The organism is Parasphingorhabdus pacifica (assembly GCF_054779195.1).
The window spans coordinates 56,765-283,506 of sequence record NZ_BAAGYS010000011.1 but is presented as its reverse complement, the minus strand read 5'-3'; the positions used below and the strand labels follow the sequence as shown (position 1 = coordinate 283,506).

At 68.1% G+C, this 226,742-nt stretch carries 223 protein-coding genes, 4 tRNA genes and 2 pseudogenes (2 of these 229 running past the window's edge); 60 read left to right on the top strand and 169 right to left on the bottom strand.

Annotation, left to right across the window (positions count from 1 at the left end):
* The 8 genes from ACYVAN_RS18310 to ACYVAN_RS18275 form a co-directional block, all read left to right on the top strand.
* Window positions 1-552 carry the final stretch of an alkaline phosphatase D family protein gene (locus ACYVAN_RS18310; protein WP_460961214.1) on the top strand. Its footprint begins 1,032 nt before the window's first position, so 552 of the gene's 1,584 nt are visible here — the last part of the coding sequence; the start codon falls outside the window, past its left edge; its stop codon occupies window positions 550-552.
* 521 nt (window positions 553-1,073) lie between these two features.
* Entirely contained in the window at window positions 1,074-1,211 is a 138-nt protein-coding gene (locus ACYVAN_RS18305) for a hypothetical protein (RefSeq protein ID WP_460961212.1), read from the top strand.
* A gap of 86 nt (window positions 1,212-1,297) precedes the next feature.
* Window positions 1,298-1,909 carry a TetR/AcrR family transcriptional regulator gene (locus ACYVAN_RS18300; protein ID WP_460961210.1) on the top strand — a complete coding sequence of 204 codons (612 nt, stop codon included), beginning with the start codon at window positions 1,298-1,300 and terminating at the stop codon, window positions 1,907-1,909.
* A complete protein-coding gene (locus ACYVAN_RS18295; protein WP_460961208.1) occupies window positions 1,906-2,796 on the top strand; it encodes an ABC transporter ATP-binding protein in 891 nt (296 codons plus the stop codon). The genes ACYVAN_RS18300 and ACYVAN_RS18295 overlap by 4 nt, the downstream gene beginning before the upstream one ends.
* Complete coding sequence (locus ACYVAN_RS18290) at window positions 2,793-3,518, top strand: fluoroquinolone export ABC transporter permease subunit (protein WP_460961206.1); 726 nt, start codon at window positions 2,793-2,795, stop codon at window positions 3,516-3,518. The genes ACYVAN_RS18295 and ACYVAN_RS18290 overlap by 4 nt, the downstream gene beginning before the upstream one ends.
* Window position 3,519: 1 nt before the next feature.
* Window positions 3,520-4,272, top strand: a complete 753-nt coding sequence (locus tag ACYVAN_RS18285) for an ABC transporter permease (protein ID WP_460961205.1) — start codon at window positions 3,520-3,522, stop codon at window positions 4,270-4,272.
* Between the two features lie 107 nt (window positions 4,273-4,379).
* The gene (locus ACYVAN_RS18280; RefSeq protein ID WP_460961204.1) at window positions 4,380-5,957 is read left to right on the top strand and encodes an alkaline phosphatase D family protein; all 1,578 of its coding nucleotides are present in this window, start codon (window positions 4,380-4,382) and stop codon (window positions 5,955-5,957) included.
* Window positions 5,958-6,050: 93 nt separating this feature from the next.
* The gene (locus tag ACYVAN_RS18275) at window positions 6,051-6,671 is read left to right on the top strand and encodes a SanA/YdcF family protein (RefSeq protein ID WP_460961203.1); all 621 of its coding nucleotides are present in this window, start codon (window positions 6,051-6,053) and stop codon (window positions 6,669-6,671) included.
* A gap of 180 nt (window positions 6,672-6,851) precedes the next feature.
* On the opposite strand, the gene ACYVAN_RS18270 is transcribed toward ACYVAN_RS18275, so the two are convergent.
* Both ACYVAN_RS18270 and ACYVAN_RS18265 read right to left on the bottom strand, forming a co-directional pair.
* Window positions 6,852-7,019, bottom strand: coding sequence for a hypothetical protein (locus ACYVAN_RS18270; protein ID WP_460961201.1), 168 nt, complete (start codon window positions 7,017-7,019; stop codon window positions 6,852-6,854).
* Window positions 7,020-7,183: 164 nt separating this feature from the next.
* On the bottom strand, window positions 7,184-7,975 hold the full coding sequence (locus ACYVAN_RS18265; protein WP_460961199.1) for a carbon-nitrogen hydrolase family protein: 792 nt from the start codon (window positions 7,973-7,975) through the stop codon (window positions 7,184-7,186).
* A 71-nt stretch (window positions 7,976-8,046) separates the two neighbouring features.
* Between ACYVAN_RS18265 and ACYVAN_RS18260 the strand changes: the two genes are divergently transcribed.
* A complete protein-coding gene (locus tag ACYVAN_RS18260) occupies window positions 8,047-8,670 on the top strand; it encodes a GntR family transcriptional regulator (RefSeq protein WP_460961197.1) in 624 nt (207 codons plus the stop codon).
* On the opposite strand, the gene ACYVAN_RS18255 is transcribed toward ACYVAN_RS18260, so the two are convergent.
* Complete coding sequence (locus ACYVAN_RS18255) at window positions 8,636-9,934, bottom strand: MFS transporter (protein ID WP_460961195.1); 1,299 nt, start codon at window positions 9,932-9,934, stop codon at window positions 8,636-8,638. The two genes, ACYVAN_RS18260 and ACYVAN_RS18255, sit on opposite strands and share 35 nt — an antisense overlap.
* 90 nt (window positions 9,935-10,024) lie before the next feature.
* Here ACYVAN_RS18255 and ACYVAN_RS18250 point away from each other — a divergent pair, with 90 nt between their 5' ends.
* Together ACYVAN_RS18250 and ACYVAN_RS18245 are read left to right on the top strand one after the other, a co-directional pair.
* Window positions 10,025-10,702, top strand: a complete 678-nt coding sequence (locus ACYVAN_RS18250) for a DUF2848 domain-containing protein (protein WP_460961193.1) — start codon at window positions 10,025-10,027, stop codon at window positions 10,700-10,702.
* A gap of 287 nt (window positions 10,703-10,989) precedes the next feature.
* Window positions 10,990-11,217: pseudogene (locus ACYVAN_RS18245) on the top strand (mandelate racemase); the annotation flags it as partial.
* A 163-nt stretch (window positions 11,218-11,380) separates the two neighbouring features.
* Here ACYVAN_RS18245 and tsaD read toward each other — a convergent pair.
* The 6 genes from tsaD to ACYVAN_RS18215 form a co-directional block, all read right to left on the bottom strand.
* Window positions 11,381-12,436: a tRNA (adenosine(37)-N6)-threonylcarbamoyltransferase complex transferase subunit TsaD gene (tsaD, locus tag ACYVAN_RS18240; protein ID WP_460961191.1), complete on the bottom strand. Its 1,056-nt coding sequence runs from the start codon at window positions 12,434-12,436 to the stop codon at window positions 11,381-11,383.
* Window positions 12,433-12,942 carry a ribosomal protein S18-alanine N-acetyltransferase gene (rimI, locus tag ACYVAN_RS18235; protein WP_460961189.1) on the bottom strand — a complete coding sequence of 170 codons (510 nt, stop codon included), beginning with the start codon at window positions 12,940-12,942 and terminating at the stop codon, window positions 12,433-12,435. Before rimI ends, tsaD begins: the two co-directional genes overlap by 4 nt.
* Window positions 12,939-13,628 (bottom strand): tRNA (adenosine(37)-N6)-threonylcarbamoyltransferase complex dimerization subunit type 1 TsaB, encoded by a 690-nt coding sequence (gene tsaB, locus ACYVAN_RS18230; protein WP_460961187.1) that lies wholly within the window; start codon window positions 13,626-13,628, stop codon window positions 12,939-12,941. The genes rimI and tsaB overlap by 4 nt, the downstream gene beginning before the upstream one ends.
* A gap of 397 nt (window positions 13,629-14,025) precedes the next feature.
* Entirely contained in the window at window positions 14,026-15,378 is a 1,353-nt protein-coding gene (gene allB / locus ACYVAN_RS18225) for an allantoinase AllB (protein ID WP_460961185.1), read from the bottom strand.
* 200 nt (window positions 15,379-15,578) lie between these two features.
* On the bottom strand, window positions 15,579-16,700 hold the full coding sequence (locus tag ACYVAN_RS18220) for a glycerate kinase (RefSeq protein ID WP_460961183.1): 1,122 nt from the start codon (window positions 16,698-16,700) through the stop codon (window positions 15,579-15,581).
* 36 nt (window positions 16,701-16,736) lie between these two features.
* Window positions 16,737-17,534 carry a hydroxypyruvate isomerase family protein gene (locus ACYVAN_RS18215; RefSeq protein WP_460961181.1) on the bottom strand — a complete coding sequence of 266 codons (798 nt, stop codon included), beginning with the start codon at window positions 17,532-17,534 and terminating at the stop codon, window positions 16,737-16,739.
* A 194-nt stretch (window positions 17,535-17,728) separates the two neighbouring features.
* Between ACYVAN_RS18215 and ACYVAN_RS18210 the strand changes: the two genes are divergently transcribed.
* The 9 genes from ACYVAN_RS18210 to ACYVAN_RS18170 all read left to right on the top strand — a co-directional run bounded on the left by ACYVAN_RS18210 (window position 17,729) and on the right by ACYVAN_RS18170 (window position 25,422).
* Window positions 17,729-17,986, top strand: coding sequence for a thiamine-binding protein (locus tag ACYVAN_RS18210; RefSeq protein ID WP_460961179.1), 258 nt, complete (start codon window positions 17,729-17,731; stop codon window positions 17,984-17,986).
* 11 nt (window positions 17,987-17,997) lie between these two features.
* On the top strand, window positions 17,998-18,363 hold the full coding sequence (locus ACYVAN_RS18205; RefSeq protein WP_460961583.1) for a helix-turn-helix domain-containing protein: 366 nt from the start codon (window positions 17,998-18,000) through the stop codon (window positions 18,361-18,363).
* A gap of 246 nt (window positions 18,364-18,609) precedes the next feature.
* On the top strand, window positions 18,610-19,146 hold the full coding sequence (gene uraD / locus ACYVAN_RS18200) for a 2-oxo-4-hydroxy-4-carboxy-5-ureidoimidazoline decarboxylase (protein WP_460961177.1): 537 nt from the start codon (window positions 18,610-18,612) through the stop codon (window positions 19,144-19,146).
* Between the two features lie 85 nt (window positions 19,147-19,231).
* Entirely contained in the window at window positions 19,232-19,567 is a 336-nt protein-coding gene (gene uraH, locus ACYVAN_RS18195) for a hydroxyisourate hydrolase (protein WP_460961175.1), read from the top strand.
* A gap of 2 nt (window positions 19,568-19,569) precedes the next feature.
* Window positions 19,570-20,460 carry a factor-independent urate hydroxylase gene (pucL, locus tag ACYVAN_RS18190; RefSeq protein ID WP_460961173.1) on the top strand — a complete coding sequence of 297 codons (891 nt, stop codon included), beginning with the start codon at window positions 19,570-19,572 and terminating at the stop codon, window positions 20,458-20,460.
* 442 nt (window positions 20,461-20,902) lie between these two features.
* Window positions 20,903-22,315 (top strand): nucleobase:cation symporter-2 family protein, encoded by a 1,413-nt coding sequence (locus ACYVAN_RS18185; protein ID WP_460961171.1) that lies wholly within the window; start codon window positions 20,903-20,905, stop codon window positions 22,313-22,315.
* Between the two features lie 142 nt (window positions 22,316-22,457).
* On the top strand, window positions 22,458-23,468 hold the full coding sequence (locus ACYVAN_RS18180; protein ID WP_460961169.1) for a glycoside hydrolase family 43 protein: 1,011 nt from the start codon (window positions 22,458-22,460) through the stop codon (window positions 23,466-23,468).
* A gap of 252 nt (window positions 23,469-23,720) precedes the next feature.
* The gene (locus ACYVAN_RS18175; protein WP_460961167.1) at window positions 23,721-24,782 is read left to right on the top strand and encodes a S8 family serine peptidase; all 1,062 of its coding nucleotides are present in this window, start codon (window positions 23,721-23,723) and stop codon (window positions 24,780-24,782) included.
* Between the two features lie 190 nt (window positions 24,783-24,972).
* A complete protein-coding gene (locus ACYVAN_RS18170; RefSeq protein ID WP_460961165.1) occupies window positions 24,973-25,422 on the top strand; it encodes a DUF3995 domain-containing protein in 450 nt (149 codons plus the stop codon).
* On the opposite strand, the gene ACYVAN_RS18165 is transcribed toward ACYVAN_RS18170, so the two are convergent.
* The 3 genes from ACYVAN_RS18165 to aceB all read right to left on the bottom strand — a co-directional run bounded on the left by ACYVAN_RS18165 (window position 25,397) and on the right by aceB (window position 28,843).
* Window positions 25,397-25,768 (bottom strand): hypothetical protein, encoded by a 372-nt coding sequence (locus tag ACYVAN_RS18165; RefSeq protein ID WP_460961163.1) that lies wholly within the window; start codon window positions 25,766-25,768, stop codon window positions 25,397-25,399. The two genes, ACYVAN_RS18170 and ACYVAN_RS18165, sit on opposite strands and share 26 nt — an antisense overlap.
* 109 nt (window positions 25,769-25,877) lie before the next feature.
* Window positions 25,878-27,101 carry a DUF6986 family protein gene (locus ACYVAN_RS18160; protein WP_460961161.1) on the bottom strand — a complete coding sequence of 408 codons (1,224 nt, stop codon included), beginning with the start codon at window positions 27,099-27,101 and terminating at the stop codon, window positions 25,878-25,880.
* 134 nt (window positions 27,102-27,235) lie between these two features.
* Entirely contained in the window at window positions 27,236-28,843 is a 1,608-nt protein-coding gene (gene aceB / locus ACYVAN_RS18155; protein ID WP_460961159.1) for a malate synthase A, read from the bottom strand.
* A 226-nt stretch (window positions 28,844-29,069) separates the two neighbouring features.
* On the opposite strand from aceB, the gene ACYVAN_RS18150 reads away from it, so the two are divergent.
* Entirely contained in the window at window positions 29,070-29,852 is a 783-nt protein-coding gene (locus ACYVAN_RS18150) for an IclR family transcriptional regulator (protein ID WP_460961157.1), read from the top strand.
* A 156-nt stretch (window positions 29,853-30,008) separates the two neighbouring features.
* Here ACYVAN_RS18150 and tsaE read toward each other — a convergent pair whose 3' ends face one another.
* From tsaE to glmS, 5 genes are all read right to left on the bottom strand, one after another.
* Entirely contained in the window at window positions 30,009-30,491 is a 483-nt protein-coding gene (tsaE, locus tag ACYVAN_RS18145) for a tRNA (adenosine(37)-N6)-threonylcarbamoyltransferase complex ATPase subunit type 1 TsaE (RefSeq protein WP_460961155.1), read from the bottom strand.
* The gene (locus ACYVAN_RS18140) at window positions 30,488-31,594 is read right to left on the bottom strand and encodes an alpha/beta fold hydrolase (protein ID WP_460961153.1); all 1,107 of its coding nucleotides are present in this window, start codon (window positions 31,592-31,594) and stop codon (window positions 30,488-30,490) included. The genes tsaE and ACYVAN_RS18140 overlap by 4 nt, the downstream gene beginning before the upstream one ends.
* A complete protein-coding gene (gene alr, locus ACYVAN_RS18135; protein WP_460961151.1) occupies window positions 31,591-32,730 on the bottom strand; it encodes an alanine racemase in 1,140 nt (379 codons plus the stop codon). Before alr ends, ACYVAN_RS18140 begins: the two co-directional genes overlap by 4 nt.
* A gap of 176 nt (window positions 32,731-32,906) precedes the next feature.
* The gene (locus tag ACYVAN_RS18130; protein ID WP_460961149.1) at window positions 32,907-34,403 is read right to left on the bottom strand and encodes an NAD(P)H-hydrate dehydratase; all 1,497 of its coding nucleotides are present in this window, start codon (window positions 34,401-34,403) and stop codon (window positions 32,907-32,909) included.
* Between the two features lie 112 nt (window positions 34,404-34,515).
* Window positions 34,516-36,378 (bottom strand): glutamine--fructose-6-phosphate transaminase (isomerizing), encoded by a 1,863-nt coding sequence (glmS, locus tag ACYVAN_RS18125; RefSeq protein ID WP_460961147.1) that lies wholly within the window; start codon window positions 36,376-36,378, stop codon window positions 34,516-34,518.
* A 107-nt stretch (window positions 36,379-36,485) separates the two neighbouring features.
* Here glmS and ACYVAN_RS18120 point away from each other — a divergent pair, with 107 nt between their 5' ends.
* On the top strand, window positions 36,486-37,304 hold the full coding sequence (locus tag ACYVAN_RS18120) for a dienelactone hydrolase family protein (RefSeq protein WP_460961145.1): 819 nt from the start codon (window positions 36,486-36,488) through the stop codon (window positions 37,302-37,304).
* Between the two features lie 58 nt (window positions 37,305-37,362).
* Here the strand turns inward: ACYVAN_RS18120 and ACYVAN_RS18115 are convergent, their stop codons facing one another.
* The 13 genes from ACYVAN_RS18115 to ACYVAN_RS18055 all read right to left on the bottom strand — a co-directional run bounded on the left by ACYVAN_RS18115 (window position 37,363) and on the right by ACYVAN_RS18055 (window position 52,216).
* Entirely contained in the window at window positions 37,363-37,869 is a 507-nt protein-coding gene (locus ACYVAN_RS18115) for a hypothetical protein (RefSeq protein ID WP_460961143.1), read from the bottom strand.
* A gap of 8 nt (window positions 37,870-37,877) precedes the next feature.
* Window positions 37,878-41,006: a WXG100 family type VII secretion target gene (locus tag ACYVAN_RS18110; protein WP_460961141.1), complete on the bottom strand. Its 3,129-nt coding sequence runs from the start codon at window positions 41,004-41,006 to the stop codon at window positions 37,878-37,880.
* A complete protein-coding gene (locus ACYVAN_RS18105; protein WP_460961140.1) occupies window positions 41,006-41,311 on the bottom strand; it encodes a type VII secretion target in 306 nt (101 codons plus the stop codon). The genes ACYVAN_RS18110 and ACYVAN_RS18105 overlap by 1 nt, the downstream gene beginning before the upstream one ends.
* 580 nt (window positions 41,312-41,891) lie before the next feature.
* Window positions 41,892-42,059 carry a hypothetical protein gene (locus ACYVAN_RS18100; protein ID WP_460961138.1) on the bottom strand — a complete coding sequence of 56 codons (168 nt, stop codon included), beginning with the start codon at window positions 42,057-42,059 and terminating at the stop codon, window positions 41,892-41,894.
* A 52-nt stretch (window positions 42,060-42,111) separates the two neighbouring features.
* Window positions 42,112-43,446, bottom strand: a complete 1,335-nt coding sequence (gene glmM, locus ACYVAN_RS18095; protein ID WP_460961136.1) for a phosphoglucosamine mutase — start codon at window positions 43,444-43,446, stop codon at window positions 42,112-42,114.
* 185 nt (window positions 43,447-43,631) lie between these two features.
* Window positions 43,632-44,189, bottom strand: coding sequence for a 30S ribosomal protein S9 (gene rpsI, locus ACYVAN_RS18090; protein ID WP_460961134.1), 558 nt, complete (start codon window positions 44,187-44,189; stop codon window positions 43,632-43,634).
* A 23-nt stretch (window positions 44,190-44,212) separates the two neighbouring features.
* Window positions 44,213-44,659 (bottom strand): 50S ribosomal protein L13, encoded by a 447-nt coding sequence (rplM, locus tag ACYVAN_RS18085; protein WP_460961132.1) that lies wholly within the window; start codon window positions 44,657-44,659, stop codon window positions 44,213-44,215.
* A gap of 636 nt (window positions 44,660-45,295) precedes the next feature.
* Window positions 45,296-45,586 carry a WXG100 family type VII secretion target gene (locus ACYVAN_RS18080; protein ID WP_460961130.1) on the bottom strand — a complete coding sequence of 97 codons (291 nt, stop codon included), beginning with the start codon at window positions 45,584-45,586 and terminating at the stop codon, window positions 45,296-45,298.
* A gap of 135 nt (window positions 45,587-45,721) precedes the next feature.
* A complete protein-coding gene (locus ACYVAN_RS18075) occupies window positions 45,722-46,033 on the bottom strand; it encodes a WXG100 family type VII secretion target (RefSeq protein ID WP_460961128.1) in 312 nt (103 codons plus the stop codon).
* A gap of 405 nt (window positions 46,034-46,438) precedes the next feature.
* Window positions 46,439-48,370 (bottom strand): type VII secretion-associated protein, encoded by a 1,932-nt coding sequence (locus ACYVAN_RS18070; RefSeq protein WP_460961126.1) that lies wholly within the window; start codon window positions 48,368-48,370, stop codon window positions 46,439-46,441.
* A 202-nt stretch (window positions 48,371-48,572) separates the two neighbouring features.
* Entirely contained in the window at window positions 48,573-49,388 is an 816-nt protein-coding gene (locus tag ACYVAN_RS18065) for an ESX secretion-associated protein EspG (RefSeq protein ID WP_460961124.1), read from the bottom strand.
* Window positions 49,389-49,863: 475 nt separating this feature from the next.
* A complete protein-coding gene (locus tag ACYVAN_RS18060; protein WP_460961122.1) occupies window positions 49,864-50,619 on the bottom strand; it encodes a response regulator in 756 nt (251 codons plus the stop codon).
* Window positions 50,609-52,216, bottom strand: a complete 1,608-nt coding sequence (locus ACYVAN_RS18055; RefSeq protein ID WP_460961120.1) for an ATP-binding protein — start codon at window positions 52,214-52,216, stop codon at window positions 50,609-50,611. Before ACYVAN_RS18055 ends, ACYVAN_RS18060 begins: the two co-directional genes overlap by 11 nt.
* A 189-nt stretch (window positions 52,217-52,405) precedes the next feature.
* On the opposite strand from ACYVAN_RS18055, the gene ACYVAN_RS18050 reads away from it, so the two are divergent.
* The gene (locus tag ACYVAN_RS18050) at window positions 52,406-53,854 is read left to right on the top strand and encodes a CitMHS family transporter (RefSeq protein WP_460961118.1); all 1,449 of its coding nucleotides are present in this window, start codon (window positions 52,406-52,408) and stop codon (window positions 53,852-53,854) included.
* 93 nt (window positions 53,855-53,947) lie between these two features.
* On the opposite strand, the gene ACYVAN_RS18045 is transcribed toward ACYVAN_RS18050, so the two are convergent.
* The 5 genes from ACYVAN_RS18045 to eccCa form a co-directional block, all read right to left on the bottom strand.
* Window positions 53,948-55,336 carry a PPE domain-containing protein gene (locus ACYVAN_RS18045; protein ID WP_460961116.1) on the bottom strand — a complete coding sequence of 463 codons (1,389 nt, stop codon included), beginning with the start codon at window positions 55,334-55,336 and terminating at the stop codon, window positions 53,948-53,950.
* Window positions 55,337-55,357: 21 nt separating this feature from the next.
* Window positions 55,358-55,867 carry a DUF3558 family protein gene (locus ACYVAN_RS18040; RefSeq protein WP_460961114.1) on the bottom strand — a complete coding sequence of 170 codons (510 nt, stop codon included), beginning with the start codon at window positions 55,865-55,867 and terminating at the stop codon, window positions 55,358-55,360.
* Between the two features lie 31 nt (window positions 55,868-55,898).
* Entirely contained in the window at window positions 55,899-56,282 is a 384-nt protein-coding gene (locus ACYVAN_RS18035; protein WP_460961112.1) for a hypothetical protein, read from the bottom strand.
* A 279-nt stretch (window positions 56,283-56,561) separates the two neighbouring features.
* Window positions 56,562-56,927, bottom strand: coding sequence for a hypothetical protein (locus tag ACYVAN_RS18030; protein ID WP_460961110.1), 366 nt, complete (start codon window positions 56,925-56,927; stop codon window positions 56,562-56,564).
* Between the two features lie 279 nt (window positions 56,928-57,206).
* Window positions 57,207-61,289: a type VII secretion protein EccCa gene (eccCa, locus tag ACYVAN_RS18025; RefSeq protein WP_460961108.1), complete on the bottom strand. Its 4,083-nt coding sequence runs from the start codon at window positions 61,287-61,289 to the stop codon at window positions 57,207-57,209.
* Between the two features lie 298 nt (window positions 61,290-61,587).
* On the opposite strand from eccCa, the gene eccD reads away from it, so the two are divergent.
* Window positions 61,588-62,994: a type VII secretion integral membrane protein EccD gene (gene eccD, locus ACYVAN_RS18020; RefSeq protein ID WP_460961106.1), complete on the top strand. Its 1,407-nt coding sequence runs from the start codon at window positions 61,588-61,590 to the stop codon at window positions 62,992-62,994.
* Window positions 62,995-63,005: 11 nt separating this feature from the next.
* Window positions 63,006-64,424, top strand: a complete 1,419-nt coding sequence (gene mycP / locus ACYVAN_RS18015) for a type VII secretion-associated serine protease mycosin (protein ID WP_460961104.1) — start codon at window positions 63,006-63,008, stop codon at window positions 64,422-64,424.
* Between the two features lie 354 nt (window positions 64,425-64,778).
* On the opposite strand, the gene eccB is transcribed toward mycP, so the two are convergent.
* Window positions 64,779-66,371, bottom strand: coding sequence for a type VII secretion protein EccB (gene eccB, locus ACYVAN_RS18010; RefSeq protein ID WP_460961102.1), 1,593 nt, complete (start codon window positions 66,369-66,371; stop codon window positions 64,779-64,781).
* Window positions 66,372-66,663: 292 nt separating this feature from the next.
* Between eccB and eccE the strand changes: the two genes are divergently transcribed.
* Both eccE and ACYVAN_RS18000 read left to right on the top strand, forming a co-directional pair.
* A complete protein-coding gene (gene eccE / locus ACYVAN_RS18005) occupies window positions 66,664-67,848 on the top strand; it encodes a type VII secretion protein EccE (protein WP_460961100.1) in 1,185 nt (394 codons plus the stop codon).
* Window positions 67,845-68,591, top strand: a complete 747-nt coding sequence (locus tag ACYVAN_RS18000) for a hypothetical protein (protein ID WP_460961098.1) — start codon at window positions 67,845-67,847, stop codon at window positions 68,589-68,591. The genes eccE and ACYVAN_RS18000 overlap by 4 nt, the downstream gene beginning before the upstream one ends.
* 183 nt (window positions 68,592-68,774) lie before the next feature.
* Here the strand turns inward: ACYVAN_RS18000 and truA are convergent, their stop codons facing one another.
* The 8 genes from truA to infA form a co-directional block, all read right to left on the bottom strand.
* A complete protein-coding gene (gene truA / locus ACYVAN_RS17995) occupies window positions 68,775-69,656 on the bottom strand; it encodes a tRNA pseudouridine(38-40) synthase TruA (protein WP_460961096.1) in 882 nt (293 codons plus the stop codon).
* Between the two features lie 20 nt (window positions 69,657-69,676).
* On the bottom strand, window positions 69,677-70,198 hold the full coding sequence (rplQ, locus tag ACYVAN_RS17990; RefSeq protein ID WP_460961094.1) for a 50S ribosomal protein L17: 522 nt from the start codon (window positions 70,196-70,198) through the stop codon (window positions 69,677-69,679).
* A gap of 50 nt (window positions 70,199-70,248) precedes the next feature.
* Window positions 70,249-71,367, bottom strand: a complete 1,119-nt coding sequence (locus ACYVAN_RS17985) for a DNA-directed RNA polymerase subunit alpha (RefSeq protein ID WP_460961092.1) — start codon at window positions 71,365-71,367, stop codon at window positions 70,249-70,251.
* 172 nt (window positions 71,368-71,539) lie between these two features.
* Window positions 71,540-72,145, bottom strand: a complete 606-nt coding sequence (rpsD, locus tag ACYVAN_RS17980; RefSeq protein WP_460961090.1) for a 30S ribosomal protein S4 — start codon at window positions 72,143-72,145, stop codon at window positions 71,540-71,542.
* A 23-nt stretch (window positions 72,146-72,168) separates the two neighbouring features.
* Window positions 72,169-72,573 (bottom strand): 30S ribosomal protein S11, encoded by a 405-nt coding sequence (gene rpsK / locus ACYVAN_RS17975; protein WP_380666905.1) that lies wholly within the window; start codon window positions 72,571-72,573, stop codon window positions 72,169-72,171.
* A 25-nt stretch (window positions 72,574-72,598) separates the two neighbouring features.
* The gene (gene rpsM, locus ACYVAN_RS17970; protein WP_460961088.1) at window positions 72,599-72,979 is read right to left on the bottom strand and encodes a 30S ribosomal protein S13; all 381 of its coding nucleotides are present in this window, start codon (window positions 72,977-72,979) and stop codon (window positions 72,599-72,601) included.
* A 206-nt stretch (window positions 72,980-73,185) separates the two neighbouring features.
* Complete coding sequence (gene rpmJ, locus ACYVAN_RS17965; RefSeq protein ID WP_460961086.1) at window positions 73,186-73,299, bottom strand: 50S ribosomal protein L36; 114 nt, start codon at window positions 73,297-73,299, stop codon at window positions 73,186-73,188.
* Between the two features lie 52 nt (window positions 73,300-73,351).
* Entirely contained in the window at window positions 73,352-73,573 is a 222-nt protein-coding gene (infA, locus tag ACYVAN_RS17960) for a translation initiation factor IF-1 (RefSeq protein ID WP_009948665.1), read from the bottom strand.
* A 429-nt stretch (window positions 73,574-74,002) separates the two neighbouring features.
* Between infA and ACYVAN_RS17955 the strand changes: the two genes are divergently transcribed.
* Window positions 74,003-74,695, top strand: coding sequence for a class I SAM-dependent methyltransferase (locus ACYVAN_RS17955; protein WP_460961084.1), 693 nt, complete (start codon window positions 74,003-74,005; stop codon window positions 74,693-74,695).
* Here ACYVAN_RS17955 and ACYVAN_RS17950 read toward each other — a convergent pair.
* Window positions 74,667-75,110 carry a DUF1707 SHOCT-like domain-containing protein gene (locus ACYVAN_RS17950; protein ID WP_460961082.1) on the bottom strand — a complete coding sequence of 148 codons (444 nt, stop codon included), beginning with the start codon at window positions 75,108-75,110 and terminating at the stop codon, window positions 74,667-74,669. The genes ACYVAN_RS17955 and ACYVAN_RS17950 overlap by 29 nt on opposite strands.
* 249 nt (window positions 75,111-75,359) lie before the next feature.
* Here ACYVAN_RS17950 and ACYVAN_RS17945 point away from each other — a divergent pair, with 249 nt between their 5' ends.
* On the top strand, window positions 75,360-75,971 hold the full coding sequence (locus tag ACYVAN_RS17945) for a class I SAM-dependent methyltransferase (protein ID WP_460961080.1): 612 nt from the start codon (window positions 75,360-75,362) through the stop codon (window positions 75,969-75,971).
* 64 nt (window positions 75,972-76,035) lie between these two features.
* On the opposite strand, the gene map is transcribed toward ACYVAN_RS17945, so the two are convergent.
* The 33 genes and pseudogenes from map to ACYVAN_RS17780 form a co-directional block, all read right to left on the bottom strand.
* Window positions 76,036-76,836 (bottom strand): type I methionyl aminopeptidase, encoded by an 801-nt coding sequence (gene map, locus ACYVAN_RS17940; RefSeq protein ID WP_460961078.1) that lies wholly within the window; start codon window positions 76,834-76,836, stop codon window positions 76,036-76,038.
* 83 nt (window positions 76,837-76,919) lie between these two features.
* The gene (locus tag ACYVAN_RS17935; RefSeq protein WP_460961581.1) at window positions 76,920-77,471 is read right to left on the bottom strand and encodes an adenylate kinase; all 552 of its coding nucleotides are present in this window, start codon (window positions 77,469-77,471) and stop codon (window positions 76,920-76,922) included.
* 258 nt (window positions 77,472-77,729) lie between these two features.
* Window positions 77,730-79,043: a preprotein translocase subunit SecY gene (gene secY, locus ACYVAN_RS17930; RefSeq protein WP_460961076.1), complete on the bottom strand. Its 1,314-nt coding sequence runs from the start codon at window positions 79,041-79,043 to the stop codon at window positions 77,730-77,732.
* Window positions 79,044-79,500: 457 nt separating this feature from the next.
* Entirely contained in the window at window positions 79,501-80,091 is a 591-nt protein-coding gene (locus tag ACYVAN_RS17925) for a hypothetical protein (RefSeq protein ID WP_460961074.1), read from the bottom strand.
* Between the two features lie 42 nt (window positions 80,092-80,133).
* Window positions 80,134-80,751, bottom strand: coding sequence for a hypothetical protein (locus ACYVAN_RS17920; RefSeq protein WP_460961073.1), 618 nt, complete (start codon window positions 80,749-80,751; stop codon window positions 80,134-80,136).
* A 13-nt stretch (window positions 80,752-80,764) separates the two neighbouring features.
* On the bottom strand, window positions 80,765-81,256 hold the full coding sequence (locus tag ACYVAN_RS17915) for a hypothetical protein (protein WP_460961071.1): 492 nt from the start codon (window positions 81,254-81,256) through the stop codon (window positions 80,765-80,767).
* A gap of 336 nt (window positions 81,257-81,592) precedes the next feature.
* Window positions 81,593-82,042: a 50S ribosomal protein L15 gene (gene rplO, locus ACYVAN_RS17910; protein WP_460961069.1), complete on the bottom strand. Its 450-nt coding sequence runs from the start codon at window positions 82,040-82,042 to the stop codon at window positions 81,593-81,595.
* A gap of 2 nt (window positions 82,043-82,044) precedes the next feature.
* The gene (gene rpmD / locus ACYVAN_RS17905; protein WP_460961067.1) at window positions 82,045-82,227 is read right to left on the bottom strand and encodes a 50S ribosomal protein L30; all 183 of its coding nucleotides are present in this window, start codon (window positions 82,225-82,227) and stop codon (window positions 82,045-82,047) included.
* Window positions 82,228-82,231: 4 nt separating this feature from the next.
* The gene (gene rpsE, locus ACYVAN_RS17900; protein WP_460961065.1) at window positions 82,232-82,843 is read right to left on the bottom strand and encodes a 30S ribosomal protein S5; all 612 of its coding nucleotides are present in this window, start codon (window positions 82,841-82,843) and stop codon (window positions 82,232-82,234) included.
* Window positions 82,844-82,896: 53 nt separating this feature from the next.
* Window positions 82,897-83,298 carry a 50S ribosomal protein L18 gene (gene rplR, locus ACYVAN_RS17895; RefSeq protein WP_460961063.1) on the bottom strand — a complete coding sequence of 134 codons (402 nt, stop codon included), beginning with the start codon at window positions 83,296-83,298 and terminating at the stop codon, window positions 82,897-82,899.
* A gap of 2 nt (window positions 83,299-83,300) precedes the next feature.
* Window positions 83,301-83,840 (bottom strand): 50S ribosomal protein L6, encoded by a 540-nt coding sequence (gene rplF, locus ACYVAN_RS17890; protein ID WP_460961061.1) that lies wholly within the window; start codon window positions 83,838-83,840, stop codon window positions 83,301-83,303.
* Window positions 83,841-83,855: 15 nt separating this feature from the next.
* Window positions 83,856-84,248, bottom strand: a complete 393-nt coding sequence (gene rpsH / locus ACYVAN_RS17885; RefSeq protein ID WP_460961059.1) for a 30S ribosomal protein S8 — start codon at window positions 84,246-84,248, stop codon at window positions 83,856-83,858.
* Window positions 84,249-84,497: 249 nt separating this feature from the next.
* Window positions 84,498-84,683, bottom strand: coding sequence for a type Z 30S ribosomal protein S14 (locus ACYVAN_RS17880; protein WP_460961057.1), 186 nt, complete (start codon window positions 84,681-84,683; stop codon window positions 84,498-84,500).
* Window positions 84,684-84,725: 42 nt separating this feature from the next.
* Window positions 84,726-85,289, bottom strand: coding sequence for a 50S ribosomal protein L5 (gene rplE, locus ACYVAN_RS17875; RefSeq protein ID WP_460961055.1), 564 nt, complete (start codon window positions 85,287-85,289; stop codon window positions 84,726-84,728).
* Window positions 85,290-85,291: 2 nt separating this feature from the next.
* Window positions 85,292-85,606 carry a 50S ribosomal protein L24 gene (gene rplX, locus ACYVAN_RS17870; protein ID WP_460961053.1) on the bottom strand — a complete coding sequence of 105 codons (315 nt, stop codon included), beginning with the start codon at window positions 85,604-85,606 and terminating at the stop codon, window positions 85,292-85,294.
* Complete coding sequence (gene rplN / locus ACYVAN_RS17865) at window positions 85,606-85,974, bottom strand: 50S ribosomal protein L14 (RefSeq protein WP_460961051.1); 369 nt, start codon at window positions 85,972-85,974, stop codon at window positions 85,606-85,608. The genes rplX and rplN overlap by 1 nt, the downstream gene beginning before the upstream one ends.
* Before the next feature lie 145 nt (window positions 85,975-86,119).
* Window positions 86,120-86,398 carry a 30S ribosomal protein S17 gene (gene rpsQ, locus ACYVAN_RS17860; RefSeq protein WP_460961049.1) on the bottom strand — a complete coding sequence of 93 codons (279 nt, stop codon included), beginning with the start codon at window positions 86,396-86,398 and terminating at the stop codon, window positions 86,120-86,122.
* Window positions 86,395-86,637, bottom strand: a complete 243-nt coding sequence (rpmC, locus tag ACYVAN_RS17855; RefSeq protein ID WP_460961048.1) for a 50S ribosomal protein L29 — start codon at window positions 86,635-86,637, stop codon at window positions 86,395-86,397. The genes rpsQ and rpmC overlap by 4 nt, the downstream gene beginning before the upstream one ends.
* Window positions 86,637-87,056, bottom strand: coding sequence for a 50S ribosomal protein L16 (gene rplP, locus ACYVAN_RS17850; protein ID WP_460961046.1), 420 nt, complete (start codon window positions 87,054-87,056; stop codon window positions 86,637-86,639). Before rplP ends, rpmC begins: the two co-directional genes overlap by 1 nt.
* Before the next feature lie 258 nt (window positions 87,057-87,314).
* Window positions 87,315-87,986: pseudogene (gene rpsC, locus ACYVAN_RS17845) on the bottom strand (30S ribosomal protein S3); the annotation flags it as partial.
* On the bottom strand, window positions 87,986-88,408 hold the full coding sequence (rplV, locus tag ACYVAN_RS17840; RefSeq protein WP_460961044.1) for a 50S ribosomal protein L22: 423 nt from the start codon (window positions 88,406-88,408) through the stop codon (window positions 87,986-87,988). The pseudogene rpsC and the gene rplV, both read right to left, overlap by 1 nt.
* Window positions 88,409-88,448: 40 nt before the next feature.
* Window positions 88,449-88,730 carry a 30S ribosomal protein S19 gene (gene rpsS, locus ACYVAN_RS17835; RefSeq protein WP_460961042.1) on the bottom strand — a complete coding sequence of 94 codons (282 nt, stop codon included), beginning with the start codon at window positions 88,728-88,730 and terminating at the stop codon, window positions 88,449-88,451.
* A gap of 18 nt (window positions 88,731-88,748) precedes the next feature.
* Window positions 88,749-89,582 carry a 50S ribosomal protein L2 gene (gene rplB, locus ACYVAN_RS17830; protein WP_460961040.1) on the bottom strand — a complete coding sequence of 278 codons (834 nt, stop codon included), beginning with the start codon at window positions 89,580-89,582 and terminating at the stop codon, window positions 88,749-88,751.
* 32 nt (window positions 89,583-89,614) lie between these two features.
* Window positions 89,615-89,914: a 50S ribosomal protein L23 gene (rplW, locus tag ACYVAN_RS17825; protein WP_460961038.1), complete on the bottom strand. Its 300-nt coding sequence runs from the start codon at window positions 89,912-89,914 to the stop codon at window positions 89,615-89,617.
* Window positions 89,911-90,609: a 50S ribosomal protein L4 gene (gene rplD / locus ACYVAN_RS17820; RefSeq protein ID WP_460961036.1), complete on the bottom strand. Its 699-nt coding sequence runs from the start codon at window positions 90,607-90,609 to the stop codon at window positions 89,911-89,913. Before rplD ends, rplW begins: the two co-directional genes overlap by 4 nt.
* On the bottom strand, window positions 90,609-91,259 hold the full coding sequence (gene rplC / locus ACYVAN_RS17815; protein ID WP_460961034.1) for a 50S ribosomal protein L3: 651 nt from the start codon (window positions 91,257-91,259) through the stop codon (window positions 90,609-90,611). Before rplC ends, rplD begins: the two co-directional genes overlap by 1 nt.
* 65 nt (window positions 91,260-91,324) lie before the next feature.
* Window positions 91,325-91,630: a 30S ribosomal protein S10 gene (rpsJ, locus tag ACYVAN_RS17810; protein ID WP_009948626.1), complete on the bottom strand. Its 306-nt coding sequence runs from the start codon at window positions 91,628-91,630 to the stop codon at window positions 91,325-91,327.
* A gap of 557 nt (window positions 91,631-92,187) precedes the next feature.
* Window positions 92,188-93,381, bottom strand: coding sequence for an elongation factor Tu (tuf, locus tag ACYVAN_RS17805; RefSeq protein ID WP_460961032.1), 1,194 nt, complete (start codon window positions 93,379-93,381; stop codon window positions 92,188-92,190).
* A 157-nt stretch (window positions 93,382-93,538) separates the two neighbouring features.
* Window positions 93,539-95,641 (bottom strand): elongation factor G, encoded by a 2,103-nt coding sequence (fusA, locus tag ACYVAN_RS17800; protein ID WP_460961030.1) that lies wholly within the window; start codon window positions 95,639-95,641, stop codon window positions 93,539-93,541.
* A 77-nt stretch (window positions 95,642-95,718) separates the two neighbouring features.
* Window positions 95,719-96,189, bottom strand: coding sequence for a 30S ribosomal protein S7 (rpsG, locus tag ACYVAN_RS17795; protein ID WP_460961028.1), 471 nt, complete (start codon window positions 96,187-96,189; stop codon window positions 95,719-95,721).
* The gene (gene rpsL, locus ACYVAN_RS17790; RefSeq protein WP_460961026.1) at window positions 96,189-96,563 is read right to left on the bottom strand and encodes a 30S ribosomal protein S12; all 375 of its coding nucleotides are present in this window, start codon (window positions 96,561-96,563) and stop codon (window positions 96,189-96,191) included. Before rpsL ends, rpsG begins: the two co-directional genes overlap by 1 nt.
* Before the next feature lie 694 nt (window positions 96,564-97,257).
* Window positions 97,258-102,060, bottom strand: coding sequence for an ADP-ribosylglycohydrolase family protein (locus ACYVAN_RS17785; protein ID WP_460961024.1), 4,803 nt, complete (start codon window positions 102,058-102,060; stop codon window positions 97,258-97,260).
* Window positions 102,061-102,082: 22 nt separating this feature from the next.
* The gene (locus tag ACYVAN_RS17780) at window positions 102,083-103,222 is read right to left on the bottom strand and encodes an ADP-ribosylglycohydrolase family protein (RefSeq protein WP_460961022.1); all 1,140 of its coding nucleotides are present in this window, start codon (window positions 103,220-103,222) and stop codon (window positions 102,083-102,085) included.
* Between the two features lie 182 nt (window positions 103,223-103,404).
* Here ACYVAN_RS17780 and pdxR point away from each other — a divergent pair, with 182 nt between their 5' ends.
* From pdxR to ACYVAN_RS17760, 4 genes are all read left to right on the top strand, one after another.
* Window positions 103,405-104,922, top strand: a complete 1,518-nt coding sequence (gene pdxR, locus ACYVAN_RS17775) for a MocR-like pyridoxine biosynthesis transcription factor PdxR (protein WP_460961020.1) — start codon at window positions 103,405-103,407, stop codon at window positions 104,920-104,922.
* A gap of 116 nt (window positions 104,923-105,038) precedes the next feature.
* Window positions 105,039-105,545 carry a DUF6319 family protein gene (locus ACYVAN_RS17770; protein ID WP_460961018.1) on the top strand — a complete coding sequence of 169 codons (507 nt, stop codon included), beginning with the start codon at window positions 105,039-105,041 and terminating at the stop codon, window positions 105,543-105,545.
* 772 nt (window positions 105,546-106,317) lie between these two features.
* The gene (locus ACYVAN_RS17765) at window positions 106,318-107,160 is read left to right on the top strand and encodes a helix-turn-helix domain-containing protein (protein WP_460961016.1); all 843 of its coding nucleotides are present in this window, start codon (window positions 106,318-106,320) and stop codon (window positions 107,158-107,160) included.
* Window positions 107,157-107,351 (top strand): DUF397 domain-containing protein, encoded by a 195-nt coding sequence (locus ACYVAN_RS17760; RefSeq protein WP_460961014.1) that lies wholly within the window; start codon window positions 107,157-107,159, stop codon window positions 107,349-107,351. The genes ACYVAN_RS17765 and ACYVAN_RS17760 overlap by 4 nt, the downstream gene beginning before the upstream one ends.
* Window positions 107,352-107,587: 236 nt before the next feature.
* On the opposite strand, the gene ACYVAN_RS17755 is transcribed toward ACYVAN_RS17760, so the two are convergent.
* A complete protein-coding gene (locus tag ACYVAN_RS17755) occupies window positions 107,588-111,499 on the bottom strand; it encodes a DNA-directed RNA polymerase subunit beta' (RefSeq protein ID WP_460961012.1) in 3,912 nt (1,303 codons plus the stop codon).
* A gap of 107 nt (window positions 111,500-111,606) precedes the next feature.
* The gene (gene rpoB, locus ACYVAN_RS17750; RefSeq protein ID WP_460961010.1) at window positions 111,607-115,020 is read right to left on the bottom strand and encodes a DNA-directed RNA polymerase subunit beta; all 3,414 of its coding nucleotides are present in this window, start codon (window positions 115,018-115,020) and stop codon (window positions 111,607-111,609) included.
* 1,500 nt (window positions 115,021-116,520) lie between these two features.
* Between rpoB and ACYVAN_RS17745 the strand changes: the two genes are divergently transcribed.
* On the top strand, window positions 116,521-119,463 hold the full coding sequence (locus ACYVAN_RS17745; RefSeq protein ID WP_460961008.1) for a CHAT domain-containing protein: 2,943 nt from the start codon (window positions 116,521-116,523) through the stop codon (window positions 119,461-119,463).
* 74 nt (window positions 119,464-119,537) lie between these two features.
* Here the strand turns inward: ACYVAN_RS17745 and ACYVAN_RS17740 are convergent, their stop codons facing one another.
* The 16 genes from ACYVAN_RS17740 to ACYVAN_RS17665 all read right to left on the bottom strand — a co-directional run bounded on the left by ACYVAN_RS17740 (window position 119,538) and on the right by ACYVAN_RS17665 (window position 135,534).
* Window positions 119,538-120,647 carry a hypothetical protein gene (locus tag ACYVAN_RS17740; RefSeq protein ID WP_460961006.1) on the bottom strand — a complete coding sequence of 370 codons (1,110 nt, stop codon included), beginning with the start codon at window positions 120,645-120,647 and terminating at the stop codon, window positions 119,538-119,540.
* A gap of 43 nt (window positions 120,648-120,690) precedes the next feature.
* Window positions 120,691-121,227, bottom strand: a complete 537-nt coding sequence (locus ACYVAN_RS17735; RefSeq protein WP_460961004.1) for a hypothetical protein — start codon at window positions 121,225-121,227, stop codon at window positions 120,691-120,693.
* Between the two features lie 47 nt (window positions 121,228-121,274).
* Complete coding sequence (locus ACYVAN_RS17730) at window positions 121,275-122,387, bottom strand: MCE family protein (RefSeq protein ID WP_460961002.1); 1,113 nt, start codon at window positions 122,385-122,387, stop codon at window positions 121,275-121,277.
* A complete protein-coding gene (locus ACYVAN_RS17725) occupies window positions 122,387-123,613 on the bottom strand; it encodes an MCE family protein (RefSeq protein ID WP_460961000.1) in 1,227 nt (408 codons plus the stop codon). The genes ACYVAN_RS17730 and ACYVAN_RS17725 overlap by 1 nt, the downstream gene beginning before the upstream one ends.
* Window positions 123,610-124,812, bottom strand: a complete 1,203-nt coding sequence (locus ACYVAN_RS17720; protein ID WP_460960998.1) for an MCE family protein — start codon at window positions 124,810-124,812, stop codon at window positions 123,610-123,612. Before ACYVAN_RS17720 ends, ACYVAN_RS17725 begins: the two co-directional genes overlap by 4 nt.
* Window positions 124,809-125,789: an MCE family protein gene (locus ACYVAN_RS17715; protein WP_460960996.1), complete on the bottom strand. Its 981-nt coding sequence runs from the start codon at window positions 125,787-125,789 to the stop codon at window positions 124,809-124,811. The genes ACYVAN_RS17720 and ACYVAN_RS17715 overlap by 4 nt, the downstream gene beginning before the upstream one ends.
* On the bottom strand, window positions 125,786-126,814 hold the full coding sequence (locus tag ACYVAN_RS17710; RefSeq protein ID WP_460960994.1) for an MCE family protein: 1,029 nt from the start codon (window positions 126,812-126,814) through the stop codon (window positions 125,786-125,788). Before ACYVAN_RS17710 ends, ACYVAN_RS17715 begins: the two co-directional genes overlap by 4 nt.
* Window positions 126,811-128,169 carry an MCE family protein gene (locus ACYVAN_RS17705; RefSeq protein ID WP_460960992.1) on the bottom strand — a complete coding sequence of 453 codons (1,359 nt, stop codon included), beginning with the start codon at window positions 128,167-128,169 and terminating at the stop codon, window positions 126,811-126,813. The genes ACYVAN_RS17710 and ACYVAN_RS17705 overlap by 4 nt, the downstream gene beginning before the upstream one ends.
* Window positions 128,166-129,005 carry an MlaE family ABC transporter permease gene (locus ACYVAN_RS17700; protein WP_460960990.1) on the bottom strand — a complete coding sequence of 280 codons (840 nt, stop codon included), beginning with the start codon at window positions 129,003-129,005 and terminating at the stop codon, window positions 128,166-128,168. Before ACYVAN_RS17700 ends, ACYVAN_RS17705 begins: the two co-directional genes overlap by 4 nt.
* A gap of 5 nt (window positions 129,006-129,010) precedes the next feature.
* Window positions 129,011-129,823 (bottom strand): MlaE family ABC transporter permease, encoded by an 813-nt coding sequence (locus ACYVAN_RS17695; protein ID WP_460960988.1) that lies wholly within the window; start codon window positions 129,821-129,823, stop codon window positions 129,011-129,013.
* On the bottom strand, window positions 129,820-131,157 hold the full coding sequence (locus ACYVAN_RS17690; protein ID WP_460960986.1) for an ABC transporter ATP-binding protein: 1,338 nt from the start codon (window positions 131,155-131,157) through the stop codon (window positions 129,820-129,822). Before ACYVAN_RS17690 ends, ACYVAN_RS17695 begins: the two co-directional genes overlap by 4 nt.
* 353 nt (window positions 131,158-131,510) lie before the next feature.
* Complete coding sequence (locus ACYVAN_RS17685; protein WP_460960984.1) at window positions 131,511-132,293, bottom strand: ESX secretion-associated protein EspG; 783 nt, start codon at window positions 132,291-132,293, stop codon at window positions 131,511-131,513.
* Between the two features lie 347 nt (window positions 132,294-132,640).
* Window positions 132,641-134,125 carry a hypothetical protein gene (locus ACYVAN_RS17680; protein ID WP_460960982.1) on the bottom strand — a complete coding sequence of 495 codons (1,485 nt, stop codon included), beginning with the start codon at window positions 134,123-134,125 and terminating at the stop codon, window positions 132,641-132,643.
* Between the two features lie 29 nt (window positions 134,126-134,154).
* On the bottom strand, window positions 134,155-134,694 hold the full coding sequence (locus ACYVAN_RS17675) for a DUF3558 domain-containing protein (protein WP_460960980.1): 540 nt from the start codon (window positions 134,692-134,694) through the stop codon (window positions 134,155-134,157).
* A gap of 14 nt (window positions 134,695-134,708) precedes the next feature.
* A complete protein-coding gene (locus ACYVAN_RS17670) occupies window positions 134,709-135,104 on the bottom strand; it encodes a hypothetical protein (RefSeq protein ID WP_460960978.1) in 396 nt (131 codons plus the stop codon).
* A gap of 208 nt (window positions 135,105-135,312) precedes the next feature.
* Window positions 135,313-135,534, bottom strand: a complete 222-nt coding sequence (locus ACYVAN_RS17665; protein WP_460960976.1) for a hypothetical protein — start codon at window positions 135,532-135,534, stop codon at window positions 135,313-135,315.
* A gap of 175 nt (window positions 135,535-135,709) precedes the next feature.
* On the opposite strand from ACYVAN_RS17665, the gene ACYVAN_RS17660 reads away from it, so the two are divergent.
* Complete coding sequence (locus tag ACYVAN_RS17660; protein ID WP_460960974.1) at window positions 135,710-136,348, top strand: class I SAM-dependent DNA methyltransferase; 639 nt, start codon at window positions 135,710-135,712, stop codon at window positions 136,346-136,348.
* Here ACYVAN_RS17660 and ACYVAN_RS17655 read toward each other — a convergent pair.
* The 4 genes from ACYVAN_RS17655 to ACYVAN_RS17640 form a co-directional block, all read right to left on the bottom strand.
* Complete coding sequence (locus tag ACYVAN_RS17655) at window positions 136,342-137,358, bottom strand: tetratricopeptide repeat protein (protein WP_460960972.1); 1,017 nt, start codon at window positions 137,356-137,358, stop codon at window positions 136,342-136,344. The two genes, ACYVAN_RS17660 and ACYVAN_RS17655, sit on opposite strands and share 7 nt — an antisense overlap.
* Window positions 137,351-137,557: a DUF397 domain-containing protein gene (locus tag ACYVAN_RS17650; RefSeq protein WP_460960970.1), complete on the bottom strand. Its 207-nt coding sequence runs from the start codon at window positions 137,555-137,557 to the stop codon at window positions 137,351-137,353. The genes ACYVAN_RS17655 and ACYVAN_RS17650 overlap by 8 nt, the downstream gene beginning before the upstream one ends.
* Before the next feature lie 75 nt (window positions 137,558-137,632).
* Entirely contained in the window at window positions 137,633-137,839 is a 207-nt protein-coding gene (locus ACYVAN_RS17645) for a DUF397 domain-containing protein (protein ID WP_460960968.1), read from the bottom strand.
* Between the two features lie 32 nt (window positions 137,840-137,871).
* The gene (locus ACYVAN_RS17640) at window positions 137,872-138,735 is read right to left on the bottom strand and encodes a helix-turn-helix domain-containing protein (protein ID WP_460960966.1); all 864 of its coding nucleotides are present in this window, start codon (window positions 138,733-138,735) and stop codon (window positions 137,872-137,874) included.
* 181 nt (window positions 138,736-138,916) lie between these two features.
* Between ACYVAN_RS17640 and ACYVAN_RS17635 the strand changes: the two genes are divergently transcribed.
* Both ACYVAN_RS17635 and ACYVAN_RS17630 read left to right on the top strand, forming a co-directional pair.
* On the top strand, window positions 138,917-139,135 hold the full coding sequence (locus tag ACYVAN_RS17635) for a zinc finger protein (RefSeq protein ID WP_460960964.1): 219 nt from the start codon (window positions 138,917-138,919) through the stop codon (window positions 139,133-139,135).
* Window positions 139,136-139,190: 55 nt separating this feature from the next.
* Complete coding sequence (locus ACYVAN_RS17630) at window positions 139,191-139,697, top strand: hypothetical protein (RefSeq protein WP_460960962.1); 507 nt, start codon at window positions 139,191-139,193, stop codon at window positions 139,695-139,697.
* A gap of 80 nt (window positions 139,698-139,777) precedes the next feature.
* On the opposite strand, the gene rplL is transcribed toward ACYVAN_RS17630, so the two are convergent.
* Together rplL and rplJ are read right to left on the bottom strand one after the other, a co-directional pair.
* Window positions 139,778-140,161, bottom strand: coding sequence for a 50S ribosomal protein L7/L12 (rplL, locus tag ACYVAN_RS17625; RefSeq protein ID WP_460960961.1), 384 nt, complete (start codon window positions 140,159-140,161; stop codon window positions 139,778-139,780).
* Between the two features lie 92 nt (window positions 140,162-140,253).
* Entirely contained in the window at window positions 140,254-140,784 is a 531-nt protein-coding gene (rplJ, locus tag ACYVAN_RS17620) for a 50S ribosomal protein L10 (RefSeq protein ID WP_460960959.1), read from the bottom strand.
* Between the two features lie 440 nt (window positions 140,785-141,224).
* On the opposite strand from rplJ, the gene ACYVAN_RS17615 reads away from it, so the two are divergent.
* Window positions 141,225-142,016, top strand: coding sequence for a hypothetical protein (locus ACYVAN_RS17615; RefSeq protein WP_460960957.1), 792 nt, complete (start codon window positions 141,225-141,227; stop codon window positions 142,014-142,016).
* Between the two features lie 75 nt (window positions 142,017-142,091).
* On the opposite strand, the gene rplA is transcribed toward ACYVAN_RS17615, so the two are convergent.
* The 5 genes from rplA to ACYVAN_RS17590 form a co-directional block, all read right to left on the bottom strand.
* Window positions 142,092-142,808, bottom strand: a complete 717-nt coding sequence (gene rplA / locus ACYVAN_RS17610; protein WP_460960955.1) for a 50S ribosomal protein L1 — start codon at window positions 142,806-142,808, stop codon at window positions 142,092-142,094.
* 95 nt (window positions 142,809-142,903) lie between these two features.
* Entirely contained in the window at window positions 142,904-143,338 is a 435-nt protein-coding gene (rplK, locus tag ACYVAN_RS17605) for a 50S ribosomal protein L11 (RefSeq protein WP_460960953.1), read from the bottom strand.
* A gap of 155 nt (window positions 143,339-143,493) precedes the next feature.
* Complete coding sequence (gene nusG, locus ACYVAN_RS17600) at window positions 143,494-144,474, bottom strand: transcription termination/antitermination protein NusG (RefSeq protein WP_460960951.1); 981 nt, start codon at window positions 144,472-144,474, stop codon at window positions 143,494-143,496.
* A gap of 82 nt (window positions 144,475-144,556) precedes the next feature.
* Complete coding sequence (gene secE / locus ACYVAN_RS17595; RefSeq protein ID WP_460960949.1) at window positions 144,557-144,727, bottom strand: preprotein translocase subunit SecE; 171 nt, start codon at window positions 144,725-144,727, stop codon at window positions 144,557-144,559.
* A 256-nt stretch (window positions 144,728-144,983) separates the two neighbouring features.
* A tRNA-Trp gene (locus ACYVAN_RS17590) sits at window positions 144,984-145,056 on the bottom strand.
* A gap of 416 nt (window positions 145,057-145,472) precedes the next feature.
* On the opposite strand from ACYVAN_RS17590, the gene ACYVAN_RS17585 reads away from it, so the two are divergent.
* Entirely contained in the window at window positions 145,473-146,711 is a 1,239-nt protein-coding gene (locus tag ACYVAN_RS17585) for a pyridoxal phosphate-dependent aminotransferase (protein ID WP_460960948.1), read from the top strand.
* A 64-nt stretch (window positions 146,712-146,775) separates the two neighbouring features.
* Here ACYVAN_RS17585 and ACYVAN_RS17580 read toward each other — a convergent pair whose 3' ends face one another.
* From ACYVAN_RS17580 to ACYVAN_RS17550, 7 genes are all read right to left on the bottom strand, one after another.
* On the bottom strand, window positions 146,776-147,204 hold the full coding sequence (locus ACYVAN_RS17580) for a MaoC family dehydratase (protein ID WP_460960946.1): 429 nt from the start codon (window positions 147,202-147,204) through the stop codon (window positions 146,776-146,778).
* The gene (locus ACYVAN_RS17575) at window positions 147,201-147,662 is read right to left on the bottom strand and encodes an FAS1-like dehydratase domain-containing protein (protein WP_460960944.1); all 462 of its coding nucleotides are present in this window, start codon (window positions 147,660-147,662) and stop codon (window positions 147,201-147,203) included. Before ACYVAN_RS17575 ends, ACYVAN_RS17580 begins: the two co-directional genes overlap by 4 nt.
* 166 nt (window positions 147,663-147,828) lie before the next feature.
* Window positions 147,829-147,993 (bottom strand): 50S ribosomal protein L33, encoded by a 165-nt coding sequence (gene rpmG / locus ACYVAN_RS17570; protein WP_460960942.1) that lies wholly within the window; start codon window positions 147,991-147,993, stop codon window positions 147,829-147,831.
* A gap of 69 nt (window positions 147,994-148,062) precedes the next feature.
* A tRNA-Met gene (locus ACYVAN_RS17565) sits at window positions 148,063-148,138 on the bottom strand.
* Window positions 148,139-148,236: 98 nt separating this feature from the next.
* Window positions 148,237-148,309: transfer RNA gene (locus ACYVAN_RS17560), tRNA-Thr, on the bottom strand.
* Between the two features lie 226 nt (window positions 148,310-148,535).
* A complete protein-coding gene (locus tag ACYVAN_RS17555; RefSeq protein ID WP_460960940.1) occupies window positions 148,536-151,172 on the bottom strand; it encodes a putative bifunctional diguanylate cyclase/phosphodiesterase in 2,637 nt (878 codons plus the stop codon).
* A gap of 340 nt (window positions 151,173-151,512) precedes the next feature.
* Window positions 151,513-152,484, bottom strand: coding sequence for an alpha/beta hydrolase (locus ACYVAN_RS17550; protein ID WP_460960938.1), 972 nt, complete (start codon window positions 152,482-152,484; stop codon window positions 151,513-151,515).
* Between the two features lie 28 nt (window positions 152,485-152,512).
* Here ACYVAN_RS17550 and ACYVAN_RS17545 point away from each other — a divergent pair, with 28 nt between their 5' ends.
* Window positions 152,513-152,977, top strand: coding sequence for a TIGR03668 family PPOX class F420-dependent oxidoreductase (locus ACYVAN_RS17545; RefSeq protein ID WP_460960936.1), 465 nt, complete (start codon window positions 152,513-152,515; stop codon window positions 152,975-152,977).
* On the opposite strand, the gene ACYVAN_RS17540 is transcribed toward ACYVAN_RS17545, so the two are convergent.
* Window positions 152,955-153,212, bottom strand: coding sequence for a hypothetical protein (locus ACYVAN_RS17540; RefSeq protein ID WP_460960934.1), 258 nt, complete (start codon window positions 153,210-153,212; stop codon window positions 152,955-152,957). The two genes, ACYVAN_RS17545 and ACYVAN_RS17540, sit on opposite strands and share 23 nt — an antisense overlap.
* A gap of 141 nt (window positions 153,213-153,353) precedes the next feature.
* Window positions 153,354-154,148: a VOC family protein gene (locus tag ACYVAN_RS17535; protein WP_460960932.1), complete on the bottom strand. Its 795-nt coding sequence runs from the start codon at window positions 154,146-154,148 to the stop codon at window positions 153,354-153,356.
* 120 nt (window positions 154,149-154,268) lie between these two features.
* On the opposite strand from ACYVAN_RS17535, the gene ACYVAN_RS17530 reads away from it, so the two are divergent.
* The 3 genes from ACYVAN_RS17530 to ACYVAN_RS17520 all read left to right on the top strand — a co-directional run bounded on the left by ACYVAN_RS17530 (window position 154,269) and on the right by ACYVAN_RS17520 (window position 155,535).
* Entirely contained in the window at window positions 154,269-154,574 is a 306-nt protein-coding gene (locus ACYVAN_RS17530; protein ID WP_460960930.1) for a hypothetical protein, read from the top strand.
* Between the two features lie 53 nt (window positions 154,575-154,627).
* Window positions 154,628-155,023 carry a hypothetical protein gene (locus tag ACYVAN_RS17525; RefSeq protein ID WP_460960928.1) on the top strand — a complete coding sequence of 132 codons (396 nt, stop codon included), beginning with the start codon at window positions 154,628-154,630 and terminating at the stop codon, window positions 155,021-155,023.
* Between the two features lie 362 nt (window positions 155,024-155,385).
* Entirely contained in the window at window positions 155,386-155,535 is a 150-nt protein-coding gene (locus tag ACYVAN_RS17520) for a hypothetical protein (RefSeq protein WP_460960927.1), read from the top strand.
* Between the two features lie 57 nt (window positions 155,536-155,592).
* Here the strand turns inward: ACYVAN_RS17520 and ACYVAN_RS17515 are convergent, their stop codons facing one another.
* Window positions 155,593-156,144: a DUF1707 SHOCT-like domain-containing protein gene (locus ACYVAN_RS17515; protein WP_460961579.1), complete on the bottom strand. Its 552-nt coding sequence runs from the start codon at window positions 156,142-156,144 to the stop codon at window positions 155,593-155,595.
* Window positions 156,145-156,432: 288 nt separating this feature from the next.
* Between ACYVAN_RS17515 and ACYVAN_RS17510 the strand changes: the two genes are divergently transcribed.
* Window positions 156,433-156,729, top strand: coding sequence for a hypothetical protein (locus ACYVAN_RS17510; RefSeq protein ID WP_460960925.1), 297 nt, complete (start codon window positions 156,433-156,435; stop codon window positions 156,727-156,729).
* A 255-nt stretch (window positions 156,730-156,984) separates the two neighbouring features.
* Here the strand turns inward: ACYVAN_RS17510 and ACYVAN_RS17505 are convergent, their stop codons facing one another.
* Entirely contained in the window at window positions 156,985-157,458 is a 474-nt protein-coding gene (locus ACYVAN_RS17505) for a GNAT family N-acetyltransferase (protein WP_460960923.1), read from the bottom strand.
* Window positions 157,459-157,834: 376 nt separating this feature from the next.
* Between ACYVAN_RS17505 and ACYVAN_RS17500 the strand changes: the two genes are divergently transcribed.
* The 5 genes from ACYVAN_RS17500 to ACYVAN_RS17480 all read left to right on the top strand — a co-directional run bounded on the left by ACYVAN_RS17500 (window position 157,835) and on the right by ACYVAN_RS17480 (window position 163,365).
* A complete protein-coding gene (locus ACYVAN_RS17500; RefSeq protein ID WP_460960921.1) occupies window positions 157,835-158,308 on the top strand; it encodes a hypothetical protein in 474 nt (157 codons plus the stop codon).
* Between the two features lie 244 nt (window positions 158,309-158,552).
* Entirely contained in the window at window positions 158,553-159,533 is a 981-nt protein-coding gene (sbnA, locus tag ACYVAN_RS17495; protein WP_460960919.1) for a 2,3-diaminopropionate biosynthesis protein SbnA, read from the top strand.
* Window positions 159,530-162,049, top strand: coding sequence for an MFS transporter (locus tag ACYVAN_RS17490; RefSeq protein ID WP_460960917.1), 2,520 nt, complete (start codon window positions 159,530-159,532; stop codon window positions 162,047-162,049). The genes sbnA and ACYVAN_RS17490 overlap by 4 nt, the downstream gene beginning before the upstream one ends.
* Window positions 162,050-162,152: 103 nt before the next feature.
* Entirely contained in the window at window positions 162,153-162,599 is a 447-nt protein-coding gene (locus tag ACYVAN_RS17485) for a hypothetical protein (protein WP_460960915.1), read from the top strand.
* Between the two features lie 88 nt (window positions 162,600-162,687).
* Complete coding sequence (locus ACYVAN_RS17480; protein WP_460960914.1) at window positions 162,688-163,365, top strand: DUF305 domain-containing protein; 678 nt, start codon at window positions 162,688-162,690, stop codon at window positions 163,363-163,365.
* Between the two features lie 84 nt (window positions 163,366-163,449).
* Here ACYVAN_RS17480 and ACYVAN_RS17475 read toward each other — a convergent pair whose 3' ends face one another.
* The 6 genes from ACYVAN_RS17475 to ACYVAN_RS17450 all read right to left on the bottom strand — a co-directional run bounded on the left by ACYVAN_RS17475 (window position 163,450) and on the right by ACYVAN_RS17450 (window position 170,755).
* Entirely contained in the window at window positions 163,450-165,765 is a 2,316-nt protein-coding gene (locus ACYVAN_RS17475) for a heavy metal translocating P-type ATPase (RefSeq protein WP_460960912.1), read from the bottom strand.
* A 104-nt stretch (window positions 165,766-165,869) separates the two neighbouring features.
* On the bottom strand, window positions 165,870-166,079 hold the full coding sequence (locus ACYVAN_RS17470; protein WP_460960910.1) for a heavy-metal-associated domain-containing protein: 210 nt from the start codon (window positions 166,077-166,079) through the stop codon (window positions 165,870-165,872).
* 52 nt (window positions 166,080-166,131) lie between these two features.
* Window positions 166,132-166,413, bottom strand: a complete 282-nt coding sequence (locus ACYVAN_RS17465; RefSeq protein ID WP_460960908.1) for a metal-sensitive transcriptional regulator — start codon at window positions 166,411-166,413, stop codon at window positions 166,132-166,134.
* A 229-nt stretch (window positions 166,414-166,642) separates the two neighbouring features.
* Window positions 166,643-169,087, bottom strand: a complete 2,445-nt coding sequence (locus tag ACYVAN_RS17460; RefSeq protein WP_460960906.1) for a heavy metal translocating P-type ATPase — start codon at window positions 169,085-169,087, stop codon at window positions 166,643-166,645.
* Between the two features lie 204 nt (window positions 169,088-169,291).
* The gene (locus ACYVAN_RS17455) at window positions 169,292-169,555 is read right to left on the bottom strand and encodes a four-helix bundle copper-binding protein (RefSeq protein ID WP_460960904.1); all 264 of its coding nucleotides are present in this window, start codon (window positions 169,553-169,555) and stop codon (window positions 169,292-169,294) included.
* A gap of 1,118 nt (window positions 169,556-170,673) precedes the next feature.
* Window positions 170,674-170,755, bottom strand: a tRNA-Tyr gene (locus ACYVAN_RS17450).
* A gap of 129 nt (window positions 170,756-170,884) precedes the next feature.
* On the opposite strand from ACYVAN_RS17450, the gene ACYVAN_RS17445 reads away from it, so the two are divergent.
* The gene (locus tag ACYVAN_RS17445; protein ID WP_460960902.1) at window positions 170,885-171,376 is read left to right on the top strand and encodes a YajQ family cyclic di-GMP-binding protein; all 492 of its coding nucleotides are present in this window, start codon (window positions 170,885-170,887) and stop codon (window positions 171,374-171,376) included.
* 26 nt (window positions 171,377-171,402) lie between these two features.
* A complete protein-coding gene (gene rfbA, locus ACYVAN_RS17440) occupies window positions 171,403-172,284 on the top strand; it encodes a glucose-1-phosphate thymidylyltransferase RfbA (RefSeq protein WP_460960900.1) in 882 nt (293 codons plus the stop codon).
* Between the two features lie 62 nt (window positions 172,285-172,346).
* On the opposite strand, the gene htpX is transcribed toward rfbA, so the two are convergent.
* Window positions 172,347-173,219: a zinc metalloprotease HtpX gene (htpX, locus tag ACYVAN_RS17435; RefSeq protein WP_460960898.1), complete on the bottom strand. Its 873-nt coding sequence runs from the start codon at window positions 173,217-173,219 to the stop codon at window positions 172,347-172,349.
* A 236-nt stretch (window positions 173,220-173,455) separates the two neighbouring features.
* Between htpX and ACYVAN_RS17430 the strand changes: the two genes are divergently transcribed.
* Window positions 173,456-174,355, top strand: a complete 900-nt coding sequence (locus ACYVAN_RS17430) for a YceI family protein (RefSeq protein ID WP_460960896.1) — start codon at window positions 173,456-173,458, stop codon at window positions 174,353-174,355.
* A gap of 60 nt (window positions 174,356-174,415) precedes the next feature.
* Here ACYVAN_RS17430 and ddaH read toward each other — a convergent pair whose 3' ends face one another.
* The gene (ddaH, locus tag ACYVAN_RS17425; protein WP_460960894.1) at window positions 174,416-175,276 is read right to left on the bottom strand and encodes a dimethylargininase; all 861 of its coding nucleotides are present in this window, start codon (window positions 175,274-175,276) and stop codon (window positions 174,416-174,418) included.
* Between the two features lie 74 nt (window positions 175,277-175,350).
* Between ddaH and ACYVAN_RS17420 the strand changes: the two genes are divergently transcribed.
* The gene (locus tag ACYVAN_RS17420) at window positions 175,351-175,791 is read left to right on the top strand and encodes an Lrp/AsnC family transcriptional regulator (RefSeq protein WP_460960892.1); all 441 of its coding nucleotides are present in this window, start codon (window positions 175,351-175,353) and stop codon (window positions 175,789-175,791) included.
* Between the two features lie 51 nt (window positions 175,792-175,842).
* Here ACYVAN_RS17420 and ACYVAN_RS17415 read toward each other — a convergent pair whose 3' ends face one another.
* The 19 genes from ACYVAN_RS17415 to ACYVAN_RS17325 all read right to left on the bottom strand — a co-directional run bounded on the left by ACYVAN_RS17415 (window position 175,843) and on the right by ACYVAN_RS17325 (window position 198,795).
* Window positions 175,843-177,255 carry a sunset domain-containing protein gene (locus ACYVAN_RS17415; protein WP_460960890.1) on the bottom strand — a complete coding sequence of 471 codons (1,413 nt, stop codon included), beginning with the start codon at window positions 177,253-177,255 and terminating at the stop codon, window positions 175,843-175,845.
* A gap of 168 nt (window positions 177,256-177,423) precedes the next feature.
* Window positions 177,424-178,467 carry a polyprenyl synthetase family protein gene (locus tag ACYVAN_RS17410; protein ID WP_460960888.1) on the bottom strand — a complete coding sequence of 348 codons (1,044 nt, stop codon included), beginning with the start codon at window positions 178,465-178,467 and terminating at the stop codon, window positions 177,424-177,426.
* A 49-nt stretch (window positions 178,468-178,516) separates the two neighbouring features.
* Window positions 178,517-180,067 (bottom strand): NADH-quinone oxidoreductase subunit NuoN, encoded by a 1,551-nt coding sequence (gene nuoN, locus ACYVAN_RS17405; protein WP_460960886.1) that lies wholly within the window; start codon window positions 180,065-180,067, stop codon window positions 178,517-178,519.
* Window positions 180,068-180,078: 11 nt separating this feature from the next.
* Window positions 180,079-181,656 carry an NADH-quinone oxidoreductase subunit M gene (locus ACYVAN_RS17400; RefSeq protein ID WP_460960884.1) on the bottom strand — a complete coding sequence of 526 codons (1,578 nt, stop codon included), beginning with the start codon at window positions 181,654-181,656 and terminating at the stop codon, window positions 180,079-180,081.
* An 82-nt stretch (window positions 181,657-181,738) separates the two neighbouring features.
* A complete protein-coding gene (gene nuoL / locus ACYVAN_RS17395) occupies window positions 181,739-183,754 on the bottom strand; it encodes an NADH-quinone oxidoreductase subunit L (RefSeq protein ID WP_460960882.1) in 2,016 nt (671 codons plus the stop codon).
* Window positions 183,755-183,773: 19 nt separating this feature from the next.
* A complete protein-coding gene (nuoK, locus tag ACYVAN_RS17390) occupies window positions 183,774-184,073 on the bottom strand; it encodes an NADH-quinone oxidoreductase subunit NuoK (RefSeq protein ID WP_460960880.1) in 300 nt (99 codons plus the stop codon).
* Window positions 184,070-185,140, bottom strand: a complete 1,071-nt coding sequence (locus tag ACYVAN_RS17385) for an NADH-quinone oxidoreductase subunit J (RefSeq protein WP_460960878.1) — start codon at window positions 185,138-185,140, stop codon at window positions 184,070-184,072. Before ACYVAN_RS17385 ends, nuoK begins: the two co-directional genes overlap by 4 nt.
* Window positions 185,140-185,706, bottom strand: a complete 567-nt coding sequence (gene nuoI, locus ACYVAN_RS17380; protein ID WP_460960876.1) for an NADH-quinone oxidoreductase subunit NuoI — start codon at window positions 185,704-185,706, stop codon at window positions 185,140-185,142. Before nuoI ends, ACYVAN_RS17385 begins: the two co-directional genes overlap by 1 nt.
* Window positions 185,693-187,012: an NADH-quinone oxidoreductase subunit NuoH gene (gene nuoH / locus ACYVAN_RS17375; protein ID WP_460960874.1), complete on the bottom strand. Its 1,320-nt coding sequence runs from the start codon at window positions 187,010-187,012 to the stop codon at window positions 185,693-185,695. The genes nuoI and nuoH overlap by 14 nt, the downstream gene beginning before the upstream one ends.
* Window positions 187,009-189,597 carry an NADH-quinone oxidoreductase subunit G gene (locus tag ACYVAN_RS17370; RefSeq protein WP_460960872.1) on the bottom strand — a complete coding sequence of 863 codons (2,589 nt, stop codon included), beginning with the start codon at window positions 189,595-189,597 and terminating at the stop codon, window positions 187,009-187,011. Before ACYVAN_RS17370 ends, nuoH begins: the two co-directional genes overlap by 4 nt.
* The gene (gene nuoF / locus ACYVAN_RS17365) at window positions 189,594-190,907 is read right to left on the bottom strand and encodes an NADH-quinone oxidoreductase subunit NuoF (RefSeq protein ID WP_460960870.1); all 1,314 of its coding nucleotides are present in this window, start codon (window positions 190,905-190,907) and stop codon (window positions 189,594-189,596) included. Before nuoF ends, ACYVAN_RS17370 begins: the two co-directional genes overlap by 4 nt.
* Window positions 190,908-190,915: 8 nt before the next feature.
* Window positions 190,916-191,677: an NADH-quinone oxidoreductase subunit NuoE gene (gene nuoE, locus ACYVAN_RS17360; protein ID WP_460960868.1), complete on the bottom strand. Its 762-nt coding sequence runs from the start codon at window positions 191,675-191,677 to the stop codon at window positions 190,916-190,918.
* Entirely contained in the window at window positions 191,674-193,041 is a 1,368-nt protein-coding gene (locus ACYVAN_RS17355) for an NADH-quinone oxidoreductase subunit D (protein ID WP_460960866.1), read from the bottom strand. Before ACYVAN_RS17355 ends, nuoE begins: the two co-directional genes overlap by 4 nt.
* Window positions 193,042-193,138: 97 nt before the next feature.
* Window positions 193,139-193,933, bottom strand: a complete 795-nt coding sequence (locus tag ACYVAN_RS17350; protein WP_460960864.1) for an NADH-quinone oxidoreductase subunit C — start codon at window positions 193,931-193,933, stop codon at window positions 193,139-193,141.
* A 4-nt stretch (window positions 193,934-193,937) separates the two neighbouring features.
* Window positions 193,938-194,624 carry a NuoB/complex I 20 kDa subunit family protein gene (locus ACYVAN_RS17345; RefSeq protein WP_460960862.1) on the bottom strand — a complete coding sequence of 229 codons (687 nt, stop codon included), beginning with the start codon at window positions 194,622-194,624 and terminating at the stop codon, window positions 193,938-193,940.
* A 79-nt stretch (window positions 194,625-194,703) separates the two neighbouring features.
* Complete coding sequence (locus ACYVAN_RS17340) at window positions 194,704-195,072, bottom strand: NADH-quinone oxidoreductase subunit A (RefSeq protein ID WP_460960860.1); 369 nt, start codon at window positions 195,070-195,072, stop codon at window positions 194,704-194,706.
* Window positions 195,073-195,230: 158 nt separating this feature from the next.
* Entirely contained in the window at window positions 195,231-196,529 is a 1,299-nt protein-coding gene (locus tag ACYVAN_RS17335) for a geranylgeranyl reductase family protein (RefSeq protein ID WP_460960858.1), read from the bottom strand.
* A gap of 415 nt (window positions 196,530-196,944) precedes the next feature.
* Window positions 196,945-197,634, bottom strand: a complete 690-nt coding sequence (locus ACYVAN_RS17330; protein WP_460960856.1) for a demethylmenaquinone methyltransferase — start codon at window positions 197,632-197,634, stop codon at window positions 196,945-196,947.
* Between the two features lie 30 nt (window positions 197,635-197,664).
* On the bottom strand, window positions 197,665-198,795 hold the full coding sequence (locus tag ACYVAN_RS17325; RefSeq protein ID WP_460960854.1) for a glycosyltransferase family 4 protein: 1,131 nt from the start codon (window positions 198,793-198,795) through the stop codon (window positions 197,665-197,667).
* Between the two features lie 166 nt (window positions 198,796-198,961).
* On the opposite strand from ACYVAN_RS17325, the gene ACYVAN_RS17320 reads away from it, so the two are divergent.
* Window positions 198,962-199,813, top strand: a complete 852-nt coding sequence (locus ACYVAN_RS17320; protein WP_460960852.1) for an inositol monophosphatase family protein — start codon at window positions 198,962-198,964, stop codon at window positions 199,811-199,813.
* A 20-nt stretch (window positions 199,814-199,833) separates the two neighbouring features.
* Here the strand turns inward: ACYVAN_RS17320 and ACYVAN_RS17315 are convergent, their stop codons facing one another.
* The 3 genes from ACYVAN_RS17315 to ACYVAN_RS17305 form a co-directional block, all read right to left on the bottom strand.
* Window positions 199,834-200,514, bottom strand: coding sequence for a hypothetical protein (locus ACYVAN_RS17315; protein ID WP_460960850.1), 681 nt, complete (start codon window positions 200,512-200,514; stop codon window positions 199,834-199,836).
* A gap of 161 nt (window positions 200,515-200,675) precedes the next feature.
* Window positions 200,676-201,545: a 1,2-phenylacetyl-CoA epoxidase subunit PaaC gene (paaC, locus tag ACYVAN_RS17310; RefSeq protein WP_460960848.1), complete on the bottom strand. Its 870-nt coding sequence runs from the start codon at window positions 201,543-201,545 to the stop codon at window positions 200,676-200,678.
* A 152-nt stretch (window positions 201,546-201,697) separates the two neighbouring features.
* The gene (locus ACYVAN_RS17305; RefSeq protein WP_460960846.1) at window positions 201,698-202,237 is read right to left on the bottom strand and encodes a DUF3592 domain-containing protein; all 540 of its coding nucleotides are present in this window, start codon (window positions 202,235-202,237) and stop codon (window positions 201,698-201,700) included.
* A 108-nt stretch (window positions 202,238-202,345) separates the two neighbouring features.
* Between ACYVAN_RS17305 and ACYVAN_RS17300 the strand changes: the two genes are divergently transcribed.
* Window positions 202,346-203,752 (top strand): isochorismate synthase, encoded by a 1,407-nt coding sequence (locus tag ACYVAN_RS17300; protein ID WP_460961577.1) that lies wholly within the window; start codon window positions 202,346-202,348, stop codon window positions 203,750-203,752.
* 163 nt (window positions 203,753-203,915) lie between these two features.
* On the opposite strand, the gene ACYVAN_RS17295 is transcribed toward ACYVAN_RS17300, so the two are convergent.
* Together ACYVAN_RS17295 and menD are read right to left on the bottom strand one after the other, a co-directional pair.
* The gene (locus ACYVAN_RS17295; RefSeq protein WP_460960844.1) at window positions 203,916-205,415 is read right to left on the bottom strand and encodes a M1 family metallopeptidase; all 1,500 of its coding nucleotides are present in this window, start codon (window positions 205,413-205,415) and stop codon (window positions 203,916-203,918) included.
* A gap of 184 nt (window positions 205,416-205,599) precedes the next feature.
* Entirely contained in the window at window positions 205,600-207,273 is a 1,674-nt protein-coding gene (menD, locus tag ACYVAN_RS17290) for a 2-succinyl-5-enolpyruvyl-6-hydroxy-3-cyclohexene-1-carboxylic-acid synthase (protein WP_460960842.1), read from the bottom strand.
* An 89-nt stretch (window positions 207,274-207,362) separates the two neighbouring features.
* On the opposite strand from menD, the gene ACYVAN_RS17285 reads away from it, so the two are divergent.
* The 3 genes from ACYVAN_RS17285 (at window position 207,363) to ACYVAN_RS17275 (ending at window position 210,579) form a co-directional block, all read left to right on the top strand.
* Window positions 207,363-208,286, top strand: coding sequence for a 1,4-dihydroxy-2-naphthoyl-CoA synthase (locus ACYVAN_RS17285; protein WP_460960840.1), 924 nt, complete (start codon window positions 207,363-207,365; stop codon window positions 208,284-208,286).
* A 68-nt stretch (window positions 208,287-208,354) separates the two neighbouring features.
* Entirely contained in the window at window positions 208,355-209,551 is a 1,197-nt protein-coding gene (gene menE / locus ACYVAN_RS17280; RefSeq protein ID WP_460960838.1) for an o-succinylbenzoate--CoA ligase, read from the top strand.
* Between the two features lie 152 nt (window positions 209,552-209,703).
* Window positions 209,704-210,579: a 1,4-dihydroxy-2-naphthoate polyprenyltransferase gene (locus ACYVAN_RS17275; RefSeq protein WP_460960836.1), complete on the top strand. Its 876-nt coding sequence runs from the start codon at window positions 209,704-209,706 to the stop codon at window positions 210,577-210,579.
* Between the two features lie 198 nt (window positions 210,580-210,777).
* Here ACYVAN_RS17275 and ACYVAN_RS17270 read toward each other — a convergent pair whose 3' ends face one another.
* The 7 genes from ACYVAN_RS17270 to ACYVAN_RS17240 form a co-directional block, all read right to left on the bottom strand.
* Entirely contained in the window at window positions 210,778-211,251 is a 474-nt protein-coding gene (locus tag ACYVAN_RS17270) for a hypothetical protein (protein ID WP_460960834.1), read from the bottom strand.
* Window positions 211,252-211,261: 10 nt separating this feature from the next.
* Window positions 211,262-211,705: a hypothetical protein gene (locus tag ACYVAN_RS17265; protein ID WP_460960832.1), complete on the bottom strand. Its 444-nt coding sequence runs from the start codon at window positions 211,703-211,705 to the stop codon at window positions 211,262-211,264.
* 82 nt (window positions 211,706-211,787) lie between these two features.
* Window positions 211,788-212,750, bottom strand: coding sequence for a hypothetical protein (locus tag ACYVAN_RS17260; protein ID WP_460960831.1), 963 nt, complete (start codon window positions 212,748-212,750; stop codon window positions 211,788-211,790).
* Window positions 212,751-212,760: 10 nt separating this feature from the next.
* Window positions 212,761-213,087, bottom strand: coding sequence for a hypothetical protein (locus ACYVAN_RS17255; RefSeq protein ID WP_460960829.1), 327 nt, complete (start codon window positions 213,085-213,087; stop codon window positions 212,761-212,763).
* Window positions 213,088-213,339: 252 nt separating this feature from the next.
* Window positions 213,340-213,912 carry a DUF3558 family protein gene (locus ACYVAN_RS17250; protein WP_460960827.1) on the bottom strand — a complete coding sequence of 191 codons (573 nt, stop codon included), beginning with the start codon at window positions 213,910-213,912 and terminating at the stop codon, window positions 213,340-213,342.
* 33 nt (window positions 213,913-213,945) lie between these two features.
* On the bottom strand, window positions 213,946-215,067 hold the full coding sequence (gene cds1, locus ACYVAN_RS17245; RefSeq protein ID WP_460960825.1) for an L-cysteine desulfhydrase Cds1: 1,122 nt from the start codon (window positions 215,065-215,067) through the stop codon (window positions 213,946-213,948).
* The gene (locus ACYVAN_RS17240) at window positions 215,064-215,381 is read right to left on the bottom strand and encodes a DUF4229 domain-containing protein (RefSeq protein WP_460960823.1); all 318 of its coding nucleotides are present in this window, start codon (window positions 215,379-215,381) and stop codon (window positions 215,064-215,066) included. Before ACYVAN_RS17240 ends, cds1 begins: the two co-directional genes overlap by 4 nt.
* A gap of 166 nt (window positions 215,382-215,547) precedes the next feature.
* Between ACYVAN_RS17240 and ACYVAN_RS17235 the strand changes: the two genes are divergently transcribed.
* Complete coding sequence (locus ACYVAN_RS17235; RefSeq protein ID WP_460960822.1) at window positions 215,548-215,772, top strand: BldC family transcriptional regulator; 225 nt, start codon at window positions 215,548-215,550, stop codon at window positions 215,770-215,772.
* 82 nt (window positions 215,773-215,854) lie between these two features.
* Window positions 215,855-216,052 carry a hypothetical protein gene (locus ACYVAN_RS17230; protein ID WP_460960821.1) on the top strand — a complete coding sequence of 66 codons (198 nt, stop codon included), beginning with the start codon at window positions 215,855-215,857 and terminating at the stop codon, window positions 216,050-216,052.
* A gap of 130 nt (window positions 216,053-216,182) precedes the next feature.
* Here the strand turns inward: ACYVAN_RS17230 and ACYVAN_RS17225 are convergent, their stop codons facing one another.
* The 12 genes from ACYVAN_RS17225 to ACYVAN_RS17170 all read right to left on the bottom strand — a co-directional run.
* A complete protein-coding gene (locus ACYVAN_RS17225) occupies window positions 216,183-217,781 on the bottom strand; it encodes a MinD/ParA family ATP-binding protein (RefSeq protein ID WP_460960819.1) in 1,599 nt (532 codons plus the stop codon).
* 199 nt (window positions 217,782-217,980) lie between these two features.
* On the bottom strand, window positions 217,981-218,991 hold the full coding sequence (gene ccsB / locus ACYVAN_RS17220) for a c-type cytochrome biogenesis protein CcsB (protein WP_460960817.1): 1,011 nt from the start codon (window positions 218,989-218,991) through the stop codon (window positions 217,981-217,983).
* A 4-nt stretch (window positions 218,992-218,995) separates the two neighbouring features.
* A complete protein-coding gene (resB, locus tag ACYVAN_RS17215; protein WP_460960816.1) occupies window positions 218,996-220,606 on the bottom strand; it encodes a cytochrome c biogenesis protein ResB in 1,611 nt (536 codons plus the stop codon).
* The gene (locus ACYVAN_RS17210; protein ID WP_460960814.1) at window positions 220,606-221,394 is read right to left on the bottom strand and encodes a cytochrome c biogenesis CcdA family protein; all 789 of its coding nucleotides are present in this window, start codon (window positions 221,392-221,394) and stop codon (window positions 220,606-220,608) included. Before ACYVAN_RS17210 ends, resB begins: the two co-directional genes overlap by 1 nt.
* 99 nt (window positions 221,395-221,493) lie before the next feature.
* Complete coding sequence (locus ACYVAN_RS17205) at window positions 221,494-222,084, bottom strand: TlpA family protein disulfide reductase (protein ID WP_460960812.1); 591 nt, start codon at window positions 222,082-222,084, stop codon at window positions 221,494-221,496.
* Window positions 222,081-222,716, bottom strand: a complete 636-nt coding sequence (locus ACYVAN_RS17200; protein ID WP_460960810.1) for a histidine phosphatase family protein — start codon at window positions 222,714-222,716, stop codon at window positions 222,081-222,083. The genes ACYVAN_RS17205 and ACYVAN_RS17200 overlap by 4 nt, the downstream gene beginning before the upstream one ends.
* The gene (gene hemL, locus ACYVAN_RS17195; protein ID WP_460960808.1) at window positions 222,713-224,068 is read right to left on the bottom strand and encodes a glutamate-1-semialdehyde 2,1-aminomutase; all 1,356 of its coding nucleotides are present in this window, start codon (window positions 224,066-224,068) and stop codon (window positions 222,713-222,715) included. The genes ACYVAN_RS17200 and hemL overlap by 4 nt, the downstream gene beginning before the upstream one ends.
* A 195-nt stretch (window positions 224,069-224,263) precedes the next feature.
* Window positions 224,264-224,605 (bottom strand): hypothetical protein, encoded by a 342-nt coding sequence (locus tag ACYVAN_RS17190; RefSeq protein ID WP_460960807.1) that lies wholly within the window; start codon window positions 224,603-224,605, stop codon window positions 224,264-224,266.
* Window positions 224,606-224,655: 50 nt separating this feature from the next.
* Window positions 224,656-225,102 (bottom strand): hypothetical protein, encoded by a 447-nt coding sequence (locus ACYVAN_RS17185; RefSeq protein ID WP_460960805.1) that lies wholly within the window; start codon window positions 225,100-225,102, stop codon window positions 224,656-224,658.
* Window positions 225,099-225,551: a hypothetical protein gene (locus ACYVAN_RS17180; RefSeq protein ID WP_460960803.1), complete on the bottom strand. Its 453-nt coding sequence runs from the start codon at window positions 225,549-225,551 to the stop codon at window positions 225,099-225,101. Before ACYVAN_RS17180 ends, ACYVAN_RS17185 begins: the two co-directional genes overlap by 4 nt.
* Window positions 225,548-226,249 (bottom strand): hypothetical protein, encoded by a 702-nt coding sequence (locus ACYVAN_RS17175; RefSeq protein WP_460960801.1) that lies wholly within the window; start codon window positions 226,247-226,249, stop codon window positions 225,548-225,550. Before ACYVAN_RS17175 ends, ACYVAN_RS17180 begins: the two co-directional genes overlap by 4 nt.
* A 120-nt stretch (window positions 226,250-226,369) precedes the next feature.
* Window positions 226,370-226,742, bottom strand: partial view of a hypothetical protein gene (locus tag ACYVAN_RS17170; protein WP_460960799.1) — the 3' portion only. The gene runs 200 nt beyond the window's last position; 373 of the gene's 573 nt are visible here — the last part of the coding sequence; its start codon lies beyond the right edge, outside the window — the gene reads right to left on this strand; it ends in the stop codon at window positions 226,370-226,372.

Here is a 226,742-nt window from a genome sequence, read left to right as displayed (position 1 = left end):
CTGACCGGAAACGAGCAGGAATCGTGGCTGCTCGACGGGTTCGCGTCCTCCCGGGCGAGATGGGACCTGCTCGGCCAGCAGGTCATGATGGCCCAGAACGACAGCTTGGCCGGACCGGCGAAGATCACCAATATGGACACCTGGGACGGCTACACCGCCTCGCGGGACCGCATCACTCGCGGCTGGATGCGCGCGGGGGTGCGCAACCCGGTCGTTCTCACCGGAGACATCCACGAGCACTACGCGAGCGACCTCAAGCTCGACTACGACGACCCGGATTCGCCCGTGGTCGGCAGCGAGCTCGTCACGACCTCGGTGACCTCCGGCGGGGACGCAGCGGGCACGGACTTCTCCGGCGACCCCGACAACCCACACTTCCGGTTCTACGACGACATGCGCGGCTATGTCCGCACCAGAATCACCAGTAGCGAGCTGCGAGCCGACTTCCGGGTACTCCCCTACGTGTCCGAACCGGACGCACCGGTGCGGACGAAGGCGTCGTTCGTGATCTCCGATCGGGAACGCGGGCTCCGCGAAGCAGGTGTGCAGTGAGGGCGCGGCGGGCGCGGACGCGGTGATCGAACAGGTCCACAGCGTGATCTTCGCAGGTAGATCCGCATGCGGGATATGTCACGTGAGACACCTGTTGGTTCCCGGGACGACACTTCGGTGGCTTAGGTTCTCCCCCATGACACCGACGAGGCCCACCAGCCGGCCATGGGAACGCCGTCCGCGACCCTCCAGGCCGCCGGGACCTCAGCGACCTCCCGGACGCTCCGGTTGGCGTCCGAAATGACCGGAACGGTGCGAAGTGATCAGTGACCGTCCGACGTGATCCGGACACGTTCGAAGTGACCGCCACCGAACCGGCTCCCCTCGCCGGCCGTGGCGGTGGCGGATTGTCCGAAATGGCCCGTCGGCCCGCGTAATCACGCGGTCGCGCGGTTTGTCGATCCGGATGTGGCGGGCGGCTGAACACGAGGCACTCCCGGCCGCGGCAAGCGTCCACATCGGACCTCGGGTGATACCGCGAGCACCGGGAACGGCCGGGACGGCGCCGACCCGATGCGGGCGTGGTACGCGGCGGGTCGGAGCGCCTCCGCCGCGACGGCACCGCCGAGACCGCCGCCCGCACCTCGGGCGGCCTGCTGCGCACCCGCCCGAACTCCGAGCAGGCCGGCGGCGGCCGCATACCTGGCTACGTCCGTTGACACCCGACCGGAGCGGCGTATGCTGCGAACAGAAAAATAGACTGTTCACAGATTCTCAGCCAGCCCAACGCCGCACAGGAGTTCCGATGGTCGCCCGCTTCACCGAGCAGGAGCGAACCCGAATCAGCGAACAGCTGCTGCGAACCGCCCGTGAGCTGTTCGTCGTGCACGGACTGCGCAAGACCTCGCTCGACGACCTGGTCCGCCCGGCGGGAATCGCCAAGAGCAGCTTCTACGCGTTCTTCGATTCCAAGGAGGCGCTGTACCTCGAACTGCTGCTCCGGCAGGCTCCCGAGGTCACCGCTGCCTTCCGCAACGCGATCGCCGAAGCGACGCACGCCCGCGAGGGGGTCGAATCGATGCTCCGAGTGGGTGTGGAGACCGCCACCTCGGACCCGCTCTACCGGCGACTGCTCGAACGGCCCGACGAACTCGCCGCGGTCTCCCGCAAGGTCGGCCCCGACGAGGTGGCCCGCGCTCAACCCCACGTGCTCGACCCCATGCTCGAATTCATCACCGCGATGCAGCAGGCCGGTGAGCTGGTCGAAACCGATCCGATGGTGATCGTGGGCGTGATCCGCTCGGTCGCTTTCACCGTGCTGCACTCCGAAGAGATCGGACCGGACTACCCGCGGGTCCTCGACCTGCTCATCAGCTCGGTCGCGATCGGGCTCACCAGTGCGGAGGCTCGCTCATGACACCTCGCACCGACCCCACCGGACCGGACGTCATCTCCGTCGAGGACCTCACCTTCTCCTACGCCCGGAGCGCGGAACCTGCCGTGCGCGGCATGGACTTCACCGTGCCGCAGGGTGAGATCTTCGGGTTCCTCGGGCCGAGCGGGGCGGGCAAGTCGACGACCCAGAAAATCCTCACCGGCCTGCTCGAAGGCCACGGCGGCAGGGTCGGCCTGTGGGGCCGAGGCCCGCGGAGCTGGGGGTCCGAGCTCTACCGGCACATCGGGGTCTCCTTCGAGCTCCCCAACCACTACCGGAAGCTGACCGCGCTGGAGAACCTGCGGTTCTTCGCCGCCCTGCACGGAAACCACACCGAGGACCCGATGAAGCTGCTCGACCTGGTCGGGCTGGCGGACGCGGCCGACGAGAAGGTCGGGCGGTACTCCAAGGGCATGCAGATGCGGCTGGTGTTCGTCCGCGCCCTGCTGCACGACCCCGACCTGCTCTTCCTCGACGAACCGACGTCCGGAATGGACCCGGCCAACTCACGCCGGATCAGGGACGTGGTCCTCGAGCTCAAATCCAGGGGCAAGACCGTCTTCCTGACCACCCACGACATGAACACCGCCGACGAGCTCTGCGACCGGGTCGCGTTCGTCGTAGACGGCCGCATCGCCGCGCTCGACTCCCCGAAGGAGCTGAAGGTAGCCCGCAGCAGGCGCCAGGTCCGGGTGGAATACCGCGACCCGCAGGACGACCTGGTCAGCCGCGAATTCCCGATGGAAGGGCTCGCCGGGAACTCCGGCTTCCAACGGGTTCTGCGGGAGCAGCGGGTCGAAACGCTGCACAGCCTCGAAGCGAGCCTCGACGACGTGTTCGTCGAGGCCACCGGCCGGAGCCTGCGATGATCCCGGCGACGGTGACCAGGCTCGGAGTCGCGCTGCGCCTGGAGGTTCTGACCCAGGTGCGCTACAAGTTCCTGCACGCGGCCGTGTTCTCCGTCCTGATGTGGCCCGCGATGCTGCTGCCGATCCCCGCCGACATCCGCGTAGTGGTCGAGCCGTACGTCATCTTCGGCGACGTGGCCCTGATCGGGTTCTTCTTCATCGCGGCAGCGGTGTTCTTCGAGAAGGAGGAGCGCACCCTCGGTGCGGTGGTGACCAGCCCGCTGCGCTTCGGCGAGTACCTGATGGCCAAGCTGTTGGTGCTGACCACCGTCTCGGTCCTGCTCGCGGTGCTCATCGTGCTCGTGACCACGGGGATGCCGCAGCACTTCCCGAAGCTGATCCTCGGTACCGCGCTCGGAACGTTGCTCATGCTCTACGGCGGCTTCCTGTCCGCGCTGCCGTTCGACTCGGTCAGCGACTGGTTCATGCTCGGCGTCGTGCCGCTGGCGGTGCTGTGCGCACCGCTGTTCCACTACGCGGGGGTGTGGGAGTTCGCCGGGCTGTACGCGATTCCCACGCACGGGCCGCTGTTGCTGATCGCCTCCGGGCTCGGTCAGCAGGACCTCGCGGGGTGGCAGCTCGGCTACGCGTTCGGTTATCCCGTCGCGTGGCTGCTCGTGTTGTACCCGTGGAGCGGGTGGGTGTTCACCCGTTACGCCGTCGGCGCGAAGGGACGGCCCTGACATGCCGATGACCGCGTTCGCCCGTAACGACTTCCGCGGCCTGTTCCGCGAACCGCTGCTGATCGGGATGCTGCTGGCGCCGGTGCTCTGGACCCTGATGGTGCGACTTCCGATGCCCGCCGTCACCACTCTCATGGCCGATCGGTACGGCATCGACCTGGCCGACTACCACGCCCTGATCATGACCGGGTTCCTGCTGCTGACGGCACCCATCGTGGTCGGCGGGTTGGTGGGACTGATGGTGCTGGACGAGCGGGATTCGGGAACCTTGCTGGCGCTGCGCGTGAGCCCGGTTCCACTTTCGGAGTACATCCGATACCGGGCGGGCATCGCGGTCGGGCTCACCTGCCTGTGCGTCGTCGGAACCACGCTCGGCAGCGGTTTGCTCCCGTTCGCCCTCGTTCCCGCGACCTTCGCGGCGGCGATATCGGCCGGCTCCTGCGCACTGCTGATCGCACTGGTCCTGATCGCGTTCGCGGGCAACAAGGTGGAGGGCGTCGCACTGATCCGCGCGCTCGGAATCGTGGTCGCCGGATTGCCGTTGGTCCCGTACTTCCTCGGTACCGCGTGGCAGCCGCTGTTCTGGCCGATTCCCACCTACTGGCCCGCGAAGGCGTTCTGGGTCGCCTTCGCGGGAGGCCCGGTGTGGCCGTACGTCCTGGTGGGCGTCGGCTATCCGTTGTTGTTGGCCTGGCCGCTGTACCGGCGATTCCGGTACGGCTCGATCGTTCGCCGAGAGGCCAGCGCGAGTTAACCCAGTACGAACCGGACATAACTAACCTCCTCACTCGTTCGAGTGACGCAGCACCGAGCCGACTCGACAGGTCGAGACGGCTCGACACATGCACGGAGGGCAATACCATGTCCGACTCCACCACGCCTCGACCGACGAACCGAGTGAACCGCCGCGCGGTCCTGCTGGGCGGTGCGGCCGCGCTCGGCACGACCGCGTTCGGCGGCTCCGCACTGGCCAACGCCCTCGCACTGCCCGGAGCAGGCGCCGGAGGCCGCATCGCCGACCCGTTCACCCTCGGCGTGGCCTCCGGAGACCCGCTCTCCGACGGCTTCGTGCTCTGGACCCGCCTGGCACCGAACCCGACCGCGGAGGACGGCAAGGGCGGCATGCCCGAGCGGGTCGTGCCGGTCCAGTGGGAGATCGCCAAGGACGAGCGGTTCAGCGACATCGTCCGCAGCGGGACCGCACAGGCCGCCCCCGAATTCGGCCACAGCGTCCACGTCGAACTGGACGGCCTCCAAGCGGGCGCCGAGTACTTCTACCGGTTCCGGACCGAAGGCGACGTCTCCCCAGTCGGCCGCACCCGCACCGCCCCCGCGCCCGGCTCGATGAGCGAGCTGACCATGTGCTTCGCGTCCTGCGCCCACTACGGGCAGGGATACTTCACCGCCTATCGCAGGATGGCCGAGGACGAACCCGGACTGATCCTGCACCTCGGCGACTACCAGTACGAGTACGCGGCGGGCTCCGACGACGTCCGGGAGGTCCGGGGTCCGGAAACCCGCACCCTGGCCAACTACCGCCAACGCCACGGCCAGTACAAGACGGACCCGGACCTGCAGCTGGCGCACTCCGTCGCGCCCTGGCTGGTCGTGTGGGACGACCACGAGCTCGAGAACAACTGGGCCGACGAAGTGCCGGAGGATCCGGACAGCGGGTTTCTCGATCGCCGCAAGGCGGCCTTCCGGGCGTACTACGAGAACATGCCGCTGCGCAGCACCGCCAAGCCCGAAGGCATCGACATGCGGCTGTACCGGCGGCTCCACTGGGGCGGCCTGGCTACCTTCCACATGCTCGACACCCGCCAGTACCGCAGCGACCAGGCCTGCGGCGACGGCTGGAAGTCCGATTGCGACGAGCGGCTCGGCGAGGACCGAACCATGACCGGCAAGGCGCAGGAGGAGTGGCTGCTCGACGGATTCGCCAACTCCGCCGCGCGCTGGGACGTGCTGGGACAGCAGGTCTTCTTCTCCCGACGCGACGGAACCGTCGGGGAGGGTGAGAACTTCAGCATGGACGCGTGGAGCGGCTATGTCGCCAACCGCGACCGGATCGCCGGCGGCATCGCCGACAGCCGAGTGCGCAACGGGGTGGTGCTCACCGGTGACGTGCACCGGCACTGGGCGGGCGAAGTGCACGCCGAGCACGAGAAGACCGACTCCGACATCGTCGCCACCGAACTCGTCACCAGCTCGATCACCAGTGGCGGCGACGGTGACGACGGCTCCTCCGGGGCGATCGAGGAGAACCCGAACCTGAAGTTCTACAAGAACCGGCGCGGGTACGTGCGAACCCGGTTCAGCGCAGCGCAGGTTCGAGCCGACTACCGGGTCCTGCCGTACGTCACCGAACGGGGCGCCGAAGCGTGGACCGAAGCCAGCTTCGTCGTCGAGGACGGCACGCCGAAGCTGAACCCGGCCTGAACAACCGGGGCGGACCGGTCGTGATCGCGAGCGGTCCGGTCCGCCCCGGATCCGCCGCTTCGGATCGGCCACCTCGTGCGGCACACTGTCCTCGTGCACGGACGATGGTGGCTCGCGGGTTTGGTCTTCTGCGGGGCGGTGTTCCTGGTGCTTCCGGTCGGGTGGGTGTGGGCACGCAGCGCGCGCCGCATCCGCACCGTGCCGGAAGTCCCGCGCGCGGAGTTCGGGCTGGTGCTCGGAGCGGGTGTGCGTACCGACGGCACGCCGAGCCGCATCCTGCGGGGACGGCTGGTCATCGCGCACGAGTTGTACGCCGCGGGCAAGGTCCGGCGCCTCCTCGTCAGCGGCAGCCCGGAATCGCGCGGGCACAGCGAACCCGTCGTCATGCGGGAATTCCTGCTTTCGAGGGGCGTCCCGGCGGCGGACGTCGTGCTCGACGAGTCCGGCGTGGACACTTGGCGGTCCTGTGAGAGCGCGGCCCGCCGGTTCGGCCTGCGGGAACTGACCGTGGTCACCACGCGCTTCCACCTCCGGCGGTCGGTGGCGCTGTGCCGACGGTTCGGTATCGACGCGTCCGGCGTCGGCCACGACGCGGCCGCCGAGGGCCTTCGCCGCGTCTCCGCGCGCGGCGCCCGGCGCGAGTACCTCGCCACCATCAAGGCCTTCTGGCTACCGCGAGCCCGCCCCACCCACGAATCACCCCCACAGCACTGAGTGAAGCTGCCGCTGGATGCGGTCCATGCCGCAGGTGGCGATGGGCCGGTCGAACGGGGCGTAGTCCCGGGCCCCGTCAGCTCCGTCACCGGTCAAGAGCGTGGGTGCGTATCCGGCCGCTTTGAGCGCGACGCGGCGCGGGAGGTCAGTACCGGGTCGACGTCGATGGTGGTGATCGCCTCAGAGCCTGGAGGGGCAGAAGACCGCCCTGAGTTTCGCGGTCAGCTCCGGATTCGGTTCCGGTGCGTTGTCGGCCGCTTCCTCGGCCGCGGCGTAGAGCTGCTCGTCGTAGGAAATCTCGGTCTCGTCACAGGGGTCTGCCTGGTTGGCTCCAGGTTCTGTCGACATGACCAGTTGCCTTAATCCGGCATGACCCGGGATTCCACGCTGCTGACCACCGAATCCGCCCCCCGGTGCGGCGAGCCTGCTCACCGGCGGCGGATTCGGCGTCGAGGGCAGCATCCTGACCACACTGGTCCTGCTCGCGTCGCGATCACGCTGCGACGGTTGGCTCAGTAGCGCCGGTTGGTCAGCACCGGAACCGCCTGCCGCGCCTGCTCGACCGCGCTCGGGTCGATCTCGACGATGCGTACCTCCGGCGATGCGTCCAGCTGCTCGTGCACGCTGCCCAGGGGAGTGGCCACCAGGCTGTAGCCGATCCCGGTCGGGGCCGTGCCGGACGGTTCCACGCCGACCGTGCGCGGATCGGCCTGCCCGCAGGCCACCACCCACGAGGTTGAATCCAGCGCTCGGGCGCGCACCAGCAGCTCCCACTGCTCGCGCTTGCCCTCGCCGGAACCCCAGGAAGCCGGAGTCACGATCACCGAAGCGCCCTGGTCGGCGAGCTTCTGGTACAGCCCGGCGAACCGCACGTCATAGCAGGTCGTAAAGCCGATCTTAGTTCCGTCCAGCTCGACCACCAACGGCTCGGAACCCGGTGCCACGGTGCGGGATTCGGCGAACCCGAAGGCGTCGAACAGGTGGATCTTGTCATAGGAGGCGTCCAGTCCGCGCCCGGTGATCAACAGCGTGTTGGTCACCCGCCCGTCCGGCGCAGGCGTGAACATTCCCGCCACCACGGCGATCCCGGCCTCGTCGGCCAGCTGACGGACCGCGCTCGCCCACGGACCGTCCAGCGGCTCGGCCAGCGGCCCGAGCTTCACCCCGAAGCAGGCCATCGTCGCTTCCGGGAAGACGGCCAGCTCCGCCCCGCCTTCGGCGGCCTGCCGGACCCCGTCTGCCACCAGTTGCAGGTTCGCCTTCGGATCGGCGCTCGACACGATCTGACACAACGCGATGCGCATACACACAACCATCCTTCGCTCGCCCGTTATGATGTTTGTATACCAACGATATGCAAGTAAGGGGTTCAATCGTGCCGTCCGGACGTGAACTCGCGTACGCCCATCTCAAGGACACCGTCCTGAGCGACCCCTCCATGCAGGGCCAGTTCGTCAACGAACAGGCCGTCGCCGACGAGATCGGCGTTTCGCGCACCCCGATCCGCGAGGCCCTCCTGCTGCTGGCCGCCGAGGAGCTCGTGCAGCTGATGCCCAAGCGCGGCGCCTACATCGCACCCGTGACCGGTCGCGAGATCCGCGAGCTGTTCGAGATCCGCGGCATGATCGAATGCTACGCCGCGCGGCGTGCCTTGGAACTCGACGCGGTCCCGCTCGAGCGGATGAAGGCCGAACTCGCCGAGCAGGGCGAGGTCGGCGCCGATCAGGCGCGCGCGTTCATCGAGCACGACCACCGGTTCCACTCCGCCCTGGTCGAATCGGTCGGAAACGCGATGCTGGGCAAGACCTACGACGGCCTGCGCGCTCGCCAGGTCCGGGCCGGGATCGAGGCGCTGTTTCGTTCCGATGGCAGGCGCAAGGCGGTGCTGGCCGAGCACGAGGAGATCCTCGAAACCCTGGCGGCGGGCGATGCCGAGGCCGCGACCAGGGCGATCACCGAGCACCTCAGCGCGACGCAGCACGTGCTGCAGTCGGGCTGAGCGCCAGCCCGATCATCGTCACCACGCAGGTCGCCGCCAGGTAGCAGGCCGGGGCCACCCAGGTGCCGAAGTACGCGTACAGCGCGGTGAACAGCAGTGGGGCCAGCGCGCCGCCGATCACTCCGGCCAGCGTGTAGGCGAGCGAGGCGCCGGTTGAGCGCAGCGCCGGGCTGAACTGCTCGGCTACGAACGCCGCCTGCGGGCCGTACATCAGTGCGTGCAGCACCAGACCGACGATCACGCCCGCGATCAGCGTCCCAGCGGAGCCGCCGCTGATCATCGGGAAGAACGCGAACGGCCACACCAGCGCGCCCACCGCCCCGATCGCGTAAACCCGGCGCCTGCCCAGGCGGTCGGAGAGCGCACCGGCCAGCGGCATCAGGAACAGCTGCAGCGCGGAGCCGGTCATCACGCCGGTGACCGCCCAGCTCTTGGGCATGCCCAGCGTTTGCGTGACGTAGGTGAGCACGAACACGGTGAACAGCGCGTAGGTCACATCGGGGCCGACCCGGCACAGGATTCCCGAGATCAGCGCGCGCGGTTCGCGGGTGAACACCTCGGTCACCGGTGCGCCCGCCTGCTCGCCCTTGTTCTGCAGCTCCTGGAACACCGGGGTCTCCTCGAGCTTCACCCGGATCCACAGCCCGAAGGCCACCAGCACCGCCGAAAGCAGGAACGCCACCCGCCAACCCCAGGACATGAACTGCTCGGAGGTCAGCGTCGCGGCCAGCGCGGCGAGCACACCGTTGGCCAGCAGGTTGCCCGCGGGCGGGCCGATCTGCGCGGCCGAGGCCCAGAAGCCGCGGTGCTTCTCGCTGCCGAACTCGCTGGACAGCAGCACCGCGCCGCCCCACTCGCCGCCGATGCCCACGCCCTGGGCGAACCGCAGCACCACCAACAGCACCGCGCCCAGCGCGCCCACCTGGCCGTAGGTCGGCAGGAGTCCGATGAACACGGTGGAAATGCCGGTGATCAGCAGGGTGATCACCAGCACTCGTTTGCGGCCGAGCGTGTCGCCGAGGCGGCCGAACACGAATCCGCCCAGCGGGCGGGAAACGTAACCCACCGCGTAGGTGGAGAAGGCCAGCAGCGTGCCGGACAGCGGATCGTGGCTGGGGAAGAACAGCTGGCCGAAGACCAGCGCGGAAGCCACCGAGTAGGCGGCGAAGTCGTACCACTCCAGGGAAGTTCCGCTCAGGCTCGCGACAAAGGCCTTGATCAGGTCCTTGCGCGCCGGCCGGGCGGCTGCAGGCGCAACGGTCATGAGCTCCTCGTCTCGTTGGTGTTCGCCGGGCTCAAATTTGTGATACGAACTGTATACAAGACGTATGCTCATGGGAATGGGGAGGTTGTCGTGTTTCCACTGCGTTTCGATGTCGGCGGCGAGGTCGTCGAGGTTTCGGTGTCGACTCTGCTCAACGGCGGCTACGCCGGGCGCAGCCAGCAGGACGTGGCCGCGCACGTGGCCGAACTGGCCGAGCTCGGGGTGCCCGCGCCCAGCCGAACGCCCTGCCTCTACCCGGTCGCGCCGTACCTGGCGATGCAGACCGGAGAGGTTCCGGTGCAGCACGGCCGGACCTCCGGGGAGGCCGAGTGGGCGCTGGTCGTGGCGGGGCCGGACGAGCGCGACGTGCTGCTGACCGCCGCCTGCGACCACACCGACCGGGAGCTCGAGGTGCACGGCGTCGCGTGGAGCAAGCAGGCGGGTCCGGACGTCCTCGGGCGCGAGGCCTGGCGCTTGGTCGACGTCGCCGACCGCGTCGACGACCTCACCCTGACCGCATGGGCGGGCGGCGACCGGATCCAGCAGGGCACCCTCGCCGAGCTCCTCTCCCCGCACTACTGGCTCGACGAGCTGCGCACCCGAAACCTGTTGCACCCGGGCACGATCCTGCTTTCGGGCACCATCCCGATGGCCGCCGACGTGGACCAGTTCGCCGACGCTTGGCGCGTCGACCTGGCCGACCCGGCCACCGGCGGCACGATCACCTGCGACTACCGCATCCGGCCGCTCCCGGAGCCGCTCGCCTGACCCGCCCGGGCAAGTGGGCAGTTTTGCCTATGGCTGACCGCGTCGTGGGTTCAGGGGGTCGTTGCAACTGCCCTTCCAGATCGCACCGTTGGCATCGCGCTGCCTTTCACCGAGTACCGCTGCCGCCGGGACCCGCGCGGGTCCCGGCGGCGCATGGCAACGTCCCCAGCACCGGTCACCCTGCCCGAGGCGAGCCCGGCTGCGCCCGGCCTTTCGGCCCCACCCGCCATGTTCAGGGCTCTTCGCCCTGGCGGCATGCCCATCCACACCGATGACGGGCTCGAAGGATGGGCGAGGTGACCCCACTCGGAGCCACCTACCTGCCGACCTACGCGGGTGGCGTTCGTGCCGCGTTGACGCACCTGGCCCCGGCGTTGCTCGGCGCCGACCCGACCAACCTGGGCAAGATCAACTACCTGATGGACGACGCCCTGCCGGGGCACCAGTTCGCGAAAAGCGCGGTCGACATTGCATGCTGGGACTTGCTGGGCAAATCCGCAGGCCGCCCGGTCGTCGACCTGGTCGGCGGACGCCTTCACGAAGATTTCCCGCTCTACGAGGCTGTCCCGCTGGGCTCGCCCGTGTCGATGGCCGAGTTCGTGTCCGCGCGAATGGCAGCCGGGATCACTCGATTCCAGCTCAAGGTGGGCAATGCGCCCGCCGACGACATCGCCCGCCTCAGTTCACGACGACGGTCTCTACTGGAAGTCCGGAGTCGGCGGGCAATTCCAGGGACGAGGGTTTGGCTCCGGCATGGATCACGTGCGCGCCGAGCGCCGCGATCATGGCGCCGTTGTCGGTGCACAGCCTCGGGCGCGGAACCCGCAGCGTGATCCCCGCCTCGGCGCAGCGTTCGGCCGCGAGCGCCGACAGTCGCGAGTTCGCCGCCACTCCACCGGAAATCACCAGGGTGTCGACCTCGAAATCGCGAGCGGCCCGGACCGCCTTCGCGGTCAGCACGTCGGCCACCGCCTCCTGGAACGAAGCCGACACGTCCGCGACCGGAACGTCGCGTTCGGCGTGTTGTTCCTGCTCGACCCAGCGAGCGACGGCGGTCTTCAGTCCGGAGAACGAGAAGTCGTACTTGGCGTCGCGCGGGCCGGTGAGCCCGCGTGGGAAGGAGATCGCCTTCGGATCGCCCTGTCCGGCCATCCGGTCGATCGGCGGACCGCCCGGATAGGGCAGGTCCAGGATGCGAGCAACCTTGTCGTAGGCCTCACCGGCCGCGTCGTCGATCGTGGAACCGACCGGGGTGATGGCCTCCGCGATGCCCTCGACCAGTAGCAGCTGGGTGTGCCCGCCGGAGACCAGCATCGCGAGGCAGCGTTCGGGCAACGGACCATGCTCCAAGGTGTCGACGGCGACGTGGCCGGCGAGATGGTTGACCCCGTAGAGCGGCACGTCGAGCGCGGCGGCGTACGCCTTGGCGGCTGCGACGCCGACCATCAGGGCCCCCGCCAGTCCCGGCCCCGCGGTCACCGCGACAGCGTCCACATCGGACAGCGAAAGCCCTGATTCGGCCAGAGCGCGACGCATGGTGGGCTCCATGGCTTCCAGGTGCGCGCGGCTGGCGATCTCGGGAACCACGCCGCCGAACCGCGCGTGCTGCTCGACGCTGGAGGCGACCGAATCGGCCAGCAGCTCCACGGTCCCGTCGGCGGCGAGCCGGACCAGACCGACCCCCGTCTCGTCGCACGAGCTCTCGATCCCGAGCACGATGGTGTCTGCGCTCATCCCGCATCCTCCACATTGGACTGTGCTGGTCGGCGCATCGTGTAGGCGTCCGCTCCCGACGGCTGGTAGTAGCGCTTCCGCAGCCCGACGGATTCGAACCCGTACTCCCGGTAGAGCGCGATCGCCGCTTCGTTGTCGGTGCGCACTTCCAGCAACGTCGGCGCGCCGATCTTGTCGGCGTGGGCCAGCAGCGCCCGCAGCAGCGCCCTTCCGAGTCCGCTGCGCTGCCAAACGGGATCCACGCCGATGGTGTGCACCTCTGCTTCGGCCTCCGGCGGGAAACCGACGACCGCGAGTCCGGCGTACCCCAGCAGGTCCTCCGCCTCGTCGTAGGCGCCGACGTAGTAGTGCCCCTGGTCGAGTTCCGCGACGAACGCCGCGCGCGACCACGGATCGTCGCCGGGGAACAGGATCCGCTCCAGTTCCGCGCAGCGTCCCAGGTCGCGCTTCAGCAGCTTGGCCACCCGGAACGCGCCCGACTGCCCCGTCACGACGTGCCCCGTCACGACGTGCTCCGCGCGGCGCTGACCTGCTTGCGGGGACCAGGCGATTCCGCGTCCGGCCTGCGCAGGTACAGCGGTACCAACGGCTCCGGTGCTGCGGCGGAGAACAGGACCGCCTCCGCGGCACGGGCCAGGCCGACCGGAGTCGGATAGCTGGTCGCCACCGGCGGCAACCCGAGGACCTCGGAGCAGCGCTCGGCCATCTCCCCGGCGGCGGTGGTGATCCCCAGGCCGTCGATCGCGTCGGGCACGTCGGCGGGGCGCTGCACGTGCGGGCCGGTGAGCCGTGCCCGGTCGGCGCCGTAGGCCGCCCAGTACACCTCTTTGCGGCGAGCATCCGTGGCCACCAGCAGCGGAGACTCCCCCGGCGTCTGGACGGCGAGCGCGTCGAGCCCGCACACCGGATGCACCGGCACGTCGTGGGCGTGGCCCAGCGCGGCAGCGGTCACCATGCCGACGCGGAGTCCGGTGAACGGGCCGGGTCCGGCGCCGACCACGATCGCGTCCACCTCGGCGAGGCGGTGTCCGGCCTCGACCAGGACTTCCATCAGGTGCGGCGTGAGCAGTTCACCGTGCGCGCGAGGATTGATCGTCATCCTCTCCGCGAGCGAGCACGGCCCGCCGTCGCCCCAGGCGACCAGACCGGCGGTGACCGCTGGAGTGGAGGTGTCCAACGCGATGACGAGCACGGCCCCAGGATACGGCAAGCACGATCGCCCCTGGTCAACGGGTTCTCCCGGGTTCTTCCGGAGTGCGGCCCGCATGCCGGAAGTATGTCCGGGAACCCGGGCGATCGGTGTCCGGACCTGTCCTGACCGGCGGGCCCGGCTCCCGCCGGTCAGGACGGCTGCGACGTGGGAGTCGGACGGGGCTCGAACCAGCGAAGGACGATGGTTCGCATGTTCCGACTCAGCGGCCGCGCATCACGGCCGCCGCCACGCCACCCCACCGTCCGGGCCTATGTCCGTCCGGACGGCGGTGCTTCCGGGAGCGTTTCGAACGTGGTGGACACCAGCGAAACCTCCGGAGTTGTGCGTCCGAAAACGGCCGGCGCCGCTTTCGGACCCGTTCGGTGAACGCGGAACTTCAGCACTCGCCGCGGGTCAGCAGGTTGCCCTGCGGCGGGACGTCCGCCCCCTGCCCGACGATCTGCTGACCACGCAGCCAGGTCTGCCGCACGGACCCGGCGAGCGCGCGCCCGTGATAAGCCGAGATCGGATTGCGATGCTGCAAACCGGCGGCGTCGACGACGAAGGCGTCGTCGGGAGCGAACACGCACAGATCGGCGTCGCAACCGACGTCGATCGCGCCTTTCCGCCGCAGGCCGGCCAACTCGGCCGGACGCCGCGACATCCAGCGCACGACGTCGGCGAGCTCGTACCCGCGAACGCGGGCCTGGCTCCACACGGCCGACAGACCGATCTGGAGGCTGGACACCCCGCCCCACGCCACGCCGAAGTCGCCGGTGTCGAGGCGCTTCAGGTCCGGCGTGCAGGGCGAGTGGTCGCTGACCACGCAGTCGATGTAGCCGTCCGCGAGGCCCTTCCACAACAACTCGCGGTTGCGCGCCTCCCGGATCGGCGGGCAGCACTTGAACGCGGTGGCGCCCGCCGGAATCTCCTCGGCGGTGAAGCTCAGGTAGTGCGGGCAGGTTTCGACGGTGATCCGCACCCCGTCCGCCCGCGCGGAAGCGATCATCGGGAGCGCGTCGGAGGACGACAGGTGCAGGATGTGCACGCGCGCACCGGTGCGGCGGGCGAGCTCGATGACCTGTGCGATGGCCAGGTTCTCGGCGCCGCGCGGCCGGGATTCGAGGAAGTCCCGGTAGTTCTCGCCGTTCGCGGTGGGCGCGCACTCGATGGCGTCCGAATCTTCGGCGTGCACGATCATCATGGCGTCGTGCTCGGCGAGCGCCCGCAGTGCGGCATCGAGTTCCGTCGAATCCAGCGGTGGGAACTCGTCCACGCCGGAATGCAGCAGGAAGCACTTGAAGCCGAACACCCCGGCCTCGTGGAGCCCGCGCAGTTCGTGGAGGTTGCCGTGCACGGCACCGCCCCAGAAACCGACGTCGATGTGCACGCGTTCCCGCGCGGACTCCCGCTTGACCTCCAGCGCATCGGTGTCGATGGTCGGCGGGAGGCTGTTCAGCGGCATGTCGACGAGGGTCGTGATGCCACCGCGCGCGGCTGCCCTGGTGGCGGTGTCGAAACCTTCCCACTCGGAGCGCCCGGGGTCGTTGACGTGAACGTGGGTGTCGACCAACCCCGGCAGCAGCACCTCGTCGCCGGCCAGCTCCACCGTGTGCCGTGCGTCGAGGTCCGCATCGTAGGACTCGACGGCGGCGATACGTCCGTCCCGGACACCGACGCTGCCGGAAGACTCCCCGCTCGACCCGACGAGTCGCCGGGCACGGAACACCACATCGAACGCCTCGGACACTTCGACACCCCATTCCCAAGTTTCAACAAAATGTTGAACCTGATTCGGTGTTCGGTCAAGCCCCATTTCCGCCGGATCGCGCTCGCGACCGCAGGCAGCCCCTCCCGAGAACGCTCCCGTGGGCGTCACCGCCCACCACCGGGTTCCGGAATTCCGCAACGAGCGGCGCCGTGCAGGCGGAACCACCTCCGCAGAACTGCTCAGAACCGGTCGCGCGCGATCTCCGACGCGAGCGCGACGAGCAAATCGGCGGCCTCGCGCATGCAACGCTCCGGATCCGGCTCGCGGTCCGCCAACGAGTACCCGGCGGCGAACCCGGCCTCCGCGAGCCGCCCGAAGGACAGTCCCCGGCGCCCCGCCACCGCGACGACCGGCACACCGGCGCGGACGGCACGGGCCGCCACCCCGGCGGGTGCCTTGCCGTGCAGGGTCTGCTCGTCGAGCGACCCCTCACCGGTGATGACCAGGCCCGCACCTTCAACCTGGGCGTCGAAGCCGACGAGGTCGAGAACGACGTCCGTGCCGGGCCTGCCGCGCGCCCCCAGCGCCGCAAGCGCGGCGAACCCGACCCCGCCTGCGGCGCCCGCACCCGCTTCCGCGGTGGCGTCCCGGCCACCGGCGGCCACCACCGCCGCACTCCAGCGAGTCAGCGCGGCGTCCAGCAACTCGACCTGTTCCGGAGCCGCCCCTTTCTGCGGCCCGTAGACGTGCGCGGCGCCGTGCACACCGAGCAGCGGATTGTCCACATCGGATGCCAGGATAAGGTCCACTTCGGACAGGCGAGGATCGAGCCCGCTCAGATCCACATCGGACAGGTCGCGCAGCGCGCCACCGCCCCACCCGACCGGGTTGCCCACGCCGTCCCGGACCCGCGCTCCCAGCGCGGACAGCATCCCGGCGCCCCCGTCGGTGCAGGCGCTACCACCGATACCGAGCACCACGGTGCGCGCGCCCTCGTCGAGCGCGGCCCGGATCAGTTCACCGGTTCCCGCACTGGTGGCGTCCATCGGCGCCGGTCGGTCCGGGTCGAGCAGCGCCAGTCCCGACGCGGCGGCCAGCTCGATCACCGCCGTGGAACCGTGGAGGGCGAACTCGGCATCCACGGGCACGCCGACCGGACCGGTCACCCCGGCTCGAACCCGCCGGTAGCCGTTCGCGAGCGCGGCGAGCACCGTACCGTCGCCGCCATCGGCCACCGGCACCAGGCGGATGTCGAGTTCCGGCCGCGCCCGGCGCAACCCGGTGGCGATGGCCTCGGCCACCTGCGAGGACGTCAGCGAACCCTTGAACTTGTCCGGCGCGACCAGGACATGACCAGACACGAGACCTCCCGGCTTCGGGCACATCGAAGGCTCAGCCTAGCGGGCGAGCCAACCGAAACCGTCCGCGCTCGCTCCGCCGGGGTGGTATTCCAGCCCGATCCACCCGCCGTAACCGGCGGCGGTCAGCTTGGTGCGGCAGAGGTCGAAATCGATCTCGCCCGTTCCCGGTTCGCCGCGTCCCGGAGCGTCCGCGAACTGCACGTGCCCGATCCGCGAACCGTGCCGCTCCAGAACAGCGTCGAGGTCGTCGCCGTTGACCACCAGGTGGTAGACGTCGAACAGCAGCCGCAGCTCCTCCCCGTGCTCGGCACGAACCCGATCGATGACCGCCAACGCGTCGGCAGCGGTCCGGAGCGGGTAGCCGGGAATGCCGCTGAGTGGTTCGACCACCACGTCGGCGTCGATACCGGCCGCCGCCCGAGCCGCTCGGGAGAGGTTGGCCGCGGCGGTGGCGTCCTGCACGGCTGGTTCGGCCCCATCGAGGCGGTTGCCGTGGAGGGCGTTGAAGACCCGGCATCCGAGGCGTTCACCGATGCCGACGGCCACGTCGACGTTGTCGGCGAACTCGGCGGACCGCTCCGGGTGCGAGAGCACGCCGCGCTCACCCGCCGGCATGTCGCCGCCGAAGAAGTTCAGCCCCACCAGCGACACCCCCGCGTCATCGATGGCGCGGACGAACGCGTCGACCTCCCGATCGGACGGCACGGCCGCCTGGAACGGCCACCAGAACTCGACCGCGTCGAACCCCGCGGACTTGGCCGCCGCGGGCCTGCGGAGCAGGTCGAACTCGGTGAACAGGATGGACAGGTTGACGTCGTAGCGGAGAGTTTCCACGCGCGTCCTTTCCTTCCAGGTCGAAACGGGCGTCCCCGGCGCCGCTTCCGGGAGCGGCAGCGTCTGTGGCCGAGCAGGCCCGTGACCAGAACAGCCGCTCGAAGCCCCCGGCGCGCGAACGTGCCCACCGAAGGGCGTCCGGCGACCGGGGGACAGCACGGGCTACGGTGCCCACCAGCGCAGAGGAGGTCCACATGAAGCTGAACGCGGAGTTCACCACGGAACCGTTCGAGGGCGAAGGCGACCCCCCGGCGCACGCGGTCGCGGCCGTCGAGCGCCTCCGCGCGGCCGGACTCGAACCGGACTTCGGCCCGCTGGGCACGGCTCTGACGGGGAATCGGGAGACCGTGCTCTCGACGCTGCCCGCCGTCATGGACAGCGCCTTCGAGGCCGGTGCGCGCCGGATCACTCTGCAGGTGACCGTCGACGACGACGCCGACGGCGAGTCCTAGGCTTGAGCGCTGTGCACCCGCTCGCCACCGCGATCTCGCCATTGCTGGACCGGATCGGAGCCACCGCTGTTCCCGTGGAGGAACGGGAGCCCGGAGACATCGTGCTCGACTGGGACGGTGCGCCCGCGGTCGCGGTCCGCCTGCAGGGCGAGGAGTTGACCAGCGCGCTGGATCGGCTGGTCGCCCAGATCGAATCGGAGCTGGGCGCACCGCTGCCCGGCCTGCCGCGTGCCGACAAGCAGCGCGCGGTGCGACTGCTGGAGGAACGCGGCGCGTTCACACTGCGCAAGTCCGTCGAAGGCGTCGCCAAGGCCCTCGGCGTCAGCCGGTTCACCGTGTACAACTACCTGAATCGCGAGCGCCCCGGCAGCTCTTGACCGGTTCACCCGGCCCACCCCGATTTCGAGGTATCCCTCGTTCGGGCGGTTTTCGCGTAGCCCTATCCAGGGGAACCCGGCACACCTGCGCTTTCAACAAAGTGTTGACACCCTGTGGAATGCGGACGTAGCTTCATCCCCCATCACGCCCGTTCCGTTCCACCGAACAGACCCGGAAATCTCGGATCAACCGCCCGGCCCACCGGACGCCGATGATCTCCGGGCATGCCTCCACGGGGAATCCTCATGTCAACCTCCCACCAGACCGGGAAGCACGCCGCGGGACCGGACAGGGTCAACGCCCTGCCCCGCCCGGAACTGATCAACCACTTGCGCGCCTGCCTCGACGTGCCCAGGTGGGCCGACGAACTGGCCGACCAGCGGCCGTTCAGCGACGTCACGGCCTTCCACGCCGCCGCTGAGCAGGCCGCCCCCGACCTCACCACCGAGGAGATCCACGGCGCACTGGCCTCCCACCCCCGGATCGGGGAACGCGCCGACAGCGACGACTCCACCGCGGCGTGGTCCCGCAGCGAGCAGTCCGGAGTCGACGCCGGGGATGCCGAGCTGCAGCGGGCGTTGCGCGAGGGGAACGAGACCTACGAGCGCCGGTTCGGACACGTCTACCTGGTGTGCGCCAACGGGCGCAGCGGGTCCGAACTGCTGGAGATCCTGAACTCCCGCATGGACAACGACCCGGAAGCCGAACTGCGGATCGTCGAAGTCGAACTCCGCAAGATCGCGCAGCTCAGATTGGCGAAGCTGACTTCCTCCTTGACCTGAGCAGCGAGGACGAGAGCACCAAGGACCGACATCCTCCCGACCCGGAGGGCGGGTCGGCGCCGATTGGAGAAACGGTGATCGAAGAATGAGTGCCGTCACGACACACGTCCTGGACGCGGCGAAAGGCACCCCGGCCGCAGGCGTGGGCGTGCGGCTGGAGGCCGTCGACGGGGACGGCTGGAAACCGCTCGCGGAAGCCGAAACGGATTCCGACGGCCGGGTCAAGGAATGCGGCCCTCCACGCCTCGATGCCGGGGACTACCGGTTGACCTTCGCCACCGGCGATTACTTCGAACGCCTCGGCGTCGAATCGTTCTACCCGCAGGTGCAGATCACCTTCCGCATCGCCGATCCCGAGCAGCATTACCACGTGCCGGTCCTGCTCAGTCCGTTCGCCTATTCCACTTACCGAGGGAGCTGATCATGGGCATCGTCATGGGCCCCAACCAGTACGGCAAGGCAGAAGTGCGGCTGTTCGCGGTCAACCGCGACACCGACCGGCACACCGTCAAGGACCTCAACGTCAGCAGCTCGCTGCGCGGTGACTTCGACGAAACCCACCATTCCGGCGACAACTCCGCCGTGTTGCCGACGGACACGCAGAAGAACACCGTCTACGCGTTCGCCAAGCAGGCACCGGTCGGCGAGATCGAGGACTTCGCGCTGCGCCTCGGCCGCCATTTCGTCGGGACGCAGCGGCCGGTGACCGGCGCGCGAATCCTCGTCGACGAATACGCCTGGGAACGCATCCCGGTCGGCGGGACGGGCCACGACCATTCCTTCGCCCGGGCCAGTGACGAGAAGCGGACGACCGCGGTCACGGTCGACGAGTCGGGCGAGCACGTGGTTTCCGGCCTGAAGGACCTGGTGGTGCTCAAGACCACCGGATCGGAGTTCTGGGGCTATCCGAAGGACGAGTACACCACCCTCGCCGAAACCGAGGATCGGATCCTGGCCACGGCGGTGACCGCACGCTGGCGCTACCTCGGCACCGACGTCGACTGGGGCAAGAGCTTCGAGTCCATCCGGGCGACGATGCTCGCGGCATTCGCCACCACCCACAGCTATGCGCTGCAGCAGAGCCTCTACGAGATGGGCAAGGCCGTTCTCGCGGAGCACCCGGACGTGGCCGAGGTGCGGCTGTCGCTGCCGAACAAGCACCACTTCCTCGTCGATCTCGAACCGTTCGGGTTGGACAACGCGAACGAGGTCTACTTCGCCGCCGACCGCCCGTACGGATTGATCGAAGGAAATGTCCTTCGCGACGACGTGGAGCCGGCTCCACAAGCCTGGTACGGCCTGCCGGAGTTCTGATCTCCGCACGACCGGGGCGGGGCCGCGCGTTCCGCCGGGTGGACCCGCCCCGGCCTCGCCGTTCCGGTGCGCGGATCCGGTGCGAATCGATCCCGACAACAAGCACGAAACGCGTTCGAAACACTACTTTCATTCCGGTTCCTGCAGTGCTCTGAATCCTTTCCTACCGTGTTTCCGGATACCACCCTCGCCTGATTTGCCCTTCCGCCGCATTTCCCGTTCCACACCGCTTTTCCGTTCACACCCATATCCGCTCACACCCATATCCGCTCACACCGCACTTCCGCTCACACAGCTTTCCCGTTCCGCACAGCGTTTCCGTTCCGCACCGTGTTCCCGGTCCACACCGTGTTTCCCGTTGACGCGAGAACACCCTCCCGCGAAAGGCAACTGGTCCCGCAAGCGCGTCCACATCCCTTATAGCGGCCCCCGGGAGTTCCCTATGGCCCTGTTCAAAATCCGTTCCGAAAGCGCTCCCGCACACCCGGTGGACCAGGTTCCACCGCCGGGAAAAATGATCGCCTACGGCATTCAACACGTCGCTGCGATGTACGCGGGCGTGGTCGCACCGCCACTGATCATCGGCGAAGCCCTCGGACTCGCTCCGGTCAAGATGACCCTGCTTATCGGTGCCAGCCTGCTCACGGCCGGTTTGGCAACCATCCTGCAGTCTCTCGGAATCTGGCGCATCGGAGCGCGACTGCCGTTCGTCAACGGTGTCACGTTCGGTTCGGTGGCACCGATCCTGGCGATCGTGGCCCAGAGCAGTGGGCAGGAGAATCCGCTGTCGGTCGTCTACGGCTCGGTACTCATCGCCGGTGTGCTGGCGTTCCTGGCCGCGCCGTACTTCTCCCGAATGGTCCGATTCTTCCCACCCGTGGTCAACGGCACGGTCATCACGTTGATCGGCTTGTCCCTGATGCCGGTGGGAATCAACTGGATCGCCGGACAGGACACCGAGGCCGCCGACTACGCGGCGCCGACCAAGATCGCGCTCGGTGCAGTCACGCTGGTGCTGGTCCTGTTGTTCAACCGCTTCCTGAGCGGTTTCTGGAACCGCATCGCGCTGCTGCTCGGTCTGGTGGCGGGCACGCTGATCGCCTGGCCGCTCGGGATGATCGACACCAGCACCTTCGAACAGGCACCGGTGTTCAACCTGCCGACCCCGTTCGACCTCGGCACACCCGCGTTCAGCCTGACCGCGACGATCTCGCTGTGCATCGTGATGCTGGTGGCGATGATGGAAAGCACCGCGGACATGATCGCGCTCGGCGAGATCGTGGAACGCCCGGCCGACGAGAAGACCATCGCCGCCGGACTCCGGGCGGACGGCGCGGGCAGTGCGCTGAGCGCGGTGTTCGGCGGCTTCACCTGCAGCGCCTTCGCGCAGAACATCGGTCTTGTCGCGCTCACCAGGGTCAAGAGCCGGTTCGTGGTGGCCACCGGTGGTGTGGTGCTCATCCTGCTGGGACTGTTCCCGATCGTCGGCGCGGTCGTCTCGCTGGTTCCGCAACCGGTCCTGGGCGGAGCCGCACTCGTCCTGTTCGGGTCGGTGACCACCAGCGGCATCCGCACGCTGGGCAAGGCCGATCTGGGAGACCCGTTCAACTCGCTGGTGGTCGCGGGATCGCTGGCGGTCGGCATGGTCCCGGTGGTCGCTCCGTCGTTCTACGAGCACTTCCCCTCGGCGCTGCGAACCGTCCTCGACTCCGGCATCAGCACCGGCTGCATCGCGGCACTGCTGCTGAACCTGCTGTTCAACCTGCGCCGCGCGGACGGGTCCGGGGAGGACGCCGAAGGCGCGGAGGTACCGAGTCAACGCTCCCCGCAGCAGACGACGGAACCGGCGAACTGACGGGCTGATCCGGTTCTCCGTCGCTGAACCACATTCGGCGGGCACGGTTTCGACCGTGTCCGCCGAATGTGCGTTCTCCTCGTTCGGATGTCCCACTTTTGCGGCATTCGACCGGCGTCGTGATCGTCCGGCGGTTGCACTGGTGCGGCAACCGAAGGAGGAGACGTTGCCGGGAAATTTCCGCCGAACCAGCATGCTCACGGCCGTGCTCATGGTCCTGGCCGCACCGATCACCTACGCCGCAACCGGTTCGAACGTGGCAGAACTCGTCATCGACAGGAACTTCCCCGACCCGGACGTCCTGGAAACCGGCGGGCAGTACTACGCGTTCGCCACCAACACGGCCGGATACCACGTGCAGGCCGCCACAGCGTCCACACCCGACGGAAGCTGGCAGCAGCTCCCCGACGCGCTTCCCGAACTTCCGGGCTGGATCGGGTACGGCTCCAACGGCAGCCTCAACATCTGGGCGCCGGATGTCAGCGAGCGGGCCGATGGCACTTTCCTGCTGTACTACACGGCGTTCCACGCGGGCAACGGCAAGCAGTGCGTGGGCGCGGCGGTCTCGGCGAACCCCGCGGGCCCGTTCACCCCGACGGGCCCGGATCCGTTGATCTGCGCCCGGGCTCAGGGGGACATCATCGATCCGGCGAGCTTCGTCGACAGCGACGGCTCCCGCTACCTGCTCTACAAGGATTCACGCGGGCCCAGGGCCCGCAGCGGACCGTCGTCGATCTGGATCCGCCCGGTCGCCGCCGACGGCCTGACTCCCACCGGGCACGACGTGTCGATCCTGCACGCGGACCGCCCCGAAGAGGCAGGGGTCGTGGAGGCGCCGACACTGGTGCGCCGTCCGGGCGGGTACGTGCTGCTCTTCTCCGGGAACACCTTCGACAGCGGCTCGTACTTCACCAACTACGCGACCGCGTCGCGCATCACCGGCCCGTACACCAAGGCGCCGGGCGCGTTGCTCAGCGCTGACGCGCTGGGCGGGTCCGTTGTGGACCCGGGCGGGCAGGACGTCACGGCCGACGGCGAGCACATCCTCTTCCACGGCGATCTGGCCGAGCCGGGCGGGGACCGCGGACTCTATGCCGCCGACCTCTCCTGGAACGGATCCGAACCGGCATTGGCACCCGACATCCGGCACTGATTAAAAACCGCTACCACCCGCTGCAATCAACTCGTTATTCAGCGGATACAGCGACGCAATTGGGCCTGTTTTCCCTCTTCATGGACGAACAGGCCCATTTTTACGCATTCTCGTCGTCATAATCCGCTAGGCCGTTCGCACCAATTGGCTGGCCTGAAGGACCCCTTCTCGGATCGAGACGATTTCGACCACAACAAACCCGGGTGGTGATCGTTTATTTCGTGAATGTTGCGTCCAACACCGGGAGTCGCCATGCGTTTGCGAGCCCTGATCACCGCGTCCGCGGTCGCGGGTATGTCCATTTTGGCCACTGCCACGGCGTCAGCCGAAACCACCACCACGAACGATCCCCTCAACGGCCAGCAGTGGGGACTCGACCAGGTGCATGCCGAGCAAGCATGGTCATCGAGCACCGGCGGAGGCCAGGTGATCGCGGTCGTCGACACGGGTGTCGACCTCGATCACCCCGATCTTCGTTCCCAGCTCGTCCCCGGAGCCACCTTCGTGGGCTGCGGTGAACAGCCCGCGCCGTGCGGCGACGGCGGCTGGAAAGGCGCCGACGGCGTCGGCCAGGAAACCGACAAGCACGGTACGCACGTAGCGGGAATCGCAGCAGCCGACACCAACAACGGGATCGGCATGGCCGGGGTCGCCCCTGGCGCGAAGATCATGCCGATCAAGGCGCTGGAAGACGGCTCCGGCACGTTCGACGAGATCGGTGCGGGCATCCGCTACGCCGCCGACAACGGCGCGGACGTCATCAACCTGAGCCTGGGCGCCGGTATGGGCACACAGGTCCTGACCCTGCTGGGGCTGGAGACCGGTACGAAGGACGCCATCGCCTACGCTCGCGAGATGGGCGTGTCCGTGATCGCCTCGGCCGGGAACGAAACGGCGCCGCTGTGCGCCACTCCCGCTTGGGAGGACGGCGCCCTGTGCGTGACGGCGACCGACCCGGAGGAAGCCCGGTCCACGTACTCCAACCTGGGCATCACGCTCGACGCCAAGGTGGTGTCGGCGCCTGGCGGCAACGGATACGCGGGCTGCGAGCAGGACGTGATCTCCACGGTTCCGCGCGGACTCGGCACCAACCAGGGCTGCGGCAACGCCGACTACGACGCGCTGGCGGGCACCTCGATGTCGGCTCCGCACGTCGCCGGAGTCGCCGCGCTGCTGGGCGCGCAAGGGCGTGACGTCGAGGAGGTCGAGCAGACACTCATCGACACCGCCCGCGAGCCCGGCACCGAGGAGCGCGGTTCCTACACGCCGCTGTTCGGGCACGGCATCGTGGACGCCGCTGCCGCAGTGCGGTGATGTCGCCCGGCGACGATTTCGGCTCAACCATCGGGCGAACGTCCGTGGCCTGACCTGAGTTCCCGAGTTCGTGGGCGGTCGCGCCGGTCGTCATGACCGGGGCGACCGCCCACGAACTTTGTCGGCCCGTTTCGCACCACGCGGTCCTCCGGCGAGCGGATCCGGCCCGTTTCCGCCTACGCTGCGGACCATGCACGCCCGAACGATTCCCGACTGGCCCGCGCGCGCAGCGGCGGTGTGGGCGTTCGCGTTCGCCGCGCTGAGCGTGTTCTGGGCGTTGGGCGGGCAACTCGGTCTGCACCCGTTCGAAACCGCGACGCCCTCCACCACGTTGGTCGTGATGAACGTGCTGGCCGCCACCGCCAAGGTCGCGCTGGGGCTGCTGGCGCTGGCGAGCATCTCCGAACGCGTGACCTGGAGCCTGCTCGGGGTGGCGCTGTGGACGGCCGCCTTGGCACTGCTGACCTACGGGGCCGTCGGCATGCTCTCGAACGGCCTGGTCATCGCAGGGTTGGTCGACCTGGGCGGGCCGCCCACCCGGTTCCACTGGTACTTCACGCTGATCTGGGACCCGTACTTCCTGCTCGGCGGGGTCCTGTTCCTGCTCACCGCGGTCAGGCACGGGAAGCGGCGCGACTGATCACGCCGGGCGAACGACGCACGGTCGCCCGGCGGCGGAACGCCACGGCAGCCACGACGAGAACGGCAGCGAGGGCGAACTGGCCACCGCGGACGATGCGGTTGATGTCGACGGCCGGATGCCAGCACACGGTGCCGTCCTCCCGGATCGACCACGCACCGACCGGATGGGAGACGACGCCGGTGCCCTCGTTCTCCGCGCGGCGTCGCCGCCCGCCTCCGACACGGATCCGGGCCACCGGTACCAGCGTCGTCGCGCCCTGCTGGACGGGTTGTCCGAAGACCTGGTGTTCCCCGAGCCTGCCCGCCAGTGCCGTGAGGATCTCGTCGTGCCGCTGATCGGTCATTTCCGCGCTCGCCTCCGCTGGTCGAAACACTCCCGAACCGTCCGGGTTCAGCCGTACTTCCCGGGGCACCGAGGTTAGCCGCTTCGACCGGCCCGCGCGGCCGGAAGGTTCAGAGCCGGCCGAGTTCGCGGAGGTCCGATTCCGAAATGCCGGTCATCTCCAGAACCTCGCCCGCATCGGTCGCACCGTTGTCCAGGGCCCGCACGAACGAGGCGGCCAGGGCGCGCGCGGTCGCCGGTTCGTCGAGCACCTCGCCCCCACCGGCGCCGACGTACGCCGCGAGCCGGCGGGCCTCGCCCGGAGCGGATTCCCGGAACTCCGCGAACACCGCCGCGTAACGGGTGACCAGCTGAGCCGGGTGCAGATCCCAGCTCTGGTAGAAACCGTGGGCCAGCGACCGGCGCACCAGCTCGTAGTGGGTCCGCCAACCGTGGTGGACCCGGCCCCCTACCGGCAGCACGTTCGTCGACCCGTCCGAGAGGTGGACTCCGGTTCCCGCGGCCGAAACCTGCATCGCGTTCCGCGCGAAGTCGCAGGCCCCGTGCGCGAGGTGCTGGTGGGCCGCGGTGAGCCCGCAGCCCGCGGTGTAGTCGTAGGTGCCGAAGTGCAGGCCGGTGACCCGACCGCCTCCGGCTTCGATGAATCGGGGCAGCGCGAACCGCCCCTCGGAGTCCATGATGGACTGCGTCGTTTCGACCTGGAGCTCGAAGCGCAGCATCCCGTCGGCGATCCCCACCTGGCGTTCGAGCAGTTCCAGCAGCTCGACGAACACCTCGACCTGGGCGCGGTCGACGATCTTGGGGAAGGTCAGCACGAACCCGTGGGGGAGGCTGCCCCACTGCTGCAGCAGGGCGGTCAGGAACACGTCGAGGGTCCGCACCGACCGGGCACGCAACTCGGGAGTGTCGAAGGACTTCACGCGGAGGCCGAAGCTCGCCGGTTCCACACCGTCGCGCAGCCATTCGGCGACCACGCCGGCGACACGCTCCGCGTCGGCGTCCTCGGTCTCGTCGCTCGGTCGGCCGTAACCGTCCTCGAAATCGATGCGCAGATCTTCGACGGGGTCCTGCAGCAACTTCGCCCGGACGCGCGGGTGCACGGCCGCCGCGCATTCCCGTCCCATTCCGAGCACGTCGGCGAGGTCCTCGGGTCGGGTCGCGTGCCGGTCGAGAGCGTCCAGCGCCGCATCGCCCCACCGGCGCACCGTGCCGGTGTCCACCTGGATCGCGGGAACGTAGCAGGTGTGCACGGGCTGTCGGTCGGCGTTGGCTCCCGGATAGCGCCGCGCCATGTGCTCGTCCACAGCGGACAGCCGGGCGAGGTGTTCGTGCACTCGCGAAGAATCCAACGAGGTTTTCGGCACTGGGGCTGCTCCCGTCGCAGTGATGTGTGGCCGCGCAGGTGGCGGACAGGCCTGCGGGCCGGTGGTGGTCCGCGGCCGGCCCCGGACCACCACCGGCGAAACGGTCAGTCGATCGTCTCGTACGCGGGCAGGGTGAGGAAGTCCGCGAAGTCGTCGGCGACCGCCACGGTCTCGAACAGTTCGACCGCCTGACCGAGGTTCTCGGTCGGGAAGCCCTGTTCGGCACGCAACTTCTTCTCGGTGTCCGCGAGGACCTCGCGGACCAGTTCGAGCGTGACCCGCTCGCCGCCGGCCAGCACGACGTGGTTGTGCAGCCACTGCCAGATCTGCGAGCGCGAGATCTCGGCCGTCGCGGCATCCTCCATCAGGTTGTGGATGGCGGCCGCGCCGGTGCCACCCAGCCAGGAGACGATGTAGCGAACACCGACGTCGACCGCGGCGCGCAGGCCTTCGATCGTCCGCTCACCCGGCGTGGAGGCCACGTCGAGCAGCTGGTCGGCGGTGATCGAGACGTCCTCTCGAGTGCGGTCGATCTGGTTGGGCTTGTCGCCCAGCACCGCGTTGAACTCCTCGTAGCAGATGTCCACCAGCCCGGGGTGGGCGACCCACGAACCGTCGAAGCCGTCGGCGGCTTCCCGCTTCTTGTCGTCGTGGACCTTCTGCATGGCCTTCTCGTTGGCCTCGGGGTCCTTCTTGTTCGGGATGAACGCGGCCATGCCACCGATCGCGAACGCACCGCGCTTGTGGCAGGTGCGCACCAGCAGCTCGGTGTAGGCGCGCATGAACGGCGCGGTCATGCCGACGCTGTTGCGGTCCGGCAGGATGTACCTGTCCGACTCGCGGAACGTCTTGATGACGCTGAACAGGTAGTCCCAGCGGCCTGCGTTGAGGCCCGCCGAGTGGTCGCGCAGCTCGTAGAGGATCTCCTCCATCTCGAACGCGGCCGGGAAGGTCTCGATCAGCACCGTGGCGCGGATCGAACCGTGCGGCACGCCGAGCTTTTTCTGCGCGTCGGTGAACACGTCGTTCCACAGGCGCGCTTCGAGGTGGCTTTCCATCTTCGGCAGGTAGAAGAACGGCCCGTTGCCGCGCTTGACCGCCTCTTGCGCGTTGTGGAAGAAGAACAGACCGAAGTCCAGCAGGGCCCCGACGACGGGCTTGCCGTCGACCAGCACGTGCTTGTCGTCGAAGTGCCAGCCGCGCGGGCGGACAAGCGCCACCGCGTGCTCCACGTCGTCGCGCAGCTTGTATTGCTTGCCCTCCGGAGTGGACAGTTCGACCTGCTTGCGCACGACGTCGTAGAGGTTGACCTGTCCGGAGATCACGTTGTCCCAGTGCGGGGTGTTGGCGTCTTCCAGGTCGGCCAGCCAGACGCGGGCACCGGAGTTCAGCGCGTTGACCGCCATCTTGCGGTCGGTCGGGCCGGTGATCTCGACGCGGCGGTCGCGGATGGCCTCCGGCGGCTCGGCGACCTGCCAGTCGCCTTCGCGGATCGACTTGGTCTCTTCCAGGAAGTCCAGGCGGCCGTTGCGAGCGGCCTCCTCGCGGCGCTTCGTGCGGAGGGCGAGCAGCTCGTCGCGGCGCGCGCCGTACGCGCGCTGGAGCCCGGCCACGAATTCCAGGGCCTCCTTGGTCAGGATCTCGTCACCACGCTCGACCGCGCCGCCGAGCACCTGGACGCCCTCGGGAGTCGTCAGGCCCATTTGAGACATGGAAGGTCCACCTCTTTCAATGCCGGGTTCACAGATGCTGGCTGTGGCTTACCTTGCCGCGTGCGACGAGATCCCGCCCACTCGGCGCGAGTTGCGACCCGCGCCAGCGCCCGTATGTTTTCTGCATCGTGGATGTTAGTTTCCACTGATGAACACGGGCAACATGAGCTGACGCACCTTCCGGCGTCTAAACTCGGCAACCACAACCGTGGAGAGGACCGCCGCGATGTCCACAGGCCCACGCCAGGCGAGCCAGGGCGGAGGGGTGCAGTCCGTCGATCGTGCCTTCGAGCTGCTGGAGCTGATGGCCGACTCGGGCGGCGAGGTCACGCTCTCCGAGCTCGCCGAAACGTCCGGCCTCCCGCTGCCGACCATCCACCGGATCATGCGCACCCTGGTCGGCTCGGGTTACGCCCGCCAACAACCGTCCCGCCGCTACGCACTGGGCCCCCGCCTGATCCGGCTCGGCGAAACCGCCAGTCGCGCCCTCGGCTCCTGGGCACGCCCCTACCTGGGCGAACTCACCGAAGCGACCGGGGAGACGTCGAACATGGCGGTGCTGGACGGCGAACACATCGTGTACGTCTCGCAGGTGCCCTCCCAGCACTCCATGCGGATGTTCACCGAGGTCGGTCGCCGCGTCGACGCGCACGCGACCGCCGTCGGCAAGGCAGTGATGGCGACCATGCCCGACGAGACCGTCGGACAGTTGCTCAAACGTGCCGGGATGCGACCGCAGACCGAGCGCACCATCACCGACATCCAGTCCATGCAGGACGAGCTCGCCCGCATCCGCGACCTCGGTTACGCCATCGACGACGGGGAGCAGGAGGTCGGCGTGCGCTGCTACGCGGTGGCCATCCCCGGCGCCCCGGCAGGTGCCGGGATCTCCATCAGCGGCCCGGAGGGACGTATGACCCGGATCGCCACCGACGAAGTCATCCCACTGATGCGCAGGCTGGCGAACGACCTTTCCGCGGAACTCCGCACCTCCGACAGCACCACCTGACGGCGGGCCGAGCGTGGGAACGCGGGGAACCTGCGTTCCCGGACCGGTGGTTCGAATCCGTCCACGGCGTCGGCAGGAGCGGCGTCGGCCGCTTTCGGTGCGGAACCGAAGGTGACCGTCAGCCGAGTGACCGCGCCCGAATCACTCCGGGAGCACTCAGCGACCCGAGAAGCGCTGCGACACCCACTGCTCCCAGCGGGGGCCGTGCGGCTCCAGCTCCACCTCGCGCACATCGTCGGCGCGGCGGTTCAGCCGCACCACCAAGTACTCGTCGGCGAGCTGTTCGGCCAACCCGGCGCCCCACTCGACGACCACGGCCGCGTCGGTGAGGTCGGTGTCCAGGTCCAGGTCGTCGATGTCCGCGAGGCCGCCCAGCCGGTAGGCGTCCACGTGCACCAGCGACGGCCGGTCCCCGACATCGGCGCGATGCACCCGCGCGATCACGAACGTCGGGGACGTGACCCGGCCGGACACGCCCATGCCCGCCGCGATCCCCCGTGTGAGGACGGTCTTGCCCGCACCCAGCGGGCCGTCCAGCAGGACCAGGTCACCGGCGCGCAGGTCGGAACCGAGTTGGCGCCCGAACTCCTGCGAATCGTGCTCCTCGGCCAGCTCGAACGTGCGAATCACGGTGTTCACGACTTGCCCATCGCCTTCGACTCGTCATCGCCGAGCTTCCGGCAAGCCCGGCGCAGCAACCTCGTCAAGTGCTCGTTCACCAGCTCGTGTCGCTCCAGCATCACCATGTGCCCGGCGCCCTCCACCCGGACCAACTCGGCATCGGGCAGCTCGGCGGCGATCACCTCGGCGTGCGAAAACGGGGTGAGCCGGTCGGCTTCCCCGCTGAGCACCAGCACCTCGCAGTGCCGCAACCCGGCGAGCGCGGCCTTGCGGTCGTGCGAACCGATCGTCTCCAGGAAGTCGGTCACGACCTCCACGCTGGTCGCGCCGATCATCTTCACCATCAGGTCCACCAGTGACGGGCTGACCCGGCGATCTCCGAAGGCGAGCCCGCGCACGATGCTCCAGGTGAGCTGGTTACCGGTCTTCCGGGCCCGCTCCACCAGCGTGGGCTGCAGGGCGGCCAGCGTGCCGAGTCCCCTGGTGAGCGGGTTGTTCCGGGAAAGCCACGGGCGCGGCAACCCGGCCGCACCCACCTCGCCCGCCGAGGTGCCGATGAACGCCACCGCGCACACGCGCTTCTTGAAAAGCTCCGGCCGCTGCTCGGCCAGCGCCATGATCGCCATTCCGCCCATCGAATGCCCGACGAGGACGATCGGGCCCTTCCGCGCGGTCGCCCGTACCACGGCGTCCAGGTCCTTGCCGAGTTGTTCGATCGTGCTGCGGCTCTTGCTCGAATGCCCGGAGCGGCCATGACTGCGCTGGTCGAACTGCACCACCCGAACCCGCGGGTCGGTCGACTCCGGCAGCGACTTGCGCTGGAAATGCCAGCACCGCGAATCCAACGTGTAGCCGTGGACGAGCACCACGGTCACCTCGGAATGCTCCCCGTCGGCGGTCTTGACCTCCTGCACCGCGAGCGGAACTCCGTCATCGGCGGCCACGGTGGACTGGCGGTCGGCGGGCAGCGTCCCGAGCTCCTCCGTCGCGTACGGGTCGCCACTCTCCTCGCGTTGCGTCGCGATGCGCGAGCTGTGCGCGGCAACCCCGAACGCGGCGCCGGTCATAGCCGCCCCGACGATTCCGCTCGTCCAGGCGAGCGCCTGCCACACCGGCTTCATGCGCCCTCCACCACAGTGCGGGTGACCCTCGGTCGGTACATCCCGCTGACGATCTCGTAATGGATGGTGCCCAGCTCGTCGGCCCACTCGGCGGCGGTCGGTTCCCCGGCGTCACCGGCGCCGAACAGGATCACCTCGTCGCCCTCGGCAACCTCGTCGTCGTCGCACAGCACCACGATCTGGTCCATGCACACCCGCCCGACGACGGGCCTGCGCTTGCCGCGCAACCACACCGACATCCGGCCGGACAGGGTTCGCGGAACCCCGTCCGCATAGCCCACCGGGACCAGCGCCAGGTTCGACGCCCGCTCGGCACCCCACGAGTGCCCGTAGGAAACGTGCTCGCCCGCGGCGACCCGCTTGGTCATCGCCACCGACGAGCGGAAGGTCATCGCGGGCCGCAGTCCGTGATCACCGTCCTCCGGGACGGGGTCCAGGCCGTACACTGCGATTCCCGGGCGGACCAGCTCGAAGTGCAGGTCCGGGCGGGTGAGCACCGCAGCGGAGTTCGCGATGTGGCGGATCGGGTCCAGGCCGGCCGCGCGCGCCTGCTCGTAGGCCCGGCCGAACCGTTCGGCCTGCATGTCGATCGACGGGTGGTTCAGCTCGTCGGCACACGCCAGGTGCGACCAGACCGCCACCACCTCGACCAGGCTCTCCACCTGGGCCTTCGCGGCCGCCTCGACCAGCGCCGGCCACAGGTCGGGCGGGCACCCGTTGCGGCTCAAGCCGGTGTCGATCTTCAAGTGCACCCTGGCGACCCGGTTCGCGCGTTCCGCCGCCTCGACGATGCTCCGCAGGCTCGACACCGACGACGCGGACAGGTCCACGTCGGCCCGGACGGCGGCTTCGAAGTCCTCACCGCTGCTGTAGAGCCAGCACAGCACGGGGGCGTCGATCCCGGCCGATCGCAACTGCAACGCCTCGGTCACCGAGGCCACCCCGAGGCGATCAGCACCCGAATCCAGCGCCGCCCGCGCGGTGGTCACCGCACCGTGCCCGTACCCGTCGGACTTGACGATCACCATCGTCGCGGCCCCCGAACGGGCGGCGCGCCGGGAGAGCACTCCGACGTTGTCGCGAAGCGCGTCCACATCGATGCGCAGGTCGGCGCGGAACGGAGGCTGGTCACTCATAGCACCGGTCATGGTCGCACATCCGTCGCCCGGTACGGCCCAGGTATCCGGTTTCGGCGCTGCTCAGCGCGGGTTCGGTGGCTCTTCGAACGCCGTCGCGACCCTGCCACGACGATCTGGCCCGAGGTGCCGGCACGGACACCGGAACACCGCGGCCGCCGACCGGGCGGAGCGGATCAGCCTGCCTCGGCGCGAACCCGCCGGATCGCCTCCGGCACCGCCGCCGACAGCTCCGAGGCACCCACCGGTGCTCCCGTTTCCGCACCGCCGAGCGCGGCCGTCTCGGCCGCCAGCACGTGCACGTACGAGGCGCATCCGCAGGCCAGCCAAGGATCGAGCCCGGCGGCCATCAACGCACCGATCAGCCCGGTGAGCACATCGCCGGAACCCGCGGTGGCAGGCCACGCGTGCGCGGCCGCGTTGACCAGGACCCGGCCGTCCGGGGCGGCGACCACGGTCGTGTTGCCCTTCAACAGCAGCACGACGCCGTACCGGCGGGCGAAATCACGCGCCGCGGCGACCCGGTCCGCACCGGAATCGCCCGCCAGCCGCGCGAACTCCCCGGCGTGCGGGGTCAGCACCACCGGCACGTCCGGGTCCCGCGAGTCCCACAGCGTCTCGTCCCCGGCGAACAGCGTGATCGCGTCCGCGTCCGCGCACACCGGGCGTGCCTCCTCCAGCACCATCCGCAGCACGTCGCCACCGCTCGGACCCGTACCGATCCCCGGTCCCACCGACCACGCCTGCACCCGCCCCGCATCGGTCACCGAACCGGTCGCCACCACTTCCGGCCAGTGCGCGCGGACCACATCGGCGGCGGGACCGGCGTAGCGAACCATCCCGGAGGTCGCGCGGACCGCACCCCCCGACGTCAGCACCGCCGCACCCGGGAACGTGGCCGATCCGGCCGCGACGCCCACCACGCCCTGGGTGTACTTGTCGTCTTCGGGGTGCGGGACCGGCCAGGCCGCACCGACGTCCTCCGGATCGAGCAGCACCAGATCCGGGGCGTCCAGATCGTCGGCGATCCCGATGTCGACCACCTCGACCGCCCCGGAACGCACCGCCCCCTCGCCCAGCACATGGCAGGGTTTGCGGCCGCCGAAGGTGACGGTCACGTCGGCGGCCACGGCTTCGCCCTCGACCACGCCGGTGATCGGATCGACTCCGCTGGGCAGGTCGACGGCGACGACGGGCACGGTCAGCCGGTGCACGAGTTCGGCGGCGATCGGCCGGAGCGGGCCGCGAGCGGAGAGGCCCACGACGCCGTCGACGGCCGCGTCGGCGCGCTGCAACGCGTCCGCCGCGTCCGCGCCGACGCCGGCCGTGTCCGCGCCCGGTCCGTCGGCGGCGCACACGCGCCCGCCCGCACCGCGCAGCGCGGCCAGCCCCTCGGGATGCGCCTTGTCCGGGCTGAGCAGGACCGCGGTGACTCCCACACCGCGCCGGCGCAGGAAGGCGCCGGCCCACAGCGCGTCACCACCGTTGTTGCCCGCTCCCACGAGCAGCACGACATGCCTGCCGCTGACCCGGCCGGTGACCTCCGTGAGCAGCCGTGCCACCCGCACCGACACCGCGTGCGCAGCCCGCCGCATCACGGCCGGCTCGGGAGTCCGGGTGAACAACCGTTGTTCGGCGGCCCTGACCTGGTCCGGTGTCCAAACCCCTTGCACCAGCAACCTCCCGTTTCAGGATGCGACCACGCGGTGCGGGGTCCGCCCGCGGCGTTCTCCGATTTCGCGGGTGTCGATTTTGCGCGGAACCGACCTGCCCACCGGGCGATCGTCACTCCACTGTGACGGACTTCGCCAGGTTGCGGGGCTTGTCCACGTCGTAGCCCCGGGAACGCGCGATCTCCGCGGCCAGCACCTGGAGCGGCACGGTCGAGACCAGCGGCTGGAGGAGCGTCGGAACCGACGGGATCTCGATCAGCTCGTCGGCGAACGGGCGCACTTCCTCATCGCTCTCCTCCGCGATGACGATCGTGCGCGCACCCCTCGCCTGGATCTCGCGGATGTTCGACAGCATCTTGGAATGCAGCAGGGCACGCCCCGTGGGTGACGGCATCACCACGACCACGGGCAGGTCGTCCTCGATCAGGGCGATCGGCCCGTGCTTGAGCTCACCCGCCGCGAAGCCCTCCGCGTGCATGTAGGCGAGTTCCTTGAGCTTGAGCGCGCCCTCCAGCGCGATCGGATACCCGACGTGCCTGCCGAGGAACAGCACGGCCTTCGAGTCGGAGATCCGGCTGCCCAGCGCGCGCACCTGTTCCACGGTCGTGAGCGTCTTGCGCACGGCGTCGGCCATCGCGGCGAGGTCGTTGAACTCCCGCGCGACCTCGTCGGCGAACTTCGTGCCGCGAGCCTGCGCCAGAGCCAGCCCGACCAGGTAGTTCGCCGCGATCTGCGAAACGAAGGTCTTGGTCGCCGCCACGCCGATCTCCGGGCCCGCGTGGGTGTAGAGCACCGCGTCGGACTCCCGGGGGATCTGCGCGCCGTTCGTGTTGCAGATCGCCAGCACCCGCGCGCGCTGCGCCCTGGCGTGCCGCACCGCTTCGAGCGTGTCGGCGGTCTCCCCGGACTGCGAGATCGCCACCACCAGCGTGTCCCGGCCCAGGACGGGGTCCCGGTAGCGGAACTCGCTGGCCAGCTCCACTTCCACCGGCACCCGGCACCAGTGCTCGATGGCGTGCTTGGCCAGCAGGCCGGAGTGGTAGGCGGTGCCGCAGGCCACCACGAACACCTTGTCGATGTCGCGCATGTCCTGGTCGGAGATGCGCTGCTCGTCGAGCACCACACGGCCGTCGACGAAATGCCCACGCAGGGTGTTCTCCAGCGCCTCCGGCTGCTCCTCGATCTCCTTGAGCATGAAGTAGTCGTGGCCGCCCTTCTCGGCGGCCGAAAGGTCCCAGTCGACGGTGAACGGTTTGGCGCTGACCGGGTTGCCGTCGAAGTCGGTGACCGAGTAACCGTCGGCGGTGATCGTCACCGCCTGGTCCTGTCCCAGCTCGACGGCGTCGCGGGTGTGTTCGATGAACGCCGCGACGTCGGAGGCCAGGAAGTGCTCGTCCTCCCCGACGCCGAGCACCAACGGCGAGGAACGCCGCGCCGCAACGACCCGATCCGGCTGGTCGGCGTGCGTGACCACCAGGGTGAATGCGCCTCGGAGCCGGTTGGCGACCGCGCAGACGCTGGCCGCGAGGTCACCGGCCGTCGGACCGCTCGCGAAGGCCGCGGCAATCAGGTGCGCCGCCGTCTCGGTGTCGGTGTCGCTGACCATCTCGACGCCGTCGGCTTCCAGCTCGGCGCGCAACGCGGAGAAGTTCTCGATGATGCCGTTGTGGACCACTGCGACCTTGCCCGCGGCGTCCTGATGCGGATGGGCGTTTCGATCGGTCGGCGCACCGTGCGTCGCCCACCGCGTGTGTCCCATCCCTGCGTTGCCCGCGAACCGGCCGTTGTCCGATTCGACGACGCGCTTCTCCAGATTCGACAGGGCTCCGGCCGCCCGGTCGACGACCAGACCGCCCGAACCGTCGAGCACAGCCGCCCCGGCCGAGTCGTAGCCGCGGTACTCCAGGCGTCGCAGCCCGTCGAGCACCACATCAAGCGCCTGGCGATGTCCTACATAACCCACGATGCCGCACACCCGGCCAAGCGTAACGACACCTGCTGGTCTCTACCTACGGTGGCATCACCGATGTGGGTGCCGTCGCTACCGCACGCACGCGAACGTGTCGGCTACCGTTGCGGACCATGGCGCGAACTGCCAAGAAGGCGATGTCGGAACTGGCCCAGCGCGGACCGCACGAGGTCCTGCACGGTGATCTGGCCCTCGCCGGGCTCCCCGGGGTGGTGTGCACTCCGCGAACCGGGCTCGGTAGGCCCGCCGTTGCTTTCGGGCACGGCTGGTTGCAACCACCCCGGCGCTACCTCGGCCTCCTCCGCCACCTGGCGTCCTGGGGCATCGTCGCGGCGGCACCCGGAACGCAGCGCGGCGCGCTGCCCTCGCACCGGCTGTTCGCCCAGGACCTGCGCACCGCGCTGGACATCTGCGTGGGCGTCCGCCTCGGCGACGGGGACATCAGCGTGGACGAGGGCAAGCTGGCCGTGGCCGGGCACGCGATGGGCGCGGGCTGCGCCGTGCTCGCGGCGGCCTCCGACGAGCGGATCAAATCGGTGGGCACGTTCGCGGTCTCGGAGACCATCCCGTCGGCGATCGCGGCGGCCCCGCGCGTGACGATTCCCGGCCTGCACGTGACCGGTGGGAACGATCTGCTGGCACCGCCGGTGTCCAACGCCGAACCCATCGCGGCGGCCTGGGGCGGTCCGGTTCAGGTCCGCACCGTGAAGAAGGCCAGCCACCTCGGCTTCACCGAGGGCAGGCACTGGTCCGAGCTGCTGCTGCACGGCAAGTCCCAGTGGGGCACGCAACGACTCGGCCGCGCCCTGCTCACGGCGTTCCTGCTGCACACCGTCGCGGGGGACAAGCGCGGGGACGCGCTGCTGGACAACGACGTTTCGGGTTGCGCTATCGACCAGGAGCACTCGCGAGGCGGCCTCGTCGTGGCCTGAGCCGACCGGCTGTCATCCGGTCGGTGCGGGTGGCCGACACCCGCACCGACCGTTCGAACTACCTCAACCAGCTGTCGTTCTCGAAATCGTCGTCCTCGTCGAACGCGGGGCGCCGGGGAGCCGGTTTGGGCGCCGCCGGCGGCGGAGCTGCCTGGGGCTGTGGTGATGGCTGCTGTGGTGATGGCTGCTGTGGTGATGGCTGCTGCGACGGCGATGGCTGCGGTGATGGTGACTGGGCGGCGGGCTGGGAGAGCTCATGCTGCCGCGACGGCGCCGCCGCCTCGTATTCCTCGTCCTCCCCGCCGAGGTCGATCTCGCTGCCGGTTTCCGCACGCGGCTGACTCCCCCACTCGTTGCGGGGCTTCTCGGCCGCTGCCTTGGCCTCGTCGACGCGTTCGGAGATCTCCTGCTGCCGCTGCGCGGCGGCTTCCTTGATCGCCTCGTTGTTCTTGCTCGCGGCCTGCTCCGCCCCCTTGACCACGTCGCGGGAGTCGTCGACCGAATATCGGTGCCGCGCCACCAGGGTCGCTACCTCGTCGGCGACCGCCTGATTGACCAGTGCCATTCAGCGCCTCACTTCCCGCCGTCCTCGCCGAGGACCGAGCGGTATCGCACGTTCGACGGATCGATCCCGTCGTCGAACAACTGTCCTTGGGTGCGCCAGGGGCTGTCGTTGGAGCGTTCCTGCTCGCCACCGCCCTGCTGCTGGCCGCCCATGCCTCCCATACCGCCCATCATGCCGCCGCCGGACGTGCCGCCGGAGCCCTGCCCGGACTGGCCACCGCCACCGGAGTCGCCCATCGACGCCATCCCGCCCGCACCTTGGGGACTGCCGGACTCCGGGCCCTGCATGCTCGCCATACCGGGCGCTCCGGAGCTCTCCCCGGACGACGGCGCCCGGCTCGACGCACCGTCGTCCTGCAACTGCCCGGACGCGCTGCCGAAGGAGTTCTGCGCGCCCTCTCCGAGACCACCCATCGAGGTCATGCCCGAGGACTGAGGAGTGGTCGGCGCAGCTCCTCCGTTCCCGGGCTCGCTCGCGGCGTCGCCGGCGGCACCCGGGAAGCCGGTTCCGGACCCGGCATCAGCGGTCATAGCCCCGGCCGAGGACGCGGCCGGGGCCGGGGCCGGGGCCGGTTCACCAGACGAATCGAATCCGCCCACCTGCGGCGGCGGCTCACTCCCACCGATGCCCGTCGAAGGCACCGGCTCCTCAAAACCACCCACCTGCGGCGGCGGCTCGCCCCCACCAATGCCCGTCGAAGGCACCGGCTCCTCAAAACCACCCACCTGCGGCGGCGGCTCGCCCCCACCAATGCCCGTCGAAGGCACCGAGGAATCATCGCCGAAGTTGATGGTCTGGCTCGTCGGCGGTTCTCCGCCGCCGTTGTCGATGTCGACCTGCATTCCACCGTCGGGACCTCGCTCCAGCGCGATCGTCCGACCACCGTCCTGGATGACGGCCTTGCCGTTCTCGTCGGCCTGGATCGGGGTGGACTGCGGTCCTCCCGGTTCTGCGGCACCGTCCGCCGGTGCGGGCATCGTGCCCATGCCGGGCTGGCCCGGAGGTTGGCCGGGCAGCTGGCCCGGCGACTGGCCGGGTGGTGGCTGGCCGCCGGGACCGGGTGCGGAACCTGGCTCGCCCTGGCCGCCTTCGGGACCGAACGAGACCTCGTAGGTCTTGGGCTGCCCGTCCTCCCCGATCACGGTCACCTCGGTGGTGCCCTGCTCGTTCGGCTCCTGGACGGTCACCGCGTCGTCGCCCTTGCCTAGCGTGACCTCTTCCGGCTGCCCCTGCTCGCCCGGACCGGAACCGGGTTCTTCCGGTCCGTCCATCTCCGGCGGCTTCGGGACATCCGGGGTCTCCGGGGCACCTCCCCCGGTGCCACCACCGGCACCGGCACCGCCGCCACCAGTGCCACCACCACCGGTACCGCCGCCTCCGGTGTCGCCGGAAGCAGGTTGGGCGGACGGGGTGTTTTCCGCGGACGGTTGCGCGGCCCTGTCGCCCTCCCCTTCGTCCTGCATCCCCTTGAACGGGTCGTCCTGCACCTCAGCGGCTTGGAGCATCGTGTCGTAGGCGGACTGCACGGTCTCCTGCACAGCACCGCTGCGTTCCTGGAACTGGCCGTACTTCTGCTGCATTTCCGGAATGAACGATCCATCGAGCCATTTCTTGGCGTCGTCGATCAACCCTTGCCGGATGTCATCGGCGGCGTCTTTTGCCCCTATGAGCTGGCCGAACAGCCCGCCGACGGGCCCACCGCAGATGAAGCCGATCGCCGCGTCCTTGATCACCGACCAGGTGCCCGAGAAGACGTCGTCGATGCCGACATCGGCGAGGTCCTCCATCTGGATGTCGCCGTTGGCCTTGCGGATCTCGTCTTTCGTCTCGTCCGGGGTCTTGCCCGCGCACTTCAGTTCCGGGGCGAGATCGAGCACGAATTTCGCGTACTCCCGAACGGCTTCCTGGATGCCGTCGACGGCGGGGACGATCGCCCCCGCGAAGGCCTCGGCGTCCTGGATGACGCTGGCACCGGCCTGGTTGTAGGACTGGACCTTGCCGCTCGCGGCTTCGGACGCCTCGCCCTTCCACGTCTCCTTCGTCCCGCGGAAGGTGTGGTCCATCGACTCGTTCTGCTCGCCGAGACCACTCTGGACGGAGGAGAGACGTTCGGCATCCTCCCGGAAAGCGCCGAAATCGATCTCCCGAACCTGGTCGTACTCCTTGACCACCTTGGGTTCGAAATCGGGTCCGCTACCGTTCCACTCCTTGTAGAGCGGCAGGAATTGCTCGAACAGGTCCAATCCCTGACGGGCGGGATCGAGCAGTTCGTCGGAAAGGTTGACCGCACCGCCGCTGTCGAGGGTCTGCTTGGCCTTCTCGTAGTTGCCTGCCCGTTCTTCGGCCGCCCGCTGCTTTTCCTGCAGGGCCGAGAAACCACCGTCGGTGAGTTCCTCGAAGGCGAGACCGCCGATCGGGTTGGCCACCTTGAGCGCGCCGTCCGCGATCGAACCGGCGTTGTCCTCCAGCCAACTGCCCGCGTCCGAAAGCGTGTCACCTGCCCAGCCGACCGCGTCGTCGACCGCACCACCTACCGCGCTGCCCACCTGCTCACCGGCCATACCACCGAGGACACCGCCGCCGACGGTCCCTGCCGGCCCGGCCAGCGTTCCCACACCCGCACCCACGCCCGCGCCGTAGGCGGTGCCGACGCCGCCTCCGAGGCTCTCGAAGAAACCTTCCTCGCCGCCCCCCGAACCCTGGCCCCCGCCGCCGTTACCACCGCCGTCGTTACCACCGCCGCCATTTCCGCCGCCGCCCTGGCCGTTCCCGCCCTGGCCGTTCCCACCCTGGGACTGGTTCGTCGCGGCGGGATCCGAACCCTGGCCCGGCTGCCCACCGGAGTTCTGACCGTCCCGCGTGTTCGATTCCTGCGCCTGTTCGGCCTGGGCCTGCTCAGCTTGCCGGGCCTCCGCGTAGGTGGACTCGGCGTTCGAATACGCGTCCTGCGTATCCGCATAGCCCGGCTGCGTGGACGACGAGGTGTCGCCCGGCGTAGTCGAGCCGCCCGGCGTAGTCGAGTTGCCCGGCGTGGTCGAGTTGCCCTGCTCGTCCCGATCGGTACTCGAGGTCTGGCCACTGGAATTCGTCGAGCTCGTGTCGTTCGAGCTCCCGCCCGTTTCCCCTCTCTTGACCATCAGACCTCAACCTTCCCGATCTCTTCGGCGCCGGACTCGTCACTGGCCTGGTACTGCTTCGCGGATTCCCCGAGGTTCTCGGAGAGCTTCGTGCCGTTCTCCGCGAAGGCCTTGACATTCGCGCCCAGTTTGTCCAGCGCCTCGCGATACGCCTGACCGGCCTCGTGGAACTTCCTGCCTGCTTTCTCCGGGCTCACCTTCGACTCGGTAACCCGGCCGGCCAAGTCCGCGATCCGATCGGCTCCGTCCGAAAATGCTGTCGCCGCTTTCTGGATATCGCTTCCAGAAGTCTCAGCCCCCGACATGAGCTCCCCTCCTCGACAACGCATGACGCCTCCACCAGCTCGCGCTGGGACGGCACGCACACTGGCCAGGTTCCTCATCCTGACAGGCGAGATCGGACACCAAGGCCGGTTCAGCGAGGTACTTGCAATAGTGAACAAACTTCGCGAATCCGATGCGCGTGAAAATCGCAGCGTTGCCCGGGGCACGGAGCCAGGGCTACCAACGTGCCCCGGGCAGCCTTGCCGGATCCACTCCGTGGATCTCGATCGAGGCGTGCCGCACCGGATGAAGCCGACGAGCCCGAGGCAACAGCGACTGGAGCAGGCGCCGCTTGAGCCCGGGCCGCTTGAGCAGGCGCAGAGCAGGCGCGGGGCAAGAACGACCGGGACAGGAGCGACCGGGGAGAGTCCGGATCTCGAAGCGGGCGATCAGCGGGCAGGCTCACCTACGCCGGGGGCGACCTGAACATCCCGCGACAAGCTCAGAGCAGGACGACCACGCCGGAGAGGAGCGCGGCAAGCCCTGCGCCCCCGACGACCACAACCAGCGGGAGGACCAGGACGATCAGCAGATCACCGGGCGTTCGCATGGCGAGTCCGCCTACCGCACCCGGCGCTGCTGCAAACGGTTGCTGAACCACGTCCCCCCGTCATGCGCAGCGTTGACGGCCCGAAGACCGGCTAGCGCGAGCGCGGAGAAGACGACGAGGCCCGCGACCAAGCCGACGGCGAGCAGTCCTACGAAGATGGCGACAACGATGGCACCCATGTGAGCAGACTCTCACACTTAGCCCCTCGGCGAGAGATCTCAGTCACAACCTTCACCGAATAGCCGCAACGACGTCCGCCAGTCGGTGAGCCACTCCCCCCGCGATGTCCTCGCTGGGGGCCTCGACCATGACGCGGACCAACTGCTCGGTGCCGGACGGGCGGAGCAGCACGCGACCGGTCTCGCCGAGCTCGTCTTCCGCCGCGGCCACTGCCGCCGCGAGGCCGGAATCGGCCATCACCAGGGCCTTGTCCGTCACCCGGACGTTGACCAGCATCTGCGGCAGGCGGGTCATCGTCGAGGCCAACGCGGCCAGGGGCGATTCCGTGGCTGCCATCCGACCCATCAGCCGCAGCGCCGTGATCAGCCCGTCGCCGGTAGTCGCGTGCCCGGGCAGCACCAGGTGACCGGATTGTTCGCCTCCGAGGGAGAACCCGCCGGCGCGGAGCTCCTCGAGGACGTAGCGATCACCCACCGAAGTGGTGCGCAGCTTCACCCCGCGATCACGCATGGCCAGGTGCAGGCCGAGGTTGCTCATCACCGTGGTGACCAGCGTCTCGTCGGAGAGCTCACCGGATTCCTTCATGGCCACCGCGAGGACCGCCATGATCTGGTCGCCGTCGACGGCGTTACCCGCCGCGTCCACCGCCAGGCAGCGGTCGGCGTCCCCGTCGTGGGCGATTCCCAGGTCCGCGCCGTGCTCGACAACCGCGCTCTGCAACACGTCGAGGTGCGTCGAACCGACACCGTCGTTGATGTTGAGCCCGTCGGGCTCGGAGTGGATCGCGACCACTTCCGCACCCGCACGGCGGTACGCCTCCGGCGCCGCCATCGATGCCGCGCCGTTCGCGCAGTCCACCACCACACGAAGGCCGTCGAGCGGCTGCGGGGTCGCCACGAGCAGGTGATCCACGTATCGCTGCACGGCGTCGGGAACATCACGAACCCGACCGACGTGCACACCCGTTGGCCGGTCGACTTCCTCGTGCAGTCGGGACTCGATCTCGTCCTCGACGACGTCCGGAAGCTTGTGCCCGCCCGCGGCGAAAAGTTTGATGCCGTTGTCCGGCATGGGATTGTGCGAGGCGGAAATCATCACGCCGAGGTCCGCCCCGACCTCGCCGACCAGGTGGGCCACCGCCGGGGTGGGCAGCACGCCGACCCGCAGCACGTCGGCACCCGCCGCTGTCAGACCCGCGGTGACCGCGGCTTCCAGCATTTCCCCGCTGGCGCGCGGATCCCGGCCGACCAGCGCGACCCGTCTACGCGAATCGTCCCGGTCGTAGAGCACCCTCGCTGCCGACGAAGCCACCGCCAACGCCAATTCCGGCGTCAGATCGGAATTCGCCAAACCACGGACCCCGTCGGTGCCGAAAAGTCGGGACATGGGCAGCAGGTCCTCCTGGATTCAACCGGGGGTATCAACGACTACGGGAGCAGCCCTCCGTCCGAAACGGACGAAAAGCTGCTCCCGCCAGTCGTGTCCATCGCCTGCCGCAGCAGGCACAACCGAGGTTCGGCGGTGCGGTACGGCACCGCCGATTCTGCTCCCCGGAGCAGTCGCGCGCAGGCTCAGCGCTTGCTGTACTGCGGAGCCTTGCGGGACTTCTTGAGTCCGTACTTCTTGCGTTCCTTCTCGCGGGAATCGCGAGTCAGCATGCCGGCCTTCTTCAGCGCCGGACGGTCGTCGCCGTCGAACTCGCTCAGCGCGCGGGCGAGCGCCATCCGAAGCGCACCGGCCTGGCCGGAGGGGCCACCGCCGCGAAGGTTCGCGGTCACATCGAAGCTGTCGATGCGCTCCACGGTCGCCAGCGGTTCCTTGATGATCTGCTGGTGAACCTTGTTCGGGAAGTAGTCCTCAAGTTTCTTGCCGTTGAGCTTGAAGCCACCGGCACCAGGTGCGAGCCGAACCCGGACCACGGCCTCCTTGCGGCGACCGACGGTCTGAACCGGCCGACCGGCCGGAACGGGAGCCGGCGTAACGCCCTCGGCGTCCTCGGCAAACGTCTCGAAAGCTTCAGTCTCGGGGACTGCAGTCTCCTCGGCGGCTGCGGTCTCCTCGACGGCTGCGGTCTCGGGAGCTGCAGTCTCCTCGACGGCTGCAGTCTCCTCCGGCTCAGGAGTGGTCACTTGCTGATCCTCGGGTCCTTCGGTCACTGTTCGACCTTCGCGTTGATCTGGAACGGCTGCGGGTTCTGCGCCACGTGGGGGTGTTCCGGCCCGGCGTAAACCTTGAGCTTCTTGCCCATGGCGCGGCCGAGCTTGTTCTTCGGAAGCATTCCCTTGATGGCCTTTTCGAGCAGCCGCTCAGGGTGGCGGTCCAGCACTTCACCGAAAGACTGCTTCCGCAGGCCGCCCGGGTATCCGCTGTGCCGGTAGTGGAAAGCCTGGTCGCGCTTACTACCGGTCAGGGCCACCTTCTCGGCATTGACGACGACGACGAAGTCGCCGGTGTCGAGGTGCGGAGCGTAGGTCGGCTTGTGCTTGCCGCGCAGCAGCGTGGCGGCTTGGGTAGCCAACCGGCCGAGCACCACGTCCTCGGCGTCGATCACATGCCAGGCGCGGGTCACCTCGCCGGCCTTGGGGCTGTACGTGCGCACGGGTCTACCTCGTCGTCGTTCGCGTCGGAATCTCGGTGCGGACCGTCGTATCCCTCTGGAACTGTCCGTCGGAATCACGCTCCGGTCGGATCCCTCGGCTTCGACCGGGGAACCGGCACATCCTGAATGCTGCCGCAGAACCTCCACCTCAGCTCTTGCTCTTCTGAGGCTGTCCACCGATCGAGCACTGCAGTCGCGCACCGCACAACAAAGAATCAGGGTACTTGTTGGCTGATGGCTCGGTCAAAACGGGTCCAGTCGCGGCAAATTACACCGTCGATCTAACGTTGACCTGCTCCATCGCCGAAACAAGCATAACCCGCGGCGCCGACGGCTCCACCGCCCCCCTCGCCCCGCGTGCCGGCGGGGCGGCCCGCCGCACCGAAACCAGCCCAGCGCACCAGCCCGGCGCACGTCGGTTCCGGGTGCGTTGGGTTCCGGGCGCGTTGGGTTCCGGGCGCGTTGGGTTCCGGGCGCGTTCGCGGGCGCGCGAGACACCGGGGCGTTTCAGCGGCGGCGCTGCCCACTTCCGACCGGACCCGCTCCCGACCGCAGCACCGCACCCGAACGACGACGTCCAGGACGCACTCCGGCCCCGGTTCGGCGAACCGGGGCCGGAAGCAACAGCCTGGACCGTCAGCCGCCGAAGCGAGCGGCGTTGCGCTTCTCACCCTGCTGGTACGAGTCGTTGGCGGCGCTGACCGCCATGCCCATCTTGGCAGCGATCTCCTGCATGTTCTGCGCGGCCTTGTCCCACTCGTCCTGAGCGACCTGGTAGGCCTCCTGCGCGGAACCTTCCCAGGTGGCGACCAGCGGCTTCAGGAAGCTCTCGAGCTCGTCGAGCTCGCTCTGGATCTTGCTGGCTGCCTGGCCGAGGTCGTCGGCGGCCTGGCTGAGCTGACCGAAGTCAACCTTGATCTCACCCATTGCTCTAATCCCCTCAAGTGATGTTGGTCAATCAAGCCGTAGCGGCGGACGGAAGAGTGCTCCGACTACCGGGCGGGAGCGGCGAATCACTTCGCGGTGTCACCGACCGGCCGCCGGATGCGTCCCCCCAGTTGCTCAGCCGCCGAGCATGCCCTCGATCTTGGACATCTCCGCAGCCTGCTCTTCCTCGCGCTGGGCGTAGTCCTGACCGGAGCTCTTGATGTTCTCGCTGATCTCGCCGAGCTTCTGGTTGATGGTCTTGGCGTTCTCCTGGAACTGGTCCATCAACTTCCGGAAGACGTCGGAAGCGCCACCACGCCAGCTGGCCATGACGGGCTCGATGTTGCCCTGCAGCTGCTGCACCGCGTTCTCGACGTTGGCGCGGACCTCTTCAACCTGACCCGATGCCTTGTCCATCAGGTCTGCGTCGGTACCGAAACCGCTCATCTCGGGTTGACCCCCTTCGGTCTGTTTTCCAGGTAGCCGACCGGCCGCCTGCGTCTCGAAGTTCTGCTGTGCCCTACGACGCAGACATTGCCATGTCCGGTTCCCTCCTGTCTCAGGTTTCTTCCAACCCGTTGCTCCTGTAAACGCCACGAGGCGAAACCCCAGGTCGGCCCGGTATTCGCCATTGCGAAATGCCGAGAGCAGCATCACTCGGAACGTTTGCTCTTGCTATTTCGCCGTCCACGACTCGGCATTCGAGTGAGGGGCGAATCCACTCACGGCATTCGCCTCACCACGAATCGACTCCGCGGAATCAGCGTTGACCGTTCCCAATTCGCGTTCGGAAATCCGCGACGACGCACCCGACGAACACGTCGGCGACCGCGGGCTGCCGCATGCCGATCCTCAGCGCACCACCAGGGAGCGGACGATCTGTTCGCAGGTGGCCCGCACCTCGCCCGGGCCGGCGGCACCGTGCTGGCATCCCACGCTCACGCGGTACCGCTTCTCGTGGATCACGTACCACTCGACGGTCGCGTCGGCCAGTTCTTCGCGGTAGAAGACCACGTCCCGCCCGCCGAAGTCCCGCGACTCGTCGAATCCGGAAAAGCGCTGTCCTTCGTTCACCTTCGTCACGTATTCGCGGCGGAGATCGGTGGCGGCATCGGCGGGATCGGAACGGCGGGACGCGAGCTCCCCCTGCTGTACGGCGATCAGGGTGTGGCCGCCACCGTTCTCCGGCTCGACGACGGTTTTCCACTTGGCGGGGTCCTCGGCGGTCTTCTGCCAGCTCGCCGGATATTCGAACGTGTACTGGTATGCGGTGAGCTGCTGGGACTGCCCCGGTCCACCGAGGAACAGAGCGAGGACGATTCCGAGCAGGACGACCGCTCCGAGGCCACCACTGATCAGCCACCGCTTGCGCACTCGAGAGCGGTGCGCGGCGCCCGGCGGCTGCACCGTCTTCGTCACGTCGCTGCCACCGATGACGATCGTCGAGGCCTGGCTGAGCGAGTCGTTCGCGGGCGCGCTCGCCTGCGCGGGCACCTGGACGGGCCCGGAGGACGGTCCGGAGGATGGGCCGGCGGGCTGGCCTCCGGGCGGAGTACCGGGGCCCGGAACTCCCGGCGACCGGCCCGGCCTCGGCGCACGAGGCGCTCCGCCCTGGGAAGGCGCGCCCTGCGAAGGCGCACCGTGGGGAGATGCGCCGTGGGGAGATGCACCGGGCGGGGCACACGCACCGGCGGCCACGGTGAGTCCGCCGGTGCGGTCAGGATCCTGCAGGACGGCGCGCAGCGCGCCTCTGGCTACGACCGTTTCGGGCTGGTCGAGGGTGGTGGGCAACACGCCGGTGCGCTCGTGGATCAACCGGGAGATCAACGGAATCCTGCTGGAGCCGCCCACCAGGAAGACTCCGACGAGTTGGCCGCGCGGAACCCGCCCTTCGCGCAGCGTGGTGGGCACGAGTTCGGCGGCCTTGCCCAGCGGCCCGGCCACGAGGCGCTCGAGGTCGGCGCGGGTGACGTGAGCATCGGAGAACGGCGCGGGCAACGGCACGTCGGTGTAGGTGTGCCGGGAGAGGGTTTCCTTCGCGCCTCGGATGTCCTGGCGCAGCACGCGACGGCGTCGTCGGTCGGCCATCGCGCGACCGGTGACGAGTTGTTTCCACTCGCTCCGGTCGGCGCCGGTGACGATGCCTCCGACGTGTTCGAGCAGCGCCTGGTCGATGTCGGCTCCACCGAAGTCGGGATCGCCTCGGGTCGCCAGCACGCGGAAGCTCGATCCGCGCTTGGCGACGACGCTGGCGTCGACGGTCCCGCCGCCCAGGTCGAGGACCGCGAGCGCACCGCCGTCGGGCAGGCCGTGGCCCGCGGAGTGGAAGACGGCGGCGGCGACCGGTTCGGGCACGAGGGCGAGTTCTCTGGCCAATCCCGCGGCAGCTTGCCGCAGCTGTTGGGTGCGGACCGAGCCCCAGTCGGCCGGGTGGGTCAGCACGAGCAGGTCGACCGCGGCGTTTCCCGCGTAGCGGCGGGCTTCGCCGACGACGCGTTGCAGTACGGCCCGCACCACGTCGCCGACTTTGAGCACCGCGTTGCCCAGCAGTAGTTCGCCTTCGTCGATGCGCCGCTTGGGGTGTGGTTCGAATCGCGCGGGGTCCACCGCCGCCTGCCGCTCGGCTTCTTGACCGACGAACAGGGTGCCGTCGGCTGCCGCGAACACGGCCGATGGCACGAGTGGTTGGCCGTCGATGACGACAACCTGCGGATCTCCACCGTCGACCGAGACGACCGTGCAGGTGCTCGAGGTACCGAAATCGACCGAGACGCGCAGGGACACGCACAACTCCTTCACCGTCGACCCGCTTCGTGCTGGTGGCGACGTTGTCGTGACGGATCGCGCTGTTCCGCGAATCCGGCTCCCCCTCGGGGCACCTTAGAGGCTAGGAGTGCGCCCCCTCCAACATTCAGCCCCTGATCGAGTGGATCACACGAGTGGCTCTTGACGAACGGGTCCGCCGATGGATCCGCGTTTCGCAGAGCTAGTTTCCCGAGCGCACCTGCTGTACACGATTGTCAAGGGCGGTGCGGATTTCGCCCGCACCGAGCGGTGCGACGACCAGTTCCGCTTCGTTTCCGGGGCGGTGTTGTTCGCTTACCCCGTAGCGGCCGTCCGGTTCGAACGCGTCGAACCATTTGAACGGCGCGGAACGTCGTGGGCTGCCCGAGCGATCGCGCAGGTTGGCGGTGAACTGACCGTCCCGCAGGTGTTCGGTTTCGACGATCTCCTTGAAGGCGTTCGCGCCGCGTTCGTCGGGGCTCGACCTGTTCGGCCGCATGACGTCGATTTCTTCTTCTTCGTCGTCGTTGCCACCTCCGGGAGCCAGCGCGCTCACCGGGACCGCCGTGCGGGCGCGGTTTCCCGGCGGGGTGGGCGGCATGCCGGAGAGCACGGCCGCGCTGACGGAGGTCCGCGGATGCACGGTGATCTGCACATCACCACCGAGCCGTTCGGTCTCGCCCGGTCCTTGCACGAACAGGATGGAGGCGTCTTCGGCGACGACGGACATGAGCCGGGTCGGAGATGGCTCGACGTCGTCGACGGTCCAGAGCCCTTCGATCCAGAGCCCTGGTTTGGCGATCTGCGCAAGCACCTGCCCGAAGCGGGGGTTGAGGAATCCGCCGCCGATCACTCCGGCCGCTTCCATTTCGGGAATGGCGCGTTGTTTGAGGACGGCTCGTTCTTCGAGCGTCGCCCCGTGGGAGCGGACCGCGATCGGGAACGGGTACTCGTCGAAGCCGCCGATCTCCCAGCACAGGTCGAACCACAGCGGTGGCAACAGCCAGCGCTCGGACACTCTTCACCCCACATTTCGCTGCTCGCACCGTTTTCGGTGCCATGACGGCCCGCGCGCGATCGCCTGGTCGCGGTCGCGCGCGGAATTCGATGAGTTCGCTCGGCCCGGCTCGGACGCCGAAGACGACTGAGCCGTGTACCAGCAGTGACGGACGTGCGCTCAGGCAAGCGCCAGGCACACGACCGTCAGGTTTGTGCGCGTCATTATCGCACCCGCCGCGCCCCGGCGGTGGCTGATTCGGGCAGCGGGGACGCCGCGAGCGCGGAGTCCGTCCGCACCGCCGACGCCGCGAGCGCGGAGTCCGTCCGCACCGCCGACGTCGCGATCCTCGTCCAGCCGGGACGCACCGCAGCAGTCGCGCGTTCCAGGATCTGTTTCCCAGACGGTGTCAGCCGTCTTCCGCACGGGCCCCGGGGTGCCCGGTGGCGGGTTCTCCGGTGGGTGCCCACCACCCGATCCGCTTGCGAGACACTCCCTAGCGCACCCACTGGTAGCGGTGTTCCGGCCTGCCCGCCGATCCGTAGCGCATGTGCAGCACGGCCTTTCCGTCGACGCACAGGTGCTCGAGGTAGCGTCGCGCGGTCACCCGCGCGATCCCGGCGCGTTCGGCCACTTCCACGGCCGACAGGTCGGCATCCGCGGCGCGCAGCGTCTCCGCCACCAGTTGCGCCGTTTCCGCCGTCACCCCTTTCGGCAGGCTCGCCCGGGTGGCCGGGCGGCGCACGCCGAACACGCGGTCCACATCGCGCTGGGTGGCCTGCTCACCGCTGGTGAACTTGTCCCGCACCGCGGCGAAGCGCTCCAGCTGTTCGCCCAGCGCGGCCAGGTTGAACGGTTTGATCAGGTAGTACATCGCGCCGCCGTGCAGCGCCGCGCGCACGTTGTCGATGTCGCGCAGCGCGGTGATCACCAGGACGTCCACGGGCATGCCCGCGTCGGGCTCGTCGGGGGCCCGGAGCTGCTGCAGCACGCTGATGCCGGACATGTCCGGCAGGTAGAGGTCGAGCAGGACGAGATCGGGCTGGTACTCGGCCGCCGCGCGCAACGCGTCCGCGCCGGTGTGGGCCACGCCGGCGACCGTGAACCCGGGGACGGAGTCGATGAATTCCCGGTGGTTTCGGGCCACGCGCGCGTCGTCGTCGACGATGAGCACCGACAGCACCGGATCGTCACCTCCCGCTCGGTGTCCGGACGGCCATGTGGTGACCGCCACCGGCTTGCTAGTGCGCATCCTCCCGCACCGGCAGGTGGGCGCTGAACACGGTCTCCTCGGTGGTGTCCACTTCCACCCACCCGTGCCAGCGCTCGCAGGACTGCCGCACCAGCGCCAGACCCAGCCCCCGGTGCCCCGGTCCGTCGTGGTCCTTGGTGCTCGCCCCGGCGGTGAACACGTCTCCGGCGACCTCGGGCGAGATACCGGGCCCCGAGTCGGTGACGCGGATTTCCAGCAGCGGAGCGGCCTCCCGATGCAGGCGCACGAGCAGCTCCACCCACCCGGACTCGCCCACGGCGTCGAACGCGTTGTCCACGAGGTTGCCCACGACGAGCAGCACGTCGTGCCGCAGCTGCGGCGGCAGTTCGTCCGGCACGTCGCTGAACGCGGCGAGTTCGAACTCCACGCCCTGCTCGGAGGCTTGTGCTGACTTCGCCAGCACCAGCGCGGCCAGCGTCGTGTCGTGGACGTGTTCGGACACGGATGTGCTCGCCTGCGTCGTCGTCGCGGACAATTCGGACAGGTACTCGCGGGCCGCGGTGACCGCGCCGAGGTCGAGCATGCCGGTCACGGTGTGGATGCGGTTGGCGAACTCGTGGGTCTGCGCGCGCAGCCCGTTGGCCATGGTGCGCACCCCGTCGAGTTCGCCGCCGAGCCGCACGAGTTCGGTGTGGTCGCGCGAGGTCACCAGCCGGCCGGTGCCCTGGCCGTCGATGCGCACCGGCCGGTGGTTGCACACGAGGAGTCGACCGCCCACGCTCAGGAACACGTCCTCCCGGGGGTCGGCACCACGCAGCACGTCCCGCAGCTGCTCGTCGAGCCCCAGCTCACGCGGGGTGCGTCCGATGCAGTCCGCAGGCAGCGCGAACATCTCCCGGGCCGAGTCGTTGGCCAGCAGCACGGTCCCGTCCGCGCCGACGGCGAGCACTCCTTCGTTGATCGCGTAGAGCAGGGCCTCGCGGCTTTCCAGCAGTTCGGTGATCTCGCCCGGTTCGAGCCCGTGCGTTTTCGCGCGGATCTTCCGGGAGAGCCACAGCGCACCGACCGCGCCGACCACGAGCGCGAACAGCAGGGTCGTGCCGATGGCGGGCAGTGTGTTCGACGCGGCCAGCGTGACCCGCGAGGACAGCACTCCGACGGAGACGTAGCCGACGACGTTGTCGGCCACATCGCGGACCGGCACCCGGGCGCGCAGGGTGAGACCGGCCGGTCCCCACTCCACACCGGTCCACGTGTTGCCCGCCAGCACCGGGGTGGGGTCGGTGTGCGGGCGGCCGCCGATGGCGCGCGGGTCGGGGTGGGAGTGCCGGATGCCGTCGGCGTCGACGATGACGACGTAGCGGAAATCGGAGGCGCGGCGCAGCGTTTCGGCCAGCGAGGCGATCTCTCCGTGGTGTCGGGGGTCGGCGAGGTAGTCGCGCACTTCGGGCAGCGCGGCCACCGACTGCGCCATCGTCATCGCGCGCTGACGGTATTCGGCGCGGGCGTCCCGGTATTCGTGTGCCGTCCACAGCGCCCCCGCGGCGGTGAGCGTGACGACGAGCAGCACCGTGATCGCCAGGAGCAGGTAGCGGGTCAGCGACAGACGCGGCGGGCGGAAGGCGCGATTCGTCATGAGGTCAGCACCGTCCGTGGCACGAATTTCGCGGGACCAATATGACCATTAGCGATCCAATGAACAAAAACTTGTGACCCCGACCATGCGCGGTTCAGGGTTTCGCAAATCGCCGTACATCCGGGTGAAACATCACGCCCGGTGCGGGCGAGCCGCGATTCCCCGAATGACACACGCAGGAGACCGAACATGCTCAGCATCATCGGCTTCGCGATCATCGCGTCCATCGCGACGCTGTTGATCCTCGGCCGAATAGCCCCGGTCGTCGGGATGACCGTCATTCCCACGATCGGCGCCTTCATCGCAGGATTCAGCCCGAGCGACATCGGCGAGTTCTTCGACTCCGGACTGGAATCGGTGCTCGACGTCGCCGTGATGCTCGTGTTCGCCATCCTGTTCTTCGGCATCATGAACGACGTCCGCCTGTTCAACCCGCTGATCAACGTGATGGTGCGGGTCAGCCGGGGCAATGTCGTCGGCGTCGCCGTGGTCACCGTGATCATCGGCGTCGTCTGCCACCTCGACGGCTCCGGAGCGACGTCGTACCTGATCGCCATCCCCGCGCTCCTCCCGCTGTACAAACGGCTCGGCATGAGCCCGTACCTGCTCATGCTGCTGCTGAGCACCAGCATGGCGATTCTCAACATGCTGCCTTGGGGCGGCCCCGTCGGGCGTGCGGCGGCCGCGACCGGGCACGACCCGATCGAGCTGTGGCACGGGTTGATTCCGCTGCAGGCCGTGGGTGTCGTCCTGCTCATGGGCATGGCCGCGCTGCTCGGCCTGCGCGAGCAGCGGCGCATCGTCCGCCGCGTCGCGTCACCGGTGCCCGCGATGGCCGGTGCCGGTGCGCCGGCCGACGACGAAGTGGGTTCGACCGGTTCCTCGGTGATCTCCGGTGGTCCCGTGGCTTCCGGTGGTCCCGTGGCTTCCGGCGGTTCTGCGGTTTCCGGCGGTTCGGGCGCGAGTTCGGACGCCGGGGAGGGTTCGGATCCGGGTTCCGAGGAACCGGAGGAGCTGCGCGGGCCTTACCTGCCCTGGTTCAACGGGCTGCTCATCCTGTCGGTGCTCGGCGTGCTCGTCGCGGATGTGCTGCCGTCCGGGCTGGTGTTCATGCTCGGGCTCAGCGCTGCTCTGGTGGTCAACTACCCGCGCGTCTCCGACCAGATGGAGCGGATCCGCGCGCACGGCGGTGGTGCGCTCGGCACGGGCGCGATCATCTTGGCCGCCGGGTGTTTTCTGGGTGTGCTCACCGAGTCGGGCATGCTGCGGTCGCTGGCCGGCGACATGATCTCCGTGCTGCCCGAGTCGATCGTGCCGTACCTGCACCTCATCGTCGGTGTGTTGGGAATGCCGTTCGAAATCGTGCTCAGCACCGACGCGCACTACTTCGCGCTGCTGCCGCTGGTGCACGACGTTTCCACGCAGCTCGGCGTCGGGTCGGTCACCGTCGTGTACGCGGTGCTGATCGGCAACGTGATCGGCACCTACATCAGCCCGTTCAACGCCTCGGTGTGGCTGGGCATCGGTCTCGCGGGCGTGGACATGGGCAAGCACATCCGCTACTCGTTCCTGCCGATGTGGGCTTTCAGCATCGTGATGCTGGTGGTGGCGGTGCTGCTCGGTGTGATCGCGCTGTAGGTCGGGGCTCCCCGGCACCGTTCGCGGTGCTGTGACGGGTTTCGCGCGCGAACCATGTGGTTCGCGGGCGAAACCCGTTGGGCGTTGCTGGCCTCAGCCGCCGAACACTGCGGGGGCGGTTTTGGGCATGTCCTCGAGCCAGATGTCGTCCTGCTCTTCGAGCCAGCTGGGACGTTCGTGTTCGGGCTCGTCACCGCCCTGGCCCTGGCCACCGGCACCGCCGCCCATGGCGCCACCACGTGCGCCCGAGGCGCCACCGCGTCCGCCGGATCCGGCTCCACCGCCTGCGCCTGCACCCGCGCCTGCCCCGGCACCTCCGACACCGGCGCGTCCGCCTGCGCCCATGGACCCGCCCGCGCGGCCACCCGCTCCCGCGCCGCCCGCGGCACGTCCGCCACCGGCTCCGGCACCACCGGCTCCGGACATGCCGCCTGCCATACCGCCTGCCATCCCACCTGCTGCACCACCGGGGCCGCCCGGTGTCGTTCCCGCGCCGGGCGGCATGCCCGCGCCCTGGCCGGGCGGGGAGTTCCAGGCCGATCCGCTCTGCGCCGGGCTGGTCGGCATGTTCGGCGGGCCGGGAGCGCCACCGGAGTAGCCACCGCCCGCACCGCCGGGTGAAACGCCGCCACCGGCGGAGACTCCGGATGCGGTCGGCTGTCCCGATGCGGTCGGGGTCTGGGCGCTGGGAATGCTCGCCGGGTTCGACTGCTGGGGCGGGGCCGGCGGCGGGTTCAGCGGGTCCACCGGTGGCGGCAGCGAAGGCGTGCTCTGATCCACGGTGGTGTATCCGGGGGTGTAGACGTTCTGCGCGACGGCCCGCGCGCGCTTCTCGTCCTCGCTGGCCTCTTTCATGCGCAGGCCTGCGTCGGCGAGGCCGGAGAGCCCCATGGTGGGTACCGAATAGCCGGCGGACAGCAGGCTGCGGGCCGCGGACTGTTCGGTGGGGGGTTGGATGGACTGCTTTGTCTGCTCGGCGGTGACCGCGACTTCCTGCACCTTCAGCCCGGTGCCGCGCACCGAGTCGCCGAACGACTTCCCCCAGTCCTGCAGGGGTTTCGCGGCGTTCAGGCCGGCTTCGGCGGCTTCACCCTGCATGCCGTCGCCGGCGGCGGCGCGGGTCTCCTTGTCGAGGTTGGCGAAGGTCTCGGCGATCTCCTCGCCGAGCTTTTCCCACGCCTTCCCCGAGGAGTTGAGATCGTCGAGGTTGAGGGTGTCCCGCAGCTGGCTGACCAGGCGCTGGTGATCCCACTCCTCCCAGTTGTCCCGCTGGGTGATCGAGGCCGGGTCGGTGCCCTGCGTCTCCAGTCCGCGCTGCTGCATCGCCAGCTGCTGCTGCTCGCGCTCGGCCGCCGCCTTCGCCTCTTGCTGCTGCTTCTGGATCTCCTCCTGCGCCCGCGTGTCACCACCGGTCGCGGACTTGACCATGTCCCAGCCGCTGCCCGCGACCTCGCTGACACCGTCGGTGAACCAGTTCCCCATGCCGTTCCCCCTAATCCGGCCTTACGCAGGCAGCTTCGGCTCGATCAACTCGGCGATCTCCATCGCCTTGGCACAAGGATCATTTCCTTCGATCTTGTCGGAGTCGAGCGTCACAGAAACCGACACGGATCCGCCGCCAGACTCGATCATCTGGCTACAAACTCCCTCTCCGGCCGAAGTGACCATGCTGATGCCCTGGTGTGCTCCGACTTGGTTTGACTCGAATACGTCAAAGTTGTCGCGTCGCCCCTGCCAGTACTCAGCGTCCTGCTCCTCGCCCTTGTACACGGTGACCAAGAAACCATCTGCCGAGTAGTCGCACCCCTGCTCACCAAGGCCTTGGTCAACCAGTTCTCCAGGCTCGGTTACCCCGTAGCGTTGAAGCTCCGCATCCGAAAAGACCTTGCACGGATCAAAGTCCACCAAGGGGGACGCTTCCTTCGACTGGGAAGAAGGTGGGGCTTCTTCCGGTTCGCTCCCAGCGCTGCAACCGGCGAGCAACATCCCCGCAGTGAATACCGAAGCGGCCACAGCCCGTGTCGTACGCATACCCATAATCAGATCAGGCGCTCCGTCCGAGGTTCTGAGCGTTCTCGTCGTCCGCGTTTTGCATATCGCGCGCCGAGTCGCGGTAAGCTTGCGCCATTCGACGCAAGGTATCTTCCATCTGTTCCAAGATCTTCTCCAGCCCCGCATCGCCTTGCGCCTTTGCTTCGAACTTTCGCGCCATAGCACGTCCGATCTCGCAATCGCCAAAGGCCTCGTGAGCCACAAGTCGGTGGGTACGCTGGCGCTGCTTCTGAAGATCGTCCGCCTTCTCCTCGTAGACCTTGGCGACGCGTTCGGCCGCTTCCGGGTCCATGACGAGCTTGCCGTTGTCCACCGCGGCCCGTAAGCCCTGCGCCTGGCCTGCCAACGCCCCTGCCTGCTGGGCGTAGCCTTCCATCCCCGTTGGTTCCACCGAAGTCCCCTTCACCGGTCGTGATCACCGAAACCACGCACCCGGGTGACCACGGCAGCAGACGGTACAAGAACGATCACCCAACCAGGGGAGAAATCGTGAAAACCGCACGCAACCGGCGAACGCAAGCCGCTATCCAGCATCAATGACAGAAGCTGTGACCAACCCCGCAACCACTTGCCAACTCGACGGCCACTGACCCAACACCCCCGACACAGGCTGTGCATATCGGTCACTTCACTCGGAATAGATGTTCGCCTGTGGCTATCGCCGCTGCGCGCGGAGCGCGGTCACGAACGCCGACCCGGGCCTGTTCAGCGACCGTTGCAGGTGTTCGGCGATCTGCTGGGCTGCTTCGGTGAACTTCGCCTTCATCTCGGGGCTCTCCAGCGTCCCAGCGTCGAACTGGACTACATTGCGCCCGGCCAAGAACATGTAGAAGCGATCGCCGCCGAATCCGGTGACTGCCTGCGCGGGTGCGTCACCGACGACCACACCGAGGGGGTCCGCCGGACCACCGAGGCTGCTGAACACGGATTCGGGGTCGCGGTGGCCATCGAAGTTCATCCGCGCGACGCGCTCCGTCTTGAAGGTTTGCACACGGATCTTGGCGTGGAGCGTGTCGGTCAAGATGTCCGGTTCGAAACCACCTCGCGCGCACGTGGTTTAAAACCACCCCCGTCCGGAGAGCGCACAACCGTACGCATCGGCCCGAGGACCAGCCCCGCTCAAGCGCCCCCGCAGCCCCCGCGACCCCGGCGGCCAGCGACCAAGCGACCACCGACCCCGGCGACCCCGAGCAACCGGCGCTCCCGACTGGCAACACCGCCGACCACCACCCCGAACCGCCGCACGAAAAACCTCCCCCCGCCGCGAGTGCGGCGAGGGGAGGTTCCGATCAGGACCGACTCAGTTCTCCGGCTGGATGTAGGCGGTCTGGATCAGTTGCGGGCCACCGCGGAGGGAACGGGAGACCATGGTTCCCCGTCCGGCGGGCAGCGTCCGCGACTTGATGTTGCCGACGAGCTGGCCGTCGTCCTTGTTCGCGCTCATCGCCAAGCCGGGCGAGGAGACCTCGCGCATCTTGCCGATCAACGGCTCGTAGAGCGCGCGGCCGGCACCACCCGAGTTGCGGGCGAGCACAATGTGCAGACCCACGTCCGAGGCCTGCGGGATGTACTCGGCCAACGGTGCCATCGGGTTGTTGCCCTGTGGCGCGACCAGTTCGTAGTCGTCGACGACCACGAACAGCTCCGGCCCCGACCACCACGAACGGTTCTTCAACTGCTCCTGGGTCACGTCCGGACCGGGCAGCCGCTTCTTCAACGCCGCGGCCACGTCCCGGACGTTGCCCTTCAGCTGGTCGGCACTGACCGAGTACTCCATCATGTGGCCGGTGTTGAGGAACCCGAGCATCGTGCGCCGGTAGTCCACCAGCAGGATCAACGCCTCCTGCGGCGTGTACCGGGTCGTGATGCCCCGCACGATCGTGCGCAGCAGCGACGTCTTGCCCGCCTCGCGCTCCGCGAAGTAGTGGAAGTGCGGCTCCGCGTCGAAGTCCAGGTAGACCGGGTTGAGGCCGTCCTCGTTGATTCCGATCGGCACCAGCCTCGGCTTCGGCTGCTGTTCCGGCGCGGGCAACTGCTGGTACGGCAACAGGTCCGGAAGCAGCCGCACCTGCGGAGCAGGCCGTCCCTGCCAGGAACTCTTCACCCGGTTGACCAGGTCGGCCACACCGTCGGAGAGGTCCTCGTTGTAGAGCTGCCAACCCGGTCGGGGCGCGACCCGTTCCTTCTCCGCCCGCTCCTGCTCCACCTCGATGCGGTCACCGAGGTTCTCACTGTCCACTCGGGGCAGCGCGGTGAGGAAGTGCAGCTTCGACGTGTGCAGACCACGCCCCGGCCGCCCGGCCGGCACGTTCACCGCCACCTTGCGGTCGATCTCCGACTCGCTCGAATCACCCAGCCGCAACTCCATCCGAGTACCCAGCAAGTCCTTCAACGCCGGGCGGATCTCGGCCCACCGGTTGGCCGACACGAGCACGTGGATGCCGAAGGTCAGACCCTGCGCGGCCAGGTTCAGCACATCCTGTTCCAACTGCTCGAACTCCGCGCGGAACGCGGCCCAGCCGTCGATCACCAGGAACACGTCGCCGTACGGGTCGTTGCTGATCTCGCCACGACGCTTCTTCGTCCGGAAATCGGCCATCGAGTCGATGCCCATCTCCTGGAACCGACCCTCGCGCTCGGACAACAGCGCCTTGATCTCGGCCACCGTGCGCCGCACCGTGTCCGGATCACGACGACCACCGAAACCACCCACGTGCGGCAGATTCTGCATCGCCGCCATCGAACCGCCACCGAGGTCGATGCAGTAGAACTGCACCTCCTGCGGCGTGTGGGTCAACGCCATCGCCGCGATCAACGACCGCATCACGTTCGACTTGCCCGACTGCGGACCACCGACCACGGCACCGTGCCCGGAAGCACCACCCAGATCCAGCATCATCGGATCCTGGCGCTGGTTGTACGGCACGTCGATCAGACCCACCGGCACCTGCAAGCGGCCACTGCCCGCGTAACCCGCCGCCGTGTAACCACGGTCGTCCGTCGCCGACAACGGCGGCAACAACGAATCCATCGTCGGCGGTGCGTCCAACGGCGGCAACCACACCTGGTGCGCGGGCGGACCCTGCTTGTACACCTTGTCGATGACCAGCTGGAAGTCCGTCGGAGCGAGCTCGTCCTTCGGCTCCTCCTTGACCTCCTCCTCGACCGGCTGCTCCGGCTCCACGGGCTTCTCCACGAAGTCCGGGATGAAGAACCGCGGCCGCTTCTCGCCCGTCACCGGCGAAGACGCCGAACCGACCGGCTTGCGGCCACTGGTCTGGTGCAACGTTCCCGACACGTAGGCGGCGCGGAAACGATCCGTGCCCTCCGGGTGCTTCAAGAAGCCGTGACCACCGGTCGCGGGCAGATCCGCCGCATCCGGCATGCCGATCGCCGCGCGGGATTCCGCTGCGTTGAACGTCTTCAGACCGATCCGGTACGACAGGTGCGAGTCCAGACCGCGCAGCTTGCCCTCCTCCAGGCGCTGCGAAGCCAGCAACAAGTGCACCTGCAACGAACGACCGAGTCGACCGATCATCACGAACAGCTCGGCGAAGTCCGGCTTCTGGGCCAACAACTCGGAGAACTCGTCGATGACCACGAACAGCGCGGGCAACGGCTCCTGGGCCAGCTCGTCACCGGCCTCGTACATCTTCCGGTAGTCCCAGACGTTCTTCGCGCCCGCCTTGTTCAGCACCTCCTGGCGACGGTTCATCTCACCGGCCAAGGCATCCTGCATGCGGTCGACCAGCGTCAGGTCGTCGCCCAGGTTCGAAATGCTCGCCGAGACGTGCGGCGCCGGTTCGAAACCGTTGAACGTCGCACCACCCTTGAAGTCGACCAGCACGAAGTTCAGCGTCGCCGAGGAGTGCGTGGCCAGCAGACCCAGCACGATCGTCCGCAGGAACTCCGACTTACCGGAACCGGTGGCACCGATGCACAGACCGTGCGGGCCCATACCGCCCGACGCGGTCTCCTTGATGTCCAGGTGCACGATCTCGCCGGTCTCACCCGGACCGATCGCGACCCGGTACAGATCATCCACCGAACGCGGACGCCACGCCTCGTTGAGGTCGAAGGTGATGCTGTCCCCGGCCAGGCCGAGCTGCTCGATGTAGTTCAGCGGAGTCGTCAGCGGCTCGTAACCACCGCTGTCGGACTGCGCCGCACTACCGGCGGCCACCCGGTACGGGGAGAGCTGGCGGGCCACCGCGGTGGCCTCCTCCATGGTCAGCGAGTCCGGCGCGCCGAACCACTCCACGCCGCCGGAGCTGCGCGCACCGATGCGCTCTTCCTCCACCACGATGCGCATACCGCGACGCGCGGTGATGGGACCGAGCACATCGGACAGATCGATCATCGTGACGCCCGCCATGCCGCCCTCGACGATCAGCTGCTCTTCACGCGTGATCTCGGCGTCGTCGAGCAGGATCACCACGTGCGGCTGGCCCTCGGGCGGAGCGGCGTTGCGCTGGAACCGCGGCCGGTCGGCCAGTTGCTCGGCGAGCATCTCCTCCAACGAGCGAAGCGAACCCGCCATCAACCGCATCGGGCCGATGCCGTCCGTCTCGGTGGGGTGCTGGGAGTGCGGCAGCCACTTGACCCATTCCCACTCCGTACGCGCGCGGCCGCTGCTGGCCACCGCGATGATGACGTCGTCGGGGGTGTGGAACGAGGCCAGCTGCGCGAGCATCGCCCGCGCCAGACCCCGCGTCAGCTCCCGCTCGCCCTGCAGGCCCACCGCGGCGAACCCGCGCAACGAGGTCGCGATCGGCAGATCCGCCACCAGCGAGTGCGCCCGCACGAAGCGACGCAGCGCCAGCGTGGTGATCGGCTCCAACTCGTCGACGGGGCCGGTCTGCGGCGGGACCAGACGGGTCTCCAGCCGCTGCGAACCACGACCCACCCGCACCTGGCAGAAGTCGTTGTCGTTGCTGCGGCGTTCCCACATCCTGCGCGTGTTCGGGATCGACCACAGCGTTTGCGGGTCCGGGTGCACCCAGTCGCGGGCCTGCCGCTGCTCGTCGGCGGCCTCCCGCGCGCGGTCGCGCATCTGACCGAGGTACCGCAGGTAGTCCTTGCGGTCCTCGTTCATCTCGGCCTTCTTCTGGCCACCGTCCTTGCCGCCCCCGGCCATCATCCCGACGGTCGATACCAACATCATCATCGGCATCATCATCATCATCGGGTTGTCCTTGGCCCGCTGAAGCATGAAGACCATCATGCCGAGCGAGGCGACGATCATCACGCCCGGAAGGACCTTCTGAATGACGTTGCCCGGCACCGCCCGGGGGATCTCCGGTGGTGGCTCGAGGTGCACCTCCCCGCCCGGTGGCCTAGGAGCGGCCAGGCGTGGCGTTCGCTTGAACTGCAGCGTGCTCACCGGACGCAGCATCCTTCCGTGTCGAACGTGCTCTCGAAAAACCTTTGGTCGCAACCAGCATTCTGTACTGCCCGCGACGCCCACAGCCGAGGGGTAGGCGTGATCCGAACCTCGCCGTGACCAACCGGAAATGAACTAGTTGGCACGAGTTGGACCAAACCCTTCACCCAGCGACGGTCGGTGCGGCCATACTAGGGGCGCTCTCCAGCCGCCCGGGTGGCTTTCGCGAGAAAAACCGCGCTTGGTTGGATCGAGCTAGACGACAGGCATTCCAGGACCAAGGGAGTAGGGGGCCCAAGTGGCGACCGGGACCACGGTGTTCAGCCGCGTGACAGTGGTGGCGCCGAAAACTCGTATCGACCTGGCGCTGCCCGCAGATGTCGCGGTGGCAGACCTGCTGCCGATGCTGCTGGACATGGCCCAAGAGGCCACTCCGGACGGCGGTTCTCGACATGGCGGCTGGTGCCTTGCGAAGCTGGCAGGCGAAACCCTGGACCCCAGCCAAACGCTGGCATCCCAGGGCATCGTCGACGGCGACATGCTCCACCTGCGGCGCAGGTCGGACGATCCACCACCACCGTTGTACGACGACGTCGTCGATGCGCTCGCCGAAGCCGAACCGGGCAGCTACCGCCCGTGGACGAAGGAAACGGCGGCCAAGATCGGCCACCTCGCTGGTGCGGTCGGCTTGGTGGCCGCCGCGGCCGCGCTCGGTCTCGCCGGGCAGCACAGCCTGCCCTTCCAGATCGCGGCGGCGCTCACCGCGGCGGTCGTGGCGATCTTCGCGACCGGTGTCGGCTCGATCGTGACCCGTGCCTACGGCGCACCCACCACCGGAACGGTGATCGCGGCGGCCGGTGGGCTGTCGATGGCGTTCGTCGCGGGCCTCAACATCGTGCCCGGCGGAGACATGCGGCCCAAGCTGCTGCTCGCCAGCGCGCTGGTGCTCATCTTCGCGTCGATCGCGATCATGGTGATCGGGGCGGGCATCGTCACCTTCATCGCCGCGGCCACCGTGTCCGCGTTCGCGGTGATCGCGTTCACGGTGGCGACCCTGCTGCAGTACTCGCTGGTCACCGGGGTCGCCGCGGGTGCGGCGGCGGTGGGCCTGGCAGGCATCTCCCTGCTGCCCAGGCTGACGATCCAGTTGGCGAAGCTGCCGCTGCCGCACGTGCCGGGCAACGCCGAGGACCTCAAGGAAGACTCCAACTTCCCCGACTACCGCATGATCGAGCGGCAGACCGGGCTGGCGCACCAGTACATGACCGGGCTGATCATCGGCTGCGGGCTGACCGCCGCCATCGGTGCGATCATCGCCGCCACCGCCCCCAACCTGTGGGGCCCGATGATGGCGGTCGTGGTCTCCGCCGTACTCCTTCTGCGCGGCCGGAGCTACGCCAACGGAAGCCAGGCCATCGCGCTGCTGTTCAGCGGTTTGCTCGCCGCGGTCGGTGTCGCCGCGGGACTGCTCGTCCAGGTGGCCACGCTGCCGATCGCGGTCGCCTGGGTGTTCCCTCCGCTGCTGCTGCTCGGCGTCGGCGCCATCGTCTTCGGCGTGGTGTTCCCGAACCGCCGGTTCTCCCCGGTGCAGCGGCGCATGGTCGACATCCTGGAGGCCGTCCTGATCGCGCTCGTGCTTCCGCTCGCACTGGGCGTCATGGACCTCTACATGACCATCCGCGACCTCAACCTCAACCTCTTCTGAGGGGAAGCGTGATGCGCTCGAGTTCTCCGCGCCGCAGCGCGCTGCGGCGCACTCTCGCCCTGACCGCGACAGCGGGCATGCTGGCTCTGGTGGGGCCGGTTCCGTCCGCGGTCGCGCAGGAGGACAGCTCCACCGAACCGCCGACGTGGGTGCCGATCGACGTGCCGGGCGGTCCGCTCAGCCCTGTCGGCGGGTACGAACAGCAGCAGGGCTGCATGCAGCCCAATCCGGGTGACGCCACGATCGAGGAAAAGCCCTGGAGCCAGCTCACGCTGGGATTCGAGCAGGCTCATTCGCAGGGGTGGACCGGTGCGGGCACGCGAGTGGCCGTGGTCGACACCGGCATCAATCCGCACTCCCGGTTGCCCGCGCCCATCGAGGACGGCGGCAGCAACGTCCCGAAGGGCGGTGCGACCCGCGATTGCGACGGCCACGGCACCATCGTCGCGGGCATCATCGCCGCTCAGCCCGATCAGGAGACGGGATTCGTCGGCATCGCCCCCGGAACCCGACTCATGTCGTTGCGCCAGTCGTCGAGCCTGTGGCAGAACCAGCAGGACGACAGCACGATCGGCAACACCGAGACGATGGCCCAGGCCATCCAGCACGCCGTGGACAACGGCGTCGACGTGATCAACATCTCGCAGTCGTCCTGCCAGACGATGGCCCAAGCGGCCAACCCGCTCGACGAGCACAACCGCAGACTGCAGAACGCGGTGAAGAACGCCTACGACCAGGGCATCGTCGTCGTCGCGGCAGCGGGCAACACCGAGGACTCCTGCAGCAAGAACGCCCCCGGGAACCCGACCACGGCCGTCCTGCCCGCCTGGTTCGACGAGTACGTGCTCACCGTCGCTTCGGTGAACCAGAAGGGCGCTCCGTCCGAATTCACGGTTCCGGGCCCGTGGGTGGACGTAGCCGCACCCGGTGAGAACCTCACCTCCTTGGACCCCGGTGTGGGCGCCAATACCGGTCTGGCCAGCCAGATCGCCACCGGCCCCGAGGGGCAACCCGGTCCCATCCAGGGAACCAGCTTCGCGGCGCCCTACGTCTCCGGACTGGCGGCTCTGATCAAGCAGAAGTCCGTGGAGGACGGCGAACCGCTGGACGCAGACGAGATCATGGATCGGATCGAGAAGACCGCACTGCATCCCGGCGGGGACAACGGCCGGAACGACATCGTCGGATACGGCATGATCGACCCGATGGCCGCACTGCACAACGTGGTGCCCGCCGAGCACGGCGTGTCCCCGGCGCCGAACGAGCCGGCCAGACTCGGCGCCGACGTGATCCCGCAGCGGGACTGGCCCGCCCTCATGATCGCGATCGGCGGTGCGGCCACCGGCATCGCCGCGATCCTGTTCACGGCATTCCTCATGAACGCGGTACGCAGCGTCCGCTCCCGCCAGGCGGGGGCCGACAAGGAGTAGCCCCACGAGCCGGCCGTTCAACAGGGCCCGGTCCTCGCGTCGAGACGCGAGAACCGGGCCCTGTTTTCGGTGTCCCGGCACTTCGTGGACCCCCGCAGTCCCTCGTGGACCCCCGCAGTCCCTCGTAGACCCCCGGAGTCCCTCGTGGGCGGCCACCGCTCCTACCAGGCCATCGCTCCTGCCATCGCTGCCGCGCCGAGCATCGCTGCGCGCCGAGCATCGCTGCGCGCCGAGCAGGGTGCGCACACGAATCCGCCCGCAGCACCACGAATGGCGCTGCGGGCGGACGCTACCCATCGGACGTTGTCGGGGCCGGTTCGGTTTCAGTCGGGAGTGCTCGGCGCGGTCGCGGTGTCAGTTTCCCGCGGTGGTGCCACCGGCCGCTTGCTGTTGCTGACCGCTCTCCGGAGGACGGTTCTCACCACTGTCCTCGGCGATGTCGATCGAGTCGTACACGAAACTCGCCTGCGCCGGGTCGAGGAAATCGCCTTCCGGCAGCGTTCGCATGATCGAGGCCGGCCCCTGCTTGATGTCACCGGCACCGTTGACCACACCGAGACCCTGCGCTGTCGCCGGGTCCTTGATGCCGTACTTCACGCCACGGTCGGAAACCAGGAAAATCGGTCCGGAATCGCCACCGGCCTCATTGGACGTCGCGCGCAGCACGGCCGCCTTGCCCGCGGGCATGTAGAACTTGTCCACATTGGGCCCGTTGCCGTCGCTCTGCGCCAGTTCGACCTCCGCCTTCCGCGCGGGCGAACCCTTGTTCGTGGTCACCGTGATGTTGTGATCACCGTGCACGTCCTTCCAGCTCACGCACGAAGTGTCCGCGTTCTGGAACGTGACGGGCTTCGACACCACTGCCGGGAACGTGCCGACGTCGAGCTTCTCGGCGTCCGAAGCCTGTGGGGCCTCGGTGATCGTGCCCGTGGAGTTCGGGATGTCCGTGGCCTTGGCCTTCGACGCGTGCAGCACCGCGGCCGCACCGGCGGTGACCTCCTGCTTACCGCTGGGCAGCAGCACGAAGAACTGCGCGGGCTGACCGGCGATCGTCCGCTTCACGACATCGCCCGACTCGTACGAGTTCAGCATGTAGTCGACCGAACCACTGGGGAACGACGGAACCGACAGATCCGTGACCCCCGGGACCGCGTTGAGCATGTGCGTGCTGATCGTGCGCGGAGTCTGGCCCTGCAGCCCGTACACCTCGGCAACGGCGGGGTCGGACTTGTCGACCTTCGCCTTCACCGTCCTGGTGTTCTGCTCACCGGGAGCGTCCTCCACGCGGTAGATCAGGTACTCCTCACCGGAACTCTGATCCTTGACGTAGAGGGACTGTTCCCGCCCCAGTTCGGCACCGTGGTGACCGTCGCCACCGATGACCGTGGTCTCGATCTCCGCGGACTGCTCGATCCTGGACTCGTTGAGCGAATCCTGGACCTGTCCGACATCGCAGATCGCCCAGGAGGGAACCGCGGTGTTCGTCGGGTCCGGCAGGTAGTTCGGGGCATTGACCATCCCCGTACGCGGCCCACGCGGGAAATCCGCCAAGGCCGCTTCCTTGACGTGCGTCTCCTCGATGGCCTGTCCGCCCTGACCGCCGCTCTGGGCCATGACCAGCAGCTTCGCCGACGCGATGTTGAACATCGGAGTCAGCCGCTTCTCCGCCTGGTCGTCGGCGGTCACGACGTAGACGCTGCCGCTGTCCTTGCCGATCACCACCGAACCCGGATCCGGAACCGAGCCCTTACCTCCGAAGAGGCCCCAGACCAGGAACCCGATCATTCCGATGCAGGCGAGGATCGCACCGGTCACCGTGGCTCGCTTGTGCGAACCCATCGGATCGTGCAGCATCACCGCGTCCTTGCGGACCAACGCGGATTCCATGCGGCGCAGCACGAACTTGTACGCCTGAACTTGTGACTTCGTTGTGGGTGTTGATGCCATTCTTCGCCTACAGCTCTCCCGTCCGAGGTACGGTTTTGCAGGATAGCCGCAGAGACATACCGAATGGGTGCGGTTCCGCCTAGTCCATCAGTATTCTCTTCGAGCGACTCGCGCGAGCCAGGCACGTCGCCTGCCTCATTGCCGCATCGACCTGCGAGGGGGAGAGACCGAACGGATGTCCGTGACAACGCAACATCCGGCCCAACCGAAAGCCTCCGGGCCCGCCAGTGCACCCCGCACGCGCATTCGCGCGCGGCGACGCACCATCGGCGCGAGCCTCGGAGCGATCCCGGTGGCCAATATCATCGTCATCGAGATCGGCCTCGCCCTCGGCCTGATCCTCTTGGTGATCGAACCGACGCTGTGGCCGGTATCAGCGGGTATCGCCGCGTTCCTGTTCATCATCGCGCTGCTTCGGCGGCGCGGGCGCTGGTTCACCCAGTGGTTCGGGCTGGTGCTCGAATACCGGACTCGTAACCACACGCGGGTATCCGAGCCGTTCACACCCGACCTCACCGACGCCGCCGAGGACAAGAACGGTGACGGCATCATCGGGCCGGACGAGAACCGGCGGGTGGCGCTGCTGCGGATCGCGGTGGAAGACCTCGTCGTGGCCCGCGGTCAGGACCACGACCGCAATCCCGTCGGAATGTCCTGGCACGACGGCAAATGGACCGCCGTGCTCATGGTGGAACCGACGCCGATGCTGATCAACGCGGTCGGTTCCACGCCGAACCTGCCGCTCGGCGCGCTGACACCGTGCCTGGAGGACCGCGGTGTGGTCCTCGACGCGATCCAGGTGATCTGGCACTGCTACCCGGGTAGCACGTCGCTGCCGTCGAACTCCGACGCGCTCAACTCCTACCTCGAGGTACTCGGACCGCTCCCGGCGGCGTCCCGACGAACCACGTGGGTGGCCGTGCGGCTCGACCCGCAGCACTGCGCCAAAGCCGTCGGCGAACGCGGCGGCGGTGTCGTCGGAGCCCACCGCGCCGTCATCGGCGCGCTCTCCCGCGTGCGCAACGCCCTGGAGCGCGAAGGCGTTCCCACCCGTCCACTCGACCCGGACGAGCTGCTCCAAGCCGGCATCGCCTCCGCCGAACTGCAGTCCGTACTCGGTTCCCAACGCCCCGTCGGCCTCAAGGAACGTTGGGACGGCGTCACCGCGGGCGGCGTCGGGCACTCCAGCTACGCGATCACCGGTTGGCCGAACCAGATGAGCCACAGCCTCAACGCGCTCACCGGGATCCGGGCACTTTCCAGCAGCATCGCGCTGTCCATCTCGCCCACCGGCGAAGACGGCGAAGTGGGACTTCGCGGACTCGTCCGGGTCAGCGCTCGGACGCCGGGTGAACTCGATGCCGCCGACGACCGTCTGAAAACCATCAGCAACAGTCTCGGCCTCACCCTCACCCCACTGCGGGGCATGCAGCTGGCCGGGCTCACCGCGACACTGCCGCTGGGAGGCAAAGCATGAGCCGCACCCGAACCCTGGACACCCCGGGCAACGTCAAGGGCGCGGCACCGGAGTTCCTGGTACCGCCGGAAACGCTCGACACCGTCAGCCCGTCCGGCGATCGCGGCGGCATGATCATCGGGTCCGGTCCGCAGGGAGAACCGCTCACCGCGTCGATCCTGCGCCCGGAACCTACCCGGATGGTGACCGTCGGCGGTCTCTACCTCGCACGGCAGATCGCGCTGCGGGCGATGGCCACCGGCGCGTGGGTCGTCGTCGCCACGGGGCGCCCCGCCGCGTGGAAGGTCCTCGAACAGGCCGCCGGGGTCACCCCGGAAGGCAAACAGGTGCCGCTGGCCCAGCTGCGGCCGCTCAAACCGTTCGACCTGCCCAGGTCCACAGAGGACGCTCCGCTGCTGGTCATTCACGACGGCGGTGCGGTACCGCAGGAACTGTTCCCGCCGCGCGCGGCCTGGCAGACCACCATGTACGTGCTGCCGTACCTACACCCGCAGGTGGGCAGCGGGACCGCCGCCAACACGGCCGACCTGGTACTACTGCAGCGGCTGCCGCTCAACCAGGCCCAGCTCGCCGCCCGGATCTGGTACTTCGACCGGGCGCACTACCAGGCGCAGATCCAGCAGCTGACCCAGCTCCAGGACGACGGGCTCATCGCACTCGGCAACATGCTGTGGGCGCACATCCGGCTCGTCACCGAACCGAAGGAGCAGGAAATCCTCGGGCCCATTCGCCGAGGCGACTGACCGGGTACCCGGACGCACACCGATCCGCGCCATTCGCGCGCCCGGTGTGCGTCCGCGTCAGCTCGTAGCCGAACCGGCTCGGGACGGCGGAGTGACGCGAGCCATCGATCCGATGCGAACCAGGGCGGGTCGGCTCGGGCGGATCAGCCGGGGTGGGTCGGCCGGGGCGGATCGGTCAGGGGGTCACCGAAGCGAACGGACCGCGCGGGTCCGGGCGGCTCTGTCCGCCAATTCCTCATCCGCCGGATAGTCCACCCCGAGCAAGGTGAGGCCGTGGGCCGGCGCTACCGCGCTGGTGCGCTCGCCCTCGCGGAGCAACCCGCCGGGCCAACCGGCGCCGTGCCTGCCGTCACCGACCTTCAGTAGCGTCCCCACCAGACTGCGCACCATCGAATGGCAGAACGCGTCGGCGCTGACCCGCACGGCGACGAGATGCGGCTCCTCCCGCTGCCAGGAAAAGTGCTGCAGCTCGCGAACCGTCGTCGCGCCCTCCCGCTGCTTACAGAAGGCGGCGAAGTCGTTCAACCCGAGCAGTTCCTCCGACGCGGCGTTGAGCCGATCCACGTCGAGCGGGCGGTTCCACGCCAGCGTGTCCCTGCGGCGCAACGGGTCGACACCCCAGGGGGCATCCGAAACCTGGTACCGGTAATGCCGCCGCATGGCCGAGAACCGCGCGTCGAACCCTTCCGGAGCCACCCGTGCCCCCAGCACGCGGACATCACCGGGAAGGATCCGGTTCCAGCGATAGCACATCCGCTCCAGATCCGGAATTCCCGACTCGTCGAGCGGCAGTCGGCTGTCGGCAGCCGAACCGAACGGGACCACGTCCACGTGCACGACCTGTCCCGAGGCATGCACGCCCGCATCGGTACGACCGGCGACCACGACCGACCTCGGGACCGACCGCCCCGGCGGTTGCTTCGCCAGCGCGTCCTCCAGCAGGGCCTGCACCGTCCGCTGGTCGGGTTGGCGTGCCCAGCCGGAGAAATCCGTCCCGTCGTACGAAACATCCAGACGCAGACGAACGAACCCGCCGCCCCCGAAGGAGGCGGCGGGTTCGTCCACAGCGTTGCCGTGCTCAGAGATCAGGACTCGTCCTTCTTCTCCGTCTCGGTCTCCTCGGCAGAGGCTTCCGCCTCGGCCGGCTCGGCCGACTCGGCCTTGGGCTCCTCAGCCGGAGCCTCCTCCGCGGCAACCTGGTCCTTGGCGAACTTGGTGCCACGGGCGGCTTCCGCCTCGGACGTGACGGTCTTCTCCGTCACCAGGGCGATCACGGCCATCTTGGCGCTGTCGCCGCGACGCGGCATGGCCTTGATGATGCGCGTGTAGCCGCCCGGACGGTCCGAGAAGAACGGGCCGATCTCGGCGAAGAGCTTGTGCACAACGTCCTTGTCGCGAATGGTCTTCATGACCTCGCGACGGTTGTGCAGGTCGCCCTTCTTTGCTTTGGTGATCAGACGCTCGGCGATCGGCCGAAGCCGTTTCGCCTTGGCCTCGGTGGTGGTGATTTTCCCGTGCTCGAACAGCGAAGTGGCCAGATTGGCCAGCATCAGCCGCTCGTGCGACGGCGATCCGCCGAGACGCGCTCCCTTGGTGGGGGTGGGCATCGGTTGCTCCTCTCAAGGCGCGGATCGGTTCCCCATTCCGCGCAACACAGCTACAGCTGCTCAGTCTCCGCGTAGTCCTGACCGTCGTCGTAGCCGTTGTCGTCGATCGTGGGCACGCCACCAATGGAGTCACCCATGGATTCACCAAGAGGTTCACCAATGGCGTCATCATCCTCGGCCGACCAGCCCTCGGACGCGTACTCCGCCGCAGCCGCGGACGGATCGAACCCGGGCGGGCTGTCCTTCAGCGCGAGTCCCAAGCCAACCAGCTTCAACTTGACCTCGTCGATGGACTTCGCACCGAAGTTACGAATGTCCAGCAGGTCGGCCTCGCTCCGCGAGACCAGCTCGCCGACCGTGTGGATGCCTTCCCGCTTGAGGCAGTTGTAGGAGCGCACCGTGAGGTCGAGGTCCTCGATCGGCATCGCGTAGGCCGCGATGGTGTCGGCTTCCGCCGGCGACGGTCCGATCTCGATACCTTCGGCGTCCACGTTGAGCTCACGCGCGAGCCCGAACAGCTCAACCAGGGTCCGACCGGCCGAAGCAACCGCGTCGCGCGGCGTGATCGACGGCTTGGTCTCGACGTCCAGGATGAGCTTGTCGAAGTCCGTGCGCTGCTCGACACGAGTCGCCTCGACCTTGTAGGTCACCTTCAACACCGGCGAGTAGATCGAGTCGACCGGAATCCGGCCGATCTCGGCACCAGCCTGCTTGTTCTGCACCGCGGGGACGTAGCCGCGACCGCGCTCGACGACGAGCTCGATCTCCAGCTTGCCCTTCCCGTTGAGGGTCGCGATGTGCAGATCCGGGTTGTGCACCGTGACGCCGGCCGGCGGCACGATGTCGGCGGCGGTGACCTCACCGGGGCCCTGCTTGCGCAGGTACATCGTCACCGGCTCGTCCTCCTCGGAGCTGACGACCAGCTCCTTGAGGTTCAGGATGACGTCGGTGACGTCCTCCTTCACGCCCTGGATCGTGGTGAACTCGTGGAGCACACCGTCGATGCGCAGGCTCGTGACGGCCGCACCCGGGATCGAAGAGAGCAGGGTGCGGCGCAGCGAGTTGCCGAGGGTGTAGCCGAAGCCCGGCTCCAGCGGCTCGATGACGAACCGGGAGCGGGTTTCCGACACTGCCTCTTCGGCCAGTGAGGGTCGCTGGGAGATGAGCACTTGGGTTTTCCTTTCCTAACGGCGACCGCCATTTGACGCCGATGGATGGCGTGCCCGCGACTACGGTCCACGTGGACACGAAAGACTGTGCTCGCGGGCGGGCGGTGGCTTCCTGCACCACCACCCGGAAGTGCCTCCGCCGACGGCCACGAAGGACCGCCGGCGGCAAGCGTCACTTCGAGTAGAGCTCGACGATGAGCTGCTCGGTGACCGGGGTGTCGATCTGCGCACGCTCCGGACGCTGGTGAACCAGAATCCGCAGCGTCGAAGGAACGACCTGCAGCCAAGCCGGGATCGGCCGTTCGCCCAGGGTTTCCTTGGCGATGATGAACGGCGTCGTGCCCAGCGACTTCGGCTTCACGTCGATGATGTCGAACTTCGACACCTGGAAGCTGGGGATGTTGACCCGCTTGCCGTTGACCATGAGGTGACCGTGGCTGACCAGCTGACGCGCCATGCGACGCGTACGGGCCAGGCCCGCGCGGTACACGACGTTGTCCAGGCGGGACTCCAGCAGCTGCAGGAGGTTCTCACCCGTCTTGCCGGGACGCCGGTTGGCTTCCTCGTAGTAGGAGCGGAACTGACGCTCCAGCACGCCGTAGGTGTACCGGGCCTTCTGCTTCTCCTGGAGCTGCAGCAGGTACTCGGTTTCCTTGATGCGCGCGCGGCCGTGCTGGCCCGGCGGGTACGGACGGCGTTCGAACGCCTGGTCGCCGCCGATCAGGTCAACCTTCAGGCGACGGGACTTACGGGTCGCGGGACCGGTGTAACGTGCCATCTTCTTCTACTCCCTTCCCGCGATCAGACTCGGCGCCGCTTGGGCGGCCGGCAGCCGTTGTGGGGCTGCGGTGTGACGTCCTGGATCGTGCCGACCTCGAGGCCGGCTGCCTGCAGCGAGCGGATCGCCGTCTCACGTCCCGAGCCGGGGCCCTTGACGAAGACGTCGACCTTCTTCATGCCGTGCTCGGCAGCCTTACGGGCAGCGTTCTCAGCGGCCATCTGCGCGGCGAACGGGGTGGACTTACGAGAGCCCTTGAACCCGACGTGGCCCGCGGAGGCCCAGCTGATCGCCGCACCGGTGGGGTCGGTGATCGAGACGATCGTGTTGTTGAACGTGCTCTTGATGTGGGCTTGCCCGTGAGCTACGTTCTTCTTTTCCTTGCGCCGCACCTTCTTGACGGCACCGGCGCGAGACTTCGGTGGCATATTTGTCGTGGTCTCCTAGCGAGGCTTACTTCTTCCCGGCCTTCTTCTTGCCGGCGACCGTCTTCTTCGGCCCCTTGCGGGTACGGGCGTTGGTCTTGGTCCGCTGCCCGTTCAACGGGAGGTGACGGCGGTGCCGGATCCCCTCGTAGCAGCCGATTTCGATCTTCCGGCGAATGTCGGCCTGGACCTCGCGGCGGAGGTCACCCTCGACCCGGTAGGTGTTCTCGATGTGGTCGCGGAGCAGCGCAAGCTGCTCGTCGGTGAGGTCCTTCGCGCGGATGTCGAACGACATGTCCGTCGCTTTCAGGATCTCTTGCGACCGGGTACGGCCGATGCCGTAGATGTAGGTCAGCGCGATCTCCAAGCGCTTCTCGCGCGGAAGATCAACGCCGCTAACCCTTGCCATCTGGCAGGTCTCCTTCGCGTTGCTCCAGGTCTACCTCCCTGACCACCTTCGAGGCACCGGCGTGCTCGACGCCCGTGGCCCTCGAAGCCCCGGCCTGGAGTCCGGAGGTCGGCCGACTCACTCACGAGTCGACAGGTTCAAGGGAGTTCCTGTTGTTGTGGGTGGCTGCGACGCGGCGCACGACGGCGCCGTGTGCCCACCTGCGATCAGCCCTGGCGCTGTTTGTGGCGCTGGTTGTCGCAGATCACCAGGACCCGCCCGTGACGGCGGACCACCTGGCACTTGTCGCAGATCTTTTTCACACTAGGCTGGACCTTCACGGTCGACCTCTCCTGCTCGGACGCGTGTCCGGTCTCCCGGACACCGTGGAGGTCACTTGTAGCGGTAGACGATGCGCCCACGGGAGAGGTCGTAGGGCGAGAGCTCCACAACGACCCGGTCCTCAGGCAGGATGCGGATGTAGTGCTGACGCATCTTGCCACTGATGTGTGCGAGGACCTTGTGCCCGTTCTCCAACTCGACGCGGAACATCGCGTTGGGGAGCGGCTCGATCACGCGACCCTCGACCTCAATGGCCCCGTCTTTCTTGCCCATGTCCTCCGCGTTTCGTGACGGTGACAGTTTGTCTTGCCGTCGAACCCGGGTTTGGGCTGCGACGACTGTGGCACACTCCGAGCCGACTCGAAGACCAGTACCCGCGACGAATCGCGGTAGCGTGTTCACCGGAACCGACACCCCGGACCTATGCGGACCGGAGGTGCGCGGCCTACTCTGGTAAGCACAAGGCACGACGAACCGGCGCGATGAATTGCGCCGATGCTCCACTGTACGCGCACACGAAAACCGGCTCCACAGCGGGGACCCCTCCCGACCTGCCAACACGGCAGCCCCAACGGCGAAGTGGTACACCTGATCATGTTGCGCGCGGACCGTGGCAACCTTGCGAACCGGCTTCGAAGCTCATTACTTTCGATCACGCTTCGCCACTTCGCAGGCGGACGAGGGAATCCAACGAGGAGAGCCGTGACAGCCCAGCAAGACCGCCCGGTCGGTGCCATCCGGAAAATTCTGGACATGCCGACGCTGAGCCCGGCGGCCAAACTCGAGGAATACCGCACGTTCCTCTCGACGGCGGTTCGTCACCCACGGATGATCGGTGCCGCCACCCCGACCTCGACCGCCGTCGCGGCGACGGTCGCACAGGTGGTACCCACCACCGGGACCCCCGTCGTGGTCGAACTCGGCCCCGGCACGGGATCGCTCAGCGAGGGCATCCGAGGCCGCTTGCCCAGCAATGCCAGGCACGTCGGCATCGAACTCAGCCAAGAACTGGTCGACCACCTGCGAACGCACAAGCCGTGGATGGAAGTCGTGCAAGGGGACGCGGGACGCCTCCGCGAGATCCTGGACGACCTCGACATCGGGCAGGTGGACGCGATCATCAGCAGCATCCCCTGGTCGTTGCTGGCCCTCGAGGAGCAGAACGACATCCTGCGCCAGGTCGCCGGGGTGATGGCTCCGCACAGCGCGTTCACAGCCGTCACGTACATCCCGGTCGACCAGAACTCCGGCGGCAAGCGCTTCCGCGCTCAGCTCGACGCCACATTCGACGAGGTGTTGACCCACACGACCTGGCGGAACCTGCCGCCGATCCTGCACTACATCTGCCGTCGGCCGCTGCCCGGTTTCAGCGGTGAGGACGTCCGATCCCGCTGATGCGCGCGGCGAGCAGCACCGCTCCCCACGGCCCGGCCACCCAGATCCACCACGGGTAGATCGAGTCGCTCGACCCGGCGGAGACCAGCAGCCAGATCACCAGGTTGATCGAGACTGCGACCAGCCAGGCGAACTCCGCGCTCCCACGCATCACCCGCAATGGCGCGCTCGACCGCCAGTCCCGGGCCACCCCGCTCCCGGCGGACTCGACTCCGCCCGTGACCCATGAGCTCGTGGGCAGGTCGGCGGTCACCGCGGACAGCTCGTAGTAGGTTCTGGCCGCCCAGGTCGAGGCGCTCCGCTCATCGAACTCGGACAGGTCGATCCGGCCTTCCGAATGAGCTCGCCGCAGAGTCTCGATCGCGTCCGCTCGTTCGCGGTCGCCGACGCGCAAGTGCCCTGCTGGACCGTCCATCGCTGCCTCCCGACCTGTCCCGAAGAGCCTATAACACCGTTACGGCCGCGCGATATCGTCCGTTCGAGCGAGGACCCCGCTGCGCCCGGCTATTCACCTCCACCGCAATTCACCTCCATCGGGCCGAACCGGACAACCCGCCGCACCACCGAGTCAGGTATCCGGAACACTCCGGGATCAGCAGGACGGCTGCCGTCACCACCGGCTACCGTCGGGTGCGCGGCCGAACGGACAAGACCAGGAGCGCCAGTGAGCAAGCTCGACAGACTCCGGGAGTACCGGGCCTTCCTCGCACGCGCGGCCAACCGTCCGGCCACCATGGGAGCCATCCTGCCGACCTCCGGGCACGTGGCCGACGCCGTCGCCGAGGTGCTCCCCCGGAGCGGCAAACCGACCGTGCTCGAACTCGGCCCCGGAACCGGAGCGCTCAGCGACGCCATCCACCGCCGGCTACCGGCCGACGCCCAGCACATCGCGCTGGAAATCGACCCCGGAATGGTCCACTACCTCAAAACGGCGAAGCCCTGGCTGCGGGTCATCCACGGCGACGCAAGAAACCTGGCGGGACTGCTCGACTCCATCGGCATCACCCAGGTCGACGCGGTCATCAGCAGCATCCCCTGGACCCTCATGGACCACGGGCAACAACGAGAACTGCTGCGCGAGGTCACCGGAACCCTCAGTCCGCAGGGCGTCCTCACCACGGTCACCTACCTGACCACGCTGTGGCGCACGAACACGACCGCGTTCGTGCGGACCCTGCACGAGAACTTCGAAGAAGTCCTGCCGCGCAGCACCGTGTGGCGAAACCTGCCGCCGGCACGGATCTACGTCTGCCGCAGACCCATCAGCCCGGACTGACCACGGCGCCCGCACCTAAGACGTCCGCGCGTTGTCCACCGGGCCACCCGGCAGCGCCGGTCACTCAGTCCTCGGCCTCGGTCAGAACCCAGGGGCCGTCCTCGGTGATGGCGACCGTGTGCTCCCAGTGCGAGGCCATCGAGCCGTCCGCGGTAACCACGGTCCACTCGTCCTCGAGCTCCTCGGTGTCGGCAGAGCCCAGCGTCAACATCGGCTCGACGGCCAGCGCCATGCCCACCTTGAGCTTCGGCCCCTTGCCCGGCTTTCCCAGGTTCGGCAGGAACGGCTCCATGTGCATGCTCGTCCCGATGCCGTGGCCACCGTACTCGGCGATGATCCCGTAGGGGTGCCCGTCGGTCGACGCCGACTTGCGCGCGGAGGTCTCCACGGCGTGCGAGATATCGGTGAGCCGGTTACCCGCTCGCACCTGCTCGATCCCGGCCCACATCGACCGCTTCGTCGCCTCCGAGAGCGCCTTTTCGCGCTTCCCGAGCTCGCCGACGGCCACTGTCACCGCGGAATCGCCGTGCCAGCCCTCCAGGATCGCGCCGCAGTCGACCGAGATCATGTCGCCCTCCGCCAGGACCTCCCGGCCGGAGGGGATGCCGTGCACGACCTTCTCGTTCACCGAGGCACAGATCGACCCGGGGAAACCGTGGTAGCCCTTGAACGACGGGACCGCACCGGCATCGCGGATGATCTGCTCGGCGGCCGCGTCAAGGTCCGCGGTGCTGACCCCGGGCTTCGCCAACCGGTTGACCTCGGCGAGCGCCCGAGCGACCACCAAACCGGCCGCACGCATCGCCTGGATCTCACCCGTGGATTTGAGTTCGATCCCCTTACCTCGCCGCAACACCGCGCTCACTTCCGATCACTGCCGCCGAAAACGGAGTGAGCCGGCCGAGCCTAAGCTCGGACCGGCCCCTCACGTTCATGTCATTCGGGCGCTCAGGCGCGCGCCCGCAGCGCCTCCAGCGCACGTGCGGTGATCTCCTCGACGCTGCCGAGCGCGTCGATCCTGATCACCTTGTCCGCGTAGTACTCCAACAGCGGCGCCGTCTCGGACTCGTAGACGGCCAGACGACGACGAATGACGTCCTCGGTATCGTCCGAGCGCCCACGCTCGAGCATACGGTTGACGAGTTCCTCCTCGGGAACGTCGAACCGCATCACCGCGGTCAGCTCCATGCCGTTCTCACCGAGAATGCCACCGAGGACATCGGCCTGGGCGGTGTTGCGCGGGTACCCGTCGAGCAGGAACCCCTCTTGCGCGTCCGGCTCGGCCAGCCGCTCCCGCACCATCTCGTTCGTGACCTCATCGGGAACCAACTCGCCCGCATCCATGTAGCTCTTGGCCTTCTGGCCGAGCGGCGTCGAGTTACCGATGTTCGCGCGGAACAGATCTCCGGTGGAGATATGCGGTACCGCGAGCTGTTCACTCAGCACGGCCGCTTGGGTGCCCTTGCCCGCTCCGGGCGGGCCGACGAGAACCAATCGCACCAAGGGTCTGCCTCCGAATCGTCTGATGGCACACGCCACCGTCTTTCGAGCGCTGCCGCACTCTCGGCTGTCGCACTCTCGCGTACAAGCACGCATCCGGTGGACCCGCGGTCCGCCGACGCGGCCGGACCGCGAATCCACCAACCCTGCGCTGGGGGTGGAATGCGCGAACGAGCGACTGCCTACTCACGGTAAACGTCTTGGAGACGACCACGACAGACGCTGAGCCACAGCGCTTCACAGCCCGGAAAGGTGAGTTTACCTGAGGAAACCCTCGTAATTCCGTTGCGTGAGTTGGCTCTCGATCTGCTTCACGGTGTCCAGACCCACGTTGACCATGATCAACACTGCCGTGCCGCCGAACGGGAAGTTCTGGTTCGCCCCCTGGCCACCGGTGAGGCCGAGGAAGAAGTTCGGCAGGATCGCGATGATGCCGAGGTACAACGAACCGGGCAGCGTGATCCTCGAGAGCACGAAGCTCAGATACTCGGCGGTGGGCCGCCCCGGCCGGATGCCCGGGATGAATCCGCCGAACTTCTTCATCTCGTCCGCCCGCTCTTCCGGGTTGAACGTGATCGAGACGTAGAAGTAGGCGAAGAAGACGATCATCGCCATGTACAGCAGAATGTGCACCCAGCTGGACGGATCCACGATGTAGGTCTGGATGAACCGCGCCCACCAGGTGTCCTGGTTGCCCGCCAGCTGACCCAGCAGCTGTGGCAGGTACAGCAAGGACGAACCGAAGATGACCGGAATCACACCGGCCTGGTTCACCTTCAGCGGCAAGTAGGTCGAGGTTCCGCCGTACATCCGGCGGCCGATCATGCGCTTCGCGTACTGCACCGGAATCCGGCGCTGCGCCTGCTCGATGAACACCACCGTCGCGATGATCGCGACGGCGAACAGGCAGATCACCGCGAAGACCAGCGGGCCGTGCGAGTTGAGGATGTTGCCACCCTCGGCCGGAATACGAGCCGCGATCGAGGCGAAGATCAGCAACGACATGCCGTTGCCGATGCCCCGCTCGGTGATCAGCTCACCCATCCACATCAGCAGGGCGGCACCGGCGGTCATCACGACCACGATCGTCACCAGGTTGAGCACCGAGTTGTCCGGGACGACGTCCACCGAGCAGCCCTGGAAGAGCTGACCGCGCACCGCGAGTGCGACGACACCCGTCGCCTGCAGGACCGCGAGCGCGATCGTCAGGTACCGGGTGTACTGGGTCAGCTTCGCCTGCCCGGATTGGCCTTCCTTCTTCAGCTGTTCGAAGCGAGGAATGACCACCTGCAGGAGCTGAACAATGATGCTCGAGGTGATGTAGGGCATGATGCCCAGGGACAGCACCGACAATTGAAGCAGCGCACCGCCGCTGAACAAGTTCAGCAGCGAGTAGACGCTCTGATTGCCGCTGCCCTGCAACTGTTCGAAGCACTGCTGAACGTTCGGGTACGACACCCCAGGAGAGGGGATCGTGGCGCCGAGCCGATAAAGCACCACCATTCCCAGTGTGAACAGGATCTTGCGGCGCAGGTCCGGCGTCGCCAGAGCCGAGCGGAAGGCGCCGAGCACGCGAACCTCCTGTACGCGAGCCGGGATGAACCGGCCAGGACGATGGCCGGCTTTCCAGAGCCGGCACGGCTGGAAATTCCACAGCACCGTGCTTGGCACGGTGCTGCCTCGGCGACTCTAGCAGGCCCTTCGGCGGGCACAGCGCGCTGCCATTGATTCACTCTCCATGATCACTGAGTACCCGCCGGATCGATCCACCGAGCAGACCTCCCGGTTCGCCTCAACGGCCCTCTACAAGATCGTCAACGGACCATCGCGCAGGCCTGGACGACAGCGCACTCGTCCGGCGCGTCGCGGACCGTGTCCACATCCCGCCAAGCCGGGTTCCTGCCGTGGTGCCCGAATCGACGGTGCTCGAATCGACGGGGCCCGAATCGACAGGGCCCGAATCGACGGGGCGATGGGCGATGGGGCGATGGGGCGCCGGACGCACACCCCACCGCTCCGTCCACCGCGATCAACCACAGTTGGCGGCCCACTCCTGCTCGGTCATGTCTTCCGTCGACTGCACGACCGTGCTCGCCTGGTCGTTCGCCGGGCCGGTCACCTCCATCGGCACGTACCAGATGTAGTGGCCGCGGAACGGGTCTCCGAAATGCAGTTCGTAGGTGCCCCGCACCCGCTGCATCCGCGGCCCGTGAAAGACCCGCCCCACATCACCGGGGCTCACCTCGAGATAGGTCGTTTGGCTCTCGGTGTGCGACTCGGTCCACTCGTGCCCGTAGCTCGCCTTGAAGCTCACCTTGAACACCTCGCCGAACGAGGTCTCCATCGACAGCCCGAGACTGTTGCTCTCCGACGTGGTGTCCGACCACGACACCGCCATTCGCTGGGACAGCTCGGTGCAGTTGAAGACCGGACTGCCGACCTGCTCCGAACTGTTCTGGAAGTACTCGGGCGCACCCTCCGGGTGGAAAACACAGCTGTCCGTGCCGTTGTCGCACTTCTCCAGCAATTCACGTGCAGTCGGCTCCTCGGCCGCGGAAGCGGTCGGCACGAACATCAGCGTTGCCGCGACTGCGCAGCCGGCGCTCATCAGGATTCTCATGGGACTCCATCTCCACTCGGAATTCGCACGAACACACCGGCCTCAGGCGCACCCCGGGCGGTTCATCTCCTCTTCGGTCATGTCCCGCACGTGCTGGCTGATCGCGGCGGAGGCGTCCGCGGCAGGCCCGGTGATCGCCGCGTCCACGTACCAGATGTAGTGGTCGTGGAACCTGTCCTCGAAGTGCAGTTCGTAGGTGCCCCGCACCCGTTCCATCTGCGGCCGCCGCTCGACCCACCCCACCTGATTCGGATTGGTGTCGACGTAGGTCGTCTGCGATTCCGTGTGCGACTCCTCCCACGTGTGCTGGTAGCTCTGCTCGTAGGCCACCGAGAACACCTTCCCGAACCCCGCTTCGGTGGTCATCGAAAGGCCGAAGCTGTTGCTCTGGGAAGTGGTGTCCGACCACGACACCGCCGAGCGTTGAACGCTGTCGGTGCAGTTGAAAACGGGGGCACCCACGGTCCGGACCTCCCCGGTGAAGTACTCCCGCTCCCCGTTCGGGTGAAATACGCAGCTGTCGGTGCCGTTGTTGCACTTCTCCAGCAATTCGCGCGCCGTCGGGCCGTCGGCGGCCGAAGCCGAGGCGGTCGGGACGACGAACAACGCGCTCAGCGCGGCCGCGGCGGCCACGAGCGCGAAGGGTTTGCGTTGAAGCATGGCCGGGTCCTCCTCAGCTCAGACCGATGGACTGGGTGCGGTCGTTGAGCAGGTCCCCGACGTATGGCGTGTTCTCCTTGAACGGCCCGTCGCGATCCCCGCCCAGGTCAGGCTCGGGATAGAGCCAGATCCAGCACTTGCCCCAGGGCTGCACGGAGGACACCCGGTCCTTCCACTCGTCCCCCAGGTTCAACTGGTAATCGACCCAGCCGTCCTTTTCGCACAGCCCGCTGCCGTACACGGTGAGGCTGTCGCCGCCGTAATCACGGTCGGAGAACACGGTCGCCTGGATGACGTCGTCAGCAGCTCGCGCCGTCAGCTGCTGCGCGTCCTCGACAGCGGCCCTGGTGGTGGCGAAGCAACGCTGCTCCCCGGTTCGCACGTCGAGGTTGCAGTGCTCGGACCCCTCGGGCGCGGCGCCCGCTGTCGCGGGAAAAGCGCCGGCCAGAAGAAACAGACCGATGGTCGACAGCACTGTGCGCGACACTCGTCTGGGATTGGCCATTCGGTGATCGCTCCTTGGGAAATCGTCGATGCCGCGTGGTGTTGCGGTATCGATCAACCTAGGCGCCGACCAGCCGGGAATCATCAGCCAATGAGACCGCTCTCATGACTCTTTTGCCTGCGCAAACCGACCAGCCAGCCGACCCCGCCCGGCGGTGCGCACCATCCCGCGAACGGCGGTGTACACCTGTACACGCTGAATCCGTACACCTGAAACCTGTACGCACTGAAGCCGGTACGCACTGAAGCCGGTACGCACTGAAACCTGTACGCCCGAAACACGAGAAAGGGCCGGCCGACCCGAAGGTCGACCGGCCCTTTTCGCGAGTATCGCGGTTCAGCGGCCCAGCTTGGTCGCCGAACCACCCGCTGCGGTGATCTTCTCCTGGGCGCTGCCGGTGAACGCGTGTGCGGACACCTCCAGCTTCGCGCCCTCGAGGTCACCATCGCCGAGAATCTTGATGAGCTCGCCCTTGTTGGCCAGCCCCGCCTCGATCAGCTCATCGATGCCGACCTTGCCGCCCTGCGGGAAAGCCGCGGCCAGCTTGCCGACATTGACGCCTTGGTACTCGACCCGGTTGCGGTTCTTGAAGCCGCGAAGCTTCGGCAACCGCATCTGGAGCGGCATCTGTCCACCCTCGAAACGAGGGGAGACAGTCTTCCGCGCCTTCGTGCCCTTGGTACCGCGCCCAGCGGTCTTGCCCTTCGAGCCCTCACCGCGACCAACACGGATCTTGTCGCGCTTGGAGCCCGGAGCCGGCCGCAGGTCGTGAATCTTGATGACCATGCTCAGTCGACCTCCTCGACCGTCACCAGGTGGCGAACGGTGTTGACCAGGCCGCGCACGTCACGGTTGTCCGGACGAACGACCTCCTGGCGGATCTTGCGCAACCCGAGGGTGCGCATCGTGTCGCGCTGGTTCGGCTTGGTGCCGACCAGACCGCGCACCTGCGTGATCTTCAACTGTGCCATCAGATCACACCCCCTGCCCCGCGCGAGCCCGAAGCATGCTGGCCGGAGCAACGTCCTCCACCGGCAGGCCACGGCGAGCCGCAACTTCTTCCGGGCGCTGCAGCATCCGCAGCGCGGCGATCGTGCCCTTGACGATGTTGATCGGGTTGTCGCTACCCAGCGACTTGCTCAACACATCGTGGACGCCCGCGCACTCGAGGACCGCACGCACCGGGCCACCGGCGATAACACCGGTACCGGCGCTGGCCGGGCGCAGCATCACAACGCCCGCGGCGTCCTCACCCTGCACGGGGTGAGTGATCGTGCCACCGACGCGAGGAACGCGGAAGAAGTTCTTCTTCGCTTCCTCCACGCCCTTGGCGATCGCGGACGGAACTTCCTTGGCCTTGCCGTAACCAACACCGACCATGCCGTCACCGTCGCCGACGACGACCAGCGCGGTGAAGCTGAACCGACGACCGCCCTTGACGACCTTCGCTACACGGTTGATCGTCACGACACGTTCGAACTGCGGGGTCTTCTCTTGGGCCGCCCCGCCACGGCCACCGTCGCGGCGGTCCTTGCGGTCTTTGCCGCCGGATTCCGAACCGCCGTCACGCCGAGTGCGTCCAGGCATCAGGCGTCCCTTCCGTTGGTCGCGGTACTCAAAAACTCAGTCTTACGCACTTGTCAGAACTCCAGACCGCCATCGCGAGCGGCGTCCGCCAACGCGGCCACGCGGCCGTGGTAGGCGTTTCCGCCGCGGTCGAAAACGACCTTGTCGATTCCGGCGTCCTTCGCACGGGCGGCAACGAGTTCTCCGACCTTGCCGGCCTTGGACTTCTTGTCACCCTCGAGACCGCGCAGGTCGGCTTCCAGTGTGGAGGCCGAGGCCAGCGTGTGGCCGGCGGTGTCGTCGATGACCTGCGCGACGATGTGCCGCGTGGATCGCGTGACGACCAGACGTGGCCGCTGGGTGGTACCGGAAACCTTCTTGCGGATCCGGAAGTGTCGGTTCGCGCGGGCAGTCCGACGCACGGTCGAGATGTCTTTGCCCACGGGCTTGCGCTTCGTAGCTGTGGTCTCGCTCATGGTCACTTACCCGTCTTTCCGACCTTGCGGCGGATGTTCTCACCCGCGTAGCGAACACCCTTGCCCTTGTACGGGTCGGGGCGGCGCAACTTGCGGATCCTCGCAGCGGTCTCACCGACCAGCTGCTTGTCGATGCCCTTGACCGACAACTTGTTCGGACCGTCGATCGCGAACTCGATCCCCTGCGGGGGCTCGACCACGACCGGGTGGCTGTAGCCCAGGGCGAACTCGAGGTTCGCTCCCTTGAGCTGCACGCGGTAACCCACACCGTGGATTTCCAGGTCCTTCTGGTAGCCCTGGCTGACGCCGAGGACCATGTTGTTCACAAGACTGCGGGACAGCCCGTGCAGCGAGCGGCTCGTCCGCTCGTCGTCCGGACGTCGAACCACGATCGAGCCGTCGTCATCGCGCTCAACCGTGATCGGCTCCGCGATGCGCTCTTCCAGCGAGCCCTTCGGCCCCTTTACCGATACCGCCTGGCCGTCGATCGCAACCTCGACGCCGGAGGGCACGGTGATCGGCAGCTTACCGATGCGCGACATGCCGTTCCTCCTCTCTCACCAGACGTAGGCGAGAACTTCCCCGCCCACGCCGGATTTGATGGCCTGCCGGTCGGTCATGAGACCGCCGGATGTCGAAATGATCGCGACGCCGAGTCCGCCCAGAACCTTCGGGAGGTTGGTGGACTTGGCGTACACCCGCAGACCCGGCTTGGAGACTCGCCGGAGGCCGGCGATGCTCCGCTCGCGGTTCGGGCCGTACTTGAGCTCGACGACCAGGTTCTGGCCCTTCTCGCCCTGCTCCGTGCGAGAACCGGCGACGTAACCCTCGCGCTTGAGGATGTCGGCGATGTTCGCCTTGAGCTTGGAGTGCGGCATCACGATCTCGTCGTGGTATGCCGAATTACCGTTACGCAGACGCGTCAGCATATCTGCGATGGGATCGGTCATCGTCATGGTGACCTAATCAACCTTTCTCGTCCGGTTCCGACGGGTCCGGACGCCGGTGGTGCACGCCGCCGGCGAGAACCACCCGGGTCTGGACCCTGGCCTAGACGAAGTCGGAGTCAATGCCTGTCGACGAACGACAGGACGTCTCTGTTCGCGCGAGTACGCGAAACGTGCGCGGAGCGCGGGCGAAGGCCCCGGTAACGCCTGATGAGGGTACCCGTCACCGGGAAGCCCTCATCAGGCGGGACGTCACCAGGAAGACTTGCTCACGCCGGGGAGTTCACCCGCGTGCGCCATGTCGCGGAAGCAGATCCGGCACAGCCCGAACTTGCGGAACACCGAACGAGGACGCCCGCAACGCTGGCAGCGGGTGTAGCCCCGAACCCGGAACTTCGGCTTCTTGGCGGCCTTGTTGATCAGCGCCTTCTTGGCCATCGGCTCAGTTCTCCTTGTTTCGATCCTCAGCGACGGCCACGATCACTTCTCCTTGAAGGGGAAGCCGAGCCCACGAAGCAGGGCGCGGCCCTCGTCATCGGTGGTGGCCGTTGTAACGACGGTGATGTCCATTCCGCGCGGACGGTCGATCGCGTCCGGGTCGATCTCGTGGAACATCGACTGCTCGTTGAGGCCGAAGGTGTAGTTGCCGTTCCCGTCGAACTGCTTCGGCGAGAGGCCCCGGAAGTCGCGGATGCGCGGGAGGGCGATGGTGACCAGACGGTCCACGAACTCCCACATGCGGTCACCGCGGAGTGTCACGCGGGCACCGATCGGCATGCCCTCGCGCAGCTTGAACTGCGCGATGGACTTGCGGGCCCGACGAACCTCGGGCCGCTGACCGGTGATGGTGGTGAGGTCGCGAACCGCGCCCTCGATGATCTTGCTGTCCCGGGCGGCGTCGCCAACACCCATGTTGACCACGACCTTGACCACACCCGGCACCAACATCGGGTTGGAGTAGTTGAACTCCTCGTGGAGCGCCGAGCGGATCTCTTCGCGGTAGCGGGTCTTCAGCCGGGGGACGATCTTCTCAGTAGTGGTCATGATCAGACGTCCTTACCGTTGCGGCGAGAAACACGAACCTTCTTGCCGTCTTCACCGAAGCGGTAGCCGACACGGGTGGGCTGCCCGTCCGAGTCCACCACCATCACGTTGCTCACGTGGATCGGTGCTTCCTGCGTAACGATTCCGCCGGACTGCGCGCCGCGCTCGGTCCGGGAGACCTTCGTGTGCTTCTTGATGCGGTTCACGCCCTCGACGAGGACACGCTCACGCTGGGGGAATGCCTGAATGACCTTGCCCCTGGCGCCCTTGTCCTTGCCGGCGATGACGACGACCGTGTCGCCCTTCTTCACCTTCATCACAACACCTCCGGCGCGAGCGAAATGATCTTCATGTACTTCTTGTCACGCAGCTCGCGGCCGACGGGTCCGAAGATCCGGGTACCACGCGGTTCGCCAGTCGGCTTGATCAGCACCGCGGCGTTCTCGTCGAACCGGATGTAGGAACCGTCCGGTCGACGCCTTTCCTTCTTCTGCCGGACGATGACGGCCTTGACCACATCGCCCTTCTTGATGCCGGCACCGGGCATGGCTTCCTTCACGGTCGCCGTGATGACGTCACCGATGCCCGCGTACCGCCGCCCGGAGCCGCCGAGAACCCGAATAGTGAGGATCTGCTTGGCCCCAGTGTTGTCGGCGACACGCAGTCGCGACTCCTGCTGGATCACGTCTAACTCCTGACCCTAAGTACTCGCACGGTCTGTGCGAACACACTCTGGCACGCCAAATTTCCGACCTGACGTACGCGGTCATTTCACGGCTCGCCCGAGCCGACCGGCCGCCACGCGGCGACCGGTCGGTCCGCGAACCTGCTTACTTGGCCTTCTCCACGACCTCGACGAGGCGCCAACGCTTGCTGGCCGACAGCGGACGGGTCTCCATCAGGAGCACCCGGTCGCCGATACCGGCGTTGTTGCTCTCGTCGTGCGCCTTGACCTTGTTGGTCTGCCGCAGCACCTTGCCGTAGAGGGCGTGCTTCTTGCGGTCCTCGAGGGAGACCACGATCGTCTTGTCCATCTTGTCCGAGACGACGTAGCCCTCACGGACCTTGCGGTAGTTACGGGTCACGCCTTGTCCTTCGTTCTGGCTCATGCCGCGCCCTCCTCGGCTCCCTCAGGAGACACCGTCAGGCCCAGCTCACGCTCGCGCATGATGGTGTAGATCCGAGCGATGTCCCTGCGAACCACGCGCAACCGGCGGTTGTTCTCCAACTGCCCCGTCGCCATCTGGAACCGAAGGTTGAACAGCTCTTCCTTCGACTCCTTCAACCGCGCCACGAGCTCCTCGTTGTTCAGCTCGCGGAGCTCTGAAGCGGTGACACCCGCTGCCATCAGAAGTCACCACCCTCGCGGGACACGATCTTGCACTTCATCGGGAGCTTGTGCGCCGCGCGAGTCAGTGCCTCGACCGCGATCTTCCTGTTCGGGTAGTTCAACTCGAACATGACGCGGCCCGGCTTGACGTTGGCGACCCAGTACTCGGGCGAACCCTTACCGGAACCCATTCGGGTCTCGGCCGGCTTCTTGGTCAGCGGGCGGTCCGGGAAGATGTTGATCCACACCTTGCCGCCACGCTTGACGTGCCGGGTGATGGCGATACGTGCCGACTCGATCTGCCGGTTGGTCACATAGCCGTGCTCGATCGCCTGAATGCCGTACTCGCCGAAGTTGATCTGGGTGCCACCCTTGGCGAAGCCCTTACGCTTCGGCGCGTGGCTCTTGCGCCACTTCACCCTGCGTGGGACGAGCACGTCTCAGCCCTCCTGCTTCTCATCGGCACGAGGCTCGCTGACAGCCGGAGCGTTCGCGGAGGCCGCGTCGCCCGCGGTCTGCGCCTGCTCCGGGCTCTCCGCCGAACCAGCCTTGCCGGACTTGTCCGCGGCCGCACGACCAGCCTCGGTGCCCGCGGCAGTGGTGCCCGATGCGCCGGAACGACGACGACCGCCGCGCTCCGAACGGCCACCGCGCTCGCCGCGTTCGCCGCCGCGCTCGCCACCGCCGCCACCGCCACGCGGTGCACGGACCTCGGACTCCTGCTGCTTCTGCTTCAGGCCACCGACGAGCTCACCCTTGTAGATCCACACCTTGACGCCGATGCGTCCGAACGTGGTGCGGGCCTCGAAGAAGCCGTAGTCGATGTCCGCACGCAGCGTGTGCAGCGGAACCCGGCCCTCACGGTAGAACTCCGAACGGGACATCTCGGCACCGCCGAGACGACCGCCGCACTGCACCCGGATGCCCTTGACCTGCGGCGAACGCATGGCCGACTGGATGCCCTTGCGCATCGCCCGCCGGAAGGAAACCCGGTTGGACAGCTGCTCGGCGATCCCCTGGGCGACGAGCTGAGCGTCGGCCTCGGAGTTCTTGACCTCGAGAATGTTGAGCTGGACCTGCTTGCCGGTCAGCTTCTCCAGCGAACCGCGGATGCGGTCCGCCTCGGCACCCCGACGGCCGATGACGATGCCCGGCCGAGCGGTGTGAATGTCCACCCGGACCCGCTCGCGGGTGCGCTCGATCTCCACCTTGGAGATACCGGCGCGCTCCATACCGCGAGAGAGCCGACGGCGGATCTTGACGTCCTCCGCGACGTATTCCGAGTACTGCTTGTCGGCGTACCAGCGGGACTTCCAGTCCGTGGTGATGCCGAGTCGGAAGCCGTGCGGGTTGATCTTCTGACCCACTACCGGGCACTCCCCTTCTGGCTCTTTCGCGACTTACCGGCCGTCTTGGGCTGGCGGGACTCCACCTCGACCGTGATGTGGCTGGTCCGCTTGCGGATCCGGTACGCACGGCCCTGGGCACGCGGCTGGAAACGCTTCAGCGTCGGCCCCTCGTCCACGAACGCTGCGTTGACGAACAGCGTGTCGGGATCGAGGGAGAGGTTGTTCTCCGCATTGGCGACTGCACTGGCGAGCACCTTCGACACCGGACCGCTTGCGGCCTGCGGCGCGAACTGGAGCACGGCCAGGGCTTCGCTGGCGCTACGGCCCTTGATGAGCTCGACCACGCGACGCGCCTTCATTGGCGTCACGCGGACGAAGCGGGCCCGCGCCACTGCACGCGGTGTTGCCTCCGCGTCAGTAACGTCCGAACGGGCGTTCATCCTGCTACCCCTTGCTTACTCGTTCGTGTCACAGACCCGCTCAGCGGCGGCGCGACTTGCGGTCGTCCTTGACGTGGCCCTTAAAGGTGCGGGTGGGGGCGAATTCGCCCAACTTGTGCCCGACCATGGACTCACTGACAAACACCGGGACGTGCTTGCGGCCGTCGTGCACCGCCAATGTGTGCCCGAGCATGTCCGGAATGATCGTCGACCGGCGGGACCAGGTCTTGATCACGTTCTTCTTGCCCGACTCGTTCAGCGCGTCCACCTTCTTGAGCAGGTGGTCGTCCACGAACGGGCCCTTCTTCAGGCTGCGTGGCATGTTGTTCTACCTCCCTGCTCAGCGCTTCTTGCCGGTGCGCCGGCGGCGGACGATGAGCTTGTCACTGGGCTTGTTGCGGCGCGTGCGCCCTTCCGGCATACCCTTCGGGTTGACCGGGTGGCGACCACCGGAGGTCTTGCCCTCACCACCACCGTGCGGGTGGTCGACCGGGTTCATCACGACACCGCGGACGGTCGGGCGCTTGCCCTTCCACCGCATCCGGCCGGCCTTGCCCCAGCTGATGTTGGCGTGCTCGGAGTTACCGACCTCGCCGACCGTGGCGCGGCAGCGGACGTCCACGTTGCGGATCTCGCCCGAAGGCATCCGCAGCTGGGCGTACGGGCCGTCCTTGGCCACCAGCTGAACCCGAGCACCTGCCGAGCGCGCGATCTTGGCACCACCGCCGGGGCGGAGCTCGATCGCGTGCACCACGGTGCCGGTGGGGATGTTGCGCAGCGGGAGGTTGTTGCCGGGCTTGATGTCAGCCCGTGCACCGCTCTCCACCTTGTCGCCCTGCTTGATGCTGCTCGGCGCGATGATGTAGCGCTTCTCGCCGTCGGCGTAGTGCAGCAGTGCGATCCGTGCGCTGCGGTTGGGGTCGTACTCGATGTGCGCGACCTTGGCAGGCACACCGTCTTTGTCGTTGCGGCGGAAGTCGATCACGCGGTAAGCCCGCTTGTGACCGCCACCCTTGTGCCGCGTTGTGATTTTGCCGCGCGCATTGCGACCACCGCGACCGTGCAGCGGACGCACCAGCGACTTCTCCGGCTCCGACCGTGTGATCTCGGCGAAGTCGGCCACGCTGGAACCGCGACGGCCCGGCGTCGTGGGCTTGTACTTGCGAATGGCCATCTCTAACGCAACCTCGTCTTAATCGGCGCCGGTCAGGCTGCCGGCCCGCCGAAGATCTCGATCGGCTTGCTGTCAGCGGACAGCGTGACGATCGCCCGCTTGGTGTCCTTGCGCTTGCCGTACCCGGTCCGGGTGCGCTTACGCTTGCCCTTGCGGTTGATCGTGTTCACGTCCGAGACCCGCACGTCGAAGATCTTCTCGACCGCGATCTTGATCTCGGTCTTGTTCGAGCCGGGACGGACCAGGAACGTGTACTGGTTCTCTTCGAGCAGCGCGTAGCTTTTCTCGGAGATCACCGGCGCGACGATGATGTCTCGCGGATCGGGGATCACTGGTCTGCCTCCTCAGCCTTGCGAGAAGCCTCTGCGGAAGACGCGGACGCCTTTACCGTACGGCCCTTGGCCGGGCCGGCGACGAAACGCTCGAACGCTTCCTTCGTGAACACGATGTCGTCATTGACGAGCACGTCGTACGTGTTCAGCTGACCGGGATCGATCAGGTGCACGTTCGGCAGGTTCCGCAAGCTCAGCCAGGTGTTCTCATCCGTGCGGTTCAGCACGACGAGAACCCGCTTGGCCTCGGTGATCGAGCTCAGCGCGGACTTGGCCTGCTTGGTTGACGGCTTGGGGCCGTCGACCAGACCGGTGACCACGTGCAGCTGATCCGCGCGAGCGCGGTCCGAGAGGGCACCGCGAAGCGCCGCTGCCTTCATTTTCTTGGGGGTCCGCTGGGTGTAGTCCCGCGGGGTCGGACCGTGGACGGTCCCACCGCCGGCGAACTGCGGGGCACGGATCGAACCCTGCCGCGCGTTACCGGTCCCCTTCTGCCGGTACGGCTTCTTGCTACCGCCGGAGACCTCGGCGCGGGTCTTCGTCGAGTGAGTGCCCTGGCGCGCTGCGGCCAGCTGGGCCACCACGACCTGGTGCATCAACGCGACGTTGGCCTGCACGTCGAAGATCTCGCCGGGCAGCTCGACACTGCCGTCGGTCTTACCGTCCGGGGTACGGACGTCGAGCTTCGCGCTCATCACGCACCACCCTTCGCAGGACTCTTGACCAGCACCAGTCCGCCCTTCGGGCCAGGGACGGCGCCCTTGATCAACAGCAGCCCGGACTCGCCCTCGACCCGGTGAACCTTCAGGTTCTGGGTCGTGACGCGTTCGGTGCCCATGCGACCGGACATCCGCATGCCCTTGAAGACTCGACCCGGCGTGGCGCAGCCACCGATCGAACCCGGCTTGCGGTGCACGGCCTGGGTACCGTGACTGGCACCCTGCCTGGCGAAGTTGTGCCGCTTGATCGTGCCGGCGAAGCCCTTACCCTTGCTCGTTCCGACCACGTCGATCACCGTGCCGGCTTCGAACAGCTCGGCGGTGATCTCCTGGCCAACCTCGTACTCGACGGCATCGCCGGTGCGCAGCTCTACGACGTGACGGCGCGGGGTGACACCAGCTTTGGCGAAGTGGCCGCTCCGCGGCTTGTTCACCTTGCGCGGGTCGATGGCGCCGAACGCCAGTTGCACGGCCGAGTAGCCGTCCTTGTCGGGGGTTCGGATCTGGGTGACCACGTTCGGCCCGGCCTGCACGACGGTAACCGGAACTACCCGGTTGTTCTCGTCGAAGACCTGGGTCATGCCGAGCTTGGTGCCCAGAAGCCCCTTGATCTGCCTGTCAGACATCAGTCTCGTTCTCTCCGCAATATGGTCGACCCTGCGCAAGCAGGTCGTCCGTCGCCTGCCGGCCCTTATTGGATGTTCACGTCGACGCTGGCTGGCAGGTCGATGCGCATGAGCGCGTCCACCGTCTTCGGCGTCGGTTCGAGAATGTCGATGAGGCGCTTGTGCGTCCGCATCTCGAAGTGCTCCCGCGAGTCCTTGTACTTGTGCGGGGAGCGGATGACGCAGTAGACGTTCTTCTCAGTGGGCAGCGGCACCGGCCCGACGACCCGAGCGCCGGTGCGCGTCACGGTCTCGACGATCTTGCGCGCGGACGCGTCGATCGCCTCGTGGTCGTAGGCCTTGAGCCGGATGCGGATCTTCTGTCCCGCCATAGTGGCTTGCCGTTCCTCTAGTCTCGTGCCGCTAGTAACTAGCGCGGTGCGGTTGCACTTGGCGCTCCCAATGGGCTTGGGCGCTCGACGCGGCCTGGGCCGGTGAGACCCCCTCTCGGGAGCCACAGCCCGCGGTCCGCCCCTGTTCAGCTATTTGGTGCCCGGTACACGCGGTCGGGCGTGTCGCCTTCACGTCGCACACCGGCCCCTCCGAACATCGCCGGAAGGACGGACCTCTCGGTCCTTACACTCAAGTTCTCACGCCCGCTCGGTCGGCGCGCCGGACAACAATCCGGCCAAGCGCCCAGTCCCGTTGACCGGTACTGATCCGAGTGGGATCGAGCGGAGTTCTCATGGTGGAGCGGCCGGTCCGGAAGGCCGAATCCTTAGGCCGAAGCCTTGGACCGCGACTTTCCCTTACCGCCGCTCCCCAACGAGCAACCCGCCTAGCATGACACACGCCGTATGCCAGCCCAAATGGGGGGTGGTCAAGCCCCACCAGGGGGCTCAACCGCCGAGGGCCTGCCCTCCCGCGGGAAGGCAGGCCCTCGCTCAAATCACTTGATGATCTTCGTGACGCGACCCGCGCCGACGGTCCGGCCACCCTCACGAATCGCGAAGCGGAGGCCGTCCTCCATCGCGATCGGCTGGATGAGCTGAACCGACATCTCCACGTTGTCACCCGGCATGACCATCTCGGTGCCCTCGGGGAGGGTCACAACACCGGTCACGTCCGTGGTGCGGAAGTAGAACTGCGGCCGGTAGTTGTTGAAGAACGGGGTGTGACGGCCACCGTCCTCCTTCGACCGGATGAAGACCTGGCACTCGAACTCCGTGTGCGGAGTGGTGGTGCCCGGCTTCACGACGACCTGGCCGCGCTCGACGTCCTCACGCTTGATGCCGCGCACGAGCAGACCGACGTTGTCACCGGCCTGGCCCTCGTCGAGCAGCTTGCGGAACATCTCGACACCGGTGACCGTGGTCTTGGTCGCCTTCTCCTTGATGCCGACGAGCTCGACCTCTTCGTTGACCTTGATCACGCCGCGCTCGATACGACCGGTCACGACCGTGCCACGGCCGGTGATCGAGAAGACGTCCTCGACCGGCATCAGGAACGGCTGGTCGGTCGCGCGGGCCGGGTCCGGCACGTTCTCATCGACCGCGTTGAGCAGGTCCATGATCTTCTGCGCCCACTCTTCCTCGCCTTCCAGCGCCTTCAGCGCGGAGACGCGGACCACGGGGGCGTCGTCGCCGGGGTACTCTTCGCCGCTGAGCAGCTCGCGCACCTCCATCTCGACGAGCTCCATGATTTCCTCGTCGTCGACCATGTCGGCCTTGTTCAGCGCGACGAGGATGTAGGGCACGCCGACCTGGCGGGCGAGCAGAACGTGCTCACGCGTCTGCGGCATCGGGCCGTCAGTGGCGGCGACCACGAGGATCGCACCGTCCATCTGAGCGGCACCGGTGATCATGTTCTTCACGTAGTCGGCGTGACCGGGGGCGTCGACGTGCGCGTAGTGGCGCGCCTCGGTCTGGTACTCGACGTGCGCGATCTGGATCGTGATACCGCGCTGCTTCTCCTCCGGCGCCTTGTCGATCTCGTCGAACGGCGTGAAGGGGTTCAGCTCCGGGTGCTTCTCGTGCAACACCTTGGTGATGGCCGCGGTAAGCGTGGTCTTGCCGTGGTCAACGTGACCGATGGTCCCGATGTTGACGTGCGGCTTGTCCCTCTCGAACTTCGCCTTCGCCACTGGTTTGTCCTCCTGGACTTGTTCTCTTTCCGCCGTACGACTAGCAGTCCCCGCGTTGCTCACGCGAAGAATTAGTGCCAGGCGGCGCACTGTCGGGTTTGGTGGTCGGGGCCGGATCCATGACGGAGTCGGCCCCATTCCGCCGAACTACAGGGAATTACTCGCCCGTAGCCTTCGCGATGATCTCCTTCGCCACGTTCGCGGGAACCTCAGCGTAGGAGTCGAACTGCATCGAGTAGTTCGCGCGACCCTGCGTCTTCGACCGAAGATCGCCGATATATCCGAACATCTCGGACAGCGGCACATGCGATTTCACAACGCGAGTGCCGTGTCGCTCCTCCATGGACTGGATCTGCCCACGGCGGGAGTTCAGGTCACCGATGACCTCACCCATGTATTCCTCGGGTGTCGTCACCTCGACCGCCATGACCGGCTCGAGCAGTGCCGGAGACGCCTTGGCGGCGGCTTCCTTCATCGCGATCGAACCGGCGACCTTGAAGGCCATTTCCGAGGAGTCGACCTCGTGGTACTGGCCGTCCAACAAGGTCATCTTGATGCCGACCAACGGGTAGCCGGCCAGCACGCCGTACTGCATGGCGTCCTGCGCACCCTCGTCGACCGACGGAATGTACTCGCGCGGGACACGACCACCAGTGACCTTGTTCTGGAACTCGTACGCCGCACTCTCAGCGGTCTGCTCGATCGGCTCCAGCGCGACGATCACCCGAGCGAACTGACCAGAACCACCGGTCTGCTTCTTGTGCGTGTACTCGTACTTCTCGATCGTCTTGCGAATCGTCTCACGGTAGGCCACCTGTGGCTTACCGATGTTCGCCTCGACCTTGAAGTCGGTCTTCATCCGGTTGACCAGGACCTCGAGGTGGAGCTCGCCCATGCCCTCGATGATGGTCTGACCGGTTTCGTCATCCTGATGGACTCGGAAGGTCGGGTCCTCTTCGGCGAGCTTCTGGATCGCCGTCGAGAGCTTCTCCTGGTCGGCCTTCGTCTTGGGCTCGATGGCCACCTTGATGACCGGCTCCGGGAAGCTCATGGACTCGAGAACGATCGGGTTCGCCGGGTCGCACAGGGTGTCACCCGTCGTGGTGTCCTTCAGGCCCACCACGGCGTAGATGTGACCCGCCTGGGCCTCATCGACCGGGTTCTCCTTGTTGGAGTGCATCTGGAAGAGCTTCCCGATGCGTTCCTTGCGCTCGCGCGTCGAGTTCATGATCTGCGCAGCCTGCGCCACCTTGCCGGAGTAGACCCGGATGTAGGTGAGCTTGCCGAAGAACGGGTGCACCGCAACCTTCGAGACCAGCGCCGAGAACGGTTCCTTCGTGCTCGGCTTGCGCTCGGCGGGCGTCTCGCCATCGGTCAGGAAGCCCTGCACCGGCGGGACGTCCAGCGGCGACGGCAGGAAGTCGACGACCGCGTCCAGCATCGGCTGGACACCCTTGTTCTTGAAGGCACTGCCGCAGAGCACCGGGAACGCGTCGCGAGCGACGGTGAGCTTCCGGATGCCGGCCTTGATCTGCTCGGTGGTGAGTTCCTCGCCACCGAAGTAGGCCTCCATCAGCTCTTCATCGCTCTCCGCGACGGTTTCGACGAGCTCGTGGCGGTACTTCTCGGCGGTCTCCACGAGGTCGGCCGGGATGTCCTCGACCTCGTACTTCTCGCCCTTCTTCACGTCACCGCGCCAGGTCAGCGCCTTCATGCTGACGAGGTCGACGACGCCCTCGAAGTCGGACTCGGCACCGATCGGCAGCTGCAGGACGATCGGACGGGCATTGAGCCGTTCCCGGATCGTCTTGAGCGTGAAGTAGAAGTCCGCACCCAGCTTGTCCATCTTGTTGACGAAGCAGATGCGCGGAACCTCGTACTTGTCCGCCTGCCGCCAGACCTGCTCGGACTGCGGCTCGACACCTTCCTTGCCGTCGAACACGGCGACGGCACCGTCGAGAACACGCAGCGAGCGCTCCACCTCGACGGTGAAGTCGACGTGGCCAGGCGTGTCGATGATGTTGATCTGGTTGTCTTCCCAGAACGTGGTGGTGGCAGCCGAGGTGATCGTGATACCCCGCTTCTGCTCCTCTTCCATCCAGTCCATCGTCGACGCGCCGTCGTGCGTCTCGCCGAGCTTGTGGTTGATCCCGGTGTAGAACAGGATCCGTTCGGTCGCGGTGGTCTTGCCCGCATCGATGTGGGCCATGATGCCGATGTTGCGGACCTTGGTCAGGTCTGTCAGCACGTCGCGTGCCACGAGTTTCTTCCCCTGTTCCTACAGCAGATACAAGCTGGCGAACCGGTGAGCCGAGGCGGGCAGGAGCCGACCCGACTTCACCAGCGGTAGTGCGCGAAGGCCTTGTTGGACTCCGCCATCTTGTGCGTGTCTTCGCGCTTCTTCACGCTCGCACCAAGACCGTTGCTCGCGTCGAGCAGCTCGTTCATCATCCGCTCAACCATCGTCTTCTCCCGGCGCTGCCGCGAGAAACGGACCAGCCAGCGCAGGGCCAACGTCGTGGAACGCCCCGCCCGGACCTCGATCGGAACCTGGTAGGTCGCGCCACCGACACGGCGGCTGCGGACCTCAAGGGTGGGCTTCACGTTGTCGAGCGCACGCTTGAGCGTGACCACCGGGTCGGTACCGGTCTTCTCACGGCAGCCTTCGAGCGCTTCGTAAACGATGCGCTCGGCCAGCGAGCGCTTGCCGTCCACCAGCACCTTGTTCACCAGCTGGGTAACCAGCGGCGAGCTGTACACGGGATCGGCGTGCAACGGCCGCTTCGGGGCCGGACCCTTGCGGGGCATCAGCTCTTCTCCTTCTTCGCGCCGTACCGGCTGCGAGCCTGCTTGCGGTTCTTCACGCCCTGCGTGTCGGCCGAACCGCGGATGATCTTGTAGCGCACGCCCGGGAGGTCCTTCACACGGCCACCGCGAACGAGCACGATCGAGTGCTCCTGCAGGTTGTGCCCCTCACCCGGGATGTAGGCCGTGATCTCCATGCCGCTGGTGAGCTTGACACGGGCGACCTTACGCAGGGCCGAGTTGGGCTTCTTGGGGGTGGTGGTGTACACGCGGGTGCACACGCCACGCCGCTGCGGGCTCCCCTTGAGCGCCGCGGTCTTGGTCTTCGTGACCTTGTCCTGGCGGCCCTTACGGACCAGCTGCTGGATGGTGGGCATGGACCGGCTTTCTGTCAGCGTTCGCGTCTTCTGGTACTCGTCCAAGCAGTGCGCTCGATCGAGCTCGATTGGCCACTGTGCCCTTGGCATCGAGCACCGGTAGGCACTGTGTACTTAGGACTCCCCCGCACCACGAGGTCGGGCGTGTCGCCCGCTCCTCGGCCTTGCGGCGCTGATGGCGACCCAGCGAGTGTGACCCCGGTGGGCATTCAGGAGGAGTTCCGCATCTCCCGCGTCCGCAGTAGCGGCCATGGAACGAGCCAAACGCGGCGCCGCTCACAGTCACTGTCACGCACAGGCATGCGGATCGACCCGATCGGTGTCGGGTCCGATATATAAAGATACCCGGCCCGTTCGCAGGGGGTCAAAACGGGGGGCCCATGACCTGCCACGCCACCCGTTACGTCCCCGGCGGGGCCGCCTCGTCGAACGCCGCTCGCCGGGTCGTCACCCGCTGGCGGCGCACCTGTCGCGGCGATCGGAGTGTCCGGTGTGCCATCGGGTGTGAGGTCATCCGGTGTGAGGTCATCCGGGGCGAGGCCATCCGGTGTGGGAGATCGCACGGCCAGCGCTCGGCGTCGCGCCACAGCCTACCCAGTGTCTCCCGACATCGGAAGGCGCCTTGGGCACGCATCCGGATACACGCGACCAGCCGGGCGTCGGCCCCGAACCGACACCCGGCGGACACACCGGCTCAGCCGTCTCGTCCTGGGGCCACCCCGTTGATCCGCCGGGGCGCGGGCTTCGGCGCGGGGAACTCCGCGGCAGGTACCCAGTGCTGCTTGAGCGCTTCCGCGTCGATCCCGCCGGTCTTCGTGGCCTGTTCCGACGCGGTCCGGTCAGCTTGTTCATCCGCACCGGACGGGGTGGCTGCCCCCGCGTCTCCCGTCTCGTCGGGAACCCTGGCTGCCCCGGATCCGGTTCCGGCATCGCCGACCGCGGGTTCCCCCGAGACCACGGGCTCCGCAACCGTCCCTGACCCAGCCGTCTCCTGCTCCTCGGCTGTTCCTCCGGTCGCGCCCGCCACCGGATCCACGACACCCCCCGGGGACGCAGTGCGTTCGGCCGATTCGGCTCCCGCCGAGGACTCCGGGCCCGGAGCACCCTCGGATACGGCACTCATCAGACGTGTCGGTGACTCGCCCTCTTCGGCGGGGCGACGCGGGAGCGTGCCGTGGCCGACCGTCATCCTGATCTCAGTCGTCTGCTCGGACTCCCCGCCGGGACGCACGACCTCGGACGGTCCGCGGCCGGGTTGCCCGGGGTCCGGCTGGGAATGGGGGTCCGGCTGGGAATGGGGGTCCGGCTGACCAGCAGGCTTCCCTCCCCCGGCGGATTCCTCCTGGACGACCGGCTCGTCCGGAACGACCGGCTCGTCCGGAACGACCGGCTCGGAAGGTGCAACGGCTTCGGATTCGACGGAACCATCGTCCTGGGCGTCGGCCGCCGCGGGTTCCGGTCCCGCCAACGGGGTCAGCGCCCGAACGGGGTACCGCTCGCTCCAGTCGGGATCCACGATCGGGTCGGGGGCCGCTCCTTCGGGCTGCTCGACCGGGTTCGCGGTGAAGTCGTCACCGCCGAACTGAGCCACGCAGTCCAGTGCCATCTGCTCGACGACCTCGCGCAGTTCCAGATCGACGAGCCACTCGACCGGCAGCGCGGCGACACCGAGCAGGGCTCCGACGATGTTGCCGCAGATCGCACCCGTCGAATCACTGTTACCGGAGTGATGGACCGCCACGCTCAGGGCGTGTTCGACGTCGTCGCCACCTGCCAGCGCGGCACACACCGCGATGGCCAGAGCTTCGTCGCCGGACCAACCACCGCCGAGGGTCTCTTCGATCTGCTGAGGGGTGGGTACCCCGTCGGAAGCCAGCTCCACCGCCTTCGTCAGCAACGCCGAGGTCGCCTCGTGCCCCTGCCAGGTTTCCAGCACCTGCAGCGCGAGCCAGACTCCGTCGTCCAGCGTCTGCCCGAGCAGCGCCTGCTGGACGATCACGGCCAGCGCCCCCGCCGACAGGTATCCGTCGGGATGGCCGTGGGTGAGGGCCGCGGTACGCGCCGCGAGGTCGAAAGCGACCGGTGGGTCCGGGGAGTACAACGCGGTCGGAGCTGTCCGCACGACCCCACCGCACCCCTTGGAGTCGTTGATCGGCTCCGCGAACGTTCCTGCCTGTCCTTCGTTCGAGAACCGGGCCAGCGCGGCGAGCACGGCGTCACTCGGAGCACGGCTCGCGAACAGGCCGGACACCCCGACCAGCCAGCCGTCCGGCTTCGGGCAGTCCTCGGAATAGATGCCGGAAGCGGATTCCCACGCGGTTCCCTGGGTGTGCAACCAGCGCTGGTAGGCGAGCTGAATCTCGGGCATGGGACCGTCGATGTCCAACGTTCGCCGGGCCACGCTGCCCCGGATCAGGCCTTCCGCGGTGAACAGGGTCAGCTGCGTATCGTCGGTGATCGCGCCCCGCACCCCGTATGCCTGGCGCAGGCCTCGCGGGCCGTCCGCCCCGAACAGTTCGGTGATCTTCTCGGCGCTGGTGAGTTCGAGGTCGGCACCGAGCGCGTCCCCGAGCGCACCGCCGAGGAAGCATCCGAGCACTCGCTCGGTCAGCGACGGAGCGATGTAGTCCGACCCTTCGATCTTCGCGTGGCCACCTGAGGACGCCGATTTGGCGTTGGTCAGCGGTGCGGGTTCGAGCCTGACTCGGTGGTAGGGCGGAACATCCGCTGCGGTGTCCGTGGATTCGTCCGTGGCCGGGACGGCGTGTTCGCCCGTGTCGGCACCCCGGTCAGTGGGTTCCGCCTGGGACGGAGCCGCTTCCACCGATGTCGCCCCCTCCGCTGCAGGCGTGGCCTCCGTCGCGTCGGCCACCTCCGCTGCCCGTTGGTGCTCACCGACATCGGGTGTCCGTGCCCCGGCAGCTGCCTCGACGCCCGCCGGTGGCGTCACGTCAGTGGATTCGGCAACGTCGACCGGTTCGGCAAGGTCGACAGCAACGGCAGCCTCGGACACCTGCTCGGCAACACCAGCGGATTCGGCGCCAACCGACTCGGCTTCAACCGACTCGGCTTCAACCGAGTCGGCTTCAACCGAGTCGGCTTCAACCGAGTCGCTGAGCACCGTCGACTCCGGTACAGCCGCGAGGTCGGTGGCCGGTACATCCGGCTCCGCCCGACCCCGACGCCCCTGCTCCTCGCGGTCCTTCGCCGCTTCGGTCGGATGGGCTCCGTCCGCTTCCGCCCCGTCGGCTTCGACCCCGGCGGCTTCGACCCCGTCGGCTGCTCCGGCCCCGGCGTGAACATCGGTCAGCCAACGCGCGTGGTCGGCGGAATCCGCATCAGCAACTCCCGCCGAATCGGGTTCCGGAAGCCGGACACCTCCACCGGGCGCGGTGGCCGCGTTACCGGAGAGCAACGGGTCGAGACCCGAAGGCACGGACGTCGCCACCACGTCCACCTCGTCCGCTGCACGAACCTCCTCCGCAACAGGATCCTGGTCGTCGGGAGGATGGGTCGAGTCCGTTTCCGCGGCATCGGACGCGGTGGGGAAGGCTGCGTCCGACTCGTCGACGGAGCGCTCTTCGGGCGGCGGGGTGTCGGCGAAGAAGTCCGAAACCGTGAACGAATCCTGCTCCGTTTCGCCCGCCCCGTCGGAGGCAGGTCCGAGGTCGTCGAACACGTCCGGCCGGCCGAATCCCGCCGGGTCGGTGGCGGTGTCCGTCCCCTCGAACCCGACCGTCCCGGTGCGGCCCTGGACGTCGGCGAATCCCGCGGACTCCATGTAGGGGGGCGGTACGGCGAAGTCGGGAAACTCCGACGAAGTGGTCCGGTCACCGAACGAATCGGACGTGACGCGCGAACCGGTTCCGGAGAAGGCATCCGCTTCGGACACCGGATCGAACGACCGGTCACCATGGCTCTCCCGCTCGTTCCGGAACGGCTTGGTGACACGCTCGGTCCGCTGCTCCGAGAACCGACCGGGAAACCCGCCAGCGCCCGAACCGGATGGGGCCGAACCGGATGGGGCCGAACCGGATGGGGCCGAACCGGATGGGGCCGAACCGGATGGGGCCTCGCCGGACACCCACGCGTCATTCTCGCCGTCGACCGCGTGACCGGTGTCCGGCATCGCCCCGGCATGCCGTTCTCCGGAACCGACATCGTCCGAGGGGAAACCCGGATCGATCGCACCGGGGTCGATGATCATCGTCATCTCGGCGCTTTCCGGCGCCGGAGCTCGACGTTCCGGACCACTGGCGCGACCGTCCACACTGGCATCAGCCGCCTCGACACCCCCGAGTTCCAAGGGGCCCGGCAACGTCCGGGGCGCATCGCTCACGTACCGCTGGGCCCAGCGCGGTATCGGCGGTGGCGGTGGCGGTGGCGCGAACGCCTCCGCAGCGTCCGCGCACAACGTTTCGAAGATTTCGAGCAGTTCGAGTTCCTGCAGCCACTGCCGGGGAATCGCGTCCGGCCCGTACACGGCACCCGCCAGCTGACCTGCCAACGCAGCGGTCACGCTGCTGTCGGCGGACTGGTTCACGGCGGTGAGCACCGCGTCGACGAAATTGCGGGTCGAGGCGACCGCCGCGAGAGCGACTCCGAGTTCCCCCGGCGCCTGCTCGGTGTCGAACTCGGTGTCCAGTTCCATCGGCGTCGGGCGCCTGCCGTCGCGCGTCGCGAACATCGCGGCGTGCACGGCGCGCTGGACCGCGACCGCGGGATTGCCGCCGGGCTGCGAAGCCCCCAGACGGGTGGTCGCCGTGGACACCGCGTCCCACAAACCGACATCGCCCTGGATCAGCTGGGACAGCACGTCGGCGTGCACACCTGCCGCACCTTGCACGTTCCGGTCGTCGGTGAAGATCTTCGCGATGTCGGCACCCGCCGCGAGAACGAGCTTCTCGGACATGCTCCAGACCATCGTCGGAGCAGCCAGCACGATGCAGTCGGCGAAGCCCTTCCGGGGTGTGCCACCGAATCCCGGTTCGTTCATGGGCGGCTGCTGCGCGAGTTGACCAAGGCTGGAAAGGGCGTGTCCGGCCGGATTCCTGGTGGAGAACAGTTCCGCTCGCTCCAGCAGCCAGCCACTGGGTTCGGGATGGGTCTGCAGGTAGCCGGACATCGCGAATTCCCAGGGCACTCCCTGGGTGAACAACCATCGGAGGTGGTTGGTGCGCACCACCTGCGTCGGCAGCGACTCGGTGGCGTCACCGTTGACCGCCTTGGCCCGCAACAACGCTTCCAGGGTGAAGGCGGTGAGCTGCGTGAGATCCGTGACCGCACCTCTGCGGCCGAAGACGGGCAGGTAATCGACGACTCCCTGCCTGCCGAACCAGTGCTGCAGCTCCCAGGACGTCCGGGTTCGGACACCCGCACCCAGCGCGTCACCGATGGCACCGCCCAGCATCGCGCCGTGGAAGCGATCGGACCAGGTCGGGGTCCGTCTGCTGGGTTGCGCGCGATTGCCCGCGAACCAGGATGCGTCTTCGGTCATCGCCATTTCTCCTGTCGGGGGGTCACCATGCGGGGTAACGCTGCGTCCACGATGCGTCGGTGGGCGGGGCCGGACTGAACTCGGCCAGCACGTCCCGTCCGATCGTTTCGACGACGTCGCGCAGTTCGAGCACATCGCTCCACTCCGGAGGAACGGCCCGCAGCCCGTAAAGTGCCCCCGCGATGTTGCCGCACACAATGCCTGTCGAGTCGGAGTCCCCGGAGTGGTTCACCGACAGCAGCAGCGCCTCACGAAGGTTATCGGTGGCCAACACCGCGTAGAGCCCGATGGCGAGCGCTTCCTCCCCGACCCAGCCCGCGCCGAGCGGGCCGGCCAGTTCCTCCGGGGACACCGGCCCCTTTCGTGCCAGGTCAACCGCACTGTCGAGGACGGTCAGCTGTTCCTCGTGACCGGGCCACCGCAGCAGGATTTCCCGGCCGGTCCGCACGCTCTCGGTCGGGGTCGCACCGCGGACGAGCTGGTGCACGAGAACCGCGAGAACACCTGCCGACAAATACCCGCTCGGGTGACTGTGAGTCAGCGCCGCCGCGCGGGACGCGAGCCGGAAGACCACCGCCGGATCGTGCGACCACGCCGCAACCGGAGCGGCCCGCATGACGCCGCCACATCCCTTGGAGTCGTTGATCGGGTGCTCGATGGTCGCGTGCTCGTGGGTGCGGGCGAAGTTCTCGCACGCGTTCATGCAGGTGTTTCCGGGCGCGCGCACGGCGAGCAACGCGGGTTCCCCGATCAACCAGCCGTCCGGCTCCGGCGCGAGCGGCGCGAACGGCCCGGCCACTCTGGGCCACGTCTGGTTCTGGGTGTGAAACCAGCGCTGGTAGGCGTGCTGCACCTCGCGGATCGGGTCGCCGTCCTCCGCGTGCTTCCGCCGCGCCGAGTGCGCCCGGATGAGTCCCTCGGCAGTGAACAGCATCATCTGCGTGTCGTCCGAAACCTGCGCGAGTCCGCCCCGGAGAACGGGTCCGGTCACTCCGTCCGGCCCGTGGGTGCTGCGGATCATGTCGATCGGCTGGAACTCGACCGCATAGCCGAGAGCGTCGCCGACCGCTCCCGCCAGCAGGCATCCGGTGAACCGCTCGTGCGGGTCCGACACTGCCGGTTGCCGCGGCTGATCCGTGTTCGGTGTCGGCCGTGCGTTCAAGGTCCCCCCTCCACAACCCCGCTCGTTTCCATCCCACCATCACCATCCGATGACAAGTCGCGTGGACGCCGGAGAGTCGGATCACACTTCCGTCGGCCGCGATGTCGAGCACCGCCGAGCTCCGTCTGATCTTGAGCCTGTCGCCACGAGGCCGAGCGTTGCATTGGGTACTGTCCACATGCGTGACGCGCGGTCGGCCGAACCTCGAATCCGTGCCCGGCTTGGGCCGGTCGGACAAGCCGGACAGCAGGACGCTGGCCGAGTCGCTGCGTACCGCGATCCGGAACGGCCGGTTGCCCGCCGGGTCTCGGATGCCGTCGACCCGTGCACTGGCCGAGGATCTCGGCATCGCGAGGGGAACGGTAACCCGTGCCTACGATCAGTTGACCACCGAAGGGTTTCTGCTGTCCCGGCAGGGCTCGCCCACGACCGTCGCCGAGCGGCTGGCGACCACCACTCCTGCCGATCACGCTACTCCCGTTCAGGACGGGCCTGCCGATCATGCCGGGCTCGAGCACACCGGGCCTGCCGAGCGACGCGGGCACCCGGGCGCCGGCACGGAGACCGGGGCGGGCGGCGGCGAACACGACGAGGAGGCCGCCGCTCACGACGGAACAACACCGCGGTGGGACTTCCGCCCCGGCCGTCCCGATCTGCACTCGTTCCCCCGGAAGGAGTGGCTCGCCGCCGGGCGCCGAGCGCTCAACAAAGCGACCGTCGGCGATCTGGACTACGGCGATCCGCAGGGACACCCGGCGCTGCGAACCGCCCTCGCCGACTATCTCGGGCGGGTTCGCGCCGTCGTCGCCGACCCCGGCCGGATCGTGGTCTGCAATGGCTACGGCGAAGCGTTCTCGCTGCTCACCAAGGCCCTTCGGACGCTGGGGATCAGAGCGGTGGACTTCGAGGACCCGTCCCGGCCGCAGTTCCGGAGCACCGCCCACGACGCGGGTCTCACCGTTCGCGGGGTGCCGGTGGACGATCACGGCATCGATGTCTCGGCGTTGACCAATCCCGTCGCGGCCGTCACGCCCGCGCACCAGTACCCGCTGGGCGTGACCATGGGCTCGGCCCGGCGAACCGCCCTGGTCCAACGCGCGAAGAGCGCCGACCGGATCGTCGTGGAAGACGACTACGACGGCGAGTTCCGGTACGACCGGCAACCGGTGGGCGCGCTGCAGGGGATGGCTCCCGAGCACGTCGTCTACGCGGGCACCACCAGCAAGACGCTCGCTCCCGCGCTCCGCATCGCCTGGCTGGTGCTGCCTGCCCGACTCGTCGCGCCGGTGCGGGCGCTGAAGACGCGCAGCGGAGTGCACGCGCCGTTGTTCGAACAGCTCACCCTCGCCGAGCTGATTTCCACGGGCGCATACGATCAACATGTGCGGCGCTGCCGCACCACCTATCGGCAACGTCGGGCGAGCCTGCTCGATGCCGTGACCGCGACACCGCACCGGCCGTACCCGGCCGGGATCTCGGCAGGCCTGCACGTGGCACTGCGCCTTGATCCGCACGGACCGACCGAGCACGACATCCTCGCTCGTGCCCGGGAACGTTCGGTCGCGCTCGACAGGCTCGCCACGCACTGGGTCGGCCCCGGCCCGCACCCCGGCGGTGTGGTGATCGGGTATGCCGCCCCGGATGGGCGAACGTTCCGGTCTGCTCTGCGGACGCTCGTGGAAGTGCTCGACGCTCGGTGACCTCGGCCGACGCCGCAGCACGCACATCCATGCGCACTGTCGGGCAAACAGGACACAAGCCCGCCGAACACCTGTTCTATCCTGAGAGTCTCGCCGCGACACAGAGGGAGTAGACATTGAACGATCACGAGCCGGGCACGGACGAGGCAGCCACCGACGGATCGGCTGCCGACCAGTCGGCCACCCAGACCTCGGAGGCCGGACAGCCCGAAAGCTCGAACCAGGACGGCGGCACGGCCGGCGAGAACGACCAGGCCCCGGGCCAGGCCGCTTCGGGCGGGTCGACGGAGAACGCCGGAACCGAGAGCGCTGCGCCGAAGAAGCGCCCGCGCAAGCAGAGCACGGCCAAGAAGTCGCGCACGGTGGAGCTGACGCTCACCGTCACCGGCACCGCCGAGGGTGAGTGGCAGGCCGAGCTCATGCACGGCGGCAAGCGCGTGCTGCAGGGCGTGGAGATTCCGGCGGCCGCGGTCTCCAAGGCCGCCGCGGAACTGCACGACGACATCTCCGAAACCATCGAGAGCGTCCTGAGTGCGGCCCGTGAACAGCACGAGGCGAAACTCGCCGAACTCGAAGCCGAGGTCGAGCGGGTGCGCAACGCGCTCGCCGGACTCGAGAACTAGCAGTACCGGTTTCGGGGCGACCGGGCTCCACGTCCGCGTGGCAGGTCGCCCCGAACCCGCTGCCGGGTCTCGCCGGTCGCTCGTTCCGGCCCGATCATCCGGGTCGGTCATTCCGATCGGCGAGACACCGGGCGCCCGCCGCCGGGGAAGGTTCGGCGGGACGATCCTGAATGCCCCGCCGTGAGCACGCGTGCCCGGACGCGGTCCGCGGCCATGCCGTGTCTGCCCCTCGAAAACACGGCATGGCCGGCGACGACCGGGGGCCGAGCGTGGACCGTCGCACCCGTGGTGGCAGAGACCGCGGCCGTGAGACCGAAGAACCGGACTCGGATGACCACGAGTGCGCGGCGTTGAGCCGAGCAGCCGAACCGGGCGGTGAGTACTCGGTTCCCCGGTGACGCGCACAGACATCACCGGAAGTGTCGAACACGATGCGGGGGCAACCCCGAAATACGACTTCATCGCCGTATCGCGCGACCGATCAGCTCTACCGGACCACGCGAAACTACGTAGACACTCACCCGTTCAGCCCAATCACAGTGTGACCGCGGACCCAACTCTGGGAGACTCCCAGAAGCGCTAGGAGTCTGGCAACGCACGAACGGGTATCTTTTTCCCGTCCGATCGTCGACAATCCCGCCCCGCGAAATCGCCCGGGCCGAGCCGCTCCTCGAGCCGCTACTCCGCCGCGCACCGGAATTGCCCCGAGGTGTCCTGAGTTGACCTGCTGCGGACTGAGGAGAAACCGGTAAGGATCACCTAAACTGCGCCTATGATTGGCTCCCCCCGAGCACGAGCACTCGCCAACGAACTGCGCGGCGCTCGAAAAGCGACCGGGATGTCCATGCGTCAGGTGGGCGAAAAACTCGGTTGGTCCGAATCGAAGGTCAGCAGGGTGGAGCTGGCCCAGCACAAACTGAGCGAGACCGACCTCTCCAGCGTGCTCGCCATCCTGGGCGTGACCGGAACCGAACGCGAGAAGCTGCTCAAACTCGCCCGCGACATCAACCAACCCGCGTGGTGGGAATTCGGGCTCGATCTGTCACCACAGCTGACCGCACTACTCGACGCCGAGCAGCGCGCGGTGCGGATTACGCAGTGCGCGTTGCACGTGCTCCCCGGCCTGCTCCAGACACGACCGTACTCGCGCGCACTATTCCACGGTTTCCACACCGATTCCGACGAGATAGACCGGCACATAAATGTGCGACAATTGCGACAGGGAATTTTGTACAAACAACATCCGGTCGAACTCGCCGTCTACCTCGACGAAAGCGTTCTGCAGCGTCCGGTGGGTGGTCCGCAGGTCATGTCCGAACAACTGCGACATCTCCACCACATGTCCCTGGCAGACAACATCGCGCTGCGCATAATGCCCATCAGCGCGGGTGCCCACACCGGATTGCAGGGGACATTCGTTCTACTCGACTTCGTTCGGGACCGATCGATCGTTCACGTGGAGCAACGCCATGCGAGTGCCTTCTTCGACGACGCCGAGGACGTCGCCCCATTCAAGTCTGCCGCGGACGATCTGCGTAAAGTCGCGATACCTCGGTCGGATTCGACCGAGCTCATCGCGGACTATGTCCGCAGGCACGAAAGAGAGGTTGAATGACAGGTTTCGCACATTGGCGCAAATCCTCTTACAGCGCCCAGGAGGAATGCGTCGAGGTCGGTAACCGCGGTCCCGGCATCATCGGTGTGCGGGACACTAAAGGCCCGGTAAGCGGCATCGTGGTGTTCACCGCCGAGACGTGGTCCGACTTCTTGACCGGAGTGCGATCAGGCCGATTCGATTTGCCCTGAGCACTCCCGAGGCCCGTTCCCCGGTATTGGAGCTACCGGGGAACGGGCTCTCTTCACTCCGCCCCCCGCCGAACTGGACAGTAGCTCACGTTGGACCAAGGGGGCGATGCGTCCGCACCTGCGCCACCCGCACGTCGCAGTCGTCTGCGGTGGAACACGAAAGGGCCCCTGTCCGGAGGAGTCGGACAGGGGCCCTGTGAACCATGAGGCGTCACCGCGGTTCCGCGGCGAGACCCTCAGCGGTAATCGCGACCGAAGTCGTAGTCGTCCAGCGGGACCGCGGCACCGGTACCCGTACCGAACACATCCGGCGTGTAGTAGCCGTCGTCGTAGGACGGGATCGCGTAAGCCGCGGCCCGTGCCTCCTCGGTCGGCTGCACCTGGATGTTGCGGTAGCGGTTGATGCCCGTACCAGCCGGGATCAGCTTACCGATGATCACGTTCTCCTTGAGACCGATCAGCTTGTCACTCGCGCCCTCGATCGCGGCGTTCGTGAGGATGCGGGTCGTCTCCTGGAAGGAGGCCGCCGACAGCCACGATTCGGTGGCCAGCGATGCCTTCGTGATACCCATCAGCACCGGACGGCCCGAAGCCGGGTCGCCGCCCTCCGAGACCACGCGGCGGTTCTCGCTCTCGAACTGCGAGCGCTCCACCGGGGAACCGGGCAGGAACTCGGTAGCACCCGAGTCGATGATGATGACCCGGCGCAGCATCTGGCGGACGATCACCTCGACGTGCTTGTCGTGGATGCCCACACCCTGCGAGCGGTACACCTCCTGCACCTGGTCGACCAGGTGGAGCTGTGCCTCCCGCGGACCCATCACGCGCAGCACCTCGTGCGGGTCGACAGCGCCTTCGAGCAGCTGCTGACCGACGTCCACGTGGTCGCCGTCGGCAATCTGCCGCTCGCTGCCGTCCACCGAGATCGCCGCGAGCCGCTGACGCTTGGACAGCTTGTCGTAGACGATCTCGTCACTGCCGTCGTCCGGCGTGATCGTGATCTTCCAGTAGCGGTCGTTGTCCTCCAGCCGGACGCGGCCGGGGGCATCCGCGATCGGAGCCTTGCCCTTCGGGACGCGGGCCTCGAACAGCTCCTGAACACGGGGCAGACCGGTCGTGATGTCGTCACCGGCGACACCGCCCTGGTGGAAGGTACGCATCGTCAACTGCGTACCCGGCTCACCAATGGACTGCGCCGCGACGATGCCGACAGCCTCGCCGACATCCACCAGCTTGCCGGTGGCCATCGAACGGCCGTAGCAGACGGAGCAGACACCGACGCCGGACTCGCAGGTGAGCACGCTGCGGACCTTGACCTTCGCGATGCCCGCCGTGTACAGCTTCTCGATCGCCGGGTCACCCAGGTCGGAACCACGGGTGAGCACGATGTTGCCGTCGGCGTCGGTGACGTCTTCGGCGGTCGTCCGGGCGTAGACGCTGGTCTCGATGTGCGCGTCGCGAACCATCCTGCCGTCGGGCAACTTCTCCGCGATCGGCATCCGAATACCGCGCTCGGTCTGGCAGTCCGTCTCGCGGACGATGACGTCCTGCGACACGTCCACCAGACGCCGGGTCAGGTAACCCGAGTCGGCGGTACGCAACGCGGTGTCGGCCAGACCCTTACGGGCACCGTGGTTGGAGATGAAGTACTCCAGCACCGACAGGCCCTCGCGGTAGTTCGCCTTGATCGGGCGCGGGATGTACTCACCCTTCGGGTTCGACACCAGACCACGCATACCGGCCAGCTGCACGACCTGGGTCATGTTACCGGCGGCACCGGACTTCACGATCATGCTGATCGAGTTGTCCTCGGGGAAGTTCTTCTCCATCGCCTCGGCGACGTCGTCCTTGGCCGCCGTCCAGACCTTGACCAGCTCGGCGTTGCGCTCCTGGTAGGACAGCGCACCACGGCGATACCGCTTCTCGACCTGGTCGGCCTTCTGCTCGTAGCCGTCCAGGATCTCCGTCTTGGCCTCCGGAACGACCACGTCGGAGATCGACACGGTCACACCGGACCGGGTCGCCCAGTGGAAGCCGGCGTCCTTGAGCTTGTCCAGCGTCTGGGCGACGGTGACCATCGGGTACCGCTCTGCCAGGTCGTTGACGATCGCCGCCTGCTTCTTCTTCGGCAGGACGTCGTCGACGAACGGGTAGTCCTCGGGCAGCAGCTCGTTGAAGAACACCCGGCCCAGCGTCGTCTCGGCCAGCCAGGCCTTGCCGGGCTCCCATTCCTCGGGCATGAGCTCCTTGGACGGAGCGACGTCCCGGAGCCGGATCTTGACCTTGGCCTGCAGGTCGAGCCCACCGCGGTCGTAGGCCATGATCGCCTCGCCGACCGAGGAGAACGAAAGCCCTTCGCCCTGCGCACCCTCGACCAAGCGGGTCAGGTGGTACAGGCCGGTGACCATGTCCAGCCGCGGCATCGCAAGCGGCCGACCGGAGGCGGGCGAGAGGATGTTGTTGCTGGAGAGCATCAACACCCGGGCTTCGGCCTGTGCCTCGGCCGAAAGCGGCAGGTGCACCGCCATCTGGTCACCGTCGAAGTCGGCGTTGAACGCCTCGCAGACCAACGGGTGCAGCTGGATGGCCTTGCCCTCGACCAGCTGCGGCTCGAAGGCCTGGATACCCAGGCGGTGCAGCGTAGGCGCACGGTTCAACAGCACGGGGTGTTCGGCGATGACCTCTTCGAGGACGTCCCACACCTGCGCGCGCTGCCGCTCCACCATCCGCTTGGCGGACTTGATGTTCTGCGCGTGGTTCAGGTCGACGAGCCGCTTCATGACGAACGGCTTGAACAGCTCGACCGCCATTTCCTTCGGCAGACCACACTGGTGCAGCTTCAGCTGCGGACCGACGACGATGACCGAACGGCCGGAGTAGTCGACCCGCTTACCGAGCAGGTTCTGCCGGAACCGGCCTTGCTTACCCTTGAGCAGGTCCGACAGCGACTTCAGCGGCCGGTTGCCGGGACCGGTGACCGGACGACCGCGACGACCGTTGTCGAACAGCGCGTCGACGGACTCCTGCAGCATCCGCTTCTCGTTGTTGACGATGATCTCGGGCGCACCGAGGTCGATCAGTCGCTTGAGGCGGTTGTTGCGATTGATCACGCGGCGGTACAGGTCGTTGAGGTCCGAAGTCGCGAACCGGCCACCGTCGAGCTGCACCATCGGACGCAGGTCCGGCGGAATGACCGGGACCGCACCGAGCACCATGCCCGCCGGGTTGTTGCCGGTGGCCTGGAACGCGGCGACGACCTTGAGCCGCTTGAGCGCGCGGAGCTTCTTCTGGCCCTTGCCCGAGCGGATGACCTCGCGCAGCGACTCCGCTTCGGCGTCGATGTCGAAGCTCTTGAGCAGCGACTCGATCGCTTCCGCGCCCATGCCACCGGTGAAGTACTCGCCGTAGCGGTCGTAGAGCTCGCGGTAGAGCAGCTCGTCGGAGATGAGCTGGCGGGGCTCCAGCTTGGTGAAGGTCTCCCAGATCTCGTCGAGCTTGTCGATCTCCCGCTGCGCACGGTCGCGCAGCTGGCGCATCTCGCGCTCGCCGCCCTCCTTGACCTTGCGGCGCACGTCGCTCTTGGCGCCTTCGGTCTCGAGCTCGGCGAGGTCGGCCTCCAGCTTCTGCGCGCGGGCCTCCAGGTCCGCGTCACGCTGGTCGGCCAGCCGCTTGCGCTCGACGCTCATCTCGTTCTCGAGCGTCGACAGATCGTTGTGCCGCATCTCGGTGTTCACCGAGGTGACCACGTAGGCGGCGAAGTAGATGATCTTTTCGAGGTTCTTGGGCGCCAGGTCCAGCAGGTAGCCCAGGCGGCTCGGAACACCCTTGAAGTACCAGATGTGGGTCACGGAGGCCGCGAGCTCGATGTGGCCCATCCGCTCACGACGCACCTTGGCGCGGGTGACCTCGACGCCGCAACGCTCACAGATGATGCCCTTGAATCGGACACGCTTGTACTTGCCGCAGTAGCACTCCCAGTCCCGGGTAGGACCGAAGATCTTCTCGCAGAAGAGTCCGTCCTTCTCGGGCTTCAGGGTGCGGTAGTTGATCGTCTCGGGCTTCTTGACCTCGCCATACGACCACTGGCGGATGTCGTCGGCCGTGGCGAGGCCGATACGGAGTTCATCGAAGAAGTTGACGTCAAGCACGTCGGGTCTTCTCCCTTAGTCAGAGGTTCTGCCCGATGAGAGGCAGGGGTGCCAGGTTGGGTCGGGGGCCGGTCCGCGGGGACTCGCCCCGCGGACCGGCGACGAGGTCAGTTGACGACGTCGTCGACCGACGGTGCCTCGTTACGAGAAAGGTTGATGCCGAGGTTGGCCGCGGCACGCTCCAAGTCCTCGTCGTCACCGTCGCGCATCTCGATGGCCGCACCGTCGCTGGAGAGCACCTCGACGTTCAGGCACAACGACTGGAGCTCCTTGAGCAGCACCTTGAACGACTCCGGGATGCCCGGTTCGGGGATGTTCTCGCCCTTGACGATCGCTTCGTAGACCTTGACGCGGCCGACCACGTCATCCGACTTGATCGTCAACAGCTCCTGCAGGGTGTAGGCCGCGCCGTACGCCTGCATGGCCCAGCACTCCATCTCACCGAAGCGCTGGCCACCGAACTGAGCCTTACCGCCCAGCGGCTGCTGGGTGATCATCGAGTACGGGCCGGTCGACCGAGCGTGGATCTTGTCGTCCACCAGGTGCGACAGCTTCAGGATGTACATGTAGCCGACGGCGACCGAGTACGGGTACGGCTCCCCGCTGCGACCGTCGAACAACTGCGCCTTGCCATCGGGCTTGACCATCCGCTCACCGTCGCGGTTCGGCTTGGTCGAGGCGAGCAGGCCGGTGATCTCCTCCTCGCGAGCACCGTCGAAGACCGGGCTGGCGGTGTTGGTGTCGGGCTCCACGTCGTAGAGCTCGGCGGGCAACCGCTTGGCCCAGTCCGGGTCGCCATCGATCGACCAGCCCTGCGAGGCGATCCACCCGAGGTGGGTCTCCAACACCTGGCCGATGTTCATCCGTCGCGGAACACCGTGGGTGTTCAGGATGATGTCGACCGGGGCGCCGTCTTCGGTGAACGGCATGTCCTCGATCGGCAGGATCTTGCCGATGACGCCCTTGTTGCCGTGCCGGCCGGCGAGCTTGTCGCCGTCCTGGATCTTGCGCTTCTGCGCGACGTAGACCCGCACGAGCTCGTTGACGCCGGGCGGCAGTTCGTCGTCGTCCTCGCGGTTGAACACGCGGACGCCGATGACCTTGCCGGTCTCGCCGTGCGGCACCTTCATCGAGGTGTCGCGGACCTCGCGAGCCTTCTCGCCGAAGATGGCTCGCAGCAGCCGCTCCTCCGGCGTCAGCTCGGTCTCGCCCTTCGGGGTGACCTTGCCGACGAGGATGTCGCCGCCCTGGACCTCCGCGCCGATGCGGATGATGCCCCGCTCGTCGAGGTCGGCCAGCACGTCCTCGGAGACGTTCGGGATGTCCCGGGTGATCTCCTCGGCGCCCAGCTTCGTGTCGCGAGCGTCGACCTCGTGCTCCTCGATGTGGATCGAGGTGAGCACGTCGTCCTGCACCAGACGCTGGGACAGGATGATCGCGTCCTCGTAGTTGTGCCCCTCCCACGGCATGATGGCCACGCGCAGGTTCTTGCCCAGCGCCATCTCGCCGTCTTCGGTGCACGGGCCGTCCGCGATGACCTGCCCGGCCTCGATCCGGTCGCCCTCGTTGACGATCGGCTTCTGGTTGGTGCAGGTGCCGTGGTTGGACCGGCTGAACTTCTGCATCCGGTAGGTCTTGCGCGTGCCGTCGTCAGCCATGATCGTGACGAAGTCGGCGCACAGTTCCTCGACGACACCCGCCTTGTCGGCGGCGATCACATCACCGGCGTCGACCGCGGCACGCAGTTCCATGCCGGTACCGACCAGCGGGGACTCGCTGCGCAGCAGCGGCACCGCCTGACGCTGCATGTTCGCACCCATCAGGGCGCGGTTGGCGTCGTCGTGCTCGAGGAACGGGATCATCGCGGTCGCGGCGGAGACCATCTGCCGCGGCGAGACGTCCATGTAGTCGATCTCGGTCGGCGCGAGCAGCTCGACTTCGCCGCCCTTGCGCCGTCCCAGCACGCGCTCGTCCTCGAAGTTGCCGTCCGCGTCGAGGGTGGCGTTGGCCTGGGCCTTGACGTAGCGGTCTTCCTCGTCCGCGGTGAGGTAGTCGATCTGGTCGGTGACCTGGCCGTCGACGACCTTGCGGTACGGGGACTCGATGAAGCCGAACGGGTTGACCCGCCCGAAGGTGGCCAGCGAGCCGATCAGACCGATGTTCGGTCCTTCCGGCGTCTCGATCGGACACATCCGCCCGTAGTGCGACGGGTGCACGTCACGGACTTCCATACCCGCACGTTCACGGGACAGACCACCCGGACCGAGCGCGGAGAGACGACGCTTGTGCGTCAGGCCCGCGATCGGGTTGGTCTGGTCCATGAACTGCGACAGCTGCGAGGTGCCGAAGAACTCCCTGATCGCCGCCACGACAGGGCGGATGTTGATCAGGGTCTGCGGAGTGATCGCCTCCACGTCCTGGGTGGTCATCCGCTCGCGGACGACACGCTCCATACGGGAGAGACCGACCCGAACCTGGTTCTGGATCAGTTCGCCGACCGTGCGCAGACGCCGGTTGCCGAAGTGGTCGATGTCGTCGACCTCGACCGGAACCTCGTTGTCGCCCTCGTGCATCGCGGTCTCACCCGCGTGCAGGCGCACCAGGTACTCGATCGTGGTGACGACGTCCTCTTCGGTGAGCACACCGGAAGTGAACGGCAGCTCCAGACCGAGCTTCTTGTTGACCTTGTAGCGGCCGACGCGAGCCAGGTCGTAGCGCTTCTCCTTGAAGAACAGGTTCTCCAGGAGGGTCTGGGCGCTCTCCTTCGTCGGCGGTTCGCCGGGACGGAGCTTGCGGTAGATGTCCAGCAGCGCCTCGTCCTGGCCTGCGGTGTGGTCCTTCTCCAGAGTCGCCATCAGCGTCTCCGAGAAGCCGAACCGCTCGCGGATGGCCTCATCGGACCAGCCGAGCGCCTTGAGCAGCACGGTGACCGGCTGCCTGCGCTTGCGGTCGATGCGGACACCGACGGTGTCCCGCTTGTCCACGTCGAACTCCAGCCAGGCACCACGGCTGGGAATGATCTTGACGCTGTACACGTCCTTGTCGGTGGTCTTGTCCACCGACTGGTCGAAGTACACACCGGGAGAACGGACGAGCTGGGACACGACGACCCGCTCGGTACCGTTGATGATAAAGGTGCCCTTGTCGGTCATGACCGGGAAATCACCCATGAACACCGTCTGGCTCTTGATCTCGCCAGTGGTGTGGTTGGTGAACTCGGCCGTGACGAACAGCGGCGCCGAGTAGGTCATGTCCTTGTCTTTGCACTCTTCGACGGAGGCCTTGACCTCGTCGAAGCGGGGGTCGGTAAAGGACAGCGACATCGATCCGGAGAAGTCCTCGATGGGAGAGATCTCGCTGAGGACCTCTTCGAGGCCACCGACAGGACTCTCCTCGCCGGAGTCGACCCGGCGCTGGAACCAGGTCTCGTCACCGACGAGCCATTCGAAAGACTGAACCTGCAGATCGAGCAGATCGGGTACTTCCAACGGTTCGCGAATGTTCGCGAACGAGACCCGCATGGGTGCCCCAGGGATCCCCGACGAGTTGTTGGAAGCTGCAGAGACCTTGGTCGCGCGGGAGACTGCCAAGATGCGTCCTTCCGGGACTCTGAACTGGCTACAGCCGTATCAGCGCGATGGCTTCTCTCGCCAATCAGCTAACACAGCTGTCAAGGGTGCAATGGCGCCCACAAACCGACGACCCCAGCGGGACATACGGAATGAAGGCAGCGCAAAGTAGCAGTCTAGCCGGAACGACGCCAGCTGTCGAGAGGGGGCCGCCGACAACGCTCAACCGGCGGCTCGAAAGCCCCGGTTCCGTCTCCGTCCGGCGAACCCAGCCCGTGTTGACGACCAGAGTGAACCCAGCGGCGCCGACAGTCAAGAGATCACGCTCCGATCACCCTCGTGGCGCAGAACACGATCACCGCTCGTGTTCGGCGAACCAGGCATAACCGCAGGTCACAGCCATTTTCGCAGCCGGTTTCAAGTCACCTTTCATGCCATCTTGACAGCCCGCCGACGACCCGTACACGCGCGCCACCGATTCGTCGCGCCGCCTCCATTCCACCCGTCCGGGCGAGACGGTCATCACGTTTGATCGTTGCGCCGTTCGGCAGGCGATCCACTGGACCAAACGGCCCCATTTGTCCGAACCCACCCACTTCCGGTGATCGCTCGTGTTCGGATCAGCTCGACGAACCACCGCTACCGGACCGCCGAACGCCGCGAGGGGGGACATGTTCCGCAGCACCGAACCCGACGGCCTGCCGAACAAGCGCGGCCGTGCTGTCGCGATCCACAACACGACCGCGCCGGCCCATCGGCACCGCGCACCGCACGTGCGTACCCGTGCACACGCGGTGAGCCGCGCCAGCTCGCCCCGTCCCGGTCGGATCGCCGGATGGTGACCACCGAGAAATCCGGTCGCCGGTTCGGTCTCGACCGCTGGGCGATTCGCACCCGATCGGCCCCGAATCGCCACTGGAAACGTGTGAAGGGCGCCACTACCCGGAGCGACCCGTTCGAGGGTTGACCGCGTACGGCAATGGATCGATCCCACCTGGTGCACACGGACTACTCAACAGCCGCGTACGTCGGTAGCGTGACACGACCCCGCAACGCGCGAATCGATGTTCGCGCGAGCACGCCACAGGAGAATTGCCGATGATGGACGATGCGGGCCGACCGGACGACAGTTCCCGTCGGCTGCACCGTGGAACCGGAGAACAGGAGTTGGAAACCGCATCCGGTTGGTTTTCGCAACAAACCGATGACGGCCCACCGGAGCCGAACGGCCCGCAGCAGAACGAGCCCCTACCCCCAGCGTCCCCGCGAAACGCCCCCCACCCAGGCAGCACACAGCCGGGCAGCCCCCAGCCGGGCAGCCCCCAGCAGGGCACACACCAGCAGGGCACACACCAGGGCAGCGCGCCGTACGGTGGCCAGCCGCAGTCTCCCGCCGAAACCAGGCAAACACCCGAGCAGCGCTACGCCGACGCGATCTCTGCGATGAACCGGATGGTCAGCACCCTCGACTTCGATGCGCTGCCGTGGGTCACCGAGGTGTTCCGCGCCACCGTGTCCGTGCTGGCCGATTTCGACCCCGCGCGACCGGGGGTGCTCAACAACCTCGGCACCACCTCCCAGCTGGCTTTCGTGCGGAGCAAGGAGACCGGCGACCTGGAAGACGCGGTCTCGTACTACCGCAAGGCTGCCTCGACCGCGCGCGAGGACGATCCGGACCTGGTCCTCTACCAGTGCAACCTCGCCCTTGCTCTGGCGGAGCAGGCGGCGCACACGAACGATCCGAGCCACGCGCTCGAGAGCGTGCGCGCCGCGCGCACCGCGACCGAGCGCACGTCCCGCCGGGACCAGCGCAGGATGATGGCGCTGATGCGGCTCGGCAACGCGTTGAAGCTGCACGCCCGGCTGGCCGACGACACCGACTCCGACGACGAGTCGATCGACGTCTTCCGCGAAGCGATGCGCGGCATGCCCGGCAACCCCGCGGAAACCTCCGAACTTTTGATCAACCTCGGTTCCGCGCTGCTGCGCCGGTACGAACGCGGGGGCCCGCTCGAAGACCTGCGCGAAGGCGTCAACCACCTGCGTTCGGGCATCGACGGCATGTCCGATGGTGCCCCCCGCCGGGCGGCTGCGTGCCAGCTCGCCGTGGCGCTGCGACTTTCCTTCCACGCCGGCGGCGACCTCGTCGATCTCAACGCCGCGGTCAACGAACTGCTCGGCGTCCTCGGAGTGCTCAACCCGGGTAACGCGCTGCTCGGCCAGGTCATGTGGCGCCTGTCCGCCGCGACCTCCGAGCACGCCGACTGCACGGGTGAACCGGGGCAACTGCGCCGGGTGGTCAGCGCCCTCGGGCCCGCCATGCGCGGCATCGCCGACCATGACGAATACCGCGCGGACGCCCTTGCCGGGTACGGAGCACTGCTGCGCAGAAACTTCGTGTACGGCGCGGAGATCGAGAGCCTGAACGCGGCGCTCTCGTTCGGCGAGGCGGCCGCGGAATCGGCGACGGAACCGACCCGACGCTGTGCCGTGCTGGTGTCGCTGGCCATGTCGCTGATCACCCGTTACGAGCACAGTGGCAACATTGATGACCTCGACCTCGCGGAGACCCACGCCGACCGGGCCGCCAACGCCGTCCCGGACGGGGCCTCACCCCAGCACGCCGCCTTGAACCAGCTCGGTCTGATCGCCGCGCACCGGTTCCGGCGCACCTCGGGGCCCGAACACCTGGACACCGCGGTGGAGATGTTCGAGCGTGCGCTGAACGGGATGTCCGAGACCGCGCCCGGACGAGCGGCTGTGGCCACCGATCTGGGCCGGGCCCTGCGGACGATGCACCAGCGCACCGGCAGGCGTCGGCTGTACCGCTGGGCGCGACGGGTGCTCGCCGAGGCGGCGAACCAGCCCACCGCGCCCGTCGACCAGCGACTGCGCGCGGCGACGCTGGGAGGCCGGTTGGCCGCGCAGTCGGAACGCTGGCCGGAAGCGCTGGAATCGTTCACCACAGCTGTCGAGCTGCTACCGCTGGCCACGCAGGGCAAGCAAGTGGTCGCCTCACCCCGGACGCAGCAGCAGTGGGCGTTGATCACGGCCGATGCCGCGGCGTGCGCACTGGAAACGGGTGTACCGGAGCAGGCGGTCGAGCTACTGGAGCACGGCCGGTCGGCGCTGCTGTCCGATTTCCTTCCCGCCGGGGGTGAGATCGGTGAACTGCACCGCACCGCTCCGGAGCTGGCGGACGGGATCGTCCGGCTGCGGCGCCTGCTCGACCGGCCTCCGGAGGAGCCCGCACTCGTCGACCTGGAATCCTGGGCGCACGACGATCGGGCCGAGCTCGCGCAGGCGTGGACCGACATGCTCGCCGAGGTCCGGCACGAACATCCCGACTACTTGCAGGTGTCCGCGTTCCGCAAGCTCGCTCCGGCGGGCGCCGACGGTCCGGTCGTGCTGGTCAACCTCAGCCGCTACCGCACGGATGCGCTGCTCGTCTTCGGTGGCCGGGTGCTGCCGACCGCACTGCCCTCGAACGGCGTTCCGGCCGCCGCGGAACAGGCGGCCAACCTGCTGTCGTCGGTGGAACGGCAGGATTTCCAGGTGTTCGAGGCGGTGCTCCACTGGTTGTGGCACAACGTCGCCCGGCCCGTCCTGGATCGCATGGGTTACACACGCACGCCGAAGGACGGCGATCGGTGGCCGCGCGTGTGGTGGAGCACCTCGGGGCCGTTGGCGTTCCTACCGGTGCACGCGGCGGCGGCCGACTCCGGTCACGGCGTGATGGATCGAGTCGTGTCCTCGTACACGCCCACCTTGGGAACCCTGTTGCGCGCCAAGCAGCAGCCGCTGCCCGACGACGGCCGGGCGCTGCTGGCCGCGGGTTCGCAGGAGCAGATCGGCCGGGAACTTCCGCAGCAGAACCAGATCGTCGCCCAGCACTGGCCGACGGCCGAGGTGGCCACCGTCGAAAGCACCGGTAGCCCGGACTTCATGCGGATGCTGCCGCACCACCCGTGGGTGCACATCTGTGAGCGCAGCGTGCAGTATCCGGGCCAGCCGGCTGCGGGCGTGGTGCTCGACCGGGAGGCACCGCAGCGGCCGTTGACCTTGGTCGAGCTCGGCCAGACCCCGCTGGAGAATTCCGAGTTCGCCTACCTGGGGCAGTGCACGACGGTGATCGACACGCCCTCTCCCGCGGCGAACACATTGCCCGGTGCGCTGGCGTTCGCGGGGGTCACCCATGTGATCGGCACCTTGTGGGGGCTGGACGACTTCACGGCGAACCGACTGCACGGCGACATGTACGAGCAGCTGTTCGGTGGTGGCGAGTTCGCCACGGATCTGTCCGCTTATGCGGTGCACCGGGCGGCGACGCGGATGCGCGCGGAGTTCCCGGGTGATCCAGCGCGCTGGGCCGCGCACGTGCACGTCGGCCCCTGAGCTTCTCCGGAATCACAGCAAGGCGGGGGCGCGTCGATCTCGGGACGGATTGACGCACCCCCGCCGTGCCATGCTCAGCGCTGGGTGATCTGGCTGATCTTCCACTGATCGCCGTGCTTCTCGGCGCCGACGAGGATCTGCGCGGCACCGACGTTGCTCTCGCCGCTGTCGGTGCGCCTCGCGTCCTGGTCGACGAACAACAGGACCTCGGCGCGGTCGTCCTGCAGCAGTTTCACCGCACTGGCCTTGACGGTGGTGGTGACGACCAGCTTCTGCTGGGGCGCCTGTTCCTTGATCGTGGCGAACAGCTCGTTGTACTTGTCGACGGCTTGGCCGACGAGCAGTTCGTTGGCGGCCTTTTCCGTCTTCGCGGTGTCGGCGAAGTCGTAGGAGAACACCTTGGTCACGGCTTCGTTGATCTGCCCTTTGACCTCACTGGTGGCCGCGGCATCGACGAGGGCCTGGTTGGCGCCCGCATCGTTGCGCACTTGGCCGGCCTGAATGCCGAAGACCACCGCGAGCACGGTGCACACCACAGCGAGCGAAGCGAGCACAGTGGGCAGCAGGAAGCCACCGGCGCTCCCGCCGGCCGTCCCGGGGGTCCCGTCGGCGGGCGGGAGGGATCCGTCGTCGGCCTCACCGTCCTGGGGCTCGGCACCGTCCTGGGGCTCGGCACCGTCATGGGGCTCGGCACCGTCATGGGGCTCGGCACCGTCATGGGGCTCGGCACCGTCATGGGGCTCGGCACCGTCATGGGGCTCGGCACCGTACGCGGCCGTGGCCGTGTCAGGGCTGGACTGCTCGCCTTCGCTGCCCGCGGCGGACCGCTCCTCGACAGCACCGGCGCCGACCGGTTCGGCCGTCTCCGGGGCAGCCGTCTCCGGGGCAGCTTCGACGACGTCGGTTTCGGCTGCACCGGCCGTGGCGGCCGACCCGCTGCCCGGCTCGGTGGTCTCCGGCGCTTCCGCCTGTTCGGTCGGCTCGGCACCAGCCGGTCCGGTATCAGCAGCTCCGGTATCGGCGGCCCCGGTATCGGCGGCCCGGGTATCCGCAGCTCCGGTATCGGCCGGTTCGGCACCCGCGGGTGTCGTGGCGGTGGATTCCGACTGGGAGGGGCGCTTCCGCGTCCCGGCGACGCGTGGTGGCCGCCGAGTTCCCCGGGCGGCGCGAGAAGGCTTGGACACTGGTACTACTCCTCGAGAACTGCGACGTGGCGGCTGGCGAACATCAACCGACGGATACCGGACCCAGCGAGCTGAGCTTCCACTCCTCGCCATCCCGGGCGAGTTTGGCCTGGTAACGGCTTCGCTTGTCGACCGGTTGCTGCCCTTCCTTCGTCACGGTCACCTTGACGACCGCGATCATCTTGGCCTTGCCCGCTCGCATGTCCAACTCCGACACCGCGGCTTCGAGGACCTCGCCCTTCGTGGTCGACTTCGCTTCGGTGATCCGCTTGGCGTTCTCCTCGCGCCCCTTCACGACCTCGTCGTGCAGGGGGCCCGTGGAGCTCTTCGCCCAGAGGTCGAGGCCCTTCTGCACGTTGCGGTGGTCCAGCGTGTTGAAGTTGACGATTCCCTGCCTGCCCGCAGTCAGGACCTCCTCCCGCTCGGCCGCGTACGCGAGCGAGTCGTCGGTGGCCGCGATGGCCCAGGAGACCCCGAAGAACGTCGCGGCCACCGCGGATACTGCGAGCAGCACCGCAGCCGCGAGCACGGCCGCGCGGGGTCGGCGTGATCCGGTGTCGGTTGAGCTTGCGGTGCGCATGTCTCCTCATTCTGGGTCGGGGCCAACGACAGCGACTGGAGGCCGAGTCACTGTCCGGGTTCAGGGGCGTTGTGCGCCCCCCGAACGTTGGTCGGGCTACCAGGTGGCTCTGCACAGTGTGCATCCGTGTTCAACGGGACCGGAGCCAGGTCGTCACCCGCACGCTTGGTGGTTCCTTCGTATCCCTTGACGCAGGGCAGCGGATCGAAGGCGTTGAGCACGAGCCCGAAGTGGGCGGTGCCGTCCCCTGGGACGACGCTGAAACCACCGGCGGTGACCAGCGGATACGTCACCATCAGCTGTTCCAGACCGTCGTTGTGGGCGGCCAGCAGGTCGGAGGTCGTGGTCAGGTTGGGCAGCAGCTCGCTGAGCTGCGGTCCGGTCTCGTGCAACAGACCGCTGACCTGCCGCCCGGCACCCGGCGCGTTCTCGATCAGCGCACGGAGGTCCGGGTCGGAGCTCTCCAGCTGCTCCGTGACGAGCCGGAGGTCGCGACTGAACGATTTGATCGACGAACCCTGCTCGTTCTGGGTGGCCAGCACTCTCCTGCCGTCCTCGAGCAGCTGCTTCGTCTGCGGAACGTGCTGCTGGGCTTCTGCCGTGAACTCGCGGGTGGTGTCCAGGATCGTCTGGAGGTTCCCGCCGTTGCCCTGGAAGGCGGTGCCGAGTTCCTCGACGACGGTGCTCAGCGATTCGGTGGGCACCGACTTGACGAACGAGTTCAGGTTCATCATGAGGTCTTCCACCGGCAGCGGCGTCCGCGTCGCCGAGCGAGGAATCTTCGCGCCGTCCTCCAGGTAGGGCCCGCCGTTCTCCTGCGGCTGGAGGTCGACGTACTGCTCGCCCACGGCCGAACGGTTGGTCACCACGGCTTTCACGTCGGCGGGAATGCGTGGTGCGCTGTTCTCGATGTCCAGTGGGACCACCACTCCGCCATCGGTGAGCCGCAGCTCCCCGACTTCGCCGACCTTCACACCGCGGTAGGTCACCTCGGCGTTCGAGAAGATCCCGCCGGAGTTCGCGAGGTCCATGGTGACCACGTAGCCGCGCGGGCCGAACAGCCGATCCAGCCCGGCGTAGCGGGCACCGGCGAAGCTGATGCCGACCAGAGCGATGAGGACGAACGCGAAGATTTGCAGTCGAACCTTGCGGGTGAGCATCACTCACCTCCCAGGAGATTGTCGAACAGTCCGCCGGACTCTTCTTTCTCCGGCTCGGGCTGCGGGGTTTCTTGGGTGGGCGGTGGTGTCGCCTCTTCCCGCGGCAACAGCGGCAGCGGGGGAAGGTTCGGGTCGGGTAGGGGGACCACCGGCTGCCTGCTTCGGCCGATGTTCTCCAGGATGTGGGTGAGGTTGAGGTCGGCGTCGACGTACAGGTTGGTGTAGTCGCCCTTGATGCCTTCGACGGACTTGTCGGTGAACGGGTACGTCAGGAGCAGCTCGAACGACTTCGGCAGGTTGTCGCCCGCGGCCACGAGTTGTTCGAGCGTGGGCTGCAGCGCCTCCAGGTTGTGCACCAGGTCGTCGTGGCTCTGGTTCACCACGTTGGTGGCGACCCCGGAGAGCTTGTCCAGGGCCTGCAGCATTCCGACGAGCTGATCGCGCTGCTCGTTGAGCACCCGAAGACCGGGTTCGAGTTCCCGCAGCGCGGTGTCGATCTGGCCGCGTTGCTGGTTCAGGCTGGCGCTGAGCCGGTTGACGCTGTCGAGTGCCCGCGTGATGTCGCCGCGCTGGGCATCCAGCCCCGCTACCAGTTCGTCCAGGTTGGACAGAAGCCCGCGAACGTCGCTTTCGCGTCCTTCCAGCGCGTTGTTGAGCTCCTTGGTGATGGTCTGCAGCTGTGCGACACCACCACCGTTGAGCAGCAACGACAGCGCACCCAGCACTTCTTCGACCTGCGGGTTGCGGCCGGTGCGCGGGAGCTTGATCAGGTCGCCGTCCCCGAGGTGCCCGACCGGCTTCTCGGGAGCGATCGGGTCGCCCAGTTCGACGTACTTCTCGCCGAGCAGGCTGGATTGCCGGATCCGGGCGGTGGCGTTCGCCGGGAGTTCGATGTCGCCGTTGACCTGCACGGTGACCTCGGCGTCCCACGAGCCGGGGGCGAGGTCGACCGCCGCGACGCGACCGACGGGGACGTCGTTGACCCGCACGCCCGCGTTCGGGACGAGGTCGAGGACGTCGTTGAACCGGACCTTGACCGAGTACGGGTCGTCGCCGAGGTCCGCGCCGCCCGGCAGCGCCATCTCCTGCACGCCGCCGAACCCGCAGCCGCCGAGGAGCATCGCGGCCGAGGTGGCCAGCGCGGCGATCCGCACGGCCGGGCGCACGGTGGGGTATCGGCGTTCGTCGTTGCGCGGCAGTGGAATTCCGCGTTGGAGCAGGTTCACTGGCCACCTCCCTGCAGCGGAACCTGGATTCCGTCCTCGGTGGACGCGGGCAGCGGCAGCGGCGGGAGTTCACCCTGCTGCAGCGAAGAAATCGCTTCGGCCGGTGTGGGCAGCGGGACGGCGCTGTCGATGGCGCCTTGCACCTGCTTGCAGGTGTCGACGAGGTGCAGGGGGATGTCCGCCGGGTTCGTCTGGTCCAGCAGCTTGCACACCGCGACCAGCGGCGGCTGGTTGAGCTCGTTGATGTTCGCCCGGGTGTCGAGCGTTCCGGACGACGCGTTGTAGACGTTCTGCAGGTTGCCCAGGGCGAGCGGGGCGTTGGTCAACGACTCGTTGAGCGCGGCCTTCTGCTTGACGAGCACCTTCGCCACCGAGTTCAGCTGTTCCACGTTGGAGTGCAGCAGTTCGCGGTTGTCCCGGACGAAGGTTTCCACCTTGCCCAGCGCGACGGCGAGCTCGGCCATCGACGCGGCCAGGTCGCCCCGCTCCGCGGAGAGGAACTTGTTGACCTGCGCCATCTGGGTGTTGAACTTGCGCACCTGCTGGTCGTTCGCCGCAAGCATCGACGTGAACTTCTGCAGGTTGTCCACTGTGGCGAAGAGTTCCTTGCTGTTCCCCGACAGCGTGTTTCCGGCCTGGCCGAGGTGTTCGAGCGTGTCGGCCAGGGCCTTGCCGTTGCCGTCGAGGTTCTTCGCGCTGGTGTCGAGCAGTTCGGTGAGGGCGCCGTCCTTGTTCGCGCCTTCCGGGCCGAGCGCCTTGCTGATGTCGTTGAGGCTCCGGTACATCTCGTCGAGCTCGACGGGGGTGGCCGTTCGCTCCTTCGGGATGACCGCGCCGTCCTCCATGGTGGGTCCGCCCCGGTAGACGGGTGCGAGCTGCACGTAGCGGTCGCTGACCACGCTCGGCGAGACGAGGACCGCACCGGCGTCGGCGGGAACGTCCACGTCGTGGTCGAGGGTGAACTCCACGTGCACGTTCTTGCCGTTGGGCTGGACCTTGCCGATGGTGCCGACGGCGACACCGAGAACTCGCACGTCACCACCGGGGTAGATGCCCACGGCCGAGCTGAAGTTCGCGGTGATGCGGCGTTCGGGCGTGCCGAGGAAGAGCCACCAGATGGCCGCGGTCGCGGCCAGCACCAGGACGCACGCGATCGCCAGGGTCCTGGTCAGCGGCGGCCGCAGGGTTCGGGAAGTCATGGCTGGCAGCCCTCCTGGTTGATCGGGCCGACGGCGGGTGGCAGGAGACCGCAGATGTAGGTGTCGAACCAGCGCCCGTTGCCGAGGACGTTGGCGAACATCCGGGTGAACGGGTCGAACAGCTCGATGCTGCGGTCCAGGTTGTCCTGGTTGCGCTGCAACATCCTGGTGACCCGGTCGAGCTGTTCGAGGGTGGGTCCGAGCTGGGCCGCGTTCTCGTCGACCAGTCCGGAGAGCTGCTGGGACAACTCTCTGGTGCCGTCGAGCAGGGAGCTGATCGACTCGCGCCGGTCCTTGACCTCCTTCAGCAGCAGGTTGCCGTCGGCCAGCAGCTTCTCGAACTCGGCGTTGCGGTCGGCCACGGTCTTGGAGACGTTGCTGGTGCGTTCCAGCAGCTCCTGCAGTTCCTGGTCGCGGCTGGCGATGGTCTGGGACAGCGCCGACAGTCCGTCCAGCGCCCCGCGCACGTCGTCGGGGGTGTTGGAGAACGTGTCGGACATGGTCCGGAAGCTCTCGGCCAACTGCTGGTTGTCGATCTCGCCGATCGTGGTGGACAGGTCGCTGAACGCTTCGACCACGTCGTAGGGGGCCAACGTTCGCTCGGTCGGGATCGGCTCCGAGCTGGGCAGTTCCTCGCTGCCGCGCGGATCGAGCGCCAGGAACTTCTGCCCGAGCAGCGACTTGACCTTGATGGCCGCCGAGGTGTTGTCGCCCACCCAGGTGTCGGTGACGCGGAAGCTCACGGTCACGTGGCCGTCCTCGAGTTCGACGTCGCTGACGGAGCCGACCTTCACCCCGGCCACTCGCACCTCGTTGTCGGGCCGCAGACCGGCCGCCTCGGTGAAGTGCGCCTTGTAGACGGTGCCTCCGATCAGCGGGAGCCGCTCGAAGTTCATCGCGAGGACGAATCCGAGCACCAGCACCAGGATTCCGGCGATGCCGATCGTCAGCGGGTTTCGTTGCTGGAATGAGGTCATCGCCTGCACCTCTCCTGGGTCACCGGCTGCAGCGGCAGGGTCAGGTTCAGCTCGCCGACCCCGACCGTGCCCTCGGCCTTGCAGTTGTAGAAGTTGAACCAGGAGCCGTGCGTCGCCGTCCTGGTGATCTTCTCCAGCTTCCCGGGCATGTTCTGCAGCACCTGTTCGGTGATCTGCTCGTGGTCGTTGAGGTTGGACGAGAGTTGTCCGAGCTGTGCGATGTCCTGCTCCAGCGGTGGACGTGCCTCGGTCAGCAGATCGGCGGTCGCGTTGGTCAACCCGTCCATCGCGGTCATCGCGGAACCGATCGACTCCCGGTCTTCGGCGAGGCCGGAGACGACCTGCTGCAGCTGCACGATCAGCCCGGAGAGTTCTTCGTCGCGAGCGTTGACGGTTTCGAGCACGCCGTTGAGGTTGGTGATCACCTCGCCGATCACCTTGTCCTTGGCGGCGATGGTGGAGGTCAGCGAGGCGGTGTGGGCCAGCAGGCTTTCCATGGTGCCGCCCTCGCCCTGCAGCACTTGGATGATCTCGAAGGACAGCTTGTTGACTTCCTCCGGCGAAAGCGCCTGGAACAGCGGTTTGAACCCGCCCAGCAGCACCGTCAGGTCGAGCGCGGGTTTGGTCCGCTCCAGCGGGATCATCGAACCGGGGTTGAGGTATTCCCCGGAGTCGCCCGCACCTTGTTCCAGGGCGATGTAGCGCTGGCCGACGAGGTTGCGGTACTTGACGACCGCGTTGGACGAGGCGGGCAGCTTGCGCCCGACGACGCTGAAGGTCACCTCGGCGAGCCTGCGGTCGACGACCTCGATCCCCTCGACCTTGCCGACCTTCACCCCGGAGATCCGGATGTCGTCGCCCTCGTGGAGCGAGGTGACGTCCGTGAACCGGGCTTTGTACGTGTCGCCCGACCCGCTCATCGTGTTGTTCGCGATGGTGACGATCAGGAGTCCGCTGGCCAGCAGCGTGACCAGCACGAAGATCAGAAACTTGGTCAGGGGCGCGGCGATCGATTGGCCTGTCACCGGTAGCTCACCTCCGCTCCGCGCAGCACGGGGCCGACCAGCAGCGAGCCCCATTGGGGGACGCCTTCCGGTTCGACGCCCATGGTGGGGGCCAGCAGTGCGGACACGAAGTCACGTTCCGCCGGGGAGTTCATCGGTCCGAGTGCGCTCGCCGACTGTGTCGAGGTGCCCGCAGGCGCGGTCGATCCGGACTGGGCCGGCGGATTCAGGCCTTCGTTCGAGGTCCGCGCCGCAGGCGGCGCTGTGGATCCGTCCTTGACCGGACCGTCCGGCGGGTACTGCGGGAACGGGTTCGGTCCGTTCTTGAAGTCGTAGCAGCGCGGACCGCGCTTGTCCTTGAACTCCGGCTCGTCCTGGTTGGGCTCGTACTTGCCCCGGCTCGCCACGACCTCCATCGTGATGTGCAGGCCGGGTTCGTCGCTGCCCGCCCCGAAGATCTCGTCCACGCGGGGGGCGAACTCCCGCATGCCTCGGAGGAAGCACGGGTAGGCCGGGGAGTACTTGGCCAGCACGTCCAGCGTGGGGCGTTGGCTTTCGTTGAGCCGGATGAGGCTGTCTCCGTTGGCCTGCAGGAATTCCGTGGTGTCCACGGAAGTCGTGGTCAGTTGACTGGTCAACGTGTTGAGGTTCTCCCGCTGTTCGACCAGGGTGCGCGAGGTCGTGGTCAGGTTGTCCAGGGCCTGCAGCACCTCGGGGGCGGCTTGCTCGTACGTTTCGGCCACCCCGACGATCTCCTGCAGGTTGGCCTTCAGGTCCGGCAGTGCCGGATTCATCCGGTCCAAGTAGGAGTTGAGCTGCGAGATCGTCTGGCCCATTTCCTCGCCCCTGCCGTCGAGGGCCTGGCTGAGCGAGTTCAACGTGGCCGCGAGGTCCTCGGGGTGGAGGGCTTGCAGCACCGGCATGGTGTTGGACAGCACGGTCGACAGCTCCACGGACGCCTTGTCCCGGTCCTGCCGGATGACATCACCGGAGGCGAGGGTGGCGGTGGCGGGCTGCTCGGGCAGTTTCAGCGACACGAAGCGCTCGCCGAACAGGGTCCGGGGCAGCAGCCGCGCGGTGACGTCGGCGGGCAGTGCGTCGGCTTTCTCGGGATCCAGCGCCAGGTGCAGCTCGGCGCCCGCGTCGGTGGCGTTGATGTCCTCGACGCGGCCGATGATCATCCCGCGCACCTTGACGTCGGATTCCGGCTGCAGCTGGTTGGCGGAGGAATCGGCCTTCAGCACGACGTCCACGCTGGAGGCGAACATCTTCTGGTAGATGGCCACGGTGCCGCCGAAGAACATAACGATGCACATCAGGAGGGCGAGGCCGAGCAGGCGCCGCCGCAGTGTGGTGAACGCACCTCGTGTACTCATCCGGTGATCCGAACCGTCGTCGTGGTGCCCCAAATCGCGAGGCTGAGGAAGAAGTCGAGCAGCGCGGTGGTCACGATCGCGGTCCGCACCGCGTTACCGACGGCCACACCGACGCCCGCGGGCCCGCCGCTGGCGCGGTATCCGTAGTAGCAGTGCGTCATGATCACGACGACGCTGAAGATCAGGACCTTGCCGAAGGACCACAGTACGTCCTCCGGTGGTAGGAACAGGTTGAAGTAGTGGTCGTACGTGCCCGCCGATTGCCCGTACATCTCGACGATGACCGTGCGGGAAGCCAGGTAGGACGTGAGCAGGCCGAGCACGTACAGCGGCACGACCGCGATGAAGCCGGCGATGACGCGGGTGGTCACCAGGAACGGCAGGCTCGGCACACCCATGACTTCGAGTGCGTCGATCTCGTCGGAGATGCGCATGGCACCGAGCTGCGCGGTGAATCCCGAGCCCACGGTCGCCGACAGCGCCAGTCCGGCCACCAGGGGCGCGATCTCGCGGGTGTTGAAGTAGGCGGACATGAAGCCGGCGAACGCGGACGTGCCGAGCTGGTCGAGGGCGGTGAAGCCCTGCATGCCGACGACCGTGCCGGTGAACACGGTCATGCCGACCATGACACCGACCGTGCCGCCGATGACCGCCAGCGCACCGCTGCCGAAGCTGACTTCGGCCAGCAGGCGCATCGTTTCCTTGAAGTAGCGCCGCATGGCCCGCGGAACCCAGGCGAGGGCTCGCAGGTAGAACGACATCTGGTCGCCGAGGCCGTCGAGGAACTCTCCCGGCCGGCGCGCCGCTTTTCGCGCGCGCTGCGTAATCGTCGTCATGGCCGTCACATCCCCTTGGGCGGCACGACCTGCAGGTAGATCGTGGTCAGAATGAAGTTCACCGCGAACAGCAGCAGGAAGGTGATCACCACCGACTGGTTCACCGCGTCGCCGACGCCCTTCGGGCCGGGCGGCGGGTTGAGGCCCCGGTAAGCGGCGACCACACCGGCCAGGAACCCGAATATCAGTGCTTTCAGCTCGCTGATCCAGATGTCGGGCAGCTGGGCGAGCGCGTTGAAGCTCGCCATGTACGCACCGGGTGTGCCGCCCTGCATGATCACGTTGAAGAAGTAGCCGCCCAGCACGCCGACCACGCTGACCATGCCGTTGAGCAGCACCGCCACCAGCATGGCGGCGAGCACTCGCGGCACCACCAAGCGTTGGATCGGCGAAACGCCGAGTACCTGCATGGCATCGATCTCGTCCCGGATCTTGCGGGAGCCGAGGTCGGCGCACACCGCCGAACCACCGGCACCGGCGATCAGCAGCGCGGTCACGATCGGGCTGGCCTGCTGGATGATCGCCAGCACGCTGGCGCCGCCGGTGTAGGACTGCGCGCCGATCTGCCGGGTCAGCGAGCCGAGCTGCAGTGCGATCACCGCACCGAACGGGATCGCGACGAGCGCGGTCGGCAGGATCGTGACGCTGGCGATGAACCAGCACTGCTGGATGAACTCGCGCAGCTGGAACGGCCGCCGCGGGATGAGCCGCAGGACGTCGAGCGCCAACGCGAACAGGTGCCCGGTTGCGCGCAGCGCGCCGGTCCCGGGCAGTGGTTTACCGCGCGGCCCCCGAGTCTTCTGGGGTGGTGCGCTCACTGCTCACCGCCTTTTTTCCTGCCGAACCACCGCCGCCGCGGCGCAGGGGCCGCTGCTTCCGACTGCTGTTCGTGGCCGGAGGTCCAGGGAGCGTGGCTCACGTCGTCCTGCTGCGCGGCGCCATCGCGGCGGGGCCGCGGGGTGGGCTGCGGGGGTGCGTTGTGCGCTTGCGGTGCGCGCTGCGGCGCTTGTCCGGTGGCCTGCGGCGCCGGCTGCGGAGTGTGCGCGGCGGCCTGCGGGGCGTGCTGGGCTTGCGGGGGTGCGGTCTGGGCCGTTGCCTGCGGGGTGTTCGCGACGTCGCCCGGCCGCAGTGAACCGCTCATCTGCGCTGTCCGGCCGTTTTCGGTGGTCACGCCGTAGCGGCGGCGGTCCTCGGGGTTGAGGTTGTTGAGGATCTCCTGCTGGGCCGCCGGTGCGAGCGAGCCCAGGTTGGCCATCACTCGGTCCTGCCTGCGGTGCACCGCGGTGCGCTCGGGCAGGCCGGGCGAGACCTCGATCTGCGGCACGATGTGCGGCACTCCCCTGTCTTCGCCGCCCAGGGCCGCGAGTTCGGCGGCCGCCTGGCCCGCGTCCTTTTCCTCGCTCATGCCGATGGGACCTTCGCGGCGAGCGTTGAGGAATTGCTCGACCACTGGTTCGGTCGATGTCAGCAACTCTTCACGCGGGCCGAACATGGTCAGGTTCCGGCGGAACAGCATGCCGATGTTGTCCGGCACCGTTCGGGCGGTTCCGATGTCGTGGGTCACGATCAGGAAGGTGGCGTCGATCTGCGCGTTGAGATCGACGATCTGCTGATTCAGGTACGCGGTACGCACCGGGTCGAGACCGGAATCCGGCTCGTCGAACAGAATGATCTCAGGGTCGAGAACGAGGGCGCGGGCCAGTCCGGCGCGCTTGCGCATACCGCCGGAGATCTCGCCGGGGAGTTTGTCCTCGGCGCCGATCAGGCCGACCATCTCCATCTTCTCGAGGACCACATCCCGGACCTGGCTCTCGGTTTTCCGGGTGTGCTCGCGCAGTGGGAACGCGATGTTGTCGAACAGGTTCATCGACCCGAACAGCGCGCCGTCCTGGAACAACACACCGAAGAGCTTGCGGACCTCGTAGAGATCCTTTTCGGAGCAGTCGCAAATGTCCACGTCGTTGATGACCACGCGACCGTGCTCGGGCTTGAGCAGTCCGACCAGTGACTTGAGGAACACCGACTTCCCGGTACCCGACGGGCCCAGCAGCACGCTGATCTCCCCGGTGGGAAGCGTCAGCGTGACATCCCGCCAGATGGTCTGCGCGCCAAAGGACTTCGACAGTCCTTCGACGACCACCTCGACGCCCATCCGCACCTCCGACTAGATCGTTGGTATCTCTCCGGGAAGAACTCCCGATCGGGCAGCCTTGCATATGTGACCGGCATAACGAAGGTCAAGCTCGTCACACATGTGCAACGAGCGCGACGCGGCGAGGTTACTCGCCAGTTCACTTCGATTTTGCGGCCCGTGGCAGGCAATCCGAGAATGTCCGATACGCGCGGAGTTTTAGGCGTGGCGATAAAAATCGATCTTTGTTCTCGATCGTCAAATCCCGGCTCGCCCCACCATGCGTGTCCGAGCTGGCACCGAGCGTCATCGCCGCGTCTTCTGGTTGCCTTCCGAGTCCTCGCGAAAGACGATGAGTGCTCGGCCATGTTCGGTCAACGGGGGTTTTGGAAGGCGGCGAGTTGTTCACCCAGATACCGCGCCACGCGTGATTTGTCGGCACCGGCGAACGTGTTCCACCGCTGACCGTCCTGATTGTTGCGGGAGGTCATGCTGTAACGACCCTCGGTGGTGTCGCGCCATCCGATCGCGGGCAGTCGCTGCTGCTTTCCGCCCAATTCTCCGCTGACGAAGACGTATCCGACGCGGTGCACGGGAAGCGCGAGGATGCGTTGCGCCTTGCGGTTCTCGGCACCGGCGCCACGGGAGGCGGCGGGCGCGCTGCTGCTCATCCAGTCGGCACCGTCCCGCTGCGCGGGCTGCGGTGCGGTGGTGTTACTGGGAAGGGTGGCGGCTTCGAGGCGGCCTGCCGGTTCGTCGGGCAGGAGTCCGGCTCCGATGCGGGCGAGCCCGCGCGGGTCGACGAACTCGAAGTGGAGTCCGTTGTCGCGCTGTTCGGCGAAGACGGCGCCGCTGCCGGTTTGGGCGATGCGCGCGCGGTAGACGGCTTCGGTCCGCATGTCGACCGAGGTGACGGCGATGGCCGTCTGGGACCGGTTGATCAGGTTGAGCGCTTGTTCGAGTTCGGCTTCCTGGCGGCCGTGTTCGGCGAGCCTGCGCTGTTCGAGATCGGCCCACACGGTCCTGCGGGTCCGCCCGCGCTCTTCGCGGGTGGACCCGGCGTAGGGGATTTCGAACGGGAACTGGCGGAGGTTCACCCGCAGGTCTTCGCTCAGAATGTCGGCCGCTTCGAACGACAGCGCGAACGAGTTGATCATTTTCGTTTTTCCCCTCCGATGGGTCGGCTCACCGCGGAACCGCTGCTGGTTCGGCGGTGAGCCGACGTGCGGTGTCGCCGAGCCCGCTCGCGGAGGCATTCCGGCGCCTCCCCGCTGCCGGGATCGCGTGCCGGTTCGCGGGCGGTTTCGGCTCTGCTTCGGCGGGCTCGCGCGCTGTTGTTCGGCGGCGCGTGCGGGCGCTGCCGCACGCGCGGTGTTCGGTTGGTTGCGCCGCACTTTTCGGGCGTCCGGGGTCCGGGCCTCCGGGGCTCGGGCGTCCGCGCTTTTCGGGCGTCCGTGGCTTCCGTGGCTTCCGGGCGTCCGGCGGGTGAGGGCCGCGGTGTCGGCTACTCGCCGAAGACGGGTGGGGCAACCTTGGGCAGGCCGAGGTCGTCCCAGGCTTCGTCGCCTTCGAGCACGTATTTGGTCTGGTGCTCGTCTTCGTCTTCACCGCCGCCTTGGCCGCCACGCGCGCCGCCACCGGCTCCGCCCATGGCTCCGCGTCCGCCGGATCCACCGGCGCCACCAGCGCCGGTTCCTGCTCCGGCACCGGCTCCTGCGCCGGGTACGGGGCCGGCTCCGGCGCGGCCACCCGCACCGAGTTGTCCGCCCGGGCCGCCCGCGGCGGGTGCGCGCACACCACGCGCGCCGCCACCGGCTCCGCCCATGGCTCCGGCGGCACCGACGCCCGCGCCCGGCGGGACTTGTCCGGGTGGCATGGGTGCCCACCGACCGTTGTAGGGGTTGCGGCGTTCCCACTGGCCGGTTTGGGGGTTCTGGCGGTAGCCGTTCTGGCCGCCGTCGCCGCCGGGTGCCCACGCCGAGCCGGTTCCGGCGGCCGGTGGGGAGGAGTTCGCGGGGAGCGTGTAGTTGCCGCCGCCGGTCGCCCCACCGGTTCCGCCACCGACTCCACTGCCGACTCCACTGCCGACTCCGCCGCCGCCTGCCCAGGAGCTGCTGGTTCCGGCGGGGGTGGTGGGGGTCTGGAAGCTGCTCGCCGGCGGGTTCGCCTGCTTGGGCGTCGCGTCGCCCTGGTCGCCGGGTTCGGGCGGTGCGGGCACGAACGCGGGTGTTTTGGCCGCGGCTTCCCCGAAGTCACCTTCCATGGTGGTGACCACTTCGGCGGCTTGCTGGTGGGCCTGCTGGCTCTGCTCGTGCTTTTCGACGATGTCGTTGGCCCGGCTGACCGCGGTGAACGGGTTGGGGTCGGAGGCGTAGTTGACGAGTTCGTTCTTCAGGTCGAACTCGATGACTTCGGGCATGGCGTTCTTGGCCCGCTCACCGGATTCGGCCTGCATCCCGACCTGGTTGGCGGTCAACCGCGCGGCGCCGCCGGAATGTCCCATGTGCTCGGCGACCTGGGTGACGTGCGCGCGCATCGCGTTTCCGGCGTCGCCGGTCCAGTTCTGCTCAGTCTTCTGGGCCGCGGTGCGGATGCGGTCCGAGAATTCGATCAGTTTGCTGCCGTGGTCGTGGTAGAGCCGTCCGACTTCGTGGACCGTGCCGGTGTCGAAATTGTCCCGCACGAACGATGCGAGCTGCTTGTGCTCGAACGACAGGTAATGCGTGCTGCCGAGCGCACCGGGCCGTTCGCGCAGTTCTTGCTCGGCGGAGAGCTGGGTGGCCTGCTGCTGACCGTACGCGGTCGTCTGCTGATCGGTCTTCATCGCCGACATCGCATGTGCCAGCGGAGCACCCGTACCGAGCGGCATGCTGTGCTGGAGACCGGAGTACTGCTGCTGGTTCTCCTGGAGTGCCTGTTCTTCGTAGTCGGCGATGTATTCCGACCCCGGCTGCTGCGGACCGGGCGGTCCGCCGTCAGGTGTGCTCATCTGTCCCCCAGTGCTCGATCAATTCCGGCTCACTCCTGCGGCAGCTTCGCCGCCACCAGCGGCGCAGCCTGCTCAGCCAGCTGACAGGCAGTCTCGGTGTCGGTGGTGGTAATGCCATCCACCGTCAACGAGGTTGAATCCGACACAGAAAATGCCACGCTACAGCTGCCGGAGCCCGTCAAGTCTCGGATGACCTTCGCTTTCCTGCCAGCTATCGAATTGCTTTCTACCTGACCACCAGTCGCGTTTAGATCGCTCAGCGCCTTGTCATGATGGAATGCGATTGACAGACGACCATCATCGACGCGCCACCGACAGGTGGCGGCTCCTGCAACGTCTTTCGCTTCTCCGGCGCCCTCCGCACCGAGCTGACCAGCTTCGTCCGGTGTCACCATCGTGCATGGGTCCACATCCGCAGCAGGTTGTGCGCCGCTGGAACTCTCCGTCTCATTGCTTGGTTCAGAGGTGTCACCTTCAGGTGTCCCCTCGGTCGAACCACACGCCGTCAGCCCCACTGTTGCCACAACAAACAAGGCAGCAATGCCGGAGCTCAACACAGTCCTGCGCACTCGAAACCTCAATCTCACGTCTGCACGCCAAAGTTGCTATTACCTTCGTCAACTTCCTGGTAGAGCGCAATCCCCTTTCTGATTGCGTCAATCACCTTCGGAACGCGCTCCTGCAGTTGGTTGATCAGCTCTTCGTAGGACCGGCCGTCGCTGCCCGCCGCAACGTCCTGGTTGAAGTCAGCCATCGCCTGCCCCCCAGGACTGTCACCGAGAGGGGTCCGGATCTTCATCGTTTGAAGGTCCGTCTGCATATCCAGCGTGAAGTCTTCGACTTCTTGGAAGATCTTGATCAGCTCGTCACCCGCTTCGGGCGTGACCTGGAACTGGCCCTTGTTGGCCGAGTCGATGATGCCCTGCATGGCATCGTTCGTGGCAGCGAGGTTGGCACCAGCACTCATCGCTTCGGGCATCCCGACATCTCCCCCAGATCGGACTGCATGTGGCGCCCGGAACATATCACCGAAGAGTGACACTCGGTCGTGAACCAGACATTCTCCGCAACCGGGATCCACATCGCGTCCGGACGGCCGTATGCAGCTCGTCCGGAAGCACCAGATCCGGGCCACAGCGCCGGAATCCGCCCCCGAAGTCACACGTGCCCGCCGGGGGGCACTCAGCTCAGTCCGTCCGGTCCTCAGTGGTGTCCCGACCGGACATCGCCCAGGTCAACCCGAGGGTCACCAGGCACCACACCGTGGCGGTCAACGCGCCGCTCCACAGCGCCTGCCCCAGGTCGCGATCACGCCAGAAGTAAGCCGCGAGGGCAAAGGTCACCCCGAAGACCACCGCTCCCACTACCGCCATCGCGGGATGAGCCGTCCTACGAGACCGTGCGGCCATGATTCCTCCCAACAACGCGCTGCCCCCAGCAAAATAACGGACACGAACAGCGGTCGGAGAACTTCCGCCGACTTCTCGCCAGGCCTGCTCGAACCTGGAACTGCCCCGACGGGCCCGCCGGAACGCTCAGTCGGAAGTCGAGACGCCCGCGCGGGAGGCTCTAGTGTCGTCCCCCGTGACCGAAGCCTCCCCGCACCTGTGCACGACAGCGGACGCCTACGACGCCGTCGCCGACCGCTACGCTGATTTCGCCCGCAACGGGCTCGATGCTCTTCCGCTGGATCGCGCGATGCTCGCCGCGTTCGCGGAGCTCACGCGGACCGCTGATACCGGGCCTGTCGCCGAGTTGGGGTGTGGCCCCGGGCAGGTGGCTGCGCACTTGCGAAGCCTGGGGTTGGACATCTTCGGCGTCGACCTGTCGCCAAACCTGATCGACTTGGCCCGCGAGGCCTACCCGGACTTGCGGTTCGAGGTCGGTTCGATGGGTGCTCTGAACCTGGCCGACGGCAAGCTGGGCGGCATCGTGTCCTGGTACTCGACCATCCACGCGCCGCCGCGGGAAATTCCGCCGTACTTCGCCGAATTTCGCCGGGTGCTGGCCCCGGGCGGCACGCTCCTGCTCGCCTTCTTCGAGTCGGAGGGCGGGCCGGTGGCAGCGTTCGACCACAAGGTAGTGATTGCCTACCGGTGGCCGATCGACGGTCTCGCCGACCTGGCCCGCGAGGCCGGGTTCGCCGAAGTCGGCCGGATGCTGCGCGAGCCCGGCGAGGACGAGCGGTACCGGCGGGGCCATCTGCTGATGCGCGCTCAGTAGGCATCCGGCAGGTCGAGGTGGTCGGACAGCGCAGCCGCTCGCTTCCGGATTTCACCGGCGGATTCGGGGCAGCCGTGCCGGTCCAGCGCCTCGGCCAGTTCGCGGAGGGTTTCGGCCTCGCCTTGCCGGTGGCCGATGCGATGCTGGTGTTCGGCGGCTTCCCGAAAAGTCGTGATGGCTTCGTCGAGTCGGCCGTGCTCGCGTCGTGCGCGCGCCAGCCCGGCCAGCACGATGCCTTCGCCGTAGTCCTCACCGACCTCGCGGTAGAGCCGCAGCGCCTGTTCCAGGTGCTCGACGGCCGCGTCGTGGTGTTCACGCCGCGCGCTCAACGCACCCAGCGCCGCGTGGGTGACGCCCTGGCCGAACCTGTTGTCGTCCTCGCGGTGCAGGTCGAGCGCCCGCCGCAGGTGCCGGTCGGCCGCGTCGAAACCGCCGAGTTCGACGTGCACCTCGCCGAGCGAGATCAGCGCCAGCCCGGACCAGTAGCGATCGCCGATCCGCTCGAACAGCCGCAACGCCCGTTCCTGGTTCTGCGCCGTTTCCTCGTATCGTCCACTTTGGAACTGCGCCGCTCCGAGGTCGAAGAGCAGGTGCGCGCGGGCTTCGTCGTCGTCGAGGCGCCGGGCCGATTCGAGTGCGACCTCGTAGGTGGCGATCCATTCGGTGATGTGCCCGCGAAGTTTGAACAGGTACATCAAGCTGTGGGCGAGCTGCCAGGCGTGCACGTCCAGTCCCGCGCGGGCGCACTGCCGCACGGCGGCGATCAGGTTGTCACGCTCGGCGTCCCACCACCGCAGGGCGGCGTCGTCGGAGTCCCACACCAGCCCCGAAATCTCCGATGCGGGCGGCTCCGGCGAGAACAACCGCGCATGTCCCAGCAACCGCCGGTCGATGCCATGACTGGTGCGCAGGTAGTGATCGGCGATCCGCCGGACCGCGTCCCGCCGCGAATCGGCCGTCTCATCCTCAGCCGCGCACTCGGACAATCCGGATTCCGACCGTTCAGCCACGCCGCTTCAGCATCGCGAGGAACGAGGACCACAGCTCGGTATCGAACACGAGCGTGCCACCGGTGCGGTCCTTCGTGTCGCGCACTCCCACCAGCGAGGGAGTCACCGACACTCCGACGCAGTAGGAATTATTGGCGCTACGGCTGAGCTTGCGCCAAGACGAAAAAAGAAGGCGGTTGTCCGAATTCGCAAAAACCATGATCACAAGCTAGGGCGAACACCCTGAAATCGGTTCGTCCGGCGCGGTGAACCACCCGAAAGACGCACCATCCGATCAGCGGTGAAATGAGCCCCGCTTGAGAGCGGTTGCAAACCTTGCCCACTGCGCACGCTGAAACGCGAGCGTGCCGCCAGCACGGTCCTTCGTGTCGCGGACCCCCACCAGCGAGGGAGTCACCGCGACTTCCACGCACGACGAATTCGTGGTGCTGCGACTGGACTTGCGCCAATCCTGCTGCCGGAATAACTCGTTGCGGATCACGCGATGACCCTAACGCGTGAATCCTTCAGGTGTCACTCTAATGAATTACGAGCGCTCTTGATCAGCGCGAATGACTCGTCCCGATCCAACGCGCTCTTCGTCGCCTCGTCCAAGGCGAGGCAGTACTCACCGACTTGAACCGGGTCGACGATCAAGCCCGTGGAGGTCACAGTCTCCTGCCAGACCAGGGCCGGTTCGACCTCGTCCGGAAACGTCACCACGTGGAACGTCGAACCGCCCATCGCGTGATGGCCCATCGCGCTGAACGGGATGACACGCACGTCGAGGTTTTTCGCCTGCCGCTGCGCCACGTCGAGCACGTGATCGAGCTGCGCGGCGAGCACGCCCGGTCCGCCCACCTCCTGCCGGATCGCCGCCTCGCTCATGACCACCGAGAGCCGCAGCGGATCGTCGCCGGTCAACCTCTCCTGGCGCATTACGCGTGATTCGACCCGGCGGGACGCCTCTGCCAACCGCACGTTCGGACTCCCGGCCTGGATGATCGCGCGGGCGTACTCCTCGGTCTGCAGAAGCCCGTGGATCAGCCCGCCGTCGTAGGTGCGAATGCTCTCCGCGCCGTACTCGTACCCGAAGAAGCGGAGCAGTTCATCGCTGTACAGCGCCGCGTACCGCGACCACCACCCCTGCTCGGTCGCCTGCTCGCGCAGTTGCCGGAGTTCGTCCGCCTCCACGCTGGACATCCCGTAGGCGGAGATCAGCCCGTCGAGCCGTTCGCGCGCAGGAGGCTTGATCCCGCGTTCCACATCGGACAGGTAGGTCTTGGCGATCCGCGCGTTCTTCGCGGCAGCGGTGCCGGTAAGCCGAAGTTGTTCACGCTTCTTGCGCAGGCGGCAGCCGAGCTTCCAGTTCGCTACCGCGGGCGAGGTCGGTGCCATCAGGGCTCCCTTCACCACCAAGTGAATCACGGGCCGATCTTGTAGCTCGTTCGGTGCACAACGCTATTGAATTCAATAGCGGAATCCTAAATTGACCACTGCGGTGGTCCCGGCTTCCGATCTCCCCGTCCCCCGGCCGGGACCACCGCCTTCCCCGTCTGGATCGATCCCTGGAGGTGCCGTGTTCGAAGTGGTCCGAGGTCCGGTCGTGTTCTGGCGGCCGTTGCAGGAACAACGGCACGCCATCCACCCCACGCCGCGCCCGCATCCCGGCCAGCAGCGCCGCACCCTCTGCGGCGTCGACGCCACCCTCACCGATCCGTCCGCAGTGGACTGGCTCGCGCCCACCTGCCCGGAATGCATGGCAGCGGCCAAAAAGCTCGACGCCGAACGCGGCTAACCCGCGCCCAGCTCGCACATACCAGCCCACGTACCCACCCCGCCCCGGAGCCAGCATGCTCACCAACATCATCGGCCTGATCAGCTACCCCGGCGACATCGCCATGACCTTCGGCGTGCTCGCCGCCCTCACCCTCGCCACCGCGACGCTCCCGCTGCGCACCGGAACCGGTCAGCACGCGGATGCCGGGCCCGGCGCGGTCGACGTCTGGCGACTCCGCGACACCATCCGCAACGCTCCACACCGCCACGAGCCACGCCGCGACCAACCACACCGCTACGAGCCACGCCTGTACGTGGCGTCCGAGCCCGACGACGACATCGTCTGGCCCGAAGAAGACTGGCCCGACACCCCGCAGATCGCGCACCAGGCGGAGCCAACCGCCGACTACCCCGGATCGTCGCGGCGCCCCGAACTCCGCATCCCGAGCCCGCTCCGCACCGCCGGAACCCACGAAGAAGACCAGCACACCGGTCGGCACCGGCTCGTCGAACCCGACCTCTACGGGCTACCGGCCGAAATCGACCTCCGCCTCACCCCGATCAGTTGCGCAGCCGCATAACCCCGCAAAACGCAGAAGGCGGGCACCCCCATCGGGGATGCCCGCCTTCACGCGGAAAAGCTGCGGTCAGCAGCGCAAGATCACTTGAGGGAGATCTTGGCGCCGGACTCCTCCAGCTTGGCCTTGGCGTCGTCGGCCTTCTCCTTGTCGACCTTCTCCAGGATCGGCTTCGGCGCGCCCTCGACCATCTCCTTGGCCTCCTTGAGGCCCAGGCCGGAGACGACCTCACGGACGACCTTAATGACGTTGATCTTCTTCTCGCCCGGGTCGTCCAGGATGACGTCGAACTCGTCCTGCTCCTCGACTTCCTCCGCGGCAGCGGCGGCCGGGGCAGCAGCAGCCGCGACCGGGGCGGCGGCCGTGACGTCGAAGGTCTCCTCGAATTCCTTCACGAACTCCGACAGCTCGAGGAGGGTCATCTCCTTGAAGACGTCCAACAGCTCTTCGTTGCTCAGCTTCGCCATGGCGGCGTTCCTTTCGAATCAGTGCCGGCCGCAACCGGCGATACCTGTGGGTTGGGTCGGCCGAAACCAACACCGGAATCCGAAAACCGGACTCAGGAGTCGGACTCGCCGCCCTCCTTCTTGTCCTTCAGGGCGGACGTCATCCGAGCAACCTGCGACGCCGGAGCGGCGAACAAGGAAGCGGTCTCGGACAGCTTGGCCTTCATGGCACCAGCCAACTTGCCCAGCGTGGCCTCGCGCGAGTCGAGATCGGCGATCGCCTCGACCTCGGAAACCGAGATCGGACGGCCATCCATGTAGCCGCCCTTGATCACCAGAGCGTTGTTGGTCTTGGTGAATTCCTTCAGAGCCTTCGCCGCGTCCACCGGCTCGCCATCGATGAAGGCGATCGCGGTCGGGCCGACGAACAAGTCATCGAGGCCCTCGACACCGGACTGCTCCGCAGCACGCTTCACCAGCGTGTTCTTCGCGACACGGTAGGTCGTGTCCTCGCCGAGGGCTCGACGCAACTCGACGAGCTGTGCCATCGACAAGCCGCGGTACTCGGTAATCACCGCCGCGGTCGCGTCGTTGAAACGCTCAGCGATTTCGCTGACCGCATCAATCTTCTCGGGCTTGGCCATGTCGCCTCCTCTCTTCTGCTTCGCGACTGGAGAAGCCGGTCAGCAAAGTCCCCGAGACGACAAAAACGCCCCAGCGCAGCAAGGCACGGGGCGTCGAAGATCTGGGCGTGCGGACACGCTGGAACTGCCTCGTCCTCCTGCGCGGGCCGCCCGCATCTCACGGGACCTTCGCTCTCTCCGCATCGCCGTCGCGAAACAACCGCAACATGGAGAGAAGACCAGCGGTCTTGGGTGGAACTACGACAAGCATACGGCATCCCACCTCGGACGTTCCACCAACCCCTACCCTCAGGCACGCGGCCCGGCGACGAGCCGGCGAACGCCCCACCGGCACCGGTGCGCCCCGTCGCTTGCCCGTGATCCGGTCCGCGCACCCCGACCGCGCGGACCAACTTCACCGGGCAGCCCCTCGCCTTGCCACACACGGCATCATGATTCACGTGGCCGACCCGAAACCCCCGCACCACGACCGATCGCCGGACGAAATCAGCAGGCGGGACCAACAGCCCGAGATCATCGACGCCGAGGTCGTCGACGAGGTGACCGACGAACCCTCCCGGCCCCGGTCCAGCCCGCAGGACGACGAATCCTTCCGCCAGTACCAGCAGTTCCTCGAATTCCAGAAGTTCCAGGAATGGCAGCGCGGCCAAGCGGGCGGCGACCTCCCACCCGAAGGCACCAGCGGCACGAACCCGCGCGGCCACACCCCCTGGTGGAAACGGCTGCTGCGACTGCTGCGCTTCAAATTCGTGCGTCGCGTGCTCTACCTGCTGCTCATCATGCTGTTGATCAACTGGGCGATCGGGTACTACTTCGGCAGCAGCGACGGCGGAAGCGGAAACAACGGAACCGGGGGTTCGCCACCACAAGCCACGCCCATCACGGCCACCAACCCCAAGGCCGCCATCCGGGCCGTCTACAACTACATCGCGCACAAGCCCGAAACGACCTGCGCGCTGTTCGACGACAGCGGCAAAGCCGCCTTCGCCTACGCCTACGGCACACCCAGCTGCGACGCCGCGGCCCGGCAGGCGAACGAAGACGTGACCGACCCCGGCGGATACGCCAGCCCCGGATTCGGCCCGGACGCCCTCCAGGAAACCCCGGACAAAGTCATCGTCGACTCGTGCGCCGCCGACATTCAGGGCGGACCGCCGCTCGGACGCTTCCAACTGGGCAGAGGCGCAGACGGCGGTTGGATCATCGAGAACTACGAAGCCCCGAAGTGCTGAAGCACCACCCCGCCGAACGAAAAGCGGACCGACCCCAATCGGGATCGGTCCGCTTCACGAGCATCGCCTGCGAAATCAGGCAGTCGCAGCCTCGGTGAGGTTGCGGGTACGAGTGGAGTCCACCGGGATGCCCGGGCCCATCGTCGTGGTGAAGGTGACCTTCTTCAGGTAACGGCCCTTCGACGTCGCCGGCTTGGCACGCAGAACCTCGTCGAGAGCCGCCGCGTAGTTCTCCACCAGCTTCTCGGTGTCGAACGAAGCCTTGCCGATGACGAAGTGCAGGTTGGACTGCTTGTCGACCCGGAAGCTGATCTTACCGCCCTTGATGTCCGCGACCGCCTTCGTGACGTTCGGGGTGACGGTGCCGGTCTTCGGGTTCGGCATCAGGCCACGCGGGCCGAGGACCCGCGCGATCTTACCGACCTTGGCCATCTGGTCCGGGGTCGCGATCGCCGCGTCGAAATCGAGCCAGCCGCCCTGGATACGCTCGATCAGGTCTTCCGACCCAACCGCGTCCGCACCGGCGGCCTCGGCCTCAGCGGCCTTGTCACCAGTGGCGAACACGATGACGCGTGCGGTCTTACCAGTACCGTGCGGCAGGTTCACGGTGCCGCGGACCATCTGGTCGGCCTTGCGGGGGTCCACACCCAACCGAACCGCGACCTCGACGGTCGGGTCCATGTTGGTCCGAGAGGTTTTCTGAGCCAGCCCCGCGGCCTCCAGCGGCGTGTACAAACGCGTCTGGTCGACCAGCTCGGCGGCCTGCAGATATGCCTTGCTGCGCTTTGCCATGTCTGTCCCTATCCGAATGGATCAGTTGTGGTCGGGGCCGCGCTGGAGCCCTCCCACTCTTGCTTCAAGCTTTTTACTCGCGGGCGAAGCCCACGTCAGCCTTCGACCTTGAGCCCCATCGAGCGCGCCGTGCCGGAGATGATCTTCTCGGCCTGGTCCATGGAGTTCGCGTTGAGGTCGACCATCTTGGCCTGCGCGATCTCGCGAATCTGGTCGATCGAGACCTTGCCGACCTTGGTCTTGTGCGGCTCACCGCTGCCCTTCTGGACACCGGCTGCCTTCAGCAGCAGCTTCGCGGCCGGCGGGGTCTTCAACTTGAAGTTGAAGGACCGGTCCTCGAACACGGAGATCTCGACCGGCACGACGTCGCCACGCTGGTTCTCGGTGGCGGCGTTGTATGCCTTGCAGAACTCCATGATGTTGACGCCGTGCTGACCCAGCGCCGGACCGACCGGCGGAGCCGGGTTGGCCTGGCCCGCCGAGATCTGCAGCTTGATGATCGCTGAAAGTTTCTTCTTCTTGGGCGGCATGTTTGCTTCCTGTGTGTGTCGCTATCCGGTTAATCGGCCAGGACGATCGTCCGCCGAATCTGCTGGCGATACCACGACACGGTGGCTTCGCCTGCTCCTGCGAGAGGTCCTGCCAGGCACTCCCGCAGCCGCCGCGCTCCGCTTGAGGGAGCCGGTCAGATCTTGGAAACCTGGTTGAACGACAGCTCGACCGGCGTCTCCCGGCCGAAGATCGACACCAGCACCTTCAGCTTCTGCGCGTCGGCGTTGACCTCGCTGATCGTCGCCGGCAGCGTGGCGAACGGACCGTCCATCACCGTGATGGACTCGCCCACCTCGAAGTCGACCTCCACCGAAGACTTCTGGGCGGCAGGCTCGGCGGCCTTCTTGCCCGTCTCCGGCTTCTTCTCCTTCTCCACCTGCGGCGCGAGGAACTTGAGCACCTCGTCGATGCTCAGCGGCGACGGACGCGAAGTCGCGCCGATGAACCCGGTCACACCCGGAGTGTTGCGAACAGCGCTCCAGGAAGGATCGTTGAGCTCCATCCGCACCAGGATGTAGCCAGGAAGGACCTTGCGCTGCACCAGCTTACGCTGGCCGTTCTTGATCTCGGTCACTTCCTCGGTCGGAACCTCGACCTGGAAGATGTAGTCCTCGACGTCCAGCGTCTGGGCTCGGGTCTCCAGGTTGGTCTTGACCTTGTTCTCGTAGCCCGCGTAGGAGTGCACGACGTACCACTCACCGGGCGCGCGGCGCAGCGCGGTGCGCAGCTCCTCGACCGGGTCGGTCTCCTCGGCCTCTTCTTCCGCGCTCTCGGCGGCTCCGCTCTCGGCTGCCTCACCCTGGGCGGCCTCGCCCTGGGAAGTCGAGTCGGTCGCGTCGCCGTTCCCCGAGTGGTCCTCGGCATCCTCGGCGTTCGCGTCGTCCGCGCTCTCGTCCTGAGCGTTCGTGTCGTCGGCGCCCGCGTCGTCGGCGTTCGAACCGGTGCCCTCACCGGAGTCGATGCCCGCGGAGTCGGCACTACCGTTCAACTCGGCGCTGGCGACGTCGGCGCCCTCGCCCGATCCGGTGGACGACACCTCGGCGGACTCCTCGGCCTTCGTGTCCACCTGCTCTTCGGACAAGCCGGTCAACTCCTGGCCCTCGTAGGAGGTCACAGTCGGTCTCGCTTCCTCTCGTGCGTTGCGTGCCGGATCGATGGCATCCACCGCCCCGCTCCATCGCGCGGGAACGGGGTGCTCAGCCGAACAACCAGAGCACGCCCTTCGCGAAGAGCAGATCCACGCCCGCGATGAACGACACCATGATCGTGACGAACACCAGTACAACCAGCGTGTAGGTCACCAACGACTTGCGCGTCGGCCAGATGACCTTGCGCAGCTCGGCGACGACCTCTCGCAGGAAGCGCACGATCTTGCGGAACGGCGAAACCCGACCCTGCCGACCGTCCCGTGAGGGAGTGGGTCGACCCTTTGACTCAGTTGTACGCGTTGAGCCGGACCCCGACTCGCTATCGCGGCCACCCTTTCGAGTGGACGGACGGTCAGAGGAACGACGCTCGCGCCGCGCGGCGGCGCCGGACGGTTGAGAAGCGTCCCGCTCCTCATCCGGTCCCTGGTCGCGGTCGTCGCTCACGCCATCCTCCGCTCAACCGTCTGCATCGACGCAGGGGTGACAGGACTCGAACCTGCAACCGCCGGTTTTGGAGACCGGTGCTCTGCCAATTGAGCTACACCCCTTCACGGCCGAAAACCGACCGCGCTTCGGACGCCTTTCACCCTACCTTGCCGCCCTGTGCAGACCGGACCACCCTTCGAAAACCGGGTCGGTCTGGCCCCGCACAACTCGGCCAGGCATCGGAACTGGCACCCAAGACCGAAAGTGTACGACACGAAGATGACCAAGCTCCAACCGCATCCCCCTCGTGTCCAAGATCCGCCAACCACCGGCCCGAACACGCCCCGTACGCCGAGTTCCACGCAGCGCCACCGGGTCGCCCGCGGGTCGCCCGCGCGGTGGAAGCGCGAGCACCACCGCAGCAGGTGCCCGCCACCGCCGGAACACCCTCCCGCGATCCCGTCCCACGCGATAACACCCGGCCGAGCGTGCGTGGGGAGCGTGTCCACCCGGCGACGCCTCTGCAAGGATGAAAAGCATGGCCGCACCTGAGACGCAATCCGAGAACACGACCGGTAAGCCGCGGGTCTCCGCACGCATCGGCGGGATCAGCGAATCCGCCACCCTGGCGGTCGACTCCAAGGCCAAGGCGCTGAAAGCAGCCGGCCGCCCGGTGATCGGTTTCGGTGCCGGTGAGCCCGACTTCCCCACTCCGCAGCCGATCGTGGACGCCGCGATCGACGCCTGCTCCGATCCGCGCAACCACCGCTACAGCCCCGCCGCCGGGCTTCCGGAACTGCGCGAAGCGCTGGTGGCCAAGACCGCCCGCGATTCCGGCTACAACGTCGACGCCAACCAGATCCTGGTGACCAACGGCGGCAAGCAAGCCGTTTACCAGGCATTCGCCACGCTGCTGGACCCGGGCGACGAAGTCCTGCTGCCCGCTCCGTACTGGACGACCTACCCCGAAGCGATCACGCTGGCCGACGGTGTTCCGGTAGTCGTCCCGACCGACGACAGCACCGGCTTCCTGACCGACGTCGAACAGCTCGAAGCCGCGCGCACCCCGCGCACCAAGGTTCTGCTGTTCAACTCGCCGTCGAACCCCACCGGGGCGGTCTACCCGCCCGAGCGGATCGAGGCGATCGGGCGCTGGGCCGTCGAGAACGGCATCTGGGTGATCACCGACGAGATCTACGAGCACCTCGTCTACGGCGACGCCGAGAACGTCTCCATGCCCGCCGTGGTGCCCGAACTGGCCGACAACTGCGTCGTGCTCAACGGGGTCGCCAAGACCTACGCCATGACCGGCTGGCGCGTCGGCTGGATGATCGGGCCGCAGGACGTCATCAAGGCCGCGACCAACCTGCAGTCGCACCTGTCGTCCAACGTTTCCAACGTCTCCCAGCGCGCCGCGCTGGCGGCCGTCAGCGGCTCGCTCGACGCGGTCGTCGAGATGCGCACGGCCTTCGACCGGCGCCGTCGCACGATCGTCGAGATGCTCTCGGCGATCCCCGGCGTGAGCTGCCCCGAACCGCAAGGCGCGTTCTACGCCTACCCGTCGGTGAAGGAACTGCTGGGCAAGGAGATCCGCGGCACCCGGCCGCAGACCAGCGTCGAACTCGCCTCGCTCGTCCTGGAACAGGCCGAGGTGGCCGTCGTCCCCGGCGAGGCGTTCGGCACCCCCGGCTACTTCCGGATGTCCTACGCCCTCGGCGACGAGGACCTGGCCGAGGGAGTCCGCCGGATGGCCGACCTGCTCGGAGAAGCGAAGTAACCGACCCGGCACGACGAACGCACGAGTGGGGCCTGCTCTCGCGAGAGCAGGCCCCACCGGTGTCTCAGCCGTCGGCGAGGCGCACCGTGGCGGTCGCGCCCCCGAGCACGCCCTGGCCCTCGCTGCGGGCCGTGAGGGTCACCCGCACGGTGCCGTCGTCGTTCTTCGCGGCGACCTTGCCACCGAACACCACAACAGCCCCCACGCCGTCGTCCGGGACGACGACCGGCCGGGTGAACCGCACGCCGTAGTGCACCAGTGCGGCGGGGTCACCGGCCCAATCACCGACCACGCGACCGGCCAGCGCCATCGTGAACATCCCGTGCGCGATCACATCGGGCAGACCGACCTCGGTCGCGAACCGCTCGTTCCAGTGGATCGGGTTGAAATCACCGGATGCGCCCGCGTAGCGCACCAGGTCCGCGCGCGTCACCGGGACACTGCTCTCCGGCAGCCGGTCGCCCTCGGAAACGTCGGAGAATCGAAGCCTCACGCCTGTTCACCTTCCTCCGCGCCGCGGACCACCAGCATCGACTTGGCCGTGCACACCGGCTCCCCGTCGACGGTGCCGATCTCGGCCCGCACCGTGAGGAACTCGTTGCCCGCGCGAGCCTTGATGTCGTCCACGTGCACCACCGTGGTCAGCCGGTCACCAGCGCGGATCGGGCGGTGGTGGCTGAACTCCTGGTGACCGTGCACCACCCTGCTGTAGTCCAAGCCGAGATCCGGGTCGTCCACGATCACGTCGTGGGCGCGCATCGAGAGGATCACCGCGAACGTCGGCGGCGCGATCACGTCCGGATGGCCGGCGGCGACGGCGGCCTCGGCGTCGCGGAACACCGGCGAATCGTCCTTGATCGCCGCGGCGAATTCCGCGATCTTCTCCCGGCCCACCTCGTAGGTTGCCGTAGGTGGGTACTTGCGTCCGATGAACGACAGATCGAGCGTCACATCGGGGACATTACCGGAGCCGATCGTGCCCGGACCTCGGGATGGCGGACGCGCTTCGGCAGAGCAGCCGGCGGCAGCCCGAGCGGGTCGGGGGCCCGACATGCGAAAACCCGCCTCGGCTATTGCCGGGCGGGCTTTCGTGTTTCGGCGAGCGAGCCGCTGAAGCTCAGCGGGTCTCCTTGTGCACTCGGTGCGTGCCGCAGTTCATGCAGAACTTCTTCATCGCCAAGCGGTCCGGGTTGTTACGCCGGTTCTTGTTGGTGATGTAGTTGCGGTTCTTGCACTCCTCGCACGCCAGCGTGATCTTCGGGCGGACATCGGTGGCGGCCACGGGGGTGCCTTTCTCTCTCGCGGGGTCACGGAACGGCTCACCAAGCAAACTGGCGAACCGATGTGTGGATGGTAGCGGTGGCCGGACTTGAACCGACGACACAGCGATTATGAGCCGCTTGCTCTACCGACTGAGCTACACCGCCGCGCTAGGACCCGTTCGCCGATCAACGCCAGCGATCAAGGAAATCCCACGCAAAACAGCCACGGTACTCATTCTACCGAGCACCGCGGCTGTCTTTCGAGCCCCAATACGGAATCGAACCGTAGACCTTCGCCTTACCATGGCGACGCTCTACCGACTGAGCTATTGGGGCGTGCCCTTGCGGAGCGATTAAAACTTTACACACCCCACGGAAGGCCTCGAACAGGGGGGTCCCCGAACCGAAAAACCCGCAGGTCAACGGGGAATCAGCGCCAATTCCCCCACGAACGGCCCGCACCGGAGTGGCCGAGCCGAAACGTGGAAATCGTCGGCTGCGCCCGCGAACAGGTGACCGCGAACACACAATCCCGCGTCGGGGCGAGTGCCGAACGCGAAAATCAGTGGACGAGGGTGAGCACCGTCTCGGACCGAGAACCGCTTCTCCGGACGGTCCGCGCCTGCAACCACGCTTCCAGCCGGTCCTCCGGCAGCGGGCGGGTGATGAGGTAGCCCTGGGCGACGTCGCAGCCCATGGTCACCAGCTGGTCCCGCGCGGCATCGTCCTCGACGCCCTCGGCGACCACGATCAGATCCAGCGAGTGCCCGAGCTCCACGATCGACCGCACCACGGCCATGTCGCTGAGGTCCGTTCCCATGCCGAGCACGAAACTTTTGTCGATCTTGACCTCGTCCACCGGCAACTGCCGCAGGTACGCCAGCGACGAGTAGCCCGTGCCGAAGTCGTCGACCGCGAGGACGACGCCCATCGCGTGCAGCCTGCGCAGCACCGGCATCGAGCGTTCCGGCTCCTCCATCACGCTGGACTCGGTCAACTCGAAGGTCAGCAGCTCGGGAGCGATGTCGTGCCGGGCCAGCGCCTCGGCGACCCGGTCCGGGAACGTCTCGTCGGCGAGGTTGCGCACCGACAGGTTCACCGCCACGGACATCCGCAGGCCCTGATCCAGCCACTCCCGCACCTTGACCAGCGCGCGTTCCATGACGAACGACGTCAACGCGTCGACCAGCCCCGTCGCCTCGACCACCGGCACGAACTCGTCCGGATCGAGCCGGCCGTACTCGGGATGCCACCAGCGCACCAACGCCTCGGCGCCCACCACCTGACGTGCGGGCAACGCCACCTTCGGCTGGTAATGCACCTCGACCTGACCCGAATCCAGCGCATGCCGGAACTGGGTCACCAGTTGGAACCGCCGCAGGAAGACCTGGCCCATCGCCGGGGCGTAACCGCGCACCCGATCCTTGCCGTTGCGCGCCGCGCGCACGGCGACGTCGGCGTGCTGGAGCAACGTGTCCACATCCGTCTCGGTCTCCGCGTCGATCGGGGATGACGACGCGAACCCCGCGACCCCGCTGGCTTCCATCACCAGTCGATCCAGCGGGTACGACTCGCCGATCAGCCCGCCGACCCGCTCGCCGACCTCGTGCGCCTCGGCCTCGGTGTGGTCGAGCAGCAGCACCGCGTAGGAGCTCGCCTCCAGCCGCGCCAGCGGCACCTCCGGGCCGAACGCCTCCCGCATCCGTTCACCCGCGGCCACGATCATGCGATCGCCCCACGCGTAGCCGAGCGCCTCGCTGACGGACGTGAGCAGGTCCAGATCGACCCGCAGCACGACCGCCGTTCTGCCGTTGCGGAGCTCACCGGCGGCGATCTCCCGGAATCCGGTGCGGTTGAGCAGCCCGGTCAGCGGATCGTGATAAGCGTCATGCCGCAGTCGGGCGAGCAGTCGCCGGTTGTCCATCGCGGTGGCCAGGTGGCTGGCGAGGGTGTGCAGCAGGCTGATGTCCGCACGTCCGAAACCACGCCACCTGCTCACCCGGTCGTGCACCTCGACGGCCCCGAGCAACCTGCTCGCGCCCCGGAGCGGTACCACCAGAGATTCGTAGGCTCCGCGCTGCCACAGGGCTCTGCGCACCTCGTCGGGTGCCTCCAGCGTGCGGAACGAGCGGACGTCACTGCCGGGCAGCTGGAGCAGCGGATCATCCCGCAGCGCCGTCGACGCGGCCTTCTGCGCCGCCTCCGGCAGCGGCTCGCCCGCCACCAGCGTGCTCACCTCACCGCTCGGCCCCAGGCGCAGCCGCAGCACCACCCGGGTGGCGTTGAGCTGCTCACGGATCCGTTCGGCCACCGGCTCCCACTCGCTGACCGAGGGACCGTCGTCCGAATCATCCGAATCGGAACGGGTTCGCGCGGCAGCCTGGCCGGACCGCGCGACGCTGAGGCTGACATCGCTGAGCGTCTCCAGGTCGCGCTGCTCGCGCAGCAGACCGGAGTACGCGCGGTAGAGCAGAGCGACCGCCACGGCGATCAGCGCGACCAACAGCCAACCCCACATGGTGCTGATCGCCACCTCGTAGCTGACCAGCGCCACGGACGTGTTGAGCAGACCGACGGCCAGCGTCCGCACCGCCAGCTGCGCACCGGCGGACACCCGCACCCCGCCGCCGAGCACGTGCAGCGCCGCGAGCGCGAACGCACAGCTGAGCAGCGGCGAGGTCAGGGTGCCGATGACCGGCCCGAACCAGATCGGCGCCTCGTCGACCAGTAGCTGGTGGACTGCCGAGGCGACCGCGAACGGGACGGCGATCTCCCAGCACATGACACCGGCGTTGTAGACGACGTGGGTCGCGGCGCGTCTGCCGACCTGGGCACCCAGCCCGGCGAGCAGGTTCGCGGCGAGGACCACCTCGAAGGGGGCGGTCAGCAGCCCAAGGAGCAGCGGAATCTCGGTGAACGAGATCGTCCAGCCGACCCGCTTCACGTCGACATCGATGGTCAGCTGCTCGGCGAGCAGGAAGCCGATCGCCAACAGCGGCCCGGCGATCAGCAGGTCGAGGCCGTACTCGAAATCGAGCCACGCGGAGGTCGCCACGGAGATGAGGAGTCCGGTGGCGAGCACGAACAGTGAGAATCCGGTGAACACTCGACGCCGCGCGGGGTCGACCTCGACGCGAACGGGCGGCCGGGGCGTCTCCCCGGATCTCTTGCGGCCGAGGGGGTGGTGACTCTCGATCATCCCCGCTCCTCTGCCTCGCAACACGAATGTCGCACCCGATTACGCGCCGATCGTGACTGACGACGGGCACGCTTCGCCAGGGGCGTTCTGGCCCTTTTGCGGGCACACGGAGCAATCCGCGGCACGGCATTCGGCGTAGTAACCGGAGCAAAGCTGCCGAATATCCGCACTGACCTGCGTGATTCGCGGCCACAACCCGTGGCGTCGGTCACCTCGATCCGGCTTGACGATCGAGCCGGAAAGACTGTGAGCCTTCCCGCAGCAACCCCAAGTAACGATCACGCTACGTGTCCAACTCCTACCCGAAGTGTCGAACGCGATAGCCGGTCGGGCGAACGAGTCACCCGAGGCCCAGATCCGCCAGGAAGTACCGCAGAGCTCGGTCCAGATCCGCCAGCCCCGACTCCTCCAGCACCACGTGCCCGGCACCGTTGAGCAACGCGAACCGGGCGGTCCCCGGGATGGCGTCGAAGAACGCGCGGGACAGCGACGGCGAGACCCACCTGTCCTCCGCCGGGTGCGCCAACAGCAGTGGCGGACCGGCGAACCGGTGCGGATCCACCACCGCCGCACCCCCGAGGAACGTTCGGACGAAGCTCAGCGGAACCCGCCTGCCGCCCCCCAACGGGTCGGAGCACATCAGGTTCGCGAACTGCTCGTGGTTCGACGCGGCCGCGAGATTGGCCACCCCGCGCAACGGAACCGGCACCGCCGACCGCAACGGCCCCGGCAGCAGCGCGAGCGAACTCGCCCACCGCCCCAATGCCGGGTTGGCCGCGAGCGCTCGCCGAACACCGTCCCGCCGCGCGTCCGCCAAGCACGTGACCACCACACCGGCAACGGCCGCAGGAGCCCGAGCGGCCACGTCGTACGCCAACAACCCGCCGGACCCCGTCCCGAACAGCACGATCGGACGCGCATCGGCCGACCGCTCGGCGGCGATCAGGTCGAGCACGCACCTGCGCCAACCCCCGAAGCCCACCCCGACCTCAGAACCGGACAACCCGAAGCCGGGCAGGTCCGGGGCCACGAACTCGAGGTCGGCCATCGCGGGCAGTCGCCCGTATGGCGCGAGCATCCGCCCGTAGGTGCCCGCACCGTGCAACGCGATCACCTTCGCGGGAGCCTGCGGGCGGGCCCAGCGATCGACGTGCACCGGCGTTCCGCGCCACGACCACCACTGCTCTTCCGGCGCACTCGTCTCGGCTGACCGCAGGCCACCGGGGAAATAACGTTGGTAGCGCAGCCAGTACGGGTAGTCCTCGTAGCTGGGACCGTGCGGATGGAACGACATCGCGGCGCGCGAAGGCACACCACGAACATACGGAGCTACTCAGCGGATGCACATCGGCCAAGAGCAGGCACGCATCTGGTTCCGGCGGTCCCGCGTGGCCAGACTGGCCACGGTCACCCCGCCCGGCCGGCCCCACCTGGTTCCCGTGACGTTCATCGTCGAGCAGGAACCTTCCGGATCGGACCTGATCGTCACCGCCGTCGACCACAAGCCCAAACGCGCCGGAACGCTCAAACGGCTGCGCAACATCACCGCGAACCCGAACGTCTCGCTGCTGGTCGACCACTACGACGACGACTGGTCACAGCTCTGGTGGGTGCGTGCCGACGGGCGAGCCGAGCTCGGCTCCGCCGACGATCACCCCGAACTCGTCGACACCCTGGCCGCCAAGTACTCGCAGTACCTCGAGCAGCGCCCCAGCAGCACGCTCGTCATCGTGCGAGTGCATCGGTGGAACGGCTGGAGCGCAACGCCGCCCGACGGGGAGCTCACGAACCGAACGGAGAACTGATCCGGACCACCCCGGAGTCGAGGTCGAGCGGGCCGGAACCGGCTTCGCGGTCGTCCTCCTTCGCGACCGCCACCCACGCCATCTGGTCGAGCCGATGGCGCGCGCCCGCGTTGAACAGGCCCTCCACCTCCAGCGTCGCCGAGGCTGCGGCGGAAACGGGCTCGCGGGCAGCCGCTTCGTCCACGGCGCGCAGCGCCTGCCTGCGCCGGGCACGAGCCGCGCGATCGATGGCCATCCAGCCACACTAGCCGCCTCGGAGAACGTCCCGAAGATGTTTCGGGTACCGGATCCGGGCCGCATCCGGGCCGCAAGGACAGCACCGCGAGGCCGCGCTTCCCGGCCGACCAGCACCGGACGCGAAGGGCCGCGCCGACGATCACGTTTCCACGTCGCTCCAGAGAAAGAAACGCTTGCCCTGGTTGTCCATGCAATCCACGAGCCGACCGTAGGGCTTGCGCTGCACCGGATCGGCCTCACCGCCCAGCTCGCGAGTGCATCGGACCGCGCGTTCGAGATCGTCCACCCGGAAGCACAGCACGACCTCGTTGCGCCGCGCCAGGCCCACACCGGTCATCGGCGAGACGTTCTCGACCTCCCACCCGCCGGGTGATGGACCCTGCGCGAACCGCCAGCCGAGGACCTGGCCGTAGAACTCCTTGGCCATCTCGCCGTCCCGCACGAGGAGCGTCACGTAGGACACCTCTCCCGGCGCCGACCGCCGCGGCCGGTCCACCGGCAACGGCCCGGGCGGCGTCAGCAACAACCAGCGGTGCCCGAAGGGGTCATCGATCCGGGCGACCCTGCCGTACGACTCGTCCCGTACCGCGCCCACCTGCGCAGCACCCTGTTCGCACGCTTCCCGCACGACCGAATCCACATCGGCGACCTGCAGGTGCAAGCCCACGCTCGCACCACCACGGCTGCGTGGGCTCAGCATCCCGATCTCCGGGGCCTCGTCGGCCAGCATCAGCACCGAGTCACCGATGGCCAGCTCGGCGTGCCCGATCCGGCCGTCGTCCATCAGGTACGGCTTGCCTCGCCGCCGGGCCCCGAACACCCGCACGTACCAGTCGATCGCCCGGCTCGCCTCGCGCACCACCACGTAGGCCGACAGGGTGTTCGCGTGGGTCTCGTCCGCAGACGACCCCGTGGAGCTCCGGCCCGTGGTCATCATTTCCTCCCCGTTCTTCCAACACCCCCGGTGACACTTCTCACCACTACGGTCTCCCGGTCCGCGCCCCACTGCACGGCGTGCGGGGTCTCCGGACGGGTGGCCGCTAAGCTCCCGGACGTGCAGGACCCGTACTACGTCCAGGTCGACACGGCCCGGCTCTCCCGGATGAACGCCGCGCTCGACGTCGTCGACGAGCACGCCGAGCTCAACCACCGGTACCGGCGGCTGATCACCGACTCCCGCAACGCCATGGGTGGCGAGACGGTGCGGCTGACGCAGGCGCGCGGCATCGCGAAGAAGCTGATGGTGCTGGTCAAAGCGGCCGGGGCGGACTTCGCCGACCAGCTGCCCGCCGCCGAGCGCCGCACGCTCACCGAAGGGCTCGAACAAGCCGACGAACTGATCTACGCCGACGAAGCGTGATCGACCTCCACTGCGGGAACCCCGTTGGGCAGTTCCGGCCGAGGAGGGCATATATGAAGGACCACACTTCGGATCCCAACACCGAGCAGATCACCATCTGGCGCAATCTCCTCGATTCGTTCGGCCAGCTCAGCGCCGCGTGGGGCGCCGCTGCCGAGGCGCAGCAGGAGGCGGACGCGGGGAAGGGACCCGCCGCCCACCAGCTGCCCGAGTCGCTGGTGGTGTCGTTCTCCCGGGCCGGGATGGAGGTGGCCGACGCGCTGGCCGGGGTGGCCACGGTGCTGTCCCACCAGAGCAAGCAGAGCGACTGGTTCGACGAGACCGCCGAAGCCATGCGGGCGGCCCGCGACAGCTGGACGCAGTCCCACGACGCGGCGGCAGCCCAGTACGACTCCGAACCGTCCGGTTCGTCGGACGGGTCGGCGGGCAGCTCCGAGGCGAACTCCTAGGCCGCCCGGACGGTCCGCGAGCCGACCCGCGTGGGCGAGCGGCTCGCGGAAACCGGCCGACCCGATTCGCGCGAAAACGATCGCCCGACCGGTTCGCGTTGCGAAACTGGTCGGGGGCGCGCACGCGTGCGCCCACAGGACGTACGGGAGCATTCGCGAATGAAGGTCCACCACCTCAACTGCGGCACGATGCGTCCACTCGGCGGCCGATTCGTTGACGGCCGTGACGGTGTGCTCCGCCGGGCCGAGATGGTCTGCCACTGCTTGCTGGTCGAGACCGATTCCACGCTGGTGCTGATCGAGACGGGAATGGGCACGCCCGCGGTCGCCCGCGCTCGCCCGCGCTCGCCGCGTTCGAAGGCATGCTCCAGACCGAGCGCAGACGCGGCTGGAACCAACGCAGGCTCCGGGACCTCGTCACCCAGCACGGCGACGAGGTCACCGTGTTTTCGGCGCACAACGGCGCGGAGTTCCGGCACCTGTCGACGACGACCGGCGAGCGGGACCGCTGACGGGGCTGAGGGGGCTGAGGGGGCTGAGGGGGCTGAGGGGGCTGAGGGGGCTGACGGTCAACCCAACAGCTTGTCCCACCAGGAACCTTTGCGCGGGTGGCGAATCTTCACGTCCCCGCCCTTCGACTTGCCGTGCAGAACGAAGTGCGGTCGGCCACGCGGCGGCCCGGTCGGCACGCGAGTGTCCAGGTTTCCCCAGCTCACCTCCAGTGCATTGCAGTCAAGGGTGGCCTGCTCCGGCACGATCAGCTTGGTCGAACCCATGGTGTCGTCGAGCTCGATGTCGACCACCTGAGACGAGTACACGGCTTCGGTGAAATCGAGCACCGTGTCGCTGAGCCGGGTGCGCACCCGCAGTGAAGCGGGCACCTGCCACTGTCCCTTGCGCTTCACCTCGGACCCGGTACCTCGGATCTCCGTGGGCTGTGCGGCTGCGGTGGGCCGTGCGGCTGCGGGGAACTGTGCCGGTTCGCCGGACTGCGGGTTTCGCTCCACAGCCTGCGCATCCGGCCGGGCCGAGGGGATGTCGGCGACGACGGCATCGAGGTCGCCCCGGGTCTTGGCGGCGAACACGGCACCGGTGCGTTCCTCGAACTCGGCGAGCGTGATGTATCACTCACCGACGGCGCGCTGCAGGAGCTCACCGGTGTGCTGCCGGTCGACGTCCGAAACCCGGAGATCGCGCTGTTCCACGAAATGATGATACGTGGTACTTCGCGACCGTCGGGATCGTTCCGCGGAAGAGCGCACCCAGACCGAACGCTGACCACGCAGACGAGTGGGCCGCGCGTGCACGCCGCCCGACCACGAACTCCGGCCCGAACTCATGCATACCTAGCCATATGGGCATAGCCTCGGAGACAGGAAGGACACGTTCCCGCCCGAGGATCGGCTCACATGACTACTGCACACCAGGAACACACCGGCCACGAACACGCCCACGGCGAAGGCTGCGGCCACGTGGCCGTGCCGCACGGCGACCACGTCGACTACGTGCACGACGGGCACCTGCACCGCACGCACGACGACCACTACGACGAGTGCGAACCGAGCGAGCACACCCCACACGACCAGCACGAACACGCCCACGGCGAAGGCTGCGGCCACGTGGCCGTGCCGCACGGCGACCACGTCGACTACGTGCACGACGGGCACCGCCACGCGGCCCACGACCGGCACTACGACGAACACTGACCGCGTCGCGCGGTCCGCAGGTGCCTCATGAACCCGGGTTCTCGCCGAGCACGCCCTCGTCGCTCGTCCGGCTGCTGGTGAAGACGTAGCGGCTCGGGCGTCGAGGGGGCGGTGCTCAGCGGCGAGATCGGTCCGTGTCGTGAGCTTCGGCCTGGAACCCGAGAGCACGGTAGTGCTCCAGCCATCGCTGACCTCGAATAGACGCCGGATCACCCATCAGGGATCCTGTGCGGTGAACAGGCCGGAGCAGGAGCGTTACAGGTCGAGTTCGTAGTAGAGCATCTGCGTCTCCGGTCTGTCCGGTTTCTCCAGATTGGTGAACCCGAGACTCTCGTACAACCCGCGCGCCGCGGTGTCGCTGGCAGCGGTGCCCAGCTCCATCGTCGTGGCTCCGCGTTCGCGAGCGATGCCCAATGCGGTCCGCATCAGCATCCGGGCGTGCCCCTGCCTGCGGCGATGGGGCACCACGTACAGCTCCTCCAGGAAGCACACCGGGGTCCCGGTGAGCACGTACTCGCGAAACCGCAACTGGGCCATGCCACCGTACGGCGGCCCGGCCAACACGAACACGCTGATCCCGCTCGCGATGTGCGCGCGAATGCGCGGGGCGAGCACCTCGGCGCCCGGCGTGTACTCATCGAACTCGACTTGAAAGCGATCGAGCAGATCGGCGACTTCACCCGCGTCGGCGGGCGTGGCCACACGGCTGCGCTCCGTTGGCGACGTCACCGAACAACCGTATCCCACCCGGGCAGCGTGCCCGACTCGCTGAGAACCCCCGACCGGACACCGCGATCAGCGGGTGCGTCCTGAGCTGGACCTGCACCGTCTCGCCTACCTGGTACGGGAAACTCTCAGTCGTCGGGGCCAGTCGTACTCCCGACGACCGTGAGCGAGACGATCCTCGGCTACGTGCGCTGCTCCACCGAGGAACAGGACCTCGCGCGAAACGCCAGCGGCCGGCCGAGCTCGGTGGCACGAGTGAGCCGTCCGAAGCCGGGTGCTGCTGTTTCTGCCTCAGGCCGTTTCACCGAAAGTGTTTCCTGCTGTGAGACACCGCAAGGTAGGTGCGTTTGCCGGAGTGGTGATGGCTAGGGTGTCGTCCGTGAGGGAGATGCTTGCCCGCAAGCGCGGCTGGAGAGTGCTGAGTGCGCTCCCGTTGGCACTGCTGGGGCTCTTCCTCGTGCAGGCCGTGTTGCTGCCCGCGCACGGTCTGCCAGCGCATGATGCCGTCATGTCCGCAGCCAGCACTTCCTCCCTGGGAGAGCACTCCGCTCAGACACCGCCCGTACCTCATGGCGAGGCCGGGCACGAGCACGGCGGTCATGGGCACGGCCCAGCCGATGGCGGGCCGGTGTGCCACGTGGGCCCCCACTACGCCGATGTCGCGGTGAACCGACTGGCGGACGACGAGTTCTCCGAGCTGGCCCTGGGTGTGCTGGTCCTGGCGACGGGGCTGCTCGCCGTTTCGCTGTTGCTGCCGAGGCCCCCGTCGTCCTGCTGGCGATGGTCCTCACGTCCGCACTGGCGCCCCGCCGGTGCGGCTCTCCTGGCGCACGTGTGCATCGCGCGCACCTGAGTCTTCTGCAGCGCCACGCGTCCTCTCTGCGTATCCGATAGCAACACGTCATCGACGTGGCGAGAGGCGACTCGCGGTGGGCTGAGCTGCCTGCGCCCGCAGGTGACTCCTGGCCACGCCCGGTGTCCCAGAAGCTTCGGAATCGCATCTTCCACGCCTGGCGCTGCTCGCTCGCATTCCCCGACAACTCGTCTTCTCAGCGAGCACGGCGCGAGGAACGCGCCGCGCCAGGAGGTTTTTCGCAATGATTCACGATTCGGTGATCGACTGTGTCGGATCGACCCCGATGGTCCGTCTGCAACGCTATTTTCCCGACCCCGAAGTGGAAGTGATCGCCAAGCTGGAGATGCTCAACCCGGGCGGCAGCATGAAGGACCGGCCGGCCCGGTTCATCGTCGAGCAGGGGCTGCGCGAGGGCACCCTGCGCCCGGGCATGCGCCTGGTGGAGAGCACGTCCGGCAACCTCGGCATCGCGCTGGCCATGGCGGCGGGTCTGCACGGGCTGTCATTCACCGCCGTGGTGGACCCGAAGACCTCGTCGACGAACCTGCGCCTGCTGGAGCTCTTCGGAGCCGAGGTGGAGATGGTCACCGAGCCCGACGGCACGGGCGGCTACCTGCACACCCGGGTTCGCCGTGCCCACGAGCTGGTGGCCTCCTGGTCGGACGCGGTGCTGGTGAACCAATACGCCAACGAGCTGAACTGGCGCGCGTACTACGAAACCGCCGGTCAGGAAATCCTCGATGCGGTCGAGGGGCCGATCGACTACCTCGTCGCAGCGGTCTCCACCACCGGGTCGATCCAAGGCATCGCGCGTCGCTTGCGACAGGAACACCCGGATCTGAAGGTGGTGGCGGTCGACGCCGTCGGCTCGGTCATCTTCGGTGCGCCACCCGCACCGCGACAGCTCCCCGGCTTCGGCGCCAGCCGCGTCCCGGAAATCCTCAACGCCGACGAGATCGATGAGGTGCTGCACGTCTCGGACGCGGAGTCGGTCGCCGGGTGCCGCCAGTTGCTGGCGACCGAGAAGATCTTCGCGGGCGGCTCCTCGGGGGCGGTGGTGGCCGGAGTCGAGCACTTGACGTCGCGGTTGGACCGTTCAGCGCGAGTGGTCACCCTGCTGCCCGATCGGGGGGAGCGCTACCTCGACCTCGTCTACGACGACGCCTGGGCCGCCGAGCTGAGGGACCCGTGGCAGGAGCCGGAACCGGCGGTCAGCCCGTGACCAGCACGCTTCGGACTCGAGAGCTCGGTGCGGTTCGAGGGCGGACGTCGAACTCCCACAGCAGGAACCTGGCCCTGCTGTGGGCAGGGCAGTTCGTCAACACCGCCGGGCTGATGATGCTGGTGCCGATCATGCCCTTCTACCTGCAGGGCATGGGCCTCCAGGGCGTTGCGGAGATCCAGACCTGGGCCGGGGTGGCCATCGCCGCCCCGGCCCTGGCCCTGACGGTGGCCACGCCGATGTGGGGCCGACTCGGTGACCGGATCGGCCGCAAGTGGATGGTCGTCCGAGCCCTGGTGGGGCTGGCGTTGGCGATGGCGGTAATGGCCGTCGCGACGGCTCCGCTGGTGCTGGTTGTCGGGCGCCTGCTGCAGGGCGCCCTCGGTGGGGTCGTCGAGGCCGCCGCGGCGTTCGCCGGATCGGCCGGTTCGGACAAGAGGCGCGGCTCGTCGCTGGGCAAGTCCTTCAGCGCCACCGCTGCCGGGGCGCTGATCGGCCCGATCGCCGGTGGCCTGTTCGTCGGGGCCGGCGGTTTGCGCCCGCTCATGCTCGTCATCGCCGCCGCGGCGGTGGTGCTCGCGGTGGGATGCGCTGCCGGTCTGCAGGAGCCGGAAGGGGGGCGATCCACCGGGGGGCAGCAGCCCCGGCGCGAGCGGCACGGGGTGATGCAGGTGCCCGGTGCGGTGCCGCTGGCCCTGGCCGCCGTCGGTGCCTACTTCGGCGTCTACGGCCTGATCCCCGTCTTCGCCGAGCACGTCAGCGGCATCGGCACGGCACCGAGTTCGGCGAGCGTGTGGGTGGGCGTGCTGCACTCGGTGATGTGGGGGGCCACCTTGTTCGGATCGTTCTGGTGGGGCAAGCGCAACGACGCCACCGGCCGACCGATCCGCACCTTCGCCTGGGCTGCGGGCGGCTGCGCCGTCAGCATCGCCGCGGTCGTGCTGCCGCTGGGCCCTGCTGCCCTGATCCCGCTGCGGCTCGTGCAGGGATTCTGCTTCGCCGCACTGGCCCAGTCGCTGTTCCTGCACTTCAGCCACCACGCCCCGGAGGAGCGCAAGAGCTCGTTCGTCGGGATGGCCAACAGCTTCCTGCTGGTCGGGCAGTCAGCGGGTCCCCTGCTAGCCGGGCCGCTGGTACTGGCGATGCCCGTCAGCGGTGCCGTTCTCGTGATGGCCGCAACCACTGGCCTGGCCTGCCTGCTGGCCCTCGGGCCGGCCCGAGGGGAGAAACACGCCCACTTCGGCGGAGACGGTGAAGACGGCACAGCTGCGGAAGAGACCGCACCGCTTCCCGCCGGCGGCCCCGCAAGGAGCCACGACGTGGTCGACGCAGCGGAATCGACCGCGCCGGTCCGCACCGGCGTTGAGGTGCGTCCTTTCTGCGCCTGGGTGCTCGCACCCGAGCGCCTGCGCCACTCCACCGGTCGGCATGCCACGCCGTGGAACCACGACGACGGCACCGGAGCGGAGGCCGGGAGGACCGCGCACGTGCTGGAGGAGTGGAAACGCCGGGGACTCCTCGTCCCCGAGCCGGGGCCATCCCTGTACGCCTACGAGCAGCGAGGACCGCGCGGATCGCAACTCGGCCTGCTCGCCGACGTACACCTCGACAGCCGCCTGCTCCCGCATGAGGAGGTGATTCCAGCTCGGGCAGAGAGCATGGCCGAGTTCATGCGCCTCGGTGCAGCGAACCTCCCCCCGCTGCTGCTGGGCTACTCCGGTGATGGGCGCACCCACGCTCACCTCGAACAGACCACTCGGCACGCACCGCTCGCAGAGCTGTCCACCCCCGATGGCCAGGCGCACCGGGTCTGGCGCTTCGACGCCGGCGGGGCGCGGGCCAAGATCGCTGATGAGCTCCGCGCGCGGGCCGCGTTCATCGCCGATGGCCACCACCGCTACGTGGCCGCGCGCCAATTCCGGCGGCAGCTCCACACCGCCGGGCACGGCCCCGGCCCCTGGGACTACGCGCCGGGTGTCCTCGTCGACACTCGGCGGAATCCTCTCGAACTCGGCCCCGTCCACCGGGTGCTGCCGCACACCGACCTCCGGCAGGCTCTCGCGACAGCCGGGAGGTGGTTCCGGATCGTCCCCCTGCGCGGTCCGCTGGAGGAATGGCTGGACGTGCTGCGGGTCCATGCCTCCCGCAGTCCGGCCTTCGTCGTCACCGCACCGAACAAGGGCTTCCTGCTCACCGACCCGCACCCGGGTTTCCTCAGCGGCGCGTCACGCCGGTCACCAGAACCCCTCCGCAACACCCACTTCGCTGCGCTGCAGGAACTGCTCACCACGTGGGGAGTACCGGACTCGCACCTCGGCTACGAAGCCAGCGCGACCAACGCGGTGCACTCAGTGCGACGCCGCGGCGGCATCGCGGTCCTGCTCACGGCCCCATCGCAGCGGGACCTGCGGACCGCTGCGGAAGCAGGAGTCCGATTTCCGTCCAAGACGACGTCTTTCGGTCCGACGCCCCACCCGTACCTCGTGCTGCGTACGCTTGAGACCAGAATGGGCTGAGGTGGAAGTTGTGAGACGCGTGCCTCCCGCTCAGGTGTGCGCCGGTGCTGCTCGACACTGGTCGTCGCAGCTCGACCCGGTCGCGCCTCCGAGGCGCAGGGGTGTGCCGCGGAGGTCGGCCCTCGGACGGTGGTGCCTGCTGGTGCTGCTCGCCCTCGGGGTGGTGGCGATGCACCACGCGCCGTTCAGCCACGGGTCTTCCGCCGGTGCCGCACAGCCCGTGGTGCCCCCGGCTGTCGACTCCTCGCACCACCTCGCCTTCGACGACGCGGCTCGATCCCTCGCTGTCGCGGAGGGCTTCGAGGCGGTGTTCTCCGCGCCATTAACAGCCGCAGAGACGAAGTCGAGAACGGGCCACGGGGAGCTGCTGCACCTGTGTCTCGCGATTCTTGCGGGAGCAGCGGTTTTCCTCGTCTCACTCGTGCTGCTGGCGACGATTCCACCTCCTTCGAGCTCGGCCCGATCAAGTGGGAATCAGGTCCTCCCGCGGATTCGGCCGCCTCCGCCCGTGCTGCGAAGACTCGCCGTGTTGTGCGTGCTTCGACTGTGATCACCGCTGCACCGCAGCGGTCTGCGAACCGCTGCGCAAGCGGACTCGGTCGACCAAATACGTACGCGCAGACGAAGAGGATTCCAGGATGAACACCAATCGCGCAGTGGGCGCTTCGATCGTCGCGGTGGCCGCGGCTGTCCTCGTGGCCGGTTGCGGAGGAGCCGAGCAGGAGGGCATGTCGGGCATGCACCACGGCACCCCGCCGAGCGCCTCGCAGCCCCCGGCCAAGGCGGGGCAGCACAACGATGCCGACGTGGTCTTCGCCCAGGGCATGATCCCGCACCACGCCCAGGCGGTGGAGATGTCCCGGCTCGCCCCGGAACGGGCGCGCTCCCCGCAGGTCAAAGACCTCGCCCGCCAGATCGAAGCTGCCCAGGGACCCGAGATCGAGATGCTGACCGGATGGTTGCGCAGCTGGGGCGTCGAAGCCCCGCACGGTGACATGCCCGGCATGGGGCACGAGGGTATGCACGGCATGGATCACGGCAGCATGCCTGACCAGGACATGCCCGGCGCGGGGCACGGCGGCATGCAGGGCATGATGACGCCGGAGGACATGCAGCGGCTCTCACAGGCCAGGGGCGCCGACTTCGACCGCGCGTTCCTGACGATGATGATCGCCCACCACGAGGGCGCGGTGGACATGGCCCGCACCGAGCTGGAGCAGGGGCAGTTCCCGGAGGCCAAGAAGATGGCCCAGCAGATCATCGACACCCAGCAAGCCGAGATCGACACCATGCGGGGCCTGTTGCAGCAGAGCTGACCGACAGGCGGCTCGCAGCGGTTTTCCGCTGATACGGAGGTGGCCCCGGCGCGTGTTCGCGCCCGGGCCACCTCGGTTGCGCCCCTAGCGAGGCGCGGCAGCGGTGAGAGCGGGCTGGCGCGGCTGGCTTTCCGGCCCGGGAGCGTCCGCGAGGGTGCTGCGGAAGCGGCGCAGGCGCAGGCTGTTGGCCACGACGAAGACGCTGGAGAAGCCCATCGCCGCACCGGCGATCATGGGATTGAGCAGGCCGGCTGCGGCCAGCGGCAGGGCGGCGACGTTGTAGGCGAAGGCCCAGAACAGATTGCCCTTGATCGTGCCCAGGGTGCGGCGGGAGAGCCTGATCGCGTCGACGGCCGCGCGCAGGTCGCCGCGGACCAGGGTCAGGTCGGAGGCCTCGATGGCGACGTCGGTGCCGGTGCCCATGGCCAGACCGAGGTCGGCCTGAGCGAGCGCGGCGGCGTCGTTGATGCCGTCACCAACCATCGCCACCACGCGGCCCTGCTGCTGCAGCCGCGTGACGACGTCCACCTTGTCTTGCGGGAGCACTTCGGCGATGACCTCGTCGATGCCGACCTCGGCGGCCACGGTGCGGGCCACCCGCTCGTTGTCGCCGGTGAGCAGCACCGGCGTCAGGCCGAGTGCGCGCAGCTGCGCAACGGCTTCGGTGGAGGTGGGCTTGATCGTGTCGGCGACTTCGAGAACCGCCCGCGCCGCACCGTCCCAGGCCACCGCGACCGCGGTGCGGCCCTGCCTCTCGGCTGTGGATTGCGCGGCAAGAAGCTCCTCGGGGAGTGGCTGGCTCCACTGCTCCAGCAGCGCGGGCCGCCCGACGAGCACGGCGTGCCCGTCGACGACTGCCTGCACGCCGAGACCCTCGATGTTGGTGAACTCCTCCACGGTGGGGAGGGCACCGATCCGCTCGGCCGCACCGCGTGCGATCGCTTGCGCCAGCGGGTGCTCGGAGGCGTCTTCGGCGGCTCCGGCCAGCCGCAACGCCACGTCTTCGTCCTCGCCGGTGGCCGCGTGCACCGCGACCAGGGACATCTGCCCGGTGGTGACGGTGCCGGTCTTGTCGAGCACCACGGTATCGATGCGCCGGGTGGACTCGAGCACCTCAGGGCCCTTGATCAACACTCCCATCTGGGCGCCTCGGCCGGTGCCGACCAGCAGCGCGGTCGGGGTGGCCAGGCCGAGTGCGCAGGGGCAGGCGATGATCAGCACCGCGACCGCGGCGGTGAACGCGACCGTCGCACCGGCCCCGGTGAACAGCCAGAAGGCCAAAGTTGTGAGGGCCAGCGCGATCACGGTCGGCACGAAGACCGCGGAGATGCGGTCGGCGAGCCGCTGCACGGCGGCCTTGCCGGCCTGGGCATCTTCCACGAGCTTGGCCATCTGGGCGAGCTGGGTCTCCGAGCCGACTCGGGTGGCCCGCACGACCAGCCGCCCTGCCGCGTTGATGGTGGCGCCCACCACGGAATCGCCCTCGGCCACCTCGACCGGAACGGATTCGCCGGTGAGCATGCTGACGTCCACGGCGGAGCTGCCGTCCTCGACGACCCCGTCGGTGGCGATCTTCTCGCCGGGGCGGACGACGAAGCGGTCCCCGACGGTGAGCCGGTCGCTGGGGAGGCGCACCTCGCGGTCGTCCCGCAGGACCGTCACTTCTTTGGCGCCGAGTTCGAGCAGCGCGCGCAGCGCCGCGCCGGCGCGGCGCTTGGAGCGGGCCTCGAAGTAGCGGCCGGCCAGGATGAACGTGGTCACCCCGGCGGCCACTTCGAGGTAGATGTTCCCGGCACCGCTTCCCGGCTGGCCGGTCAGCTCGAACGGATGCGTCATGCCGGGCATGCCGGCGGTGCCGAAAAGCAGGGCGTACAGCGACCAGGCGAAGGCCGCCAGGGTGCCCATCGAGATCAGGGTGTCCATCGTGACCGCGCCGTGGCGCAGGTTCGTCCACGCGGCCCGGTGGAACGGCCACGCTCCCCACACGACCACGGGCGCGGCCAGCGCCAGCGAGATCCACTGCCAGTGGGTGAACTGCAGGACCGGCGCCATCGCCAGGACGATGACCGGAACGGACAGCACCGCGGAGATGATGAGCCGGTCCCGCAGCGACCTCGTCGGATCCTCGGGTTCGCTCGCGGAGGAGGTATCCCCCTGTGCGGGCGGGAGCGCGGTGGTGTAGCCGGCGGCCTCGACCTGGTCGACGAGCTGTTGCGGGTCCAGGCCTTCGGGGTAGGTGACCTGGGCTTTTTCAGTGGCGTAGTTGACCGTGGCGGTCACCCCGTCGAGCTTGCCCAGCTTCCGTTCGATGCGGGCCGCGCACGAGGCGCACGTCATGCCACTGATGGCCAGTTCGATCTGCTGCCCGGCTGGTGCTGAGCGATCGGTGGTGGTGCTCATCGAATTCCTCCTGCGCGCCTATGATGCCCGGTGGGCGGTTTCGCGGCCGCGGGCGACACCGAGGAAGAGCCGGTGCCCCACCGCGGGAGCGAGCTGGTGAAGCCCTAGCGAGGTGCCAGTTCGTAACCGGCTTCTTCGACTGCGGCACGCACGTCGGCCTCCGGCACCGGCTCGGAGCTGGTCACCGTCACCGCGCCGGTGGCCAGCTCCACTGCCACGTCGGAAACGCTTTCGATCTCGCTGATCTCCTCGGTCACCGACCGGACGCAGTGCTCGCAGGTCATCCCGGTCACGGTGTAGGTCATCTCGGCCATGGCAATGCCCTTTCCTCGTGCGTCGTCGTGCGGTCTTCGATTTGATGGGGGCTCAGGAGCGCACCAGGCGCGCGACCGCGTCGCTGGCCTCGCGCACCTTCTCCTCGGCGGCTTCGCCGCCCTCGGCGAGCACTTCGGCGACGCAGTGCTTGAGGTGCTCGTCCATCAAGCCCAGCGCGACCGACTGCAGCGCCTTGGTGGTCGCACTGATCTGGGTGAGCACGTCGATGCAGTACTGATCGCCCTCGATCATCTTGGCCAAGCCTCGGACCTGGCCCTCGATGCGGCGCAGCCGCTTGGCGTAGGTGTCCTTGTCCTGGGTGTATCCGTGCATCGTGTCCTCCTCGCTTCATTGATACCCCTAGGGGGTAGGGGTGTCAATAAAAATAGCTGGTCATGGGGGTGTTCTGTTCATGCCCCACAGGTTGGGCTGCTAGGGAGCAGCGGCGGGCGGTGACGCGGGGACGCACGCCCCGGTGCTGTTCTGCTCGTGCGGGGCGGCGTCGCGCAGAAAAGTCCTTCGGTCTGAGGCTCACCGCAGTTCGTGGTGACGGTGCTGCTGCTCAGGCCACAGGGTGATCAGCGGAAGCGGTTGCAGTGGCCTGCGCTTGCGCTGCGGCCGGCAGGCGTAGTCCTTTGAGCGCGAGGGCGTTGACGGCGACGATCACACTGGAGCCGGACATGGTCAGGGCGGCGACCTCGGGACGCAGCATGAGGCCGAACGCCGGTTCGAAGACTCCGGCGGCGATGGGCAAGGCGAGGGCGTTGTAGCCGATGGCCCAGCCGAGGTTCTGCTGCATCTTGCGCAAGGTGCCTCGACCGATGCGCAGTGAGGTGGGAACGTCCAGGGGGTCGGAGCGCATCAGCACCACATCGGCGGTTTCGATGGCGACATCGGTCCCGGCGCCGATGGCGATGCCGAGGTCGGCTTGGGCGAGCGCGGGAGCGTCGTTGACGCCGTCACCGACCATGGCGACCTTCCGGCCGGTGCGTTGCAGTTCGGCGATCTCGGCTGCCTTGTCGCCGGGCAGCACGTCGGCGAGGACGGTGTCGATGCCCAGACGCTGGGCGATGCGCTGGGCGGTGGCCTGGTTGTCGCCGGTGAGCATGACGACTTCGACACCGAGCTCGTGGAGTGCCGACACGGTGGCAGCCGAGGTCTCGCGCGGCGCGTCAGCGATGCCGATCACCGCCGCCGCCCACCCGTCGACAGCGACGAGAACGGCGGTTCGCCCGTTGCCGGCCAGTTCGTCACGGTGTGCCGCGATCGATCCCACAACGATGCCTTCGCGCTCCATCAATCGCCGGTTGCCGACCACGACGCGCTGGCCCGCGACCTGGGCGATGGCGCCGTGACCTGGCACGTTCTCGAACCGTTCGGCGCGGACCGAGTCCACGCTCCGTTCTTCCGCGTGGCGCACGATGGCCTCGGCCAGCGGGTGTTCGGACTGCCTCTCCACGGCCGAGACGAGGCGCAGCACCTCGTGCTGATCGACACCGTTGGTGACCACATCGGTCACTTCGGGCTCGCCCTTGGTCAGCGTGCCGGTCTTGTCCATCACGACGACCTGGATTCGCGCGGAGGTCTCCAGGGCGAGGGCGTTCTTGAACAGCACCCCGCGTTGGGCGCCCAGCCCGGTGCCGACCATGATCGCCGTGGGCGTGGCCAGGCCGAGCGCATCGGGGCAGGTGATGACCACTACGGTGATGGCGAACAGGATCGCGACGCTGAAGGGGCTCCCCGTCAGCAGCCAGACGGCCAGCGTGGCGCCACCGCCGAGCAGGGCGACGAAGACCAGCCAGAATGCGGCGCGGTCGGCGAGTTTTTGCCCCGGGGCTTTGGAGTTCTGGGCTTCCTGGACCAGTTTCACGATCTGGGCCAGGGCGGTGTCGGAGCCGACCTTGGTGGCGCGGATGCGCAAAGTGCCGTTGGTGTTGATGGTGGCCCCGACGACCTCGGAGCCAGCCCCTTTGTGCACCGGGAGGCTTTCCCCGGTGACCATGGACTCGTCGACCTCGCTGTCACCGTCCTCGACAACGCCGTCGACGGCGATCTTGGCGCCGGGGCGGACTAGCAGCAGATCACCCACTTCGACCTCGGCGGTCGGAATCTCGACCGGCTCTTCGCTGCGGAGGACGACGGCTTTGGGCGGGGCGAGGTCGAGCAGAGTGCGGATCGCATCGTTGGCGCCGCCGCGAGCACGCATCTCGAACCAGTGGCCGAGCAGCACGAAAGCGGCGAGCACGGTGGCTGCCTCGTAGAACACCTCGCCGCCGCCGGTCAGGGTGATCACCAGCGAATACAGCCATCCGGAACCGACCGCCACCGCGACGAGCACCATCATGTCCAGCGTGCGTACCCGCAGGGCCCGGACGGCACCGTCGAAGAAGATCCAGCAGGAGTAGAAGATCACCGGCAGGCTCAGCAGCAACGCCCACACGTCCTGCCGCAGCCCGAACGGAGTTGGCACGTCCAGGCCGAGGACCTCCGAGCCGATCGGGGACCAGACCACGATCGGGATCGAGAACAGCAACGCCACCAGGAACCGGTTGCGCATGTCGGCGACCATGTCCGCCATCGACATGGCGGCATGACCCCCATGCCCCATCGCCTCGTGCGGGGAACGCCCCTCTTCCACTTCGGCGTGCTCCTCGCGTTCAGGCAGCACAGCCGTCCCCGCGCGCACCTCGTGGTTGGCATCGTCGGACTCGGCCGGGTCCGGCTCCTGCATCGGATCACAGATGTGGGACGGCACGGACTGCCCGGCGCAGTGGTAACCGCACTCCTGAACCCACCGGCGGAGCTCGGCCAGCGTGGTGCGGTTCGGATTGAAGACCGCTGTCGCGGTCTGGGCGACCGGGTTGACCTCCACAGCCTGGACGCCGGGCCGGCGACCCAGCCGTGCCGCGACGACGTTCTGTTCCGAGGCCCACAGCAACCCACGCACATCGAGCACGGCGGTGCGGGACTCCTTGGACTGATCCGAATGGGCGTGCGCATTGTTCACCGCGATCCCCCTTGAACCAGTGTCGGGCCAGCTCATCCGGCCTGTCCATCTGAGCGGGCGCTTGTCTTGCCGGCGGGTCGTGCGTCCGCTCATCCGGCCGGAGGAGACCACCAGCGATGCCAGCACCACCGTGGTGACGAGGAACTGGGTGTTCTGGTGCGGGCCGCGAGTGCTCGATAGCTGGACTGGCTGGTCCAGCTCCGGTCAGCTGATCTTGGCGAGCAGCGAGCGGCAGGTTTCAGCGCGGCGTCGGCATTCCTCGGCGCAGATCCGGCAGTGCGCGTGCATGGCCGCGTGCCGTGCACATTCGTCACCGCAGCTCTCGCACGCTTGGATGCACGCCTGCAGCTGGGCGCGGGTGATGTTGGTGTGCCGGGACAGGACGCGGGCGGTGACCTCGCAGATGTCCGCGCAGTCGAGGTCGCTGCGAATGCACTTGCGCAGCTCGTCGACCCGCTGTTCGCTCAAGCAGGCATCGGCGCAGGCGGTGCCGACTGCGCGCACTTGATCGCGGCCTGCACCGCGGCGGCGAGCGCCCCCGATCCAGGTTGATCTCGGCCGGGTAGGTGTCGATCATTTCCTGAGCTGGCATGAGTCCTCCCTCGTCGGGACGCCGGCCTCTGCGGTCGCCTCCCGTCTACCCCGGTGGCGCTCCTGCTACTCAGGACGTTTCCCACACGCCCCGTACTTTGCACTCCGCACTGCGCGATGCACGGCAGCTACTGTGGCCGAGAGACGAGTGGCACGTCGCTGGTCTTGGGCCACTGAACAACCATCAGCTCCGAAGTCCCCTTCCAGCTGAGCGCCTGGTTAGCCGATAGTCGAGTGGTGGCAAACCTTTCCGGCCAAGCGCGAGGCGAGCTTCACAAGCGCCGGTGAAGCGGCTCGGAGCATGAGCGCGTTCGGTCTGCCACGGTGTCTCCACGCGGGTATTACCCGAAAGATCAAATCCGTCCTGAGAGAGGCTGTGTCGCCACACTGCGCCGCCCCTCCCTTCCTTGGAAGGGAACTCCGTTTCAACCTGTTAGAGCACGCCTGAGGGTCCGATTGGGCGTCTGACGGTGCCACGACGTCTCGTAACCTGAGTGGGACTCCCTCGAGAGGCATTGACGACGAACGCTCCGTTCAGCTCCGCGATAACACAGAAGGTCCTGGATACCGCGTGCAATGAAGTCGAGTTACCCACCGACAGCGCCGAGCTGATGCGTCTGGGCGAGAACGCGCTTTACCTTCTGCCGGCGCATGGCGTGGTGGTGCGTATCGCGCGCACGATGGACTACTGGGACGATGTCCAGCGCGAAGTCGCCGTGTCGAAGTGGCTGCACGAGGCGGGCCTCCCTGCGGCGCAGGTGGTCGATAAGCTGGAGCAACCCGCTTGCCATCGACGGGCATCCCGTCACGTTCTGGCACTACATCCCCGGCGAACCGGCCCCGTACTCGCGCATCGGAGACCTGGGCGCCCTGCTGCACCTCGCGCATTGTCCGGGAGACAGCCGCAGCGAACCGTAACTGTCGGGTACAACCGCAGACCCCACGAGAACGGCCCGGTGACCGCTCTCGCTGGTCATCGGGCCGTTCTGCTGGTGTGCCAGGTAGAGGATTCGAACCTCTGAAGGCAGTGCCGGCTGATTTACAGTCAGCTCCCTTTGGCCGCTCGGGCAACCTGGCTTGTCAGGACCAGCTCCGTGCGTCCTGCACGATAAAGCTTACATAGCGGCGTCCACCGGATCCGAAGGGGGGTGTGCCGGTAGCGTGTGCTCCGACGATGGTTCCACAGCGAAACAGGAGGTGCGACCGGTGGCAGACCCGTCCTTCGACGTGGTGAGCAAGATCGACCGCCAGGAAGTCGACAACGCGCTGAACCAGGCTGCCAAGGAGTTGGCGAACAGGTTCGACTTCCGCGGTACCGGCACGAAGATCCAGTGGGCCGGCGACGAAGCCATCACCCTGGAATCGGAGACCGAAGAGCGCTGCAAGGCGGCCATCGACGTCTTCAAAGAAAAGCTGATCAAGCGGGGAATCTCGCTGAAGGCTTTCGACGTGGGCGAACCGGCCGCCTCCGGCCAGGTCCACCGGGTGACCGGCAAGCTGGTTCAGGGCATCGAGCAGGACGTCGCAAAGAAGATCTCCAAGAAGATCCGGGACGAAGGCCCCAAGGGAGTCCAGGCCCAGATTCAGGGCGACCAGCTGCGCGTGTCGGGCAAGAAGAAGGATGATCTGCAGTCGATCATCCAGTTGTTGAAGTCCTCCGACTTCGACGTTGCTCTGCAGTTCGAGAACTTCCGCTGAGCAACCCCGCTGGAAAGGAATCCGGGTTGAAAGGGATCGTGCTGGCGGGCGGTAGCGGCACCAGGCTGCATCCGCTGACCCAGGTCGTGTCCAAACAGCTGTTACCGGTGTACGACAAGCCGATGGTCTACTACCCGCTGTCGGTTTTGATGCTGGCCGGTATCCGGGACATCCTGCTCATCTCCACGCCCGCCGACCTGCCGTTCTTCCGCCGGCTACTCGGCGACGGCGCACAGTTCGGCCTCCGCATCGAGTACGCCGAACAGCCGGAACCCAACGGGTTGGCCGAAGCATTCGTGATCGGCGCGGATTTCATCGGCGACGACCCCGTGGCCCTGGTCCTCGGCGACAACATCTTCTACGGCCAGGGCTTCTCCCGGATCCTCCAGCAGAGCAGGGCCGACCTCGACGGTTGCGTCCTGTTCGGATACTCGGTGCGCGATCCGCAGCGCTACGGCGTCGGGGAGACCAATGGCGACGGCCGCTTGGTCTCGATCGTGGAGAAGCCGGAGCAACCCCGGTCCGACAAGGCCATCACCGGGTTGTACTTCTACGACAACGAAGTCGTGGACATCGCCAAAGGGCTGGCACCGTCCCACCGGGGCGAACTGGAGATCACCGACGTCAACATGGCCTACCTCGAGCGCGGGAAGGCCCGGCTGACCGAACTCGGCCGCGGGTTCGCCTGGCTGGACACCGGAACGCACGACTCGCTGCTCGAGGCCTCGCAGTTCGTGCAGATCCTCGAGCACCGGCAGGGCGTGCGCATCGCCTGCCTGGAGGAGATCGCCCTGCGGTGCGGATTCATCTCCGCGGACGAGTGCTACGCGCTCGGGGCGAAGCTCGCCAAATCGACTTACGGCGAGTACGTGATGGAGGTCGCCGCCTCGGCGGGAGCCGAGGGCTGACACCGAGCGTCCGGGAGCCGGCCCCGAAACCGGGGACGCCGGGCCGCCTGCCCTCGCCCTGCTCAGGCGGGCGGCAACTCCCGGCCGGCCATCCCCTCCAACCGGCGCACGCGGTCGCTGATCGGGGGATGGGTGGAGAACAAGCGGGTCATCCGCTCGCCCGGTCTGAACGGGTTGGCGATCATCAGGTGCGCCTGCGAAACGAGTTTCGGTTCCGGCGCGAGCGGCGCCCGCCGGGTGCCGCTCTCCAACTTGCGCAGCGCCGAGGCCAGCGCCAGCGGATCACCGGTGAGTTCCGCCCCGGACGAATCGGCCTGGTACTCGCGTGACCTGCTGACCGCCATCTGCACCACGCCCGCCGCGATCGGCCCGAGCAGTGCGACCAGCAGCATCGCGAACGGGTTGGGGCGGTCCTCGCCGCCACCGCCGAACATGCCGAAGAGCAGGCCGAAGTTCGCCAGGAACGTGACCACGCTGGCCAGCGCTCCGGCCACACTGGAAATCAGGATGTCCCGGTTGTACACATGGGACAGCTCGTGGCCGAGTACCGCCCGCAGCTCCCGCTCGTCGAGCAGTTCGAGGATGCCCGTGGTGCAGCAGACCGCCGCGTTGCGCGGGTTGCGGCCCGTCGCGAAGGCATTGGGTGCGCGCGTGGGACTGATGTAGAGGGAGGGCATCGGCTGTCTCGCCGAGGTCGCCAATTCTCGAACGATTCGATACATCGCGGGCTGCTCGGCCTGGGAAACCGGCTGGGCGCGCATCGCCCGCAACGCGAGCTTGGCCGAATTGAAGTAGGCGTACCCGTTCATGCCCAGCGCCACGACGAAGGCGATGAGCAGACCGCCCCGCCCGAAAAGTGAGCCGATGAGCAGAACGAGCGCACTCATACCGCCCAGGAGCAGGGCGGTCTTCAACCCGTTGAGATGAGTCTTCACGTGCTCGTGCCTCCGCCCTTGAACGAATCGGTGGTGCTGTCGAAGCCGAAGGGCACCCGGTAAACGCTGCACCGCCGCCCGAAGTTCCGCCAGTCGGGCGTGCCGAAGGACACTCGCGCGTTCCGCTAGTCCCAGGCAGATCCAATTCCCCGCAAGTTGGCACTTAGCATGATCGAGGCAGCACTTGCCGTGGCAAACCTTGCCCGCGCTCCCCCGGGCAAGCGGAAAGGACAAAGATGATCTTCTCCAAGCTGCTCGGCCGTTCCGGTGGTAGACGGTCGGGCTCGAGCAGTGGCGGCAGCTACCTGCCCCCGACGCCCCTCGACGGTGGTGTGATCAGCTGCCAGGTGCACGACGAGCAAGGTCGACTCCTCCCCCAGGCCGAAGTCACGGTCGTCGACCGATTCAACCGGGAAGTCGCGGGCGGCCCGACCGACGCGTACGGTTCGTTCCTCGCCGCCGTCTCACCAGGACGCCACAAGCTCTCGATCAACGCGGGCGGTTACAAGCGGGCCAGCACCCCCGTCGAGGTCGGCGTCAACCAGCACGTCATGGTCGGCCGCGTCGAGCTGGAGCCCGACTCCTCCTTGAGCCTGCCGCAACCCGGAACCTGGGTTTTCGACCACTACCACACCGAAGTCCACTTCGTCGCCCAGCACATCGGCGTCTCGAAGATTCGCGGGCGGTTCAACAACTTCAAGGGTCACATCAAGGTCGCCGACCCGTTCGAGAACTCCGAGATCGAGATCGTCATCGATGCGTCCAGCATCGACACCGGTGTGCAGCAGCGGGACGATCACCTGCGGTCGGCGGACTTCCTCGACGTGGAGAACTACCCGCGGCTGTACTTCGTCAGCAACCGGTTCACCCAGGTTCGCGGTGACCGCTGGCAGGTCGACGGTTCCCTCACCCTTCGCGGAACGACGAGCGCGGTGAAGCTCGACACCACCTACCTCGGGCAGCGCCAGTGGCAGGGTCCCGGCTTCGAAAGCGACACCCGCGCCGCGTGCCGGGCCAGCGCCACGCTGCGCCGAGAGGACTACGCCGTCAACTGGCACGCCACCCTCGCCAAAGGCATCGCCGTCGTCGGCCCCACCATCGACATCGAACTGGGCGTGCAGGCGATCCGCCAGTGAAGCCAGTGCATCTGAGGGTCCGGAATCCGGGCGTGCCGGCGGTCTCGGGGACCGCCGGCCTCAGGTGTGCAACTCCATGGTGCAGCACTTCGGGCCACCACCGGACTTCCGCAGCTCCGAGGTGTCCACCAGCACCGGCGCGTACCCCAGGGCCTCCAACTGCCCGGCAAGATCGGTCGCTTCGGACGGCAGCACCACGTTCCGGCCGTCCGACACCCCGTTGAGCCCGAGGCACTCCGCGTCGGCCGAGCTCGCGACGACCGCGTCCGGGAACAGTCGCCGCAGCACCCGCCGCGACCCCGGCGAGAAGGCTTCCGGGTAGTAGGCGATCTGCGGGCGGTCACCGCGTTCGAGCACGAACAGGGCCGTGTCCAGGTGGTAGAACCGCGGGTCGGTCAGCGCCAGGGACACCACCGGCACACCGAGCGCCTCCTGCGCCTCGGCGTGCGCCCTCGGATCGGTGCGGAACCCCGTTCCCGCCAGCAGCAGGGAACCCGTCCAGACCAGATCGCCCTCGCCCTCGTTCGTCCACGACGGCATCGTCAGATCCCGGTAACCGCGCGTGGTGAACCAGCGGCGGTAGTGCTCGGCTTCCGGCGCCCGTTCACGATCGCGGAAGCACGCGCCCAGCACGGTGCCGTCGATGACCACACCCGAGTTCGCCGCGAACACCATGTCCGGCAAGCCCGGCTGCGGCTCGATGAGCGCCACGTCGTGCCCCAGGCGCTCGTAGGTCGCGCGGAGCTGTTCCCACTGCTCCCCGGCCCGCTCGACGTCCACGGGGACGTCCGGGTCCATCCACGGATTGATCGCGTACTCCACCGCGAAGTACTTCGGAGGGCACATCAGGTAGCGGCGACGAGTCGGCGTCCGGGGTTCGGGAGCCGAACGAGAGTCGAGGACAGCAGAGGATACCGTCATGATTCGAAATCTAATCGGCGCCGAATGAGCATTCAATGTCTCCGCGTTGCAGAACATGAGACAGAATGTTGCGTATGGACTCGTTGGATCAGCGAATCGTTTCGCAGCTGGTGTCGGATGCGCGGCAGAGCTATGCCGAGATCGGCACCGAGGTCGGGCTGTCCGCACCGGCGGTCAAGCGGCGCGTGGACCGGCTGCTCGACCAGGGCATCCTGCAGGGCTTCACCGCGGTCGTCGATCCGGAGGCGCTGGGCTGGGGCACGGAGGCCTTCGTGGAAGTGCACTGCCACGGCAACGTACCCACGCAACGGATCCGGAGCGGACTGGAGCCGCTGCCCGAGGTCGTGGCGATATACACGGTCTCGGGGGCAGCGGACGCGATCGTGCACCTGCGGGCCGCCGACATCCACCACTTGGAATCCGCCCTGGAACGCATGCGGGCGGTGGAGTTCATCAGCCGCACGGTCTCGACCGTGGTGCTCTCCCGGCTGCTCGAACGCCCCCCGCAGGCCTGATCCGACCGCGCCCGTCCAGCCAACACGCTCGTCCAGCCCGGCCGGAGCGGTTCAGTTCAGCGACTGGTTTCCGTACCAGGGCTCGAAACCCGCCTGCTCCGCGTCGGCCGCGCTGCGGAACCACACCTCGGCGACCACGCGGTCGTACTGCGGGGAGTCCGGGGTGTGGTACTGCCGCGACGCGAAGTGCCCCTTGACCACTTGGCCCTCGCTGTTTGCCTGCGGCGCCGGCTCGACGGCTTGCTGGACGACGGGACCGGCCTGCTGAGACGACTCGGCCTGCTGAGACGACTCGGCCTGCTCGGTCGGCTCCGGCCGGGCCTCCTCCGTCGACCCTGGCCGGGGCTGCTCGGGCGGTTGGGGCTCGTTGGCGCCCGTTCCACCCGAGTCACCGGCACCGGAGTCACCGGCCTCGGAATCACCGGCGGTCGCCTCCGCCGAAGCAGCTTCCCGCCGGTACCGGCTCAGGTTCTGCCGTCCCGGGCGCGGCCCCGCACCCGGTCGACGGCGCGGCAGCATGCCTTCCTCCGCCGTGTCGGCTTCACCGGCTGGCGCATCGGCCGAGCCGGTTGCCGTATCGGCTCCTCCACCGACGGGAGCACCGTCAGCGGCGGCCGACTGGCTCGCGGGCGTGCTCCGAGGTTGGAAAAGCGACCGCAACTGCCCGGTCTGCTCGGCATCCAGCTTCGCCCCTTGCGAGGGCCGCAGCTCCGGCTCGGCCGAATCCGGCGGGTCGAACGCCGTTGCCCAGGCGAAAGGTTCCTCCGGGTCCACCGTGCTCCCCGTCTGGAACCAGCTGCTCTGCTTCTCGGACTCCGGCTCCGCGTGCTCCCGGACCGGCTCGGGTTCGACAGGGGTGAATCCCGGTTCCGGGGGCGCGGTCGGTGCGGACGCGACCGGCTCGGCGCGCGACTTCGAACCCTGAGCGGTCCCCGCCCGCTGCTCTTCCATCCGAAGTTCGGTTTCGTCCACCGGGGGCGGCCCCACAGCCTCCAGCTCGGAGACGGTGTCCGGTTCCGGTTCCACCGCGGGGAGCTCGGCGCCTCCCCCGGTGTCCGCGGACACCGATGCGGCCGGGCCGCCGACCGCGACCGGCCCCAGCCTGCGCGTATCGGTGTCGTCCGAACCGGAGATCTTCGGTGCCCACGGCCGAGGCCCCCGGTCCCAGGGACCGAGGGCCGGTTCCTTGCGGTCGTCTTCCCGGCGGTCGTCTTCCCGGCGGTCGTCTTCCTGGCGGTCGTCGGTTTCCGCGGGCAGCAGGTCGAGCACCGAATCCGACGCCAACTCGTCGGTGTGCGACTCGTCGAACCGCTCCGGCTCGTCCCCGACGAGGCTCGCGTGGTCAGCGGCCAGTGCCCGCAACCGGCGTCGCATCGGCAGGACGAACAGCAGCCAGGTGATCAGCGACCCCAGCACGAAAGCAGCAAGGCTCCACAGCCAAACCTGGGTGAAAAGCCACGTCACCGACCACAGCCTCCTTGGAGATCATCCACCGCGAGCAGCGAAAGATTACGCCACGGCGGCCCCCAGCAGCCACGCCCGCCGATCACGAATCCACCTCGAATCTCCACACGACTCGCCACGCGGACTCACCCGCCGCGAGCGGACCCGCACCTCGCCGAATCGCCGGACTCACCCGGTGCGGGCCACCACGTAGTCCACCAGCGTTCCCAGCGCATCCCGCGCCGCACAGCTCGGCAACCCGGCCAGTTCGTCGCGCGCTTCCTTCGCGTACTCGTCGAGCTTCTCGCGAGTGCGCATCAGACCGCTCGAACGGCGCAGGAGCTCGAGCGCCTCGTCCACTTCGGCGTCGGATTCGAGCGGCCGGCCCAGCAGGCCCCGCAGCCGCTCGTCGGTGTCCGAAGCGGCCAGCGCGTACAGCATCGGCAGCGTCCGCACGCCCTCCCTCAGGTCGGTGCCCGGAGTCTTTCCCGACTCGGTGGAGGGCGAGGCGATGTCGATGATGTCGTCGGAGATCTGGAAACCGATCCCGACCAGCTTGCCCACGTGCTCCAACGAGCGGACCTGCGCTTCGGTGGCCCCGGAGAACCAGGCGCCGAACTGCCCGGCCGTGGCGATCAGCGAACCGGTCTTCTCGTAGATCACCTGGAGGTAGTGCTCGACCGCGTCCTCACCACCGTCGGGGCCCACGGTTTCGCGCATCTGCCCGGTGACCAAGGCCTCGAACGTCCTGGCCATCTCGCGCACCGCCCCGGTCCCCAGGTCGGCCACCAGCTGCGAGGCCTGCGCGAACAGGAAATCTCCGGTGAGAATCGCCACGGAGTTGTCCCAGCGGGCGTTCGCGCTGGTGGCGCCGCGCCGCATGGTGGCCTCGTCCATCACGTCGTCGTGATACAGCGTCGCGAGATGAACCATCTCGACGACCGCCGCCGACTTGATCACATCCTCGGCAGCGGGATCGCCGAAATGTGCGGCGAGCAGCACGAACAGCGGCCGGATCCGCTTGCCTCCGGCGTCGACCAGATGCCGCGACGTCCGGGTGGCGAAGTCGAACTCGCTGCGCACCGACTCGTGCAGCGTCTCCTCCACCCGAGCCATGTTCCGCTTGACCGAGTCCGCCAGCGCAGGATCCGCGATGCCGAAACCGCCCAGCGGGCCGCCGCCCTCCGGGCCTCCGCTGATCTCGTGGGTCGTACCCCCTGCTGAATCGCTCACGTCACCGTCGCCTTCGCTCCCCCATCGATCACCCCTACGGGCGGGCACTCTACGACACGAAACCACCCACGCCCGCCCAGTCCAAGGCCAACGTCGGCAGCACGCCCAACAACAGCGTCACGACCACACCGAGCGTGATCGCCGCCGTCGTGAACGCTCCCGGCACGCTGACGGTCGGACCGTCGGCAGCGGGCTCGCTGAAGTACATCAGAACGATGACACGAAGGTAGAAGAACGCCGCAACCGCACTGGCCACCAGGGCCACCACCACCAGCGGCGCCATCCCGTCCGCCAGCGCGGCCTCGAAAACCACGAACTTGCCGATGAAACCGCTCGTCAACGGGATGCCCGCGAGCGCGAACAACAGAAACGTGAACACGCCCGCGATCAGCGGTGAACGCTTGGCCAGCCCCGCCCACTCCGAGAGGTGAGTTGCCTCACCATCGGAGGTGCGCACGAGACTGATCACACCGAAGACGGCGATCGTGGTGAACCCGTAGGCCAGCAGGTAGAACATGGTGCCGGAGAGACCCCGGTCGGTCAGCGAGATCGCCCCGATCAGCAGAAAACCCGCGTGGGCCACCGACGAGTAAGCGATCATGCGCTTGATGTCGCTCTGCGTGAGGCCGAGCACCACGCCGATGACCATCGACACGATCGCCACCGCCCAGAGCACACCGCGCCATTCCCAGCTCGACGCCTCGAACGCGACCTGCAGAACCCGCAGGATCGCGCCGAAAGCCGCGACCTTGGTGCACGCGGCCATGAACCCGGTCACCGCCGTCGGCGCACCCTGGTAGACGTCCGGCGTCCAGGAGTGGAACGGACCGACCGACGCCTTGAACAGCAGGCCCACCACCAGCAGACCAAGCCCGGCGAACAGCAGCGTGTCGGACCGGTCGGTGCCGGCCGTGGCGTCCGCGATCGCCGACAAGCGCACCGATCCCGCATAGCCGTACAGCAGCGCCAAGCCGTACAGGAAGAACGCCGACGCGAACGCCCCCAGCAGGAAGTACTTCACCGCGGCCTCCTGCGAGAGCAGCCGACGGCGCCTTCCCAACCCGCACATCACGTACAGCGGCAGGCTCAGCACTTCCAGCGCGATGAACATCGTCAGCAGGTCGTTGGCCGCACAGAACACCATCATGCCGCCGAGGGAGAACAGCGTCAGCGGGAAGACCTCGGTGCGCATCACGGCGGCCGCCCGGCGCTGCTCACCCTGCTCGGCCTCGCCTGCCGACTCCGCGACGAACGCCCCGCCCGGTTCCACCGAGCGATCGGCGATCATCAGGACCGCCGCCGTCCCCATCGCAAGCAACGTTCCCCACAGGAACAGCGCGGGCGGGTCGATCGCGAGCGTGTCGGACAGCGTGGTCAAACCGTGCGGCTGGGCCGCTCGCGCGTAGTCGATCAGCGCGACGCCCGCACTCGCGAGTGCGAGCAGGGTCACCGTCACCTGCACCGACCACCGTTGGCGGCGGGGCAGGAACGTCTCCACGAGAACGCCCACACAGGCCGCACCGAGGATCAACAGCACCGGTGCGATCGCCGCGTAGTCGATCGCGGGCACCTCCACCTGCTGAGCCTGCACGCTCGTCACCACACCCATCCTCAGTTACCTCCCTGCGAGGTCACGGGATCGACTACGCCGACCTCGCTCATGGTTGCCTCCACCGACGGGGTGATCACGTCGAGAACCGGCTGCGGGTAGAAACCCAGCGCGAGCACCAGCACGACCAGCGGTGTGAGCACGGCGATCTCGCGCGGACCGAGGTCGGGTACCCGCGCACGGTGGGCACCGGCCTTGTTCGGATCGATCACGGCCCCCGGTCCGCCCGCGGTGCCGAGCAGTGCGTCACCCGTGACCGGCCCCTGCATGACCCGCTGGTAGAGCCGCAACACGTAGACGGCGGCGAGGACCATGCCCACCGTGGCCACCACCGTGTACACCGGCCGGGTCGGGAACGAACCGATCAACACCAGGAACTCGCTGATGAACGAGTTCGTGCCGGGCAGCGACAGGGTGCTCAACCCGGCGATCAGCAGCATGCCCGCGAGCAGCGGTGTGACCTTCGCCATGCCGCCGTAGTCGGCGATCCGGGTGGAACCACCGCGCGCGATGACCATGCCGACGGCCAGGATCAGCATGCCGGTCGCGATGCTGTGGTTGAGCATGTACGAAACCGACCCCACCTGCGCCTGCGTGGTGAACGCGAAGATTCCCAGCGCGATGAACCCGAAGTGCGCGATCGAGACGTAGGCGATGAACCGCTTCAGGTCGCTCTGCCCGAAGGCCTGCAACGAGCCGTAGATGATGCCGAGCACGGCCAGCACCAGTACCAGCGGCGCCAGCAGCTGCGAGGCGTCCGGGGTCAGCGGCAGGCTGTACCGCAGGAAACCGAACGTGCCGACCTTGTCCAGGACACCGACCACGATCACCGCCACCCCGATCGGGGCCTGCTGCGCGGCGTCCGGCAGCCACGTGTGGAACGGGATCAGCGGCGCCTTGATGGCGAATGCGGTGAAGAAGCCGAGGAAGATCCACACCTGCACGCTGGTCGGCGCACCGGCGAGCACCGTGGTCAACGTCGCCCAGTCGAACGTGCCCTGACCGGTCGTCTCGGCAGCGTAGACGTACGCGCCGATCGCCGAGGCCAGCATGATCAAGCCGCCGAGGAACGAGTACAGGAAGAACTTCACCGCAGCGTACGTGCGGCGCTCACCGCCGTAGGCGCCGATGAGGAAGTACATCGGGACCAGCATGATCTCGAAGAGCACGTAGAACAGAAACACGTCGGTCGCGGCGAACACCGCCACCGTCAGCGCCTGCTCCACCAGCAGCAGCGAGAAGAAGCCGCCGTGCGTCCGCCCGGCGGGCAACCGCTCGCCCCAGCTGAACCCGAGCACCAGCGGCATCAGCAGCGCGATGACCGCGATCATGACCAGGGCGATGCCGTCCACGCCGAACGACAACCGGATGTCGAACCGCGGGATCCACTCGACCGAACTCGCCAGCTGCAACCGCGGACCGGCAGGGTCGAAGGCCAGCCACGCGGCCGCGGCGATCACCAGTTCCACCAGCGAGACCGCGAGCGCGGTGAGCTTGGCGACCGCCTCGTTGCGGCGCAGCAGGGCCACCGCCACCGCACCCGCGAGGGGCAGCAGAATCAGCGCGAGGAGCAGGGTCATCGGATCTCCTCTTCCAACAACTCACTCGTCCGAGTGCGGATGGTCAATTTCTCGGGAAATTGACGGTCACGAGGTGACGTGGTCATGGCATCCCCACCGCCATCAGGGCGGCGATCAGGAGCACGCCGCCGGTGAACATCGACAGGGCGTAGGACCGCACGAACCCGGTCTGCCAGCGACGCAACCAGTGCGAGCTGCCGCCGAGGGTGGCCGCGAAACCGTCGACCGCGCCGTCCACCGCCTTGCGGTCGACGAAAACCAGCACCCGGGTCAGCGTCCGGGTGGGCAGCACGACCAGGACGTGGTTGAGCGCGTTGCCGTAGAGATCGGCGCGCGCCGCCCGGACGACCGGGGACACCCGCTGCGGCCGTGCGACCGGAACCGACTTGCGTCCGACGAACACCCAGGCGGCGAGCGCACCGAGCGCCGACAACGCCACCGTCAGCACCGGGATGATCGCGTGCGGCAGCACACCGTGCGCGCTCTCCTGCAGGCCCCCGAGCGATGGCGCGAGGAAACCCGCCAGCCGATCCCCGGAAGCCAGGAATCCGCCCGCCAGCACCGATCCGATCGCGAGCACGATCATCGGTGCGGTCATCACCAGCGGCGACTCGTGGGGGTGGAACGACTTCTCGGCGCCGGAGGCATCGGTGGACGTCAGGTTCTCCCAGCGCTTCTCGCCGAAGAACGTCATCAGCACCAGGCGGGTCATGTAGAACGCCGTGAGCCCGGCACCCAGCAGTGCGATCCCGCCGAACACCCAACCGCGCCAGCCCTCCTGGCCGAACGCGGCTTCGATGATCGCGTCCTTGGAGTAGAAGCCGGACAGGAACGGGAACCCGATCAGCGCGAGGTAGCCGAGTCCGAAGGTGACGAACGTGATCGGCATGTACTTGCGCAAGCCACCGAACTTGCGCATGTCGACCTCGTCGTTCATCGCGTGCATCACCGAACCGGCACCGAGGAACAGGCCCGCCTTGAAGAAGCCGTGCGTGAGCAGGTGCATGATGCCCAGCGCGTAGCCTGCCGGACCGAGCCCGACCGCGAGGATCATGTAGCCGATCTGGCTGACCGTCGAGTACGCCAGCACCTTCTTGATGTCGTCGTAGGCGCAGCCGATGATGCACCCGACCAACAACGTCACCGCACCGATGAGCGCGACCACCAGACGACCGTCCGGCGTGAGCGTGTAGAGCGGATTGGCCCGCGCGATCAGGTAGACACCCGCGGTGACCATGGTCGCCGCGTGGATCAGCGCCGAAACCGGGGTGGGGCCTTCCATCGCGTCCGGCAACCACGCCTGCAGCGGAACCTGGCCGGACTTACCGCAAGCACCGAGCAGCAACAGCAGCGCGATCGCCAGCAACACGCCCGACGGCAGTTCACCGGCTCGCGCGAACACCTCGGTGTACTGCGTGGTGCCCAGGTTCGCGAACAGCAGGAAGATCGCCAGTGCGAGGCCGATGTCGCCGACGCGGTTCATCACGAACGCCTTCGTCGCGGCGGCCGCCGCCGAGGGGCGTTGCTGCCAGAACCCGATCAGCAGGTAGGAGGCGAGACCGACGCCCTCCCAGCCGAGGTAGAGGGTCACGAAGCTGTTGCCCAGGACCAGGATCAGCATCGCGGCGACGAACAGGTTCAGGTATCCGAAGAACCGGCGGCGTTCGGTGTTGTCCCCGCCGGCCCGGCCCTGCTGATCGTGGGCCATGTATCCCACCGAGTAGATGTGGATCAGTGATCCCACCCCGGTGATCAGTAGCACGAAGACCATCGACAGCGGGTCCAGCCGCAACCCGAAGTCGACCTGCAGCGCCTCGACCGGGATCCACGAGAACATGTGCAGTTCGCGGATCTGCCCGCCGGTGGACCCGGCGATCGAGGAGAACAGGGCCAGCCCGTACAGGAAGGAGGCGATGACGGTGGCACAGCCGAGCAGGTGCCCCCATCCGTTCGCGCGCCGACCTGCCACGAGCAGAACGAGCGCACCGAACGCGGGCATGGCCAGCAGCAGCCACGCGTTCTGCTGGACGAATCCCTGTGCCCCGACCGGATCCAGGACCGGCGGAACCGCGCCGGGGAAAGCCCCGGTAGACATCATTGCCGTCACCACGCGCCTCTCAGTACTTCAGGAGGTTGGCGTCATCGACCGAGGCCGAGCGACGCGTACGGAAGATCGACATGATGATCGCCAGGCCGACCACGACCTCTGCGGCGGCAACCACCATCACGAAGAAGGCCATGACCTGCCCGTGCACCGAACCCTCGATGCGGGCGAAGGTGACCAGCGACAGGTTGACCGCGTTGAGCATCAGCTCGATGCACATGAACACGACGATCGCGTTGCGCCGCACCAGGACGCCGACGGCACCGATCGAGAACAGCAGTGCCGACAGCAGCAGGTAGTGGGTCGGGGTCACTGCCTGACCTCCTCGGGGGTGTTCTCGGAGCCCTTGCCGTTGCTGTGCCCGCCGTCGTGCCCGTTGTCGCCGTTGAGCCCGCTGCCCGCGGGGCCGCCCTGGCCCGCTCCGGACCCGGCTTCACCGTTCCCGGCGTCGTCGTCCCCGGCTGTTCCGCCTCCGGTGGGGCCGTCTCCGGTCGGGCCGTGCTCCTGGTGCCCGTCGCCGGAATCCGCGTGCCGCCGACCGGACTCGTCCTCCGAGCCGATGAGCGCGTGCGGATCGTCACCGGAACCCGGCTGGTCCACCACGCCCTCGCGGCCGTCCGCGGTCCGGGGGACCGGAGTGGTGGAGAGCAGGTCCGACAGCGAATCCGCCGCTACCGACCCGTCCGGCAACAACGCGGGAGTGGCCACCGAGTCCGCCGTGGCGTAGACGCCGGGCCCCGGCAACGGCGACACGCGAGCGTGCTCCCCGCGGAACCGCGCATCGGCGGTCGCCCGCTGGGTTCGACGGGCGCCCCGTCCCTTGCCGCCGTAGGCCAGCACCATCGCCCCCAGCGAAGCGGTGATCAGCAGGGCCGAGGTGAGTTCGAACGGAAAGAGGTAGTCGGTGAAGATGAGCCGGCCGAGTCCACCGGCACCGCCGCCCTGCGGCGACCACGGGTCGAGCGGCGCCGCGACCGGCACCTGCGTCAGCGACCGCGCCAGCCCCGTGGCCAGCAGCATCGCGAAGCCGATCCCCACGATCATCGCGGCGAGCCGCTGACCGCGCAGTACCTCCACCACCGAATCCGACGCGTCCCGTCCGACCATCATCAGCACGAACAGGAACAGCATCATGATCGCGCCGGTGTAGACGATGATCTGGGTGAAACCGAGGAACTGCGCGGCCTGCGCCATGTACAGCACGCCGAGCGAGAGCATGGTCGTGATCAGGAACAGCGCGGAGTGCACGGCGCTGCGCGCGAACACCATGCCGAGCGCACCGACCAGTGCCAGCGGGCCGAGGATCCAGAAGACCACCGTCTCCCCGGTTCCCACCACGCCCTCGGCCTGCGCCAGGTACGCCGTTGCCAGGACAGTCATCAGCGCCTGGCCTCCTCTTTGCCGGTCTCGACCGTCTCGCCTTCCGGCACGCCCTTCTCCCTGGCGAGTTCCGGACCACGCACGTAGTAGTCCTGCTCGTCCTCGCCGAGGCGCATCGGATGCGGTGCCTGCTCCATGCCCGACAGCAGCGGGGCCAGCAGGTCCTCCTTGGTGTAGATGAGGTTCTGCCGGTTGTCGTCGGCTGTCTCGTACTCGGTGGTCATCGTCAGTGCCCGCGTCGGGCACGCTTCCACGCACAACCCGCAACCGATGCAGCGCAGGTAGTTGATCTGGTAGTCCATGCCGTAGCGCTCGCCGGGCGAATACCGCTCGTCCTCGGTGTTCGTGCCGCCCTCGACGAAGATGGCGTCCGCCGGGCAGGCCCAGGCGCACAGCTCGCATCCGACGCACTTCTCCAAGCCGTCCGGATGCCGGTTGAGCTGGTGACGACCGTGGAACCGGGGCGCGGGGATCTTCTTGACCTCCGGGTACTCCTCGGTCACGACCTTCTTGAACATCGTCGAGAAGGTGACGCCGAATCCCTTCAGCGGATCAAACATTCCCATGTGACGCCTCCTTTGCTGAGTCGTCGCCGTCCTCGCCCGGCAACTGGGCGGTCTGCGCACCCGAACTCACCGGCTCACGCCGCGGTGGCGTCCTGGGCACTTCGAGGTCGATGGGCGGGACCGGGTAGTCCCCGCCCGAGAGCTGCACCTCGTCCTCGCGTTCCGGAGGCTGCTTGTCCGGGAGCAGGAAGCTCACCGCCAGCAACACCACCAGCACGATCCCGCCGACGATGAGGAACTGCTGCGTGGTGACCGCGTCCTCGTTGCGCAGCGCGCGGATCAGCGTGACCGCCACGATCCACACCAGGCTCAGCGGAATCAGGACCTTCCAGCCCAGGTCCATGAACTGGTCGTAGCGCAGTCGCGGCAGCGTGCCCCGCAGCCACACGAAGAAGAACAGGAACATGATCGTCTTGCCGAGGAACCACAGCACCGGCCACCAACCGGTGTTGAGCACCCCGTCACCGATCATCGAGAGCGGCCAGGGCGCGTACCAGCCACCGAAGAACAGCGTGGTGGCCAGCGCCGAAACGGTGACCATGTTGATGTACTCGGCGAGGAAGAACAGCGCGAACTTCAGCGACGAGTACTCGGTGTGGAAGCCGCCGACGAGCTCGGACTCCGCTTCGGGCAGGTCGAACGGGGCGCGGTTGGTCTCACCGACCATCGACACCAGGTACACCAGGAAGCTGAACGGGAGCAGCAGGAAGAACCAGCCCTGCTCCTGCGCCGCCACGATCCCGGAGGTGGACAGCGTGCCCGCGTACATGATGACCGCGACGAACGACAGCCCCATCGCGATCTCGTAGGAGATCACCTGCGCCGCCGAGCGCAGCGAACCGAGCAGCGGGTACGGAGAGCCCGACGACCAACCGGCCAGCACGATGCCGTAGACCCCGATCGCCGCGCTGGCCAGCACGACCAGCAGCCCCACCGGGAGGTCGACGAGCTGCAGCGCGGTGCGCTCGCCGAAGATCGTCACCTCCGGGCCGATCGGAATGACCGAGAACGACACCAGTGCCGGGGTGGCCGAGATGATCGGCGCCAGGATGTACACCCACTTGTCGGCCAGCACCGGCCGGATGTCCTCCTTGAACGCCAGCTTCAACCCGTCGGCCAGCGACTGCAGGATGCCGAACGGTCCGGCTCGGTTCGGACCGGGCCGGTGCTGCATCCGACCGATCACACGGCGCTCCGCCCAGATCGTCAGCAGCGTCATCAGCACCAGGAAGGCGAAGATGGCGACGACCTTGATCAGGATCAGCCACATCGGGTCGTCCGCGAGGAGCTTGGCGGTTTCGGTCATGCCCTGCCCCCGTCGATGTGCGTGGAGCTGCCCTCGGACCCGGCGGGTCCGGCCGGGTTCTCCGGTCGTGCCGGGTTGTGCCTGACGACGTGGCCGTTGCCCGCGGCGCCGGCCATGGGTGCCGCCGGTGCGATGTCGACCGGCGCACCGTGCCCGACCCCCAACGCGCGGTTGACCTTGGCCGGTCCGGATGCGGTGGGCACCCACACGACGTCGTCGGGTATCTCGGTCACCACGGCTTCGAGGGACAGCGAGCCCTTGTTGCTGCGGAGCTGCACCCGCTGCTCGGGTTGCAGTCCGAGACGTTGCGCGGTGCGCGGCGAGATCATCGCCACCGACCGGCGTGCCGTACCCGCCAGCTGCGGTTCATCGGCCTGGAGCGAACCGTTGTCGAGCAGCTGTCGCCAGGTCGCCAACCGGACCTGCCCGGCGCCCAGCTCGGGTGCCGGAACGACCGGTTCGTTCGGCGGTGCAGCCCGCTCGCCGGTCGTGGTGCCGAGCCTGCGTCGCTCCGCGGCCACGGCACCCGGGGTTTGGGTGAACAGGTCGGCGTCCATCTCCACGGCCAACGTGTCCAGCACCCGGCAGTCCGGCAGCGAACCGGTGCGTTCGATGGTGAGCTCGAACTCGCGGGGTCGACCCTCCCAGCTGAGGTAGCTGCCGGACTTCTCCACGCTCGGCGCGATCGGCAGCACCACATCGGCGTGCTCCGTGACCCTGCTCGGGCGCATCTCCAAGCTCACCACGAACTCGGTGCGGCGCAGCGCCTGTTCGGCCAGTCCGGGATCGGGCAGATCGCCGGGGTCCACGCCGCCGACCACCAATCCGGAGAGCTTTCCCTGGTGGGCGGCGGTGAGCATGCCGGTCACGTCGCGTCCGGCCCGGCCCGGCAGCGATCCCGGTTCCATCCCCCAGGCTCGTTCGAGCTCGGTCCGCGCACCCGGATCCTCGACCCGGCGTCCACCCGGCAGCAGACCGGGCAGCGCGCCGGCCTCGACCGCGCCGCGCTCACCGGCCCGGCGCGGGATCCAGGCCACTCGTGCACCGGTGCGCTCAGCGGTTCGCAGAATCTCGGAGTACAGCCCCGGCACCTGCGCGGCGCGCTCACCGACGACCAGGACCGCACCTTCGCCGCGCAACGCTTCGTCCACCTCGGACGGCAGATCGGTCAGCGCGGCTGCTTCACCGCCCGGTGGACAGGTGATCAGTTCGCCGGTGCGTTCCACTCCGCCGTCGCCCGGGATCGACGTGGTCTTCTCCACTCCGGGCGAGTTCCACTGCCCGAGGTGGAACACCTTCGTCGAACCCTTGCGGGCCGCCTTGCGCAGCCGCAGGAAGACGATGGGGGATTCCTCTTCGGGCTCGAAGGCCACGCACAGCACGGCCGGTGCGGCTTCGAGGTCCCGATAGGTCACCGCGCCCGTCTCCGGGCCGGTTCCCACCACGGTGGACTCCAGGAACGCCAGTTCCTCCGCCGAGTGCGCGCGGGCCCGGTAGTCGATGTCGTTGGTGCGCAGCGCCACCCGCGCGAACTTGGCGTAGGCGTAAGCGTCCTCGGTGGTGAGTCGTCCGCCCGGCAGCACACCGACCCCGGAAGCGTCCCGCGCGGCGAGCAACCCCTCGGCGGCGACCCGCAGGGCCTCGGTCCACGACGTCTCCCGCAGCTCGCCGTCGACCCGGATCATCGGCCTGGTCAGCCGGTCCGAAGCCGTGGCGTACCGAAACGCGAATCGGCCCTTGTCGCAGATCCACTCCTCGTTGACCTCCGGCTCGTCACCGGCCAGCCGTCGCATCACCTTGCCGCGCCGCCAGTCGGTGCGGGTCGAGCACCCCGAAGAGCAGTGCTCGCACACGCCCGGGGTGGAAACGAGGTCGAACGGCCGCGAGCGGAACCGGTATGCGGCGCTGGTCAACGCCCCCACCGGGCAGATCTGGATGGTGTTGCCGGAGAAGTACGACTGGAACGGCTGATGCTCGCCGATGCCGATCTGCTGCACCGCACCGCGTTCCAGCAGCTCGATAAAGGGGTCACCCGCGATCTCCTTGGAGAACCGGGTGCACCGCTGGCACAGCACGCAACGCTCGCGGTCCAGCAGGATTTGCGACGAGATCGACACCGGCTTGGCGAACGTGCGCTTCTGGTCGTGGAACCGCGAATCGCTCCGGCCGTGCTTGAGCGCCTGGTTCTGCAGCGGGCATTCACCGCCCTTGTCGCAGACCGGGCAGTCCAGCGGGTGGTTGATCAGCAGCAGTTCCATCACGCCCTGCTGTGCCTTGTCCGCCACCTGGGAGGTCTTCTGTGTCTTCACGACCATGCCGTCGGCGGCGGTGATGGTGCAGGACGCCTGCGGTTTGGGCATGGCGCGCCCGTTCACCTCGACCTCCACCAGGCACTGCCGGCACGCGCCCGCCGGGTCCAGCAGCGGGTGGTCGCAGAACCGCGGGATCACGATTCCCATCCGCTCCGCGGTGCGGATGAGCAGTTCGCCCTTGGGGGCGTCCACCTCGATACCATCGATGGTCAGCCGGACGTGGCCCTCCGGGACCGGGGGAGATTCGTTCTTGGCTTCGGGTGCCACCGTCATCGGGCCGCTCCTACCAGTGCGGACTCGTCATTGGACTCACCCCGGTTGTTCGAGCACAGGGCGAGGAACTCGTCTCGGAAGTACTTGATTCCGCTGGTGATCGGGCTGACCGCACCGTCGCCGAGCGCGCAGAACGACCGGCCGAGGACGTTGTCGCAGACGTCGAGGAGGGTGTCGATGTCCTCCTCGGTGCCCCGGCCCTCGACCATCCGCTCCAGCACCTGCGCCAGCCAGAAGGTGCCCTCCCGGCATGGGGTGCACTTTCCACAGGACTCGTGCTCGTAGAACTGGGTCCACTTCATCACCGCCCACGGCACCGACACGGTCTCGTTGAACACCTGCACCGCCGTGGTGCCGAGCATCGACCCCGCTTCGGCGGCACCCTCGAAGTCCAGCGGCACGTCGAGGTGTTCGGCGGTGAACAGCGGTGTCGACGAACCACCCGGTGTCCAGAACTTGAGTGGTACGCCGTCCTTCATGCCGCCCGCCAGCTCCAGGAGCTGCCGCAGGGTCGTTCCGAGCGGTGCTTCGTACTGGCCGGGGCGCTCGACGTGCCCGGAGACCGAGTAGATCTTGGGTCCGGGCGACTTCTCCCCACCCATGCTGCGGAACCAGTCCGAACCGCCGTTGACGATGAACGGCACCGAGGCGATCGTCTCGACGTTGTTCACCGTGGTCGGACAGGCGTAGAGACCGGCTGCGGCCGGGAACGGCGGTTTCAGCCGGGGCTGGCCACGCTTGCCCTCCAGCGAGTCCAGCAGTGCCGTCTCCTCGCCGCAGATGTAGGCGCCGGCCCCCGCGTGCACGACGATGTCGCAGTCGAACCCGGAGCCGAGGACGTTCTTGCCGAGATACCCGGCGTCGTAGGCCTCGCGCACCGCGGCGTTCAATCGCCGGATGCAGTGCAGCGCCTCACCGCGAACGTAGATCGCCGAGAAGTTCGAGCGCATCGCATAGCAGGCGATGATGACGCCTTCGATCAGCGAGTGCGGATCGGCCATCATCAGCGGAATGTCCTTGCAGGTGCCCGGCTCGCCCTCATCGGCGTTGATCACCAGGTAGTGCGGTTTCACCGGATCCTTGGGCATGAAGCCCCACTTGACCCCCGCGGGGAAGCCTGCACCGCCCCGGCCGCGCAGGCCGGCTGCCTTCACCAGTTCGATCAGCTGGTCCGGTTCCGCGCGCAACGCCTTCCGCACCGCCGTGTAACCGTCGGACTCCTCGTAGGAGCGCAGGGTCCACGAACGCGGCGACGTCCAGCGTTTGGTCAGCACCGGGGTCAGCGGGTCCACCCGGGTCTCTTCGGACATGGCCACCCTCACTTCTTCTCCGGAACGGGCGGAAGTTCCGCGTCTTCGGGCATCGCCGGGGCGGTCCAGCCGCGTTCTTCGGCGAGCCGGGCACCGCGCACGGTTTCCGGAGCCGACGACGGCCCCTCCACATCGGAGTCGCGCGCGTCGTCGAAGAACCCGGCGAGCTGCCGCTCGGTCGCCCGGAAGTCCGACAGCGGCGCACCTCGGGTCGGATCAGGCTTCTCGCCGTTCTGCAGGGACCGGACCAGTTCCAACGCCTTCTCGGGCGTCTGGTTGTCGTAGTACTCGTAGTTGACCTGCAGCACCGGACCGAGATCGCAGGCGGCCAGGCATTCGGCGTGCTCCAGGGTGATCGAGCCCGTCTCGCCCGGAGTACCGGCCGTCTCGTCGTGCCCGACACCCAGGTGTTCGCGCAGGCTGCCGTAGATCGCGTCGCCGCCGAGCGCCGCGCACAGGGTGTTGGTGCACACGCTGACCAGGTGCTGCCCGCACGGCGTGCGCTTGTACATCGTGTAGAACGTGGCCACCGCGCTGACCTCGGCGGCCGACAGCGCCAGCTGTCCGGCGCAGAACTCGATCCCCTCCGTGCTGACGTGCCCCTGCACCGACTGCACCAGGTGCAGCATCGGCAGCAGCGCCGAGCGCGACTCCGGGTATCGGTCGATGATGCGCCGGGCATCGGCCCGCACGTCGTCGCCGAACACCGAGGTGTCGGCCATCGGATGCACCACCGACTCGGTCTGCGTGAACTCGAACTGCTCGGTCATCGATCCACCCCGCCCATCACCGGGTCGATGGAAGCCACGGACGCGATCACGTCCGCCACGAGGCCGCCCTCGGACATCGCGGGCAGCGCCTGCAGGTTGACGAAGCTCGGATCCCGGGTGTGCACCCGCATCGGCCGCGTACCGCCGTCGGAAACGACGTGGTAGCCGAGTTCACCGCGGGGCGACTCGATCGGCACGTACACCTGTCCCGGCGGCACGTCGAATCCCTCGGTCACCAGCTTGAAGTGGTGGATCAGCGATTCCATCGACTGACCCATGATCTTGCGGACGTGGTCCAGGGAGTTGCCCAGACCGTCGGGGCCGACCGTGAGCTGCGCGGGCCACGCGATCTTGGGGTCCGAAACCATCACCGGCCCCGGCTCCAGCTTGTCCAGGCACTGCCGGATGATCCGCAGCGACTCGTGCATCTCGTCCAACCGGAGCTGGAACCGCGCGAAGCAGTCCGCGTCGGTGCTCGTCGGCACCTCGAACTCGAACTCGTCGTACCCGCAGTACGGGTCGATCTTGCGCATGTCCCAGGCCAGCCCGGCCGAACGCAGCAGCGGGCCGGTTACCCCGAGCGCCAGACACCCGTCCAGCGGCAGGTAACCGACGTTCTTGAGGCGCTGATGCCAGATCGGCTGCCCGGAGAAGAGCTTCGCGTAGTCCGGCAGGCGCTTGTCCATCACCTTGATGAATTCGAGGATCTTCTCCCGGTAGCCCTCCGGGAGATCCTGCGCGACGCCGCCCGGCCGGATGAACGCGTGGTTCATCCGCAGCCCGGTGAGGAACTCCAGCAGGTGCAGGACCTCCTCCCGGTCCCGGAACCCGTAGGTCATCCCGGTGGTGGCGCCCAGTTCCATCGCTCCCGTCGCCAGGAACACGAGGTGCGAGGAGATCCGGTTCAGCTCCATGAGCAGGACCCGGATCGTCTCCGCGCGCTTCGGAACCTCGGTGCGCAGCAGCTTTTCGACGGCCATGCAGTAGCCGGCCTCGTTGTGCAGCGGCGCGAGGTAATCCATGCGGGTCACGAACGTGACGCCCTGGGTCCACGTCCGGTACTCGCAGTTCTTCTCGATACCCGTGTGCAGGTAGCCGATCACCGTGCGAGCCTGCGTGACCACCTCGCCTTCGAGCTCCAGCACGAGGCGCAGCACGCCGTGGGTCGACGGGTGCTGGGGGCCCAGGTTGATGACGACCCGGTCTTCACCCCGGGTCTCGTCGAGGAACTCGTCCCAGTCCCCGCCGGTGACCGTGTAGACCCGGCCTTCGGTGGTCTGCCGCTCGGAGGCCGTGTGCGGATCGAAGCCGTCCGCACCGTCGTCGTTGCCGACCGGAGGATCGGCCAGTCGTTCGGAACTCATCTCCAGCACCTCTCCGCGGTGAGCTGCCCGTGGAATCCGGGTCCGGCGCGGAACGCGGGCCCGGTTGAAACCGCTCGTGGTCCAGTCGGCGCGGACGTCACGTGTACGACCTCCGCTGATCCGGAGGTGGGATCTCGGCGCCCTTGTACTCCACCGGGATCCCGCCGAGCGGGTAGTCCTTGCGCTGCGGGTGGCCCTCCCAGTCGTCGGGCATCAGGATCCGGGTGAGCGCGGGATGCCCGTCGTAGACGATGCCGAACATGTCGTAGGCCTCCCGCTCCTGGAAGTCGGCGGTCGGGTAGACCTCGACCACCGAGTCCACTCGCGGCAGTTCGTGGTCGTCCTCCGACCAGTCCAGGGCTGTTTCGACCCGGATGCGGCGGCGGTAAGTCATCGACGTCAGGTGGTATACCGAGTGCAGCCGCTGCGCCACCTCCGGCCCGTAGTCCACACCGGACACCGAGCTGCACAGTTCGAACCGCAGCGCCGGATCGTCCCGGAAGGCCCGGCACACCTCGAGGAGGTGCCGCGGGTCCACGAAGAACGTGATCTCGCCGCGGTCCACTGTCACCTGACGGATCGCCTCCGGCGGCAATCCGCGCTCCCGCAACGCGGCGAAGAGGTTGTCGGCGACCTCGTCGAACCACCCGCCGTACGGTCGCTCGGCCGCCGTGGGCACGTAGGCGGGCAGGCGCAGCCCGCCGTATCCCGAGGTGTCGCCGGTGCCCCGCACACCGAACATCCCCTGCCGGGCTCGGCCGGCCACGACGGGACCACGTCGTTCGGCCACCTCGCCCTTGCCCTGCTGGGCGGGTTCGAGACCGCCGGCTCGTTCCGCGCTCGACCCCTCTTCGCCGGGGTCCGGAGTCGTCTGGTTGACGGTGTCGTTCATGACCTCATCTCCCCGCGCCGAGTTCGGAGGTGTTCGACTCTCCTTCGGCGTTGTCGAGCTCCCGAGTGTTCAGCGGCCGCTCCGCGCCCATCTCCCGGCGCTGCGCGAGCTGCTGGCGCTCGGCGCGCTTCACCTCCGCACGGTTCTTGGGGGCGTACCGCTCGGAGGACGGGATCATCTCGGTTCGGTCGCCGCGCTCGGCGCGCAGCTCGGCCCGCTTCGCGTTGATGGGCTCGTCCATGACCTTGGCGTGCAGCTTCAGGATCGCGTCGAGCAGCATTTCCGGCCGCGGTGGACATCCGGGCAGGTACATGTCCACCGGCACGACGTGGTCGACGCCCTGCACGACCGCGTAGTTGTTGAACATGCCGCCGGTGGAGGCGCACACGCCCATCGACAGCACCCACCGCGGTTCGGGCATCTGGTCGTAGATCTGCCGCAGCACCGGGGCCATCTTGTTGGTCACCCGGCCTGCGACGATCATCAGATCCGCCTGGCGCGGGGTGGCCGAGAACCGCTCCATGCCGAACCGCGCGATGTCGTAGCGCGAACCGCCGACGGTCATCATCTCGATGGCACAGCAGGCCAACCCGAAGGTGGCGGGCCACATCGATGTCTTTCGCGTCCAGTTGACGAGCTTTTCCACGTTTGCCAACAGGATGCCGTTCGGCAGCTGCTCTTCCAGCCCCATCTCGGCACTCCCTTCTCGAATCGACGCGGCGGGTCGGTGCTGTCCTCGCGGCGACGGGCGAGGCCGTCGCGGTCGGCGATCAGGTCCAGGTGAAACCACCGCGCCGCCAGATGTAGAGGTCGGCGAAACCGAACGTGACGACGAACAACGTCACCGCCACGGCGCCGAAGAGCCCGAGCTGGTCGGCGGAGACGGCGTACGGATAGAGGAAAACCATCTCGATGTCGAACAGGATGAACATCATCGCCGTCATGTAGTAGCTGACGGGCATCCGTCCACTGCCGATGACGGGCTGCGGTGACGGCTCGATTCCGCACTCGTAGGCGTCGAGCTTGGCTCGGTTGTACCGGCGGGGGCCCACCAGAGGCGCGATCGCGACGGAGAACGCCGCGAACCCGAGCGCCAACGCGAACATCAGCACGAGTGGGATGTAGGGGTCTAGCACCATTGCCGCCCTCCTTCAGTGGCCCCCGCCGAGGCGGAAATCACGTCATAACCTCGATTACGCACTCTATGCGGTCGACCGAATCGGCTCCGTATTGAGGCGAACCTAACTTTATGACTTCTCACACACAGAGTCCGGTCCATCTGACCAGACGCGCGGCATCAGGCGCTAGGCGTGAGACGAGTAGTGGCGTTGATCACACGATCCATGGCGTCGCCGTCCTTCTTGTCGTAGAGATTCGCCAGCAGTTTCAACACGAAACGCATCAGCGTGTGGCGCGGAAGGCCGTACTTCGTCGCGGTCCGCATCACCACCGGATTGCCAATCAACTTGCTGAAGATGTTGCCCATCCGGAAGTAGCCACCCATCGCCTCGGACACCGCGGCCGGGTAGCGAGCCAGCGCCCGCTCCCGGGACGGGCCCTCCGGACGAGCGAAGGCGTGCACCACGCACTCGGCCGCCAGGCGGGCGGATTCCATCGCGTAGGCGATGCCCTCACCGTTGAACGGGTTGACCATGCCGCCCGCATCGCCGACCAGCAGCAGGCCGTCGCGGTAGTGCGGAGTCCGGTTGAACCCCATCGGCAGCGCGGCACCGCCGACCTTCCCGACCGAGTTCTCCTCGCGGAAGCCCCATTCCTCCGGCGTTCCGTCCAGCCACGACCGCAGCAGCTTGCGGTAGTCCGTCTTGCCGTACGCGGTCGACGTCGACAGGATCCCCAGACCCGCGTTGACGGTTCCGTCGCCCATCCCGAACAGCCAGCCGTACCCGGGCAGCAGCTGCGGCTGTTCGGGGTTCGACCGGTCCCAGAGTTCGAGGTGCGATTCGAGGTAGTCGTCCTTGCTGCGCGGGCTCTCGTAGTAGCGCCGCACCGCGACCCCCATCGGGCGATCCTCACGCTTCTGGATGCCCACCGACAGCGCCAGCCGCGCGGACACGCCGTCACACCCCACGACCAGGGGAGCTCGGTAGGTGACCGGGACGCGTTCGGGGCCGCTCTTGGCGGTCACGCCGGTGATCCGCCCGGTGCGGTCGTCGGTCACGGCGCCGGTGACGGTGGTGGCCTGCACCATGCGCGCACCCGCCCGCTCGGCGTTGCGCGCGAGCAGGTCGTCGAAGTCGTTCCGCGGCCGGACCACGCCGTACGGGGGGAACTCGGCCAGGTTCGGCCAGTCGAGATCCATCGTGACCCCACCCCCGACCACGCGCAGACCGCGGTTGTGCAGCCACCCCGCCTCTTCGCGGGTGTCGATGCCGAGGTCGATCAGTTGCTTCACACCCCTGGGCGTGATGCCGTCCCCGCACACCTTCTCCCGGGGAAAGGTGCTCTTTTCCAGTAGCAGGACGTCCAGGCCGGCCCTGGCCAGGTACGTCGCCGCCGTCGACCCCGCCGGTCCCGCACCGACGACGATCACATCCGCGTCGTCGTTGGGGCTGCGTCGACTGGTGGCGCTCGTCATGACACTCCTCGTATCCCTGCATGCGCGGTTACTAACCGTGAGCCCGCTTGTGAATGAGTTCACTATCTTCCCGAGTCTAAGCCGGACGAACCGTGCGATCGACCCCGCGACGAGGGTCGCTCGGGTGACCTCCACCGCCGGTGAGCAGGCCCGGGAGGGGGGAATGCGAAGTTCGGCCCGCCGCCTCTGTCGAAATTCCACCGCTGTGCGCGCCACGTCCGGAACCGAGCCGGACACTGCGCGGGGTCAGCGGCCTGTCGATCTTTCGAGGCAGCCGATGCGCGATCGGGACGGACTCCCGGCAGGGTTCGGGCGCGGATGCGTACGCGACCCGCGCGAACCCGCACGCGTCGGGGGGACGGTGTGGCCCGCCAAAGGGCCGAAGAGAGAGTGCTGATTACTCCGGGTTGACCGCTTACTCCGGGTTGACGGCGCGGTGGATGGCGACGACTCCCCCGGTGAGGTTCCGCCACGCGACACCGCTCCAGCCGGCTTCCGCGATCAGCTCGGCGAGCGCGCGTTGATCCGGCCACTCCCGGATCGACTCCGCGAGGTAGACGTAGGCATCCGGGTTGGACGAGACCGCCCGGGCGATCGGCGGCAGGCCGCGCATCACGTAATCCATGTAGATCGAGCGGAACGGTGCCCACGTCGGCGTGGAGAACTCGCACACCACCAGTCGGCCCCCTGGGCGAACCACCCGGGCCATCTCCCGCAGCCCCTCGACCGTGTCGGCCAGGTTGCGCAGGCCGAACAGGATGGTCGCCGCGTCGAACGAGTCGTCCGCGAACGGCAGGTGCAACGCGTCGGCCGCCACCATCGGCAGTCCCCGATCGCGTCCGACCGACAGCATGCCCAGCGAGAAGTCCGCGGACACGCACCACGCACCCGAACGCGCGAACTCGGCGGTGGACACTCCGCTGCCCGCCGCGAGGTCGAGGATCCGCTCGCCCCGCTTCGGTTCCAGCGCCCGCCGCGTGACGTCCCGCCACCGACGGTCCTGCCCGAAGGACAGCACGGTGTTGGTCAGGTCGTAACGCCGCGCCACGCCGTCGAACATCGCGGCGACCTCACGCGGGTCCTTGTCCAAACCGGCCCTAGACACATCCGACAGCCTACGTGGAGCCCTCCGGCCTCAGGCAGCGGACCGTTCGATCCCACCCGAGCCGAGCACCGCCGCGTAGTGCCCGACCAGTTCCTCGCCCAGCGCGGACCACGTCCGATCGGCGACCGCTGCCCGTCCCGCCGCGCCCCACCGGGCTCGCAGCGCCGGGTCCCGCAGCGACTCCACCGCGGCCCGCAGCCGCACCGCGTGTCCGGACACGTCGTGCGGCGGGAGGAGCAGCCCCGTCCTGCCCGGGCGCACGAGATCGCGGGGGCCACCCGCATCCGGCGCGAGCACCGGAAGTCCCGAGGCCATCGCCTCCTGCACCGACTGGCAGAACGTCTCGTACGGGCCGGTGTGCACGAACACGTCCAGGCTCGCGTAGCACCGGGCCAGCTCGTCTCCGGTGCGCAAACCGGGAAACAGCGCGCCGGGCAGCCGATCGGCCAGTGCCGCGCGTTCCGGTCCCGCACCGACCACCACGAGCCGCACACCGGGCACGTCGTTCAACGCCGCCAGGCGCTCCACGTGCTTCTCGGGCGCCAACCGGCCGACGTAGCCGACCAGCAGCTCGCCGTTCGGCGCCCAGGCCGCGCGCAGTTCCGCGTCGCGGCGCTCCGGCCGGAACCGCGCCGTGTCCACCCCGCGACCCCACTGGTGCACGCGGGGAATCCCGCGTTCGCGGAGCGTGTCGACGGCCCAGGTGGAGGGCGCCAGCGTCCGGTCGGCGCCGCAGTGCACCCTGCGCGTCCAGCGCCACGCCGCACGCGCGGTCAGCCCCAGCCCGTACGAGTCGGCGAACCCCGCCACGTCGGTCTGGTAGACGGCCACCGCCGGTACGTCCAGCTTGCGGGCAGCCGCCAGCCCGCGCGCTCCGACGACGAACGGGGAAGCCAGGTGCACCACGTCGGGCCGGAAGTCGCGCACCTCCGCGAGCAACCGTCGCGTCGGGAAGCCGATGGGGAGCGCGGCCAGCGCGGGCACGTCCATGGCGGGCAACCGGACGACCGGACTGCCCGCGTACTCCTCGGGCCCGGGGCCCGGAGCGACCACCATCGCTCGGTCTCCCCGGCGCCGCAGGTGTTCGAGCACCCGCAGCACCGAGTTGGTCACCCCGTTGACCTGCGGCAAGAAGCTCTCGGTCACGATCGCGATTCGCACGGCCCACACGGTGACCAGCCCAGGCGACGCTCACGTGTCGAAGGCCGGAACTCCGTTCGAATGCCAGCCCAACACGCCTCGCACCACGCGAACTTGGCTTGCTGCTCCACCGCTGTCCACCTCTGTTTGGGGTGGGTGTCACCGAATGTGATGAGGCTGAGACGGCATGACGGCATTGCCCTCCCAGCCCGCGCCGAACGTCGAACCCGGTCTCGTCTCGCGGGCTCTCGAGGTAGCGGGGCGACTCGCGAACGACGCCGCCGATGTCATCACCGCCACGGCCGGCCGCGCGGCAGGTCCCGGCGTGGCCGATTCCCCGTTCGACTGGGTCACCGACACCGGGCGAACGCTCGAACGGCACACCAGACGGATCCTGTCCGAGGAGTTCCCCGGCATCCCCGTCTTCGGCGAGGAGTTCGACGCGCCCCCGGCGGTCCCCGAGCACTGGACGGCGGGAGCCGACCGGTTGCGCTGGTCGGTGGACCCGGTCGACGGGACGGCCAACTACGTCGCCGGACTGCCCTGGTGCTCCTACAGCCTGGCGATGCTCGACCGGACCGGGCCGGTCGTGGGCGTGGTCGCCGACCCGTACCGGACGCAGATCTACGCGGCCGCGCGCGGCCGCGGGATGCGCGCGAACGGCGCACGGATCCGGCTGGAAGAGGAACGGGAGACCCGCGCAGGCATCGTGTGCACCGAACTCACCAAGACCGGCACCTGGCCGGGCATGGAACGGTTCATCGCCAACGCGACGGCTGCCCAGGTGGGTGTGCGACTGCTCGGGTCACCGGCGCTGGCCATCACGCAGGTCGCGCTGGGACGGGCCACGGCCGCCGTGCTGGACTCCTACGCGGAATGGGACGTGGCGGCAGCGCTGGCCCTGGCCGAGGAGTCCGGCGCCACCATCGTCGACCGACGGGGGAACCGATCGACGATGCCCACGGACGGCCTGCTGGTGGCCGTCCCCGGCGTGGCGGAGGACGTGCTGGCGTGGTGGCAGCAGGCGACCGGTGGCTGAGTACCGGCCGCTCCGATCGGTCAGCCGACCGGGTCCAGCACCGCGCCGGGTGCCGGGGCCGGTTCGGTTCCGTACAGGGCCGACATCGGGCGAAGCAACGGAAATCCGTCCCGAAGTTCGGCGGCCTGCCGGTGCACCCGGTCCAGGTCGGGTTCGGCCACCAATTGGCCGACGGCCGCCAGTACCTGCTCGGTGAGCTCGCCGAACCGGTTCCCCGCGTCGTCGAGCTGGTCGGAGACCCGGTACACGGCCAGTTCGCCGCGCACCGTGCCGGGGCCGTCGGCGAGGCTGCGTCCCAGTTCCACGAGCGCCAACACCGCGGGCAGCTCGGCGTCCATCCGGCGGACGACCGGCAGCAGCTGGGCCCGCGCCTGCGCGGAGGACACCGAATCGACCGCGCACCGCGCTCGGCGCACGGACTGCTCGCAGCGGTGCAGCCCTTGCCGCCAGGGACCGCGTTCCGGCAACGGCGCCGTCCCCGCGGGCCGAGGGGCCACCTCGCTCCCGGCAGCGGCACCGGCAGGGTCAGTGGTAGCGACAGGGACAGCGACGGGGGCGGGCGCGTCGGCGGGCGCGAGTCGGCCGACCGGAACCGGGGCGGGCTCGCCCGCCCGCCAGTCGGCCCCTGCCCGCAGGCGGGACCAGCCCACGTACGCACCCGCGAGCACCAACATCAGGATCTGCACCCCTGATTCGCCCATACGACGCCGCACCTCCCGATCGGACCTGGCTGAAACCTCATACGCGTGGCCGGTCCGGCTGCGGACCGGCGAACTCCCTCGACGGGGCATTCCCGGATCACTCTGCCGAACCCGGCCGCAGAAAGCGTGGGGGAAAGTACTCACTTTCCACCGGCGACCACTCACCACTGCAACGGCGAGTCCGAACGGGCGATGTGCTGCAGCTCGGCCACGACGAAATCCATCGACTCGGTGTGGGCGCCGTCCCGGCCCCCGGAACCGGCGAAGGGAGCCTGCGCGGCGAGGTCCGGCAACCGCAACCGGGCGACCGACAACGTCTCGTCGATGTCGGTGGCGACGTCCTCGCGCACGATCGCCGGATTCACCGCGCAGTTCGCCTTCGCCAACCGGATTTCGACCGCGTGCGGGTGGAACAGTTCGCCGACCAGCGGCCACACTCGTCGCAGCCCGGCCAGCATGCGCTGCTTGGATCCCGCGCTGCCGTCGCCGAGCCGGATCACCCACTGCGCCGCGTGGTCGCGATGCCGGGTCACGGAAGGCAACGAATTCGCCGCCAACACGGACAGGACCGGGTCACGGGTGGAGACGAGCCGTTCGAAAACGGCGTGCCGCCAGGTGGCGAACACCAGCGAGCGCGCGACCGTGGCCGCGAAATCCCCGCCCGGGCCGGGACCGCAATCGATCTCGGCGAGGCGCACGTTCCGGAACTGGCGCGCGTCCCGGAAGTAGGCGAGCCGGTCCTCGTCCCACCCGGTCCCCTCGATCTCGGCCGCGCGTGCCAGCAGCCCCCTCGCCTGCCCGAGCAACTCCAGGGTGATGGCCCCCAGCGCCATGTTCTCCTCCAGCTCGGGCGCACGAGTGGCCCATTCGGACAGCCGGTGGGACAGGAGCAGGGCGTCGTCGCCGAGCATCGTGCAGTACGTCGCGAGGTCCGAGGCGTCGACACCGGACGGGACCGACCTGTCCGCGACGATGGTCGGTTCGGGTGAGCTGAGGACCCACCCCTGAACTTCCGCGGAGACGCTGTTCATCGCAACCTCCGATGGGTCACATCGGCCTTGCGTGGCAACCGGCCGGGGTGTGCCGGACGGGGTTCCAGGGCAGCGCTGGGGTTCGCGATTCCAGTGTCACACCCGCGCCGGAACGCGGGAAGTGCCTGCGAACAGGACTTATGACCCCAATTTCAGGGACTCCGGGCCGGTTCTCCGGCCCGATTCGAGTCCTCGGTACGCCGCGGCCGACCGCGCAGCATCCACACACCGGTGAGCACGACCGCCCACACGATCGCCAGCGAACTGAACACCGGCAGCAGCGACAGCACCATCGTCCGTCCGGCCACGCGCACCAGTTCGGGGTTGCGCGAGTCGTACTCGACGCGGACCGACTGGCCTTCCTTCAGGCCCGCCGGGTAGAGCACGCCGTTCTGCGGAATGTAGACCTTCCCCTCGTCGGTGCTGAAGCGCACCACGGTGCGGAAGAACGAGGTGTCGACCACCTCCGCCACCGAGGATCCCCTGGATTCCTCGATGGTGCGGTCGTTGATGAAGCAAGCCCCGACAACCGACAACCCGAGGGCGGTCAGCAGCACGCCCGCCACGAGGAGCGCTCGCGCTCCCAGAGCACGCCGGTCACGACGAGGACGCGGAGTGGACGAAGCGTCACTCTCCGCATCCGTCCGGTCCGCCGCAGCGGTCGCCTCCTGAGCCTCCGCGTCGCCAGCCACGAAGCCCGATTGTAGGAGCCGGAGGCGGGGACCGACGGGCGACCCGGCTACCGGCGGAGCCAACTGGTATGAGTTGAAAGAGTGGTGACCACCCCCCGGCAATTGACCGTGCGTACACGCAAGATCCCCGACGGTGACCCGACGCGGGATCTGCGGCTCCTGCGGCTGCTACCGGACGAGCGCACCACCGCGTGGGTCCGCGACGGCGACGGACTCATCGGCTGGGGCGAGGCGGCCCGCCTGCACGCCCGGGGGCCGGATCGGTTCGCCGTCGCCGACGACTGGTGGCAGCGGCAGCGCGAACGCATGGAGATCGACGACGCGGTCCAGCTCCCCGGCACCGGCCCCGTCGCCTTCACCAGCATGGCCTTCGCCGACGTCCCCGGCGACTCGGTCCTGGTCGTCCCGCGGGTCGTGATCGGACAGCGCGACGGCGTGCGCTGGCTCACCACAATCGGGACCGAGACGGACCCGATCGACGACGTCGAACCGCGCAGCGCCCCTCGGCAGCCCGGGACCGTTCGCTACAGCGACGGTCAACTGCCCACCACCCGGTACCGACAACTGGTGGCCGATGCCGTGCACCGGATGGACGGACCGGGCGGGATAGACAAGGTCGTCCTCGCACACGACCTGATCGCCACCACGTCCGAACCGCTCGATACCCGGTTCCTGCTGCACAACCTCGCCGAGCGGTACCCGAGCTGCTGGACGTTCGAAGTGGACGGACTCGTCGGCGCCACGCCGGAGCTGCTCCTCGAACGCACCGGGCGTCAGGTGCGTTCCCGGGTTCTCGCCGGGACCACGTGGCCTCGGGACGGCCGCAGCGCGGACGAACTGGCCGCACAGCTGCGGAGTTCGACCAAGGACCGCAGCGAACACGCCTACGCGACGGAGTCCCTCGCCGACGCGCTCCGCCCGTTCTGCGACCGCATGTCGGTTCCGGACACACCCGAGGTGCTCCGCCTCCGCAACGTCATGCACCTCGCCTCCGACGTGTGGGGGCTGCTCGCCGAGCCCCGCTCCGAAGACGGCACCGCTTCGCTGTTCCGGATGGCCGAGGCCGTGCACCCGACCGCCGCGGTCGGGGGCACGCCGACCGAGGACGCGGTCCCGATGATCCGCGAACTCGAACGAATGGATCGCGGACGCTACGCGGGTCCGGTCGGCTGGATCGACGGCGAGGGGAACGGCGTACTGGGCTTGGCGCTGCGCTGCGCCCAGGTCCAGGACGACACCCCGGGCCGGGACGGCACCGGAGAACGCGACGGCGGCCGGATCGGCGAGCCGGCCCCGGCCGAGGAGGACCCGGGCGTAGGGGACGACCCGGGCGTAGGGGGCGACCGGGGGGCCGAGGGCGGCGCGGAGCCGGCTGTCCCGACGACGGGCCGGGGCAGCCGCGTCCGGTTGTTCGCGGGGTGCGGGGTGGTCACCGATTCCGATCCGGATACCGAGGTGGCCGAAGCGGAAGCGAAACTCATTCCCATCCGAGAGGCGCTCGAAGGGGTCCGCTGAGGACCGTCGAGACCCCTGGGCGGGAACTCCCTGGGGGCCGCGGGCATGCGCGATGCTCGCACCGCCACCGAACACGCTCCCGGCACGCGGGCTTGAGTGCCGGGAGCGTGGTTCCGAGTGCGTGGTGCCCGGTCGGGGATGGCGTCGCCTTGGTGCTGTCGCCTCAGTCGTGCGAGTGCAGCAGGGAATGGGTCTCGTCGAGTTCGGCGACGGCCTTCGGCTCGGCGGCCGCGCGCATGGCACCGGCCGGGACACCCGTCTCGGCACCGACCTCGGGCTTGCCGGGGCTGAACAGCCAGGCATCGAAGAAGCGGTCGAGCTGACGCCCCGAACGCTGCTCGGCCAACTCGATGAACTCCTCGACCGTGCCCGTGGAGTTGCGGTGCTGCTGCAGCCAGGTGCGACTCACGTCGAGCAGCACCTCGTCACCGATCACGTTGCGCAGCGCGTGCAGGGTCATCGCGCCACGGTTGTAAACGGCGCTGTGGAAGATGTTCTCCGCACCCGGATCGCCCGGTGTCACCTGCCAGAACGGATCATCCGCCGGGATCGACGAGTAGTAGTGGTCGAAGAGCTCGTCGGCGGTGCCGGTTCCCCGCTCCTCCGACCACAGCCACTCCGCGTAGGTCGCGAAGCCCTCGTTGGTCCAGATGTCGGCCCACGAATCCATCGACACCGAATCGCCGAACCACTGGTGGGCCATCTCGTGGACGACCACCGAGGTGTTCGACCCGTCGCGGAAGAACAGGTGGCTGTACACGGGGCGGGTCTGGTTCTCCAGCGCGAAGTTCAACCCCTCGGACGCGACGACGCCGCCCTGCGCCTCGAACGGGTACTCGCCGAACAACCGGGACAGGAACTCGGTGATCTCCGGCGTGCGTTCCACGCTGGCCTTGGCCGCACCCGCGTACTCCCCGAGCCCGTCGGCATACGCGGTGACGAACGGCTGACCGAACGCTCCCGTTCCCTTGTGGACCCCGTACTCGCCGATGGCGACGAACGCCAGGTAGCTCGCGGTGGGTTCGGTCGTCCGCCACTTCCACGTCGTCCAACCGGCCAAAGTGGACTTGGCGGTGTTCACTCCGTTGGAAACGACTTCTTTTCCTTCCGGCACCGCGACGGAAACGTCGAAAGTCGCCTTGTCGGTGGGGTGGTCGTTGCCCGGGTACCACCACGCCGAGATCTCGGGCTGCCCGACCGCGAGCGCACCTTGGCTGGTACGCACCCAGGGAGATTTGCCGTCGACCGCCACATCGGACGGAACGTCCGCGTAGTCGACGACGAACGTGGCCAGTTCGCCTTCCGGCAGCGTGTCCGGTGGCGTGACCGTCAGCTCCGTGCCCTCGTGCCGGAACTCCGTGGCGCGCCCGTTCACCCGAACCGACTCGACGTTCAACGCGAAGTCCAGGTTGAACGCGGTGAGGTCCTGGGTGGGGTTGGCCACGATCGTCGTTGTTCCGCGCAGGTGGTCCTGCTCGGGTTCGTAGCGCAACCGGATGTCGTAGTGCGCCACGTCGTAGCCGCCGTTGCCGTAGCCGGGGAAGTAGTCGTCGCCCACTCCCGGTGCGCCCGGCCCGTCGCTGCCCGCGGCGGCCGGAGTGGCCAGCAGCGCCGCCGTGCAGCACGCGGCCGCCGTCGCCCGCAGCCCGTTTCGTCGAAACACCTGCTACCTCCTGATATCGCCGAATGTGATTCGCCGAACACTGTTCGTGCTCGACGATCAGCTAGGAGGGTATGCCGGATCTCAATCGGCCGGGGCCGGAATCGACTTCGCACTTTTCCCACTGCCCGGTCGACTCCGCTCGGACGGCGTGCCGGTGGCGGTGGCTCCCCCGGCAGCCGGGTGGTCAGCCGAGCACGGCCGAGCGGACGGCCGCGTGCAGGCGTTCGTGCACGCCGCGCAGTTGCGCGCGATCGGCACGGACTTCCACGACCCGCAGGCCCGAAGGCCGCCGCAACGCGGAGCCGAGCTCCGAGCGTTCGTGCACCTCGACGTGTTCCACACCGTGCGCCGCGCAGAGACTGCCGATGTCGGTGCCGTGCGGAGTGCCGAAGATCCGCTCGAACGAGTCGGAATGGCGGGGATTTCCCTGCTCCAGCAGCGAAAAGATACCGCCGCCGTCGTCGTTGTACACCACGACCGTGAGGTCGGGGCGTTCTTCGGCCGAGCCGATCAGCAGCCCGTTGGCATCGTGCAGGAAGGTCAGATCGCCCACGAGCGCGTAGGCCGGTGCGTCGTGGGCGAGCGCACCGCCGACGGCCGTCGACACGGTCCCGTCGATACCGGCGACGCCGCGGTTGCGCTGCACGAGCACGTCCGGCCGTTGCCGAGCCGCCAGCGCCACGTCGCGGGTCGGGTTCGAGGAACCCAGAACCAGCAGCGAACCGTCCGGCAACGCGTCCACGACGCCTCGTGCCACCGCGGGCCCGCTCGGCCAGCTCTCCAGATCGACGGCCGCGTGCAGCGCGGCGGAAGCCTTCTGGTCCGCCTGCTGCCAGGTCGTCAACCAGGCCGGATCGGTGCGCCCCGGCGGCTCGCCGAAGGTTTCGGCCACCTCCATGAGGTTGTGCGCGGGGGCGGGCCAGTCCGTCCGACTGCCGTGCGCCAGCAGCACCTCCACCCCGGTGTCCGCGACGAGCGCCTGCACCTGCCGGAAAACGGTGGGGCGACCGACGCACAGCACCTGCTCCGGCCGATTCTTGCGGACGAAGTCGGCGAGGTTGAGCAACCACATCCCGGTACTGATGGCCGCGGTTCCGGACAGTCCCACACCGCCCGCTTCGGAGAGCACCGGCCAGCCGTAGCGCTCGCCCCAGTCGCAGGCCCCTTCCGGGCCACCGTCGGCGACCAGCACCAGCCCCCGTCGCGCCGCGACCCTGGACAGGGTGCTCGGAGCCCAGCCGGAATCGGCCACCTCGGTCCATCGCCGACCACCGGAACGCCCGGCGAGCGACTCGCACCACCCGGGGTCGCCGTCGGGCACGAGTGGATCCCGGAACGGGAGGTTCAGGTGTACCGGCCCACCGCGCGCGTCACCCGCGGCGGCGTGCACGACCCGGCAGACCTGGCTGCGCCAGTACGCGTTCTGCCCCGGGCGGTCCTCGGCGACCGCGAGCTCGTCGAACAGGCGCACTTCCGGCCCGTAGAGCCTGGCTTGTTCGATGGTCTGGTTCGCACCCGCGGCGCGGAGCTCGGGGGGCCGGTCCGCGGTGAGCGCGATCAGCGGTATCCCGGAGTGGTGGGCTTCACTCACCGCCGGGTGCAGGTTGGCCGCGGCCGTTCCGGAGGTGCACACCACCACAACGGGTGTCCCGCCGCGCGCGGCGAGCCCCAGGGCGAGGAATCCCGCGCTGCGCTCGTCGATGCGGACGTGCAGCCGCAGTCTGCCGGTTTCCGCCGCGTCGTGCAGCGCGAACGACAGAGGCGCATTGCGCGAACCCGGGGAGAGCACCACTTGGCGCACCCCGTTGCGAACGAGTTCGTCGACGATGACCTCGGCCTGCGCCGTGGACGGATTCAACACATCACCCCGGTCCCCTGGCTCCCACCTCAGCGGCCCGACCGTACTCCTGCCCCAGCCCCGCTGCCTGCGGCACCTATTGTCCCAGTGTGCTGAACTCGCGTATTTCCGAGCTGTTCGATCCGGACGTGTGGGAGCCCGTCGCAGGTTTCGACTTCACCGACATCACCTACCACCGCTGCGTCGAGGACGGGCCCGGCCGAGGAACGGTGCGCATCGCGTTCAACCGTCCCGAGGTCCGCAACGCCTTCCGACCGCACACCGTGGACGAGCTCTTCCGAGCTCTCGACCACGCCCGCATGACCAGCGATGTGGGCTGTGTGCTGCTCACCGGCAACGGTCCGTCGCCAAAGGACGGCGGCTGGTCGTTCTGCTCCGGTGGTGACCAGCGGATCCGTGGCCGCTCCGGTTACCAGTACGCCAGCGGGGACACCTCCGAAACGGTCGATCCGGCCCGTGCCGGGCGGTTGCACATCCTGGAGGTGCAACGACTCATCCGGTTCATGCCGAAGGTCGTGATCGCGGTGGTGCCCGGCTGGGCCGCGGGCGGCGGGCACAGCCTGCACGTCGTGTGCGATCTCACCCTCGCCAGCGCCGAGCACGGCCGCTTCAAGCAGACCGACGCCGACGTCGGCAGCTTCGACGGCGGTTTCGGCTCGGCTTACCTCGCCCGCCAGACCGGGCAGAAGTTCGCCCGCGAGATCTTCTTCCTCGGCCGTCCCTACAGCGCCGAGCAGGGATACCAGATGGGCATGGTCAACGAGGCGGTCCCGCACGAGGAGCTGGAGGCGACCGCGCTTCAGTGGGCCCGCGAGGTCAACGGCAAGTCGCCCACCGCGCAGCGGATGCTCAAGTACGCCTTCAACGCGATCGACGACGGCTTGGTCGGCCAGCAGTTGTTCGCCGGTGAGACAACCCGCCTGGCGTACATGACCGACGAGGCCGTGGAGGGCCGGGACGCCTTCCTGCAGCGCAGGGAACCCGACTGGTCCGAGTTCCCCTGGTACTACTGAGGCGCGCGAACCCGGCCGTCCGCTCGGGGCGCCGTACCCGTCCCGAGCGGACGGCGGACAATGGACGGATGCGCGTGCTCGAACCACTCCCCGTACCGACCGGCGCGGGAGCGCTCGAGATGCTGCCTGCGCTGGAACGCGCCCTCGCGGGTGCGGGGCCGGCGCTGCTTCCGGCTCCCCCCGGTTCCGACGGCCCCGCCGCGGCCCTCGGAACCGGTGAACCACTCGAAGACGACGAGGACGACCCCGCCGACCCCACCGCGCTGGTGATCGCCACCTCGGGCTCCACCGGGATGCCGAAGGGGGTGCTGTTGCCCGCGTCGGCGCTGCACGCCTCGGCCACCGCCACCCACCGGCACCTGGGTGGGGCGGGGCACTGGCTGCTGGCGATGCCCGCGCACCACATCGCGGGGATCCAGGTGCTCGTCCGGTCGCTGCTGGCGGGCACCGAGCCGCAAGCGGTGGACCTCTCGGGCGGTTTCCGGCCGGACACGTTCGCCGAAGCCGCCCGCCGAACCCTGCGCACCGACGGACCGCACTACACCGCCCTGGTTCCCACCCAGCTCAGCAGGCTTCTCGACGAGGCCGGCGAAGGTCTCGCGGCCCTCCGCGAATTCGCTGCCGTGCTACTCGGTGGGGCGGCAACACCGCCGGAGACGCTTCGCCGCGCGCTGGATGCCGGAGTTCGCGTCGTCACCACCTACGGGATGAGCGAAACCTCGGGTGGCTGCGTCTACGACGGAACCCCCTTGGACGGCGTGCGGGTGCACCTCGACGATCCGTCCGGGCGGATCCGGCTCGCCGGGCCGATGGTGGCGCGCGGTTACCGCCGAACCCACGCCGCGAGCAGCGGAAGCTCGGCGTCCTTCGCCGGTGGCTGGTTCCACACCGGCGACCTGGGGCACTGGCGGGACGGCAGGCTGGTCGTCCTCGGCCGCGCCGACGACATGATCATCACCGGCGGGGTCAACGTGGCCCCGCTGCCGGTCGAGCGGGCGCTCACCGAGCTCGTCGAGGTCAGGGAGGTCTGCGTGCTGGGGATCGACGACCGGGAATGGGGGCAGGTCGTTGCGGCGGCCGTCGTGCCCGCCGAGCCGGGCGGACGGCCCGATGCGGAGGCACTGCGCGCCGTGGTCCGGGAACGGGTGGGGGCGCACGCGGCCCCGAAGCGGATCGCCGTCCTGGACGAGTTGCCGCTGCGCGGCCCCGGCAAGCCGGACCGCCAGGCGCTCCGGGCGCTCTTCCGGGGCTCCGGCGGCGACTGACTCCTTACGCGCGCCGGGTTCTCAACAGCCCGGGTTCTCAACAGCCCGGGGTTCGTCAACGGTGCGCGTTCGCGTCGATACTCGACGTGCCACGGATTCACTTTCCCAGGGCGCACCGTCCGAGCACCAACCAGTGCGCGAAGATGAGCGGCATGGCGACAGTCGCTCAGTGGATCGAAGGCGCGCGCATCCGGACCTGGCCGAACGCGATCGCGCCCGTGCTCGTGGGAACCGGTGCGGCAGCCGGTACGGACAAATTCGACCCGGTGCTCGCGCTGCTGGCGCTCGCCGTGGCCCTGCTGCTGATCACCGGCGTGAACTTCGCGAACGACTACTCCGACGGGATTCGGGGCACCGACGACGACCGAGTCGGGCCGGACCGGCTGGTGGGCTCGGGGACCGCCGACCCCACGTCGGTGCGCACGGCGGCTTTCACCTGCTTCGGCCTGGCCGCCGTCGCCGGCCTCGGCGTGGTTTACCTGAGCCAGCACTGGTGGATGATCGCGGTCGGCGCGGCCTGCATCGCGGGCGCGTGGTTCTACACCGGCGGGCGCAATCCCTACGGTTACGCGGGATTCGGCGAGATCGCCGTGTTCGTCTTCTTCGGACTGACCGCCGTGCTCGGCACCCTCTACGTGCAGGCCGACACGATCACCGGGGCCGGGATCGGAGCCGCCGTGGCGATCGGGACGCTGTCGAGCGCCGTGCTGGTGGCCAACAACCTGCGCGACATCCCGACCGACCGGGTGACCGGCAAGCGAACCCTGGCCGTGCTGCTCGGCGATCGCGACACCCGGACGCTCTACGCCACGCTGGTGCTGATCCCCTTCCTCATCACCACGCTCAGCGGGCTGCGCAACACCTGGGTGCTACTCGGCTTCCTCGCACTGCCGCTGCTGGTGCCCTCGCTCCGCGCCGTGCTGGGCGGTGCTCAAGGGCGCGGGCTCGTTCCCGCACTCCGCGACACGGGCTTCGTGATGCTCGCCTGGGGAACCCTGACCGGGCTGGCGCTGGCCCTCGGAGGCTGAGCCACGTACCGGGCTCGGGCCAACGACGACGAGCGACGACATACGGGAGAGCTCCGCAGCAGGCGGAACTCTCCCGTCCACGATCAGTCCACGACACCGCGCGGATTCCCGGATCTGTTTCACGAGCGGGGCCAGCCGCCTTCCGCGCGGGATCCCGGCTGACCAAACCACTCCCGAACACTCCCCAGCGCGGTCCGGTCAGCTGTTCACCTTCCGGCGGGAACCGAAGACCAGCACCGCCGCCAACGGGCCCGCCGCGACGGCGGCCGCCCCGAACTTGGTGACGCGGTGGTTCATGATCTTGTACATCTTGAGGTTCGCCCCGGAGCGCAGCGTCACCGAGTCGTTGCAGTCGATCGTGGCCGAGCCGGAGAACCAGGCCGTCTTCTCATAGATCCGGTTGAACCGGATGTCCTTGTAGTTGCTCACCGGCCGCTGCTCACCGTTGTCGGGTCGCACCACGCACGTCACGGGCTTCGACGAACTCTTGGTGAGGATGAACGGCTCACCGTCCCACCGGTACTCCTCGGTTCGCTTGCCACCGGCGATCTCGGTGCTTTCCTTGGACAACTGAGTGCCGCCGAAGATCGTCACACCCATGAACACGGCGAACGCGCCGCCTGCCAGGACCGCCCACACGACGGCCGCGATAATCAGTGCTTTTCGTGACATGCTTGCTCGTTCACCACTTCCCGTTGTCCATCAAGGAACCCGGCTCGTCCTCGTCGCCGGAGTCACCTGTCGAGGGCCGGTTCGGGTCGGCAGCGATCATTTCATCGATCGAGTGTCCCTCGTCCAGAAGCTCCTTGGCTTCCTTCATGTTCGCCGTCCCCGCGGTGAAGGCCTGCTGCACCGTCGGATCGTCGATTCCGCGCCCGTTGGCGATGTCGTCCCAGCTCAGCTCGCCCTCGTCGATGCGCTCCTGCAGTGCCTTGATCTCGTCCGGCGCCTTGCCCGCGCGCACGAGCTCCTCGACCTGGGCGACCTGCTCCTCGGAGAGCTTGCCGTCCGGAACGGAGGCGCTGAACCGATCCGCCTCCGCGAGCGCCCGCTCGGCGTTGGCGAGGGCCTCTTCGAAAGCCGCCTCGGCGTCCCGGATCTCCTGGCTCTTCCAGTCGTCGTTCACCTATCCACCTTCCAGTCCTCGCGCATCGCCGATTCTCGGGTACCGGCATTCCACGTGAACCGGCAGTCCTGAACCAGCGGCCTCACAAGTTGCCGGACATCGCGGTCTGGTAGCCCGAATCACCCGAACCCGAATCAGCCGCGCCCGAGCCCCCGGAGCCCGCGTCCCCGGACGCACCGGCTCCGGTCGAGTCACCGCCCGAACCGCCACCGCCCGAGCCGTTGTCGCCGAACGAGCTCGCCGTCGATCGCACGTCGCTGACTCCGCCCCGCGCCTGGTTGAAGCCGTCGCTGACCTGACCGGCCGCGTCGACCGCGCCGCTGGCGTTCTCGGTGACCTCGTACCCGAGTTCGACCGCGTCACCCAGGCTGCGCACGTCCTTGATCTTCATCAAGGAGGTACCGGTCGACTTGATGCTCTCGATCAGCTGCATGACGCCCTGGTACATCTGCTGCAGCGCTTCGAAGATCGCCAACACGGCCATCACGATGTCGATGCACTTGATCACCTGCCGGACCACGTTGGCCCAGCCCGCCACCGGGATCCAGCCGGTGAGCGCGGTCTCGATGAGCCGGTTGACCAGCTTCTCCACCAGTTCCAGCGCCTTGTCGCACATCTGCCGCGAGGTGTCGGCCGCCTTCTGGAACCCGGAGGAGATCAGGTCGGCGACCCTGGCGTCGGCTTCGAGCGCGACCGTCCAGGTGCCCACGAGCAACGTTTCGAGGGCGTTGGCCCCATCGCCGTCCCAGGTCTCCCGGAGTTCGCTGATGCCGGTGTTGAGGTTCTCCCGAATCCCGGCGAGCGCCCCGCCGACCTTGCCCCACGCCTCGGCGTTCTGCTCGATCTTCGCGAAGTCTCCCGTGATGGGAGCGATGAGGGTCTCGACCAGGTTCTGCCCCGTCACCTGCTCGTAGACCCAGTTGACCGCCTGCACGCGCCAGTTGGCGTCCTCGATGGCCGCCTTCAGGTCGTCGCCGCTGGCCTGGTTCGTGTCGTCCTTGGACAGGTCCGACAGCGGATCTGTCGCGTCTGCGAACGCACCCATCGCAGCCCCCTCAGACCCGCATCTTGTCGAGTTCGGCTTCGACCTTGCGAATCGAGTCCCTGATCCGCTGGTCCCGCTCCTCGTATTCCTCGGCAGTCTTCTCGAGTTCTTCCTTGACCCCCATGAGGGCGTCCCGGGCGAAGTCGAGGGTCTCGCCGTAGAGCGCGGTCACCCCTTCGACCACGGGGATCAGCACCATCATCAGACCGGTGAAGCCACTCGTATCCGATGCGGTCTGCTCCGCGTACTGGTCGATGTCCTTGAAGTAGTTCGCGTTCCGTTCGAGCAGTCCCCCGTAACCGCGCATTTCCTCTGGAACAGCCTTGAGCGAGCCCACCGCACCCTCCCTGAAGCTGGGCTTTCAGGGGATGTCATCCCCCGTTCGACCTACCTTGCTTAACAGGAGGGGACGCGCTGTCGTGGGCGTTTGCCCGAAATGAGGTCAACGCGTGATCAAACGGGCGTTGCGGACGCCGTGCCGAGACCCCACGGCACGCGGGATCCACCGAACCGCCGCGCGATCCGAAAGGCGGCGCACGGCGAAAGCAGCGCGCCGAAAAGCGGCGCACGGCGGGGAAGGTCCGAGCCGTCAGTGCCGAACGGCGGGAAGCACGTACTGCGCGATCGCCTGCGCCGTATCGCACTGATCGGAGTCCGCTTCGCCCTCGCGCACCGTCACCTGCAAGGTCGCGCCCTCCACGTCGGTGTAGACGGTGCAGTCGTTGGCGTGCAGCGTTTCCGTCCCGTTGGTCGACCCCAGATCGACCTCGTCGCGACCGAGTCCACCGAAGTCGGCAGGCTGGACACCGATCAGCACCGACCGTTCGTCCGTGCCGGAGTCGAAAGAACATCCCCTGGCCGGCGGTTCGAATCCGACTTCCCGCGGCTTGCCGCGTTGGAGGCCCGAGACACCCAGTTCGTCCAGCTGCCCGACGGTGACCAGCCCGCACAGCTGCCCCACCGGGATCTCGCCGAGCGCGCGTCGCTGCTCGGGCGGCACTTCGCGGGTGATCGACGGGGTCACCGAGTCGGGCGCCGACGACTCGGTTTCCGACGGAGCCGCACTGGGCGAGGGCGAATCGCCGCCCGGCGCACAGGCGACGAGCGCAGCGGCCAACAGCACGCCGAACGCAGCCGAACCACGCGTGGCACTCCTCGACAAATCAACCTCCACTGCCGGTTCACCCGTTCCCGGCTACCGGGAGAGCACCCGGGACTCGTCCACGCTGATCCACCGGCCGGTCGCGTGGAACTCCGCCAGGACCCGCAGCGGCTCCGCAAGCCCCAGGCCCTGCTCCGCGACCCAGTCGTCGTCGTAGTAGGTGTGGGCGTAGCGCTCGCCACCATCGCACAGCAGCGTGACGATGCTGCCGCGCTCGCCCGCCCGCAGCATCTCGGCAACCAGGCCGAAGACACCCCAGAGGTTCGTCCCGGTCGAGCCGCCGACCCGATACCCGAGCAGGTCCTCGGCCCAGCGGATCGTGGCGATCGACGCCGCGTCCGGAACCTTGATCATCCGGTCGATCGCCTCCGCGACGAACGACGGCTCCACTCGCGGCCTGCCGATCCCCTCGATCAACGAACCTCGGCTGCCGGTCAGCTCCGAGGAGCCCGCACACCAGGCGTCGAAGAACACGGAATGCTCGGGATCGACCACCGCGAGCTTGGTGTTGTGCCTGCGGTAGCGGATGTAGCGGCCGAGGGTGGCACTGGTGCCGCCGGTCCCGGCGCCCACCGCGATCCACACCGGTTCGGGATACCGCTCCAGGCGCAGCTGCTCGAAGATCGACTCGGCGATGTTGTTGTTGCCGCGCCAGTCGGTCGCTCGCTCGGCGTGCGTGAACTGGTCGATGAAGTGGCCACCCAGCTCGACGGCCAACCGCCGGGACTCGTCGTAGATGGCCCCCGGCTGGTCCACGAAGTGGCACTTGCCGCCGTGCCGCTCGATCAGCGCGATCTTCTCCGCACTCGTCGAGCGGGGCATCACGGCGATGAACGGCAAGCCCAACAACCGCGCGAAGTACGCCTCCGAAACGGCCGTCGAACCGGAGGACGCCTCGATCACCGGCGTGTTCTCGGTCACCCAACCGTTGCAAATCGCGTAAAGAAACAGGGAACGAGCCAACCGATGCTTGAGCGAACCTGTCGGATGTGTTGACTCGTCCTTGAGGTAAAGGTCGATCCCCCATTCCGGTGGGAGCGGGAATCGCAGCAGATGGGTATCCGCACTGCGATTGGCGTCGGCCTCGATGATCCGGACCGCCTCACTGGTCCAGCCCCGCGTTCCCGCACACCAGCGATCCGCGCTCGCGGTCACAGCTCACCCTCCTGCTCACGTTCGCCGCGCAGCTGCTCACGCAGCTCCTGCCTGCGCTCCCTGCGCTGTGCACCCCGCTCCGCGAGGGCTTTCGCCACCCGACGACGCAGACCGCCGAACACCAGCATCGACACCGGCATCACCACGACGACCGAAACCGCTGCGGCCACCAGGAACGGCACACCAGCGAACATCAGGACCAGAACCGCGAGCACCAACATGGCGAGCCTGGCCAGCGTGTAAAGCACGACGTCCAGCACGAGGGTGGACTTCGCGGACGATTCCTGGCGCGCTGCCTCTTGCTGTTCCTGCACGTCAACCAGCGTAGAGCAAGCCCCGGGCAGATCTCCGGCCGCCCGAAGCGCCGGTTTCGTCCCTTACCTTCCCTTTACCTAAAGCCAAACGTTCGAGTACCTGGCGGTCCGGGTGCCAGGATGCGACCGGAATGCCCGAATGCCGCGCCCTACGTGGAGGTCACCTGTGACCGCGACGACCCAGCAGTCTCGCCCGAACGGTCAGGAACAACTGCTCACCCCCGGCGAGGTGGCCGCGCTGTTCCGGGTCGACCCGAAGACCGTGACCCGATGGGCGACAGCCGGACGGATCGGCTCCATCCGCACCCCCGGTGGCCACCGTCGGTTCCGGGAGGCGGAAGTGCGCACGCTGCTCGCCGAGCTGACCAACGAAGCGCCGAGCACGTCCTAGGAACAGCGCGAATCGGAACCGCGAGCCGCCCCCACCTCCCCCATCGATTGCTACTGTCGGTGGGGGAGAGTGGAGGTTCCCATTGATCTACATCCTGGCAGCGATCGGCGCATTGAGCGTCGCCGTCCTGATGTGGCGTGCGTTCGGCCCCGAACGCACGGCTGGTGAGGACAACGGTGGACAGCGGAAGAAGATGGTCGCCCCCGATGACGACCCGGAATTCCTGCGCAAGATCGCCGAACAGCAACGCAAGGACCGGAACAAGGGCGAGGAGAGCTGACGCGACGTCGACCCCGGCCGCCCGCGACGGGCCGAACCGATCGGCGGTGACCTCTCGCGGCCGGTCTTCGTGCGTCCCGGGCCGCGAGAGGTCACCGCCGGGGGCGATCCACCAGCGACCGCGACCGGCGTCAGACCTGCTGTTGGCGCCCGAACGCGTAGGGGAAGTCGTCGGCGACGATCGCACCCAGTTCCAGCAACGCCATCCGGGTCGACGCGGCCAGCTGATCGAGGTCGACTTCCGCGCCCTCTTCCAGGTGCGGGTCGAACGGGATCTTGGAGACCGCCCGGCAACGCGAAGCGAAGTGCGCGCTCAGCTTGTCCACGTCGACCTTGCCCGACCCCGGGCGAACCGAATTGATCACCGCGACGGAGCGGGCGACCAGTTCGCCGTAGCCGTGCGCGTCGAGCCAATCCAGCGTCGCCGAAGCGCTGCGCGCGCCGTCGATGGAGCCCGGCGAGACGATCACCAACGAATCGGCCACATCGAGCACGCCCTTCATCGCCGAATGCATCAGCCCGGTGCCGCAATCGGTGAGCACCACGTTGTAGAAGTGCTCGAGCAGTGTGACCGTCTTCCGGTAGTCCGCCTCGCTGAACGCCTCCGAGACCGCCGGGTCCTGTTCGCTGGCCAGGATCTCCAGCCTGCTGGGACCTTGTGAGGTGTAGGCGCGGACGTCGCTGTACTTGCGGACGCGCTGGGCGTCCCGCAGCAGGTGCCGCACCGTGGCCGTGGTCTCCAGCGGGATCTTCTGGCTCAGCGTCCCGCGATCCGGATTCGCGTCGACTGCGATCACCCGGTCGCCGCGCAGCGACGAGAACGTGGAGCCCAGCGTCGCGGTCGTCGTGGTCTTTCCGACGCCGCCCTTCAGGCTCAACATGGCGATCTTGTAGCAACCGTGCAGTGGCTGGTTGATCCGGGAGATCAGCTCACGGCGCCGCAGGTCCGCGGAGCTCTCACCGAGGTTGATCGAACGCCCGCTGGCCACGTACACCGCGCGACGCCACCCCGACTGGGGCGTGCGCTTGTTCGGGCGCAGCAGTTGGGCCGAGGAGAGATCCTGCCCGAACGGCTGCTCCCCGCCGCCTGCCGCGCCCGTAGCCGCGTTCGGTTGGGGCGGCTGCTGGGGCGGATACCCAGGAGTCTGCTGCGGTTGCGGGAAGGGCTGGTTGGGTTGCGGCGGCGCCTGGTGCGGCTGCGGGAACGGCTGGTTGGGCGGTGGAGAAGCCTGCTGCGACTGGGGGAAGGGCTGGTTGTAGTTCTGCCCCGGATCCACCGGATACGGGCCCGAGGCTCCGGTCACCGGATAAGGCCCCGAAGCTCCGCCGGTCACCGGGTAGGGCCCGGAGGTTCCCCCGGCCGTCGGATACGAGCCGGGCGGCGCGCCCTGTTGCTGGGGACCGGACGGGGAAGCCTCCCCGAACTGTCCTCCCGGCTGCGGGAACGATTGCGGCATCGAGGACTCCGCGGACCGCGCGCCACCGGATGGCTGCTGCGGTTCGGCGGTTACCCCGTAACCGGGCTGCTGTTCCGTTGCCCCCGGCTGGGCCGGGTACGCCTCGAAATCCGGTGGTTGGGCGCTCGGCTTGGTTCGCGGCTCGGCGTACCGGCCGACCGGCTGCGCCGGGGAATCACCGTAATCGGGCATCGAGTGCTCGTGGCCCACACCGGCCGATGTCTCCGCCGAATCCGCCGAAGGCGTCTCGGACTCCTCGTACCGTCCGGTCACCGTTCCCGTACCTCCAACAAGGTCGAGCCCTCAAGGGGCTCAAGACGTTCCCGACCCCGCATGGGGACGGTAGCCCCAGGTATACCCGCGATCCAGAGGGGGTCGCGGTGAAATGTCGCCACATTCCCGTTGTTCCCGCAGGTCGCGGATCGGGTTTTTGGGTGATCGACGCGGTCGGCGACTCGCCGTGCCGGGCCGATCACAGCCCGGCGTAGGAGTGCAGACCGGAGATCACGATGTTGACGAAGAACAGGTTGAAGATCATGACGGCGAGGCCGAAGACGTTGATCCACGCTGCTCGCACGCCACGCCAGCCCGCCGTCGCCCGCGAGTGCAGGTATGCGGCGTAGACGACCCACGCGATGAACGAGCAGGTCTCCTTGGGGTCCCAGCCCCAGAACCGGCCCCAAGCGGCTTCCGCCCAGACGGCACCCGCCACGATCGCGAACGTCCACACCGGAAAGATGATCACGGTGGCGCGGTAGGCGACCCGATCCAGCACCTGACTGCTCGGCAGTCGCGAGCCGAACCGCGCGAGCTTGGACGGATCGTTCTCGTGCCGCGAGCGCAGCACGAACAGCACGCTGGCCACACCCGCGAACAGCAGCGCACCGCTGGAGACGATCGCGGCCGAAACGTGGATCACGATCCAGTAGGACTGCAGTGCGGGCTGCAACGGGGCGGCCTGCGCATACAGCAACGTGCCGGAGGTGAACAGCAGCACCACGGTCGGCAGCAGGAGGAAACCGCCGAGGCTGCGCAACCGTCCGACGCCCCCGTCCCGACGGACGCGGGAGGACTGGCGGAACAGGACGATCAACCACGCGAGCACCGCCGCCAGGCAGATCGCCGAACCGAACTCGTACATGTTGCCCCACGGCGCGCGCCCGGTCGCGACCCCGCGCCACACGAGCGAACCGGTGTGCACCAGCGCGCCCAGCACGGTCATGGCCACGGCCATGCCGCCGAGCCGGTCGGACAGCGGGCGTCGCCGGGGCTGCTCGACCCGGCCGACGCTGTTGGCGCCCGTGGACGTGGCGACGCCGCCTGCGGGCACCGGTTCGGGGGCGCCCTCGGGCTCCCGCTCCGCGACCCTGGGTTTGGCGTAGGCGAATTCCCCGAAGTACAGCAGCATCGCGAGGATGTAGACCAGTACCGAGGTCGCGAACGCCATGTCGCTGTAGGTCGACAGCGTCTGATTGACCAACATCTACTTATTCCTTCCGCACGGACCGGGCCGTCCGTGGCTCTGGCGAAGCATCGGTCTTACCGAGCAGGTCCGCGGCCAGGCTGGTGAACTCCTCGCCATAGCCGGCTTGATCCGTACGGGCGAGCCCACCGACCTCGACAACGGTACGCGCGGCGGCGCCCTCACCCCGGTCAGGGGAGGGAACTGCGCGCACCCACACCCGGCGGCGCTTGATGCTCAACGACGCGGTGATACCGAAGATCATCGTGACCGCGAAGCCCAACACCCACTTCTGCAGCGGGTCGTGCGAGACCTGCAGGTTCGCCCAGCGCTCCACGCCGTCGAACCGCACCGTCGTACCGTCGCCGAGGCGCACCTCCTGGCCCGGTTCGAGGTTCTCCCGCGCGACACGCTCCAGCCGCCCGGCCTCGATCATCGACTGATCGACGCCGAAGATCGACTGCGAGTTACCGGAGCCGAGCCCCAGATCGCCCCGCAGCACGTCGACGGCCACCGCCGGGTCGAGGTCGTCGGGGAACTTGGAGCCGAGCACGGCACCGTCGTAGTTGGCGGTGGGCGCGAACAGGCCGGTCACGGCCAGCTGGTTCTCCCGCCGCACGTCGGGATCGGTGATCCCCGGCGGATCGAACTTCGTGGCGCCCTGCGACAACATGGTCGCGGGATCCACCGGCTGCCACTGGACGAGCTGGGTGCGCTGCTGACCGTCCGGGAAGGTCACCGTGAAGCGTGGGGCGTAGCCGTTTCCCGTCAGGTACACCCGGTCGCCGGAGGTCCGCAGCGGGTTGTTCACCTCCAGCTCGTGCGACTGCCACCGGCCGGATTCGAGACCGTCCTCGGACTGGTAGTCGATGTCGGCGCGGTAACTCTTGGGCTGGCCGTTGTGCTGGTACTCCACCGCGAGGTCGTTGACCCGGACGCAGAACGGGCTGAGCTGGGTGCCGTCGACGGTCAGTCCGGCGCGGAAGGAGTCGTAGTTGTAGGTGCCGGAGTTGCAGAACTCGGAGCCGTCGGCCACCACGATGACCTGGCCCTCGTAGCCGTAGAGCTTGCCGCCGGCCACTCCGATGAGCAGGCCCACCAGGGCGAAGTGGAAAACGAGGTTCCCTGCCTCGCGCAGGTAGCCGCGTTCGGAGCTGATCGAGCGCGCCCCGTCCTCCTCTTCGAACTCGCTGGTTCGCCAGCCGCGCAGCCGCTTGCGGGCACCGGCGATGACGTCGTCCACCGAACCGTCCACAGTGGCCGATTCGTGGTGCGGCATCCGGGCCAGGTTCCGCGGTGTGCGCACCGGCTTGCCGCGCAACTGCCGGTAGTACTCCAGGCAGCGCGGCAGCAGGCAGCCGATGAGCGAGATGAACAACAGCACGTAGATCGAGGCGAACCACACCGAGCCGAACACGTTGAACATCTGGATCTTGTCCAGATAGGGCGCCAGCGTCGGGTAGTCCTTGAAGTACTGATCGACCTCGCCCTGGTTCAGCGAACGCTGCGGAACCAGGGCGCCGGGCAACGCCGCGAGCGCCAGCAGGAACAGCAGCACCAGCGCGGTGCGCATCGAAGTCAGCCCGCGCCACCAATTGCGCGCGAACGCGAGCAGGGACATCAGCCGGGCGCGCATCAGATTACGGTCTCGAATCCGCCGAACGGAGCACGCAGCACCGCGATCAACTCATTCCACATTCCGGTGACGAGGAGCAGGCCGACCAGCACGAGCAGTCCGCCGCCCGCGATCTGGATGGCGCGAGTGTGGCTGCGCAGCCAGCCGGCGCTGAATACCGCCCAGCGCGCGCCGAGCGCCAGCAGGACGAACGGCAGCCCCAGGCCGAGGCAGTAGGCACCCACCAGCAGGACTCCCCGCACGGCGGTGCTGGTGCCGGCTTCCCCGCCGGTACCGATGGCCAGCGACATGACGCCGGTCAGCGTCGGCCCCAAGCACGGCGTCCAACCGAGCCCGAAGACCCCGCCGAGCACGGGCGCGCCCCACAGGCCTGCTCGGGGGACCAGGTGGAACCGGACATCGCGCTGCAGGGCGGGAACCAGGCCGATGAAAACCAGGCCCATCGCCACGGTCACGACCCCGCCGACTCGCTGCAGGATCAACTCGTTGGCCAGCAACGCGTCCGACAAGCCGAGCAGCAGCAACGCCCCCGAGCCGAACACCACGCTGAAACCGCCCACGAAGAGCAGCGCAGCTCCCGCGACCCGCCAACGGCCGCGTCGCGCGTGCTCGGCCTCGTCGACGTTCACCGGCGGTGCCTCCGCGCCGACCACACCCGCCAGATAGGCCAGATAACCCGGAACCAGCGGAATGACGCACGGCGAAGCGAAACTGACCGCCCCCGCCAGCACAGCTACCAACGCCGCGAACAGCACTGGGCCGGACATGGCGAGCTGGGTTGGGTCCACACCTCGAGGGTAGGGATAGGTGTAGCCACACTAGGCACCGGGCCGCGTGAGCATGACCACACGGACCGCGCGGGCCGCTTCCGCGCGGGGCCGAGCGGGTCAGTGCGACTCGGCCAGCACCTTCTCGACCTCGGGAAGCAACTCGTCCTCGGTGAGGGCGGTGAGGAACACCGCGGCGACCCGGTGCTGCCGATCCAGCACGATCGTCGACGGAACCGTGCTGCGCGGGTAGTTCTTCAACGCCAGCAGGGACCGTCCTGACGGGTCGAAGAGCGAGGGATAGGTGAGCCCGAAGTCACGGTGGAAGTCGGCCGCCGCCGACCGGCTGTCCCGCACATCGATGCCCAACACCGTCGCTCCCCGGGCACTGACCTTCTCGTGCACCGCCTGCAGGTCGTCGGCTTCACCACGGCACGGTCCGCACCACGAGCCCCAGACGTTGAGCACCACGGCCTGCCCCTTGAAATCGGACAGCTTGATCTGCTCGCCCTCGTTCAGCAGGCTCTCGCCGGACAATCCCGTCACCCGGCCGCGCTCCTGCTCGGGGTAGAAGATGCGGGTCTGGCCGCCCGGCGAGACGAACGTGAACTCACCGCCCTGCTGGACCGCATCGTCGCCCGTGGTGGCACACCCGCCGAGCAGGGCCACCACCAAGGCCACGAGCGCGCCACGCGCGAGAAACTTCCTCATGCTCCGGTCACCTTCGGGTCGGTCTTGCCCACCGGTTCCTCGTAGGCCACCCGCACCAGTTGCTCGTCGTCGAACACCAGGCTGGTCAACGAGGCGAGCGAGCACTCGCGACGCCGCGGGTCGTGCCACATCGGCTTGCCCTCCAGGTATCGGCGCAACGTCCAGATCGGCAGCTGGTGCGAGACGCACACCGCCTGGCTGCCCGCAGCCGCGTATCTGGCCCGGTGCGCCGCACCCAGCATCCGGTGCGCGATGTCCAAGTAGGCCTCGCCCCACGAGGGGCGGAACGGGTTGCGCAGCTTCGGCCAGTGCTTGGGCGAGCGCAACGCACCGTCGCCCACCGAGACCTTCAGTCCTTCGAAGAGGTTCTCCGACTCGATCAGCCGGTGGTCGGTCTCGACGTCGAGCCCGAACACCTCCCCGATGGGGGTCGCGGTCTGCTGCGCGCGCCGCAGCGGTGAAGCCACCACGTGCGCGACACCCTCGTCGGTGAGGAACTCGGCGACCGTCTTGGCCTGCTGCTCCCCCCGGTCGGACAGCCCGTAACCGGGCAGCCGCCCGTAGAGGACGCCTTCCGGGTTGTGCACCTCACCGTGCCGGAGGAAGTGCACGACCGTTCGGGTGGCCGTCATGCCCGCGCCTCTGGCTCGGTGGCAGCCGCTGCCGCGGCGGCCGCGTGCGGCACCGCCTCGGCGATCCGGTCGAACGCCGCGTCGTCCATGGCGGCGTTGACGAACCATGCCTCGAACGCGCTCGGCGGCGGGTAGATCCCGCGCTGGAGCATGGCGTGGAAGAACGGCCCGTAGCGCCAGGACTGCTGCGCCTGCGCCGCCGCGAAGTCGTGCACCGGCTCTTCGGAGAAGAAGACGCTGACGAGGTTGCCCGCGTAGGACACCTGGTGGGGCACGCCTTCGGCGCTCAGCGCGGAACCGAGCAGGTCGCCGAGGCGCCGCGAGTTGCGGTCCAGCGCCTCGTAGACCGCGGTGTCAGCGGCCCGCAGGTTGGCCAGCCCGGCTGCGACCGCCACCGGGTTCCCGGCGAGGGTGCCCGCCTGGTACACGGGCCCGGAGGGAGCCAACCGCTCCATCACGTCGGCGCGACCGCCGAACGCCGCGGCGGGCAGGCCACCGGACATGACCTTGCCGAAGGTGTAGAGGTCACCGGCGACGCCGTCGATGCCGTACCAACCGGCCGCCGACGTGCGGAAGCCCGTCATTACCTCATCCATCACCAGCAGCGCGCCAGCAGACCGGGTGACCTCCCGCAGGGTCTCGTTGAAACCGGGCAGCGGTGCGACCGCCCCCATGTTCCCGGCAGCGCCTTCGGTGATCACGCACGCGATGTCATCGCCGTGCTCGGCGAACGTCGCGCGCACGGCTTCGGCATCGTTGTACGGCAGCACGATCGTGTCTTCCGCCTGCGCACCCGTCACGCCGGGCGAGGCGGGCAGACCGAGGGTGGCCACGCCCGAACCAGCACTGGCCAGCAGCGCGTCGACGTGTCCGTGGTAGCAACCCGCGAACTTGACCACCTTGCGGCGGCCGGTGAACCCGCGCGCCAACCGGACCGCGCTCATGGTCGCCTCGGTGCCCGAGTTGACCAGCCGAACCTGCTCGACCGGCTCGACCCGGCGGATGATCTCCGCGGACAGGTCGATCTCGCCGACACCGGGCGTGCCGAAGGACAGCCCGTGGGATGCGGCCTCGCGCACCGCCTCGACCACGTCGGGGTGCGCGTGCCCGTTGATCATCGGCCCCCAGGACGAGACCAGGTCCACGTAGTTGTTGTCATCGGCGTCCCACAGGTAGGCCCCGTCACCCCGGACCATGTAGCGGGGGGTGCCACCGACGGACTGGAAGGCCCGGACCGGCGAATTGACACCACCTGGCGTCACCGCCAGCGCTCGGTCGAACAGCTGCCGCGACTGCGGCACCCGGTCGGTGTCGGAGTTCGATGCGGGGTTAGCAGGAGTTTCGGCTGTCACATCCCCCAGTCTGCCAGCCCCGGCACGCCGCTCGGGTGCACCCCGCGCGGGCGGCGCCGCGTCCCCGGTCGGCGGTGGGCCCGGTCGGCCGCATCCGGGTTGTCCGGATTTGCTCGACCGCTCATCCGGTGGGCCGCTCGCTCGCGGAGCGCGGAGCGCGGAGCGGCGCGTGCGGTGTGCATGGCCGCAGCGGGGTCAGTCCCGCCGCACCCGCCACGCCAGGACGAGCTGGCGACCCGCGTCGAGCACGCACAGGCCCGCGCAGGTGGCCGCGCCGATCGACGCCGCCAACCAGCTGCCCGTCGACCTGTTCAGCTCCCCGGTCGCACCGTTCGGAGCGGGGACCCCGAACGGGACGACGCCCATCCCCCACGCCTGCCAAGCCCCCACGACCAGGAGCAGCGCCAGCACTACCTCTCCGGCGGCGACGGCCACTCGCCACGGCTGGTGCAGCCGTGGCGCACCCGCGTGGGCGTCCGTGGTCCATTCCGCACTCGACAGCGCCCCGCCCGGGGGCGGCGATTCGTGGGTGGTCACCACAGCAGCTTCTCACGTCTCCGATGCGGATCCGGCACGAACGTGGCCGCTCACTTCTCCACCAGTTCCCGGAGTTCCTCGGTCAGGGCTTCCGGATCCAACGCCCACGCCAGCACGACGCTCTGATCGGTCAGGCGCACCGGCACCTCGCCGGTGCCCTTCGGGACCGTCCAGCCGCCACCGAGCACGCGCGCACCGACCGGCGCACCGACGTCGGTGACCGCCTCGATCCGTGCGAGCTCGACCTCCTCGCGACCGAGAGCCAGCGTCGAAGCGGTCAGGCGAACCGAACACAACCTGCGACGGCCGTGAACCCACACCGCGCTCGCCGCCGCCAGGACACCACCGAGCAGCAGCCACAGCGCCACGTGCAGCGGCCCCGGTGTGGACAGCTCGACGACGAGACCGACGAGCGCGAAAGCTGGTCCCCACCCGACCGGCCACCAACTCGCACCCCGCTCGGCATAGCGCAGCGGTTCGAGATCCGCGTCAGTCATCGCTCCCCGGTCAGCCAATGGGTGCTCGTTCGCCGCCACACCGTGGCCAACGCGGCACCGAGCAACGCGAACACGATCACGTTCACCAGCGACAGCGCCGCGCTACCGAGAACCAGCACGAGGTGCAGCGCGGCGAGCACGGTCAGGACGACCCGAACATAGGCCAGTCGACGCAGCAGCAACAGCCCCAACGTCAGGTAGACCGCGGCGAATCCGAGCGCGATCCAGGTGTTCGTCAACAGCAGCGAGCGGGCCTGATCCGCGGCTTCCGACGCGGACGGAGCCGCGCCGCTGTCGAGCAGCCGGTTCTGCAGATCGGCCCGTCCGGTCCATGCGAAGCCCGCCTGGGCCAGGAGGAACGCCGCCAGGGCGCACCACAGTCCGACCGAAACGCGCAGCATGCGCGGTGGTTCGGCGGCCGGACCGTGGAGCTGGTCCTTTCCGGTCACTGGTGGGCTTTCGCCTGGAAGTACCAGTTCGAGGGGCGGAGGAACACCAGCGTGATGAACGCTGCCATCGCCACGAGGCCGAACGCCGGCTGCACGTAGCCGAGGACCACCATGCTCGTCGGCACATCGATACCGGCGGGCACTCCACTGGTCATCCCGAGGCCACCTTGGATCAGGCCGAAGATGCTGAAGAGCAGCCAGATCCCGGCGAACACGGTCAGCACCACCCGCGCCCAGTTGCGTCCCGCCCGCATCTTGAACCCGAAGAGGATCCACAAGCCGGTCAGGATCGCGTAGAAGATCAACGAGAACACGGCGCCTGCGATCACGAAGGTGTTGGCGAGCTCGGCGGCCCCCTCCGGAGCGTCGCTACCCATGCTCGCCGAGACCGCGTCGTTCATCATGCCCTGCGCCAGCAGCATGTTCACGATCGACAGAACCGTGGCGATCAGCGGTACGACGATCGCGATCCAGAACGCGCCGTCGATCGTCTTCGGCCGCTCCGGCATGTTCATCTGGGGCGGCGGTGGCGCACCGTATGGGCCGGCCCCCGGGTAAGCACCCGGCGGCGGTGGTGCCTGCGGGTACTGCGGGGGCTGGCCCTGCGGGGGCTGGCCCTGCTGCGGGTAGCCACCCGGTGGTGGCCCGTACTGGGGTTGTTGTCCGCCCTGCTGCCACGGATTCTGCGGGGATGTCACGTCCAAACCGTATGAATCGGATTCGTCCGTGTCCACTCAGTTCGGACAACCGTTACGCCAAAGCGATCACCAGGAGTGATGATCAATCGCACATCGCGATCACCGTGACGGTGCACGGCATCAACCGCCCGCGGCCCGCGGACCGGCACGGCGACTGCGCATCTCGCGGAAGAAGCGGTTCGACTCCGGCTGGTACATCATCACGATCGCGGCCGCGTCGATGCCCAGGATCGCCACCCCGAACACGAGCTCCCACACTCCCACCTGGACACCGGCCAGGTTCGAAACCGCCTGTGGCCCGAGCGCGAGCACCGCCGCGAGGGTGAACACGGTACCCACCAGGTTGAGACCACCGAACACCGTCAGCACCACGCGCGCCCAGTTGCGGCCCTGCACCATCCGCTGGCACAGCAGCGCGAACACGAGCAGCGACAGCACCGAGATCAGCAGCGTGACCGCGATTCCGCTGTTGGCGGCGGCATCGATCTGCACC

What these genes read in the sequence shown, in the direction of transcription:
- ACYVAN_RS17355 (WP_460960866.1), bottom strand. Translation starts at nt 193,041, where the DNA reads ATGAGTTCCGAACGACTGGCCGATCCTCCGGTCGGCAACGACGACGGT.
- tsaD (WP_460961191.1), bottom strand. Translation starts at nt 12,436, where the DNA reads ATGAGCGCAGACACCATCGTGCTCGGGATCGAGAGCTCGTGCGACGAG.
- ACYVAN_RS17665 (WP_460960976.1), bottom strand. Translation starts at nt 135,534, where the DNA reads ATGGCCGCACGGTCTCGTAGGACGGCTCATCCCGCGATGGCGGTAGTG.
- ACYVAN_RS17510 (WP_460960925.1), top strand. Translation starts at nt 156,433, where the DNA reads ATGACTACTGCACACCAGGAACACACCGGCCACGAACACGCCCACGGC.
- ACYVAN_RS18165 (WP_460961163.1), bottom strand. Translation starts at nt 25,768, where the DNA reads ATGACCGATCAGCGGCACGACGAGATCCTCACGGCACTGGCGGGCAGG.
- ACYVAN_RS18290 (WP_460961206.1), top strand. Translation starts at nt 2,793, where the DNA reads ATGATCCCGGCGACGGTGACCAGGCTCGGAGTCGCGCTGCGCCTGGAG.
- ACYVAN_RS17535 (WP_460960932.1), bottom strand. Translation starts at nt 154,148, where the DNA reads ATGACCACGGGCCGGAGCTCCACGGGGTCGTCTGCGGACGAGACCCAC.
- rplO (WP_460961069.1), bottom strand. Translation starts at nt 82,042, where the DNA reads ATGGTCATCAAGATTCACGACCTGCGGCCGGCTCCGGGCTCCAAGCGC.
- rpmD (WP_460961067.1), bottom strand. Translation starts at nt 82,227, where the DNA reads ATGGCACAGTTGAAGATCACGCAGGTGCGCGGTCTGGTCGGCACCAAG.
- aceB (WP_460961159.1), bottom strand. Translation starts at nt 28,843, where the DNA reads ATGTCTCAAATGGGCCTGACGACTCCCGAGGGCGTCCAGGTGCTCGGC.
- ACYVAN_RS18110 (WP_460961141.1), bottom strand. Translation starts at nt 41,006, where the DNA reads ATGGTCAAGAGAGGGGAAACGGGCGGGAGCTCGAACGACACGAGCTCG.
- ACYVAN_RS18270 (WP_460961201.1), bottom strand. Translation starts at nt 7,019, where the DNA reads ATGTCGACAGAACCTGGAGCCAACCAGGCAGACCCCTGTGACGAGACC.
- rplQ (WP_460961094.1), bottom strand. Translation starts at nt 70,198, where the DNA reads ATGCCCACCCCCACCAAGGGAGCGCGTCTCGGCGGATCGCCGTCGCAC.
- ACYVAN_RS18210 (WP_460961179.1), top strand. Translation starts at nt 17,729, where the DNA reads ATGAAGCTGAACGCGGAGTTCACCACGGAACCGTTCGAGGGCGAAGGC.
- ACYVAN_RS17540 (WP_460960934.1), bottom strand. Translation starts at nt 153,212, where the DNA reads ATGGCCATCGATCGCGCGGCTCGTGCCCGGCGCAGGCAGGCGCTGCGC.
- sbnA (WP_460960919.1), top strand. Translation starts at nt 158,553, where the DNA reads ATGATTCACGATTCGGTGATCGACTGTGTCGGATCGACCCCGATGGTC.
- rpmC (WP_460961048.1), bottom strand. Translation starts at nt 86,637, where the DNA reads ATGGCAGCGGGTGTCACCGCTTCAGAGCTCCGCGAGCTGAACAACGAG.
- nuoL (WP_460960882.1), bottom strand. Translation starts at nt 183,754, where the DNA reads ATGATGTCTACCGGGGCTTTCCCCGGCGCGGTTCCGCCGGTCCTGGAT.
- ACYVAN_RS17525 (WP_460960928.1), top strand. Translation starts at nt 154,628, where the DNA reads ATGAAGGACCACACTTCGGATCCCAACACCGAGCAGATCACCATCTGG.
- ACYVAN_RS17270 (WP_460960834.1), bottom strand. Translation starts at nt 211,251, where the DNA reads ATGTCACGAAAAGCACTGATTATCGCGGCCGTCGTGTGGGCGGTCCTG.
- ACYVAN_RS17335 (WP_460960858.1), bottom strand. Translation starts at nt 196,529, where the DNA reads ATGACGAGCGCCACCAGTCGACGCAGCCCCAACGACGACGCGGATGTG.
- ACYVAN_RS17585 (WP_460960948.1), top strand. Translation starts at nt 145,473, where the DNA reads ATGGCCGCACCTGAGACGCAATCCGAGAACACGACCGGTAAGCCGCGG.
- uraD (WP_460961177.1), top strand. Translation starts at nt 18,610, where the DNA reads ATGTCAACCTCCCACCAGACCGGGAAGCACGCCGCGGGACCGGACAGG.
- ACYVAN_RS17640 (WP_460960966.1), bottom strand. Translation starts at nt 138,735, where the DNA reads ATGGCACCGACCTCGCCCGCGGTAGCGAACTGGAAGCTCGGCTGCCGC.
- pucL (WP_460961173.1), top strand. Translation starts at nt 19,570, where the DNA reads ATGGGCATCGTCATGGGCCCCAACCAGTACGGCAAGGCAGAAGTGCGG.
- ACYVAN_RS17920 (WP_460961073.1), bottom strand. Translation starts at nt 80,751, where the DNA reads ATGCTTCAACGCAAACCCTTCGCGCTCGTGGCCGCCGCGGCCGCGCTG.
- rplB (WP_460961040.1), bottom strand. Translation starts at nt 89,582, where the DNA reads ATGGCCATTCGCAAGTACAAGCCCACGACGCCGGGCCGTCGCGGTTCC.
- paaC (WP_460960848.1), bottom strand. Translation starts at nt 201,545, where the DNA reads ATGAACAGCGTCTCCGCGGAAGTTCAGGGGTGGGTCCTCAGCTCACCC.
- ACYVAN_RS18185 (WP_460961171.1), top strand. Translation starts at nt 20,903, where the DNA reads ATGGCCCTGTTCAAAATCCGTTCCGAAAGCGCTCCCGCACACCCGGTG.
- alr (WP_460961151.1), bottom strand. Translation starts at nt 32,730, where the DNA reads ATGAGTGACCAGCCTCCGTTCCGCGCCGACCTGCGCATCGATGTGGAC.
- ACYVAN_RS17555 (WP_460960940.1), bottom strand. Translation starts at nt 151,172, where the DNA reads ATGATCGAGAGTCACCACCCCCTCGGCCGCAAGAGATCCGGGGAGACG.
- ACYVAN_RS17685 (WP_460960984.1), bottom strand. Translation starts at nt 132,293, where the DNA reads ATGATCAACTCGTTCGCGCTGTCGTTCGAAGCGGCCGACATTCTGAGC.
- ACYVAN_RS18000 (WP_460961098.1), top strand. Translation starts at nt 67,845, where the DNA reads ATGAGCCGCACCCGAACCCTGGACACCCCGGGCAACGTCAAGGGCGCG.
- rplK (WP_460960953.1), bottom strand. Translation starts at nt 143,338, where the DNA reads ATGCCGCCCAAGAAGAAGAAACTTTCAGCGATCATCAAGCTGCAGATC.
- ACYVAN_RS18285 (WP_460961205.1), top strand. Translation starts at nt 3,520, where the DNA reads ATGCCGATGACCGCGTTCGCCCGTAACGACTTCCGCGGCCTGTTCCGC.
- rplV (WP_460961044.1), bottom strand. Translation starts at nt 88,408, where the DNA reads ATGAACGCCCGTTCGGACGTTACTGACGCGGAGGCAACACCGCGTGCA.
- rpsS (WP_460961042.1), bottom strand. Translation starts at nt 88,730, where the DNA reads ATGCCACGCAGCCTGAAGAAGGGCCCGTTCGTGGACGACCACCTGCTC.
- ACYVAN_RS18175 (WP_460961167.1), top strand. Translation starts at nt 23,721, where the DNA reads ATGCGTTTGCGAGCCCTGATCACCGCGTCCGCGGTCGCGGGTATGTCC.
- ACYVAN_RS17420 (WP_460960892.1), top strand. Translation starts at nt 175,351, where the DNA reads ATGGACTCGTTGGATCAGCGAATCGTTTCGCAGCTGGTGTCGGATGCG.
- rplE (WP_460961055.1), bottom strand. Translation starts at nt 85,289, where the DNA reads ATGACCACTACTGAGAAGATCGTCCCCCGGCTGAAGACCCGCTACCGC.
- ACYVAN_RS18170 (WP_460961165.1), top strand. Translation starts at nt 24,973, where the DNA reads ATGCACGCCCGAACGATTCCCGACTGGCCCGCGCGCGCAGCGGCGGTG.
- ACYVAN_RS17760 (WP_460961014.1), top strand. Translation starts at nt 107,157, where the DNA reads ATGACAGGTTTCGCACATTGGCGCAAATCCTCTTACAGCGCCCAGGAG.
- ACYVAN_RS18075 (WP_460961128.1), bottom strand. Translation starts at nt 46,033, where the DNA reads ATGAGCGGTTTCGGTACCGACGCAGACCTGATGGACAAGGCATCGGGT.
- ACYVAN_RS17345 (WP_460960862.1), bottom strand. Translation starts at nt 194,624, where the DNA reads ATGGGGCTGGAAGAGCAGCTGCCGAACGGCATCCTGTTGGCAAACGTG.
- ACYVAN_RS17320 (WP_460960852.1), top strand. Translation starts at nt 198,962, where the DNA reads ATGACGGCATTGCCCTCCCAGCCCGCGCCGAACGTCGAACCCGGTCTC.
- rpsG (WP_460961028.1), bottom strand. Translation starts at nt 96,189, where the DNA reads ATGCCCCGCAAGGGTCCGGCCCCGAAGCGGCCGTTGCACGCCGATCCC.
- rplD (WP_460961036.1), bottom strand. Translation starts at nt 90,609, where the DNA reads ATGAGCGCGAAGCTCGACGTCCGTACCCCGGACGGTAAGACCGACGGC.
- rplC (WP_460961034.1), bottom strand. Translation starts at nt 91,259, where the DNA reads ATGTCTGACAGGCAGATCAAGGGGCTTCTGGGCACCAAGCTCGGCATG.
- ACYVAN_RS17520 (WP_460960927.1), top strand. Translation starts at nt 155,386, where the DNA reads ATGCTCCAGACCGAGCGCAGACGCGGCTGGAACCAACGCAGGCTCCGG.
- ACYVAN_RS17465 (WP_460960908.1), bottom strand. Translation starts at nt 166,413, where the DNA reads ATGCACGGATACACCCAGGACAAGGACACCTACGCCAAGCGGCTGCGC.
- ACYVAN_RS18140 (WP_460961153.1), bottom strand. Translation starts at nt 31,594, where the DNA reads ATGAAGCCGGTGTGGCAGGCGCTCGCCTGGACGAGCGGAATCGTCGGG.
- ccsB (WP_460960817.1), bottom strand. Translation starts at nt 218,991, where the DNA reads ATGTTGGTCAATCAGACGCTGTCGACCTACAGCGACATGGCGTTCGCG.
- ACYVAN_RS17690 (WP_460960986.1), bottom strand. Translation starts at nt 131,157, where the DNA reads ATGGGCGTCGAGGTGGTCGTCGAAGGACTGTCGAAGTCCTTTGGCGCG.
- ACYVAN_RS17470 (WP_460960910.1), bottom strand. Translation starts at nt 166,079, where the DNA reads ATGGCCGAGATGACCTACACCGTGACCGGGATGACCTGCGAGCACTGC.
- ACYVAN_RS17915 (WP_460961071.1), bottom strand. Translation starts at nt 81,256, where the DNA reads ATGGCCAATCCCAGACGAGTGTCGCGCACAGTGCTGTCGACCATCGGT.
- ACYVAN_RS17735 (WP_460961004.1), bottom strand. Translation starts at nt 121,227, where the DNA reads ATGCGCACCGCAAGCTCAACCGACACCGGATCACGCCGACCCCGCGCG.
- nuoE (WP_460960868.1), bottom strand. Translation starts at nt 191,677, where the DNA reads ATGACCGAGCAGTTCGAGTTCACGCAGACCGAGTCGGTGGTGCATCCG.
- ACYVAN_RS18055 (WP_460961120.1), bottom strand. Translation starts at nt 52,216, where the DNA reads ATGACGAATCGCGCCTTCCGCCCGCCGCGTCTGTCGCTGACCCGCTAC.
- rpsJ (WP_009948626.1), bottom strand. Translation starts at nt 91,630, where the DNA reads ATGGCGGGACAGAAGATCCGCATCCGGCTCAAGGCCTACGACCACGAG.
- ACYVAN_RS18255 (WP_460961195.1), bottom strand. Translation starts at nt 9,934, where the DNA reads ATGACCGTTGCGCCTGCAGCCGCCCGGCCGGCGCGCAAGGACCTGATC.
- ACYVAN_RS17745 (WP_460961008.1), top strand. Translation starts at nt 116,521, where the DNA reads ATGGTCAGCACCCTCGACTTCGATGCGCTGCCGTGGGTCACCGAGGTG.
- ACYVAN_RS17350 (WP_460960864.1), bottom strand. Translation starts at nt 193,933, where the DNA reads ATGAACGACACCGTCAACCAGACGACTCCGGACCCCGGCGAAGAGGGG.
- rpsH (WP_460961059.1), bottom strand. Translation starts at nt 84,248, where the DNA reads ATGACCGATCCCATCGCAGATATGCTGACGCGTCTGCGTAACGGTAAT.
- rpsM (WP_460961088.1), bottom strand. Translation starts at nt 72,979, where the DNA reads ATGGCAAGGGTTAGCGGCGTTGATCTTCCGCGCGAGAAGCGCTTGGAG.
- ACYVAN_RS17475 (WP_460960912.1), bottom strand. Translation starts at nt 165,765, where the DNA reads ATGAGCACCACCACCGATCGCTCAGCACCAGCCGGGCAGCAGATCGAA.
- ACYVAN_RS17950 (WP_460961082.1), bottom strand. Translation starts at nt 75,110, where the DNA reads ATGGACGGTCCAGCAGGGCACTTGCGCGTCGGCGACCGCGAACGAGCG.
- ACYVAN_RS17315 (WP_460960850.1), bottom strand. Translation starts at nt 200,514, where the DNA reads ATGGGCGAATCAGGGGTGCAGATCCTGATGTTGGTGCTCGCGGGTGCG.
- rpsQ (WP_460961049.1), bottom strand. Translation starts at nt 86,398, where the DNA reads ATGAGCCAGAACGAAGGACAAGGCGTGACCCGTAACTACCGCAAGGTC.
- ACYVAN_RS18035 (WP_460961112.1), bottom strand. Translation starts at nt 56,282, where the DNA reads ATGGAAGGCTACGCCCAGCAGGCAGGGGCGTTGGCAGGCCAGGCGCAG.
- nuoI (WP_460960876.1), bottom strand. Translation starts at nt 185,706, where the DNA reads ATGGGAATGTTTGATCCGCTGAAGGGATTCGGCGTCACCTTCTCGACG.
- ACYVAN_RS18120 (WP_460961145.1), top strand. Translation starts at nt 36,486, where the DNA reads ATGGCGCGAACTGCCAAGAAGGCGATGTCGGAACTGGCCCAGCGCGGA.
- rplJ (WP_460960959.1), bottom strand. Translation starts at nt 140,784, where the DNA reads ATGGCCAAGCCCGAGAAGATTGATGCGGTCAGCGAAATCGCTGAGCGT.
- ACYVAN_RS18080 (WP_460961130.1), bottom strand. Translation starts at nt 45,586, where the DNA reads ATGGGTGAGATCAAGGTTGACTTCGGTCAGCTCAGCCAGGCCGCCGAC.
- ACYVAN_RS18105 (WP_460961140.1), bottom strand. Translation starts at nt 41,311, where the DNA reads ATGTCGGGGGCTGAGACTTCTGGAAGCGATATCCAGAAAGCGGCGACA.
- ACYVAN_RS17630 (WP_460960962.1), top strand. Translation starts at nt 139,191, where the DNA reads ATGCTCACCAACATCATCGGCCTGATCAGCTACCCCGGCGACATCGCC.
- ACYVAN_RS18280 (WP_460961204.1), top strand. Translation starts at nt 4,380, where the DNA reads ATGTCCGACTCCACCACGCCTCGACCGACGAACCGAGTGAACCGCCGC.
- ddaH (WP_460960894.1), bottom strand. Translation starts at nt 175,276, where the DNA reads ATGACGGTATCCTCTGCTGTCCTCGACTCTCGTTCGGCTCCCGAACCC.
- rplA (WP_460960955.1), bottom strand. Translation starts at nt 142,808, where the DNA reads ATGGCAAAGCGCAGCAAGGCATATCTGCAGGCCGCCGAGCTGGTCGAC.
- ACYVAN_RS17370 (WP_460960872.1), bottom strand. Translation starts at nt 189,597, where the DNA reads ATGACGGTGGCACCCGAAGCCAAGAACGAATCTCCCCCGGTCCCGGAG.
- ACYVAN_RS17705 (WP_460960992.1), bottom strand. Translation starts at nt 128,169, where the DNA reads ATGAGTACACGAGGTGCGTTCACCACACTGCGGCGGCGCCTGCTCGGC.
- resB (WP_460960816.1), bottom strand. Translation starts at nt 220,606, where the DNA reads ATGCGCGCCCGGCTGATGTCCCTGCTCGCGTTCGCGCGCAATTGGTGG.
- ACYVAN_RS18295 (WP_460961208.1), top strand. Translation starts at nt 1,906, where the DNA reads ATGACACCTCGCACCGACCCCACCGGACCGGACGTCATCTCCGTCGAG.
- ACYVAN_RS17340 (WP_460960860.1), bottom strand. Translation starts at nt 195,072, where the DNA reads ATGGTGCTAGACCCCTACATCCCACTCGTGCTGATGTTCGCGTTGGCG.
- ACYVAN_RS18100 (WP_460961138.1), bottom strand. Translation starts at nt 42,059, where the DNA reads ATGGGTGCCATCGTTGTCGCCATCTTCGTAGGACTGCTCGCCGTCGGC.
- ACYVAN_RS18060 (WP_460961122.1), bottom strand. Translation starts at nt 50,619, where the DNA reads ATGCGCACTAGCAAGCCGGTGGCGGTCACCACATGGCCGTCCGGACAC.
- ACYVAN_RS18150 (WP_460961157.1), top strand. Translation starts at nt 29,070, where the DNA reads ATGTCCACAGGCCCACGCCAGGCGAGCCAGGGCGGAGGGGTGCAGTCC.
- rpsD (WP_460961090.1), bottom strand. Translation starts at nt 72,145, where the DNA reads ATGGCACGTTACACCGGTCCCGCGACCCGTAAGTCCCGTCGCCTGAAG.
- infA (WP_009948665.1), bottom strand. Translation starts at nt 73,573, where the DNA reads ATGGGCAAGAAAGACGGGGCCATTGAGGTCGAGGGTCGCGTGATCGAG.
- rplL (WP_460960961.1), bottom strand. Translation starts at nt 140,161, where the DNA reads ATGGCGAAGCTGAGCAACGAAGAGCTGTTGGACGTCTTCAAGGAGATG.
- ACYVAN_RS17200 (WP_460960810.1), bottom strand. Translation starts at nt 222,716, where the DNA reads ATGACGGCCACCCGAACGGTCGTGCACTTCCTCCGGCACGGTGAGGTG.
- ACYVAN_RS17785 (WP_460961024.1), bottom strand. Translation starts at nt 102,060, where the DNA reads ATGACCGAAGACGCATCCTGGTTCGCGGGCAATCGCGCGCAACCCAGC.
- nuoH (WP_460960874.1), bottom strand. Translation starts at nt 187,012, where the DNA reads ATGACCGAAACCGCCAAGCTCCTCGCGGACGACCCGATGTGGCTGATC.
- ACYVAN_RS17480 (WP_460960914.1), top strand. Translation starts at nt 162,688, where the DNA reads ATGAACACCAATCGCGCAGTGGGCGCTTCGATCGTCGCGGTGGCCGCG.
- ACYVAN_RS18050 (WP_460961118.1), top strand. Translation starts at nt 52,406, where the DNA reads ATGCTCAGCATCATCGGCTTCGCGATCATCGCGTCCATCGCGACGCTG.
- ACYVAN_RS17260 (WP_460960831.1), bottom strand. Translation starts at nt 212,750, where the DNA reads ATGGGTGCGTTCGCAGACGCGACAGATCCGCTGTCGGACCTGTCCAAG.
- uraH (WP_460961175.1), top strand. Translation starts at nt 19,232, where the DNA reads ATGAGTGCCGTCACGACACACGTCCTGGACGCGGCGAAAGGCACCCCG.
- eccB (WP_460961102.1), bottom strand. Translation starts at nt 66,371, where the DNA reads ATGGCATCAACACCCACAACGAAGTCACAAGTTCAGGCGTACAAGTTC.
- ACYVAN_RS17730 (WP_460961002.1), bottom strand. Translation starts at nt 122,387, where the DNA reads ATGCTCACCCGCAAGGTTCGACTGCAAATCTTCGCGTTCGTCCTCATC.
- ACYVAN_RS17185 (WP_460960805.1), bottom strand. Translation starts at nt 225,102, where the DNA reads ATGACTGACGCGGATCTCGAACCGCTGCGCTATGCCGAGCGGGGTGCG.
- ACYVAN_RS17715 (WP_460960996.1), bottom strand. Translation starts at nt 125,789, where the DNA reads ATGACCTCATTCCAGCAACGAAACCCGCTGACGATCGGCATCGCCGGA.
- ACYVAN_RS17700 (WP_460960990.1), bottom strand. Translation starts at nt 129,005, where the DNA reads ATGACGACGATTACGCAGCGCGCGCGAAAAGCGGCGCGCCGGCCGGGA.
- mycP (WP_460961104.1), top strand. Translation starts at nt 63,006, where the DNA reads ATGCGCTCGAGTTCTCCGCGCCGCAGCGCGCTGCGGCGCACTCTCGCC.
- ACYVAN_RS17925 (WP_460961074.1), bottom strand. Translation starts at nt 80,091, where the DNA reads ATGAGAATCCTGATGAGCGCCGGCTGCGCAGTCGCGGCAACGCTGATG.
- ACYVAN_RS17670 (WP_460960978.1), bottom strand. Translation starts at nt 135,104, where the DNA reads ATGCCCGAAGCGATGAGTGCTGGTGCCAACCTCGCTGCCACGAACGAT.
- ACYVAN_RS17400 (WP_460960884.1), bottom strand. Translation starts at nt 181,656, where the DNA reads ATGACCCTGCTCCTCGCGCTGATTCTGCTGCCCCTCGCGGGTGCGGTG.
- menE (WP_460960838.1), top strand. Translation starts at nt 208,355, where the DNA reads ATGCGCGTGCTCGAACCACTCCCCGTACCGACCGGCGCGGGAGCGCTC.
- rplR (WP_460961063.1), bottom strand. Translation starts at nt 83,298, where the DNA reads ATGAGCGAGACCACAGCTACGAAGCGCAAGCCCGTGGGCAAAGACATC.
- ACYVAN_RS18265 (WP_460961199.1), bottom strand. Translation starts at nt 7,975, where the DNA reads ATGCGCATCGCGTTGTGTCAGATCGTGTCGAGCGCCGATCCGAAGGCG.
- ACYVAN_RS18300 (WP_460961210.1), top strand. Translation starts at nt 1,298, where the DNA reads ATGGTCGCCCGCTTCACCGAGCAGGAGCGAACCCGAATCAGCGAACAG.
- ACYVAN_RS17385 (WP_460960878.1), bottom strand. Translation starts at nt 185,140, where the DNA reads ATGACTGTCCTGGCAACGGCGTACCTGGCGCAGGCCGAGGGCGTGGTG.
- ACYVAN_RS17765 (WP_460961016.1), top strand. Translation starts at nt 106,318, where the DNA reads ATGATTGGCTCCCCCCGAGCACGAGCACTCGCCAACGAACTGCGCGGC.
- rpsK (WP_380666905.1), bottom strand. Translation starts at nt 72,573, where the DNA reads ATGCCACCGAAGTCTCGCGCCGGTGCCGTCAAGAAGGTGCGGCGCAAG.
- ACYVAN_RS17650 (WP_460960970.1), bottom strand. Translation starts at nt 137,557, where the DNA reads ATGGTTTTTGCGAATTCGGACAACCGCCTTCTTTTTTCGTCTTGGCGC.
- ACYVAN_RS17880 (WP_460961057.1), bottom strand. Translation starts at nt 84,683, where the DNA reads ATGGCCAAGAAGGCGCTGATCAACAAGGCCGCCAAGAAGCCGAAGTTC.
- ACYVAN_RS17205 (WP_460960812.1), bottom strand. Translation starts at nt 222,084, where the DNA reads ATGAGGAAGTTTCTCGCGCGTGGCGCGCTCGTGGCCTTGGTGGTGGCC.
- ACYVAN_RS17680 (WP_460960982.1), bottom strand. Translation starts at nt 134,125, where the DNA reads ATGAGCACACCTGACGGCGGACCGCCCGGTCCGCAGCAGCCGGGGTCG.
- ACYVAN_RS18115 (WP_460961143.1), bottom strand. Translation starts at nt 37,869, where the DNA reads ATGGCACTGGTCAATCAGGCGGTCGCCGACGAGGTAGCGACCCTGGTG.
- ACYVAN_RS17545 (WP_460960936.1), top strand. Translation starts at nt 152,513, where the DNA reads ATGCACATCGGCCAAGAGCAGGCACGCATCTGGTTCCGGCGGTCCCGC.
- nuoF (WP_460960870.1), bottom strand. Translation starts at nt 190,907, where the DNA reads ATGTCCGAAGAGACCCGGGTGGACCCGCTGACCCCGGTGCTGACCAAA.
- ACYVAN_RS17275 (WP_460960836.1), top strand. Translation starts at nt 209,704, where the DNA reads ATGGCGACAGTCGCTCAGTGGATCGAAGGCGCGCGCATCCGGACCTGG.
- glmM (WP_460961136.1), bottom strand. Translation starts at nt 43,446, where the DNA reads ATGTCCCGACTTTTCGGCACCGACGGGGTCCGTGGTTTGGCGAATTCC.
- ACYVAN_RS17430 (WP_460960896.1), top strand. Translation starts at nt 173,456, where the DNA reads ATGATCTTCTCCAAGCTGCTCGGCCGTTCCGGTGGTAGACGGTCGGGC.
- rpsL (WP_460961026.1), bottom strand. Translation starts at nt 96,563, where the DNA reads ATGCCCACCATCCAGCAGCTGGTCCGTAAGGGCCGCCAGGACAAGGTC.
- rplF (WP_460961061.1), bottom strand. Translation starts at nt 83,840, where the DNA reads ATGTCGCGCATCGGTAAGCTGCCGATCACCGTGCCCTCCGGCGTCGAG.
- rpsE (WP_460961065.1), bottom strand. Translation starts at nt 82,843, where the DNA reads ATGCCTGGACGCACTCGGCGTGACGGCGGTTCGGAATCCGGCGGCAAA.
- rpoB (WP_460961010.1), bottom strand. Translation starts at nt 115,020, where the DNA reads ATGCGGGTCTCGTTCGCGAACATTCGCGAACCGTTGGAAGTACCCGAT.
- ACYVAN_RS18045 (WP_460961116.1), bottom strand. Translation starts at nt 55,336, where the DNA reads ATGGGGAACTGGTTCACCGACGGTGTCAGCGAGGTCGCGGGCAGCGGC.
- ACYVAN_RS17720 (WP_460960998.1), bottom strand. Translation starts at nt 124,812, where the DNA reads ATGACTTCCCGAACCCTGCGGCCGCCGCTGACCAGGACCCTGGCGATC.
- rplX (WP_460961053.1), bottom strand. Translation starts at nt 85,606, where the DNA reads ATGAAGGTGAAGAAGGGCGACACGGTCGTCGTCATCGCCGGCAAGGAC.